At 45.9% G+C, this 226934-nt stretch carries 252 protein-coding genes, 1 tRNA gene, 9 pseudogenes, 1 riboswitch and 1 other annotated feature (2 of these 264 running past the window's edge); of the genes and pseudogenes, 209 read left to right on the plus strand and 53 right to left on the minus strand.

Annotated features, from left to right (window positions below):
- The 8 genes from cymR to SB24_RS19750 all read left to right on the plus strand — a co-directional run.
- A protein-coding gene (cymR, locus tag SB24_RS16380) for a cysteine metabolism transcriptional regulator CymR (protein ID WP_003152730.1) crosses the window boundary here: on the plus strand, positions 1 to 267 show its 3' portion. It extends 150 nt beyond the left edge of the window; the window shows 267 of its 417 coding nt (coding positions 151–417); its start codon lies beyond the left edge, outside the window; its stop codon occupies positions 265 to 267.
- A gap of 18 nt (positions 268 to 285) precedes the next feature.
- Positions 286 to 1425 carry a cysteine desulfurase family protein gene (locus SB24_RS16385; RefSeq protein ID WP_039254379.1) on the plus strand — a complete coding sequence of 380 codons (1140 nt, stop codon included), beginning with the start codon at positions 286 to 288 and terminating at the stop codon, positions 1423 to 1425.
- Positions 1426 to 1461: 36 nt separating this feature from the next.
- A complete protein-coding gene (gene mnmA, locus SB24_RS16390; protein ID WP_012118077.1) occupies positions 1462 to 2577 on the plus strand; it encodes a tRNA 2-thiouridine(34) synthase MnmA in 1116 nt (371 codons plus the stop codon).
- Between the two features lie 87 nt (positions 2578 to 2664).
- A complete protein-coding gene (locus tag SB24_RS16395) occupies positions 2665 to 3285 on the plus strand; it encodes a tetratricopeptide repeat protein (RefSeq protein WP_088461189.1) in 621 nt (206 codons plus the stop codon).
- Between the two features lie 18 nt (positions 3286 to 3303).
- The gene (gene recD2, locus SB24_RS16400) at positions 3304 to 5682 is read left to right on the plus strand and encodes an SF1B family DNA helicase RecD2 (RefSeq protein ID WP_015417905.1); all 2379 of its coding nucleotides are present in this window, start codon (positions 3304 to 3306) and stop codon (positions 5680 to 5682) included.
- A gap of 117 nt (positions 5683 to 5799) precedes the next feature.
- Positions 5800 to 6258, plus strand: a complete 459-nt coding sequence (locus SB24_RS16405) for a PRC-barrel domain-containing protein (protein WP_015417904.1) — start codon at positions 5800 to 5802, stop codon at positions 6256 to 6258.
- A 12-nt stretch (positions 6259 to 6270) separates the two neighbouring features.
- Complete coding sequence (locus SB24_RS16410) at positions 6271 to 6462, plus strand: hypothetical protein (RefSeq protein ID WP_003152738.1); 192 nt, start codon at positions 6271 to 6273, stop codon at positions 6460 to 6462.
- 21 nt (positions 6463 to 6483) lie between these two features.
- Positions 6484 to 6615: a YrzQ family protein gene (locus tag SB24_RS19750; RefSeq protein WP_003152741.1), complete on the plus strand. Its 132-nt coding sequence runs from the start codon at positions 6484 to 6486 to the stop codon at positions 6613 to 6615.
- A gap of 35 nt (positions 6616 to 6650) precedes the next feature.
- Here SB24_RS19750 and SB24_RS16415 read toward each other — a convergent pair whose 3' ends face one another.
- Genes SB24_RS16415 through SB24_RS16430 form a run of 4 tightly spaced genes read right to left on the minus strand, consistent with a single transcriptional unit; the run spans position 6651 to position 9609 of the window.
- Positions 6651 to 7307, minus strand: a complete 657-nt coding sequence (locus SB24_RS16415; protein WP_015417903.1) for an amino acid ABC transporter permease — start codon at positions 7305 to 7307, stop codon at positions 6651 to 6653.
- Positions 7308 to 7325: 18 nt separating this feature from the next.
- On the minus strand, positions 7326 to 7976 hold the full coding sequence (locus SB24_RS16420) for an amino acid ABC transporter permease (RefSeq protein ID WP_015240286.1): 651 nt from the start codon (positions 7974 to 7976) through the stop codon (positions 7326 to 7328).
- A 56-nt stretch (positions 7977 to 8032) separates the two neighbouring features.
- Positions 8033 to 8860, minus strand: coding sequence for a transporter substrate-binding domain-containing protein (locus SB24_RS16425; protein ID WP_007408208.1), 828 nt, complete (start codon positions 8858 to 8860; stop codon positions 8033 to 8035).
- Positions 8861 to 8880: 20 nt separating this feature from the next.
- The gene (locus SB24_RS16430) at positions 8881 to 9609 is read right to left on the minus strand and encodes an amino acid ABC transporter ATP-binding protein (protein ID WP_007408209.1); all 729 of its coding nucleotides are present in this window, start codon (positions 9607 to 9609) and stop codon (positions 8881 to 8883) included.
- 218 nt (positions 9610 to 9827) lie between these two features.
- Between SB24_RS16430 and SB24_RS16435 the strand changes: the two genes are divergently transcribed.
- From SB24_RS16435 to SB24_RS16495, 13 genes are all read left to right on the plus strand, one after another.
- The gene (locus tag SB24_RS16435) at positions 9828 to 10889 is read left to right on the plus strand and encodes an AI-2E family transporter (protein WP_033574169.1); all 1062 of its coding nucleotides are present in this window, start codon (positions 9828 to 9830) and stop codon (positions 10887 to 10889) included.
- 43 nt (positions 10890 to 10932) lie between these two features.
- Positions 10933 to 11140: a binding site (T-box leader), on the plus strand.
- 80 nt (positions 11141 to 11220) lie between these two features.
- Positions 11221 to 13857, plus strand: a complete 2637-nt coding sequence (gene alaS / locus SB24_RS16440) for an alanine--tRNA ligase (protein WP_039254385.1) — start codon at positions 11221 to 11223, stop codon at positions 13855 to 13857.
- Positions 13858 to 13941: 84 nt separating this feature from the next.
- The gene (locus SB24_RS16445; protein WP_012118070.1) at positions 13942 to 14208 is read left to right on the plus strand and encodes an IreB family regulatory phosphoprotein; all 267 of its coding nucleotides are present in this window, start codon (positions 13942 to 13944) and stop codon (positions 14206 to 14208) included.
- 8 nt (positions 14209 to 14216) lie between these two features.
- Complete coding sequence (ruvX, locus tag SB24_RS16450) at positions 14217 to 14633, plus strand: Holliday junction resolvase RuvX (RefSeq protein ID WP_003152750.1); 417 nt, start codon at positions 14217 to 14219, stop codon at positions 14631 to 14633.
- Positions 14634 to 14645: 12 nt separating this feature from the next.
- Complete coding sequence (locus SB24_RS16455; protein ID WP_003152751.1) at positions 14646 to 14927, plus strand: DUF1292 domain-containing protein; 282 nt, start codon at positions 14646 to 14648, stop codon at positions 14925 to 14927.
- Positions 14928 to 15037: 110 nt separating this feature from the next.
- Positions 15038 to 16129 (plus strand): endolytic transglycosylase MltG, encoded by a 1092-nt coding sequence (mltG, locus tag SB24_RS16460; RefSeq protein WP_012118069.1) that lies wholly within the window; start codon positions 15038 to 15040, stop codon positions 16127 to 16129.
- Between the two features lie 151 nt (positions 16130 to 16280).
- The gene (locus tag SB24_RS16465) at positions 16281 to 16934 is read left to right on the plus strand and encodes an O-methyltransferase (protein ID WP_007408213.1); all 654 of its coding nucleotides are present in this window, start codon (positions 16281 to 16283) and stop codon (positions 16932 to 16934) included.
- A 6-nt stretch (positions 16935 to 16940) separates the two neighbouring features.
- Positions 16941 to 17870, plus strand: coding sequence for a peptidase U32 family protein (locus tag SB24_RS16470; protein ID WP_007408214.1), 930 nt, complete (start codon positions 16941 to 16943; stop codon positions 17868 to 17870).
- A gap of 17 nt (positions 17871 to 17887) precedes the next feature.
- Positions 17888 to 19156, plus strand: coding sequence for a peptidase U32 family protein (locus tag SB24_RS16475; RefSeq protein ID WP_003152759.1), 1269 nt, complete (start codon positions 17888 to 17890; stop codon positions 19154 to 19156).
- 6 nt (positions 19157 to 19162) lie between these two features.
- A complete protein-coding gene (udk, locus tag SB24_RS16480; protein ID WP_003152763.1) occupies positions 19163 to 19798 on the plus strand; it encodes a uridine kinase in 636 nt (211 codons plus the stop codon).
- Between the two features lie 253 nt (positions 19799 to 20051).
- Entirely contained in the window at positions 20052 to 20525 is a 474-nt protein-coding gene (greA, locus tag SB24_RS16485; RefSeq protein ID WP_003152766.1) for a transcription elongation factor GreA, read from the plus strand.
- Between the two features lie 53 nt (positions 20526 to 20578).
- The gene (locus SB24_RS16490) at positions 20579 to 22333 is read left to right on the plus strand and encodes a peptidoglycan D,D-transpeptidase FtsI family protein (protein ID WP_015240280.1); all 1755 of its coding nucleotides are present in this window, start codon (positions 20579 to 20581) and stop codon (positions 22331 to 22333) included.
- A gap of 63 nt (positions 22334 to 22396) precedes the next feature.
- Positions 22397 to 23113 (plus strand): YrrS family protein, encoded by a 717-nt coding sequence (locus tag SB24_RS16495; RefSeq protein WP_015240279.1) that lies wholly within the window; start codon positions 22397 to 22399, stop codon positions 23111 to 23113.
- A gap of 39 nt (positions 23114 to 23152) precedes the next feature.
- Here the strand turns inward: SB24_RS16495 and SB24_RS16500 are convergent, their stop codons facing one another.
- On the minus strand, positions 23153 to 23356 hold the full coding sequence (locus SB24_RS16500) for a YrzA family protein (RefSeq protein ID WP_003152771.1): 204 nt from the start codon (positions 23354 to 23356) through the stop codon (positions 23153 to 23155).
- 183 nt (positions 23357 to 23539) lie between these two features.
- Between SB24_RS16500 and SB24_RS16505 the strand changes: the two genes are divergently transcribed.
- The 5 genes from SB24_RS16505 (at position 23540) to SB24_RS16525 (ending at position 27326) form a co-directional block, all read left to right on the plus strand.
- Complete coding sequence (locus tag SB24_RS16505) at positions 23540 to 24181, plus strand: class I SAM-dependent methyltransferase (RefSeq protein WP_012118064.1); 642 nt, start codon at positions 23540 to 23542, stop codon at positions 24179 to 24181.
- A gap of 20 nt (positions 24182 to 24201) precedes the next feature.
- A complete protein-coding gene (mtnN, locus tag SB24_RS16510) occupies positions 24202 to 24897 on the plus strand; it encodes a 5'-methylthioadenosine/S-adenosylhomocysteine nucleosidase (RefSeq protein WP_003152774.1) in 696 nt (231 codons plus the stop codon).
- 47 nt (positions 24898 to 24944) lie between these two features.
- The gene (locus tag SB24_RS16515; protein WP_007408220.1) at positions 24945 to 25868 is read left to right on the plus strand and encodes an O-acetylserine dependent cystathionine beta-synthase; all 924 of its coding nucleotides are present in this window, start codon (positions 24945 to 24947) and stop codon (positions 25866 to 25868) included.
- Position 25869: 1 nt separating this feature from the next.
- Positions 25870 to 27012 carry a bifunctional cystathionine gamma-lyase/homocysteine desulfhydrase gene (locus SB24_RS16520; RefSeq protein WP_033574165.1) on the plus strand — a complete coding sequence of 381 codons (1143 nt, stop codon included), beginning with the start codon at positions 25870 to 25872 and terminating at the stop codon, positions 27010 to 27012.
- Positions 27013 to 27095: 83 nt separating this feature from the next.
- Positions 27096 to 27326: a YrhC family protein gene (locus SB24_RS16525; RefSeq protein ID WP_012118061.1), complete on the plus strand. Its 231-nt coding sequence runs from the start codon at positions 27096 to 27098 to the stop codon at positions 27324 to 27326.
- Between the two features lie 39 nt (positions 27327 to 27365).
- Here the strand turns inward: SB24_RS16525 and SB24_RS16530 are convergent, their stop codons facing one another.
- Positions 27366 to 27857 (minus strand): helical membrane plugin domain-containing protein, encoded by a 492-nt coding sequence (locus tag SB24_RS16530; protein ID WP_003152780.1) that lies wholly within the window; start codon positions 27855 to 27857, stop codon positions 27366 to 27368.
- A gap of 17 nt (positions 27858 to 27874) precedes the next feature.
- A complete protein-coding gene (gene fdhF, locus SB24_RS16535) occupies positions 27875 to 30817 on the minus strand; it encodes a formate dehydrogenase subunit alpha (protein WP_087920802.1) in 2943 nt (980 codons plus the stop codon).
- 305 nt (positions 30818 to 31122) lie between these two features.
- Here fdhF and SB24_RS16540 point away from each other — a divergent pair, with 305 nt between their 5' ends.
- The 7 genes from SB24_RS16540 (at position 31123) to SB24_RS16560 (ending at position 38093) form a co-directional block, all read left to right on the plus strand.
- On the plus strand, positions 31123 to 31491 hold the full coding sequence (locus SB24_RS16540) for a Na-translocating system protein MpsC family protein (protein ID WP_007408224.1): 369 nt from the start codon (positions 31123 to 31125) through the stop codon (positions 31489 to 31491).
- 266 nt (positions 31492 to 31757) lie between these two features.
- Complete coding sequence (locus SB24_RS16545; protein WP_007408225.1) at positions 31758 to 32558, plus strand: formate/nitrite transporter family protein; 801 nt, start codon at positions 31758 to 31760, stop codon at positions 32556 to 32558.
- Between the two features lie 389 nt (positions 32559 to 32947).
- Positions 32948 to 33088: a YrzI family small protein gene (locus SB24_RS19760; RefSeq protein WP_003152787.1), complete on the plus strand. Its 141-nt coding sequence runs from the start codon at positions 32948 to 32950 to the stop codon at positions 33086 to 33088.
- Positions 33089 to 33260: 172 nt separating this feature from the next.
- Positions 33261 to 33416 carry a hypothetical protein gene (locus tag SB24_RS20255; RefSeq protein ID WP_007408227.1) on the plus strand — a complete coding sequence of 52 codons (156 nt, stop codon included), beginning with the start codon at positions 33261 to 33263 and terminating at the stop codon, positions 33414 to 33416.
- A gap of 172 nt (positions 33417 to 33588) precedes the next feature.
- A complete protein-coding gene (locus SB24_RS16550) occupies positions 33589 to 34128 on the plus strand; it encodes a class I SAM-dependent methyltransferase (protein ID WP_039254391.1) in 540 nt (179 codons plus the stop codon).
- Positions 34129 to 34337: 209 nt separating this feature from the next.
- Positions 34338 to 34904 carry a TetR/AcrR family transcriptional regulator gene (locus SB24_RS16555; protein WP_039254393.1) on the plus strand — a complete coding sequence of 189 codons (567 nt, stop codon included), beginning with the start codon at positions 34338 to 34340 and terminating at the stop codon, positions 34902 to 34904.
- A 27-nt stretch (positions 34905 to 34931) separates the two neighbouring features.
- Positions 34932 to 38093, plus strand: a complete 3162-nt coding sequence (locus SB24_RS16560; protein ID WP_015417892.1) for a bifunctional cytochrome P450/NADPH--P450 reductase — start codon at positions 34932 to 34934, stop codon at positions 38091 to 38093.
- A gap of 149 nt (positions 38094 to 38242) precedes the next feature.
- On the opposite strand, the gene SB24_RS16565 is transcribed toward SB24_RS16560, so the two are convergent.
- The gene (locus SB24_RS16565) at positions 38243 to 39451 is read right to left on the minus strand and encodes an MFS transporter (protein ID WP_015417891.1); all 1209 of its coding nucleotides are present in this window, start codon (positions 39449 to 39451) and stop codon (positions 38243 to 38245) included.
- Positions 39452 to 39575: 124 nt separating this feature from the next.
- Between SB24_RS16565 and SB24_RS16570 the strand changes: the two genes are divergently transcribed.
- From SB24_RS16570 to manA, 6 genes are all read left to right on the plus strand, one after another.
- Complete coding sequence (locus SB24_RS16570; RefSeq protein WP_033574164.1) at positions 39576 to 40460, plus strand: LysR family transcriptional regulator; 885 nt, start codon at positions 39576 to 39578, stop codon at positions 40458 to 40460.
- Between the two features lie 66 nt (positions 40461 to 40526).
- Positions 40527 to 41009: a Cys-tRNA(Pro) deacylase gene (ybaK, locus tag SB24_RS16575; RefSeq protein ID WP_033574163.1), complete on the plus strand. Its 483-nt coding sequence runs from the start codon at positions 40527 to 40529 to the stop codon at positions 41007 to 41009.
- Positions 41010 to 41053: 44 nt separating this feature from the next.
- The gene (locus SB24_RS16580; RefSeq protein ID WP_033574162.1) at positions 41054 to 41971 is read left to right on the plus strand and encodes an MBL fold metallo-hydrolase; all 918 of its coding nucleotides are present in this window, start codon (positions 41054 to 41056) and stop codon (positions 41969 to 41971) included.
- Between the two features lie 229 nt (positions 41972 to 42200).
- Complete coding sequence (locus tag SB24_RS16585) at positions 42201 to 44153, plus strand: mannose transport/utilization transcriptional regulator ManR (protein ID WP_015417888.1); 1953 nt, start codon at positions 42201 to 42203, stop codon at positions 44151 to 44153.
- Between the two features lie 152 nt (positions 44154 to 44305).
- Complete coding sequence (locus tag SB24_RS16590) at positions 44306 to 46264, plus strand: fructose-specific PTS transporter subunit EIIC (protein ID WP_033574161.1); 1959 nt, start codon at positions 44306 to 44308, stop codon at positions 46262 to 46264.
- 14 nt (positions 46265 to 46278) lie between these two features.
- Entirely contained in the window at positions 46279 to 47226 is a 948-nt protein-coding gene (gene manA / locus SB24_RS16595) for a mannose-6-phosphate isomerase, class I (RefSeq protein WP_033574160.1), read from the plus strand.
- A 94-nt stretch (positions 47227 to 47320) separates the two neighbouring features.
- Here manA and SB24_RS16600 read toward each other — a convergent pair whose 3' ends face one another.
- The gene (locus SB24_RS16600; protein ID WP_015417885.1) at positions 47321 to 48046 is read right to left on the minus strand and encodes a MurR/RpiR family transcriptional regulator; all 726 of its coding nucleotides are present in this window, start codon (positions 48044 to 48046) and stop codon (positions 47321 to 47323) included.
- 258 nt (positions 48047 to 48304) lie between these two features.
- On the opposite strand from SB24_RS16600, the gene SB24_RS16605 reads away from it, so the two are divergent.
- From SB24_RS16605 to SB24_RS16640, 9 genes are all read left to right on the plus strand, one after another.
- A complete protein-coding gene (locus SB24_RS16605) occupies positions 48305 to 49090 on the plus strand; it encodes a Cof-type HAD-IIB family hydrolase (protein WP_015417884.1) in 786 nt (261 codons plus the stop codon).
- Between the two features lie 32 nt (positions 49091 to 49122).
- Complete coding sequence (locus SB24_RS16610) at positions 49123 to 49926, plus strand: HAD-IIB family hydrolase (protein ID WP_015417883.1); 804 nt, start codon at positions 49123 to 49125, stop codon at positions 49924 to 49926.
- 171 nt (positions 49927 to 50097) lie between these two features.
- Positions 50098 to 50430, plus strand: coding sequence for a DUF2651 family protein (locus tag SB24_RS16615; RefSeq protein ID WP_077392153.1), 333 nt, complete (start codon positions 50098 to 50100; stop codon positions 50428 to 50430).
- 186 nt (positions 50431 to 50616) lie between these two features.
- Positions 50617 to 51117 carry a DinB family protein gene (locus tag SB24_RS16620; protein WP_015417882.1) on the plus strand — a complete coding sequence of 167 codons (501 nt, stop codon included), beginning with the start codon at positions 50617 to 50619 and terminating at the stop codon, positions 51115 to 51117.
- Positions 51118 to 51278: 161 nt separating this feature from the next.
- Positions 51279 to 51800, plus strand: coding sequence for a streptothricin N-acetyltransferase SatA (gene satA, locus SB24_RS16625; protein WP_033574159.1), 522 nt, complete (start codon positions 51279 to 51281; stop codon positions 51798 to 51800).
- Positions 51801 to 51913: 113 nt separating this feature from the next.
- A complete protein-coding gene (locus SB24_RS20685; RefSeq protein WP_134816631.1) occupies positions 51914 to 51976 on the plus strand; it encodes a tetracycline resistance efflux system leader peptide in 63 nt (20 codons plus the stop codon).
- A gap of 33 nt (positions 51977 to 52009) precedes the next feature.
- Entirely contained in the window at positions 52010 to 53386 is a 1377-nt protein-coding gene (gene tet, locus SB24_RS16630) for a Tet(L)/Tet(K)/Tet(45) family tetracycline efflux MFS transporter (RefSeq protein ID WP_015417880.1), read from the plus strand.
- A 98-nt stretch (positions 53387 to 53484) separates the two neighbouring features.
- Positions 53485 to 53703, plus strand: coding sequence for a hypothetical protein (locus tag SB24_RS16635; RefSeq protein ID WP_033574158.1), 219 nt, complete (start codon positions 53485 to 53487; stop codon positions 53701 to 53703).
- 164 nt (positions 53704 to 53867) lie between these two features.
- The gene (locus tag SB24_RS16640; protein ID WP_033574157.1) at positions 53868 to 54401 is read left to right on the plus strand and encodes an ATP-binding protein; all 534 of its coding nucleotides are present in this window, start codon (positions 53868 to 53870) and stop codon (positions 54399 to 54401) included.
- A 380-nt stretch (positions 54402 to 54781) separates the two neighbouring features.
- On the opposite strand, the gene SB24_RS16645 is transcribed toward SB24_RS16640, so the two are convergent.
- The 3 genes and pseudogenes from SB24_RS16645 to SB24_RS16650 form a co-directional block, all read right to left on the minus strand.
- Positions 54782 to 55336, minus strand: a complete 555-nt coding sequence (locus SB24_RS16645; RefSeq protein WP_033574156.1) for a GNAT family N-acetyltransferase — start codon at positions 55334 to 55336, stop codon at positions 54782 to 54784.
- A gap of 212 nt (positions 55337 to 55548) precedes the next feature.
- Positions 55549 to 55777, minus strand: a pseudogene (locus SB24_RS20040) (hypothetical protein).
- The gene (locus SB24_RS16650; protein WP_031378925.1) at positions 55696 to 56913 is read right to left on the minus strand and encodes a DUF418 domain-containing protein; all 1218 of its coding nucleotides are present in this window, start codon (positions 56911 to 56913) and stop codon (positions 55696 to 55698) included. Before SB24_RS16650 ends, SB24_RS20040 begins: the two are co-directional and overlap by 82 nt.
- 261 nt (positions 56914 to 57174) lie before the next feature.
- On the opposite strand from SB24_RS16650, the gene yrkP reads away from it, so the two are divergent.
- The 3 genes from yrkP to psiE are packed head-to-tail and all read left to right on the plus strand — an operon-like array spanning position 57175 to position 59617.
- Positions 57175 to 57870 (plus strand): two-component response regulator YrkP, encoded by a 696-nt coding sequence (gene yrkP, locus SB24_RS16655; protein WP_015417875.1) that lies wholly within the window; start codon positions 57175 to 57177, stop codon positions 57868 to 57870.
- Positions 57857 to 59155 carry a two-component system sensor histidine kinase YrkQ gene (yrkQ, locus tag SB24_RS16660; protein WP_012118040.1) on the plus strand — a complete coding sequence of 433 codons (1299 nt, stop codon included), beginning with the start codon at positions 57857 to 57859 and terminating at the stop codon, positions 59153 to 59155. The genes yrkP and yrkQ overlap by 14 nt, the downstream gene beginning before the upstream one ends.
- A gap of 45 nt (positions 59156 to 59200) precedes the next feature.
- Positions 59201 to 59617 carry a phosphate-starvation-inducible protein PsiE gene (gene psiE, locus SB24_RS16665; RefSeq protein ID WP_033574155.1) on the plus strand — a complete coding sequence of 139 codons (417 nt, stop codon included), beginning with the start codon at positions 59201 to 59203 and terminating at the stop codon, positions 59615 to 59617.
- A gap of 287 nt (positions 59618 to 59904) precedes the next feature.
- On the opposite strand, the gene SB24_RS16670 is transcribed toward psiE, so the two are convergent.
- On the minus strand, positions 59905 to 60429 hold the full coding sequence (locus SB24_RS16670; protein ID WP_033574154.1) for a PadR family transcriptional regulator: 525 nt from the start codon (positions 60427 to 60429) through the stop codon (positions 59905 to 59907).
- Positions 60426 to 61268: a sialate O-acetylesterase gene (locus SB24_RS16675; protein WP_033574153.1), complete on the minus strand. Its 843-nt coding sequence runs from the start codon at positions 61266 to 61268 to the stop codon at positions 60426 to 60428. The genes SB24_RS16670 and SB24_RS16675 overlap by 4 nt, the downstream gene beginning before the upstream one ends.
- 112 nt (positions 61269 to 61380) lie before the next feature.
- On the opposite strand from SB24_RS16675, the pseudogene SB24_RS16680 reads away from it, so the two are divergent.
- A pseudogene (locus tag SB24_RS16680) lies at positions 61381 to 61745 on the plus strand (recombinase RecT); the annotation flags it as partial.
- Positions 61746 to 61815: 70 nt separating this feature from the next.
- A pseudogene (locus SB24_RS20260) lies at positions 61816 to 61995 on the plus strand (phage major capsid protein); the annotation flags it as partial.
- A 191-nt stretch (positions 61996 to 62186) separates the two neighbouring features.
- Here SB24_RS20260 and SB24_RS16685 read toward each other — a convergent pair.
- The gene (locus SB24_RS16685) at positions 62187 to 62630 is read right to left on the minus strand and encodes a MerR family transcriptional regulator (protein WP_015417867.1); all 444 of its coding nucleotides are present in this window, start codon (positions 62628 to 62630) and stop codon (positions 62187 to 62189) included.
- Positions 62631 to 62800: 170 nt separating this feature from the next.
- Here SB24_RS16685 and SB24_RS16690 point away from each other — a divergent pair, with 170 nt between their 5' ends.
- The 6 genes and pseudogenes from SB24_RS16690 to SB24_RS16705 all read left to right on the plus strand — a co-directional run.
- Positions 62801 to 63652 (plus strand): aldo/keto reductase, encoded by an 852-nt coding sequence (locus SB24_RS16690; protein ID WP_015417866.1) that lies wholly within the window; start codon positions 62801 to 62803, stop codon positions 63650 to 63652.
- 99 nt (positions 63653 to 63751) lie between these two features.
- Positions 63752 to 63895 (plus strand): annotated as a pseudogene (locus SB24_RS20600) (class II fumarate hydratase); the annotation flags it as partial.
- Positions 63896 to 63944: 49 nt separating this feature from the next.
- Positions 63945 to 64057: pseudogene (locus tag SB24_RS20265) on the plus strand (recombinase family protein); the annotation flags it as partial.
- A gap of 55 nt (positions 64058 to 64112) precedes the next feature.
- Positions 64113 to 64382: a DUF2577 family protein gene (locus tag SB24_RS16695; RefSeq protein WP_094032320.1), complete on the plus strand. Its 270-nt coding sequence runs from the start codon at positions 64113 to 64115 to the stop codon at positions 64380 to 64382.
- 91 nt (positions 64383 to 64473) lie between these two features.
- The gene (locus SB24_RS16700; protein WP_015417864.1) at positions 64474 to 65172 is read left to right on the plus strand and encodes an aspartate/glutamate racemase family protein; all 699 of its coding nucleotides are present in this window, start codon (positions 64474 to 64476) and stop codon (positions 65170 to 65172) included.
- A 100-nt stretch (positions 65173 to 65272) separates the two neighbouring features.
- A pseudogene (locus SB24_RS16705) lies at positions 65273 to 65470 on the plus strand (DUF2634 domain-containing protein); the annotation flags it as partial.
- A gap of 48 nt (positions 65471 to 65518) precedes the next feature.
- On the opposite strand, the gene sigK reads toward SB24_RS16705, so the two are convergent.
- Entirely contained in the window at positions 65519 to 66241 is a 723-nt protein-coding gene (gene sigK, locus SB24_RS16710) for an RNA polymerase sporulation sigma factor SigK (RefSeq protein WP_007408248.1), read from the minus strand.
- A 459-nt stretch (positions 66242 to 66700) separates the two neighbouring features.
- Between sigK and SB24_RS16715 the strand changes: the two genes are divergently transcribed.
- Both SB24_RS16715 and SB24_RS16720 read left to right on the plus strand, forming a co-directional pair.
- Complete coding sequence (locus tag SB24_RS16715; RefSeq protein WP_033574152.1) at positions 66701 to 67957, plus strand: MFS transporter; 1257 nt, start codon at positions 66701 to 66703, stop codon at positions 67955 to 67957.
- Positions 67923 to 68393, plus strand: a complete 471-nt coding sequence (locus SB24_RS16720; RefSeq protein WP_015417861.1) for a GNAT family N-acetyltransferase — start codon at positions 67923 to 67925, stop codon at positions 68391 to 68393. Before SB24_RS16715 ends, SB24_RS16720 begins: the two co-directional genes overlap by 35 nt.
- A gap of 15 nt (positions 68394 to 68408) precedes the next feature.
- Here the strand turns inward: SB24_RS16720 and SB24_RS16725 are convergent, their stop codons facing one another.
- A complete protein-coding gene (locus SB24_RS16725) occupies positions 68409 to 69035 on the minus strand; it encodes a TVP38/TMEM64 family protein (protein WP_012118035.1) in 627 nt (208 codons plus the stop codon).
- A 235-nt stretch (positions 69036 to 69270) separates the two neighbouring features.
- Here SB24_RS16725 and SB24_RS16730 point away from each other — a divergent pair, with 235 nt between their 5' ends.
- The 3 genes from SB24_RS16730 (at position 69271) to SB24_RS20545 (ending at position 71016) form a co-directional block, all read left to right on the plus strand.
- Positions 69271 to 70005: a polysaccharide deacetylase family protein gene (locus SB24_RS16730; protein WP_007612700.1), complete on the plus strand. Its 735-nt coding sequence runs from the start codon at positions 69271 to 69273 to the stop codon at positions 70003 to 70005.
- 69 nt (positions 70006 to 70074) lie between these two features.
- Positions 70075 to 70806 carry an SGNH/GDSL hydrolase family protein gene (locus SB24_RS16735; protein ID WP_007408253.1) on the plus strand — a complete coding sequence of 244 codons (732 nt, stop codon included), beginning with the start codon at positions 70075 to 70077 and terminating at the stop codon, positions 70804 to 70806.
- Between the two features lie 75 nt (positions 70807 to 70881).
- The gene (locus SB24_RS20545) at positions 70882 to 71016 is read left to right on the plus strand and encodes a hypothetical protein (protein ID WP_003152848.1); all 135 of its coding nucleotides are present in this window, start codon (positions 70882 to 70884) and stop codon (positions 71014 to 71016) included.
- A gap of 132 nt (positions 71017 to 71148) precedes the next feature.
- Here the strand turns inward: SB24_RS20545 and SB24_RS16740 are convergent, their stop codons facing one another.
- Positions 71149 to 71289, minus strand: a complete 141-nt coding sequence (locus SB24_RS16740; RefSeq protein WP_003152850.1) for a sporulation histidine kinase inhibitor Sda — start codon at positions 71287 to 71289, stop codon at positions 71149 to 71151.
- A 357-nt stretch (positions 71290 to 71646) separates the two neighbouring features.
- Here SB24_RS16740 and SB24_RS16745 point away from each other — a divergent pair, with 357 nt between their 5' ends.
- From SB24_RS16745 to SB24_RS16780, 8 genes are read left to right on the plus strand one after another with little or no spacing between them, the layout of a single operon-like run.
- Positions 71647 to 72165, plus strand: coding sequence for a YqeG family HAD IIIA-type phosphatase (locus tag SB24_RS16745; RefSeq protein WP_007408254.1), 519 nt, complete (start codon positions 71647 to 71649; stop codon positions 72163 to 72165).
- Between the two features lie 2 nt (positions 72166 to 72167).
- The gene (gene yqeH, locus SB24_RS16750; protein WP_033574151.1) at positions 72168 to 73268 is read left to right on the plus strand and encodes a ribosome biogenesis GTPase YqeH; all 1101 of its coding nucleotides are present in this window, start codon (positions 72168 to 72170) and stop codon (positions 73266 to 73268) included.
- Positions 73269 to 73287: 19 nt separating this feature from the next.
- On the plus strand, positions 73288 to 74130 hold the full coding sequence (aroE, locus tag SB24_RS16755; RefSeq protein WP_039254404.1) for a shikimate dehydrogenase: 843 nt from the start codon (positions 73288 to 73290) through the stop codon (positions 74128 to 74130).
- On the plus strand, positions 74124 to 74414 hold the full coding sequence (gene yhbY, locus SB24_RS16760) for a ribosome assembly RNA-binding protein YhbY (RefSeq protein ID WP_007408257.1): 291 nt from the start codon (positions 74124 to 74126) through the stop codon (positions 74412 to 74414). Before aroE ends, yhbY begins: the two co-directional genes overlap by 7 nt.
- A 10-nt stretch (positions 74415 to 74424) precedes the next feature.
- Positions 74425 to 74994 carry a nicotinate-nucleotide adenylyltransferase gene (locus SB24_RS16765; protein WP_007408258.1) on the plus strand — a complete coding sequence of 190 codons (570 nt, stop codon included), beginning with the start codon at positions 74425 to 74427 and terminating at the stop codon, positions 74992 to 74994.
- Positions 74984 to 75544: a bis(5'-nucleosyl)-tetraphosphatase (symmetrical) YqeK gene (gene yqeK, locus SB24_RS16770; protein WP_014418422.1), complete on the plus strand. Its 561-nt coding sequence runs from the start codon at positions 74984 to 74986 to the stop codon at positions 75542 to 75544. The genes SB24_RS16765 and yqeK overlap by 11 nt, the downstream gene beginning before the upstream one ends.
- A gap of 17 nt (positions 75545 to 75561) precedes the next feature.
- Positions 75562 to 75918: a ribosome silencing factor gene (rsfS, locus tag SB24_RS16775; protein WP_007408260.1), complete on the plus strand. Its 357-nt coding sequence runs from the start codon at positions 75562 to 75564 to the stop codon at positions 75916 to 75918.
- A complete protein-coding gene (locus SB24_RS16780; protein ID WP_015417856.1) occupies positions 75915 to 76652 on the plus strand; it encodes a class I SAM-dependent DNA methyltransferase in 738 nt (245 codons plus the stop codon). The genes rsfS and SB24_RS16780 overlap by 4 nt, the downstream gene beginning before the upstream one ends.
- 68 nt (positions 76653 to 76720) lie before the next feature.
- Here the strand turns inward: SB24_RS16780 and comER are convergent, their stop codons facing one another.
- Complete coding sequence (comER, locus tag SB24_RS16785) at positions 76721 to 77542, minus strand: late competence protein ComER (RefSeq protein WP_039254409.1); 822 nt, start codon at positions 77540 to 77542, stop codon at positions 76721 to 76723.
- 58 nt (positions 77543 to 77600) lie between these two features.
- On the opposite strand from comER, the gene SB24_RS16790 reads away from it, so the two are divergent.
- The 3 genes from SB24_RS16790 (at position 77601) to SB24_RS16800 (ending at position 81203) form a co-directional block, all read left to right on the plus strand.
- Positions 77601 to 78215, plus strand: coding sequence for a helix-hairpin-helix domain-containing protein (locus tag SB24_RS16790; RefSeq protein ID WP_015240245.1), 615 nt, complete (start codon positions 77601 to 77603; stop codon positions 78213 to 78215).
- Between the two features lie 66 nt (positions 78216 to 78281).
- Positions 78282 to 78851 (plus strand): ComE operon protein 2, encoded by a 570-nt coding sequence (locus SB24_RS16795; protein WP_003152868.1) that lies wholly within the window; start codon positions 78282 to 78284, stop codon positions 78849 to 78851.
- A complete protein-coding gene (locus tag SB24_RS16800) occupies positions 78852 to 81203 on the plus strand; it encodes a DNA internalization-related competence protein ComEC/Rec2 (RefSeq protein ID WP_039254415.1) in 2352 nt (783 codons plus the stop codon).
- A gap of 18 nt (positions 81204 to 81221) precedes the next feature.
- Here the strand turns inward: SB24_RS16800 and SB24_RS19775 are convergent, their stop codons facing one another.
- On the minus strand, positions 81222 to 81356 hold the full coding sequence (locus tag SB24_RS19775; protein ID WP_003152870.1) for a YqzM family protein: 135 nt from the start codon (positions 81354 to 81356) through the stop codon (positions 81222 to 81224).
- Between the two features lie 40 nt (positions 81357 to 81396).
- Between SB24_RS19775 and SB24_RS20045 the strand changes: the two are divergent.
- Both SB24_RS20045 and holA read left to right on the plus strand, forming a co-directional pair.
- Positions 81397 to 81548 (plus strand): annotated as a pseudogene (locus tag SB24_RS20045) (hypothetical protein).
- 39 nt (positions 81549 to 81587) lie between these two features.
- Positions 81588 to 82629: pseudogene (gene holA / locus SB24_RS16810) on the plus strand (DNA polymerase III subunit delta).
- Between the two features lie 16 nt (positions 82630 to 82645).
- On the opposite strand, the gene rpsT reads toward holA, so the two are convergent.
- Positions 82646 to 82912 carry a 30S ribosomal protein S20 gene (gene rpsT / locus SB24_RS16815; protein WP_003152876.1) on the minus strand — a complete coding sequence of 89 codons (267 nt, stop codon included), beginning with the start codon at positions 82910 to 82912 and terminating at the stop codon, positions 82646 to 82648.
- 202 nt (positions 82913 to 83114) lie between these two features.
- On the opposite strand from rpsT, the gene gpr reads away from it, so the two are divergent.
- From gpr to mtaB, 12 genes are all read left to right on the plus strand, one after another.
- On the plus strand, positions 83115 to 84221 hold the full coding sequence (gene gpr, locus SB24_RS16820; RefSeq protein WP_007408268.1) for a GPR endopeptidase: 1107 nt from the start codon (positions 83115 to 83117) through the stop codon (positions 84219 to 84221).
- A 67-nt stretch (positions 84222 to 84288) separates the two neighbouring features.
- On the plus strand, positions 84289 to 85482 hold the full coding sequence (spoIIP, locus tag SB24_RS16825) for a stage II sporulation protein P (protein ID WP_007612673.1): 1194 nt from the start codon (positions 84289 to 84291) through the stop codon (positions 85480 to 85482).
- Positions 85483 to 85498: 16 nt separating this feature from the next.
- Entirely contained in the window at positions 85499 to 85837 is a 339-nt protein-coding gene (locus SB24_RS16830; protein ID WP_007408270.1) for a YqxA family protein, read from the plus strand.
- Positions 85838 to 85969: 132 nt separating this feature from the next.
- Complete coding sequence (gene lepA / locus SB24_RS16835; RefSeq protein ID WP_039254423.1) at positions 85970 to 87805, plus strand: translation elongation factor 4; 1836 nt, start codon at positions 85970 to 85972, stop codon at positions 87803 to 87805.
- 59 nt (positions 87806 to 87864) lie between these two features.
- The gene (gene hemW, locus SB24_RS16840) at positions 87865 to 89004 is read left to right on the plus strand and encodes a radical SAM family heme chaperone HemW (RefSeq protein WP_039254425.1); all 1140 of its coding nucleotides are present in this window, start codon (positions 87865 to 87867) and stop codon (positions 89002 to 89004) included.
- Between the two features lie 80 nt (positions 89005 to 89084).
- Positions 89085 to 90116: a heat-inducible transcriptional repressor HrcA gene (gene hrcA, locus SB24_RS16845; protein ID WP_003152889.1), complete on the plus strand. Its 1032-nt coding sequence runs from the start codon at positions 89085 to 89087 to the stop codon at positions 90114 to 90116.
- Between the two features lie 59 nt (positions 90117 to 90175).
- On the plus strand, positions 90176 to 90751 hold the full coding sequence (gene grpE, locus SB24_RS16850; protein ID WP_003152892.1) for a nucleotide exchange factor GrpE: 576 nt from the start codon (positions 90176 to 90178) through the stop codon (positions 90749 to 90751).
- Between the two features lie 24 nt (positions 90752 to 90775).
- The gene (gene dnaK, locus SB24_RS16855; protein WP_007408273.1) at positions 90776 to 92614 is read left to right on the plus strand and encodes a molecular chaperone DnaK; all 1839 of its coding nucleotides are present in this window, start codon (positions 90776 to 90778) and stop codon (positions 92612 to 92614) included.
- A gap of 185 nt (positions 92615 to 92799) precedes the next feature.
- Positions 92800 to 93927 (plus strand): molecular chaperone DnaJ, encoded by a 1128-nt coding sequence (gene dnaJ / locus SB24_RS16860; RefSeq protein WP_003152895.1) that lies wholly within the window; start codon positions 92800 to 92802, stop codon positions 93925 to 93927.
- Between the two features lie 23 nt (positions 93928 to 93950).
- On the plus strand, positions 93951 to 94886 hold the full coding sequence (prmA, locus tag SB24_RS16865; protein ID WP_012118021.1) for a 50S ribosomal protein L11 methyltransferase: 936 nt from the start codon (positions 93951 to 93953) through the stop codon (positions 94884 to 94886).
- A gap of 22 nt (positions 94887 to 94908) precedes the next feature.
- Positions 94909 to 95679, plus strand: a complete 771-nt coding sequence (locus tag SB24_RS16870) for a 16S rRNA (uracil(1498)-N(3))-methyltransferase (RefSeq protein WP_039254428.1) — start codon at positions 94909 to 94911, stop codon at positions 95677 to 95679.
- Positions 95679 to 97034: a tRNA (N(6)-L-threonylcarbamoyladenosine(37)-C(2))-methylthiotransferase MtaB gene (mtaB, locus tag SB24_RS16875; RefSeq protein ID WP_007612666.1), complete on the plus strand. Its 1356-nt coding sequence runs from the start codon at positions 95679 to 95681 to the stop codon at positions 97032 to 97034. The genes SB24_RS16870 and mtaB overlap by 1 nt, the downstream gene beginning before the upstream one ends.
- Positions 97035 to 97071: 37 nt before the next feature.
- Here the strand turns inward: mtaB and SB24_RS16880 are convergent, their stop codons facing one another.
- Positions 97072 to 97998: a Na/Pi symporter gene (locus tag SB24_RS16880; RefSeq protein WP_039254431.1), complete on the minus strand. Its 927-nt coding sequence runs from the start codon at positions 97996 to 97998 to the stop codon at positions 97072 to 97074.
- Between the two features lie 171 nt (positions 97999 to 98169).
- Between SB24_RS16880 and rpsU the strand changes: the two genes are divergently transcribed.
- From rpsU to SB24_RS17000, 25 genes and pseudogenes are all read left to right on the plus strand, one after another.
- The gene (gene rpsU, locus SB24_RS16885) at positions 98170 to 98343 is read left to right on the plus strand and encodes a 30S ribosomal protein S21 (protein ID WP_003152957.1); all 174 of its coding nucleotides are present in this window, start codon (positions 98170 to 98172) and stop codon (positions 98341 to 98343) included.
- Between the two features lie 14 nt (positions 98344 to 98357).
- The gene (locus SB24_RS16890; RefSeq protein ID WP_007408278.1) at positions 98358 to 98804 is read left to right on the plus strand and encodes a GatB/YqeY domain-containing protein; all 447 of its coding nucleotides are present in this window, start codon (positions 98358 to 98360) and stop codon (positions 98802 to 98804) included.
- 122 nt (positions 98805 to 98926) lie between these two features.
- Positions 98927 to 100243 (plus strand): NfeD family protein, encoded by a 1317-nt coding sequence (locus SB24_RS16895; protein WP_039254433.1) that lies wholly within the window; start codon positions 98927 to 98929, stop codon positions 100241 to 100243.
- A 24-nt stretch (positions 100244 to 100267) separates the two neighbouring features.
- A complete protein-coding gene (gene floA / locus SB24_RS16900; protein ID WP_007408280.1) occupies positions 100268 to 101260 on the plus strand; it encodes a flotillin-like protein FloA in 993 nt (330 codons plus the stop codon).
- A 27-nt stretch (positions 101261 to 101287) separates the two neighbouring features.
- Positions 101288 to 101722 (plus strand): hypothetical protein, encoded by a 435-nt coding sequence (locus tag SB24_RS16905; RefSeq protein ID WP_039254434.1) that lies wholly within the window; start codon positions 101288 to 101290, stop codon positions 101720 to 101722.
- Between the two features lie 56 nt (positions 101723 to 101778).
- Positions 101779 to 102060 carry a sporulation protein YqfC gene (yqfC, locus tag SB24_RS16910; RefSeq protein WP_003152966.1) on the plus strand — a complete coding sequence of 94 codons (282 nt, stop codon included), beginning with the start codon at positions 101779 to 101781 and terminating at the stop codon, positions 102058 to 102060.
- Between the two features lie 17 nt (positions 102061 to 102077).
- A pseudogene (gene yqfD, locus SB24_RS16915) lies at positions 102078 to 103302 on the plus strand (sporulation protein YqfD).
- Positions 103266 to 104225 (plus strand): PhoH family protein, encoded by a 960-nt coding sequence (locus SB24_RS16920; RefSeq protein WP_007408283.1) that lies wholly within the window; start codon positions 103266 to 103268, stop codon positions 104223 to 104225. The pseudogene yqfD and the gene SB24_RS16920 overlap by 37 nt, the downstream one beginning before the upstream one ends.
- Positions 104226 to 104305: 80 nt before the next feature.
- The gene (locus SB24_RS16925; protein ID WP_007408284.1) at positions 104306 to 106438 is read left to right on the plus strand and encodes an HD family phosphohydrolase; all 2133 of its coding nucleotides are present in this window, start codon (positions 104306 to 104308) and stop codon (positions 106436 to 106438) included.
- Positions 106439 to 106912, plus strand: a complete 474-nt coding sequence (gene ybeY, locus SB24_RS16930; protein WP_012118016.1) for an rRNA maturation RNase YbeY — start codon at positions 106439 to 106441, stop codon at positions 106910 to 106912. It begins immediately after the preceding gene.
- Positions 106893 to 107267 (plus strand): diacylglycerol kinase family protein, encoded by a 375-nt coding sequence (locus tag SB24_RS16935; protein ID WP_003152974.1) that lies wholly within the window; start codon positions 106893 to 106895, stop codon positions 107265 to 107267. The genes ybeY and SB24_RS16935 overlap by 20 nt, the downstream gene beginning before the upstream one ends.
- A 123-nt stretch (positions 107268 to 107390) precedes the next feature.
- Entirely contained in the window at positions 107391 to 107801 is a 411-nt protein-coding gene (locus SB24_RS16940) for a cytidine deaminase (RefSeq protein WP_003152976.1), read from the plus strand.
- Positions 107782 to 108687, plus strand: a complete 906-nt coding sequence (gene era / locus SB24_RS16945) for a GTPase Era (RefSeq protein ID WP_007408285.1) — start codon at positions 107782 to 107784, stop codon at positions 108685 to 108687. Before SB24_RS16940 ends, era begins: the two co-directional genes overlap by 20 nt.
- Before the next feature lie 155 nt (positions 108688 to 108842).
- The gene (locus SB24_RS19780; protein WP_007408286.1) at positions 108843 to 108986 is read left to right on the plus strand and encodes a YqzL family protein; all 144 of its coding nucleotides are present in this window, start codon (positions 108843 to 108845) and stop codon (positions 108984 to 108986) included.
- A gap of 36 nt (positions 108987 to 109022) precedes the next feature.
- Positions 109023 to 109790, plus strand: coding sequence for a DNA repair protein RecO (recO, locus tag SB24_RS16950; RefSeq protein WP_007408287.1), 768 nt, complete (start codon positions 109023 to 109025; stop codon positions 109788 to 109790).
- A 301-nt stretch (positions 109791 to 110091) separates the two neighbouring features.
- Entirely contained in the window at positions 110092 to 110979 is an 888-nt protein-coding gene (gene glyQ, locus SB24_RS16955) for a glycine--tRNA ligase subunit alpha (RefSeq protein ID WP_003152984.1), read from the plus strand.
- Positions 110972 to 113011 (plus strand): glycine--tRNA ligase subunit beta, encoded by a 2040-nt coding sequence (glyS, locus tag SB24_RS16960; RefSeq protein WP_015417840.1) that lies wholly within the window; start codon positions 110972 to 110974, stop codon positions 113009 to 113011. Before glyQ ends, glyS begins: the two co-directional genes overlap by 8 nt.
- A 100-nt stretch (positions 113012 to 113111) precedes the next feature.
- Complete coding sequence (gene ccpN, locus SB24_RS16965) at positions 113112 to 113750, plus strand: transcriptional regulator CcpN (protein ID WP_003152989.1); 639 nt, start codon at positions 113112 to 113114, stop codon at positions 113748 to 113750.
- A gap of 25 nt (positions 113751 to 113775) precedes the next feature.
- On the plus strand, positions 113776 to 114588 hold the full coding sequence (locus SB24_RS16970; protein WP_015417839.1) for a pyruvate, water dikinase regulatory protein: 813 nt from the start codon (positions 113776 to 113778) through the stop codon (positions 114586 to 114588).
- Positions 114589 to 114843: 255 nt separating this feature from the next.
- Positions 114844 to 115350, plus strand: a complete 507-nt coding sequence (locus SB24_RS16975; protein ID WP_007408289.1) for a YaiI/YqxD family protein — start codon at positions 114844 to 114846, stop codon at positions 115348 to 115350.
- A 21-nt stretch (positions 115351 to 115371) separates the two neighbouring features.
- Positions 115372 to 117183: a DNA primase gene (gene dnaG / locus SB24_RS16980; RefSeq protein WP_015417838.1), complete on the plus strand. Its 1812-nt coding sequence runs from the start codon at positions 115372 to 115374 to the stop codon at positions 117181 to 117183.
- 192 nt (positions 117184 to 117375) lie between these two features.
- Complete coding sequence (gene rpoD / locus SB24_RS16985) at positions 117376 to 118497, plus strand: RNA polymerase sigma factor RpoD (protein ID WP_003152998.1); 1122 nt, start codon at positions 117376 to 117378, stop codon at positions 118495 to 118497.
- Positions 118498 to 118846: 349 nt separating this feature from the next.
- Entirely contained in the window at positions 118847 to 119209 is a 363-nt protein-coding gene (gene cccA, locus SB24_RS16990; protein WP_003152999.1) for a cytochrome c550, read from the plus strand.
- A 125-nt stretch (positions 119210 to 119334) separates the two neighbouring features.
- Positions 119335 to 120039 (plus strand): tRNA (adenine(22)-N(1))-methyltransferase, encoded by a 705-nt coding sequence (locus SB24_RS16995; RefSeq protein WP_039255077.1) that lies wholly within the window; start codon positions 119335 to 119337, stop codon positions 120037 to 120039.
- Entirely contained in the window at positions 120032 to 121153 is a 1122-nt protein-coding gene (locus SB24_RS17000; RefSeq protein ID WP_033574147.1) for a Nif3-like dinuclear metal center hexameric protein, read from the plus strand. Before SB24_RS16995 ends, SB24_RS17000 begins: the two co-directional genes overlap by 8 nt.
- Positions 121154 to 121173: 20 nt before the next feature.
- Here the strand turns inward: SB24_RS17000 and SB24_RS17005 are convergent, their stop codons facing one another.
- Positions 121174 to 122118: a 4-hydroxy-3-methylbut-2-enyl diphosphate reductase gene (locus tag SB24_RS17005; protein ID WP_012118007.1), complete on the minus strand. Its 945-nt coding sequence runs from the start codon at positions 122116 to 122118 to the stop codon at positions 121174 to 121176.
- Positions 122119 to 122240: 122 nt separating this feature from the next.
- Positions 122241 to 122936 carry a VrrA/YqfQ family protein gene (vrrA, locus tag SB24_RS17010; protein ID WP_012118006.1) on the minus strand — a complete coding sequence of 232 codons (696 nt, stop codon included), beginning with the start codon at positions 122934 to 122936 and terminating at the stop codon, positions 122241 to 122243.
- Between the two features lie 165 nt (positions 122937 to 123101).
- Here vrrA and SB24_RS17015 point away from each other — a divergent pair, with 165 nt between their 5' ends.
- The gene (locus SB24_RS17015; RefSeq protein ID WP_003153010.1) at positions 123102 to 124418 is read left to right on the plus strand and encodes a DEAD/DEAH box helicase; all 1317 of its coding nucleotides are present in this window, start codon (positions 123102 to 123104) and stop codon (positions 124416 to 124418) included.
- A 10-nt stretch (positions 124419 to 124428) separates the two neighbouring features.
- The gene (locus SB24_RS17020; protein WP_039063323.1) at positions 124429 to 125322 is read left to right on the plus strand and encodes a deoxyribonuclease IV; all 894 of its coding nucleotides are present in this window, start codon (positions 124429 to 124431) and stop codon (positions 125320 to 125322) included.
- A 32-nt stretch (positions 125323 to 125354) separates the two neighbouring features.
- Here the strand turns inward: SB24_RS17020 and SB24_RS17025 are convergent, their stop codons facing one another.
- Positions 125355 to 125609, minus strand: a complete 255-nt coding sequence (locus SB24_RS17025) for a DUF2624 domain-containing protein (RefSeq protein ID WP_003153013.1) — start codon at positions 125607 to 125609, stop codon at positions 125355 to 125357.
- Positions 125610 to 125727: 118 nt separating this feature from the next.
- On the opposite strand from SB24_RS17025, the gene SB24_RS17030 reads away from it, so the two are divergent.
- Positions 125728 to 126609 (plus strand): YitT family protein, encoded by an 882-nt coding sequence (locus SB24_RS17030; protein WP_007408296.1) that lies wholly within the window; start codon positions 125728 to 125730, stop codon positions 126607 to 126609.
- 123 nt (positions 126610 to 126732) lie between these two features.
- Positions 126733 to 127143 carry a zinc uptake transcriptional repressor Zur gene (locus SB24_RS17035; protein ID WP_003153018.1) on the plus strand — a complete coding sequence of 137 codons (411 nt, stop codon included), beginning with the start codon at positions 126733 to 126735 and terminating at the stop codon, positions 127141 to 127143.
- 30 nt (positions 127144 to 127173) lie between these two features.
- Here the strand turns inward: SB24_RS17035 and SB24_RS17040 are convergent, their stop codons facing one another.
- Complete coding sequence (locus SB24_RS17040) at positions 127174 to 127755, minus strand: nucleotidase (RefSeq protein ID WP_007408297.1); 582 nt, start codon at positions 127753 to 127755, stop codon at positions 127174 to 127176.
- 133 nt (positions 127756 to 127888) lie between these two features.
- Here SB24_RS17040 and SB24_RS17045 point away from each other — a divergent pair, with 133 nt between their 5' ends.
- Positions 127889 to 128266, plus strand: coding sequence for a DUF308 domain-containing protein (locus SB24_RS17045; RefSeq protein ID WP_087920773.1), 378 nt, complete (start codon positions 127889 to 127891; stop codon positions 128264 to 128266).
- A 32-nt stretch (positions 128267 to 128298) separates the two neighbouring features.
- Here the strand turns inward: SB24_RS17045 and ispG are convergent, their stop codons facing one another.
- The 3 genes from ispG to SB24_RS17060 all read right to left on the minus strand — a co-directional run bounded on the left by ispG (position 128299) and on the right by SB24_RS17060 (position 130708).
- Complete coding sequence (gene ispG / locus SB24_RS17050) at positions 128299 to 129417, minus strand: flavodoxin-dependent (E)-4-hydroxy-3-methylbut-2-enyl-diphosphate synthase (protein WP_170936331.1); 1119 nt, start codon at positions 129415 to 129417, stop codon at positions 128299 to 128301.
- A 132-nt stretch (positions 129418 to 129549) separates the two neighbouring features.
- On the minus strand, positions 129550 to 129852 hold the full coding sequence (locus SB24_RS17055) for a LysM peptidoglycan-binding domain-containing protein (protein WP_007408299.1): 303 nt from the start codon (positions 129850 to 129852) through the stop codon (positions 129550 to 129552).
- Between the two features lie 91 nt (positions 129853 to 129943).
- Positions 129944 to 130708, minus strand: coding sequence for a DUF1189 domain-containing protein (locus SB24_RS17060; protein ID WP_014418394.1), 765 nt, complete (start codon positions 130706 to 130708; stop codon positions 129944 to 129946).
- A gap of 158 nt (positions 130709 to 130866) precedes the next feature.
- On the opposite strand from SB24_RS17060, the gene SB24_RS17065 reads away from it, so the two are divergent.
- The 9 genes from SB24_RS17065 (at position 130867) to pstB (SB24_RS17105) (ending at position 140317) form a co-directional block, all read left to right on the plus strand.
- Complete coding sequence (locus SB24_RS17065) at positions 130867 to 131349, plus strand: DUF456 domain-containing protein (protein ID WP_007408301.1); 483 nt, start codon at positions 130867 to 130869, stop codon at positions 131347 to 131349.
- Positions 131350 to 131514: 165 nt separating this feature from the next.
- Positions 131515 to 132120 carry a superoxide dismutase SodA gene (gene sodA, locus SB24_RS17070; protein WP_003153025.1) on the plus strand — a complete coding sequence of 202 codons (606 nt, stop codon included), beginning with the start codon at positions 131515 to 131517 and terminating at the stop codon, positions 132118 to 132120.
- A 119-nt stretch (positions 132121 to 132239) separates the two neighbouring features.
- Positions 132240 to 133529 carry an MFS transporter gene (locus tag SB24_RS17075; protein ID WP_012118002.1) on the plus strand — a complete coding sequence of 430 codons (1290 nt, stop codon included), beginning with the start codon at positions 132240 to 132242 and terminating at the stop codon, positions 133527 to 133529.
- 101 nt (positions 133530 to 133630) lie between these two features.
- Entirely contained in the window at positions 133631 to 135778 is a 2148-nt protein-coding gene (locus SB24_RS17080) for a peptidoglycan D,D-transpeptidase FtsI family protein (RefSeq protein ID WP_039254457.1), read from the plus strand.
- A 155-nt stretch (positions 135779 to 135933) separates the two neighbouring features.
- Complete coding sequence (locus tag SB24_RS17085) at positions 135934 to 136836, plus strand: phosphate ABC transporter substrate-binding protein (RefSeq protein WP_039254459.1); 903 nt, start codon at positions 135934 to 135936, stop codon at positions 136834 to 136836.
- Positions 136837 to 136884: 48 nt separating this feature from the next.
- Entirely contained in the window at positions 136885 to 137814 is a 930-nt protein-coding gene (gene pstC / locus SB24_RS17090) for a phosphate ABC transporter permease subunit PstC (protein ID WP_039254462.1), read from the plus strand.
- Complete coding sequence (gene pstA, locus SB24_RS17095) at positions 137814 to 138698, plus strand: phosphate ABC transporter permease PstA (RefSeq protein ID WP_007408306.1); 885 nt, start codon at positions 137814 to 137816, stop codon at positions 138696 to 138698. The genes pstC and pstA overlap by 1 nt, the downstream gene beginning before the upstream one ends.
- Positions 138699 to 138716: 18 nt before the next feature.
- A complete protein-coding gene (gene pstB, locus SB24_RS17100) occupies positions 138717 to 139523 on the plus strand; it encodes a phosphate ABC transporter ATP-binding protein PstB (RefSeq protein WP_007408307.1) in 807 nt (268 codons plus the stop codon).
- An 11-nt stretch (positions 139524 to 139534) separates the two neighbouring features.
- Positions 139535 to 140317, plus strand: a complete 783-nt coding sequence (gene pstB, locus SB24_RS17105; RefSeq protein WP_003153040.1) for a phosphate ABC transporter ATP-binding protein PstB — start codon at positions 139535 to 139537, stop codon at positions 140315 to 140317.
- 99 nt (positions 140318 to 140416) lie between these two features.
- On the opposite strand, the gene SB24_RS17110 is transcribed toward pstB (SB24_RS17105), so the two are convergent.
- On the minus strand, positions 140417 to 140881 hold the full coding sequence (locus SB24_RS17110) for an endolytic transglycosylase MltG (protein ID WP_007408308.1): 465 nt from the start codon (positions 140879 to 140881) through the stop codon (positions 140417 to 140419).
- Complete coding sequence (locus tag SB24_RS17115) at positions 140878 to 141231, minus strand: hypothetical protein (RefSeq protein WP_003153047.1); 354 nt, start codon at positions 141229 to 141231, stop codon at positions 140878 to 140880. The genes SB24_RS17110 and SB24_RS17115 overlap by 4 nt, the downstream gene beginning before the upstream one ends.
- Positions 141232 to 141577: 346 nt before the next feature.
- On the opposite strand from SB24_RS17115, the gene rpmG reads away from it, so the two are divergent.
- From rpmG to SB24_RS20050, 3 genes are all read left to right on the plus strand, one after another.
- Complete coding sequence (gene rpmG / locus SB24_RS19785; RefSeq protein WP_003153056.1) at positions 141578 to 141727, plus strand: 50S ribosomal protein L33; 150 nt, start codon at positions 141578 to 141580, stop codon at positions 141725 to 141727.
- Positions 141728 to 141805: 78 nt separating this feature from the next.
- Positions 141806 to 142360, plus strand: coding sequence for a 5-formyltetrahydrofolate cyclo-ligase (locus SB24_RS17120; protein ID WP_033574145.1), 555 nt, complete (start codon positions 141806 to 141808; stop codon positions 142358 to 142360).
- 70 nt (positions 142361 to 142430) lie between these two features.
- A complete protein-coding gene (locus SB24_RS20050) occupies positions 142431 to 142604 on the plus strand; it encodes a hypothetical protein (RefSeq protein WP_007408311.1) in 174 nt (57 codons plus the stop codon).
- A gap of 75 nt (positions 142605 to 142679) precedes the next feature.
- Here SB24_RS20050 and nhaC read toward each other — a convergent pair whose 3' ends face one another.
- The gene (gene nhaC, locus SB24_RS17125; protein WP_052250244.1) at positions 142680 to 143990 is read right to left on the minus strand and encodes a Na+/H+ antiporter NhaC; all 1311 of its coding nucleotides are present in this window, start codon (positions 143988 to 143990) and stop codon (positions 142680 to 142682) included.
- 251 nt (positions 143991 to 144241) lie between these two features.
- Between nhaC and SB24_RS17130 the strand changes: the two genes are divergently transcribed.
- The 5 genes from SB24_RS17130 to SB24_RS17150 all read left to right on the plus strand — a co-directional run bounded on the left by SB24_RS17130 (position 144242) and on the right by SB24_RS17150 (position 148088).
- A complete protein-coding gene (locus tag SB24_RS17130; protein WP_039254473.1) occupies positions 144242 to 144451 on the plus strand; it encodes a YqgQ family protein in 210 nt (69 codons plus the stop codon).
- A gap of 34 nt (positions 144452 to 144485) precedes the next feature.
- Positions 144486 to 145448, plus strand: a complete 963-nt coding sequence (gene glcK, locus SB24_RS17135; protein ID WP_015417825.1) for a glucose kinase GlcK — start codon at positions 144486 to 144488, stop codon at positions 145446 to 145448.
- Between the two features lie 82 nt (positions 145449 to 145530).
- Positions 145531 to 146658, plus strand: a complete 1128-nt coding sequence (locus tag SB24_RS17140; protein ID WP_015417824.1) for a M14 family metallopeptidase — start codon at positions 145531 to 145533, stop codon at positions 146656 to 146658.
- A gap of 72 nt (positions 146659 to 146730) precedes the next feature.
- Positions 146731 to 147768: a YqgU-like beta propeller domain-containing protein gene (locus SB24_RS17145; RefSeq protein ID WP_039254477.1), complete on the plus strand. Its 1038-nt coding sequence runs from the start codon at positions 146731 to 146733 to the stop codon at positions 147766 to 147768.
- A gap of 5 nt (positions 147769 to 147773) precedes the next feature.
- Positions 147774 to 148088: an MTH1187 family thiamine-binding protein gene (locus SB24_RS17150; RefSeq protein WP_003153073.1), complete on the plus strand. Its 315-nt coding sequence runs from the start codon at positions 147774 to 147776 to the stop codon at positions 148086 to 148088.
- Between the two features lie 32 nt (positions 148089 to 148120).
- Here SB24_RS17150 and SB24_RS19790 read toward each other — a convergent pair whose 3' ends face one another.
- Complete coding sequence (locus SB24_RS19790) at positions 148121 to 148294, minus strand: DUF2759 domain-containing protein (RefSeq protein ID WP_003153076.1); 174 nt, start codon at positions 148292 to 148294, stop codon at positions 148121 to 148123.
- Positions 148295 to 148448: 154 nt separating this feature from the next.
- Here SB24_RS19790 and SB24_RS17160 point away from each other — a divergent pair, with 154 nt between their 5' ends.
- The gene (locus SB24_RS17160) at positions 148449 to 149087 is read left to right on the plus strand and encodes an MBL fold metallo-hydrolase (protein WP_003153077.1); all 639 of its coding nucleotides are present in this window, start codon (positions 148449 to 148451) and stop codon (positions 149085 to 149087) included.
- A gap of 39 nt (positions 149088 to 149126) precedes the next feature.
- Here SB24_RS17160 and SB24_RS17165 read toward each other — a convergent pair whose 3' ends face one another.
- Positions 149127 to 149372, minus strand: coding sequence for a DUF2626 domain-containing protein (locus tag SB24_RS17165; protein WP_003153078.1), 246 nt, complete (start codon positions 149370 to 149372; stop codon positions 149127 to 149129).
- Positions 149373 to 149608: 236 nt separating this feature from the next.
- On the opposite strand from SB24_RS17165, the gene SB24_RS17170 reads away from it, so the two are divergent.
- Positions 149609 to 149989 carry a Spx/MgsR family RNA polymerase-binding regulatory protein gene (locus SB24_RS17170; protein ID WP_003153079.1) on the plus strand — a complete coding sequence of 127 codons (381 nt, stop codon included), beginning with the start codon at positions 149609 to 149611 and terminating at the stop codon, positions 149987 to 149989.
- 64 nt (positions 149990 to 150053) lie between these two features.
- Here SB24_RS17170 and SB24_RS17175 read toward each other — a convergent pair.
- Positions 150054 to 150124, minus strand: a tRNA-Gln gene (locus SB24_RS17175).
- Between the two features lie 71 nt (positions 150125 to 150195).
- On the opposite strand from SB24_RS17175, the gene SB24_RS17180 reads away from it, so the two are divergent.
- Positions 150196 to 151026 carry an STAS domain-containing protein gene (locus tag SB24_RS17180; protein WP_039254482.1) on the plus strand — a complete coding sequence of 277 codons (831 nt, stop codon included), beginning with the start codon at positions 150196 to 150198 and terminating at the stop codon, positions 151024 to 151026.
- A gap of 37 nt (positions 151027 to 151063) precedes the next feature.
- Here SB24_RS17180 and SB24_RS17185 read toward each other — a convergent pair whose 3' ends face one another.
- Positions 151064 to 152365, minus strand: coding sequence for a hemolysin family protein (locus tag SB24_RS17185; RefSeq protein ID WP_012117986.1), 1302 nt, complete (start codon positions 152363 to 152365; stop codon positions 151064 to 151066).
- 145 nt (positions 152366 to 152510) lie between these two features.
- On the opposite strand from SB24_RS17185, the gene SB24_RS17190 reads away from it, so the two are divergent.
- From SB24_RS17190 to SB24_RS17230, 9 genes are all read left to right on the plus strand, one after another.
- Entirely contained in the window at positions 152511 to 153461 is a 951-nt protein-coding gene (locus tag SB24_RS17190) for a magnesium transporter CorA family protein (protein WP_015417820.1), read from the plus strand.
- A gap of 192 nt (positions 153462 to 153653) precedes the next feature.
- On the plus strand, positions 153654 to 154724 hold the full coding sequence (gene comGA / locus SB24_RS17195; protein ID WP_003153083.1) for a competence type IV pilus ATPase ComGA: 1071 nt from the start codon (positions 153654 to 153656) through the stop codon (positions 154722 to 154724).
- Positions 154711 to 155748: a competence type IV pilus assembly protein ComGB gene (gene comGB, locus SB24_RS17200; RefSeq protein WP_015417819.1), complete on the plus strand. Its 1038-nt coding sequence runs from the start codon at positions 154711 to 154713 to the stop codon at positions 155746 to 155748. Before comGA ends, comGB begins: the two co-directional genes overlap by 14 nt.
- 46 nt (positions 155749 to 155794) lie before the next feature.
- The gene (gene comGC, locus SB24_RS17205; protein WP_050515801.1) at positions 155795 to 156061 is read left to right on the plus strand and encodes a competence type IV pilus major pilin ComGC; all 267 of its coding nucleotides are present in this window, start codon (positions 155795 to 155797) and stop codon (positions 156059 to 156061) included.
- Complete coding sequence (gene comGD, locus SB24_RS17210; RefSeq protein WP_015417817.1) at positions 156051 to 156488, plus strand: competence type IV pilus minor pilin ComGD; 438 nt, start codon at positions 156051 to 156053, stop codon at positions 156486 to 156488. Before comGC ends, comGD begins: the two co-directional genes overlap by 11 nt.
- Positions 156472 to 156786 carry a competence type IV pilus minor pilin ComGE gene (comGE, locus tag SB24_RS17215; protein ID WP_012117982.1) on the plus strand — a complete coding sequence of 105 codons (315 nt, stop codon included), beginning with the start codon at positions 156472 to 156474 and terminating at the stop codon, positions 156784 to 156786. The genes comGD and comGE overlap by 17 nt, the downstream gene beginning before the upstream one ends.
- The gene (gene comGF, locus SB24_RS17220) at positions 156695 to 157195 is read left to right on the plus strand and encodes a competence type IV pilus minor pilin ComGF (protein WP_257738552.1); all 501 of its coding nucleotides are present in this window, start codon (positions 156695 to 156697) and stop codon (positions 157193 to 157195) included. Before comGE ends, comGF begins: the two co-directional genes overlap by 92 nt.
- On the plus strand, positions 157196 to 157573 hold the full coding sequence (gene comGG, locus SB24_RS17225) for a competence type IV pilus minor pilin ComGG (RefSeq protein ID WP_015417814.1): 378 nt from the start codon (positions 157196 to 157198) through the stop codon (positions 157571 to 157573). It abuts the gene before it with no gap.
- 56 nt (positions 157574 to 157629) lie between these two features.
- On the plus strand, positions 157630 to 157809 hold the full coding sequence (locus tag SB24_RS17230; protein WP_003153093.1) for a YqzE family protein: 180 nt from the start codon (positions 157630 to 157632) through the stop codon (positions 157807 to 157809).
- Between the two features lie 39 nt (positions 157810 to 157848).
- Here SB24_RS17230 and SB24_RS17235 read toward each other — a convergent pair whose 3' ends face one another.
- Positions 157849 to 158178 carry a DUF3889 domain-containing protein gene (locus SB24_RS17235; protein ID WP_039254490.1) on the minus strand — a complete coding sequence of 110 codons (330 nt, stop codon included), beginning with the start codon at positions 158176 to 158178 and terminating at the stop codon, positions 157849 to 157851.
- 258 nt (positions 158179 to 158436) lie between these two features.
- Here SB24_RS17235 and tapA point away from each other — a divergent pair, with 258 nt between their 5' ends.
- The 3 genes from tapA to tasA all read left to right on the plus strand — a co-directional run bounded on the left by tapA (position 158437) and on the right by tasA (position 160514).
- Entirely contained in the window at positions 158437 to 159108 is a 672-nt protein-coding gene (gene tapA / locus SB24_RS17240; protein ID WP_031378945.1) for an amyloid fiber anchoring/assembly protein TapA, read from the plus strand.
- Positions 159080 to 159664, plus strand: coding sequence for a signal peptidase I SipW (sipW, locus tag SB24_RS17245; RefSeq protein WP_015240205.1), 585 nt, complete (start codon positions 159080 to 159082; stop codon positions 159662 to 159664). Before tapA ends, sipW begins: the two co-directional genes overlap by 29 nt.
- 64 nt (positions 159665 to 159728) lie before the next feature.
- On the plus strand, positions 159729 to 160514 hold the full coding sequence (tasA, locus tag SB24_RS17250) for a biofilm matrix protein TasA (protein WP_007408329.1): 786 nt from the start codon (positions 159729 to 159731) through the stop codon (positions 160512 to 160514).
- 47 nt (positions 160515 to 160561) lie between these two features.
- On the opposite strand, the gene sinR is transcribed toward tasA, so the two are convergent.
- From sinR to SB24_RS17270, 4 genes are all read right to left on the minus strand, one after another.
- The gene (gene sinR / locus SB24_RS17255; protein ID WP_003153104.1) at positions 160562 to 160897 is read right to left on the minus strand and encodes a transcriptional regulator SinR; all 336 of its coding nucleotides are present in this window, start codon (positions 160895 to 160897) and stop codon (positions 160562 to 160564) included.
- A gap of 33 nt (positions 160898 to 160930) precedes the next feature.
- Complete coding sequence (gene sinI, locus SB24_RS17260) at positions 160931 to 161104, minus strand: anti-repressor SinI (protein ID WP_003153105.1); 174 nt, start codon at positions 161102 to 161104, stop codon at positions 160931 to 160933.
- Positions 161105 to 161280: 176 nt separating this feature from the next.
- Positions 161281 to 162075 carry a YqhG family protein gene (locus SB24_RS17265; RefSeq protein ID WP_007408330.1) on the minus strand — a complete coding sequence of 265 codons (795 nt, stop codon included), beginning with the start codon at positions 162073 to 162075 and terminating at the stop codon, positions 161281 to 161283.
- A 21-nt stretch (positions 162076 to 162096) separates the two neighbouring features.
- On the minus strand, positions 162097 to 163767 hold the full coding sequence (locus SB24_RS17270) for a DEAD/DEAH box helicase (RefSeq protein WP_031378948.1): 1671 nt from the start codon (positions 163765 to 163767) through the stop codon (positions 162097 to 162099).
- Positions 163768 to 163911: 144 nt separating this feature from the next.
- Positions 163912 to 164012, plus strand: a riboswitch (glycine riboswitch).
- A 178-nt stretch (positions 164013 to 164190) separates the two neighbouring features.
- Between SB24_RS17270 and gcvT the strand changes: the two genes are divergently transcribed.
- The 3 genes from gcvT to gcvPB are packed head-to-tail and all read left to right on the plus strand — an operon-like array spanning position 164191 to position 168120.
- A complete protein-coding gene (gene gcvT / locus SB24_RS17275; protein WP_031378949.1) occupies positions 164191 to 165291 on the plus strand; it encodes a glycine cleavage system aminomethyltransferase GcvT in 1101 nt (366 codons plus the stop codon).
- 14 nt (positions 165292 to 165305) lie between these two features.
- Positions 165306 to 166652, plus strand: a complete 1347-nt coding sequence (gene gcvPA / locus SB24_RS17280) for an aminomethyl-transferring glycine dehydrogenase subunit GcvPA (protein ID WP_015417808.1) — start codon at positions 165306 to 165308, stop codon at positions 166650 to 166652.
- A complete protein-coding gene (gene gcvPB / locus SB24_RS17285) occupies positions 166645 to 168120 on the plus strand; it encodes an aminomethyl-transferring glycine dehydrogenase subunit GcvPB (RefSeq protein ID WP_031378950.1) in 1476 nt (491 codons plus the stop codon). Before gcvPA ends, gcvPB begins: the two co-directional genes overlap by 8 nt.
- Positions 168121 to 168172: 52 nt before the next feature.
- On the opposite strand, the gene SB24_RS17290 is transcribed toward gcvPB, so the two are convergent.
- Positions 168173 to 168553, minus strand: coding sequence for a rhodanese-like domain-containing protein (locus tag SB24_RS17290; protein ID WP_007408335.1), 381 nt, complete (start codon positions 168551 to 168553; stop codon positions 168173 to 168175).
- A gap of 193 nt (positions 168554 to 168746) precedes the next feature.
- Here SB24_RS17290 and SB24_RS17295 point away from each other — a divergent pair, with 193 nt between their 5' ends.
- From SB24_RS17295 to SB24_RS17305, 3 genes are all read left to right on the plus strand, one after another.
- Positions 168747 to 169583, plus strand: coding sequence for a lipoate--protein ligase family protein (locus SB24_RS17295; protein ID WP_015240200.1), 837 nt, complete (start codon positions 168747 to 168749; stop codon positions 169581 to 169583).
- A 99-nt stretch (positions 169584 to 169682) separates the two neighbouring features.
- The gene (gene mntR / locus SB24_RS17300; protein WP_039254499.1) at positions 169683 to 170111 is read left to right on the plus strand and encodes a transcriptional regulator MntR; all 429 of its coding nucleotides are present in this window, start codon (positions 169683 to 169685) and stop codon (positions 170109 to 170111) included.
- Positions 170112 to 170225: 114 nt separating this feature from the next.
- Positions 170226 to 171101 (plus strand): patatin-like phospholipase family protein, encoded by an 876-nt coding sequence (locus tag SB24_RS17305; RefSeq protein ID WP_039254501.1) that lies wholly within the window; start codon positions 170226 to 170228, stop codon positions 171099 to 171101.
- On the opposite strand, the gene SB24_RS17310 is transcribed toward SB24_RS17305, so the two are convergent.
- Together SB24_RS17310 and SB24_RS17315 are read right to left on the minus strand one after the other, a co-directional pair.
- On the minus strand, positions 171098 to 171493 hold the full coding sequence (locus SB24_RS17310) for an SA1362 family protein (protein WP_015417806.1): 396 nt from the start codon (positions 171491 to 171493) through the stop codon (positions 171098 to 171100). The two genes, SB24_RS17305 and SB24_RS17310, sit on opposite strands and share 4 nt — an antisense overlap.
- A 34-nt stretch (positions 171494 to 171527) precedes the next feature.
- Complete coding sequence (locus SB24_RS17315) at positions 171528 to 172484, minus strand: DUF1385 domain-containing protein (RefSeq protein ID WP_015417805.1); 957 nt, start codon at positions 172482 to 172484, stop codon at positions 171528 to 171530.
- A gap of 221 nt (positions 172485 to 172705) precedes the next feature.
- On the opposite strand from SB24_RS17315, the gene SB24_RS17320 reads away from it, so the two are divergent.
- The 26 genes from SB24_RS17320 to spo0A all read left to right on the plus strand — a co-directional run bounded on the left by SB24_RS17320 (position 172706) and on the right by spo0A (position 195068).
- Positions 172706 to 173236, plus strand: a complete 531-nt coding sequence (locus SB24_RS17320; protein WP_039254503.1) for a YqhR family membrane protein — start codon at positions 172706 to 172708, stop codon at positions 173234 to 173236.
- Between the two features lie 131 nt (positions 173237 to 173367).
- On the plus strand, positions 173368 to 174429 hold the full coding sequence (locus tag SB24_RS17325) for a M24 family metallopeptidase (protein WP_003153122.1): 1062 nt from the start codon (positions 173368 to 173370) through the stop codon (positions 174427 to 174429).
- Between the two features lie 24 nt (positions 174430 to 174453).
- On the plus strand, positions 174454 to 175011 hold the full coding sequence (efp, locus tag SB24_RS17330) for an elongation factor P (protein WP_003153123.1): 558 nt from the start codon (positions 174454 to 174456) through the stop codon (positions 175009 to 175011).
- 147 nt (positions 175012 to 175158) lie between these two features.
- Positions 175159 to 175440 carry a YqhV family protein gene (locus SB24_RS17335; protein ID WP_003153124.1) on the plus strand — a complete coding sequence of 94 codons (282 nt, stop codon included), beginning with the start codon at positions 175159 to 175161 and terminating at the stop codon, positions 175438 to 175440.
- 77 nt (positions 175441 to 175517) lie between these two features.
- Positions 175518 to 176441: a stage III sporulation protein AA gene (gene spoIIIAA / locus SB24_RS17340; RefSeq protein ID WP_039254506.1), complete on the plus strand. Its 924-nt coding sequence runs from the start codon at positions 175518 to 175520 to the stop codon at positions 176439 to 176441.
- Positions 176435 to 176950: a stage III sporulation protein SpoIIIAB gene (spoIIIAB, locus tag SB24_RS17345; protein WP_015417803.1), complete on the plus strand. Its 516-nt coding sequence runs from the start codon at positions 176435 to 176437 to the stop codon at positions 176948 to 176950. The genes spoIIIAA and spoIIIAB overlap by 7 nt, the downstream gene beginning before the upstream one ends.
- Before the next feature lie 22 nt (positions 176951 to 176972).
- Positions 176973 to 177179 (plus strand): stage III sporulation protein AC, encoded by a 207-nt coding sequence (gene spoIIIAC, locus SB24_RS17350; RefSeq protein ID WP_003153142.1) that lies wholly within the window; start codon positions 176973 to 176975, stop codon positions 177177 to 177179.
- Positions 177180 to 177191: 12 nt separating this feature from the next.
- The gene (spoIIIAD, locus tag SB24_RS17355; protein WP_071392571.1) at positions 177192 to 177581 is read left to right on the plus strand and encodes a stage III sporulation protein AD; all 390 of its coding nucleotides are present in this window, start codon (positions 177192 to 177194) and stop codon (positions 177579 to 177581) included.
- 32 nt (positions 177582 to 177613) lie between these two features.
- Positions 177614 to 178822: a stage III sporulation protein AE gene (spoIIIAE, locus tag SB24_RS17360; RefSeq protein WP_039254509.1), complete on the plus strand. Its 1209-nt coding sequence runs from the start codon at positions 177614 to 177616 to the stop codon at positions 178820 to 178822.
- Positions 178823 to 178838: 16 nt separating this feature from the next.
- Complete coding sequence (gene spoIIIAF / locus SB24_RS17365) at positions 178839 to 179459, plus strand: stage III sporulation protein AF (RefSeq protein WP_039254510.1); 621 nt, start codon at positions 178839 to 178841, stop codon at positions 179457 to 179459.
- A complete protein-coding gene (gene spoIIIAG / locus SB24_RS17370) occupies positions 179452 to 180144 on the plus strand; it encodes a stage III sporulation protein AG (protein WP_015417802.1) in 693 nt (230 codons plus the stop codon). Before spoIIIAF ends, spoIIIAG begins: the two co-directional genes overlap by 8 nt.
- Positions 180145 to 180147: 3 nt before the next feature.
- On the plus strand, positions 180148 to 180798 hold the full coding sequence (locus SB24_RS17375; protein WP_007408346.1) for a SpoIIIAH-like family protein: 651 nt from the start codon (positions 180148 to 180150) through the stop codon (positions 180796 to 180798).
- A 153-nt stretch (positions 180799 to 180951) separates the two neighbouring features.
- A complete protein-coding gene (gene accB / locus SB24_RS17380; RefSeq protein WP_007408347.1) occupies positions 180952 to 181431 on the plus strand; it encodes an acetyl-CoA carboxylase biotin carboxyl carrier protein in 480 nt (159 codons plus the stop codon).
- Between the two features lie 14 nt (positions 181432 to 181445).
- Positions 181446 to 182798, plus strand: coding sequence for an acetyl-CoA carboxylase biotin carboxylase subunit (gene accC / locus SB24_RS17385; RefSeq protein ID WP_007408348.1), 1353 nt, complete (start codon positions 181446 to 181448; stop codon positions 182796 to 182798).
- Positions 182799 to 182819: 21 nt separating this feature from the next.
- Positions 182820 to 183227: an Asp23/Gls24 family envelope stress response protein gene (locus tag SB24_RS17390; RefSeq protein WP_003153156.1), complete on the plus strand. Its 408-nt coding sequence runs from the start codon at positions 182820 to 182822 to the stop codon at positions 183225 to 183227.
- A 264-nt stretch (positions 183228 to 183491) separates the two neighbouring features.
- A complete protein-coding gene (gene nusB, locus SB24_RS17395; RefSeq protein ID WP_007408349.1) occupies positions 183492 to 183884 on the plus strand; it encodes a transcription antitermination factor NusB in 393 nt (130 codons plus the stop codon).
- An 11-nt stretch (positions 183885 to 183895) separates the two neighbouring features.
- Positions 183896 to 184747 (plus strand): bifunctional methylenetetrahydrofolate dehydrogenase/methenyltetrahydrofolate cyclohydrolase FolD, encoded by an 852-nt coding sequence (gene folD, locus SB24_RS17400; RefSeq protein WP_007408350.1) that lies wholly within the window; start codon positions 183896 to 183898, stop codon positions 184745 to 184747.
- A 123-nt stretch (positions 184748 to 184870) separates the two neighbouring features.
- Entirely contained in the window at positions 184871 to 186214 is a 1344-nt protein-coding gene (xseA, locus tag SB24_RS17405; protein ID WP_039254514.1) for an exodeoxyribonuclease VII large subunit, read from the plus strand.
- Complete coding sequence (locus tag SB24_RS17410; protein ID WP_039254516.1) at positions 186214 to 186468, plus strand: exodeoxyribonuclease VII small subunit; 255 nt, start codon at positions 186214 to 186216, stop codon at positions 186466 to 186468. Before xseA ends, SB24_RS17410 begins: the two co-directional genes overlap by 1 nt.
- The gene (locus tag SB24_RS17415) at positions 186458 to 187348 is read left to right on the plus strand and encodes a polyprenyl synthetase family protein (protein WP_007408353.1); all 891 of its coding nucleotides are present in this window, start codon (positions 186458 to 186460) and stop codon (positions 187346 to 187348) included. The genes SB24_RS17410 and SB24_RS17415 overlap by 11 nt, the downstream gene beginning before the upstream one ends.
- 143 nt (positions 187349 to 187491) lie before the next feature.
- Positions 187492 to 189393 carry a 1-deoxy-D-xylulose-5-phosphate synthase gene (gene dxs / locus SB24_RS17420; RefSeq protein ID WP_032870616.1) on the plus strand — a complete coding sequence of 634 codons (1902 nt, stop codon included), beginning with the start codon at positions 187492 to 187494 and terminating at the stop codon, positions 189391 to 189393.
- The gene (locus SB24_RS17425) at positions 189390 to 190235 is read left to right on the plus strand and encodes a TlyA family RNA methyltransferase (RefSeq protein WP_007612503.1); all 846 of its coding nucleotides are present in this window, start codon (positions 189390 to 189392) and stop codon (positions 190233 to 190235) included. Before dxs ends, SB24_RS17425 begins: the two co-directional genes overlap by 4 nt.
- Positions 190236 to 190331: 96 nt before the next feature.
- Positions 190332 to 190781 (plus strand): transcriptional regulator AhrC/ArgR, encoded by a 450-nt coding sequence (gene ahrC, locus SB24_RS17430; RefSeq protein ID WP_003153173.1) that lies wholly within the window; start codon positions 190332 to 190334, stop codon positions 190779 to 190781.
- Positions 190782 to 190812: 31 nt separating this feature from the next.
- A complete protein-coding gene (recN, locus tag SB24_RS17435) occupies positions 190813 to 192543 on the plus strand; it encodes a DNA repair protein RecN (RefSeq protein ID WP_039254521.1) in 1731 nt (576 codons plus the stop codon).
- A 163-nt stretch (positions 192544 to 192706) separates the two neighbouring features.
- A complete protein-coding gene (gene spoIVB, locus SB24_RS17440) occupies positions 192707 to 193987 on the plus strand; it encodes a SpoIVB peptidase (protein WP_007408360.1) in 1281 nt (426 codons plus the stop codon).
- A 280-nt stretch (positions 193988 to 194267) separates the two neighbouring features.
- Positions 194268 to 195068, plus strand: a complete 801-nt coding sequence (gene spo0A / locus SB24_RS17445) for a sporulation transcription factor Spo0A (RefSeq protein WP_003153177.1) — start codon at positions 194268 to 194270, stop codon at positions 195066 to 195068.
- Positions 195069 to 195216: 148 nt separating this feature from the next.
- On the opposite strand, the gene alr is transcribed toward spo0A, so the two are convergent.
- The 6 genes from alr to SB24_RS17475 form a co-directional block, all read right to left on the minus strand.
- On the minus strand, positions 195217 to 196398 hold the full coding sequence (gene alr, locus SB24_RS17450; protein ID WP_012117960.1) for an alanine racemase: 1182 nt from the start codon (positions 196396 to 196398) through the stop codon (positions 195217 to 195219).
- Between the two features lie 175 nt (positions 196399 to 196573).
- Positions 196574 to 196786: a spore germination protein gene (locus SB24_RS17455; RefSeq protein WP_003153181.1), complete on the minus strand. Its 213-nt coding sequence runs from the start codon at positions 196784 to 196786 to the stop codon at positions 196574 to 196576.
- A gap of 125 nt (positions 196787 to 196911) precedes the next feature.
- Positions 196912 to 197124, minus strand: a complete 213-nt coding sequence (locus tag SB24_RS17460; RefSeq protein ID WP_007408362.1) for a spore germination protein — start codon at positions 197122 to 197124, stop codon at positions 196912 to 196914.
- 125 nt (positions 197125 to 197249) lie between these two features.
- On the minus strand, positions 197250 to 198368 hold the full coding sequence (locus SB24_RS17465) for an NADH-dependent flavin oxidoreductase (RefSeq protein WP_031378952.1): 1119 nt from the start codon (positions 198366 to 198368) through the stop codon (positions 197250 to 197252).
- A gap of 93 nt (positions 198369 to 198461) precedes the next feature.
- The gene (locus SB24_RS20270; protein ID WP_014470646.1) at positions 198462 to 198599 is read right to left on the minus strand and encodes a hypothetical protein; all 138 of its coding nucleotides are present in this window, start codon (positions 198597 to 198599) and stop codon (positions 198462 to 198464) included.
- 290 nt (positions 198600 to 198889) lie between these two features.
- Entirely contained in the window at positions 198890 to 199522 is a 633-nt protein-coding gene (locus SB24_RS17475) for a helix-turn-helix domain-containing protein (protein ID WP_007408365.1), read from the minus strand.
- 146 nt (positions 199523 to 199668) lie between these two features.
- On the opposite strand from SB24_RS17475, the gene ytaF reads away from it, so the two are divergent.
- From ytaF to prpB, 10 genes are all read left to right on the plus strand, one after another.
- Positions 199669 to 200292, plus strand: coding sequence for a sporulation membrane protein YtaF (gene ytaF, locus SB24_RS17480; RefSeq protein ID WP_007408366.1), 624 nt, complete (start codon positions 199669 to 199671; stop codon positions 200290 to 200292).
- Positions 200293 to 200600: 308 nt separating this feature from the next.
- Positions 200601 to 200918, plus strand: a complete 318-nt coding sequence (locus SB24_RS17485; protein ID WP_014721488.1) for a hypothetical protein — start codon at positions 200601 to 200603, stop codon at positions 200916 to 200918.
- A gap of 19 nt (positions 200919 to 200937) precedes the next feature.
- Positions 200938 to 201564: an N-acetylmuramoyl-L-alanine amidase family protein gene (locus SB24_RS17490; protein ID WP_039254526.1), complete on the plus strand. Its 627-nt coding sequence runs from the start codon at positions 200938 to 200940 to the stop codon at positions 201562 to 201564.
- 87 nt (positions 201565 to 201651) lie between these two features.
- Positions 201652 to 202389, plus strand: a complete 738-nt coding sequence (locus tag SB24_RS17495) for a glycerophosphodiester phosphodiesterase (RefSeq protein WP_015240188.1) — start codon at positions 201652 to 201654, stop codon at positions 202387 to 202389.
- Positions 202390 to 202529: 140 nt separating this feature from the next.
- On the plus strand, positions 202530 to 203711 hold the full coding sequence (locus SB24_RS17500; protein WP_039254527.1) for an acetyl-CoA C-acetyltransferase: 1182 nt from the start codon (positions 202530 to 202532) through the stop codon (positions 203709 to 203711).
- Positions 203712 to 203730: 19 nt separating this feature from the next.
- Positions 203731 to 204582 carry a 3-hydroxybutyryl-CoA dehydrogenase gene (locus SB24_RS17505; RefSeq protein WP_039254529.1) on the plus strand — a complete coding sequence of 284 codons (852 nt, stop codon included), beginning with the start codon at positions 203731 to 203733 and terminating at the stop codon, positions 204580 to 204582.
- 29 nt (positions 204583 to 204611) lie between these two features.
- A complete protein-coding gene (locus SB24_RS17510) occupies positions 204612 to 205745 on the plus strand; it encodes an acyl-CoA dehydrogenase (protein WP_039254531.1) in 1134 nt (377 codons plus the stop codon).
- Positions 205746 to 205768: 23 nt separating this feature from the next.
- Complete coding sequence (mmgD, locus tag SB24_RS17515) at positions 205769 to 206866, plus strand: citrate synthase (protein WP_039254534.1); 1098 nt, start codon at positions 205769 to 205771, stop codon at positions 206864 to 206866.
- A 25-nt stretch (positions 206867 to 206891) separates the two neighbouring features.
- Complete coding sequence (locus SB24_RS17520) at positions 206892 to 208319, plus strand: bifunctional 2-methylcitrate dehydratase/aconitate hydratase (protein WP_039254537.1); 1428 nt, start codon at positions 206892 to 206894, stop codon at positions 208317 to 208319.
- 18 nt (positions 208320 to 208337) lie between these two features.
- On the plus strand, positions 208338 to 209243 hold the full coding sequence (gene prpB, locus SB24_RS17525) for a methylisocitrate lyase (RefSeq protein ID WP_015417790.1): 906 nt from the start codon (positions 208338 to 208340) through the stop codon (positions 209241 to 209243).
- A 28-nt stretch (positions 209244 to 209271) separates the two neighbouring features.
- On the opposite strand, the gene SB24_RS17530 is transcribed toward prpB, so the two are convergent.
- Entirely contained in the window at positions 209272 to 209514 is a 243-nt protein-coding gene (locus tag SB24_RS17530) for a DUF2627 domain-containing protein (RefSeq protein ID WP_015417789.1), read from the minus strand.
- A 153-nt stretch (positions 209515 to 209667) separates the two neighbouring features.
- Here SB24_RS17530 and SB24_RS17535 point away from each other — a divergent pair, with 153 nt between their 5' ends.
- The 8 genes from SB24_RS17535 to SB24_RS17570 all read left to right on the plus strand — a co-directional run bounded on the left by SB24_RS17535 (position 209668) and on the right by SB24_RS17570 (position 219700).
- Entirely contained in the window at positions 209668 to 211737 is a 2070-nt protein-coding gene (locus tag SB24_RS17535; RefSeq protein ID WP_015417788.1) for a sigma-54 interaction domain-containing protein, read from the plus strand.
- A gap of 122 nt (positions 211738 to 211859) precedes the next feature.
- Positions 211860 to 212753 (plus strand): phosphate butyryltransferase, encoded by an 894-nt coding sequence (gene yqiS / locus SB24_RS17540; RefSeq protein WP_015417787.1) that lies wholly within the window; start codon positions 211860 to 211862, stop codon positions 212751 to 212753.
- A gap of 13 nt (positions 212754 to 212766) precedes the next feature.
- Positions 212767 to 213861: a branched-chain amino acid dehydrogenase gene (bcd, locus tag SB24_RS17545; RefSeq protein ID WP_003153209.1), complete on the plus strand. Its 1095-nt coding sequence runs from the start codon at positions 212767 to 212769 to the stop codon at positions 213859 to 213861.
- 17 nt (positions 213862 to 213878) lie between these two features.
- On the plus strand, positions 213879 to 214994 hold the full coding sequence (gene buk, locus SB24_RS17550; protein ID WP_094032254.1) for a butyrate kinase: 1116 nt from the start codon (positions 213879 to 213881) through the stop codon (positions 214992 to 214994).
- On the plus strand, positions 214984 to 216405 hold the full coding sequence (lpdA, locus tag SB24_RS17555) for a dihydrolipoyl dehydrogenase (protein ID WP_039254541.1): 1422 nt from the start codon (positions 214984 to 214986) through the stop codon (positions 216403 to 216405). The genes buk and lpdA overlap by 11 nt, the downstream gene beginning before the upstream one ends.
- A gap of 22 nt (positions 216406 to 216427) precedes the next feature.
- A complete protein-coding gene (locus tag SB24_RS17560; protein ID WP_007408383.1) occupies positions 216428 to 217420 on the plus strand; it encodes a thiamine pyrophosphate-dependent dehydrogenase E1 component subunit alpha in 993 nt (330 codons plus the stop codon).
- 12 nt (positions 217421 to 217432) lie between these two features.
- Positions 217433 to 218416, plus strand: a complete 984-nt coding sequence (gene bfmBAB / locus SB24_RS17565; protein ID WP_003153216.1) for a 3-methyl-2-oxobutanoate dehydrogenase subunit beta — start codon at positions 217433 to 217435, stop codon at positions 218414 to 218416.
- 21 nt (positions 218417 to 218437) lie between these two features.
- Entirely contained in the window at positions 218438 to 219700 is a 1263-nt protein-coding gene (locus SB24_RS17570; RefSeq protein ID WP_039254544.1) for a dihydrolipoamide acetyltransferase family protein, read from the plus strand.
- Positions 219701 to 219743: 43 nt separating this feature from the next.
- Here SB24_RS17570 and SB24_RS17575 read toward each other — a convergent pair whose 3' ends face one another.
- Positions 219744 to 220640 carry a YegS/Rv2252/BmrU family lipid kinase gene (locus SB24_RS17575; protein ID WP_039254547.1) on the minus strand — a complete coding sequence of 299 codons (897 nt, stop codon included), beginning with the start codon at positions 220638 to 220640 and terminating at the stop codon, positions 219744 to 219746.
- A 178-nt stretch (positions 220641 to 220818) separates the two neighbouring features.
- On the opposite strand from SB24_RS17575, the gene brxB reads away from it, so the two are divergent.
- The 6 genes from brxB to SB24_RS17605 all read left to right on the plus strand — a co-directional run bounded on the left by brxB (position 220819) and on the right by SB24_RS17605 (position 225336).
- Positions 220819 to 221256, plus strand: coding sequence for a bacilliredoxin BrxB (gene brxB, locus SB24_RS17580; RefSeq protein WP_003153223.1), 438 nt, complete (start codon positions 220819 to 220821; stop codon positions 221254 to 221256).
- Between the two features lie 245 nt (positions 221257 to 221501).
- Positions 221502 to 222269, plus strand: a complete 768-nt coding sequence (locus SB24_RS17585; protein ID WP_015240174.1) for an arginine ABC transporter substrate-binding protein ArtP — start codon at positions 221502 to 221504, stop codon at positions 222267 to 222269.
- Positions 222270 to 222330: 61 nt separating this feature from the next.
- Positions 222331 to 222990: an arginine ABC transporter permease ArtQ gene (locus tag SB24_RS17590; RefSeq protein ID WP_003153227.1), complete on the plus strand. Its 660-nt coding sequence runs from the start codon at positions 222331 to 222333 to the stop codon at positions 222988 to 222990.
- A complete protein-coding gene (locus SB24_RS17595; RefSeq protein WP_012117941.1) occupies positions 222983 to 223705 on the plus strand; it encodes an arginine ABC transporter ATP-binding protein ArtM in 723 nt (240 codons plus the stop codon). The genes SB24_RS17590 and SB24_RS17595 overlap by 8 nt, the downstream gene beginning before the upstream one ends.
- A gap of 76 nt (positions 223706 to 223781) precedes the next feature.
- Positions 223782 to 224735, plus strand: a complete 954-nt coding sequence (locus SB24_RS17600; protein ID WP_007408388.1) for an aromatic acid exporter family protein — start codon at positions 223782 to 223784, stop codon at positions 224733 to 224735.
- 70 nt (positions 224736 to 224805) lie between these two features.
- Positions 224806 to 225336: a L,D-transpeptidase gene (locus SB24_RS17605; protein ID WP_014418329.1), complete on the plus strand. Its 531-nt coding sequence runs from the start codon at positions 224806 to 224808 to the stop codon at positions 225334 to 225336.
- Positions 225337 to 225349: 13 nt separating this feature from the next.
- Here SB24_RS17605 and prli42 read toward each other — a convergent pair whose 3' ends face one another.
- The gene (gene prli42 / locus SB24_RS20055) at positions 225350 to 225445 is read right to left on the minus strand and encodes a stressosome-associated protein Prli42 (protein WP_007408390.1); all 96 of its coding nucleotides are present in this window, start codon (positions 225443 to 225445) and stop codon (positions 225350 to 225352) included.
- A gap of 93 nt (positions 225446 to 225538) precedes the next feature.
- On the opposite strand from prli42, the gene mce reads away from it, so the two are divergent.
- Positions 225539 to 225967 (plus strand): methylmalonyl-CoA epimerase, encoded by a 429-nt coding sequence (mce, locus tag SB24_RS17610; RefSeq protein ID WP_039254550.1) that lies wholly within the window; start codon positions 225539 to 225541, stop codon positions 225965 to 225967.
- Positions 225954 to 226934: the 5' portion of an acyl-CoA carboxylase subunit beta gene (locus tag SB24_RS17615; RefSeq protein WP_039254553.1), read on the plus strand. It continues 543 nt past the right edge of the window; 981 of the gene's 1524 nt are visible here — the first part of the coding sequence; the start codon lies at positions 225954 to 225956; its stop codon lies off the right edge, out of view. The genes mce and SB24_RS17615 overlap by 14 nt, the downstream gene beginning before the upstream one ends.

Consider the following 226934-nt stretch of genomic DNA (forward strand, 5'->3'; position numbering starts at 1 on the left):
AACGCCGGACTCGTAAAAAGCATCAGAGGCGCTTACGGGGGTTACGTGCTCGGGGGCCAGCCTGAAGAGATAACGGCCGGAGATATTATCAGAGTGCTGGAAGGGCCGATCAGCCCGGTAGAAGTGCTTGAGGATGAAGAGCCTGCCAAGCGGGAGTTATGGATCCGCATCCGCGACGCTGTAAAAGACGTGCTGGACAGCACGACGTTAGAAGACCTTGCGAGCTACACGGACGGCGAGCAGGAAGCTTATATGTTCTATATTTAAACCAGAGGTGTACAGACAATGGAACGGATTTATTTAGATCACGCCGCGACTTCCCCGATGGATGAGCGTGTGCTCGAAGAGATGAAGCCCCATTTCTTCGGCAGTTTCGGCAACCCGTCAAGCATTCATTCATTCGGGAGAGAATCCCGGAAATGGGTCGATGAAGCGAGAGCGGACATCGCGCGCGAAATCAGTGCGAAAGAACAGGAAATTATTTTCACAAGCGGCGGCACGGAGGCTGATAATTTAGCGATTTTCGGAACGGCTGCCGCCCGGAAGAATGAAGGAAAGCATATCATTACGACCGCTGTTGAGCATCATGCTGTATTGCACGCCTGCGAAAAGCTGGAAGAAGACGGCTTTGAGGTGACATACCTCATCCCCGGCCCTTCAGGACAGATCAGTGCAAATCAGGTGAAAGAAGCGCTCCGTGATGATACAATCCTTGTTACCGTCATGTATGGCAATAACGAAGTCGGAACCATTCAGCCGATTGACGAAATCGGAGAGCTGTTAAGCGGGCATCAGGCCTATTTTCACACAGATGCCGTCCAGGCATTCGGTTATATGCCGATTGACGTGAAAAAAAGCAGAATTGACATGCTGTCTGTTTCCGGTCACAAGCTTAACGGACCTAAAGGGACAGGCTTTTTATATGTAAATCAAGAGGTGAAGCTGTCACCGATTCTTCTCGGGGGAGAGCAGGAACGAAAGCGCCGCGCGGGGACGGAAAATGTACCGGGCATCGCCGGCTTAAAAGAAGCGGTCGTCCTTTCAAACCGTGAGAGGGAAGAGAAAACAGCGAAGTATAAGGAGTTTAAGAATATTATCATGAGCACGCTGGAAAAATCCGGCGTCACAGCGGAGGTGAACGGAGATGCCGAGAAATGCCTGCCTCATATTTTAAACCTTTACTTTCCCGGTGTGCCGGTGGAAGCGCTGCTGGTCAATCTTGACATGGAAGGCGTTGCCGTCTCCAGCGGATCTGCTTGTACGGCAGGATCCGTTCTTCCGTCCCATGTGCTTACAGCCATGTTCGGAAGTGAGAGCGGCAGGCTGACTTCGTCAATCCGCCTCAGCTTCGGCCTCGGCAATACGGCGGAACAAATCGAAACAGCCGCCGAAAAGCTTGCCGCCGTCGTTAAACGGCTTGCTTAAAACGGCGGACTTACGTTTTTAATGGAGTGAATGCAAATGGAAAAACGGCCGGAGGATACAAGAGTCGTAGTCGGCATGTCCGGCGGCGTGGACTCTTCCGTGGCGGCCCTTCTGCTGAAGGAGCAGGGCTACGATGTAATCGGAATCTTTATGAAAAACTGGGATGATACGGACGAAAACGGTTTTTGCACGGCGACGGAAGATTATGAAGACGTCATCCGGGTCTGCAACCAAATCGGAATTCCGTATTATGCCGTCAATTTTGAGAAGCAATATTGGGAAAAGGTATTTCAATATTTCCTTGATGAATATAAAGCCGGAAGAACCCCCAATCCGGATGTCATGTGCAATAAAGAAATTAAGTTTAAGGCTTTCTTGGATCATGCTCTGTCACTCGGCGCGGATTATCTTGCGACGGGCCATTACGCCCGCGTGGACAGAAGCGCAGGTACAGTGCGCATGCTCCGCGGTCTGGATGAAAACAAGGACCAGACTTATTTTCTGAATCAGCTCAATCAGGAACAGCTCAGCAAAGTCATGTTCCCGATCGGTGATCTGCAAAAAAGCCGCGTGCGGGAAATCGCCAAAGAAGCGGAACTTGCGACAGCTGCGAAAAAAGACAGCACGGGAATCTGCTTTATCGGCGAACGCAACTTCAAAACGTTTCTCAGCCAATATCTCCCCGCTCAGCCGGGCGATATGATGACAATGGACGGAGAAGTAAAAGGGCGTCATGACGGTCTGATGTATTATACTATCGGACAGCGCCACGGTCTTGGAATCGGCGGAAGCGGCGAGCCGTGGTTCGCCGTCGGTAAAGATCTTGAAAAAAACATTCTGTATGTTGATCAAGGATTCCATAATCCGCTTCTGTATTCTGACAAGATCACGGCGACAAATGTCAGCTGGACGCGTCCCGGTCTGATGGACGGCGGCGAAATGACATGCACGGCGAAATTCCGCTACCGTCAGGAAGATCACAAAGTAACGGTGAAAATGACGGGTGATGATGAAGCGGAAGTCATTTTTGACGGGCAGGTACGCGCCGTTACGCCGGGACAAGCCGTCGTTTTTTATGACGGAGAAGAGTGCCTCGGCGGCGGAACGATAGATGACGTTTATAAAGACGGAACAAAACTGTGGTACGTATAACACATGTAAAAAACCTCAACTCGCATGTTGGGGTTTTTTAGCGAAAGGAAGTTAAAAATGGATTATAATAAAATCGGGATTGACGCCATGCAGGAGGGCGATTTTGAAAAAGCGGCAGAGGCTTTTACGAAAGCGATTGAGGAAAACGGCCAAGATCCGGTGCCGTATATCAACTTCGCAAATCTGCTTTCTTCTGTGAACGAACTCGAACGGGCGCTTGCATTCTATAACAGAGCGCTTGAATTGGACAATTCGGCGGCAGCCGCTTATTACGGTGCGGGAAACGTATATGTGATGAAAGAATCGTTTTCCGAAGCGAAGGATATGTTTGAAAAAGCGCTTCGCTCCGGAATGGAAAACGGAGATTTGTTTTATATGCTGGGGACCGTTCTCGTTAAATTAGAGCGGCCGAAGCTTGCACTGCCATATTTGCAGCGTGCCGTTGAATTAAATGAAAATGACACGGAAGCACGCTTCCAGTTCGGAATGTGCCTCGCAAACGAAGAAATGCTGGATGAAGCTCTGGCGCAGTTTGAGACGGTGATCGAGCAGGACCCAAGCCACGCGGACGCATTTTATAATGCCGGGGTCGCTTACGCGTACAAAGAAAATCGTGAAAAGGCGCTTGAGATGCTGGAAGGCGCAATCGGCATACAGCCTGATCATATGCTTGCGCTTCATGCGAAACAGCTTATCACCCAGTCATAACAAAAGGAGGGAAGGCTCGTGGATCAGCTGAACATCGAAGAACAGCCGTATGTAAAAGGCGTCATTCATACGGTCATTTATCATAATGACACCAACCTGTATACAGTGCTGAAAGTCAAGGTTGCAGAAACGTCTGAGGCGATCGAAGACAAGGTCGTATCCGTAACGGGCTACTTCCCTCTGCTGCAAGAAGATGAGACCTACACATTTTACGGAAAAACCGCCACGCATCCTAAGTTCGGCCTGCAATTTCAGGCTGAACACTTTAAAAAAGAAATTCCGACCACAAAAGAAGGGATCATTCACTATTTATCAAGTGATCTGTTTGAAGGAATCGGAAAAAAAACGGCGGAAGAAATCGTCAAAAAGCTCGGAGACGGCGCGCTCAATAAAATTCTGACGGATGCATCGGTGCTTTACGATGTGCCGAAAATGTCGAAAAAGAAAGCGGATAAGCTTGCCGGAGAGCTGCAGCGGCATCAGGGGCTTGAGCAGATTATGATCTCTCTGAACCAATACGGTTTCGGGCCCCAGCTATCCATGAAAATATATCAGGCCTACGAAACGGAAACACTGGAGAAAATTCAGGAAAATCCTTATCAGCTTGTAAAAGACGTTGAAGGCATCGGCTTTGTGAAAGCTGACGAGCTGGGCGGAAAAATGGGTCTGTCAGGAAACCACCCGGAGCGGATCAAAGCGGCTATCTTATATACAATTGAATCGACCTGTCTTTCAGAGGGCCATACGTACATAGAAACAAAGCAGCTGATAATCAATACGCAAACGCTCCTGAATCAGTCAGCTGAAGGCGGCCGCGTCACGGAAATGGATGCGGCTGACGGCATCATCGCCCTCGGGGAGAGTAAGGATATCGTCATAGAAGGAGAACGCTGCTATTTTCCGTCCTTGTATTACGCCGAACAAAATGTCGCAAAACGCGTGCTCGACATTGCGGCTCAAACGGAGTATGCCGATCAATTTCCTGAATCGGAATTTCTGCTTGCACTCGGTGAACTGGAAGAACGGATGAATGTTCAATACGCGCCAAGCCAAAAGGATGCCATTCAAAAAGCGCTGTCTTCACCGATGCTTTTACTGACCGGAGGACCCGGGACGGGGAAAACGACCGTTATTAAAGGAATCGTGGAATTATACAGTGAACTGCACGGAGTATCGCTTGACCCCGGTGATTATAAAAAAGACGAGACGTTCCCGGTGCTGCTTGCCGCGCCGACGGGAAGAGCCGCAAAACGGATGAGCGAATCTACGGGTCTGCCGGCTGTTACGATACACAGGCTGCTCGGCTGGAATGGCGCTGAAGGCTTTACCTACAATGAAGATCAGCCGATAGAAGGGAAACTGATCATTATAGACGAAGCGAGTATGCTCGATATCTGGCTCGCCAGCCATTTGTTTAAGGCGCTTCCTAAGCACATTCAGCTCATTGTCGTCGGTGATGAAGACCAGCTTCCTTCAGTAGGACCGGGGCAGGTGCTCAGAGACCTTTTGGCTTCTGAGGTGCTGCCGACCGTGCGCCTGACAGATATTTACCGTCAGGCTGAAGGATCATCCATTGTGGAACTTGCGCATGATATGAAAAAAGGACTGCTTCCAAAGGGGCTGACCGCGCCGACAAAGGACCGCTCATTTATCCGCTGTAATTCTTCACAGATTAAAGAAGTCGTAGATCAGGTCGTCTCGAACGCGTTAAAAAAGGGGTATACCTCCAGGGATATTCAAGTGCTGGCCCCGATGTACAGGGGAAAAGCGGGAATTAACGAGCTGAATATGCTTCTTCAAGACATCATGAATCCGCCGAAAGAAAAAAGGCGGGAGCTGAAGTTCGGTGATGTCGTCTACAGGACGGGCGATAAAATATTACAGCTTGTCAACCAGCCGGAAAACAATGTGTTTAACGGCGATATCGGCGAAATCGTATCCATTTTTTATGCCAAAGAAAATACGGAAAAAGAAGACATGGTCGTCGTCTCGTTTGACGGCAATGAAATCACCTTTACGAAAAAGGATTTCAGCCAGTTTACCCACGCGTACTGCTGTTCCATTCATAAGTCGCAGGGGAGCGAATTCCCGATTGTCGTCCTGCCTGTCGTCAAAGGCTACTATCGAATGCTCAGGAGAAATCTGCTTTATACCGCCATTACAAGGGCGAAAAAATTTCTGATTCTTTGCGGAGAAGAAGAAGCGCTTGAATGGGGCGTCAAAAACAATGATGCCACCGTCAGACAGACGTCGCTTAAAAACAGGCTCACAGAGCAGACTGAAGAGATGGATGCAGAACTGGCCGCCCTGCAAAAAGAGCTGCCGTTCAGTGTATATGATGCAAACATCGGAATGGAAGGCATCACGCCGTTTGACTTTATGGAAGAAAAAGCGTAATAAAACCCGGAGCATAAACATGCGCCGGGTTTTCGCCTGTGGAAGTCATTTCAAAGTATGCTGCCCGGCTTCTTGGCAAAACCTATACGTGTTCAACAAAAGGTGGTTGATCACACTTTGAGAACATGCCATGCAGCTGAAGGACGAACAGTATATGACGAAAACACCGGGTGCAGTCTCGGGATGATATCGGATGTATGTTTCTCTCTGGACGGCCGGTTTCTCGGTTTCGTGCTGGAGCAGAAACGCCTGTTTCACAACCGTCATCTTTTTTTAGAGGCAAGTGATATAAAAGAGATGGATCAAGAAGCCGTAGCTGCCGGTCATGCTCATTTGCAGCCTTTGCCGAAGAGCTGTTTCACCTTTGAACAGATTAAGATGCAGCCGGTGAAATCGCCTGATGGTGAAATGTTCGGTTTGCTGGAAGATGTATACTTTTGTTTGGACAGGGGCATAATCGTAGCATATGAACTCTCGGACGGCTTCTTTTCAGATCTGGCCGGCAGACGCCAAGTGCGCCGCGCCGCCGATACGCTTATTGAAGCGGGGAAAGAAGGCATCGTCCTGAACGGATAAGAGGTGTAGTCTGTGCTTGTATGTCCGAACTGCAAAAGTAAAGATATCGGCAAAATCGGCGTAAACCAATACTATTGCTGGGGCTGCTTCATTGAGCTGACGGTGGCCAAAGGCAAAATTGCGACACATCAAGTAGAGGAAGACGGCACATTAAGCAGTCTTGATGATTTGTTTTCTGAAGACGAACGCAGTATCAATTTTTAAAGTTGAAAGGAGATACGCGCGATGGGCAGAACAATGACCTCTCTGTTGGCTTTAGGAGCTGGAGCCGTTATGTATCGTATGGCTTCTCAATCCGATATGCTGAATAAAAAAGGTATGAAACGGATGAGAAGACGAGTCATGAAAATGTTTTAAGCAGAAAAAAGGATACTTCTCCGGAAGTATCCTTTTTACGTTTGTCTCGCTTCCAGCCGTCTGGCTGCGAGAGACAGGCTGTAATTGACCGCGAAATACATCAGGGCCGCCAGCAGAAAGATCGGGAAAAAATACCCTCCGTCAGCGCTTTGTCCGTTTAAGATCTGCGCGTTATGAATCAGTTCGGGCAGAGCGATGACGACCGCAAGTGACGTATCCTTTAATAAAGAAATAAACTGGCTCACAATCGGAGGAACCATACGCCTGAGCGCCTGCGGCATGACGACGAGAAAAAGAGTCTGCGTGTACGTCAGTCCTGAAGAACGCGCCGCTTCAATCTGTCCTTTGTCAACGGATTGCAAACCGCTTCTGATGATTTCTGACAGCATGGCCGATTCAAAAATCGTCAGCGCCGTAATGGCGGCCGCGGTAATTTCCAGTTTGATCCCGATTTCCGGAAGGGCAAAAAACGTAAAGAAAATGATTAATAACAGCGGCAGGTTGCGGATGGTTTCCACAATGGCCGCTATAATGCCCGAGACGATAGGAATTTTCGCATAGCGCAAAGTGCCGGCGGCAAGCCCGAAAATAAAACTCAGGACAATGGAGATCAGCGCAACATAAAGTGTGACCAAAAAGCCATCCCATAAAAACAGCAGATGGTCAGGTGTATAGGCGCCGCTAAAATCCATGTTTTCCACTCTCCTTCTCTAATAACTCTTTCCGAGATGTCTTTCCAAATAGTGAACCCCGATGCTGAGCGGGATCGTTACTATCAAATAAAAAAGCGCGACGAAAATATAGACATCAAACACGACAAGAGTGCTTGAGGAAACGAGATCCGCCTGATACATCAAATCGAGTCCCGCCACCACTCCGAGTATTGATGAGTTTTTGACAAGGTTGAGAAATTGGTTTCCGAGCGGGGGAATCACGATCTTTACGGCCTGAGGAAGAATGACGTATCTCATCGCCTGACTGTAGGTGAAGCCTGACGATCTGGCCGCTTCCATCTGCCCTTTGGAGACAGTCTGAATTCCGGCTCTGATGGCTTCTGCGATAAAGGCGGACGTGTAAATCGTCAGCGCAATCGTTCCCGCCTGAAAGCCGTCCAATCTCAGCCCGGCGTTCGGAAGTCCGAAATAAAAAACGAATGTGATGAGGAGAAGCGGGATGTTGCGGATAAATTCCACATACGCAGTGCCGATCCATTGAAGGGGTTTGAAAGCCGTGATTCTCATGACTGCGATCAGAACGCCCAGCGCAAAGCTGCCTGCCAGCGCGATGAAGCTCGCAAGCAATGTGTGCAGGAAACCGTCCATATACATATCGAAGTTTTCCGTTAAAATTGAAAAGTTCATCTATGTCACTCCTTATAAAACGGGGATGAGCATGCCTGCTCATCCCGCGGTCCTTTCTATTTTGCCGGTTCTTCTTTAATCCATTTTTTATAGATTTTTTCGTACCTGCCGTCGGCTTTCATTTTTTTCAAAGAGGCGTTGATTTCCTTGATGAGTCCGGATTGGCCTTTTTTGACGGCGATTCCGTAAGGTTCATCGGTGAAGGTTTCGCCTGTCAGCTGATATTGTTTATTTTCATCTGCCATGCCGTATAAAATCGCATTATCGGTTGTGAGCGCATCTCCCTGTCCCGCTTTAAGCGCAGTGAACGCTTCGGCGTAATTTTCAAATTCCAGCACTGAGGCGTCAGGCGCTTTTTCTCTGATGTTTTGTGAGGAAGTAGAGCCTTTTACCGCCAATACTTTTGAGCCTTTTCCCAGGTCTTCGGTGCTTTTGATGCTGCTTCCTTTTTTGACGAGCAGGGATTGCCCGGCTTCAAAATAAACATCTGAGAAATCAACTTCTTTTTTCCGCTCATCCGTTATCGTCATCGTGGCGGTGATGGCATCGATATCGCCGTTTTGCAGCATCGGAATTCTCGTTTTTGACGTCACTTCTTTAAATTCCGCTTTCTTCTCATCCCCCAGAATATCTTTTGCGAGCTGTTTTGAGATATCAATATCGAAGCCTTCAATATCACCGGAGCTTGGGTTTTTCAGCCCGAATAACCTCGTGTCGGTTTTGACGCCGAAGATGATTTTGTCTCTGTCTTTAATAGAGGCTAACGTGTCTTTTCCCGTTCCTTTTGAATCTCCGGACGTTTCTTTCCCTCCGCAGGCGGCCAGCATAAAGACGGCCAGCAGTGATATCAATCCGAATGACAGCCATTTTGTTACGCGTGACATAAGCACTCCTCCGTTTCTTTTCAGTGATTTAAAATACGGCTTAAGAATAAACGCGCCCTCTCTTCACGTGGGCTTTCGTAAAATTCAGCCGGTGCAGCTTCTTCTAAGATGGCTCCGCCGTCGATAAACACGATGCGGTCCGCCACTTCTTTTGCGAATCCCATTTCATGTGTGACGACTGCCATGGTCATGCCTTCCTTTGCGAGTGTTTTCATGACATCCAGCACTTCCCCGATCATTTCCGGATCAAGCGCAGATGTGGGTTCATCAAACAGCATAATTTCGGGCTTCATCGCAAGCCCCCTGGCGATGGCGACACGCTGCTGCTGGCCGCCGGAAAGCTGTGAAGGATAAGCGTCCGCTTTTTCCGGTATACCGACTTTTTTCAAATAGTATAAGGCCGTTTCTTTTGCTTCTTCTTTTGATTGCTTAAGTACTTTGATCGGTGCGAGCATGATGTTTTGCAGAACGGTTTTGTGCGGGTACAGATGAAAATGCTGGAACACCATGCCGATATTGCGGCGGACCTTATTTATATCCGTTTTCTTGTCATGGATGGAGACGCCGTTTACCGTTAAGGCGCCTCCATCAACTGTTTCCAGCTGATTAATGCAGCGGAGAAGCGTGCTTTTTCCCGATCCTGAAGGTCCGATGATAACGACGACTTCCCCTTTTTTAATGTGCAGATTAATGTTTTTCAGCACGTGGAAATGTCCGTAGTGCTTATTTACATCCTGAAATGAAATCATGGCCAACCTCCTTAAAAAACATGAGTCATATTGACTGGACAGTTTTAAAACCCCTTAACACATTACGATAGTTATACAGATTTTTATGAATATTATTTAGATTATTTCGTAATTTCTGATAATTGTTTCCGTCAAGAGGTCTGTGTCATAAGGCGGAGTTTATGAAACGGGAATAATTCCGGCTTTCTGTCAAAAGATAAAGCAAGAGGTGAAACGTCATGCTTCAAAAACCGCTGCAGCTCTTAATGTGGACGGCTGTATGTCTGCTCGTTTTGTTAACAGTGTATGTCTTTTGCATGCTCGATATGTTATGGTCTCCCATTTGGCTTGTTATAAAATCTCTCTTTATTCCTATATTCATTGCAGTATTTATTGCTTATCTTTTACTTCCGATTACTGAATGGCTTCATAGAAAAGGGATGCCTAGAACTTTAAGCCTGCTTCTGATTTATTGCCTGTTTTTCGGCGGAATCGGCTGGGGGGGTTATAAAGGGGTTCCTGTTTTAATTGAACAGCTGCAGGATCTGTCTGAGAGCATTCCCGGTCTTGCCAAAAACTACAACAGCATGCTGAAGCATCTGCATAATCACACGGATCATTGGCCTGACGGCATGCACCATCGAATGGACAAAATGATTCAGCAGACAGAAACGTTTCTTGCCGGCACGATTGAAAGCACGATCAGAAGCATCCGTTTCGTGCTTGATTATATCCTGATCGCGGCGACGATTCCTTTTCTCGTGTTCTATATGGTGAAGGATATAGACGTCATGAAAAAGACGGTCTGGTATTTGACGCCGAAGTCCTGGAGAAAAAGGGGGAGTGAATTTCTGCGGGATGTGGACGACTCTCTCGGTGATTACATCCGCGGTCAGCTTCTCGTTTGTTTTTTGCTCGGGCTAATAGCCGGCGTTTCATTTTGGCTGTTCGGGCTTCCTTACCCGCTGATTTTGGGCCTTGCCATCGGGATTACGAATGTCATCCCGTATTTCGGTCCTTTTATCGGCGCTGTACCGGCGCTGCTCCTTTCGCTGGCGATTTCTGCTAAAGCTGTGATCATCGTAATCGTCACGATTTTTATTCTGCAATTTATAGAAGGAAACATTTTGAGCCCGCTTATTGTCGGGCGCAGTCTCAGAATGCACCCCGTCGTGATCATGCTGGCGCTCCTTGCCGGAGGAGAGCTCGCGGGCATACCCGGCATGATTCTCGCTGTTCCGGCGGCAGCCGTTTTAAAAGTGACGGCCATACACTTTTTGCGGATCAGGACGGAACATTGACATTCGGGTTCTGCTTGTCTATAATTTCGAGTAGAATACATACGAATCTCGAGTGACGGATATGAGTACGCCGAAGCCCTGTTTAAGAGAGAAGCTCCGATACGCTGAAAGGAGCTTCAGCAGAAGATCGGCCGAAGCTAATCCTGAGTGCAGTTAAAGGCTGCCGCAGTCCTGCGTTACGGGATGAAAGGTGACAGGCCTTTTTCGGCCTGTAATCAGGGTGGTACCGCGAGACAGCTCTCGTCCCTGTGTGAACGCATGGTTTGCATAGGGAGAGAGCTTTTTTGCTGTCGCAAAAGAGAATTTCGGGTAGTGATAAGGAGGAATATAGATGAAACACTTAACTTCTGCTGAAGTGCGTCAAATGTTTTTAGATTTCTTTAAAGAAAAAGGCCATGCCATTGAACCGAGCGCCTCATTGGTTCCGCATGAAGATCCGTCTTTATTATGGATCAACAGCGGCGTTGCGACGCTGAAAAAATACTTTGACGGCCGCGTTGTGCCGGAGAATCCGAGAATTGTAAACGCGCAAAAATCAATCCGAACAAATGATATTGAAAATGTGGGGAAAACGGCGCGCCACCACACGTTCTTTGAGATGCTCGGAAACTTTTCCATCGGTGATTATTTTAAAGAAGAAGCGATCACGTGGGCATGGGAGTTTTTAACGAGCGAAAAGTGGATCGGCTTTGATCCGGAGCTGCTGTCTGTAACGGTTCACCCTGAGGATGAAGAAGCTTATACGCTATGGGCGGAAAAAATCGGCGTTCCGGAAGAAAGAATCATCCGTCTGGAAGGGAACTTCTGGGATATCGGCGAAGGCCCGAGCGGACCGAATACGGAAATTTTCTATGACCGCGGCGAGAAATACGGCAATGACCCGTCAGATTCTGAATTGTATCCGGGCGGCGAAAATGATCGCTATCTTGAAGTATGGAACCTGGTATTCTCAGAGTTCAACCACAACCCGGACGGCACGTACACACCGCTTCCGAAGAAAAACATTGATACGGGCATGGGGCTTGAACGGATGGTCTCCGTGATTCAGGATGTCCCGACAAACTTTGACACTGATTTGTTTATGCCGATTATTGAAGCAACAGAGCGCATTTCCGGAGATGCTTACGGAAAGGATGCAGTGAAGGATACGGCCTTTAAAGTGATCGCCGATCATATCAGAACGGTCGCATTTGCGGTAAGCGACGGAGCTCTGCCGTCAAATGAAGGGCGCGGGTATGTACTGAGACGCCTCTTGCGCCGGGCAGTGCGATACGCGAAAACCATCGGTATCAGCCGTCCGTTTATGTACGAACTAGTACCGACTGTTGCAGGAATTATGGACGCTTTCTATCCGGAGGTGAAAGAAAAGCAAGAGTTTATCGCCAAAGTCATCAAAACGGAGGAAGAGCGCTTCCACGAAACATTAAACGAAGGTCTGGCCATTTTATCCGACGTGATAAAGAAAGAGAAGGAAAAAGGCAGCGGCATCATCTCCGGAAAAGACGTATTCAAACTGTACGATACGTACGGATTCCCGGTTGAATTGACGGAGGAATACGCGGAAGATGAGCAAATGACGGTTGACCATAAAGGCTTTGAAGCCGAAATGGAAAAACAGCGTGAACGGGCGAGAAATGCGCGCCAAGATGTAGGAAGCATGCAGGTTCAGGGCGGCGCATTGCGCGACATTACCGCAGAAAGCACATTTGTCGGCTACAGTGCCGTAAAAGCTGAAGCGAAGGTGATCGAGCTTCTTCATGACGGGCAATTAATCAGCGAGGCGCATGAAGGGGATACCGTCCAAATCCTTCTTGACAAAACGCCTTTCTATGCTGAAAGCGGCGGACAGATCGGTGACAGAGGAGTGCTGAGAAGCGAGCAGGCTGTCGTAACCATTAAAGACGTGAAAAAAGCTCCGAACGGTCAGCATGTACACGAAGGCACGGTGGCTAGCGGCACGATTCAAAAAGGCGCAAGCGTGACGGCTGAAGTTGAAGATCAAATGAGAAGCGGCGTGGTGAAAAACCATACGGCAACCCACCTCCTGCACCAGGCGCTGAAAGACGTTCTCGGCACACATGTCAACCAAGCGGGTTCACTCGTTACCGAAAACCGTCTACGTTTTGACTTCTCTCATTTCGGTCAAGTGACGAAAGAAGAACTTGAACGCATTGAAGGAATCGTCAACGAAAAAATCTGGGAGAGCATTCCGGTAGCGATTGATTTGAAACCGATCAATGAAGCAAAAGAAATGGGGGCGATGGCCCTGTTCGGCGAGAAATACGGCGATATCGTCCGCGTCGTACAAGTCGGAGATTACAGCCTTGAGCTTTGCGGCGGATGCCATGTCACGAATACGGCTGAAATCGGCCTGTTTAAAATCGTATCCGAATCAGGGATCGGCGCAGGTACGCGAAGAATTGAAGCCGTAACAGGAAAAGGCGCTTATCAGGAAATGAACAGCCAGCTCAGCCTTCTGCAGCACGCTGCGGACGAGCTGAAATCAAACGTAAAAGACGTACCGAAGCGAATTCAGTCTCTTCAAGCGGAGCTGAAGGAAGCGCAAAGAGAAAATGAATCATTGCTCAGCAAACTCGGCAATGTGGAAGCCGGAGCCATTCTGTCTAAAGTAAAAGACATCGGCGGCGTAAAAGTGCTGGCTGAAAAAGTAAATGCGAAAGACATGAACCACCTTCGCACTATGGTGGATGATCTGAAAGCGAAGCTCGGTTCTGCGGTCATCATTCTCGGCGCCGTGCAAAATGAGAAAGTCAACCTTTCAGCAGGCGTGACGAAAGACCTGATCGAAAAAGGCCTTCATGCCGGCAAAATGGTCAAACAAGCGGCTGAAGTCTGCGGAGGCGGAGGCGGAGGCCGTCCGGACATGGCGCAGGCCGGCGGAAAGCAGCCTGAAAAATTGGAAGAGGCGCTGGCATCTGCGGAAGATTGGATAAAATCCGTTTTATAATCCTTTCAAGTAGTGTAGAATGATGATAAGATGAGGACCTCAGGCTGAACTTTGCCTGCGAATTTGGGAAAGAGGTGCAAAACGGTGAGCTCGTTTGATAAAACGATGAAATTTAATTTCTCCGATGATTCTGCTGAAACAAACGTCGAAGAAGTGCTGAATACGGTATATGATGCGCTTCAGGAAAAGGGGTACAATCCTATCAACCAGATTGTCGGATACTTGCTGTCTGGAGATCCTGCATACATTCCTAGGCATCGCGACGCCCGGAACTTAATTCGCAAACTGGAACGTGACGAATTAATCGAGGAATTGGTAAAATCCTATCTAGAACAGCATAAAGAGGCGTAAATACATTCATGAGAATATTGGGACTTGATCTTGGAACGAAAACACTCGGCGTAGCTTTAAGCGATGAAATGGGCTGGACCGCTCAAGGCATTGAGACGATAAAAATAAACGAGGCTGAAGGAGATTACGGTCTGGACCGTTTATCCGAGCTGATGAAAGACTATAATGTAGAGAAGATCGTGCTCGGTTTTCCGAAAAACATGAACGGGACGATCGGTCCGAGAGGCGAAGCCAGCCAAACATTTGCGAAACTGCTTGAAACAGCGTACAATGTCCCTGTTGTGCTGTGGGACGAGCGTCTGACGACGATGGCGGCTGAAAAAATGCTGATCGCGGCTGACGTCAGCAGGCAAAAACGAAAAAAAGTCATTGATAAAATGGCGGCTGTCATGATCCTTCAAGGATATCTGGACAGTTTAAACTAAGAGGTGAAAAAAATGGAACACGGCGAAAAACACATTACAATTGTCGATGATCAAGGCAACGAACAGCTTTGCGAAGTGCTGTTCACATTTGAAAACGACACATTCAACAAATCTTACGTACTTTATTATCCGATTGATGCTCAAGACGATGATGAAATCGAAATTCACGCTTCAAGCTTCGAACCGAACGAAAACGGTGAAGACGGCGAACTGATGCCGATTGAAACTGATGAAGAGTGGGAAATGATCGAAGAAACGCTGAACACGTTTTTAGCGGAAGAAGACGAAGAATAAAATGAACGGGAAAAGCCGGAGCGCATATGCGCTTCGGCTTTTTTTTGTAATAAATTGCCGAATGCACATGAATCATGTAGTATAAGAGCTGTTGGGAGGAAAATACTTGTATGAATATCAATCAGACTAAACATTCATTTCCGCGTAAAAACAAAAAAACGACGATAATACTGTCCTCCGTGATCGCTCTGCTTATCATCATTTGCGGTGCTTTTTTCTATGGAAAATCTCTGCTGTCCCCGGTTGACAAAGGCAGCAAAACGGCAGTCAATATTAATATTCCGAGCGGTTCTTCCGTTTCGGCAATCGCTGAAATTCTTGAGGATCAGCATGTCATCAAAAGCAAAAAAGCATTTCAGCTGTATGTGAAGTATAAAGGCGCTTCCGGGTTTCAGGCGGGATTTTACCACCTGAATAAAGGAATGGATGCGGATGCGATTATCAAAAAACTGACCGCGGGATCAACGGGATATGCCTTTCAGATCTCCGTTCCTGAAGGAAAACAGCTTACGCAGATTGCGGAGGCGATCGCAAAAGAAACATCATATTCAAAAGAAGAGATCATGGCGAAACTGGATGACAAAACTTTCATCGGCAAATTGAAAAAACAGTTTCCTGATACGATAACGGACGCACTTTCAAACAAGAAGCTCAAGCATCCGCTCGAAGGCTATCTGTATCCGGCCACATATCCGTTTAATGATCCGGATGCATCGCTTGACACGATTTTGACGGCAATGGTTCAGGAAACAAACACCCGTATCGAAACGTATAAATCTGAACTGGAAAAAAAGAAACTTTCCGTCCATAACGCGCTGACAATGGCATCGCTAATTGAAGAAGAAGCCACCGCCAAAGCCGACCGTCACAAAATCGCCAGCGTTTTTTACAACAGGCTCGAAGAAAAAATGCCGCTGCAGACTGACCCGACGGTATTATATGCGGCCGGTAAGCATAAAAGCCGGGTCTACTACAAAGACCTGAAAATTGATTCTCCGTTTAATACGTATAAACATAAGGGGCTGCCGCCGGGACCGATTGCAAATGCCGGTGATTCATCATGGGAAGCGGCTCTCCGCCCTGACAAAACGGATTATCTCTATTTCCTTGCAAAATCAAACGGCGAGGTCGTTTTCACCAAAACATTAAAAGACCATAATAAAGCGAAGGAAAAGTATATTTCCAAAAAAGACAGCGAATAAAAGGAGGGCAAAAGCTCTCCTTTTATTCCATTCTGAAAGGTTTTATGATAAAATATATCGGGTTGTTTACTTATGGATAAAGAAGTGTCTTAAGAGAGTGTCCCCGCGGATTCGTCAGGGGCACTCCTTTTTAGAACGGAGGCTGTTTGCCGTGAATGATCGGTATGAACAAATAAACGAGTATATAAACGCGATGCTGAAGCCTCGGCCTGATAAAGTGAAAAAGCTTGAAGCCTATGCAAAAGAGCACCATGTTCCGATTATGGAAGAAGCGGGCATTGAAGTGCTGCTTCAAATGCTGTCGATTCAACAGGCGAAAAACATTTTGGAAATCGGCGCGGCAATCGGATATTCCGCCATACGGATGGCGCTTGAGCTTCCGGATGCGAATATTTACACGATTGAACGGGACGACAAACGCTATGAAGAAGCTGTGAACAATATAAAAGACTTTGAAATGGAAAACCGGATTCACGTAATGCACGGGGATGCGCTGGATCTTTCTGAGTCTGTCCGTGTCACGGCTCCTTATGATGCCATTTTTATCGACGCGGCCAAAGGCCAGTACACGAACTTTTTTGAGCTCTATGAACCGATGCTTGCGCCGGATGGAGTCATTTTTACGGACAATGTTCTGTTTAAAGGGCTGGTGGCACAAAATCACTCGGACATTGAGCCGAAAAGAAGACGGAAGCTTGTTGAAAAAATTGATCAATATAACCAATGGCTGATGGACCGGCCTGACTATCAAACGGTCATACTGCCGGTCGGAGACGGCATCGCCATCAGTAAAAAGAAGAGGTGAAGGATCATGAAAAAACCTGAACTTTTGGTGACTCCGACTTCTGTACAGGATATTCTTCCGCTCATTCAAGCGGGCGCAACGGCCCTGTTGGTCGGAGAACAGAGATACGGCCTGAGACTGGCCGGTGAATTTTCAAGAGAAGATATAAAAGAAGCCGTAAAGACAGCTCATCAGGAAGGCGCGAAAGTGTACGCCGCCGTCAATGCTATTTTTCACAACGAAAAAGTGGACGAGCTGAACGGCTATCTTGCCTTTTTGCAGGAGGCCGGCGTTGATGCGGCTGTTTTCGGTGACCCGGCCGTTTTAATGGCGGCGCGTGAAGCGGCTCCCGAGCTTAAACTGCATTGGAGCACGGAAACAACGGGAACCAACTACTATTCCTGCAATTACTGGGGACGCAAAGGCGCACGGCGGGCAGTGCTGGCTAAGGAATTAAATATGGACAGCATCATTGACATAAAAGAAAACGCCGAAGTGGAAATTGAAATTCAAATCCACGGCATGACGTGCATGTTCCAATCGAAGCGTTCTTTAGTGGGCCATTACTTCGAATACCAAGGTAAAGTCATGGACATCGAACAGAAGAAAAAAGAAGCGGGGATGTTTCTGCATGACAAGGAACGGGGCAATAAATACCCGATTTTTGAAGATGAAAACGGCACGCACATCATGAGCCCGAACGATGTGTGCATGATTGATGAATTAGAGGACCTGATGGACGCCGGCATCGATTCTTTCAAAATCGACGGAGTTTTGAAGTCTCCTGAATACTTAACTGAAGTGACCCGCATGTACAGAGAAGCAATCGATTTGTGCTTCGAAAGCCGAGAGACATACGAAGAGAAAAAAGAGAGCTGGATAGAGCGGATTGAAAGCATTCAGCCTGTGAACAGAAGCATCGACACAGGATTCTTCTTTAAAGAAACGGTCTATTAAAAAGGAGGGTGCAACGGATGACAGCCGTAAATCAAACCATTTCCAAAGTCGTAAACGGAAAACGCGTCATTACGAAAAAACCTGAACTCCTTGCTCCGGCAGGAAACCTTGAAAAATTAAAAATTGCCGTTCATTACGGAGCGGACGCGGTTTTTATCGGAGGACAGGAATACGGACTCCGCTCAAATGCGGATAACTTCTCAATAGAAGAAATTGCAGAGGGCGTAGAATTTGCCAAAAAATACGGGGCAAAAATATATGTGACAACAAACATTTTCGCCCATAATGAAAATATGGACGGTCTGGAAGAATACTTAAAAGCGTTGGGAGACGCAAAAGTTGCCGGAATTATCGTCGCTGATCCGCTGATTATTGAAACATGCCGGAGAGTGGCCCCGGACGTAGAAATTCACCTCAGCACACAGCAGTCCCTTTCCAACTGGAAAGCGGTGCAGTTCTGGAAAGAAGAAGGGCTTGACCGCGTGGTGCTTGCCCGTGAAACGAGCGGACTGGAAATTAAAGAAATGAAGGAAAAGGTGGATATTGAAATTGAAACCTTTATCCACGGCGCCATGTGTATCGCTTATTCAGGCCGATGCGTGCTGAGCAATCACATGACGGCCCGGGATTCCAACCGCGGCGGCTGCTGTCAGTCCTGCCGCTGGGATTATGACCTGTATCAGACAGACGGTGCAAACGCGGTCGCGCTCTATGACGAAGAAGACGCTCCGTTTGCGATGAGCCCGAAAGATTTAAAATTAATTGAATCCATTCCGCAAATGATCGAGATGGGCATCGACAGCCTGAAAATTGAAGGCCGGATGAAATCGATTCATTACGTTGCGACGGTTGTCAGCGTGTATCGCAAAGTCATCGACGCATACTGCGCTGATCCTGAAAACTTTGTCATTCAAAAAGAATGGCTGGATGAGCTGGACAAATGTGCAAACCGGGATACCGCGCCTGCTTTCTTTGAAGGCACGCCCGGGTATGAAGAGCAGATGTTCGGCGAACACGGAAAGAAAACAACATTTGATTTTGCCGGTCTCGTGCTCGCGTATAACGAGGAAACTCAAATGGTGACGCTCCAGCAGCGCAATTTCTTTAAACAAGGTGACGAAGTGGAATTTTTCGGTCCTGAAATCGACAATTTCACATTCACAATCGGCACTATTTGGGACGAAGACGGAAACGAGCTTGATGCTGCCCGCCATCCCCTGCAAATCGTTACATTTAAAGTAGACAAAAAGATTTATCCGAGCAACATGATGAGAAAGGGGAAGTAATCACCAATGGGTAAGAGTCCTGTAGTTATAGGCATCGCAGGAGGTTCCGGATCAGGAAAAACAAGCGTCACCCGTTCCATCTATGAACAGTTTAAAGGACACTCGATTTTAATGATCCAGCAAGACCTTTATTATAAAGACCAAAGCCATCTTCCGTTTGAAGAAAGGCTGAACACAAACTATGATCACCCGCTCGCATTTGATAATGACTATTTAATCGAGCATATTCAAGAGCTTTTGAATTACCGGCCGATAGAAAAGCCGATTTATGATTATAAACTGCATACGCGTTCTGAGGAAACCATTCCGGTTGAGCCGAAGGATGTCATTATTCTGGAAGGCATTCTCGTTCTCGAAGATAAAAGACTTCGCGACCTCATGGATATGAAACTTTATGTCGACACGGACGCGGATCTCCGTATCATCAGACGGATTATGAGAGATATTAACGAAAGAGGCCGTTCAATCGATTCTGTCATTGAGCAGTATGTGTCCGTCGTCAGACCGATGCACAATCAGTTTGTTGAACCGACGAAACGCTACGCGGACATCATTATTCCGGAAGGCGGGCAAAACCACGTCGCGATTGATCTGATGGTCACGAAGATTCAAACGATCCTTGAACAAAATGCAATTTTGTAATACCATAGCATAGACATAAATAACTCAGACCATATTATGTATAGGCTGGAAGGGAATGAGACAGTTCCCTTCTTTCCCTGTTTATAAACCGAAACATTTGCAGAAAACACACATTCAGTTTAAGATAAACAGTACCTATATGGGAGAGAAGAACGAGGACTGCCCTGTGTTCTCATTCTTGATTTTTTCGTTTATGCTCTCATACATAATCACACGTTATTGTTGAGGGACAACCACCAAGGAGTGAAGGAACATGGCACAAGAAAAAGTTTTTCCGATGACTCACGAAGGAAAACAAAAACTAGAACAAGAATTAGAGCAATTGAAAACGGTTAAACGTAAAGAAGTAGTAGAACGCATTAAAATCGCAAGAAGCTTCGGAGATCTGTCAGAGAACTCTGAGTATGATTCTGCAAAAGAAGAACAGGCATTTGTGGAAGGGCGCATCACGACGCTTGAAAACATGATCCGCAATGCGAAAATCATCGAGGACGACGGCGGTTCAAATGTAGTCGGTTTGGGAAAAACCGTATCATTCATCGAATTGCCGGACGGTGAAGAAGAATCTTACACGATTGTCGGAAGCGCTGAAGCTGATCCGTTTGAAGGGAAAATTTCAAACGACTCGCCAATCGCCAAAAGCCTGCTTGGCAGAAAAGTGGACGAAGAAGTGACAGTTCAGACGCCGGGCGGAGAAATGCTCGTGAAAATTGTGAAAATTTCATAAGATCCGTTTAACAATGAAACACCTCGTCCAAAATGTGGATGAGGTGTTTTTTTATGATCGTATCAAAAAGGCTGAAAGCGGCCGTGATTTGTTTTCTGCTCGTGTTTTTCTTTCTGCTTGCGAGGCTGGCTGAAATTCAGCTGTTTTTCACAGAATCTTTTTCAAAATCCAATATTAATCTGATTCAGGAAAGCGTCAAGCAGCGGACGGAAGAAGTCCTTATTTCAGACGGACGCGGCTCTTTTCTTGATCGGAACGGCAAAGAACTGACCGGAAAAAAGCAGCCTGCCGTCATACTGTTTCCCTTTCTCGTGACGCAGGATTGGCCGGTTGACCGGGTATCAGACATTCTCGGAATGAAACAGGGGGAGCTCAGGCAGCTGCTCACGGAAGCGAAAAAACCGGTGGTCCTGAACAGCAGAAAAATAAAACATTTGACGAAACAATCCGTGTCAAATATCAATTCTTTGAAATATCCCGGCATTTACGGCGTATATATGAAAGACAGCAAGGAAACAAACATAGCCGCTCATCTGTTGGGCGCGACAAACCAGGACCCTGAGCTTTTGAAAAAGAAATACCCCGGCAGGAAGGAACTGCCGATCACGGCAAAGATCGGGACAAGCGGGATGGAGCGGACGTTTGATGAGTTTTTACTGGCGGATCAGGACACAAAACTTTTGTATCATGTCGACGGAAGGGGAAACCCTTTATTCGGAATGGACGTCAAATATACGGCTGAAGCAAACGCGTTTTATCCGCTGCAAGTCAAAACCTCCATCGACCGCAATATTCAAAAAGCAATGGAAGATGTATTGAAAGACCGCGGGTTAAAAAAGGGGGGAGCCGTCCTTTTAGACATTGAAAAAAGCAGTGTGCTCGGAATGGTATCAAAGCCTGACGCCGACATGTCAAAGCAGCAGACACTGCAAAATTACATGCTGACGCCGATTTATCCGGGATCAGTGTTTAAAACGGTGATCGCCGCAGCCGCAATAGAACAAAACGAAGTGAAGCCGGGCACATCCTTTAACTGCAATCTCAACCTGTACGGAGAGCCGGGGGATGACAAAGGCACGCTCAGTTTTGGAGAAAGCTTTGCCCAAAGCTGCAATTATACGTTTACAAGCCTTGCGGAAAAATTGATCAAAAAAGATGATTCCGTTATTGAAAACATGGCGGAAAAACTCGGTCTCACCCAGCGGGCGGGGTGGGAAGGCAAGCTGTACCGGGAAGACGGATTCAGGCAGCTGTATAATGAAAAAAGCGGGGTCATTTGGGGAGATGACAAAGACAAAACCGTAAAAAAAGCCGTCGCACAGACGGCGATCGGGCAAAAAAACGTGAAAGTCACGCCTCTTGAAGTCGCCAATATGATGGCGGCGATCGCGCGCGGCGGTGAAAAAAAACAAGTCAAAATCGCGGACAAAATTGAATACAAAAACAAAACGACAATGGCGTCATTCAAAGATCAGCCGTTAAAAGGGGAAAACATCGACAAATATACGGCGCAGCAGCTTCAAAAAATTCTCAGAGAAGTCGTCACCTCACCGAAAGGAACCGGCCGAAGGTTTCAGGACCTGCCGTATGAGATAGCAGGCAAATCGGGAACGGCCCAGACGGGAATGTTCACAAAAGAAAAACAGACGCTTTACCACAAATGGTTTGCGGGATACTTTCCCGCGGACAAGCCGAAATACGCTCTCGTGGTGCTGCACATGGACACGCCGGGGGATAAGGCTCTGACAAATACAGTGTTTTATGATATTGTTAAAAAGGTACATGAAAATGAAATAAATCAGACATAGAACAACCGCTCAGCCCATGTTAAAATATATGCTGAGCAAGAGGGATAAAGGAGTGCAGAATGATTGAGCAATAAACAATCTCGTTTTGAAAACCGTGATAAGCGCAGAAAAGCAAATATGGTGCTTAACATTTTAATTGCTATCGTATCTATTCTTATTGTCGTCGTTGCCGTCAGCCTCTTCATTAACAGTCCGTCGAGCGACGTGAGCGAAAAAGCGGACACGAGCCAGAAGCAGGAAACACCTGCATCAGGCAAGACGAAGCAGACATCCGATGAAGACATAAAAGACAGCAAAAAAGATACGGCATCAGACGATGACAAAAAAGATAAACAGGATAAGGACACATCTGATTCATCTTCAGACTCTGACAGCAAAAAAGAAGATGATTCATCGAAAAGTGATGACAGCAGCAAAAAAGACTCTGATTCAAGCGATCCTTTTAAAGGCGCAAAAATAACAGAGGGCGGCTCATCAAGCGATGTCGAGAAAACAATTGTTAACCCAAAATGGAAAGCGGTCGGCACAAAGCAGACGGGAGAACATACGGCGACGTATGACTCAAGCTCTGAAGACTGGTCCGAAATGCTTGACGCCATCTCTTACGCAACAGGCGTGTCAAAAGATCATATGACAGTGCTGTGGCTCGGAAACAATGGAAGCCCGCAAGATGCGAAGGGGAAAGTTTTAGACAAAACGAACGGCAAAAAGTATCAGGTCACCATCACTTGGAAAGACAAAAAAGGCTGGAAGCCGACAAAAGTAGAAACCTTAAAATAACCGCAAAAAAGCAGCTGATTATTCAGCTGCTTTTTTCTGTCATACGTCAGCTGAAAAATGCACCGACGCGCTGTAAAGGATTCTGCCGTCAACGGCCGTCACCTGATGGGATACGGAACGGACGCGAAGCATAATCGCCTGGTTGTTTTCAATCTGAACGTTTATTTTCTTTTCAAGCTCCTGCAAAGATGCCGCTTCGAAAAATTCTACTTTATCTTTGATTAAATCCAATTGAAAATTCATCAGTACAGATCCTCCTGATTTTTCTTCTGAGTCAATGAAAGTATAAGCCTTTCTGCCGTAATTGCGCAATAATCCCAAAGTATTTTAGTACCCTTCCATTCTTTTTTGTGATAGGATAGGAACTGTTCCACGATTAATCCATACTATACTCATAGGAATTATAAATTATGGAGAGTGAAAAATATGGGCCGTGAATTTATTCCTTTATTTGAAGATTGGGCAGCGACTTATGATGCCACAGTGCACGGGGCTGACAAACAATATGCCGCTGTTTTTAAAGGATATGACAACATTCTTGACAGCATTGTCGCACTTTCAGGTTCAAACGTTTTAGAGTTCGGACCGGGAACGGGGAATTTAACGGCGAAATTAGCCGCTGCGAACAAAAAGGTGTTTGGTGTAGAACCGTCTCCGTCAATGAGAAAACTGGCGGCTGACAAGCTTTCTGACAAAGCCGTATTCAGTGACGGAGATTTTCTGGAGTTTCCCGCTCCGCCTTTTCAAATAGATACCATCGTCAGCTCGTACGCCTTTCATCATTTAACCGATGAAGAAAAGCGAACGGCTGTAAAGCAGTATGGCGCAATCCTTCAGAAGCATGATAAAATAGTGTTTGCCGATACCGTCTTTAAAGATCATGAAGCTTATGATGAAGCCATTAAAAAAGCAATCCGAAACGGCTATCATCAATTAGCGGATGATTTAAAGACGGAACATTATCCGACACTCGGGACAATGAAAAACATCTTTTCAGAAGAGGGATTTGCCGCGCGGTTTACGCAGCAAAATGACTTTGTCTGGATAATGGAGGCGATTAAACGGTAAATCGAAGGGATTGTGTATAAATGAAACTGGCAGTCATCGGAGCAATGGAAGAGGAAGTTACGATTTTAAGAAGCAAACTGAAAGACGCAAAACAAGAGATGATCGCTCACTGTGAGTTTACAACTGGCAGCTATGAAGGCGTTGAAGTCATCTTGCTGAAATCGGGTATCGGGAAAGTCAACGCGGCGATCAGCACGACGCTTCTGCTTGACCGTTTCAAACCTGATTATGTGATTAACACAGGCTCAGCGGGCGGTTTTCATCATACATTGAATGTAGGCGACGTCGTCATCTCAACAGATGTCCGCCATCATGACGTGGATGTGACGGCGTTTGACTATGAATACGGACAGGTGCCGGGTCTTCCGGCAGCATACAAAGCTGATGAAAAGCTTATCAGCATTACTGAGGAAGCGGTTTCTGAACTGAACGGCATTCAAGTCGCCAAAGGCACAATCGCAACGGGAGATTCTTTTATGAATGATCCGAAGCGGGTTGAAGACGTACGCGCCAAATTTGCGGATTTGTACGCGGTTGAAATGGAAGCTGCGGCTGTCGCACAGGTGTGCCACCAGTTCAAAACGCCTTTTGTTGTCATCAGAGCTTTATCTGATATTGCCGGAAAAGAATCTGACGTTTCATTTGATAAATTTTTAGAACAGGCTGCCGTTCATTCAACTGAGCTTGTCCTGAATGTCATCAAACGAATTCACTAAGCGGGGGATTCTCGTTCTCCTCCGCTTTTCCAGGAGGAGGACATATATTGAACGTGATAACAGATATTACAGAACTGATCGGAAATACACCGCTGCTCCGTCTCAAGCATTTTGATCTACCGGAGGGAACAGCGGTTTATGCTAAGCTTGAGATGATGAATCCGGGCGGAAGTATTAAAGACAGGCTGGGCGGGATGCTCATTGAAGATGCGCTTCGCACGGGAAAGGTGAAACCGGGCGGCGTTATCATTGAGGCGACTGCCGGAAACACCGGGATCGGACTCGCTCTGTGCGCCAGAAAGCATCAGCTTCGCGCCGTTTTTTGCGTCCCGGAGCATTTCAGCAGAGAAAAGCAGCAAATTATGAAAGCTCTCGGAGCGGACATCGTGCATACGCCGAGAGAAGAAGGCATGCAGGGAGCCATCCGAAAAGCGCTTGAACTGGAGAGAGAGATTAATAATTCTTATGCCGTTCTGCAATTTAAAAACCGAGTAAATCCATTGACTTACTACAAAACGATCGGACCTGAAATATGGAACGCGCTCGGCGGGGATATCCACGCTTTTGTCGCAGGAGCGGGTTCCGGCGGCACCTTTGCCGGTACGGCAGCTTATTTAAAGGAGAAAAATCCTGCTGTCAAAACGGTGATCGTTGAACCGGAAGGCTCGATCCTGAATGGCGGAGAGCCGCATGCCCATAAAACGGAAGGCATCGGCATGGAGTTTATCCCGGATTATATGGACGAGAACCATTTTGACGCCATTTACACGGTGGAAGACGATACGGCGTTTTCGCTAGTCAGAGAAGCGGCCGAGAAAGAAGGCCTCTTAATCGGAAGCTCTTCAGGGGCGGCTCTTTATGCAGCGCTTGAAGAAGCGAAAAAAGCGCCCGCCGGATCAAATATCGTCACCATTTTCCCTGACGGCAGCGATCGATATATAAGCAAAAACATTTTTCAAGGAGGTCAGTAAGATGAAGAAAAAAACGCTGATGGTGCACGGAGGAATTACGGGAGATGAAAAAACAGGAGCGGTTTCCGTACCGATTTATCAAGTAAGCACGTACCGGCAGCCGAAAGCGGGCGAGCACACGGGTTATGAATACTCAAGAACGGCCAATCCGACGCGGACGGCGCTTGAAAGCTTAATTGCGGAGCTTGAAGGCGGCGCGGCGGGATATGCGTTAGGCTCAGGCATGGCTGCGATTACTGCCGTCATGATGCTGTTTGAAAGCGGCGATCATGTTATTTTGACGGATGACGTATACGGCGGAACTTACCGGGTGATGACAGGCGTGCTGAACCGCTTCGGCATTGAAGCGGACTTTGTCGATACGAGCAGTGAAGAAAAAGTCAAAAAGGCCATTCGCCCGAATACGAAAGCCATTTATATCGAAACACCGACAAACCCGCTATTGAAAGTGACTGACCTCAAACTGATGTCTGACATCGCAAAAGAAGCGGGTGTATTGCTTATCGTCGATAATACGTTTTACACGCCGTATTTCCAGCAGCCGCTCAGCTTCGGCGCGGACATCGTGCTTCACAGCGCGACAAAATATCTCGGCGGCCACAGCGATGTCGTCGGCGGCTTAGTCGTCACGGCTGATAAAGAACTGGGCGAAAAGCTTCATTATGTGCAAAACTCAACGGGCGGCGTTTTAGGACCGCAGGATTCATGGCTTTTGATGAGAGGCATTAAAACGCTGGGACTCAGAATGGATGCCATCAATCACAGCGCCGGAAAAATCGCCGAGCTGCTTGAAGCGCATGATGCCGTTCAGACGCTCTACTATCCCGGATCAGCGAAACACCCGGGCCATGAGCTGACAAAAGCACAAAGCTCCGGTTTCGGCGGAATGATTTCCTTTGATGTCGGCAGCAGCGAACGCGTCGACGCGTTTTTAGAAAAATTGAACCTGTTTACGATCGCGGAAAGTTTAGGAGCGGTTGAAAGCTTAATCTCCGTGCCGTCCAGAATGACGCACGCATCGATCCCGCGCGACCGCCGGCTTGCGCTTGGCATTACCGACGGGCTCGTGCGGATCTCGGTCGGTATTGAGGATACTGAGGATTTAACGGCGGATGTGAAACAGGCGCTTGATTCACTTTTATAAAGAATGGATAGATTTACATTCTCTGTCGGCTGTCAGCTTGTATTATAATGTTGGTAGACTATAAAACTGGCAGGTGACCTTATATGGAGAAGAAAAGACTGAAATCATTAATAGAAGATTTTAAGCATTACGCATTTATTCTGCTTGCAGTCAGCACCTTCATTTATATCGGCGCGGTTCTTCCCGGACAAGGGCTGACCGCTGGCCAGAAAATGCTGATGTTTGTAACGGATTGTGTATTTTTAGCGGGCGCTTATTTCTGCGTTGACCGTTCACTTATTTATAAAAAGAGGCTGGAAGAGGCCGATGAATAAAAAAAAGCCATTGTCTTTTGACAATGGCTTTTTCGTTTCTTATTCAGACGGGGTTTCGCGTAATTCTTTTCCCATTCCTTTTAAAAACTGCAGCCCGAAGCCGAGCGCCCGGTTAATATCAGGATCACCGACGGCTTTCATCAGTTCAAACATACTGACTTTCCTGTCCTCTTTTAAAAATCTTTGCGCCTGATCCGTCCCGGCCATGGCGCTTTCTAAAAGTCTGCCCATAAATTCGGGATCAGCTTTTGACAGCGCGCCTCCCGCGGCCATCATCGTATTCAGGAGATTGGTGACAGGTTCCCGGGAAATCTGTCCGAGTGCGATTTTGGCAATCTCCTCTTTTGCCTGGAGCATATAGCCGGCGGCATCAAAAATGCCCAAGCCATTCAGCTCTGCCATGATGGACATCGTTTTCGCGACGGCTTCTTCATTTTCTGCGAGAAGCGTCTTCAGTTCTTCCAGTTTTTCAGCTTTCAGCTGTTCCTCTGTTTTCGTTTCTTTTTGAATTTCAGTAATTGGGCTTGCCATAATGTTTCCTCCTTTCCTTAATCAGTTAAGTGCACATAGCCCGGACGGTTCCATTTTCGCTGAGCTTCCACACCGTTTTGCGGATGACGTTTTTTGTTCCGCGGATTCGTTTTCGGAAGCGGCGGAGTATCACAGGAACCAAGCACTTCCATGCGGACTTTTGTCTGCTTATAGGCAGGTGTATGTGTCCGTGAATCATACGCAGGCCCGGTCAGGAAATTAATCGCAGAATCTTTATCTGTAGAGTTCATCGGCAGATAAAGCTCATTTGCGCGGACTCGGTCTGTCACAAGCGCGTTCAATTTAACCGCCCCAAAAGGAGAGACGAGCCGGATCATTGTCCCGTCGCAAATTCCGCGTTCAGCCGCGAGCTCCGGCGATACTTCAACAAATACATCCGGAACTTTAGACTGAATGCCTTTTGACTTGTTTGTCATGTTTCCTTCGTGGAAATGTTCAAGCATCCGTCCATTGTTAATATGCAGGTCATATTCTTCAGGGAATACAGCAGGCTCCACCCAATCGCTCAGCGCAAAACGGGCTTTTTTGTCCGGGAAGTTAAAGCCGTCTTCATAAAGAAGCGGAGTGCTTTCTCCCGTAAAGCTTCCCCATAGGAAGCTGTTCCAGCCGCTAAGAACGTCGTAGCTTGCTTTTCCGAACAGCGGAGAAAGGCTCGCCATTTCTGAGAAAATGTCGCTAGGATGCGTGTAATTCCAATCAGCGCCTAAACGATTGGCGACTTCCTGAATAATCCACCAGTCGGGTTTTGCATCGCCGAGTGTCGGAAGCGCCTGATACAACCTTTGCACACGCCGCTCTGTGTTTGTAAATGTTCCGTCTTTTTCAAGAGATGGAACCGCAGGCAGGATGACATCCGCGTATTGCGCCGTTCTTGAAAGGAAAATATCCTGCACAACAAAGAAATCAAGGCTGGATAAAATGTCATGAACATGGTTGGCGTTTGAATCAACGAGCGCCATATCTTCACCGACGAGATACATGGCTTTCATGTTTCCTTCTTCAATCGCATGGAGCATTTCGATATTATCAAGACCCGGCTTGCCGTCAATTTCAACACCGTAAGCTTTTTCGAATTTAGCGCGTGCCGCATCATCGGTAATATGCTGATACCCCGGAAGCCAGCCTGGAAGAGTTCCCATATCGCAAGCGCCTTGAACGTTGTTATGTCCCCGCAGCGGATAGGCTCCGGCGCCCGGACGGCGGTAGTTTCCTGTGGCAAGCAGCAGGTTGGAAATCGCCGCTGATGTATCAGAGCCGCCTGTATTTTGAGTAACGCCCATGCCCCAAAGAACACAAGTGCCGTCTGCATCACGAATCATTTCGGCAATGCGGATGATCGTATCCTGAGAAAGTCCGGTGATGCGCTCCGCATATTCCAATGTGTATTTTTCCAGCGTTTCTTTATAATCATCAAAGTAGTTGACATTTTCATCAATAAACGCTTGATCGTGCCAGCCTTGGTCAATCATATATTTCGTTACTGCCATGAGCCAGACCTGGTCAGTCCCTTGTTTCGGGCTGATAAAGAGGTCGGACCGTTCAGCCATTTCATTTCTGCGCAGATCGGCAACAATCAGTTTTTGGCCGTGCAGTTTATGGGCGCGTTTCACGCGTGTGGCCAGAACCGGATGTCCTTCCGCCGGATTGGCGCCGACGATGAGCACGAGGCCCGCTTTTGCGATATCTTTAATTGTGCCGGCGTCTCCGCCCATACCGACGGTGCGGAATAAGCCGTCCGTTGCCGGTGACTGGCAGTAGCGTGAGCAGTTATCCACGTTGTTGGTTTCAAATACTTGACGTGCCAATTTTTGAATGACGTAGTTGTCTTCATTCGTAATTTTAGAAGAAGAAATAAAACCGACAGAACCATTTCCGTGTTCGGCCTTGATCGAACCGAGTCTTGAAGCGACAAGATCAAGAGCTTCTTCCCATGACGATTCAACAAATGCGCCGTTTTTCCGGATGAGCGGTTTTGTAATCCGTTCTTCCGAATTCACGAAGTCCCAGCCGAATTTCCCTTTCACACATGTGGAAATCGCGTTAACCGGAGCATCGGAAACAGGCTGAATTTTAAGGATGTCACGTCCTTTTGTCCATACTTCAAAAGAGCATCCGACGCCGCAGAACGTGCAGACTGTTTTTGTTTTTTTCGTCCGTTTATCGCGCATAGCCGCTTCCACTTCAGACACGGCGAAGATGCTTGTATAGTCGGGTTCAACATTTTTCACTAAATCAATCATCGGTTCCATGACATCTTCTTTTATTCCTGTCATAAATCCGGCTTGGCCGAGCATTGATTTTTCCATCAGGGCGTTACAAGGACAGACAGTGACACACTGGCCGCAGCTGACGCAGGAAGATTCATTAATGGCGACGCCTTCATCCCAAATGACCCGCGGGCGGTCGCGCTCCCAATCAATTGAAAGGGTCTCATTCACCTGAAGGTTTTGACACACTTCCACACATTGGCCGCAGGCGATGCATTGGTTCGGATCATAGCGGTAAAACGGGTGAGACATATCAACCGCGCACTTTGAATCATCTTTCGGCGTATACGGATATTTCTGATGTTCAATTCCCATCATTTCCGCTGTATTATGGAGTGTGCAGTTGCCGTTGTTGTTATCGCATACCGTACAGTAAAGCAGGTGATTCTCGAGCAGGCGGTCCATGGCCTCTGTCTGAGCCTCTTTTACCCTTCCCGACGTAAGCGAGATGGACATCCCGTTTTCTGCAGCCGTGGAACAAGAGCGCTGCAATTTCCCGTTTACTTCAACAATACAGGTGTCACATGTTTGAATCGGATCCACTTCCGGTACATGGCATATTTGCGGAATCTCAATTCCGTTTTGGTTTAAAATATCTAAAATCTTAGACCCCTCTGGTGCTTCATACTCCGTGCCGTCAATTTTGACACGGATAGACTGAACGTCTGTCACTTCCAATTCCCCTCCATCTTTTAAACTCGAAAAAAGCCATGCACATAGATACCGGCCTCCTGTCCGGAGAACGGTATAAATACGCATGGCGGAATAGTTCACTAGCAAGTCTTACTAACAGACCAATCCTATTTGTATAAAACGATAGACTCATAACACGTTTCCTATTACAAATCCATCTTCACTGCTTTTATTATAAGGTGATATTTATTATAATACAATACGAAAGGAAAACTTTAACCAAGTGAAATGTCACAAAGGGGAACCGGGAATGTCTTTCATAGGCTAAAATCGGAGGGGACAATATGTCTAAAAAAATTCATGAATTTAACGATATTATCCGGAAATTGCGCAAAGAATTATTTGGAAAGGGGCCTGAACGAATTCACACCGTTTTTGTGGATAACATGGCGGTATCTACACTTTACGGCAATCTAAGCGCAAGTGAGCAGTTTATCGCACGCACGCCTGAAGGAAGAGAAATGGTTCATGCGGCGCGAACCAGCTTAATTCAGGAGCTGTATTCAAAACAAACGCCTGACGGAATGGAAGAGCTCATCGGAGCAAAGCTTGTGCATCTGTTTTCAGATATTAAAATAGAGGAAAATATTGCTGTATCGGTGTTTGTCTTTGACCGCTCAATTGAAGAGCATAAAGAAGAAATCAAAAGCTGACAATATTCAATTGACACGAAATTGTCACATTTGATATGATATGAACTGCCAGCAGTGGCCTAAGGACGATTTTTTATGGAATGTGTGCATGATCTGTACATATTCTATACCGCATATTTTCATTCTGCTTGATATTGTTGTATGGGTATGCATACAAGTTAGGCAGCATTCAAACCCCGTTTTTTCAGACGGGTTAGTTGAATGCTGCCTTTTTTGTTAGGCGTCTTTGGAAACTGCGGGCTGAAATGATAAATGGAGGGGTTATTATGGCTTTTCGTAAACCGGACGAAATAGCGGAGCTTGCGGTCGAATCAGGGGTAAAAAAGGTGCATTCACCGCTTTCAGCACTGATTGTATTAGGATTTTTGGGAGGAGCGTTTATCGCACTCGGTTATTTGCTTGATATCCGTGTCATCGGCGACCTTCCGAAAGAATGGGGAAGCCTGTCGAGTTTAATCGGGGCGTCCGTGTTTCCCATCGGATTGGTGCTCGTCGTTCTTGCCGGCGCGGAGCTGATTACGGGAAATATGATGTCGGTATCCATGGCGCTGTTTTCCAGAAGAATATCCGCCGGTGCATTAGTGAAAAATTGGGTGATCGTGACGTTGATGAATCTTGTCGGCGCACTGTTTGTCGCTTACTTTTTCGGACATGTTGTCGGATTAACCGAAACAGGACCTTACTTGGAAAAAACAATTGCGGTCGCACAAGGCAAATTGGATATGCCGTTTGGAAAAGTCATTGTTTCGGCGATCGGCTGTAACTGGCTTGTCTGTTTGGCCGTCTGGCTTTCTTTCGGCGCAGAAGACGGAGCCGGAAAAATCGCGGGTATATGGTTTCCGATTATGGCGTTTGTCGCAATTGGTTTTCAGCACGTTGTAGCCAATATGTTTATCATCCCGGCTGCGATATTTGCAGGTTCTTTTTCGTGGGGTGATCTGATTGGCAATCTCATTCCGGCCTTTATCGGGAATGTCATCGGCGGGGCAGTGTTTGTCGGCCTTATTTATTTTATTGCATATTCAAAAAAAGATCAGAAAAAGCAAGGGATGAAAAGAGTTTCCTGAGGTAAGAAAGATGCCGGAAAACACGGACAATTGAAGCGGAATGCCAGCACATTTTCCGTCCAAATCTTGAAAAAAATGTTTACAAAATGGAAGTTGATGGATATACTTACAAAGTAAGAAAAAAGCAAAGGGAGGTTGAATCACATGACGACGTTAAACGGCAATCAAAATCTACAATTGAACCGATTCAGCCTGTGGAAGAGTTCGTGTCCTTCCTTAACCTCTGCCCGTCAAGCACGTTAATTTCGGAGTATCAGGACATTCGCAGCTCCCCGCAGGGAAAGAAGCACAGTCTTCTTTTGTCTGCGGATTTAGTCTGCCCGCAGCGCATATGAACTTTGCTGCGGGTTATTTTCGCTTGTGCGGATATTGAAAGGGGGTGAGCGATAATGACCATTAATCTTTTCTTTTTAACACTGACCATTTCAAAGCGTTTTAAAAGTGCGGAAGAGTATGAACGAGAACAGCAGGTCGAAGAGTTTTATAATGAAGCGAAAGAACGCCAGCTGAAACATTTTTATATGAACTAACGGACACGAAGGGCCAAAACGGAGGAGAAGGAGGAGATCATCATGTTCAGAATTGAACTGCTGAATCATTACACAATGGAGAAGGACCAGGTTTAGCGAGGATGTTGCTGTCACGTCGCAGACGGCCTGCATACCATGGTAAAGAAAGAAAAATTGGTAAGCGGGTGATAGCATGCAAGGCGGTCAGAACAGAATTCCATCCATCGGGCACGGGTATGCGTCAATGCCCCATTCATTTAAACACGGCTACGGCAACCCGTATCGCCGGCAGAGAATGGCGGCGCTTTCCCGGCAGACAAGATATATAGCACCGTATTATTGGTACTAGAGCAGGCGGAAAACCTACGTTTTCCGTCTTTTTTTTATGAAAACAAATATAAATTTCAAATAAATCGAAACGTTCATGAAGAGAAGTGCGTCTAGTTAGTACCTCGTACTAATACGAGGTAATATTATTTCTGAATAATAAATCACAGGAATGGAAAAGCGGGTGTTATACAATGTTGCAACATACATCTTCAGCATTAAAACGAATGCGCGCGAAATACTTTGCTGCATCAGAACCGGCAGAGTCAGTCATTCAGCAAATCTTGATGGACATACAGGAATACGACCGCATTTTGGAGATCGGGACCGGAAACGGCTCAATGTTTAAACAAATCATCGGACAGCTTGAAAAGGGCAGTCTTAAAAGCATAGAAACATCGAAACGTAAAATACGGAAAACACAGCGCGCAAACCGTTCGGTTATAAAAGCCGGGCTCGGAAACATTCAGCAGGGGAGGCCGGAAAGCATACCGTTCCGCGACCGCAGTTTTCATAAAGTCTTCTCGTTACATACTGCTGAAACAGTCAGCGATTACCACACGGCATGTAAAGAAGTGTACCGCGTTCTTCAAATTGACGGGTGTTTCTATATGGTTTTGAAACCTTCGCGGATGAGTGAAAAGGATGTGATTGAGGTGCTCTATGATCAGCATTTCAGAGACATTTCAGTTGTCAGCAGAGATTCATTCCATTTTATTACTGCCATTAAATAGAATATTTCTTGGGAAATAAAAAGAGCTGCTTAAGTCACTGCAGCTCTTTCTGTGAAATTGGGCATATTTCCTTATTTTTGGTTATTTCACATATATTTTATATTAAAAAAAGTTTTTTTCTTATACAATGGTAATCAGATGACCGTACATTTTAAATATTTTGAACAAACGGAATGAATATTCATTCCGCATTTAGAAAGGGGGATGAAATGACAGCTTCAAATAAGGTTGAACTCATTATGAAAGCGTCGCTTACTTTGTTTACAGATAGAGGATTTGACGCCACGACGATTCCGATGATTGCCGCTCAGGCCGATGTCGGAACCGGCACAATTTACCGTTACTTTGACAGTAAAGAGACACTTGTGAACGTACTGTATCAGGAAAGTGCGCAGCGTTTTATGAAAAAAGTCAAAACGGACTTTCAGGGGATATCTGTAAGAGAAGGGTTTCATCACCTGTTTTATTGTCTGATTGATTTTACGAAGGAATGTGAGTATGCATTGTTTTTTCTTGAAACGAATAAGGACGCCTACTTTCTGAATGAAACGAGCCGTAAGCTTCTTGATGAAATAACACAGATGCTTGACGTCTTTTTTCAGCGCGGCAAGTCTGAAGGCGTGCTCCGCAATCTGCCGTCCAATGTGCTGATGGCGCTGCTGCTCGGGGCATATCTCAAACTCTATCAGCTTGTCCGGACGGGAAGCGTCGAAATAACAAAACCGTTTCTGAAAGAATTGGAACAATGTTCTTGGGATGCCATCAGAACTCATTAATTATTCGCCGAAGGAAGGAAGATCGATATGAAACAGCTAAGCGCTATACCGCAGCCGAAAACATACGGGCCTCTGAAAAATCTCCCTCACTTGGAAAAAGAAAAACTGTCACAATCGCTCTGGAAAATTGCCGAAGAATACGGCCCGATCTTTCGTTTTGAATTTCCGAGCTCTGTCGGGGTCTTCGTATCAGGCCGCGAGCTCGCGGCAGAAGTCTGTGATGAAAAGCGATTTGACAAAAATCTCAGCAAAGCCCTGCTGAAGGTCCGTGAGTTTGGCGGTGACGGACTATTTACGAGCTGGACTCACGAAAAGAATTGGCAGAAAGCGCATCGGATTTTATTGCCGAGCTTCAGCCAGAAGGCGATGAAAGGCTATCATTCAATGATGCTGGATATTGCCATGCAGCTCGTGCAGAAGTGGAGCAGATTAAATCCGAATGAAGAAATTGACGTTGCCGAAGATATGACGCGCCTGACGCTGGATACAATCGGCCTGTGCGGATTTCATTACCGCTTTAACAGCTTTTACCGCGACACACAGCATCCTTTTATCACAAGTATGCTTCGTGCGCTGCAGGAGGCAATGCGCCAATCACAAAGACACAGCCTGCAGGACAAGCTGATGATCAAAACGAGACATCAGTTCCAGCAGGATATTGAAGAGATGAATTCGCTTGTAGACCGGATCATCGCTGAGCGGAGGGAAAATCCGGATGAGAATCTGTCTGACCTTTTAGCATTGATGCTTGAAGCGAAAGACCCTGTAACAGGGGAAAGGCTGGATGATGAAAATATCCGTTATCAAATCATTACCTTTTTGATCGCTGGGCATGAAACCACAAGCGGGCTGCTTTCTTTTGCGATATACTGCCTGCTGAAAAATAAAGATAAATTGAAAAAAGCCGTTCAGGAAGCCGAGCGGGTGCTGACGGGAGAGACCCCTGAATATAAGCAGATTCAGCAGCTGACATATATCCGCATGGTGCTAAACGAGACTTTGCGGCTGTATCCGACTGCCCCGGCATTTTCTCTGTACGCGAAAGAAGATACGGTTCTCGGCGGGAAATATCCGATTGCGAAGGGACAGCCGGTGACGATTCTGACTCCGCAGCTGCACCGGGATAAAAGCGCGTGGGGAGAAGATGCCGAGTTATTCCGTCCGGAAAGGTTCAGCGATCCCGCGGCAATTCCGGCTGATGCGTATAAGCCGTTCGGAAACGGACAGCGCGCATGCATCGGGATGCAGTTTGCCCTGCAGGAAGCGACAATGGTGCTCGGCCTTGTCCTGAAACACTTTGAACTGATTGATCATACTGATTATGAGCTTACGATTAAAGAAGCTCTAACCATTAAGCCCGGTGATTTTAAAATCCGTGTGAAAAACAAGGACGTGTCCAATCATCAGCCCGTACAAAACCATAAAGCTGAAGGCAGCGGTCACAAAGAAGAAACGAAAGAAATCCCGTCCCACGGAACGCCGCTTCTCATTCTTTACGGATCAAATTTAGGAACTGCGGAAGGAATCGCGGAAGAGCTGGCTGATATCGGAAGAAGCAAAGGATTTTCAACTGAAACCGGCCCGCTCGATGATTATGCCGGGAAACTGCCTGTAAAAGGCGCGGTCGTTATTGTTACGGCTTCTTATAACGGGGCGCCGCCTGATAATGCGGCGGGTTTTGTGAAATGGATGGAAACCCTTGAAGATCAGGAATTAAAGGGTGTTTCTTACGCCGTCTTCGGCTGCGGAGACCGCAACTGGGCCGCCACTTACCAAAGGATCCCCCGCCTGATAGACAAAGTGCTTGAAGAAAAAGGGGCAAAACGGCTGACCTCTATCGGGGAGGGCGACAATGCCGATGATTTTGAGTACAGTCAGGAAGTCTGGGAAGACTCATTCTGGAAGGACATCATGAAGGCTTTTCATATAGAGGCCGCTCCAAAACAGACAAACAAATCACAGCTATCAATCGAATACGTAAGTGAAGCAGCCGAGACGCCGATTGCCAAAACGTACAAAGCATTTGAGGCAGAGGTCATCACGAACAAAGAGCTTCATACCGAAAGCAGCAAGCGCTCAGTCCGGCATATTGAGCTGCGTCTCCCTGAAACAGAAACGTATCAGGAAGGAGATCATCTCGGGGTGCTTCCGCAAAACAGCGGGGAACTGATCAGCCGTGTCATTCGCCGATTCGGTCTTGATCCGAACCAGCACTTTAAGATCAAGGGCCGGCAGCTGCCTCATCTGCCGATGGACCGGCCGGTTAATGCGCCGGAGCTTTTGGCGTCCTATGTAGAGCTGCAGGAGCCGGCAACGAGAGCCCAGCTTCGCGAACTTGCCGCACATACCGTGTGCCCGCCGCACCAAAAAGAATTGGAGCATCTTTATTCTGATGATGCGGCATATAAAGAAAACGTGCTGAAAAAACGAATGACCATGCTGGACCTGCTTGAAGATTATCCTGCATGTGAACTGCCGTTTGAGCGCTTTTTAGAACTTCTGCCGTCCTTAAAGGCGCGCTATTATTCAATCTCAAGCTCACCGAAGGCAGCCAGCGGGGAGCTCAGTATCACAGTCGGCGTTGTGACGGCTCCGGCATGGAGCGGCCGTGGGGAATACCGGGGCGTGGCTTCGAACTATTTAGCCGGATTACAAAAAGGCGATTCTGCCGTCTGTTTCATCCGCTCGCCGCAGTCGGGTTTCGCATTGCCTGAAAATCCGAAAACGCCTCTCATTATGGTCGGAGCAGGCACAGGAATTGCGCCGTTCAGGGGATTTATCCAGGCGCGGGCTGCCGAAAAAATGTCCGGTAACAGCCTGGGCGAAGCTCATTTATACTTCGGCTGCAGGCATCCTGAAGAAGACGATCTGTACAAAGATGAATTCGACCATGCGGAGAAAAACGGCCTTGTCACCGTGCATCGGGCGTATTCCAGGTTAAATCAGGACTGTAAAGTATATGTACAGGATGTTCTGCTTCGCGAGGCTGCACAAATTATTGCCCTTCTTGACCAAGGCGGCCATCTCTATATATGCGGTGACGGAAGCAAAATGGCTCCGGCTGTCGAAAATGTACTGCTTCAGGCGTATGAAAAGGTGCATAACACTGATTCAAAAGTTTCCTTGGAGTGGCTTGAACAGCTGCAGGCGGAAGGAAGATATGCGAAAGATGTTTGGGCAGGTATGTAACAGAAGAGTGAGACAACTGAAGAATGTTTTTTAATTGAAGAAAGCCGGCACGATATTTGAAATCTACTGAATCAAAAGGAATAGTTATAGGGAGTATCGTGCCGGCCTTATCTTTAGTATCGGACAAAAGGCACAAATCTTTAATGTTTTTATTGATTTACATGCAGGCGGCTATGTCCCTTTTTTCTGAATTCCGCCAGAAATAAAACCGGATAAGACAGCAATAGCAAAACCGAAATAAATGAAATGATACCGATCCAATGAAAATGCGTCCAAAAGAAACCGCCGCAAGACCCTGCCACGCTTGAACCGATATAGTATGCAAGCAGATATAATGAAGAGGCTTGCGCACGATGATCACCGGCTGCGCGGCCGACCCAGGCGCTTGCGATCGAATGCGCGCCGAAAAAGCCGAAGGTAAAGACGGCAATCCCCGCGATTTTAAGCGCAAGCTGGGGCAAAAGTGTCACCGCTGCGCCGGCAAGCATAACAAAAATCGCAATCTTAATCATTTTCGCGCTTCCGAAAAGATCTGCTTTTTTCCCCATATAGACCGAGCTGAACGTTCCCGCGAGATAGACAATAAAAATAAAACCGATCACAGTCTGCGACAAATGATAAGGAGCCGCCATTAAATGAAAGCCGATATAATTATATAATGTCACAAAACTCCCCATTAATATAAATCCCAGAGATATTAACAAAAGCAGCCGTTTGCGGTGCAGGACCGCTCCGTATTCCTTACATGCCGATTTTACGCCCGCATGCCGCTGAGATGAATGGCGCGGAGCCGGAAGAAAACGCCAAAACAAATAGCTTAATACAATAGAAAGAATGCCGATGATGGCAAGCGCCGGCCGCCAGCCGAATACATCGGTCAGAAGCCCCGTTAACAGCCTGCCGCTCATTCCCCCGATGCTTGTGCCGCTGATATACAAGCCCATCATTTTTCCGAGGCCCTTCGGATCAAACTCCTCGCCTACATATGTCATAGCGACAGCCGGAACGCCTGCCAGGAAAATACCGAGCAGCGCTCTCATCGCCAAAAGCGCGGGAAAAGCCGGACTGAACGCTGTTAATAGACCTAAAACAGAAGTAGCTGTTAACGACAGCACCATTAATTTTTTTCTGCCGAATCCGTCAGACAACGAAGCGGCGGCCAATAATGAAAATGCCAAAACGGCTGTTGAGATGGATAAAGTTAAGCTGGCAGCCGCAGCGGAAATATGAAACTCTTCCGAAAACAAAGGCATAAGCGGCTGTGTCGTGTAAAGCGTGGCGAAGGTCACAAAGCCGCTGATAAACAGAGCCAAGCTGGCCTTTCTGTAAGCCTTTGTATGAGGCTGAATAAACGTCATGAATGTCCCTCTTTTCTCACTGTTGGTTATATATGTATCGTACGCTTTTCATTTCAATGTGTCTAATTTATAATAACTATAGAATTAATGCGTGTAGGTTATGAAGGAAGGGGAGAAGGAGAAAATGGAGCTTCATCAAATTGACAACTTCATTGCGGCGGCAACTCATCAGCATTTCACAAATGCGGCAAAAGAAAGAATGATTTCTCAGCCGGCATTAAGCCGATCGATTATCAGGCTCGAAGAAGAATTAGGCGCGCCGTTATTTTACAGAGAGACAAAAGCCGTCCGGCTGACAAGGCACGGAGAGCAGTTCTTAATAAAAGCAAAACAAGCGAGACGAGCTTTAAATGAAGGCGTTGAACAAGTGAAAAAGAATATGAGCCTGGAGCACGGCGAAATATCTGTATCTTTTCTTCATACGCTCGGGCTGCGCTTAATGCCTCAGCTGATTGCCGAATTTAAAAAGCTATACCCAAACGTGACCTTCCGGCTTTATCAAGGCGCAAATGAAACGCTTCGCAAAATGGTGGAAAGGGGAGATGCGGATATCTGTCTCAGCTCCCCGCCGCTTCCCAGCGAGCTTTTACAATGGACAGTGCTGGAGAAAGAGCCTCTATATGCGGTGCTACCTGAGAACCACCCGCTTGCAGGAAATAAAAGCATTCAAATGAAAGAGATGCAGGACGAGGATTTTGTGGGTTTTAAACCGGGATACGGGCTGAGGTATATGTTTGATCTGATGTGCCGGGATTTGAATATACACCCGCATCTCGCATTTGAAGGAGAGGAAGTGTCAACCATATTAGGACTGACCGCCGCGGGTCTGGGGGCTGCAGTGCTGCCGAAAACCGCGGAGCATTCATACTTTCCGGTCGTTTTTCTACCGGTTGCAGATTACCAATGCGAACGCACCATAGCGTTAGCCCAGCTGAAAAACCATGCTCTCTCTCCCGCTGCTGAGCGTTTTAAACAGTTTGCACTTGAGTATTACAAAGCACGCAACTGAGCGGTCATTTTATTAAAATCGAAGTTGAAAATAAAGCAGAAAGAAATACAAAAACGGAGGAAAACCATGGCGAAAAAAACAGTGAAAACAAATGCTGTCCGTATCATTGAGCAGCAAAACATTCCCTATGAGCTATTAGGTTACAAAACAGAAGGGGGACAGCCCGCAGACGGTCTTTCCGTTTCACAAAAAATCGGATACGCTGCCGAATATGTTTATAAAACCTTAGTGGCATCTGCAGGAACTGATCGTTATTACGTCTTTGTCGTTCCCGTTGCAAAAGAACTGAATCTGAAAAAAGCTGCGAAGGCGGCAGGTGAGAAGAAAATAGAAATGATTGCCATGAAGGACCTTTTGGGAGTAACCGGCTATATGCGCGGCGGCTGCTCTCCGATCGGCATGAAAAAAAGGTTTCCGACTTTTATTGATAGATCCGCTGAAACACTGGAGTTTATGATTGTCAGTGCGGGGAAAATCGGAATGCAGCTGAAAGCAGCGCCTCAAGATTTGGCCAAAGCAAGCGGGGCGGTATTTACAGACATTGTATAAATGTCCGATGAATCTAATGGAACACGTGTCAAGGGAGAATGATAATGAAAAAAAGATATGAAAACTTGAATGGCGTGAAGAATGAACATGGATTCAGGGACATGTGGAAATGGATGAAAGAACGAAGAGAAAAAAGTAAAGACTTAAGCGAGAACATTCCGAAAGCGGTCACAAGGGATGTCCGTGATGTTGCCGTCAATCGGACGGAAACCGCCATAACATGGATCGGCCATTCTTCATTTCTGATCCAAATACAGGGGCTTAACATAATGACCGACCCTGTATGGGCGCGGAGGATGGGTTTTCAAAAACGGCTGACAGAGCCGGGATATGAATTGAGCGAACTGCCTGACATTGATGCCGTGCTCATTTCACACGGGCATTATGACCATCTTGATTTTCCGAGTATAAAAAAACTGAGAGGAAACCCGGATTTTTACGTGCCTGCGGGATTGAAAAAGCTGTTCAACAAAAAAGGCCGCAAAAAGGTTCATGAAATGAATTGGTGGGATCGTTTTGAGCTGCGGGGGGTGAACATATCATTTGTTCCGGCCCAGCACTGGACACGGAGAACGCTTTGGGATACCGCTACCTCTCATTGGGGAGGCTGGGTCATAGAAAGCAAAAACGGCGAGTCCATCTATTTTGCAGGAGATACAGGCTATTTTGAAGGCTTTAAAGAAATCGGAGAGAGGTTTCGTATTAAGGCGGCTCTGATGCCGATCGGAGCATACGAACCGGAATGGTTTATGCAAGTGTCACATATCAATCCGGAAGACGCCGTAAAAGCGTTTTTGGAGCTGAAGGCTGACAGCTTCATTCCCATGCATTACGGGGCATTCCGGCTTGCTGATGATACAGGCCCGGAAGCATTAAGCAGACTGCACGGCGAGTGGGATCGGCTTGCATTACCTCCTGAAAACCTGAAAGCATTAGCGCTTGGCGAAACATTTTGGCTGTAACAGCAGGTTTTCGCTGCCGACACCAATCGTTTAAAAACGGTTGGTGTTTTGACGTCAATCAAAGGTGAATTGTCTCTGTATAAAACATGATTTTTCCGGAACCTGCGGTAAAAAACAAAACTTTTTACTCTTTTGTTTCACTATAAAATGAAAACGGTTTCGTATGCGCAGTATATTTAACCTATCACAATTGCTCCAGCAGAAACGGACAGGAAGGATAGAAAAACAGATGAAATACATGAATTCAAGGCAGAAAAAGATTTTGTATCTGTTGTTATCTGAACCTGATGACTACTTAGTTGTGCAAGATTTCGCAGACAGGGTCCGCTGTTCTGAAAAAACGATCAGGAATGATTTGAAAACGATTGAAGATTTCCTGAATGAACATGCTCAAGCTCAGCTGATCCGCAAACCGGGATTAGGCGTCTATTTACATATATCGGAACAGGAAAGGTCACGGTTAAGCCGGCAAATTTATAATGAGCACTTTACGTGCAGGCACAAGACCGATGAAGAAAGAATACTTCACATCGCTTATGATTTATTAATGAATTCAAAGCCCATTTCCGCAAAAGAAATTGCCGCACAGCATTTTGTAAACAGAGCTTCCATTAAAAAGGATGTAAGTGCGGTTGAAGAGTGGCTGAAGCGATTTGATCTCACGCTGGTTTCTAAACAGCGGCTCGGCTTAAAGATTGAAGGGGACGAAAAAAACAAAAGAAAAGCATTGGCACGAATTTCAGATTTGATTGATAATGCGGAATTTACAAGCCAATTTATAAAAAGTAAGTTTTTAAGTTATGAAGCGGACTTTGTGAGAAAAGAAATCAAGTTATTACAAAAAAACCATTCTATCTATTTTACGGATGAAACATTTGAAAGTTTGCTGCTGCATACATTGCTGACTATCCGCCGTATCAAAATGAAACAGCCGGTCGCCATTTCTGCAAGACAGCTGGACGCGGTAAAAAAGAAGAAAGAATATGAATGGACACTGGCTTGTTTAAAACGGCTTGAGCCGGTATTTGCCATACGGTTTCCTGAGGAAGAAGCCGTCTATTTAACTTTACATATAATAGGCGGGAAAGTCCGCTATCCATCGCAGCAAGAAAAGAAGCTTGATCTTGAAGATTCTGAGCTTTCCAAAGTCGTCAGGCATTTGATCAATCGTGTTTCAGAACTGCAAATGCTGGATTTTCATAAAGACCAGGAACTAATCAACGGATTGAACATTCATCTCGATCCGGTGTTGAAGCGGCTGAGCTATGATCTCTCTGTTTCAAACCCCATGCTTCACGACATCAAAAAAATGTACCCTTATTTGTTTCATCTTATCATTGACGTTTTAGAAGACATCAATCAAACATTTGATCTTTATATTCCTGAAGAAGAGGCGGCCTATTTGACGCTGCATTTTCAGGCAGCGATCGAACGGCTGCGCCGAAGCAGTCATAACCCTAAAAGGACGATCATCGTCTGCCATATGGGCATTGGCATGTCACAATTGCTGCGGACTAAAATTGAACGCAAATTTCATCACATTACGGTAAAAGACTGTATCGCAAAAGCGGAGCTGACAGAGTATATCAAAAAGCATAAAGATATAGATTTCGTCATTTCTACGATAGGGCTTGGAAATGTAACGATCCCTCATATTGTCGTATCACCGCTTTTGGAGTCTGCTGATGAAAAGAAGCTCAGCGCATTTATGCAACAGCTTGATACATCACACCGCCGGGAGCAAAAAACGTTTAAAATGCTGAACGACACGACTCCTTTTCTCGTTTTTTTACAGCAAGAGACAGAGCACCGTTATCAGGTCATTGAAAAGCTGGCGCAAGCTTTGTATGAAAAAGGCTATGTAGAAAAAGAGTATGGCATTCATGCAGTAATGAGAGAAAAAATGTCGGCGACAAATATCGGGGCGGGTATTGCCATCCCTCACGCAAACTCTAAATATATCAAACAATCAGCCATTGCAATCGCCACCTTAAAAGAGCCGATTGAATGGGGGACAGAAAAGGTGTCGCTCGTTTTTATGCTTGCCGTCAAACACGAAGATCAAAACAAGGTAAAGCAATTATTCAGTGAGCTTTCCTATCTTAGCGAGCAGCCGGCATTTATTCAAAAACTGACGGAAGAAAAAAATGTGATGACGTTTTTATCGTATTTAAACTATTAAAAGCAGGGAATGGCTCCCTGCTTTTTTTCTGTTTATAGGGAAAAATGCCGTTATTTCCGGAACTTATGGTAAAAAAACGCGCTTATCACAGGCTGATTTCAGTATAAAGTTGAGACAAGATCTTGAAATTCAGACTGCAAAGGAGGATTTATATGAAACTGTTAGCGATTACATCATGTCCGAACGGCATTGCCCATACGTATATGGCTGCTGAAAATTTACAAAAAGCAGCCGGCAGATTAGGCGTTGAGATCAAAGTGGAAACCCAGGGCGGAATCGGGGTGGAAAATAGGCTGACCGAAGAGGAAATCCGGGAAGCAGACGCAATCATTATCGCGGCGGACCGCTCGGTGAACAAAGACCGATTCGCGGGAAAAAAGCTGCTGGCTGTCGGGGTTCAGGAAGGCATCCGCAAACCGGAAGAATTAATTCAAAAAGCGCTTAGCGGTGGAGTGCCGGTCTATCAATCTGCTTCAAAAGCTGAATCCGCAAGTCAGCAGGGCAAAAAACAAAACCCCATTTACCGTCATTTAATGAACGGCGTTTCTTTTATGGTTCCTTTCATTGTCGTCGGCGGATTATTGATAGCGGTTGCATTGACGCTTGGAGGAGAAAAAACACCAAAGGGGTTAGTCATTCCGGACGAGTCTTTTTGGAAAACGATTGAACAGATCGGCAGTGCTTCTTTTTCATTCATGATCCCGATTTTAGCCGGGTATATCGCGTTCAGCATCGCTGATAAGCCGGGGCTTGTCCCCGGAATGATCGGCGGATATATTGCGGCATCCGGCAGCTTTTACGACAGTGCAAGCGGCGCAGGATTTCTTGGGGGAATCATTGCGGGATTTTTGGCGGGATATGCGGCGCTTGGAATCAAAAAATGTAAAGTTCCTAAAGCAATTCAGCCGATTATGCCGATTATTATTATTCCGGTGTTTGCCTCACTGATCGTCGGTTTGGCGTTTGTCTTTCTGATCGGCGCCCCCGTCGCTCATATTTTCGCATCATTAACGGTTTGGCTTGCGGGAATGAAAGGTTCGAGCTCAATTCTCCTGGCATTGATTTTAGGAGCGATGATCTCCTTTGATATGGGAGGACCCGTAAACAAGGTGGCCTTTCTTTTCGGATCGGCAATGATCGGAGAAGGAAATTATGAAATTATGGGCCCGATTGCCGTTTCCATTTGTATACCGCCGATAGGGCTTGGGATTGCAACGTTTTTAGGAAAAAGAAAATTCGCCGCCGCAGAAAGAGAAATGGGAAAAGCATCATTTACGATGGGCCTTTTCGGTATCACGGAAGGAGCCATTCCATTTGCGGCCCAAGACCCCCTTCGTGTGATCCCGAGTATTATGGCGGGTTCTATGACCGGCTCGGTGATAGCGATGATCGGCCATGTGGGGGACAGAGTGGCACACGGCGGCCCCATCGTTGCTGTACTTGGAGCAGTAGATCATGTACTGATGTTTTTTATCGCTGTAACAGCAGGCTCTCTTGTCACCGCTCTGTTGGTTAATGTACTGAAGAAAGATATGGCGAAATCCCCCGCGCCCGGCGAGGTGCTGCCGTCTGCCGAACCAAATGAAGCTGCAGCGGCAAAAGAAAGAAAGGAACCATCTCAGGCTGACAGCCGAAAAGCCGGGATGACCGAAATCAAAAAACTGACTGACATTATCAGTACGGACTTGATTGAACCGCATTTATCCGGCGAAACGAGGGATGACATTATCGATGAAATGATCGAGAAAATGTCCCGTAAAGGTATGCTGCTGTCTGACAGCGGATTTAAGCAGGCCATTTTGAGCCGGGAACAGCAGGGAACCACGGCGATAGGTATGAATATCGCCATTCCGCACGGAAAGTCTGAAACCGTCAAAACGCCGGGTGTCGCATTCGGAATAAGGCGTTCGGGTGTTGACTGGAACAGCCTTGATGGTTCTGATGCAAAACTGATTTTTATGATTGCCGTACCGAAGGAAAGCGGCGGAAATCAGCATCTGAAAATATTGCAGATGTTATCCCGAAAACTGATGGATGACAGCTATCGGGAAAGGCTGCTCTCCGTTCAGACAAAAGAAGAGGCGTATGAGCTTCTGGAAGAAATCGAATAAAGCGGGGGATGATCATGTCTACTGAACCGATATTTTTCAATCCGGTTTTCAAAGAAAGGATTTGGGGAGGCGCCGCCCTGCGTGATTTTCACTATAATATTCCGTCCGAGCGGACAGGGGAGTGCTGGGCCTTCGCCGCTCATCAAAATGGACAGAGCACAGTTCGAAACGGCATGTATAAAGGATGTACGCTCGGTAAATTGTGGGAGCATCACAGAGATTTATTCGGAAACCTTGAAGGAGATCGTTTTCCTCTTCTTACAAAAATTTTGGATGCGGACCAAGACCTGTCCGTTCAGGTGCATCCGAATGATGACTTTGCCAAAATGCATGAAAACGGGGAACTTGGAAAAACCGAATGCTGGTATATCATTGATTGTGAAAAAGATGCGGAGATCATTTTCGGCCACAACGCAACAACAAAAGAAGAACTGATATCCATGATTGAGCGCGGAGAATGGGACGGGCTCCTGAACAGAGTTAAGGTAAAGCCGGGAGATTTCTTCTTTGTCCCAAGCGGCACCGTACACGCGATTGGAAAGAGCACACTTATTTTAGAGACGCAGCAAAATTCAGATACGACTTACAGATTGTATGACTACGGAAGAAAAGATGCGGACGGCAGGATGCGCGAGCTCCATTTGGAAAAAAGTATAGAAGTGATAGACATTCCATCTGTCCGTGAACGGCCGACCGTTCAATATAAACAAACAGATGATCTGCTGGCAGCTGTTTTAATAGAATGTCCTTATTTTTCAGTCGAAAAGTGGGTTGTAAAAGGTGAAGCAAATCTATTCCAGCATCATCCCTTCCTTCTTGTCAGCGTGATCGAAGGAGACGGAATAATGATTGCAGGCGGTCATGAATATCCCTTTAGAAAAGGAGATCATATTCTCCTGCCTTCCGGTTTGGGAGAATATAAACTGGCGGGCCATGCAAATTGTATTGTGTCTCATCTGTGATCCTCAAAACCCTTCTCTGGCATCAGAGAAGGGTTTCTCATCACTTTTGCAAAAATACCGAAATTTCCAGCGTGTCAGTGGTTCGTTCCTGAATTTATTCTCTCAATTTGTATATCTCCCGAGCCATTGATTCAAGTATGTACATAGCGGGGATTTGGGTGGTGATATTCGCATTTTCAACCCATTCTTCCGTCACGTAATATGAAATATTCACATCGGCCATTTTGGCAATGGTTGAATGTTTATGATTTGTAATACTGATGACCCGGCTGCCTTCTTGTTTCAGCTGATTCAGATGAGTCACCGTAGAATCTCCTTCACCTGAAACCGATAATGCGATCGTGATGCTGTTATGACGGAAATGGGAATGGGCCGGAAAGTAAGGATCTTTAATATACATTGAAAGTTTCCCTAAGCACGAAAAATATCTGGCTCCGTATTCGGCGAGAATTCCTGAACTTCCCACTCCGATAAAAATAACGCTTTCTGCATCGGCCGCAAGGGCTGCTGCTTCCTTCAGCTTTTCTTCCATCCCTCCGCTTACTGTTCTTTCAAAAAATTCGGCAACGGAATGATGGGGACTCTTTAAAATCGTTTTTTTATTTGCCTCCGTATACATTTTCAGCTTCACCTTAAACTCCGAAAACCCTTCACAGTTTATTTTTTTGCAGAAACGTAAAATAGAAGCCGTAGATACATGGGTTTCATTTGCCAATTCACGGATTCGCATATAGACGACTTTCTCGCTGTTTTGGGAGATGTAGTTGTATAAAGAAGTTTCAAGCTCGTTAAATGAAGCAATCATTTCGTGTGTGAACATGCAGGGGGATTCTCCTTTTTATGAGAATGGTGAATGTACATCTAATCGTAACATATCATTTTTAAAAGAAACATAGTGTTATATTTATGTGACAAATCACTTTTTGTGTCATTCAAAACAAGACGTCAGCCAATGATTTACGGCGCAAAACAACTGCGGATATAATTCGTTCATACGCTTTATGCATGATCTCTTCAAGGGTCTCTGACAAAAGCGGCCGAAAAAAGGAGGACAATATGAAAACTGATAGCGGTTGATATGGACGGAACGTTTTTGAATGATGAAATGGCATATAACAAAGAGCGTTTTATGAATCAGTATCGTGAATTAAAATCGCGGGGAATTAAATTTGCCGTAGCAAGCGGAAACCAGTATGCGCAGCTTACATCCTTCTTTCCGGAAATCAAAAGTGAAATCGCTTTCGTTGCCGAGAATGGCGCTTTCGTCGTGAATGCCGGAGAAGAATTATTCGCGGGCAGGATGTCTGAAGACACTATAAAAGCAGTGATCCGTGCTTTAAAGCAGTATGAGGTGAATAACGTCATTGTCTGCGGAAAAAAAAGCGCGTATATTCATGAAAATGCCGGTGAAGATGAATATCTGCATGCCAGTAAGTATTATTATGTGTTAAAAAGGGTGCCGCATTTTGAAAACATCGATGATGACATTTTAAAATTTTCCATCAGCTTTCCCGCCGAACATTGTTCCGCACTTCTGAGCCGTTTAAAAAACGCCATCGGGTCTTTCGTCACGCCTGTATCAAGCGGGCACGGTGACATAGATCTGATCATACCGGGGCTTCATAAAGCAAGCGGGATTAAGCTCCTCCAGAAACAATGGGGGATGGGCGATGAAGAGTGTGCGGCCTTCGGAGACAGCGGCAATGATTTGGAGATGGTGTCTGCCGTGAAATATGGAGTCGCCATGGATAATGCACATAAAAGCATTAAACAGGCTGCGGCGCATATCACGCAATCAAACAATGAAGAAGGGGTCTTAAATGCGATTGATTCCATCCTCAAATGTGAAAAACCCTTTGTCTGAAAAAGACGTTTTAACTGCGGAGGTGCTAAACGATGATTAAATTAGTGATTACGGATTTAGACGGTACATTTTTAAATAATCAAGGCGATTTTGACAGAACGTTATTTGAAAAAACAAAACGAGTAATGGAGGAACAGCATGTCGCTTTCGCCATCTGCACCGGGAAGCAGTGTGAAAGGGTGGAAGCTTTATTCGGAGAAGATGCGAACGATTTTTGGATTTTAGGAGACAGTGCCACACGTATAAAAAAGAACGGCAAGTTCGTATATGAATCTTTGATCAGCAATGAAGCGGGACTGTCAATTATAGGCGCTTTAGAAAAAATCAGCTGCGGGCATAGCATTATCGCATGCACAAAAAATGGCGCGATCGTAAAAGAAAATCTGTCTGAAAGTGAGATGAAATATGTAAATGCCTCTTATGCACATGTAACGAAAATAACTGATTTTACTGAGATAAAAGACGATTTTATCAAGATTACGGTTCATGACCCCGACGCCAACTGTCCGGAAACGAGAGAAAAGCTGCATGAATTTTTTCACCAATTATATATCGTAGCATCAGAGGATACCTGGATGGACATATCAAATATCGGAATACATAAAGGAACAACAGTACAAGAACTGCAGCGATTATTAGGGGTTTCGGCTGATGAAACAATGGCGTTCGGAGACGGCCGCAATGACAAAGAATTGATGGAAGCGGCATCCTACAGCTTTGCGGTTAAGAACGCCATTGACGAAATAAAAGATGCGGCGCACTTTGTCATCAAATCAAATGAGGAAAGCAGCGTCATGTACACGATTTTGAGAATATTAGCGCTGCAAAAACAATGATGGGCTAAAATCAATGCGGCAGGGCTTACTAGGGATAGAAAAAGCGGGCTATCCTCAGACTTTAATTCACTTCTGGTTTTTCTAAAATATGTTAAAAATGAATAAATATCTATATTTGACTCGATTATTGGTATAATATGTATAAAATGAATGAAGCGGTGTAATATCAAGATGAAAAAAATCACTTCATATCAGACAAAAAGTCGGAACTGCCTCGTTTTGAAATTGGGAGGTGTTTGTATTAGCCCGCTGTTGAGCCCCGCGTATATCATTCTTATTTTTCTTCCGGCAGCTTCTTTTCTGTTAGGGATTTTAGGATATTTCATCTTTAAAAAAGTATGGATGATGGTTGTTATTGTCTTCATTTTGTCCTTGATATTCATGTTTATTGTAATAGGCGCCGAACCGACATTTTTCATTTGGGTGGCTATGATGACGGGGAGCTGTTTTGTCTCCGGTTCAATCACTAAGACGATATGGACTTTCGCAAAGAAAAAATATTAGACAGAAGAACCCTGTTTGAACAGCTATCCTTTTTTTGTCGATTGAAGAAAAAGAAGTATAGAGTTATCCGTTATGTTCTTATATTTTGTCTGTTATTGTCAGGTCTGTCTATCGTTTTGTCTAAACGGAGCACTATAATTGAACTGTAGATACATAGAAAAACAAAAAAGGATAAGGAGGATTTTTATGTTTCAAACCTTAGACCATTTTTTGAAATCTTGGGAATTCGAAGCCGATGCGACACAAAAACTGCTGAATCATCTGACTGATGAATCACTTAAACAAGAAATCACTTCAGAACATTGGACTTTAGGCCGTATTGCTTGGCATACTGTCGCTGCCATTCACATCATTACCTCAAACACAGATTTAACGTTTCACGCTCCGGCCGAAGATTATCCTGTTCCTGCATCGGCTCGGTTTATTGCTGAGAGTTATCATCAAGCCAGTAATGCATTTGTACAGGCGTTAAAAACGCAATGGACTGACGATACACTTCAAGAATGTGTCAACTTTATTGGTCAGCAATTGCCAAATGGTTCACTTTTGATGTTTTTAATTCAACATCAAAACCATCATCGAGGACAAATGACTGTCCTTATGAGACAAGCAGGTTTATCTGTTCCGGGTATTTACGGTCCGGCAAAAGAGGAATGGATTAAATTCGGTTTGGAAGCTCCGAAATAGGATATTGTTGTAAGGGCTCGAATGAATAGATGATACCAATCGATGTTGGTATCTTTTTTGTTTTAGTCTTAGAGTGATTAAACCGGTATCCATGACATGCAGACGAATCAACAGTTCAATAGATGTAAATTAAGGTCAATAAATGCAGAAAGGTGATTATGATGATAACTAAAATGACGCGATTCAATATGAAAGACTTCAATAAACCAAACGAACCTTTCGTAGTTTCAGGGAGAATCATCCCTTCATTTGAGGACAATGTTTGGACATATACAGAGGAGAAATTTGCTGAGCCTTATGTCAAAAAATATGACGATGAAGACATTGATGTCAGTTATATTGAAGAAGAGGATAAAGTTGTCTTTTTTTATTACGCAGAGAACGACTGTGTCGGCCGGAGTAAGCTTCGTTCTAATTGGAATGGATACGCACTGATTGAAGACATTGCCGTTGCAGAAGATTATAGAAAAAATGGTGTCGGGACGGCTTTATTACATAAAGCGATTGAGTGGGCAAAGGAGAATCATTTATGCGGTCTTATGCTTGAAACACAAGATATTAATGTTTCAGCTTGTCATTTTTATGCCAAAAATAACTTTGTCATAGGAGCGGTCGATACAATGCTTTATTCCAATTTTTCAACAGCAAATGAAATTGCGGTTTTTTGGTACTGTAAATTTTAAATATAATAGTATTTGATGTTTTGTCATTTAGCGGGTGTGTGTCGCGAAGTATTCAAAACATCTGCTTGAGGATTTATAATAAGGTATATCAATCAATGCAGGGGGAGTTATGTATGAAGTGCAAAAAAATGAACAGGGTACAATTAAAAGAGGGAAGCGTATCAATGGCCCTATAAACTGCGTCTGCCCTCATTAATGGAGGGAAAGTTGTGAATACGCCTTATTCACAGTCAGCTTTACGGCACAACCAAGTGTTCATTTGGCTTTGTGTTCTGTCATTTTTCAGCGTATTAAATGAAATGGTTTTGAACGTCTCGTTACCTGATATCGCCAACGATTTTCATAAACTGCCGGCGAGTGCAAACTGGGTGAACACGGCCTTTATGTTAACTTTTTCCATCGGAACTGCTCTGTATGGGAAGTTATCAGATCAGCTGGGCATCAAAAAGCTGCTTCTATTTGGAATTATGGTAAATGGCCTCGGATCGATCATTGGATTTGTCGGACACTCTTTCTTTCCTGTACTCATTCTGGCCCGATTTATTCAAGGGGCTGGTGCAGCCGCATTCCCGGCTCTTGTGATGGTTGCAGCAGTACGCTATATTCCGAAAGAAAACAGGGGTAAAGCATTTGGTCTGATCGGGTCGCTGGTGGCAATGGGGGAAGGCGCCGGACCAGCTATTGGCGGAATGATCGCTCATTATATTCACTGGTCATATTTGCTGCTTATTCCGACAGCAACAGTTATCACCGTTCCATTCTTGATGAAACTGCTGGAAAAGGAAGAAAGAATCAGCGGGCGCTTTGATATGGCGGGAATTATATTAATATCTGCAGGCATCGTATTTTTTCTGCTGTTTACAACGTCATATAGACTATCTTTTCTGATCATCAGTATTCTAGCTTTCCTGATATTTGTGAAACATATTAGGAAAACTCAAGATCCCTTTGTTGACCCTGCACTGGGGAAAAATGTCTTGTTTATGATAGGCGTCCTTTGCGGAGGCCTGATATTCGGCACTGCTGCAGGATTTGTGTCTATGGTTCCTTATATGATGAAAGATGTTCACCATTTAAGTACTGCGGCAATTGGAAGCGGGATTATGTTTCCCGGAACGATGAGCGTCATCATCTTCGGTTACATTGGAGGATGGCTTGTTGATCGGAAAGGTTCTTTATATGTGCTGACCATTGGGATTGCATTGATGTCTTTCAGCTTTTTAATCGCTGCCTTTTTTATAGATGCGACACCATGGCTCATGACCGTTATCATCGTTTTTGTTTTTGGGGGGCTCTCCTTCACAAAAACGGTTATATCTACAATTGTGTCTGGCAGTTTGAAACAAAAGGAAGCCGGCGCCGGAATGAGTCTGCTTAATTTTACGAGCTTTTTATCAGAGGGAACGGGTATTTCGATTGCAGGCGGTTTATTATCGACCCGCTTGCTGGATCAAAGGCTGCTGCCTGTTAACGCTGATCATTCCGCTTATTTGTACAGTAATATGCTCATTCTTTTTGCAGGAATCATCGTTATGAGCTGGCTGTTAACCATGAATGTCTATAAACGTTCGCAAAGAAATGACTAAAAAGGGAAAAGGATCAAACTTGATAAAAGTTTTGATCCTTTTTTTGAGGAGCTTCCTTATTCCGAAACCTTTTGTCGATCAATGAAAGGGGAGTTAAAGTGAATTACATTTATAAGAAAAAGGAAAAGAAAAATGGAAATTGTATCATTTCAATCAGAGATAAATGGGAGAATGCACTTATTGAGTTTGAACAAAAAAATAATCAAATTGAGATCATGATCAATTATCGTAACGAGAAAACAACCAAGTTTTCACTGCCAATCGAGACTTTTGAGAAAGTGTATGAGGATATTAAAATAGGCCGGGGAGAAAGTTAATCATTCTGTTTGAAAATGACCATGATGTTCGTAAGCAGTATGGTTTTAACACGCATTTGGATTTCCCTGGCAAAATAAAGGTTTTTGGGGATTTATGTTAAAATAATAGTAAGAACCTTGGGCAGCGGACAGGGAGTTTCGTTGCTTCATAAGGAGAGGGAACTATGAATAATATTCACATACTGGGAGCCTCCGGAGTCGGAACTTCAACATTGGGTGTTGCATTATCAAAGCATTTGCCTCATACGCATCTTGATACCGATGATTACTATTGGACAGATAAATTCACTAAGAAAAGAGAAATTCCTGAAAGAAGAAAGTTGCTTGAAAAAGACTTGACAATAAATGAGAAATGGATTCTTTCTGGCGCAGTGTGCGGCTGGGGCGATGATCTAAAAAGTTATTTTGACCTTGTCATCTTCTTATGGATTCCGCAAGATATACGGCTTGAGAGATTAAGGCATAGGGAATTTCAGCGTTATGGAAACGAAGTGTTAGCCGGCGGCAGTAAATATGAACAATCAAAAACATTTTTAGAGTGGGCTTCTTTATATGATAATGCCGGAATGGAAGTTAGAAGCAAAGCTTTACACGAACATTGGATGGCGGATTTATCTTGTCCATTGCTGAAAATTGAAGGAGATTACTCAGTCAATGAAAGAGTTGATCGTGTCTTGGATTATCTGAATTTTAATTAAACTAACGGATGGTGATAACTGAAAAACCAAGATTCAAAGACAGTTCCGGCTATTTTAACGGAGCTGTTTTTTTATACCGCTTTCAGTTTCTCTGTTGTGAAGTGATTTATTTTCGGCAGTATCCCACAATAGAGAAGTGATTTGTTCTTCGTTAAGTTCTCCGTTGGAGTATCTCTGTGAAATTCGTATAAATCATTCATCACCTAATTAATTATTTCTTTGTTTATTTTTATTCTCCATTTCATTTTCAGACCGAATTAAAGCCCTCTCATAACGAGAAGGGCTTTCCGCAATATATTTTAGAATTTTTTCGATCCAAAACAAATATCTTTAAAAAAGATACCGGCAACTTTCTGCGGCATCTCGCAGTGTTCAATTGTTTAGTGCTTTTTTTTCATAATCTTTACAAATCTGAAAAAGTCATCATCCGGCAGGGGCTTGTCATCTTCGCGTCCATTGCGATGCATATGCGGATCAGAGTGATGTTCATTGTAGAACTCTACGATATGGAATCCGCACTTATTCACATAGAAGTTGATATTTCGCTTTTCAAAATAAGGTGTCACGGTTTCCCATAGCACAGTATCCGGATACTGTGCTTCTATGGCTTTCCAAGCAGAAAGACCAATCCCTTGGCTGTGATATTCTGGAGATACATAGAATAAATCTAGCGAATTATGATGTGTTTCGCTGTTGATACGTACTACTGCACCGCCTACCTTCTTACCATCCCGAAGAATATGATATACGACTGCTCCGGGAGCATCGAAAGACTCCTGAACATCATTGTCCGATGGAATCGGTCCATCTTCGCAATCACCGAACGTTTCAATCACGGCGATCGCAAAGGCTTCTTGTAATTTTTTTTGGAATTCTGGCAGATCAGATTCCTTTGCTGGTTCCAGAATAACTTTTGGTTCCTTTTTTGTCTTCATGATTGCTCACTCCTTCAGTTGCTGAAATAACGAGTTCAGTCGTTCAGTAAAACATTCCAGCTGCTCTGCCGCTTTTTCTTCCGCGGTAAATTTGGCGTTAAAATACTTGCTGCAAAGGTTTAGTTATTATTCTCGAATTTTTCCTATCACAAAATCGCATAAAATAGTCGAATGTGTTGCCCTTGACTATAGGCATGCGCAAAAGATTCATTTTAGATTCGATCACGAGCTATGCACATTGAGTAAACTCTGGTGAATTTTCTGTCAGAGTTAGCCCAAAGAAGCACTAAATAATATAAAAGTTTAATACCCACTTCCGTCAACAACTAATTTGAAGTCATGCAATCTGTGCAAAGGGGTTATTTCGGAATTGATTTTTCCGAATGCAGCGGAGTCGCTTTGGGACTTCCGTTTACTTTGCCGTACGTCAGCTTGCGCCATATCAATTCCATCGGACCGTACTTAAACCGTTTCAACCACATTGTACTAAAGCTCATAAGCACGAAGTACACGGCCAGACTGAACATGAACGTGCCGGCGGATTGAATATGATCCGCAAGCCCGAATCCGTACCGGAGGAACATAACTGTTCCAATGATAGAGTGAAGCAGATAGCAGGTCAATGACATCCGTCCGACTTTGGTGAATATCATCATAGGGCCTCGCAGCTGAGGAACGTACAGAAACAGCATTGCAAAAGTGCTCATATAAAACATACTTCCGGTTAAGCCGCCATTTTGACCCACGACAGAGGAAATGTCCTTCCACAGCATATTCTCAGAAAGATTAGACATGTCTAGTAATATACTGCTTTGTGTTATTAGAAAAGCGATTGTGCTAATGATCCAGATACGCTTCCATATGAACTTTTTCGCTTCCATGTCTTTGAAAAATTCCATCTTAACAAAGTACACGCCCAGCAGAAACATGAGAAACATGGAATAGATCATAGAGAAAGAGCCAGCAGCCATCGTGACCATATCTGTCCACCGGGTGCTGATGGATTCCATGTAGGTAAGGCTTGTGTGGCTAAACAAAGTAAACTCTGAAAAATTCGGGTTTTTTGACCCTGCAGTATTGATGACATTGTACAACATTGTGAAAACAGGAATCAGGAATTGAAACACGATAAGTGCGATAATCCATCTAAGAACCGTTTTGGCCGTGCGTTTATAGAAGGCGAGTAACAGGAAGCCGCTTACGGCGTAAAAGGTCAATATGTCACCGACCCAAACAAATGTGATGTGCAAAATGCCAAACCCCAACAGGATAGATAACCTGCGGGCAAACAGCTTGTTGGGACTATCTACCTTCTGCGCGGCTCGATCCATAAAGATCATAAACCCAACTCCGAACAAGAAGGAGAATAATGTAACGAATTTCCCTTCGGCAAACCAGGAAACCAGATTGTGCAGGAGGTCACCGGAGGCCATTTCGAATCCCTTTACTGAATCTACGATCAGAAAATAGTTGACAATAATAATGCCAAGCAAGGCAAATCCACGTACGATATCCAGAAAATGAACCCGTTCCCGCAGACTCACTGGTTGCCCGCGTTCTTCTTTTTGTACAATCATATCAATACTCCTTTCCCATTTACCATTGCAATGTGCAGTGCGGATCTGAAAAACTCGAGCCTTACAATGGATAAATATAAAGACAGAATCTTAACAATTTATGAAGGTTCATCATTTTTTTTAAAATGTGACAAAATTGTGGCGGACATCAGCTTTCATAAACTGTTAAGATTTACGTAGTATCTTATAACGTACGTTACTTATGAATGATATATAGTAAGGTGACAGAAATAACATCAAGAATCATGAGGTGAAAGAGGCATGACCCATCGAATATTAGTCGTAGAGGATGATCATGATATTGGTGATCTTTTGGAGGAATCCCTTATGCGAGCAGGCTACGAGGTGCTAAGAGCCAAGGATGGAAAGCGAGCATTGCAACTTGTGAATGATTCGCTCGATTTGGTTATTTTGGATATTATGATGCCAGGCATTTCGGGAATCGAAACCTGTCAGCACATCAGGGAAACCTCTAACGTCCCAATTCTGTTTCTGACGGCCAGATCGAGTACACTCGATAAAACTGAGGGATTACTCGCCGGCGGCGATGATTATATGACTAAACCCTTCTCGGAAGAGGAACTTCACGCTAGAGTGATTGCCCAATTACGCAGATATACAATCTATCAAGAAAAGAAGGAACAGGAAGAAACATTTCTTATCGGGGGCAAACTGAGAGTGAGCGAAGAATTTAATGAGGTTTGGAAAGAGGAGCAGCAAATCAAGCTGTCAGATCTGGAATATCGTATCCTGAAACTGCTGATGAGCAAACGCAACAAAATATTTTCTGCTCAAAATATATATGAGAGTGTGTGGGGACAGCCTTACTTTTACTGTTCTAACAATACGGTGATGGTGCATATTCGGAAACTGCGCTCCAAAATTGAGGATGATCCGGCACGTCCGGTTTATATAAAAACTGAATGGGGAAGAGGATATCGATTTGGCACATCGTAAATTCACGCTAACCAAAAAACTGGCTTTGCTGATCATGGTTGCTGCGATTGTGAGCGGTGTGATCTTTCTGACGTTGCAAAAGATTACAGATGATCTGATCGAGGGATATCTGAGTTCGGATGAGTATTATCACAAGGAGTCAGCGAGATACATTCAAAAATTCAGTCAGTACGTTTCAGAAAATGGGTTGTCTACATCGGATAGAAAAGCGTTTGGCGAGTGGGTCAAAAAAGAAAATTACATTAACCTCACCATATTTAAGGATCAGGAGCTGCAATATGATTCCGTTTATTCCGAATCGGATTATGGAAAGGAAAAGCTGACTCAGTATGCTCAAAATCATTCACATCCTGTCAAGTTCAGCGATGGTGAAGGACGAGTCATTATCGACGGTTTCTACTCTTCCCGATATTATGATCTGGCCTTTACATTGGATTTGCTCGGTGCAACCCTCATCTTTTTAATCATTGTTCTCTTGGGCATCCGTCAAAGTCTTCGCTACCTTAAAACGCTTCACCAAGAGATTCATATTCTTGAAGGGGGCCAGCTGGACTACGAGATGACGATAAAAGGGCATGATGAATTAGCGATGATTGCAAAGAGCATTGAGGATCTGCGGAAAGCATTCTTGGACAAACTTAAAGCGATCGAGGAATTGCAAGCAGAGAGCCGCAGCCTGGTTACCGAAATGTCGCACGATATGCGCACACCGCTGACATCGCTGATCATGAATCTGGAGTTTGCCAAAAAAGAAGGAGGCGAAGCGGGTACCAGCAAAGATCGTTATGTAGCCAATGCTTATGGTAAAGCACTGCAATTAAAAAACTTGTCTGACAATCTGTTTGCGTATTTCCTGCTGAACAAGGAACATGGGGCCGACCTGGAGACCGTTGCAGTGAAAGAAGTGATCTACGATCTAATATCAGATCAGATTGCTATCCTTCATCAGGAGCATTTCCGGGTCCATATTTCAGGCGAGCTGCCGGAAACCTATATTAACGTGAATTTGGAGGAGCTTGGTCGTGTATTTGATAATGTGATGTCAAACTTATTTAAATACGCAGATCCGGAAGAAGAAATCAGCATCACGTTTGTATCGGATCAAGAAATATTTGAGATTCATGTTAGCAATACGATTAAACTTGCGGATGTAACACCGGAGAGCAACGGACTCGGTGAAAGAAGCATTGCGCGAATGATGTCCCGCATGCAGGGGCAGTTTCACAGTATACAAAAGAATTCCAAGTACTGCATCGTGCTGCGATTTTGGAACAGAAAGATGTAGGCTGCGAATCAAAACGACGAAAATATTGAAATAGGAGACAACAAGATGAGATTTTTCAACAATTTCAAAAAGGCACCTTACCTGTTACAAGCGCTTCTCAATGTCTGCCTGTTCTTCCTGGCCATAGCCTTAAGCGGACTTCTGATCAGCGAGACATGGTACATTGTGCAATTCGTATACAAGTCACTGTTCAACAAAGTGGACAGCTATTATGAGATGCTTGGGGAACTGCTTATATTCTTCATGTACTTTGAGTTCATTGCTTTGATTATCAAATACTTCAAATCAGACTTTCATTTCCCGCTTCGCTACTTTATTTATATTGGCATCACGGCTGTCATTCGTTTGATTATCATCGATCATGATCAGGCGATCTCAACGTTCTGGTGGGCGATGGCCATTCTTGCAATGATTTGTGCATTCTTTATTGTCAATAGACGAAATTCTGTTGTTGAACATTAATAAATTAGTTCACTTTATACCGATACGCCACTGAAATGTCCTATGACTTACTTGAATACTAAATAGGTGTAAAAAGTGGTTATTCATACGGATTGAAAAAGAAGAACACGCAGCAGACTCACTTGCTCTTGTTTGGGGCAAGTGTTGACAACCCCATTACTGGTTTAATTAAAAGAAGGGGTATAAAACCTGTATCAATGGTGTTACTCGATATCTGCGACAGGTTTTATATGCAGGTAACTAATATTCCTATATATGTAACATTGCATTTTTTATGATGCAATAGTTCACTCTATTTCTGCTTTCAATTTTTCGAACCACTCTAAATTAACCAAGTGATGTGAACGGGAATTTTCATTCATACGGCGAAAGTAATTGATTGTGCCGGGAATTTCTTGAGTGATGGACAGGTATTCGTCAAGGAGCTCGATTCGAGTTTTAGTCTGATCGATTTGTGATTGGATCAGATCCAGTAATTTATTGTCGAATTCATCGGCAAAGAGTAACGCCCCATAAAATTGCAGGTTCACATATTCCGATTTGGTGCCGTATTTGATCATTAATTTTTCGAATTCTGCCCTTCCCGAATCTGTGACTTTAAAGTTACGGATTTCACGCCCGCCGGTTGAGGGTTTCTGCTGAATCTGTTCAATCAAACACTTTTCTTCAAGTTGCTGCAGATTGTAATAAAATGAACCTTTCGTGAAGTTAACGATGTACTTGTAATGACGTTTTTCCATTAAGGCCAGAAGTTCATAGCCGTGAGCTCCGGGGTTTTGGATGAGCAAGCCAAGGATAAGTAAGGGAATCATGGTTTCATCACCTTCGCCATCCGCGCCTCAAATTCCGCGTACGTGATTTTACCCGAAGCCAAATCCATACTATGAAGGTAAATCTGTTCTGTTTTAGAATAGTCACCATTCACTTTCAGTGATTGCTCCTCTCCCGAAATGGGTTTCAGGATATGATGCTTTTTCGAAAAAGCCTCGAAGTAGCGGTAACCGAATTTGCGTTGTGAAGCTGCGTCTAAATGAATGCCATCAGGATTCGCAGTCAAACCTGTTGCAGTAACAAAATAACAATTCTGTTGTTCATTAGCAAAACGCAGCAATTGTTCATTAACCTGTCGAAATTCAGTCGCGTGCTGTCCAAAACCAGTCTTCCCAAGAAAGTCACCAAGCCCTCCAATAATCAACGGTACCTCATCAAGTTCCAACTCGTTTCTTAGCGTCCCGATGATAAGAGTTAATTTCTCGTAATAAGTTTCATGCAGCGAACGATAACTGTCACTCTCACCTTGGTGCCAAAGGATTCCGCAAATTTGACTGGATCGGAGGGCGAAGCGGGTTTCGGACAAAGCATGCTGAAAAAGGATGCCTTCCGGATGCCAGTCATTCAATGAACTGCCACCTTCCGCACACGGGATCAAGCCAATTTCTTCATCGGGATGAGCTTTCGACCATGCATCTGCAAAAGATGCCGCCAGGCCAACGCCGGAAACCGGACGGTCGTAATTAATCGGCTCTGTCATCATCTGCCACTGTCCATTGCGCAGCATTTTTATTTTTTCATTATAGATAGGGTCTACTTCATTCAAAAATCCACGGCCCGCCATATTCGACTGCCCCAACATTAAAAAAGACTTTATCATCTAATTTTTCACTTCTTTACATCAATATTTTAGTCTAATTAGACTATAGTCAATTCAGCTTGTCTTGTAAAGTTTCAACTAGGTTTTATTAGTATGTATGAAAAGCGTTCCTGTGGCAGCTACACTCGACCTGCCTATACATAAAAACTTAGGGTTATGCCTGGATAGGCTCAATTCCAGCTTGGGTACAAAGGGTACATACAGCCTGCTTTGCGAACAGGCCAATATAAGTCTATCAATTGCATACCGATTCATGAAGGCGAATTGCAGAAGTGGAATCCGCTGATTGAGGAGACGAGATCGATTTTGAAAAGCGTGAATTCAGACGTAGTGATTGGTTATGCAGCTTATTTTGAGTTGATAAATGGCTTCCGAAAAACAGTGTACTGGACAAAGGTACAAGTAGAAAAGCACAAAAAGAAATTCAGTAAGTCTGATGTTGGATGGAAAAATGACTGGGATGCGATGGCAACTAAGTTTTCGAGCCTTCAAACAAAGAAAATACAGAAAACCAAGCGTGCGAGAAGCCGATCCTTTTGACGGCAAGCCTGTTCAAGCTTCAACTTTTATTCGAATGGTTCAAGACATGCCAACGATTTTAAGAGTTGCGCTGACTAAGGATCAAAAGTCTGTTCCATCAATTAGTACAGTTAACTTAAGCACAAAAGAAGTAATTGCTGAAGTTAACATTACCTATGACACACTTGAAAACAACATCGAACAAGAAGTCGCATCTGTATGCGACTTCTATCATTTTCTAATTAATAGAAAGTAACCATAAGAAAAAATTTAAGGACTTGCAGCCCTATGGCCGTATAAACAAATTTAATCCCTCATAATATGTCATCAAACTTAGCAATATGGATTCTAATTTAGGAGTTTAAGAGCGATTGATGTGTTCATAAATGTCTTTCACATCTACCGGACAGTGGGTGAGTAAAATACGTCACTATGCATATGCTGTATTTTTTCCCAGTTGGCGGGATTGGTTGTATCAAAAGAGCGGTGCTCCATAATGGCCTGATATAGGGCGGTTTTTTGTTCCAAATGGGCAATGTGCTGTTTGGCTTCTTCGAGCTGGGCGAGCGCATCTTCTTTATGCTCCATCATGAGTGTGTACCGTTGTGGAATGGTCGAATCTCCTTCAAGACAGAGATTCACGTACGTTTTAATGACTTCAATCGGCATACCGGATTGCCTGAGGCATTTGACGCCAAACAGCCAGTTGATTGATTCTTCATCGAACAAACGGATATTGTTTTTATTGCGCTGTACGCTCGGCACCAGGCCTTTATCCGTGTAAAAGCGCACCGCATGCTCAGTGAGTCCGGTTATCATCGCTGCTTCTTTGACTGTATGCATGGGTAATCCTCCTTTAAAAATTTTTTAAAAAAGTGCTTGCCTTCGTGTTACACGAAGATAATAAGCTTATTATAACGCAAACCAGCCGCAGCGGAATTCATTCTGCAGTGCCCGATTTTCGGGATGCGTGCCGTTTGTCGTTCTACATTTGAACAATAGGAGGAATTACAATGCAAACCGTAACATTAAACAATGGAGTGAAAATGCCAATTATCGGCTTCGGTGTATACCAAGTCCCCGATGCTCAAGAATGTGAAAACGCAGTATATGAAGCACTGATGGCCGGTTATCGCCTGATTGACACTGCTTCCGGTTACCTAAATGAGGAGGCAGTCGGACGTGCAATCAAGCGGAGCGGCGTATCGCGTGAGGAGCTGTTCATTACGACTAAGCTCTGGATTCAGGATGCCGGCTATGAAAGAGCCAAGGCGGCATTTTCCAAATCTTTAAATAAGCTGCAGCTGGATTATCTTGATTTATACCTTATTCATCAGCCATACGGCGATTACTACGGCGCTTGGCGCGCGATGGAGGATCTGTACCGCGAAGGAAAAATCAGGGCAATCGGAGTCAGTAACTTCCATCCCGACCGTCTAATGGATCTGATCATGCATAATGAAATCGTGCCAGCCGTCAATCAAGTCGAAACGCATCCATTCTGCCAGCAAAAAGAAAGTGCTGCTTTTATGAAAGAGCAGGGAGTTCAACACGAGTCATGGGCACCGTTCGCTGAAGGACGCAATAACATGTTCAGCAACGACGTGTTGTCTTCCATTGCGGAAAAACACAATAAATCCGTCGCCCAGGTCGTGCTGCGTTGGCTTGTTCAGCGTGAAGTCGTTACGATTCCAAAATCGGTGCGCAAAGAACGGATTGTCGAAAACTTTGACATTTTTGATTTTGAGTTAAGTTTAGAGGATATTGAAAAAATTTCCACGCTTGATAAAGGAGAAAGTCTTTTCGGGTCGCACCAAGATCCGGAAATTGTAAAATCGATAGGCGCCATGAAATTCGATCTGTAAGCTTTGTCTAATAAAACAGTTAAGTTTAATGAACTTAAAAGGTTAATCCCATGGATTACACAGAGGATATCGATACTACAACTTAGGGATTAGAACCTTATCGGGTATGAATATTATTCGAAAATTTCCAAGTTTGTTCATAAGGAAGGGTTAATGCTAAAAAGACTGCGTGCAACTTACATTTTAACGGAAGAACAATTTGATGAGATGGTTAAACCAGAAAATCTGAAACCTAATATTTGAATCTTTTAAGATAAAAACTAGTTACTAATCAGTAACTAGTTTTTCTTTCAGCCAGATCGAGATCTGCATAAAGAAAGCAGGGACTGAAGTATGCCTGTGAAGGATTTTCTGAGGAGCTTTTTAGAGCGTCCGGCGTTGAATCGTTTGAGAGAGGACGCAAGTTAAGGACTTATAAGTCAAGTCATTTGATACCAAAATGCAGTAACGAATGAGAAAAATGATTTTCATAACTGTCACATCTCTTTTTCTATATTCTGACTTTATTGAATCTGAGTCACCGGTGGATATTATGCCGGCTGAAGTGATTTCCGTTTCATCTATTGAAATAAGGCTTAATGAAAATGACAAATTAATAATACCTGCTGATTTGATTATTATTCCTAAACGGTTGCGCTCTGGAGAAGGTGAAGAACTGAAAATGGGTGAGAATTTGATGGTTGTCTCCTTAAAAGGCGGGCAATCATTTTTTATTCTCGATAAAATTTAATGATAATAATCCTGAAAAAATAAATAATTGTAAAGATAATCTATCCTATAGAATAACTATAATATTTTGAAAATTTCATCCGAGGTGGGTTATGAAAACTATTGGTCTTATTGGCGGAATGAGTTGGGAATCTTCAGCTGAGTATTATCGAATTATCAATGAAGAAATAAAAAAGAAGTTAGGAGGGCTTCACTCGGCAAAATGCCTTTTATACAGTGTTGATTTTAAGGAAATTGAACATTATCAATCCATAGGAGCTTGGGATAAAGCAGGTGAAGCTTTAGGTCAAGTTGCAAGATCATTAGAAAAAGCAGGTGCAGATTTTATTGTAATATGTACAAATACTATGCATAAAGTTCTTGGATATATCCAAGAAATGATCACTATACCTATTTTGCATATTGCCGATGCAACTGCAGAACAAATTATTAGACAAGACATTCGCTCAGTAGGATTGCTTGGTACTAAATATACAATGGAACAAGATTTTTATAAATCACGTATTGCGTCTCATGCGATTAATGTCATTGTTCCTGATGATGATGAAAGGGAATTAATAAATAATATTATTTATCAAGAACTGTGTCTGGGTGAAATTAAACAGTCTTCCAAAAACATTTATAAGAAGATCATAAATAATTTGGTGGATAGAGGAGCAGAAGGAATCATTCTTGGATGCACTGAAATTGGACTTTTAGTAAAGGCAGAGGATTCAAAAGTGCCATTATTTGATACGACTTTAATCCATGCTCAAAAAGCAGTAAATAAATCCCTTTCAATTTTTTCTTAGAATGATTACTTCCTATATGTTAAAACCGTTCTTTAGGAGCGGTTTTTATTATGGTTCATTCAATCAATAAATGGAGGAACGTTATAGGAGTGATCTTATCATGACCCTTTCCTCAGAAATTGAATTTGATGATATTGAAGATGACAGCGAAGTCATAGGGACCTCTCAAACCTACAAAATAGATTTTGAAAATGGCCGTATCACAAATGAATTCATCACAGGCCTTGACGCGATTAAACAGTTTGTATATTTGTCCCTTCATACTGAGCGCTACGCATATTCTGTTTATAGTCATGATTGAAAAAATAAAATAGAAAAAGCCGGGATGTCAGATCCGGCTTTTCGCTCACTTTCCCTTCTTCTTCCGCTTCTCCTTCTCCGCCCGATAAAACTCATGAAACATCTTCATCAATGCGCGTTTTTCAATCCGCGACACATAACTCCTTGAAATGCCGAGCTCCTTTGCGATCTCGCGCTGCGTTTTTTCTTTTTTTAAATCAAGCCCGAAGCGGCCGACGATGACTTCTTTTTCGCGGTCGTCTAAAATATCGATATATTTTTTGACCTTTTCAAGTTCCATGTTGAGCTGAATGGTGTCGATCACATCTTCGCTTTCCGACTTGAGGACATCGATCAGGCTTATTTCATTCCCTTCTTTATCCTGGCCGATCGGATCATGAAGGGAGACGTCTTTTTTCGTTTTTTTCAATGCGCGCAGATGCATTAAAATCTCATTTTCAATACATCGTGCGGCATATGTGGCAAGCTTCGTTCCTTTTCCGGCTGAGTAGCTTTCAATTCCTTTAATTAGCCCGATTGTACCGATGGAGATCAGATCTTCTGCGTCCTCTCCCGTGTTTTCGAATTTTTTCACAATATGGGCGACTAAACGGAGATTATGTTCGATCAGCATGTTGCGGGCGTGTTCATCTCCTTCAGCCATAAGGTCTAAGTATTTTTTCTCCTCATTATTTGAGAGCGGTTGTGGAAAGGCATTATTTTTCACGTATGATACTAAAAACACAAGTTCTTTCACAATAAACCCGAGCGCTGCAAAAACACCTGTCACCGTCCTCACCTCCACAAAGTTATGTAGGCAATCGCCTATATGTAACTGTATGTGTTGGTAGGGCTGTTTGTGTCTGTACAGGGAAATTAATCAAAGGCAGGTTTTATTTCTTACAGCCTCTTGATTTTTGCTGATTGAGCCTGTATATTGTTAAAAAAAGTAAGGGTGAAAACAATATAACCGAAAAGCGCTGAAGAGACGAGTAGACAGATATCATTCATGGCAGAGAGCTCCGGGAGCTGTGAAGGAGTATGAATGGATGTGTTGAAACAAACCTCTTAGCTTCGCATCGGAATCATGAAACACGAGGATGATGCGGCGGATACTCCTGTTACCGAGTAAGCTTTGTACCCGGCTTAGGCCGGCACCAAACCGAATTGAGGTGGCATAGCGGGCTGTTTCCCGTCCTCAAGACTTTATTGTCTTGAGGGCGTTTTTTATTTTTAAGGGAGGGATAAGATGAAAAACCTGAAGTCTTGGCGGTACCCGATGCTTCTGTTAACCGGAATCGGGATAGCAAATATTGGTGAATGGATCTATTTTTTGTCTCTTAATCTTATTGTCTTAAAAGAAACGGGGTCTGCTTTTGCGGTTTCCATCCTTTATTTAATCAGGCCTGCGGCTGTTTTGATGACAAATGGGTGGGCGGGCAGCATCATCGACCGGTGTAACAAACGAAATATGATGATGTCGCTTGATTTCATCAGGGCTGCATTCATTGCCGTTCTGCCGCTGATGTTTACTGTACGGTCTTTATTTTCCATTTATTGTATCGTTTTTTTGATTCAAATGGCCAATGCGATGTTTCGTCCGTGTTCCATGGCGTATGTGACGATGCTTATTCCGGCTGAAAGGAGAAAACGATTCAATTCACTAAGGGCTTTGTCGGAATCAGGGGCTTTTCTCCTCGGGCCGGCTGCGGCCGGGCTGCTTTTTATCGCCGGCACGCCGATTTTTGCGATTTGGGTGAATGCGGCGGCTTTAGTGCTGTCCGGTTTCATTACGATGATGCTGCCGAACCTTGAAAATGAGCCCCACGTACATTCTCCCGCACAGAAGCTTTCTTTGGCAGTGTACAAAGAAGATTGGAAGCTCGTCTATCGCTTCAGCCGCACGGCGCGAAACGTCATGATCATTTATTTTTTATTCAGTCTGGTCATGACCGTTATGCCATCCGCGCTTGATTCGCTTGAAGCCGCTTTTGCAAAAGAGGTTCTTCAGCTGACTGATGCCGATTACGGTTTTCTCGTCAGTGTCTCAGGGGCAGGCATTATTGCGGGGGCGCTTGTCAATGTGTTCTTTAATAAAAAAATGCCGGCTTCTTTATTGATGGGAATGGGCTCTTTATTCACAGCGGCCGGATATATGATTTATGCGTTTTCTGACGTTTTTTGGACGGCTGCTTTCGGATTTTTCCTTCTCGCTTTTTTTCTGGCGTTTGCCAATACAGGCTTTCTGACGTTTTATCAAAAGAATGTTCCGGTGGACATCATGGGGAGAGTGGGGAGCTTTTATTCATTAGTCGAAGCCGTCTTCATTATAGTGGTAACGGCGGTTTTCGGAGCGGCGGCTGTCAGTTCTTCCGTCCGCGGCATCGTCATCGCAGGGGCTGCTGTTATGCTGGCGTTGGCAGCCGTTTTATGCTCGTTCTTATTTGCGGCCTCAAAAAGGAGGACTCCCGATGTATTTCAAGCGGATCAATGTAAACAAACATAAAGAGACGGCCGTTTCATTTCGTGAGGATTCGTTTTTCGTCAGCTTTGGCACGGCGGATCATTTTAATAAGGATGAATATCTCAGGTGGCTGTCATCCCAAATCAAATACTCACCCGACAATTTTAAGCTGCTTCTTCATAACGGGCAGCCGATCGGACAGCTTGAAGCTTCCATCAAATTTTACCGCAGCCAAAAAACCGGTTATATGCACCTTTACTATATGACTGAGCAGCAGAGGGGAAGGGGGTGCGGAACAAAACTGTATCAATACGCGAATCAGTTTTTCAGAGCGAACGGTGTTTCGGAATATCACCTGAGAGTTTCGCCGGGCAATGAAGCGGCTCTGTCATTTTACAGAAAGAAAAACATGGAAGTGATCGGTTCAGAATGTAACGGAAAAGTTCTCAGAATGAGAGGAGCCGTACCGCCGGAATAGGGGGCGGTACGCGCTTCATTTTTTCGTTGTTTTTAAAAGGCCGGGAAACTTCTTATAAATGACCGCCATTAAGACGAGCATATACATTCCGTAAATCCCGAAAGACAGCAGTTTGTTGCTTGTAAATGAAGCGCCTGCGACGGTCACGATCACAATGTTCGGAATTTTGCCGAGCACCGACGCAGAAAAAAAGATCGGCCATCGGATATTACTCAGCCCGCAGACGGTATTCATGGCAAGCGACGGTATAATCGGAATCAGCCGCCCGAAAAGCACCGCCGTAAACGCGTGCTGATGAAATGAATCTTCATATTGGGCCGCTGCCGGGTAAGCCAGCAGCTTTTTTCTGGCCCAGTCTCTGAATCCGTACCGGACGAGAAAAAACAATGCCATTGTTCCGAGCATCGCGCCTGACAATGTAATCCACACCCCGTTTACAATCCCGAAAACCGCTCCGTTTAAGGCCGCGATAATGGCGAATGGAACAATCGGAAAAAATACGTCAGCTGCGACCAGAAGGATACTCATAAGCACGGCGTACATGCCGCCCGCGCGAATCATGCTGAGCCAGACGTCTTTTTGCATAAAGCCGATCATCACGACAGCAATGATGACGGCAAGACTGAATCCCTTTTTTATCATCTGCACGTTCACCTCTTGTCAATTAGTATACAGCACAAATCTATCTCCTTCTATTAAAATAAGCTGTCCGATAAGCGTATTTGATTTATCAGCATTTGCCGTTTGATGAGAAACGGCTGGCACCCGGGTTTGGACAAAAACAAGCGGGAAGCGGGTGATGTGCATCATTTGATGCAGAGAATGATTTTTATAAAAGGGGACACGTTAACAGTAGTGTTTACTGGAGGTGTAAACGTTGAGATGCTTTCATCTGATCATCATGATATGCGTCCTCACGAGTCTCACTGCCGTGTCCGCCGATGCGAAATCTTTAAAAAGAAGTGACATGGAGAAGACGGGAAACGTGTACTGGGATATAAGGTCTGAAAAAAAGAAACTATCTTTAACCTTCGATGACGGCCCCCATCCTGTCTATACGGAGGCTGTGTTAGACGTGCTGAAACAGCACAATGTTAAAGCAACCTTTTTTTGTGTCGGGAGCCGTATAGACAAATACCCCATAACGGCAAAACGCATCGTTGAAGAAGGACATGAAATCGGCAACCATACGATGAACCATGTTTATTTTCACCGACTGAAACGCAAAGACATTTTACAAGAGCTTCACAGCTCCGCGCATCATATCACATCGCTGCAGCCGGAAGGGGACAAGTTATTCCGCCCGCCGGGAGGGTCGCTGAATCATACGGCTTTCAAAAGCATCTTAAAAGAGGGCTATCATATCATCATGTGGTCATGGAACCAAGATCCGAGGGACTGGAAAAGGCCCGGGAAAGGAAAAATCGTCAGGCACGTTGTTTCACATGCCAGAGATGGAGATATCGTTCTTCTGCATGACGGCGGAGGAAACCGGCGCCAGACGGTTGAGGCTTTGAAAGAAATCATTCCCAAGCTGAAAAAGCAGGGCTACACGTTTGTTAAGGTTTCGGATTTGATCGGACAGGATTCCGGTCCTTTTCATATTCAGTAAAGAGAGCGCCGCGTTGAAAGCCGCCAAAGAGATGTGTACCATAGGAGGTAAGGTTTGGGGGGAGAGAAAATGAAGTTTGCTGTTCTTTTTATTACGATAATCTGTCTGTTATCAGGATGCGCCGCGGGCAAAGAAAAAAGTGTTGTCGCGTTCGGCGACAGCAATACGCGCGGTTCCAACTGGGATTATCGTGATTATCCGAAGGCGCAGCAGTGGGTAAACATTTTAAAAACAGCGGAACGCGGCCGTCTTACGGTTATAAATGCGGGAATAGGCGGTCAGACGACTGAGGATGCGCGCCTGCGCTTTCAAAGCGACGTGCTGGACCGTAAGCCCCAATATTTATTTATCATGTTCGGAACAAATGATGCGGGCATTTTGACGGGCGATCAGCCGCGGGTATCAAAGAAACGGTTTAAAGAAAACCTGACTTATTTCATAAACGAAAGCAGAAATCACGGCATAAAGCCGATTTTAATGACGTGCATCCCGGTTATAGAAGGAAACGGAACGCATCATCTCTATTACTATTCGAGATATAAAGCCTCAGCCTTTAAAGAAAAAGGCGGCGCGAGAAAATGGCATAATTCCTATAACGGCGTTACGAGGCAGGTTGCAGCTGAGTTGAAAGTGCCGCTGGTGGATAACTGGAAACACTTTATACGCGCGGACGGCGGCAAAGATACAGACCGGGCGCTGATCCAATCCGGACTGATAGATCCCTCCGGAAATCATATGACGCCAAAAGGCGCCAGAATCTTAATTGAAGGCATAAAAAATGGGCGGGTTTTGGAACGCTGACGCCGTCAGCTGCCTAAACCGTTTTGCTTCTGCTTCATAGGCTGTAGAAAAAATATCTTTTTGGAGGCGATTGCTATGAACCGCGGTTTCCCTCCGCAATATCCTGTATGCCCGCCTCCTCGGGTGAATGCGGGGTACTGGTACGCATTTTTTGTTGTGCTGCTCGTCGTCATTCTCGTCCTGGGCGGTCTGTATTGGTTCAATATATAGCAGCCGTCCTCTTAAACACCTCTATTTTAGGGGTGTTTTTTGTTGAAAGTGGTAGTAATGCGCATAACCGAAGTGATATAATATCAGTCATCTGAGTAAAAAAAGGAAATTCGCCCGGGAATTTTTTTCTGTTTAAGAAGAAACGGAAATAATGTGTCCGAGCGATCTTCTTTTGATTTCGTTTTCAATTAACTCGATAAATTCACGGCTCAAATTCATTTCATTGGCTTTGAAATAAGATTCTATTAGTAATTCATCAGAAAGCTTTCTCATGCCGGGGACCCAATTAATGGGAGTGGCACCTCCTTACAATTGTAATCAATCATCAGACGCAAGCATATGATGGAAGGTTGCGTTTCAATCATGGTGAGGTTATCTTTAATCTACCATGAAATACAAATAAGAACAATCGTTCTGTTATCCACACTCGTAAGTGGATAACTTGTTAGTATCTTGTTTATAATCTGGATAAATCCGGATGTAATAAGAGTGGATAATGTGTGTAATTTTATCCACAACTGGTGAAGAAACCCAATTTTTGTCGAAATTTTTTTACTGAGTCCGACTTTGTTTTTAAATCTGACAGGTTTCGACATATAGATGATAGAAAGAAAAGGAAGGGTGCGGGTTTTGTTAAAAAAGTTTTTTTTACCTGACGAATTTGTGAAAAATATATTTCATATCACACCGGAAAAGCTCAAAGAACGCAATGTGAAAGGGATTATTACAGACCTTGACAACACGCTTGTGGAGTGGGACAGACCGAGTGCGACACCTCGATTAATCGAGTGGTTTGAAGAAATGAAGGAGCACGGCATTAAAGTCACGATCGTCTCCAATAATAATGAACGAAGAGTGAAATTATTCTCGGAGCCGCTTGGCATACCGTTTATTTATAAGGCAAGAAAACCGATGGGGCGCGCCTTTAAAAGAGCCGTCAGCAGCATGGATCTGAAAAAAGAAGACTGTGTGGTCATCGGCGATCAGCTGCTTACTGATGTTCTCGGCGGAAACAGAAACGGGTATCATACGATCCTCGTCGTGCCTGTCGCTTCCTCTGACGGAGTCATGACGCGCTTTAACCGCCGGATTGAACGGAGAATATTGAGTTCTTTGAAACGTAAAGGCCATATTCAGTGGGAGGATTAGAAATGGAAAAGGTTGTTTGCATCGGCTGCGGAGTAACGATCCAGACCGAGGATAAACAAGGTCTCGGATACGCGCCAAAGGCATCGCTCACGAAAGAGAATGTCATCTGCCAGCGCTGCTTCAGACTGAAAAATTACAATGAAATTCAAGATGTTTCATTAACGGATGATGACTTTTTAAATATCTTGCACACAATCGGCGATACTGACTCTCTAATTGTCAAAGTCGTTGATATTTTTGATTTTAACGGAAGCTGGATAAACGGGCTGAACCGCTTTGTCGGCGGTAATCCGATCATTCTTGTCGGTAATAAGGCCGATATCCTGCCGAAATCCGTAAAACGGGAACGGCTCGTTCAATGGATGAAACGCGAAGCGAAAGAATACGGCTTAAAACCCCTTGATGTCTTTTTAATCAGCGCTTCCCGCGGACAAGGGATGAAAGAAGTCATTGACGCCATTGAACATTACCGCGAAGGGCGCGATGTGTATGTGGTGGGCTGTACCAATGTCGGCAAATCCACATTTATCAACCGGATTATTAAAGAGGTCTCAGGGGAAGAGAATATTATTACCACCTCTCAATTTCCGGGCACGACACTTGACGCGATTGAAATCCCGCTCGATGACGGATCTGCGCTTTATGATACGCCGGGAATCATTAACCATCACCAGATGGCGCATTACGTGGACAAGCGTGACTTAAAGGTGCTGACACCGAAAAAAGAACTGAAGCCGCGCACTTTTCAGCTGAATGAAAAACAAACGCTTTATTTCGGCGGGCTTGCCCGGTTTGACTATGTATCAGGCGATAAAACGGCGTTTGTCTGCTATATGCCGAATGAATTGATGATTCACAGAACAAAGCTTGAAAATGCTGATGCCTTATACGAAAAGCATGCGGGAGAACTGCTTACCCCGCCCGGAAAAGATCATTTGGATGAATTTCCGGAGCTTACACCCCATACGTTTTCGATTAAAGAAGGAAAGACGGATATCGTTTTTTCCGGTCTCGGCTGGGTCACGGTGCAGCAAGCAGATAAAAAAATAACGGCATACGCTCCGAAAGGCGTACACGTATTTGTCCGCCGTTCATTAATATAGAGAGAAGGGGAGAGGGAGCATGAAACAATTGTACGGAGTAATCGGAAATCCGATCGGACATTCAATGTCACCCGATATTCATAACGCGGCTTTGCAAGATAAGAACATCAACGGGCAGTATTTTGCGTTTCAGGTGGAACCTCATCATCTCAAGGACGCCGTTAACGGAATCAAGGCGCTTGGCATCTGCGGAGTGAACGTCACAGTCCCGCATAAAGTCGCGATCATGGAGCATCTGGATGAAATACATGAAAGCGCGAAAGTACTCGGGGCCGTAAATACCGTCAAAAGAGAGGGAGACAGGCTCATCGGGTATAATACTGACGGAGATGGGTTTTATAAATCCTTAGTCAAAGTATTGGACAAACCGATATCAGAGCTCTCCATCCTCATGATTGGGGCGGGAGGAGCGGCAAGAGCGATTTTTACGACGATCGTCCGCGGAGAGCCGAAACAATTTGACGTTTGCAACCGCACGCCGGAAAAAGCAGAAAATCTGATTGCGGCTGCTCCCTCTTTTCAGCAGAAACGCGCCCTTACTTTAAAAGAAGCTGAAAATCAGCTTGAACAATATGACGTCATTATTCATACAACATCTGTCGGCATGTATCCGAAAACGGATGCCGTGCCGCTCTCATTGGAACGGGCCAAAACGGGCGCCATCGTTTGTGATATCGTATACAACCCGATTCAAACGGCGTTCTTAAAAGAAGCTGAAAAAAGAGGTTTAACTACCCTTGACGGTGTCGGCATGTTTGTGGAACAGGCCGCACTGTCTTTCAAGCTGTGGACGGGACAAGAGCCTGACAGCGGCTTAATGAGAGCAATTGTTGAAGGAAAACTAGGAGGAACACAATGTTAACAGGAAAACAAAAACGGTTTTTGCGTTCAAAAGCGCATCATTTAACGCCTATTTTTCAAGTGGGAAAAGGCGGAGTCAACGAAAACATGGTGAAACAGATTGCCGAGGCTTTAGAAGCAAGAGAGCTGATTAAAGTCAGCGTGCTTCAAAACTGCGAAGACGATAAAAATGATGTCGCAGAAGCCCTTGTGAAAGGCACCCGCTCACAATTGGTGCAGACGATCGGAAATACGATCGTACTGTATAAGGAATCAAAGGAAAATAAACAAATCGAGCTTCCGTAAGGTGGTTGACATGAAGAAAATCGGAATATTCGGGGGCACATTTGACCCTCCGCACAACGGACATCTTCTGATGGCTAATGAAGTCCTTCATCAGGCGGAGCTCGATGAGATTTGGTTTATGCCCAATAAAATCCCTCCGCATAAGCAGAATGAAGACTTTACAGACAGCCGGCACCGGGTGGAGATGCTGAAGCTTGCCATCAGCTCTAATTCCGGCTTTAAGCTTGAACTTGCGGAAATGGACCGGAAAGGCCCTTCTTATACCTATGATACCGTCCGTTTACTGAAGGAGCGGCACCCGAACGACAAGCTTTTCTTTATTATCGGGGCGGATATGATTGAATATCTGCCGAAATGGTACAAACTGGACGAACTGCTCACGCTCATTCAATTTATCGGAGTGCGGCGCCCGGGGTATCATATTGAGACCCCGTACCCGCTGCTTTTTGCCGACGTTCCGGAATTTGACGTTTCGTCAACGATGCTGAGAGAACGTCTCAAAGCAAAAAAGCCGACGCAATACTTAATGCCGGATAAAGTGAGGCAGTATATAGAGGAGAATGATTTATATGAATCGTGAGGAAGCACTTGCCTGCGTCAAAGAGCAGCTGACCGAGCATCGCTACATCCACACAATCGGCGTAACAGATACGGCGGTTATTCTCGCAGGCCGGTTCGGAGCAGACCCGAAAAAAGCGGAAATGGCGGCTATTTTTCATGATTATGCGAAATTCCGGCCGAAAGAAGAAATGAAGCAGATCATCGTGCGGGAAAAAATGCCGGCTGAGCTCTTGGATTACAATGCCGAGCTGTGGCATGCCCCTGTGGGAGCGTATTTGGCTGAGAAAGAAGCGGGGATCACTGATCCTGAGATCTTGGATGCAATCCGCTATCACACGTCAGGGCGTCCCGGAATGACCCTTTTAGACAAAGTCATTTACGTTGCGGATTACATTGAACCCGGACGCCATTTCCCCGGAGTGGAAGAGGTGCGCCGTCTGGCGGAAACAGATCTGAACGAAGCGCTCATACAAGCAATGAAAAATACAATGATATTTCTGATGAAAAAAAACCAGCCGGTCTTTCCGGAGACGTTTGCAACCTATAATTGGCTGGTGTCTCAAAATTGACAGGAGGAATTTAAAGAATGAATCAAGCTTCCGTATTAAAAATCGCGGCAAAAGCATGCGACGATAAACGTGCAGAAGATATTTTAGCGCTGGACATGGAAGGAATCTCACTTATAGCGGATTACTTTTTAATCTGCCACGGGAATTCTGATAAGCAGGTTCAGGCAATTGCGCGTGAAATTAAAGATCAGGCAGAAGAAAACGGCATTGATGTCAAAAAGATGGAAGGGTTTGATGAGGCCCGCTGGATTTTAGTTGATCTCGGCGACGTCATTGTCCACGTTTTCCATAAAGATGAAAGAAGCTACTACAATCTTGAAAAGCTATGGGGCGACGCACCGCTCGCAGAGCTTGAACTCGGCTTGAACTCATGATTTACCAAGGCTTCGCCGGCGTATATGACGAGTTAATGTCACATGCGCCGTATGATGAATGGGCGGGCTGGATCGAAGCGTCTCTTCCGGAAAAGGGAAGGGTGCTTGATCTTGCCTGCGGAACCGGAGAAATATCCATCAGGCTTGCTGAAAAAGGCTGCGAAGTCACGGGGATTGATTTGAGTGAAGATATGCTGAGCTGTGCCCAGCAGAAAAAAACGGGAAAGCCGATTCTTTTTCTCCAACAGGATATGAGAGAGCTTTCCGGTTTTGAAGAACAGTTTGATGCCGTTGTCATCTGCTGTGATTCCCTAAATTACTTAAAAACGAAAAATGATGTCTTAAGCACCTTCAAAAGTGTTTTTCAAGTTTTGAAGGAGGGCGGCCTGCTTCTGTTTGACGTCCATTCCCCATTTAAAATGACGGAGCTTTTTCCGGACAGCACCCATGCGGATCAGGATGAGCAGATCAGCTATATCTGGCAAAGCTTTGCCGGCGATGAAGAGCTTTCTGTCATCCATGATATGTCCTTTTTTGTATGGAACGGACAATCTTATGACCGTTATGACGAGACGCATGAGCAAAAAACATTTTACATTGAAGAATATGAACAAATGCTTGCAGAGACCGGATTTGAACTGAAGAAAGTGACGGCCGATTTTACAGACCGGCCTCCTTCAACAGAGTCTGAACGTCTTTTCTTTACGGCAGGCAAACCAAAAACCATCGTTTAAACGGAACGATGGTTTTTAAAATGCATTTTTTGCGATTGGCGCGATAAAGCACTTTATGGCATACTCAGTTACACGTGAAATTGCTTCTTCACTAACGATATATCTTCATCGTATTTGTTATGTGTACGCTGAAAGACACGGTTGAACATATCCTGAACACCGCTTTCGAGAGCCTTCAGTCCTTCTCCGGTGACGCCGCCTTTTACGCATACTTTTTCCTGCAAGGCGGGAAGTGTGTAATGCCCTGTTTCCAGAAGCTTTCCGAGACCGACAAGCATTTCCGTCGACATTATCACGGCTTCTTCTTTGGTGATGTCCGTTTCTTCCACTGCCGCGTCAATAAAGCGCTGAACGAGATAACTCATAAAAGCGGGCCCGCAGCTGACAATGTCTGACGCCGCTCTTGTAATGCCGCTGCTGATTTCCACAGGTTTTGAAATATGAGTGAACAGCGTTTGAATATCCGCTTTTGCAGCCTCGCTACAGCTTTTGCCGAACGTAACAAGCGAGACGCCGGCCAAGGCGCGGTTCGTAATGCTCGGAATGACGCGGGCCGTCTGACACGGAACCGTATGTTCAATCTGATCCGTCTGAACGGGGCTGGTAATGGAGATTAAAATGTGATCTTTCCGTAAATGCGGTGTGAGTTTTTTCAGCAAAGGATATATATCCAGCGGTTTTACACAAATGAATATTATTTCATTATCCTGTACGAGCTTTTCCTGATCCTCGGTGACATGGATGCCGCTGAAACGTTCTTTTAGTTTTAATGCTTTTTCGATTGTTCTGTTTGTGATGGTGATATGTGAGGGATCGGCAGCGTTTGATTCGATAAACGATTCAATCAGGATCGTTCCCATGTTTCCGGTGCCGATAAAGCCTATTTTCAATGAATTCCCCTCCTTTTTCCCTTAATCCTCTAAACCTTATGCGGGGAGGCAATGCAATATGACGAAAGCGATGATGACGGAGCGGCTGCGGCGGAACCTGAAAATTCTGGGCGCTTGTCTTGCGGCAGGGGCGGTTTTTATCTGTATTTGGCTGTTTCGTTCTGAAAAGGAAGAGCCGGTCAAACAGCAGTCCGTGCTCGGCCAAACAGCCTCAGCATCCGTCGCGGACAAAAAAGACACCGCAGACGATAAGATTATGATTGATGTGAAAGGTGCGGTCCGAAATCCCGGCGTGTATGAAATGAAAGCGGGAGACAGGGTGACGCAAGCCATTGAAAAAGCCGGCGGCCTGAAGAAAAAGGCGGATGAATTGAATGTTAATTTAGCAGAGCAGCTGCAGGACGGGACGATTGTTTATATTCCGAGTGAAGGCGAAGAGGAGAATCGCCCGAAAACAGCAGCGGGTGAAAAGGAGAATGCAGCTGTCAATATCAATACGGCATCTCTGGACGAACTTCAGGCGATTTCCGGGGTGGGGCAGAAAAAAGCGGAAGCGATTATCGCCTACCGAGAAGAAAACGGACGGTTTCAGACTGCTGAAGATTTGATGAATGTATCAGGCTTTGGAGAAAAGTCATTTGAGCGGATAAAAACTTCCATTACGGTAAAGTGAATTGACGGTTCTGCTTAAATCTATGTAAACTTAGAAAAGCAACAAGACTTTTTGGAGGGAACACTTGTGGAACGAATCTCATGGAATCAATATTTTATGGCGCAAAGCCATTTGCTGGCGCTGAGAAGCACATGTCCGAGACTGTCAGTCGGGGCAACCGTAGTCAGAGATAAGCGGATGATTGCCGGCGGATACAACGGCTCAATCGCCGGCGGCGTCCATTGCGCTGATGAAGGATGCCTTTTAATAGATAATCATTGCCAGAGGACCATACATGCAGAGATGAATGCGATTCTGCAATGTTCTAAGTTCGGTGTTCCGACGGAGGGCGCCGAAATTTATGTGACGCATTATCCTTGTATTCAATGCTGCAAATCAATTATCCAGGCAGGCATCAAAACGGTCTATTATGCCGAAGATTACAAAACACAGCCTTATGCAAAAGAGCTGTTCAGCCAAGCCGGAGTCAAGGTGGAGCAGGTCGAACTTGATGAAATGATCATCGATCTGAAAAACCGCGAAAAATTGTCTTTTGTCGCAGGTCTGATTCAGCAATTATCTGATGCGGGAGTTAAGGCAGATGAACTGAAAAAAATTCATGAACAGGCCAATGAGCTGTTTACCAGTTACGTATAAATGAAATATAAATACCTTCTTCTGCCTCTGGCGGCGGTTTCTGCAACTGCGGGAATTGCCGCCGCTCATGTCTTCTGGGTTCTGCTCCTTTTTCTTCTGTATCTTCTCTTTATTATTGTAAAAACAAAGCAGTATGCTCCGGTTATCGTCTGCCTCGTTTCTTTTTGTGTTTATTTCTTTCTTTATACGGTTTGTGACGCTGCGAATGTAACGCGCTATCAGGCCGGCAGTTATACTGAACAGGCCGTCATTACTAATATTCCGAAGGTTGACGGAGCGAAAATGTCAGCCGTTATCCGTACACATGACAAGGAAAAGTGGGCGGCTTCGTACAAAATCCGGTCTCTTGAGGAAAAGAGACTCATTGAACAGCTTGAACCGGGGATGCGCTGCACGTTTACAGGCTCTCTGGAACAGCCTGCACATGCGACGGTTCCCGGAGGTTTTGATTATAAGGAATATCTTTACTCTCAGCAGATTCACTGGTTATTTTCCGTGACTTCCATTGAGCAGTGTGAAAAATCCAAACAGCCGCTGTTTAAACTGCTGAACATCAGAAAAAATTTGATTTCGATCATTCGGAATCACGTGCCTGAATCTTCCGCCGGAATTGTTGAAGCGCTGACCTTAGGTGAAAGATTTTCTATAGAGGACGATATACTGAGTGCATATCAAAATTTGGGAGTCGTTCATTTAATGGCGATTTCCGGAATGCATGTCGGTCTTATTACGGCGGGATTATTTTATGCTCTGATCAGAATCGGGCTGACAAGAGAAAAGGCGGGAATTTTGCTGCTGCTGTTTTTGCCGGTGTATACGCTGCTGAGCGGTGCCGCCCCATCCGTATTGCGCGCATCCCTCATGCTGGGATTTTATATCGCCGGAACTCTTGTTAAACGCGGCATTCATTCCTCTGCTGCATTGTCCCTGTCTTATCTGCTGCTCCTGCTGTTTAATCCTTACTTCCTTTGGCAGGCGGGCTTCCAGCTTTCCTTTGCGGTAAGCGCCTCTTTAATTCTGTCATCCTCCATTTTAAAGAAAGCAGGGGAAAGCAGACTTGCCGGCCTTGCGATGGCTTCATTCATTGCGGAGCTCAGCTCACTTCCGTTTCTTCTCTATCATTTTCAGCAGATTTCACTTGTCAGTTTTCCGATGAATATGGTGATGGTGCCTTTTTATACGTTATTTGTCATTCCGGTTTCTGTCATCGGTTTCCTTCTTCTTTTACTCTCAAGGCAGATGGGAGAATGTTTGTTTGGTATGTTTGACCTTGTGATGAAGCCTGTGCATGATTTCATTACATATGCGGCATCCGTTGATTTATTTACTATGATTGTGTCAAAGCCTGACTTTGTTTCCCTTCTTCTGCTTGCGGTTTCCGTTTTTACGCTTTTTGCGGCTTTGGAAAAGGGAGGTTTTTTAAAACTCAGGAAATCGGCTCTTTTTTTCTGCGCGGTTTTGGCTTATTTAATATGCCGTCCGTATTTCAGTCCATGGGGAGAAGCGGATATGCTTGATATCGGGCAGGGAGACTCACTGTTTATAAGCGCGCCGCACCGCAAAGGGACCGTAATGGTTGATACAGGGGGAGTGATTGCTTATCCCGGAGAATCATGGAAAGAAAAACGCCACCCATATTCTATCGGCGAGAAGGTTTTGATTCCATTTTTAAACGGAAAAGGGGTGAAAAAGCTGGATGCGCTGATTTTAACCCATGCGGATCAAGATCACATCGGGGAAGCCGGAGTGTTAATCAAAAATCATAGAGTCAAACGGTTAATTGTCCCCGTAGGATTCGTAAAAGAACCGAAAGATCAGAACATATTAAATATGGCGAAAGAAAACAACATTCCCGTTGCCGAAGCAAAGCGGGGCGACACCATTACAGCCGGGGATCTTCAGTTTCAGGTGCTGTCTCCGGAGTCGTCTGACGGAAGGAGTAAAAATGATTCGTCACTGGTGCTTTGGACGGTTTTTGGCGGAGTGAGCTGGCTTTTGACGGGAGATTTAGAATCGGACGGCGAAACGGAAGTGCTGAAAACGTATCCGAATCTGAAGGCTGATATATTGAAGGCGGGTCATCACGGCAGCAAAAGCTCAACGAGTGAAGCCTTTTTGAAGCAGCTTCAGCCGGAAGCAGCGCTGATTTCAGCAGGAAAAGAGAATCGATACCATCATCCGCATGAAGAAGTGCTGGATCGTTTGAAGGCGTACTCTGTCAATGTGCTTCGCACCGATATCAGCGGAACGATTCAATACAGATTTAAAAAAGGCGCCGGAACGTTTTCCGTCTTCCCTCCATATGATATAGAAGAAACCAGGGCGCAAGAAGTAAAAAAGACTGCCGATTGACAGCAGCCCGGAATGCGGCTAAGAGCCGATAAGATGGATGGCTGTTGCCATCACGAACAAAAAGGCGAAAAATCCGAAGGACACGACAAAACCGACAGCTGAGTCAACAGCATCATTTCGTTTGCTTTGAACGTTTTTTTCAAAATCATTCAATTTCATCCCTCCTGACTTCCCTAAGTATACTGGAATTGTTTTGAAAAATCTAGAAGTGATGGTAACGTTTTCTGTTCTTGTGATTATCGCCTTTTTACAAGCAGACCCGGGAGCTTGTGAATCAGGCGTTTATTATAAATGAGGAAGCTGTCCTTAAAGCTTCCTCTTTACTATTTGCCAAACTCAATTTAGGATAGAAGGGGATCAAGAAAGAGAGGAAGTCATACGATCATGGTATTTGATGTTTGGAAAGCCCTGAAAAAAGGGGATGTCCGCTCCGTTTATTGTTTATACGGAAAAGAAACGTATCTGCTCCAAGAAACTGTCAGCCGGATCAGACAAGCTGTCGTTGATGAGGAGACAAAGGATTTTAACCTGTCTGTTTTTGATCTTGAAGAAGATCCGCTGGACCAGGCCGTAACCGATGCGGAAACGTTTCCGTTTATGGGAGAGAAGCGGCTGGTCATCGTAAAAAATCCGTCTTTTTTAACAGGGGAAAAAAAGAAAGAAAAAATAGAGCATAATACAGCCGCTCTGGAGACTTATCTGAAGGAGCCTGCGCCTTACACGGTATTTGTGATTGTGGCTCCGTATGAGAAACTGGACGAACGGAAAAAGCTGACGAAGGCGCTGAAGCAAAAAGCCCTTATGATTGAAGCTAAGGAGCTGAATGCAAAGGAGACGACTGATTTTACGATTAATCTGGCGAAATCCGAAAATAAAATGATCGATACAGAAGCTGCCGAGCATTTGGTTCTGCTTGCAAACGGCCATCTGTCTTCCATATATCAGGAAATACAAAAACTCTCCGCCTACACCGGTGACAGATATGAGATCACACGCGAAGATGTCCGGGAGCTCGTCGCAAGAAGTTTGGAGCAGAATATTTTTGAGCTGATCAACAAAATCGTGAACCGAAAACGGACGGAAAGTCTTCAAATATTTTATGATCTTTTAAAACAAAACGAAGAACCGATCAAAATTATGGCGCTGATCGCCAACCAATTCCGTCTGATTATGCAGACAAAGTATTTTGCGGGACAAGGATACGGCCAAAAGCAAATCGCTTCCAACTTAAAGGTGCACCCCTTCCGGGTAAAACTGGCGATGGATCAGGCGAGGCTTTTTTCCGAAGAAGAGCTGCGGCGTATTATAGAAAGACTCGCAGTGATGGATTATGAAATGAAAACGGGGAAAAAGGACAAGCAGCTCTTGCTGGAGCTCTTTCTCCTTGAGCTTCTCCGGACTGAATGAAAAAAACGATCCCCGTTAAAGGGATCGTTTTTGTATTATGCAGAAAGTCCGTTCACTTGTTTCGCAAGTCTAGATTTGTATCGAGCTGCGGCATTTTTGTGTACAAGACCTGTTTTCACTGCTTTATCAATGCGTTTCGCTGCTTCAGAAAGAGCAGTTTTCGCTTTATCCGCTTCGTTGTTAGCAACAGAAGCTTCAACTTGTTTGATTGCAGTACGCATAGCAGATTTGATTGTCGCGTTATGAGCGCGGCGTTCGTTGTTTGTTTTTGTACGTTTAATCGCTGATTTAATGTTTGGCATGTGTTTCACCTCCTAAGATACAACCTGTAGCACAGTGTCTTAAGGTTAAATCTTCTTCACAATAGAACAAATTGTATTCTATCAAACAGAACTTTAGATTGCAATATAAATGTAAAGTATTTTTCGTTGATGGGTAAATTCGCATGATTCGTTTTGTAAATGGTCACACTATGTACCACGATGATTGAAGGAGGTCTTCCCTGTGAAAAACAACGAACTGGATGTCAATCAATTTCTGATACGGACGGATTTAGCGGTAGAAACGAAACAGGCGGTAAAAGACGGACAAGCCGGTCAGAAAAAAGAAATAAACGGGTTTATTGAAAAAGAACGCGACAAGGGCGGCATTAAAGTCAGAACCGTCGATATTACCAAAGAAGGCGCCGAGCTATCGGGGAAAAAGCAGGGACGCTATGTCACGATCGAGGCTCAAGGGGTTCGGGAACACGACTCTGACATGCAGGAAAAAGTAACGGAAGTGTTTGCCGAGGAATTTTCCGCCTATCTGTCGGCATTAAAGATTCCAAAGGATGCAAGCTGTTTGATCGTCGGTCTGGGCAACTGGAATGTGACGCCGGATGCGCTCGGCCCTCTCGTGACCGAAAACCTTCTTGTGACAAGGCATCTGTTCAGGCTTCAGCCGGAAAACGTGCAGGAAGGGTACAGGCCGGTCAGCGCGCTTGCTCCCGGTGTGATGGGATTAACGGGAATTGAAACGAGCGATATTATTCAAGGTGTGATCAAAGAATCAAAGCCGGATTTTGTGATCGCGGTAGACGCTCTTGCGGCCAGAGCCGTTGAAAGGGTGAACACGACCATCCAATTTTCTGATACGGGCATTCACCCGGGATCAGGCGTCGGCAATAAGAGAAAAGAATTAAGCAAGGAAACGCTCGGCATTCCCGTCATCGCAATCGGGGTACCGACTGTCGTTGATGCGGTTACGATCGCAAGCGATACGGTGGATTATATATTAAAACATTTCGGAAGAGAGATGAAAGATGACAGCCCGTCAAGATCTCTGGTGCCCGCCGGAATGAACTTCGGCAAAAAGAAGGTGCTGACAGACGAAGACCTTCCGGGAGAAAAAGAACGCCAATCCTTTCTCGGTATTGTCGGCACGCTGGACGAAAACGAAAAACGCCAGCTGATTCACGAAGTGCTTTCTCCGCTCGGCCATAATCTGATGGTCACGCCGAAGGAGATTGACACCTTTATTGATGATATGGCGAACGTACTTGCAAACGGGTTAAACACCGCCCTTCATGAAAAAGTGTCACAAGATAACAAAGGTTCTTATAATCATTAAAATGGTTCTACCTCCTCTAGCTTGTTCATAGAGTAATTACTAGACAAGCGCTGGAGGGATTCAAATCATGAGAAAAAAACGCAGAAACCGTCAAATTGTCGTTGCAGTAAACGGTGGAAATGCGCTCAAGGGCATGTTTTTGTTTATGACAAGCCTTATCGTTATTTTTGTATTATCGGGTGTGCTCACATCGCTTCGCCCTGAACTGAGGCTTTCTTCGGATTCTCTTCACGGAATTGCCGGAGAACTTCCGGGTGACGCGTTTGCACACCTCCTCGGCATGGAAAATCATTATTTCGCCTCAGAGCTTCCTGAAAAAGACTCTTTTCAGCTGTCCCGGCTGTCCTTAAAACTGGCGACAAGCATTAATATGGAAGACCCGCGGAGTTTCTTGGGACGTGAGCTGCCGGGATTTGCCCAATATGATACGGAGATCCTTCTGGCGGGGCAGGGGACGGATTATACGAATATGCCGGCTGAATCTCCGCCGCCGTCAAAGGTGATGGAAAAAGAAAAAGAAGTGAACCTGGCAGAAATCGAAAACAAAACGAAAAAAGAAGAAACGGCGCCGCCGAAACATTCAACAGGCAGCAAAAAAGTCGTTTTTATTTACCACACTCATAATACCGAATCCTATCTTCCTCTGTTAAAGGGGGAAACAAATCCGGATAACGCCCGCCATTCGAAGGCCAATGTCACGCTTGTCGGAGATATGTTCGGAAAAGCGCTTGAAGCGCAAGGTGTAGGAGCGACCGTAGATAAAACCGACATTCAGGCCCGCCTGAACAAAGACGGTTTAAATTATGCGCGAAGCTACGACGAATCAAGGCCGGTCGTAAAAAGCGCGCTCGCCAAAAATAAAAACCTGCAATATACCATAGACATTCACCGGGATTCCCGCCGCAAGAAAAATACGACAGCCGACATCAAAGGAAAAAGCTATGCCAGAGTCGCCATCGTCGTCGGCAAAAAAAGCGCTAATTTTGAAGAAAACTATAAACTCGCAAGTGAACTTCATAAGCTCATGGAGAAGAAATACCCCGGCTTAAGCGTCGGTGTTTTATCAAAAGGCTCTCCGGGAGATAATGGAGTATACAACCAAGATTTAAACGACCGGTCGCTTCTGCTGGAATTCGGGGGCGTGGATAACAATCTTGAAGAACTGAGGCGCGCATCAGATGCCGTGGCCGATGTGTTCAGCGAACTGTACTGGGATGCAGAAAAGGTCAGCTCGCAATCAGGAGAGAAGAAAAAACAATAGAAATCAGGTGATTCGAATGATCCGTTTTACCGGCAAATGCCTGCTGATCGCCATTGTCATGTTTTTCGGCGTATTGTTCGGTATGCAGCAGGCAAACAGCGGAATGCTTGATATGAAAGGATACAAAGACCCTTCCTTAAAAGGAGCATTCACGCTCGGCGGCGGAGAAGGACAGGAAAAAGAAGCTTCCATTTTGGGGCAAACCGTTACGGCGAAAGATCTGGAAGAAAAACAAAAACAGCTGGAACAGGCGGAAACCTTCAACCTGTTTTCAAAAGCCGGAGAAACCCTTTCAAATACCGTGACGGACTCGGCGCAGGCGATGTATGAGTGGGTTTCGAAACTGAACCGTTAGCATTGATGAAGAGAAAAGCGGATGATTCCTTAAAGGAAGCTTTTCTCTTTCTTGTTTTAATTGAATGTTTACAATCCTATTGATATAATCTAAGCTAGTGTATTTTGCGTTTAATAGTAGGAGTGATAGATTGTGACAGATAAAGAAAAGCGTTTAGAGAGGCAGTCAAGAATCCGGAATTTCTCCATCATCGCCCACATAGACCACGGCAAATCGACCTTGGCGGATCGGATTTTAGAAAAAACATCGGCGATCACCCAGCGGGAAATGAAAGAACAATTGCTTGATTCAATGGACCTTGAACGCGAACGGGGAATTACCATCAAATTAAATTCCGTTCAGCTGAAATACAAAGCAAAAGACGGAGAAGAATATATATTTCATCTCATCGACACGCCCGGACACGTCGACTTTACATATGAAGTATCGCGAAGCCTGGCTGCCTGTGAAGGCGCGATTCTCGTTGTTGATGCGGCTCAGGGAATAGAAGCGCAGACATTGGCGAACGTCTATCTGGCGCTTGATAATGATCTTGAGATTCTTCCTGTCATTAATAAAATCGATCTCCCGAGCGCAGAGCCAGAACGTGTGCGTCAAGAGGTTGAGGACGTTATCGGCCTTGACGCTTCAGACGCCGTCCTCGCTTCAGCGAAAGCGGGCATCGGCATCGAAGACATTTTAGAACAGATCGTAGAAAAAGTGCCGGCTCCCGCGGGAGATCCGGAAGCTCCGCTGAAAGCGCTCATCTTTGACTCGCTTTATGACGCGTACCGCGGAGTCGTCGCGTATATCAGAGTCGTAGAAGGAACGGTCAAACCGGGCCAGAAAATTAAAATGATGGCAACCGGAAAAGAGTTTGAAGTGACAGAAGTCGGTGTGTTCACGCCGAAAGCAACTCCGACAGATGAACTGACTGTCGGCGATGTAGGCTTTTTAACTGCTGCGATCAAAAATGTCGGTGACACACGCGTCGGTGACACGATAACAAGCGCGGCCAATCAGGCTGCCGAAGCATTGCCTGGGTATCGCAAGCTGAACCCGATGGTGTATTGCGGTTTGTATCCGATCGATACGGCCAAATACAATGATTTAAGGGAAGCTCTTGAGAAGCTTGAACTGAATGACTCATCGCTTCAATATGAAGCAGAGACATCCCAAGCGCTCGGATTCGGTTTCCGCTGCGGATTTTTAGGTATGCTTCACATGGAAATCATTCAGGAGCGGATTGAGCGTGAGTTTAAAATCGACCTGATCACAACGGCACCGAGTGTTATCTATGATGTGTATATGACAGACGGCGAAAAGGTTGTTGTTGACAATCCGTCCAACATGCCTGACCCACAAAAGATCGAAAGAATCGAGGAGCCGTATGTAAAAGCGACAATGATGGTGCCGAACGATTATGTCGGTGCGGTGATGGAGCTTTGCCAAGGAAAACGCGGCAATTTTATCGACATGCAATATTTAGACGCAAATCGTGTCAGCATTGTCTATGACATGCCATTAGCGGAAATCGTATATGAATTTTTTGATCAGCTGAAATCAAGCACAAAAGGCTACGCGTCCTTTGATTACGAGCTGATCGGCTACAAACCGTCTAAACTTGTCAAGATGGACATTATGCTGAACGGAGAAAAAATCGACGCCCTTTCATTTATCGTGCATCGCGATTACGCGTACGAACGCGGAAAGGTAATTGTAGAAAAACTAAAAGAGCTCATTTCGCGCCAGCACTTTGAAGTACCGATTCAAGCGGCGATCGGCCAGAAAATCGTGGCCCGCTCTACCATTAAAGCGATGCGTAAAAACGTATTGGCTAAATGTTACGGAGGAGACATCTCACGGAAACGGAAGCTTCTTGAAAAACAAAAAGAAGGAAAACGCCGGATGAAGCAGGTCGGCTCAGTAGAAGTGCCGCAGGAAGCGTTTATGGCCGTTCTTAAAATGGATGACAGCCCGAAAAAATAACGGAAGCCGCCGCAGCCCCGCGCTGCGGCTTCTTTCTGTAAAGAAGAAGGTGTTTCAAAATGAAATCAGCTTATATTCATATTCCGTTTTGTGAGCATATCTGCCACTATTGCGATTTCAATAAATATTTTATTCAGAGCCAGCCTGTCGATGAGTACTTAAACTCACTCGAAAAGGAAATGATAAATACAATAGAACGGACGGGACGCCCTGATCTCCGCACGATTTTTATCGGGGGAGGCACGCCGACATCGCTCTCACCCGTCCAACTGGAAAAATTGATGGATTCCATTCACCGCGTGCTGAAGCCTTCTGACGGACTCATAGAATTTGCCGCGGAAGCGAATCCGGATGATTTATCCCCGGAAAAATTAAAAATCATGAAAAATGCCGGTATCAACCGGCTGAGCTTCGGTGTTCAAACCTTTGAAGATGAGCTTTTACAAAAAATCGGCAGAGTGCATAAACAAAAGGACGTATTCACTTCCTTTGAACGTGCGAGAGCTCTCGGCTTCGACAACATCAGTCTCGATTTAATGTTCGGCCTGCCGGGTCAGACGCTGGCCGATCTTGACAATTCCGTCAAAACGGCTTTGTCTCTTGATGCGGAGCACTATTCCGTTTACTCGCTGATCGTAGAGCCGAAAACGGTGTTTTATAATTTAATGCAAAAAGGCCGCCTGCATCTCCCCGCGCAAGAACAAGAGGCCGAGATGTATGAAACGGTCATGAGGCAGATGAGTGAAGCGGGCATCCGTCAATACGAGATCAGTAACTTTGCAAAGCCCGGATACGAGTCCCAGCATAATCTGACGTATTGGAGCAATGAAGAGTATTTCGGTTTTGGCGCAGGCGCTCACGGATATATCAGCGGCACGCGCACCGTCAACGCCGGGCCTGTGAAACATTACATGCAGCTCATCGAAGAAAAGGGGCTGCCTTACCGTGACACGCACGAGGTGACACGTGAGGAGCAGATTGAAGAAGAAATGTTCCTCGGTCTCAGAAAAATGTCCGGCGTACAAAAGCAAGCTTTTCTCGATAAATTCGGACGCTCGGTCGACGAACTGTTTCCCGATGTTCTCAAAGATTTAACCGAAAAAGGCCTGATCTGTGACACGCAAGAATCGGTTGCATTAACGCATGAAGGCAAATTATTAGGAAATGAGGTTTTTGGCGCTTTTTTGGGTGAGTTATAATTGACATTTTTCTTTTGGTTTGTTACTTTTGATATAGAATTAGCACTCGCTGACCTTGAGTGCTAACAGGGGTGATGATGATGTTAACAAATCGTCAGCTGTTGATCCTGCAAGTGATTATTAATGATTTTATACAATCGGCGCAGCCTGTAGGATCAAGAACTCTTTCAAAAAAAGACGAGATTACATTCAGCTCTGCAACGATCAGAAACGAGATGGCTGACTTGGAGGAATTGGGCTTTATTGAAAAAACCCATTCATCCTCAGGACGGATTCCGTCGGAAAAAGGGTACAGGTATTATGTCGATCATTTGCTGTCACCCGTCAAGCTGACAAAAACCGATCTGGATTTAATTCACTCGATATTTAAAGAAAAAATCTTCGAGCTGGAAAAAACAGTCCAAAAATCAGCGCAAATCCTGTCCGATCTGACAAACTACACATCGATTGTCCTCGGGCCGACGCTGAGCGAGAACTATCTTAAACAGATTCAAATCGTTCCGATCCAGCCGGATAAGGCGGTCGCCATCCTCGTCACGAACACGGGGCATGTCGAAAACCGCACCATCAATTTCCCGGCTAAAGTGGATTTGGCCGATATTGAAAAACTGGTCAATATACTAAACGATCGATTAGCGGGCGTGCCGATGGACGAACTGAATGAGCGCATTTTCAAAGAGGTTGTCACATATTTAAGGCAGCATATCGCCAACTATGACAGCATACTTGAATCGCTCCGCTCCACATTCCATCCGGCGGCCCACGTTGAGAAATTGTTTTTCGGCGGAAAGATCAACATGCTGAATCAGCCGGAGTTCCATGATATTGAAAGGGTCCGCTCGCTCTTATCTTTAATTGAAAAAGAGCAGGATGTTCTGAAGCTGTTTCAGTCATCAAAAGCCGGGATTTCAATCAAAATCGGGAAAGAAAACGACTACGAAGAAATGGAAAACTGCAGTTTAATCACGGCCACCTATACAGTTGATACGAAACAGATCGGATCAATCGCCATTATCGGGCCGACGCGCATGAATTATTCAAGAGTCGTCAGCCTGCTGCAGCACGTGACTTCGGACTTGTCAAAAGCATTCACAAGTTTGTATGATGAATAAGGGAATTTTGGCAATCATTTTCAGTCATCTTTTTACAGCATTTGAGGGAGGTGAACACAATGTCAGAAGAAAAACAAACCGCAGAACAGGTTGAAGCAGCAGAACAAGAAGAAGTGACAGAACAGGCAGAACAAGCCGCTTCACAAGAGCAGCATGAAGAAACGGCAGGTCAGGAAGAAGCCCTTCAGCACCAAATTGATGAATTGCAGGGTTTGCTTGATGAAAAAGAAAACAAGCTTTTGCGTGTTCAAGCAGACTTTGAAAACTATAAACGACGCAGCCGCCTTGAAATGGAAGCTGCTCAGAAATACCGTTCTCAAAACGTCGTAACGGAAATCCTTCCGGCTCTCGACAACTTTGAACGGGCGTTACAGGTAGAAGCTGAAAGCGAGCAGACAAAAAGCTTGCTGCAAGGTATGGAAATGGTCCGCCGCCAGCTGATGGACGCACTTGAAAAAGAAGGCGTTGAAGCTATTGAAGCTGTCGGTCAGGAATTTGATCCGAACCTTCACCAAGCCGTCATGCAGGTGGAAGATGAAAACTTCGGCAGCAATATTGTTATCGAAGAATTGCAAAAAGGCTACAAACTGAAGGATCGCGTCATCCGTCCTTCAATGGTAAAAGTGAATCAATAACTACATAGCAGGAGGTAATTCAAAGTGAGTAAAGTAATCGGAATTGACTTGGGTACGACAAACTCATGTGTGGCAGTGCTTGAAGGCGGAGAGCCTACAGTCATCGCCAACGCTGAAGGAAACCGTACGACTCCGTCAGTCGTTGCATTTAAAAACGGCGAGCGCCAAGTAGGGGAAGTGGCAAAACGCCAATCCATCACAAACCCCAACACAATCATGTCTGTTAAACGCCATATGGGTACTGACTATAAAGTGGAAATCGAAGGAAAAGACTACACGCCTCAAGAAGTGTCAGCTATTATCCTTCAGCATCTGAAAGCATATGCTGAAAGCTACCTTGGCGAAACAGTTTCAAAAGCCGTTATCACGGTTCCTGCATACTTCAACGATGCGGAGCGCCAAGCGACAAAAGATGCCGGTAAAATCGCCGGTCTTGAAGTAGAACGTATTATCAACGAGCCGACTGCAGCAGCGCTTGCATACGGACTTGATAAAACGGACGAAGACCAAACGATTCTTGTTTACGACCTTGGCGGCGGTACGTTTGACGTATCTGTTCTTGAACTTGGCGACGGCGTGTTTGAAGTCCGTTCAACTGCCGGTGACAACCGTCTTGGCGGGGACGACTTTGACCAAGTCATCATCGATCATCTCGTAGCAGAATTCAAAAAAGAAAACGGCATTGATCTTTCAAAAGACAAAATGGCGCTTCAGCGTTTGAAAGATGCGGCTGAGAAAGCGAAAAAAGATCTTTCCGGCGTTTCATCTACACAAATTTCTTTACCATTTATCACAGCGGGAGAAGCAGGCCCTCTTCACCTTGAGCTGACACTGACCCGCGCTAAATTCGAAGAGCTTTCCGCTCACCTTGTTGAGCGCACAATGGCTCCTGTCCGTCAGGCTCTTCAAGATGCGGATCTTTCTGCAAGCGAAATCGACAAAGTTATCCTTGTCGGCGGATCAACACGTATTCCTGCCGTACAGGAAGCAATCAAAAAAGAAACGGGTAAAGAAGCGCATAAAGGCGTAAACCCTGATGAAGTTGTAGCACTGGGTGCAGCGATTCAAGGCGGCGTCATCACGGGAGACGTAAAAGACGTTGTTCTTCTTGACGTTACACCGCTTTCTCTCGGTATTGAAACAATGGGCGGCGTGTTCACAAAACTGATCGACCGCAACACGACAATTCCGACGAGCAAGTCTCAAGTATTCTCAACTGCAGCTGACAACCAAACGGCTGTTGACATTCACGTGCTTCAAGGTGAGCGCCCGATGTCTGCCGACAACAAAACGCTCGGCCGCTTCCAGCTTACTGATATCCCGCCTGCACCGCGCGGCGTACCGCAAATCGAAGTTTCTTTCGATATTGACAAAAACGGTATCGTAAACGTAAGAGCGAAAGATTTAGGCACAGGAAAAGAACAAAACATTACTATCAAATCTTCTTCAGGTCTTTCTGATGATGAGATCGAACGCATGGTAAAAGAAGCGGAAGAAAACGCTGACGCTGATGCGAAGAGAAAAGAAGAAATCGAAGTCCGCAACGAAGCTGACCAGCTTGTGTTCCAAACGGAAAAAACATTAAAAGATCTGGAAGGCAAAGTGGACGAAGAGCAAGTGAAAAAAGCAAACGACGCGAAAGACGCGCTGAAAGCCGCTATCGAGAAAAACGAAATTGAAGACATCAAAGCGAAAAAAGATGAGCTTCAAACAATCGTTCAAGAGCTTTCTATGAAGCTTTACGAAGAAGCGGCGAAAGCGCAGCAGGCTGAAGGCGGAGCAAACGCTGAAGGCAAAAAAGCGGATGACAACGTTGTCGATGCGGAATACGAAGAAGTAAAAGACGACGAAACGAAAAAATAAGTTCTTTCCCGCATGGCTATAGGCGGAAGAACACATAGCATATTCTGATTCAACAGACAGAAAGTCAAAGTCAGGCATCTCTTGGCTTTGACTTTTTTTCTTGCCCGGGATAAAAGGAATTGAAAAAACATAATTCAAAATGATACAATCTAATTTATGTGAGAAATTCGGGAGAGTGAAGCGAGATGAGTAAGCGTGATTACTATGAAGTGCTTGGGGTAAGTAAGAGCGCTTCAAAGGATGAAATCAAAAAAGCCTATCGGAAGCTTTCAAAAAAATATCATCCTGATATCAATAAAGAATCCGGAGCAGATGAAAAATTCAAAGAGGTAAAAGAAGCGTACGAAGCGCTCTCAGACGACCAAAAACGCGCTCAATATGACCAATTCGGCCATACAGACCCTAACCAGGGATTCGGCGGCGGTTTCGGAGGCGGCGGAGACTTCGGCGGCTTCGGTTTCGATGACATCTTCTCAAGCATCTTCGGAGGCGGCACGAGACGCCGTGACCCGAATGCGCCGCGGCAAGGCGCGGATCTGCAGTATACAATGACCCTGTCATTTGAAGACGCGGCTTTCGGGAAAGAAACGATCATTGAAATTCCGCGCGAAGAGAATTGCGAAACATGTAAAGGGTCTGGCGCGAAGCCGGGAACAAAGCCGGATACGTGCTCGCACTGCGGAGGTTCAGGCCAGCTGAACGTCGAACAGAACACGCCGTTTGGCAAAGTGGTTAACCGAAGAGTCTGCCACCACTGTGAAGGAACAGGAAAAATCATCAAAAACAAGTGTTCTGACTGCGGCGGCACGGGCAAAGTGAAAAAACGGAAAAAAATCAATGTCACGATTCCTGCCGGTGTGGATGACGGACAGCAGCTGCGCGTTCCGGGCCAAGGTGAACCGGGCGTAAACGGAGGGCCTGCGGGAGATCTGTTTGTCGTATTCCATGTGCGCGCCCACGAGTTCTTTGAGCGCGACGGAGACGATATTTATTGCGAAATGCCGTTAACGTTTGCCCAAGCGGCACTCGGAGACGAAGTGGAAGTGCCGACGCTTCACGGAAAAGTGAAATTGAAAATACCTGCCGGCACACAAACAGGCACGAAATTCAGATTAAGAGGCAAAGGCGTTCAGAACGTCCGGGGCTACGGACAAGGCGACCAGCACATTGTCGTCCGCGTCGTCACACCGACGAATCTGACAGACAAACAAAAAGACATCATCCGCGAGTTCGCTGAAGTCAGCGGAAACCTGCCGGATGAACAAGAAATGAGTTTCTTTGACAAAGTAAAACGCGCATTTAAAGGCGAGTAATGATTGGATAGGAGTTGGTAGTTTTGAAATGGTCCGAAATCAGCATTCACACAACACATGAAGCGGTCGAACCCATCTCAAATATTTTGCATGAAGCTGGTGCGAGCGGGGTTGTCATCGAAGATCCGCTTGATTTAATGAAAGAGCGTGAGAATGTTTACGGGGAAATCTACCAGCTCGACCCCAATGATTACCCCGATGAGGGTGTCATTGTCAAAGCGTATCTGCCGATCAACAGTTTCCTCGGCGAAACGGTGGACGGCATTAAAGAGACGATTAATAATCTGCTTTTGTACGACATTGATTTGGGCAGAAACACAATCACCATTTCTGAAGTTAATGAAGAAGAATGGGCGACAGCTTGGAAAAAGTATTATCATCCTGTGAAAATTTCTGAAAAGTTCACGATCGTTCCCACTTGGGAAACGTACACACCTGTTCATACAGATGAACTGATTATTGAAATGGATCCGGGTATGGCATTCGGTACGGGAACGCATCCGACAACCGTTCTGTGCATTCAGGCGCTTGAGCGTATCGTTCAAAAAGGCGACCGTGTCATTGATGTCGGCACCGGTTCAGGAATTTTAAGCATCGCGGCCGCCATGCTTGAGGCCGAATCGGTTCATGCGTATGACCTTGATCCGGTCGCTGTTGAAAGCGCGCGTCTGAATGTGAAATTGAACAAAGTGAGTGATACGGCCGAAGTGAAGCAGAACAATTTGTTAGACGGCATCACGGGCGAACATGATGTCATTGTCGCAAATATTTTGGCGGAAGTGATTCTCCGCTTTACATCACAGGCGTACGACCTGCTCAAAGACGGAGGCCATTTTATTACTTCAGGCATTATCGGCCAGAAAAAACAGGAAGTAAAAGAAGCGTTGGAAAAAGCCGGCTTTACCATCATAGAAATTCTGTCTATGGAAGATTGGGTCAGCATCATCGCGAAAAAATAACAGTTAGTAGGTGTCACAGCGTATGCAACGATATTTTATCGAGCTCACGAAGCAGGAGATGGACGAAACTCCCGATTTTCAAATTAAGGGGGAAGACGTCCACCATATAGCGAACGTCATGAGAATGAGTGCGGGAGACCGGATAATCTGCTGTTCGAAAGACGGCCATGAAGCGTTATGCCTGCTCAAAGCGGTTTCTAAAGATCATATATCATGCAGCATTGCTGAATGGACGGGTGAAAACCGTGAACTGCCGTTAAAAATCAGGATCGCCAGCGGCCTTCCGAAAGGCGATAAGCTTGAATGGATTATCCAAAAAGGGACCGAGCTGGGGGCAAGTATGTTCATCCCCTTTCAGGGCGCCAGATCCGTCGTTAAGCTAGACGACAAAAAGGCAAAGAAAAAGCGGGAGAGATGGGCGAAAATCGCGAAGGAAGCGGCGGAGCAATCGTACCGCAATGAAATTCCCGAAGTGAAAACCGTTCATACGTTCCGGCAGCTGCTTGAAATGGCGGAGAATGTCGATAAATGTGTCGTTGCATACGAGGAGTCATCAAAGCAGGGAGAAACGGGCGCTTTCGCTGCGGAGCTCAAAAGCCTTCCGCAAGGTTCGTCTCTTTTAATCGTATTCGGCCCTGAAGGCGGTCTGACTGAGTCTGAAGTTCATCAGCTTTCAGAAAAAGGCGCCGTCTTATGCGGCCTCGGACCGAGAATTTTACGGACTGAAACTGCGCCTCTTTACGCGTTAAGCGCAGTTTCCTATCATACAGAGTTATTAAGAGGTGATCAGTAATGGCAACTGTTGCTTTTCATACCCTTGGCTGCAAGGTCAACCATTATGAAACAGAAGCAATCTGGCAGCTGTTTAAAGATGCGGGTTATGAACGAAAAGAATTCGAACAGACAGCAGATGTATATGTCATTAATACATGTACGGTAACAAACACGGGAGATAAAAAAAGCCGTCAAGTCATCAGACGGGCGATCCGCCAAAATCCTGACGGCGTCATCTGCGTAACAGGGTGCTATGCGCAAACCTCTCCGGCGGAAATTATGGCCATCCCGGGTGTTGACATCGTCGTCGGCACGCAGGATCGTGAAAAAATGCTCGGTTACATTGAGCAGTACAGGGAAGAGCGCCAGCCGATCAACGGCGTCGGCAATATTATGAAAGCACGCGTGTTTGAAGAGCTGGATGTTCCCGCTTTTACTGACCGCACAAGAGCGTCGTTAAAAATCCAAGAGGGCTGCAACAACTTCTGTACGTTCTGCATTATCCCTTGGGCGCGCGGCCTGCTTCGTTCCCGCGATCCGGAAGAAGTCATTAAACAGGCGCAGCAGCTGGTGGATGCCGGCTATAAAGAAATCGTCCTGACGGGGATTCATACGGGCGGCTACGGCGAAGATATGAAAGATTATAATTTCGCCAAGCTTCTCCGCGAGCTTGATACACGTGTAGAAGGACTGAAGCGGATCAGAATTTCATCTATTGAAGCAAGCCAAATCACTGATGAAGTGATTGAAGTGCTGGATGCGTCTGATAAAATCGTCCGTCACCTTCATATCCCGATTCAGTCAGGATCAAACACCGTTCTGAAACGGATGAGACGCAAATATACGATGGAATTTTTCGCGGACCGTTTAAATAAGCTGAAAGAAGCGCTGCCGGGTCTTGCCGTCACATCTGATGTCATCGTCGGTTTCCCGGGAGAAACGGAAGAAGAATTTATGGAAACATACCGGTTCATTAAAGAACATAAGTTTTCAGAGCTTCACGTATTCCCTTACAGCAAACGCACCGGAACACCTGCGGCCAGAATGGAAGACCAGGTTGACGAGAACGTGAAAAACGAACGGGTGCATAAGCTGATTGCGCTGTCTGACCAGCTTGCAAAAGAATACGCCTCCGATTATGAAGGAGAGGTTCTGGAAATCATTCCTGAAGAGACGTTTAAAGAGTCTGATGAAGACGGCATGTTCGTCGGCTATACGGACAATTACATGAAAGTCGTCTTCAAAGGCACGGAAGATGTAATCGGCAAACTTGTCAAAGTCAAAATTCAAAAAGCGGGCTATCCGTATAACGAAGGACAATTCGTCCGCGTCGTTGAGGATGAAATGACCCGAAACATGCGCATGTCTTCATAACAGATAAAAAAACCGGTGCCTTCCCGCATCGGTTTTTTTACGGTTTCGGAGGAATCAGCCTGTCAATCAGCCGGTAAAACAAATGTGTGAACGGCAGAAACAATAAGGCGGTGACTACGTTAAATAACAGGCTGAAATGCGCAATCATCTGCGCGGGATCATCAGACAGGCGCTCCGTAAAACCTGCTGATGCGGACAGGAAGGGAAATACGAGCAGCACGCCGAGAATATTAAACACAACGTGAGCACCGGCGGTCTGTCTGGCGGCATAACCGCCTGAAACAGCAGCCATGACGGCCGTGACGCATGTCCCGATATTAGATCCCAGAACGACGCTGACCGCTTGTTCAATGCCGATCACCCCTTCGTTCATAAAACTCATCAAAATGCCGATGCAGACGGAGCTTGAATGAATGATTGCCGTCAATATCATGCCGATAAAAAGAGCGGACCAGCTCGAATCATTCACATGTCGCAAAACCTCCGCCCCCGCCTTCATTTCTGTCAGCGGAACGGCGAGCCGGCTGAAGCATGTGATGCAAAAAAAGATGATGCCGAGACCGAGGAAGCTTATGCCGATCTGCCTGAACGGATATTTACGGAGGAGGATAAACACAAGGCCTCCGATAAAAAGCACCCAAATGAGCACATCCATCTTTATGGCTAAAAACTCCGTCGTAAACGTGGAGCCGACATTCGTGCCGAGAATCATCGGAATGGTCCGTTTAAAAGATAAAGCGCCTGCGCTGACAAAGCCGATGACAATGACCATGAAGGCTGAGCTGCTCTGAAGAAAACCGGTGAACACGATGCTTATGAGAAAAGCTTTCAAAGGGTGGTCGGTAAATAAGAGCAGGCTTTTCTCAATTTTTGAATACGTTAATGCGATCAGCCCCTTCCTGAGCAGGCTCATTCCGAGTAAAAAAACCAGGATAAGTGCGGTAAAGAGAATCAGTATCATCAAACGAAACACCCCTTTCCATCATTATATAGACAAGCAGCCTTATTCATGACGGAAAAGTGAGCTCGCTTAGTTGACCTGACTGATGGCTTATATTATAATGTCAAAGTACATGTTTATATATGTATCTTTTTAAAGGTAGTCGATTGGTGTATTCGGAGGGAGGGAAAGAGAATGTCAAAAACGGTCGTTAGAAAAAACGAATCGCTTGAAGATGCTCTTCGTCGCTTCAAACGCAGTGTATCAAAGACAGGTACTTTGCAAGAAGCAAGAAAGCGCGAATTTTATGAAAAACCTAGCGTAAAGCGCAAGAAAAAGTCAGAAGCTGCTAGAAAACGCAAATTCTAAAAGAGGGTGGATTTATGAGTCTTCTTGAGCGACTTAACCAAGATATGAAGCTGTATATGAAAAGCCGTGAGAAAGACAAACTGACTGTCGTTCGAATGGTGAAAGCTTCACTTCAAAACGAAGCAATTAAGCTTAAGAAAGACAGTTTGACCGAGGATGAGGAACTTACTGTCCTATCTCGTGAACTTAAGCAACGTAAAGACTCCCTCCATGAATTTTCAAACGCTAATCGTTTAGATTTAGTAGATAAAGTTCAAAAAGAGCTGGACATTTTAGAAGTTTATTTACCGAAGCAGCTTTCTGAAGAAGAGCTGCAGACAATCGTAAATGAAACCATCGCTGAAGTCGGTGCGAGCTCCAAAGCGGACATGGGCAAAGTGATGAGTGCTATTATGCCTAAAGTAAAAGGTAAAGCTGACGGCAGCGTAATTAACAGACTTGTCAGCAGTCAATTATCTTAATTGACAAGAAAAAAGACATCTTTCCTTGAGAGATGTCTTTTTTTATACATAAAAAAATGAAACTAAAGTACATTTGTTACGTATATAAAGAAGAACGAAACGGGAAGGAGGGTATATTTGCCTTGTTCCGAAAAAAAACCGGAATTGCTGTTGCTCTATTGGGCTTATTTGTATTATCTTTATTAGGGGTTCAATTGAACGCGAAAGCTGATCACCCATCGGTTTATGTCATCCCGGTTGAGAAAAATGTCGAACAGGGGCTCGCCTCGTTTTTATCGCGTTCTTTCAAAGAAGCGAAGGAGTCCGGCGCGTCACACATTATTCTTGACATCAATACACCGGGAGGCGCCGTTCAATCAGCCTTGGATATTGCGGATATCATCGGCCGCGCGGATGTGCCTGTTACCGCTTACGTTAATAAACGGGCGCTTTCTGCCGGAGCGTATATAGCGCTCCAGGCAGATGAAATCTATATGGCGCCGGGCGGAAAAATGGGTGCCGCAGCCATCATCGACGGAAAGGGAAACGCGGCAGACAAAAAGGCCCAATCACTGTGGCATGCAGAAATGGAGGACGCAGCGGTTAAAAACAACCGAAATCCGAAATACGCCCTGGCCATGGCAGATCCCGCCATTAATGCAAAGGAAGCGGGCGCCCCAAAGGGAAAACTGCTGACACTGACAGCTGAAAAAGCCAAGGAAGTCGGATATTCGGAGGGCACGGTTTCAGACCTTGATGCTTTATATACAAAGCTCGGTTTTGACAAAGCGGATGTTCACCATGCAGAAGAAGGTTTCGTCGGCAAACTGGGCAGATGGCTGACAAATCCGTTTGTTGTCCCCGTCTTATTAACGCTTGCTTTGCTTGGTTTGACCATTGAATTGTTCTCGCCGGGCCTCGGGATACCGGGTGCCGTCGGACTGACGGCCATCCTGCTGTTTTTCACCGGGCATATCGCTGCCGGATTCGCCGGCTATGACAGCGTATTCTTATTTTGCGCGGGCTTGGTTTTTATCCTTTTAGAGATATTTCTGCCCGGAGGCATAATCGGTCTTATCGGTATTGCAGGCGTCATCGCGAGCCTCTTTCTCGCTGCGGGCAGCTTTACCGTAATGGCGGTTTCTCTCTTGATCGCCATTGCTGTGTCTATTACAGCCTTTATCATATTAACAAGGGTGTTGGGGAAACGAATGAAATTCTTTAAAAAATTAATATTAACTGATTCAACAAGCACGGAGAGCGGTTATGTTTCAAATCAGAACCGGACGGAGCTGTTGGGAAAAGTCGGCGTTACCGCTACAGCCCTCAGACCGTCAGGCACCGTCATTATTGATGATGAACGTCTGGATGTCGTCTCGGAAGGATCATTCACTGAAAAAGACAGACAGGTGAAAGTAGTGAAAGCGGAAGGCTCACGCATTGTCGTGAGAGAAATATAGATGATAACCTTGAGGAGGAATTAGATGGAACTGTCAAGTTTGGCGATTTTAGCATTAGTTGCTGCTGCCATTATTGTGTTAGCCATATTCTTCACCTTTGTACCGGTGATGCTATGGATTTCGGCGCTTGCGGCAGGAGTCAGAATCAGCATTTTCACTTTGGTCGGGATGAGGCTGCGGCGCGTCATACCAAGCCGCGTTGTCAATCCGTTAATTAAAGCGCACAAAGCCGGCCTGTCCGCAACAACAAATCAGCTCGAAAGCCATTATCTGGCCGGAGGTAATGTCGACAGGGTGGTCAATGCCCTGATTGCGGCACAGCGCGCCAATATTGAGCTGTCATTTGAACGCTGCGCAGCCATTGACCTGGCCGGGCGTGACGTATTGGAAGCCGTACAGATGAGCGTCAATCCGAAGGTCATTGAAACACCGTTTATCGCGGGTGTCGCCATGGACGGAATTGAAGTAAAAGCAAAAGCCAGAATCACGGTAAGAGCCAATATTGAGCGCCTTGTCGGAGGAGCGGGAGAAGAGACGGTTGTCGCCCGTGTCGGAGAAGGGATTGTCTCGACAATCGGTTCTTCACACAATCATAAAAAAGTGCTTGAAAACCCTGATATGATTTCGCAGACTGTACTTGGCAAAGGGCTGGATTCAGGCACCGCATTTGAAATTCTTTCGATTGACATCGCCGACGTGGATATCGGCAAAAACATCGGAGCGATTCTTCAGACGGATCAGGCAGAAGCAGACAAAAACATTGCGCAGGCCAAAGCCGAAGAGCGCCGTGCCATGGCGGTCGCCCAAGAGCAGGAAATGCGCGCTCGCGTAGAAGAAATGCGTGCGAAAGTCGTGGAAGCAGAAGCCGAAGTGCCGCTTGCGATGGCAGAAGCGTTGCGTGAAGGAAACATCGGCGTCATGGACTATATGAACATAAAAAATATCGACGCGGATACGGACATGAGGGATTCTATCGGCAAGCTGACGAATGACCAGCAAGATGAAGACCAACAATAACCTCTCTATTAAGGAGGGAGCCGCTATATGCACGAGATTCTGACAAATCCGCTCGTCATTGCCGCCGTCATTGGCATTATATCGGCAATATTCGGCAAGAAAAACAAAGATGAAAAACGTCCGCCGGGTACACGTCCCGGAAATCAGGCAAAAAAGCAGGATCAAAAACAGCCGCAGAAAGAGCATAAGCCAAAAGCGGAAGAATGGCCTGCCGTTTCAGAAGAGAACCCTTTTGAGCAAAAAAGAAGGGAAGCTGAAAAGCGCCTAGCGGAGACGGAGCAGATGTTTAACGGGCTCGAACATAAGCTGACATCCGCACGCGCACGAAACGCGTCTCTGAAGAAATCAGCCCTCAAAATAAATAAAGAAACTGCGGTCCAAGGCATTATATTCAGTGAGGTTTTGGGTCCGCCCCGTGCAAAAAAACCGCACCGGACCATGCGGAACATCGGTAAAAAATAAAGTGTTAGAACCCCTTTTCAAATCATACATATGAGATGAAAGGGGGTTCTTTTTTTATGGGGCAAAGAAAGAATCGTGTAAAGGCATGGCTGACAAGAGCATTGGAAATTCCCCCGGACGTTATGATGGATCTGCCTCGTATTACGATGGTCGGCAGACTTCATATCTACATAGAGAATCACAGAGGCCTCCTGCTGTTCAGTGAAGAAGAAGTCAGGCTGATGCTCAAGCAGGGGCAGTGTATCATATCAGGAAAAAACTTGGTCATTAAGGCAATCCTTCCTGAGGAAATCCTTTTGGAAGGCACGATAGATCACGTACGATATGTCGATTCATAAAGCCGGGGGGAAATAATGTGAAAAACAAATGGCTGTCATTTTTTTCGGGTAAAGTCCAAGTGGAAGTCAAAGGAAAAGGGATTGAACGGCTGCTGAATGAATGCACGAGAAACGGAATCGCCATCTTTGCGGTGAAAAAAAAGCAAGACTGTGTTCTGCTGATGATTCAGCTTCAAGATGTACATGCTTTCAGAAGAGTCATCAGAAAACATGAATGCAAAGCAAGCTTTACAAAAAGAAAGGGTCTTCCCTTTCTGCTTCTCAAATCAAAATTAAACCTGGGCTTCACTGCGGGATTTGTGATATTTTTTGTTATATTGTTTCTTTTGTCAAACATGATTTGGGACATTGATATTAAAGGGGCCAAGCCAGAGACCGAGCATCAGATGGTAAAGCATCTTGAAGAAATCGGTGTGAAAAAAGGCCGTTTGCAATTTTTAATGATGACGCCGGAGAAAATTCAAAAATCATTAACAAACGGCATCGATAATATTACGTGGGTCGGTGTGGAATTGAACGGGACAGCCCTTCATATGAAAGTGGTCGAAAAGAACGAACCGACAAAAGAAAAGTACGTAAGCCCCCGCCATATCGTTGCCAAAAAGAAGGCGGTCATCAAAAGGATGTTCGTGCAAAAGGGGCAGCCGATGGCTTTTGTGAACGATCATGTTGACAAAGGACAGCTCCTCGTCTCAGGACTAATCGGAAATGAAGACCGGAAAGTCGCCTCAAAAGCGGAAATTTACGGAGAAACATGGTACAAGTCAGAAGTAACCGTGCCCCTTGAAACATCATTTACGCTATATACGGGTAAAGTAAGGACGAAGCACAAGCTGTCTTTCGGATCATGGGGCGTGCCTTTTTGGGGTTTTGAATTTAATGAGAAGCCGCTGAAACATCCAAAAACAGAGGAAGAAAAGCATCCGTTTCAATTTCTGGGGATGAAGCTTCCGGTTTCTTACGTTCAAGAACAGACAAGGGAAAGTGAAACATCCGTGCGGACTTATACGAAAGGCGAAGCGGTTCAGGCCGGTATCAAAATGGGAAGACAAGATGTAGAAAAGCGATTGAACGGCAGTGGAGAGGTGGAAAGTGAAAAAGTTTTGCACCAATCCGTTGAGAATGGTAAAGTAAAGTTGATTATTCTCTACCAAGTTATAGAAGATATCGTTCAAACCACACCTATTGTTCAGGGAGACTAAAGAATGGCAGAACATTTACTTGCGATTAATCACAAACTGAAAAGCCCGGACGAAGCACTTTCTTTGTTCGGCAGCCAAGATGCCTTTTTACATTTAATGGAGAAGGATCTGGGCATTAGCCTCATCACACGCGGTGAAACCATTTACGTTTCCGGGAATGATGAAACATTTGAGATCGCTGACAGATTATTGGGCTCGCTCCTTACTTTAATTCGCAAGGGGATCGAGATTTCGGAACGTGATGTGCTGTATGCCGTGAAAATGGCAAAAAAAGATGAACTGGACTATTTTGAAAGCATGTATGAAGAGGAAATAACGAAAACGGCAAAAGGCAAACCGATCCGTGTCAAAACCATCGGCCAAAGAGAATATGTGGCGGCGATGAAGAAAAACGACATGGTGTTCGGCATCGGGCCGGCGGGAACCGGCAAAACTTATTTGGCGGTCGTAAAAGCGGTGCACGCTTTAAAAAACGGCCACATTAAAAAAATTATTTTAACAAGACCCGCTGTGGAAGCCGGCGAGAGCCTCGGTTTTCTGCCCGGAGATTTAAAGGAAAAAGTAGATCCTTATCTGCGCCCGCTGTATGACGCGCTCCATGATGTGCTCGGAAGCGACCATACGGAGCGTCTTATGGAAAGAGGGGTTATCGAAATCGCCCCGCTTGCCTATATGAGAGGGCGGACGCTTGACGACGCGTATGTGATTCTTGATGAAGCCCAGAATACCACTCCCGCTCAAATGAAAATGTTTTTGACGAGATTGGGTTTTGGCTCTAAAATGATCATTACGGGCGACGTAAGCCAAATTGACCTGCCGAAAGGCGTCACATCGGGACTTGCAGTGGCGAAGGACATGCTGAAGGACGTAAACGGCATCTCCGTGATTGAACTTGACCAGACAGATGTGGTCAGGCATCCGCTTGTTGCAAAAATTATTGAAGCTTATGATAAGCAAAAGTAATGCAAAAATGACCCGATCTCCCGTTATCGGGTCATTTTTATATGATGTGTTCCTGATGTTTCAGGGAGGAGGTTCTTGTTTTGAAAAAGAAGGGAAAGGGCAAAAGCGCCCGGGAACGGTTCCGCAGTTTCAGACATGCCCGCTCAGCCCATGTGCTGCTGTACCTGCTGCTTTCAGCGATCATGTTTGGTTTGCTCTTTATTCATGTAAAACCTGAATCACTTAATTTGGATTTGTTTGCAGTCAGTGATAAGACGATTTACGCGCCCGCCACAGTGGAAGATCAGCAGGCGACGGAATCGAAAAAACAGGCGGCCGAAGATGCGGTGGAAGATCAATACACTCTGAAAAAAGGCTATACCGACAATCGGCTTGACCTGATCACTTCCATTTTTGACAGCATCGGCGAAGTGAAAAAAGATGCGGAAAAAGACAAAAAGTCACCTTCGGAAAAATCACTGGTAAAATCGGTGAAAAACAAGCTGACACAGGATGTCAATGAATCCGTCTCGGAAGATGCCATTAAATCGCTTCTCCATGCAAACAATGAAGATTTCTCATTTGTGAGGGATTCCGTCATTACCGCGGTGAATACGGTGATGAGCAGTGAAATTCCTTCTGAAAAGCTTGCTGAAGCGAAGGATAAGGTCGCAAAAGAGCTGAAAAGCGCTTCTGTGCCGTCAAAATATTTAGCGGCTGCGACTGAAATCGGAAAATACGCGGTCATCCCGAATTACGTTTTTGATCCGAAAGCGACCGATGAAAAACGCCAGGAAGCGTCAGACAGCGTCCAGCCGGTACAGATCAAACAGGGACAGGTTCTCGTGGAAGAGAATGACCTGATTGACCGGGAAGTATACAGGAAGCTTGAACTGACGGGTCTTTTGAATAATTCCAACCTGTTAAAACCGATCAGCGGTCTCCTTCTGATGATCGGCCTGTTTATTGCCACGCTTGTCTACTATTTTGAGAAACAGCAGCAGGAGCTTAAGCTGAAAAATAAATCTCTTTTGCTGTTTTCTATCATTACAACGCTTATTCTCGTCATTATGGAAGTCGTCAGTCTCTTTCAGAAGATTGAATACACCAATATCGGCTATCTTGTGCCGATCGCCGCCGGCGCGATTTTAATCAGGCTGCTGCTCAATGAAAGGCTCGCCATTTTAGGAAGCATCATTCTGGCGATCTGCGGCAGTATGATGTTTAATCAGGGTGTGACGGGAACATTTAATTACGTCATCGGCATTTACTATTTAATCAGCAGCATTTCAGGCATTTTGTTTTTGGGAAAACATAATGCGAGATCAAAAATATTGCAGACGGGACTGTTCGTCTCATTTATTAATATGATTATCGTGCTGTCGCTTTTATTAATACAAAATACGGCGCTGTCACCGGTTGAAATCGGAACGCTTATGCTGATGGGGGTCGTCTCGGGACTTGCTTCATCCGTTTTGATTATCGGTCTGATGCCGTTTTTTGAGACGGGATTCGGCATTCTTTCAACGATGAGGCTGATTGAACTGTCTAATCCGAATCATCCCCTGCTTCGAAAGATTTTAACGGAAACACCCGGTACATATCATCACAGCGTCATGGTGGCAAATCTGTCGGAAGCGGCTTGTGAAGCCGTAGGGGCAAACGGTCTTTTAGCACGGGTCGGAGCGTATTATCACGATCTCGGCAAAACGAAACGTCCGCAATATTTTATTGAAAATCAGATGAATATGGATAATCCGCATGACAAGCTGTCTCCGCAGCTCAGCAAAAATATCATTATCGCACATACGACAGACGGTGCGAATATGCTCAGAAGCTATAAGTTTCCGAAAGAGCTTGTGGATATCGCGGAGCAGCATCACGGAACGTCCCTTTTAAAATTCTTTTATTATAAAGCGAAAGAAAAGGGCGACCAGATTACAGAGAAAGAGTTCCGCTACCCGGGGCCGAAGCCGCAATCGAAAGAAGCGGCTATTATCTCAGTGGCCGACAGCGTTGAAGCCGCCGTCCGTTCCATGCATAATCCCAATCCCGAGCGGATCGAAAAACTGGTGCGGGGAATTATATCCGATAAGCTTCAGGACGGACAATTCTCAGAATGTGATCTCACGTTCCGAGAACTGGATACGATCGCAAAAACACTATGTGCGACTTTAAAAGGAATTTTCCACTCCCGGATTGAATATCCGGAGGCTACGAAGAAGGTGAAATAAATGAGTTTACTCATAGATATTGTTGATGAAACGAACAGCGTCTCAGCTGATGCGCTCCAAGAAGTGGAGAAGCTGCTCCAATTCGCGGCGGAAAAAGAAGGCGTTCAGGACCAGGCTGAAGTATCGGTCACGATTGTGACAAATGAGGAAATCAGAGAAATCAACAGAGACTACCGGGGAAAAGACACTCCGACTGACGTCATTTCGTTTGCGCTTGAAGAAGAAGGCGAAGACGAGGTTGAAATCGTAGGCGCCGACATGCCGCCTGTTTTAGGAGATATTATCATCAGCGCTGACAGAACGAAAGAGCAGGCGGAAGAGTACGGCCATTCGTTTATGAGAGAGCTCGGTTTTCTGGCCGTGCACGGCTTTTTGCATTTGCTTGGCTATGATCACATGACAAAAGAAGAAGAGGAAGAAATGTTTTCAAAGCAAAAGGATTTGCTGGATGAGTATGGACTCACGAGATCATAAAAACGAGTGGAGCAGGTTCCTGAAGAGCTTTGTCCATGCATGGAGGGGAATCTGGAAAACGGCGCGGTCAGAGCGGAATTTTCAATTTCATATTACCGCGGCCTGCGCCGTTATCGTTTGCGGTTTTCTCACCGGGCTGAGCACAGCCGAATGGGCCGTTGTTTTGGTGCTGATCGGAGGGATGCTTGCTTTGGAGCTTTTAAATACGGCGATAGAGCATGTTGTGGATTTAGTTACCGATCAGTATCACCCGCTCGCAAAAGCGGCAAAGGACGCGGCCGCCGGAGCCGTTTGCGTCTTTGCCGTGATATCGTGTATCATTGGTTTACTCATCTTCTTGCCGAAGATATGTTAGCAGAAGATTCTTACAATTATTTTACATTGCCAAAAATGGGCGTGAAAAACCAATCATAATTATGTAAAATAAAAGTGACAGCGGTATCATACAGGATAAAGGTAAGAGAGGAATTAAGTACACATGAACAGACAAGAATTGATTGCAGAAGCATTAAAAGCGCGGGACACAGCGTATGTGCCGTATTCAAATTTCAGAGTGGGAGCCGCTCTTCTTACCAAAGACGGAAAAGTGTACAGAGGCTGCAACATCGAAAATGCAGCATACAGCATGTGCAACTGTGCTGAACGCACGGCGATATTCAAAGCTGTTTCCGAGGGGGATACGGAATTTGCGATGCTCGCCGTGGCTGCGGATACTCCGGGACCGGTTTCGCCGTGCGGAGCCTGCAGACAAGTAATTTCCGAGCTGTGCTCAAAGGATATGCTTGTTATTCTGACCAACTTACAAGGACAAATAAAAGAAATGACTGCGGAAGAATTATTGCCGGGCGCATTTTCATCGGAGGATTTACATGACGAACGAAAGCTTTAAATCAGGATTTGTATCTATCATCGGAAGGCCGAATGTAGGAAAGTCTACCTTTTTAAACAGGGTCATCGGTCAAAAGATCGCCATCATGAGCGACAAACCCCAGACGACAAGAAATAAAGTCCAAGGGGTGCTGACAACCGGCACGTCGCAGACCATTTTTATTGATACACCGGGCATTCACAAACCAAAGCACAAGCTTGGCGACTTTATGATGAAAGTGGCGCAGAATACGCTGAAAGAAGTTGACTTGGTGTTATTTATGATTAACGCCGAAGAAGGGTACGGAAAAGGCGACGAGTTTATCATTGAAAAGCTCGGACAGACGTCTACACCGGTTTTTCTGATCGTAAACAAAATTGATAAGATCCACCCTGACCAGCTGCTTCTTTTAATTGATGAGTACCGTACGCGCTATCCGTTTAAGGAAATCGTGCCGATCTCAGCTTTGGAAGGGAACAACGTCGAAACCCTTCTCGCGCAGATTGAAGCGTATTTACCGGAAGGGCCTCAGTTCTATCCGAGCGATCAGGTGACTGACCATCCTGAGCGGTTCATTATTTCTGAACTGATCAGAGAAAAGGTGCTCCATCTGACAAGGGAAGAAGTGCCGCACAGCATCGCTGTCGCTATCGAGTCCATTAAAGGGCAGGAAAACGGCTCCGTCCATGTCGCTGCCACCATTGTGGTCGAGCGGGATTCTCAAAAAGGCATCGTCATCGGCAAAAAAGGAGCGCTTCTGAAAGAAGTCGGCAAAAGAGCGCGGGCTGATATTGAAGCTCTTTTGGGCTCACGCGTTTACCTGGAATTATGGGTGAAGGTGCAGAAGGACTGGCGGAATAAAATGTCTCAGCTGCGTGATTTCGGCTTCAAAGAGGATGAATATTAATTCATCTAAGGCGCATGCCTGAGGTGTGAGATTACCTCACAGAAGCAGGGATTCGTTAGCAAAATTTGTTTAACATGAAAAGGAGGACATCAGGTCAAGATAAGGGTAAGAATTTGGATTTGCAAGCTAGTTTAATGATGAAAGGTGGGTTTTTTGTGTTGAATTTTACCTGGAACGTATTTTCTCAAACAGGAAGTGTTGATACGTACCTTCTTTTTAAAGAACTGGAAAAAGAGAACCTGGAAAGACCCGAAGAACCGGAAGATGAGCTAGCCCGAATTGATTTTCCAATTTTGTAAACCTCTTGGCCCCTCCCATTGTTGGAAGGTGCGGAAATGCTGACTAAATGTGAAGGAATCGTGCTCCGTACGAATGACTACGGGGAGACGAATAAAATCGTGACATTGCTGACGAGGGAACACGGCAAAATCGGCGTCATGGCAAGGGGCGCCAGGAAGTCAGCCAGCCGGCTGTCAGCAGTCAGCCAGCCGTTTTTGTACGGGTCATTTTTAATGCAAAGAACATCAGGACTCGGCACGCTCCAGCAGGGTGAAATGATTCTCAGCATGAGAACGATCAGAGAAGATTTATTTTTGACGGCGTATGCCGCTTTTATCGCTGAACTCACTGACAAAGGAACGGAAGAGAAGAAACCGAACCCCTATTTATTCGAATTGATTCTCGAATCCTTTAAGAGGCTGAATGACGGGACTGACCCGGACGTGATCACCTTCATCGTGCAGATGAAAATGCTCGGCGTCATGGGGCTGTATCCGGAGCTGAATCATTGTGTCCACTGCAAAAGCGGGGAAGGGACGTTTCATTTTTCGATAAGAGATAACGGGTTTATATGCCACCGCTGCTTTGAAAAGGATCCGTACAGAGTTCCGATTTCGCCGCAAACGGCAAGGCTGCTAAGGCTTTTTTATTACTTTGATATCGGAAGGCTCGGCAGCGTCTCGTTAAAACAGGAAACCAAAAATGAAATTAAACGGGTCATTGATCTGTATTACGAAGAATATTCAGGACTTTATTTAAAGTCAAAACGGTTTTTAGATCAGATGGAAAGCATGAAGAACCTTTTGGATGAAAACAAAAGTTGACATTCTGCCCATCTTTTTATATGATCATTTATTATAAAATATGTTGCAGTGACAGAAAGAAGTACTTGCGTCCAACTCATACAAGCGACCTTAGGGCAGTGTAAGCTAAGGATGAGCGCGCAACGAAAGGCATTCTCGAGCAACCCTTTAAAAAGAGGCTGAGTGATTCACATCCTCAGCAACTAGGGTGGAACCGCGGGAGAACTCTCGTCCCTATGTTTGCGGCCGGCAAGCATAGAGACGGGAGTTTTTTGGTTGCCGCCGCACTTGTAAAAGAATGGAGAAAGTGGAGGTGCTTGAAATGAACATTCAAGATATGATTTTAACCTTGCAGAAGCACTGGTCGAATGAAGGCTGTGTGCTCATGCAGTCGTATGATGTGGAGAAAGGCGCAGGCACAATGAGCCCGTATACATTTTTACGAAGCATCGGGCCGGAACCGTGGAGAGTGGCTTACGTTGAGCCGTCCAGACGGCCTGCGGACGGACGGTACGGTGAAAACCCGAACAGGCTCTATCAGCATCATCAATTCCAAGTCATTATCAAGCCGTCGCCTGATAACATTCAAGAGCTTTACCTTGATTCATTGCGTGCGCTCGGCATTGACCCGCTTGAACATGATATCCGTTTCGTAGAAGACAACTGGGAAAACCCGTCTTTAGGCTGTGCAGGTCTCGGCTGGGAAGTATGGCTTGACGGGATGGAAATTACTCAGTTTACATACTTCCAGCAGGTGGGCGGAATTGAATGTAAACCGGTATCCGTTGAGATCACATATGGTATTGAACGTCTCGCGTCATATATTCAGGATAAAGAAAACGTCTTTGATCTTGAATGGACGTCAGGATTTACTGTGAAAGATTTATTTATGATGGCTGAATATGAGCATTCCGTTTATACTTTTGAAACATCTGACGTGGATATGCTTTTCCATTTGTTCAGCACCTATGAAAAAGAAGCGATCAGACAAATGGATAACGGGCTCGTGCATCCGGCCTATGATTATGTGCTGAAATGCTCCCACACATTTAATCTGCTCGATGCAAAAGGCGCGATCTCGGTGACGGAGCGGACGGGTTATATCGGCCGTGTCCGCAACTTAGCGAGAAAAGTGGCAAAAACGTATTATGAAGAACGGGAAAAATTAGGGTTCCCAATGCTTAAAGAGGAGGGCTCTTCCCATGAGTAAACAAGACTTGCTTTTAGAGATCGGACTCGAGGAAATGCCGGCGCGGTTTTTACATGACAGCATGGTGCAGCTCGGTGAAAAGCTGACCGGCTGGCTGGCTGAAAAAAATATCGCCCACGGCGAAGTGAAACTTTTTAATACGCCGAGACGTCTGGCAGTATATATAAAAGACGTAGCAGAAAAACAGGCTGATATTCAGGAAGAAGCAAAAGGCCCTGCGAAAAAAATCGCTCTGGATGCTGACGGAAACTGGACAAAAGCCGCTATCGGATTTTCAAAAGGCCAAGGCGCCGGAGTGGATGACCTGTATATAAAAGATGTAAACGGCACGGAATATGTCTTCGTTCAAAAATTCCAGGCGGGACAAGAGACGAAGACACTTTTACCGCAGCTGGAAAATTTGATTGCCGGAATGCATTTTCCGAAAAACATGCGCTGGGGCACGCAGGATCTGCGCTATATCCGTCCGATCAAATGGATTATCGCTCTCTTTGGAAAAGACGTCATTCCGTTTAAAATCACAAATGTAGAAACGGGCCGGAACACACAGGGACACCGCTTTCTCGGCCAAGAAGTATCTGTTGATGCACCGTCATCATACGAAAAGCTGCTGAAAGAACAAAGCGTCATTGCTGACCCGAAAGAACGCAAACAAATGATCCAAAGCCAGCTGGACGCGCTTGCAGCCGAGAAGAAATGGAACATTCCGATCGATGAGGACCTGCTGAACGAAGTCAACCATCTGGTGGAATACCCGACGGCGCTTTACGGATCTTTTGAATCCGAGTTTCTTTCTATCCCTGAAGAAGTGCTTGTGACAACAATGAAAGAGCATCAGCGCTACTTCCCGGTAAAAGATGAAAACGGGAATCTGCTTCCTCATTTTATTACGGTAAGAAACGGGAACAGCCATGCAATTGAAAATGTTGCCCGCGGAAACGAGAAAGTGCTGAGAGCAAGGCTTTCAGATGCTGCGTTCTTCTACAAAGAAGACCAAAAGCTGAACATTGATGAAAATGTGAAGAAACTGGAAAATATCGTTTTCCATGAAGAGCTCGGCTCCCTTGGAGATAAAGTAAGAAGAGTGGCCGCCATTGCGGGCAAACTTGCCGTCCGCCTGAAAGCGGATGAACAGACGCAAAACCTTGTGAAGCGCGCCGCAGAAATTTCTAAATTTGACCTGGTTACACATATGATCTATGAGTTCCCTGAGCTTCAGGGCGTGATGGGAGAAAAATATGCGCGCATGCTCGGTGAAGATGAAGCCGTCGCTGCCGCAGTCAATGAGCACTATATGCCGAGAGCGGCCGGGGGAGAAGTGCCTTCAACCTTTACCGGCGCGGTCGTGGCGTTAGCTGATAAACTGGACACGATTGCTTCCTTCTTCAGCATTGACGTAATTCCGACAGGTTCTCAGGATCCGTACGGATTGCGCCGTCAGGCAAGCGGCATCGTTTCCATTCTGATCGACCGCAACTGGGGCATTTCTTTTAAAGAGCTGCTGTCATTGACAGAAACGGAAAAAGAAAATGAGCTCCTCGATTTCTTTACACAGCGTCTGAAATACGTCTTAAACGCTGAAGACATCCGTCATGACGTTATTGAAGCCGTTCTGGACAGCACAGAGCTTGAGCCGTATGCAGCCGTTCATAAGGCTAGAGTGCTTGAGAAGCACCTCGGCACACCCGGCTTTAAAGAAACGGCTGAATCACTCGGCCGGGTCATCTCCATCAGCAAAAAAGGCGAGAGCCGCGATATCAATCCGGATCTGTTTGAAAATGAACAGGAGAAAAAGCTGTTTGACGCTTATCAACAAACAAAAGACAGTGTCGCGGAAAGCTTTGCCTCCAAAAACTATGAACAGGCGCTTGCCGTGCTCAGCGGATTAAAGGAGCCGATTGAAGACTACTTTAATCACACGATGGTAAATGCGGACGATGAAGCATTAAAAACCAACCGTTTAGCGCAAATGACCGCTCTTGCAGATGTGATCAAGTCTTTTGCTAATATGAATCATCTTATTGTAAAATAAAGAAAAAGACGGTTGCTGTGTGATCGGCAATCGTCTTTTCCCCTTTTACATAAACATCACAGAATGAAAACATAGATAAAGAAACCCTTCCATAAAGGTGGTGAGTACGATCGAATTAAATAAACGGCAAGAACAAATTTTACAGATTGTAAAGGAAAACGGCCCGATTACCGGAGAGCATATCGCAGAACAGCTCAATTTAACGAGGGCCACGCTGCGGCCGGACTTGGCCATACTCACCATGTCAGGCTTCTTAGAGGCCCGTCCGCGGGTCGGTTATTTTTATACGGGGAAAACGGGAAATCAGCTGCTTGCGGATAAACTGAAAAAGCTGCAAGTGAAAGATTTTCAATCGATCCCTGTTGTCATCAATGAGAATGTCTCGGTATACGATGCCATCTGCACAATGTTTTTAGAAGATGTCGGCACGTTATTTGTCGTAGATCGTGATGCTGTCTTAGTCGGTGTGCTGTCACGCAAAGATTTGCTGCGGGCGAGCATCGGCCAGCAGGAACTTGCCTCAATACCGGTTCATATTATCATGACAAGAATGCCGAATATCGCCGTCTGCCGGCGTGACGATTATGTGATGGACATCGCCAAGTATTTAATTGAAAAACAGATCGATGCCCTGCCCGTTATTAAAGATACGGATAAAGGCTTTGAGGTCATCGGCCGGTTTACCAAAACGAATATGACTAAGATACTTGTCAGTTTATCAGAAAATGAAATCATATAAGCTTGAAAACTAACGGGGGGATAACATGGACAATCGCATCATTTATGTAGTATCAGACTCAGTCGGAGAAACCGCCGAACTCGTTGTAAAAGCCTCGCTCAGCCAGTTTAACGGCTCAGCAGATGATACGCATATCAGAAGAATACCTTATGTGGAAGATATCGGCACCATTAATGAAGTCGTGTCTCTCGCCAAAGCGGACGGCGGCATTATTTGTTTTACGCTCGTTGTTCCTGAAATGCGCAAATACCTGGTTGAACAAGCGGAAAATGCGAATGTGCTGTATTACGATATTATCGGTCCGCTCATCGATAAAATGGAATCGGCTTACGGTCTGACCGCTAAATATGAACCGGGCCGCGTCCGCCAGCTTGATGAAGATTATTTCAAAAAGGTCGAGGCGATCGAGTTTGCCGTCAAATATGACGATGGCAGAGATCCAAGAGGCATTTTAAAAGCCGATATCATCCTGCTCGGAGTATCCAGAACGTCTAAAACCCCATTATCACAATATCTTGCCCATAAGCGTCTGAAAGTGGCCAATGTGCCGATCGTTCCTGAGGTCGATCCGCCGGAAGAACTGTTCAGCGTTGATCCGAAAAAATGCATCGGCTTAAAAATCAGCCCTGATAAACTGAACCATATACGAAAAGAACGGTTAAAATCTCTCGGCTTAAATGACAAAGCCATTTACGCCAATATCAACAGAATTAAAGAAGAGCTGGAGTATTTTGAGAAAATCGTGGACCGGATCGGCTGCCAAGTCGTTGACGTTTCGAATAAAGCGGTCGAGGAAACAGCGAACATCATTCATCACCTCAAAACAAAGGGCCGATAACTCAGGACGCTTTATCCTGGGTTTTTGGGTATGCAAATAGGGAATAAACAAAAAGGATGGCATCTTCGCGAAGTTTGTATTATAATAAAAAATTGTGATAAAATGTTTATTTTTAGGTTTAAGCTTCGTGTGATACGAATAAACTATTATGGGTAAGATGTCAAGAATAACTCCCGGAAATTTTTCGACAAAGCTCAAAATAGATCCGCAGTCATGGAGCATATGCGATTTCGCTTGTTTTTATGCAGGAGATTGATGGAGGGATGGAGAATTAGTCTTCTAAATGAAAAAGAAAAGACGATTTTTGTCGATGCAGACGCATGCCCCGTAAAAGAGGAAATAATGCTCATTGCATCGCAATACAGCGTTCGGGTTATTTTCGTCGCATCATTTGAACACTACCAGCTTTCCAGAAGCAAAGACGAGAACTGGGTATACGTTGATCCTCATAAAGAAGCGGCAGACTTATATATCGCAAACCATGTGAGATCGGGAGACGTCGTAGTCACGCAGGATATCGGTTTAGCCTCTCTTTTGCTGAACAGAAATATTGCCGTCTTATCGGAAAGGGGCCGTTCTTATACTGAAGACACGATTGACTTCGCTCTGATGAGCCGTCATATGTCAGGCAAAATGAGAAGAAGCGGCATTCATTCCAAAGGACCTAAAAAATTAAATAAAGAAGATCGGAATCGATTTGTTACCCTGCTTAAAAAAATCCTGTCGAATGATGAAGGGATTTCAAATCAAAACATCGAATAATGTACGACGGAGTGTTATAAGATGGGAAACCGCATACCAGATGAAGTAGTTAATCAGGTGCAGCAGTCAGCAGACATTGTTGAAGTCATAGGTGATTATGTCCAATTGAAAAAGCAAGGCCGCAACTACTTTGGGCTCTGTCCGTTTCACGGGGAAAACACGCCCTCGTTTTCCGTCTCCAGCGATAAGCAGATCTTTCATTGCTTCGGATGCGGTGCGGGCGGGAACGTTTTCTCTTTCTTACGGCAGATGGAAGGCTATTCATTTACGGAAGCTGTTTCTCACCTTGCGGATAAATATCAGATTGATTTCCCTGATGATATAACGATTCACTCTGCATCCAGGCCTGAATCTTCCGGAGAGCAGAAGATGGCGGAAGCCCACGAGCTTCTGAAGAAATTTTACCATCATTTGCTAATAAATACAAAGGAAGGCCAGGAAGCGTTAGATTACCTTTTATCAAGGGGTTTTACGAAAGAGCTCATAGATGAGTTTGAAATCGGCTACGCGCTGGATTCCTGGGATTTCATGACGAAATTCTTGAAAAAGCGCGGTTTTGAGGAAGAACTGATGGAAAAAGCGGGTCTGCTGATCAGAAGGGAAGACGGCAGCGGGTATTTTGACCGTTTCAGAAACAGAATTATGTTTCCCATTCATGATCACCACGGAGCCGTGGCGGCTTTTTCAGGAAGGGCGCTCGGAAGCCAGCAGCCGAAATATATGAACAGCCCGGAAACGCCGCTGTTTCATAAATCTAAGCTGCTGTATAACTTTCATAAGGCGCGCCTGCCGATCAGGAAAGAGGAGAGAGCCGTTCTGTTTGAAGGCTTCGCTGACGTCATATCCGCCGTCAGCTCAGGCGTAAAAGAAAGTATCGCCACAATGGGGACGTCGCTCACCGAAGAACATGTGAAAATCCTCAGGAGAAATGTTCAGGAGGTCATTCTCTGCTACGATTCGGATAAAGCCGGGTACGAAGCTACGCTGAAAGCGGCCGGCCTGCTTCAGAAAGCCGATTGTAAGGTAAGAGTAAGCATGCTGCCTGACGGGCTTGATCCTGATGATTATATCAGAACCCGGGGCGGAGAAAAATTCCGGACCGATATCATTGATGCAAGCGTTACGGTCATGGCTTTTAAAATGCAGTATTTCCGCAAAGGGAAAAACTTATCTGACGAAGGAGACCGGCTCGCTTACATGAAAGAAGTGCTGAAAGAAATCAGCGCTCTTTCCGGGTCGCTTGAGCAGGAAATGTATGTGAAGCAGCTCGCCTCAGAATTTTCTCTTTCGGTAGAATCTTTGACGGAACAGCTTTCCATCTACGCCAGACAAAACGCCCCCGGCGACAAAAACGCCGAACCGCAGACAAGACGGGCCCGGGTGACGACAAAAGCAAAACGGCGCCGTCTCCGTCCCGCCTATGAGAACGCGGAAAGACTTCTGCTCGCTCATATGCTGAGAGACCGAAACGTCATAAAGAAAGTGATTGAGCGTGTCGGCTTTGAATTTAACATTGACGGACATCGTGCGCTGGCAGCATACCTGTACGCTGTATATGAAGAGGGGGCTGACATGACGCCGCAGCATCTTATGGCGAGAGTGCAGGATGAGGAAATCAGCCAGCTGCTTTCAGATATAGGGATGCTCCAAGTAAACGAGGAGCTCTCAGAGGCCGAGTTATCCGATTACGTAAAAAAAGTGTTGGATCACCGAAAATGGTCAATGATAAAGGAAAAAGAAGCAGAAAGAGCGGATGCGGAGAGGCAGAAAGACTTCGTGAAAGCTGCGTCTCTGGCTCAAGAAATTGTTGCATTGAACCGATCATTAAAGTAACACCACAAAGAGGCTTGCGTTCTGATTGGCAATGATTCCTTGCGGAGGAGCAAATAGATCGCTTAACCTCATCATGAATTGTCATTTATTATCCGCAGCCCTGCATGCTGAAAAAGAGAGAAGGCTTCCGGGTCGGATAAGAAACATACCGCTTTTAGAATTCGTTGCAAGCTTTGGAAGGAGGGATCCATAATGGCTGATAAACAAACCCACGAAACAGAAACAGAACTTACATTAGACCAGGTAAAAGAGCAGCTTACTGAAACTGGAAAAAAACGTGGCGTTTTAACATATGAAGAAATTGCTGAACGCATGTCCAGCTTTGAAATTGAATCAGACCAAATGGATGAGTATTATGAATTTTTAGGAGAACAAGGTGTTGAATTAATTAGTGAAAATGAAGAAACGGAAGATCCTAATATTCAACAGCTTGCCAAAGCCGAAGAAGAATTTGACCTTAATGACCTCAGCGTACCGCCTGGCGTAAAGATCAATGATCCAGTCCGCATGTACCTTAAGGAAATCGGACGGGTAAATCTTCTTTCTGCTAAAGAAGAAATCACCTACGCTCAAAAAATTGAAGAGGGTGACGAGGAATCTAAACGCAGACTGGCTGAAGCAAACCTTCGTTTAGTTGTCAGCATTGCTAAACGGTATGTCGGCCGCGGCATGCTTTTCTTAGACTTGATCCAAGAAGGAAACATGGGTCTCATGAAAGCCGTCGAGAAGTTTGACTACCGTAAAGGATATAAATTCAGTACGTATGCGACTTGGTGGATCAGACAGGCGATTACACGCGCCATCGCTGACCAGGCGAGAACAATCCGTATCCCGGTTCACATGGTGGAAACCATCAACAAATTAATCCGTGTGCAGCGTCAGCTTCTTCAGGATCTTGGCAGAGAGCCGACACCGGAAGAAATTGCTGAAGACATGGATCTTACGCCTGAAAAAGTCCGTGAAATATTAAAAATCGCTCAAGAGCCTGTTTCTTTAGAAACGCCGATCGGTGAAGAAGACGACTCACATCTCGGTGACTTCATCGAAGACCAGGAAGCGACTTCTCCGTCGGATCATGCGGCATATGAGCTTTTAAAAGAACAGCTGGAAGATGTGCTGGATACGTTGACAGATCGTGAAGAAAACGTGCTGCGTCTCCGTTTCGGTCTGGATGACGGACGCACAAGAACTTTGGAAGAAGTAGGCAAAGTGTTTGGAGTAACGAGAGAGCGTATTCGCCAAATTGAAGCAAAAGCGCTTCGCAAATTGAGACATCCGAGCAGAAGCAAACGTCTGAAGGATTTTCTCGAATAGAATGGAACGGGTCTTTTTGATCCGTTCTTTTTTATGTATAAGATATATGGATAATATACCTTTATTTTACTGGATAAGCATATGTTTTGCAAATGAGTTTGGAAAAAATGCGGCATGTCTGAAAGGGGGAAAATGAGATAAGTTTATTTATATTCTTTATTGTAAGCGTATACAATTCATTATACAATAGAATAAAGATAATTTTGTGATAAACAAAACAGTTATTTTTGCTTTTTGTATAAATTGTGAAATCAATGAAATTGCTGAGTAAGACCATTTACTTTTTGTAAAAATAAGTTAGAATTAGAAGTGTTTACATAGGGGGAGAATGAAAAAGGGGGATGGAGATATGAAGTGGAATCCGCTGATTCCTTTTTTGCTCATTGCAGTGCTGGGAATAGGGCTGACTTTCTTTTTAGCTGTAAAAGGCAATGGAGATGCGCATCAGATCGCAAGCGGCGGTGAAAGCAAAAATGCCGAGAAGGAAACTGCAAACGCTTCACCTGAAGAGATTTATAAAGCGAACTGCATCACCTGTCACGGGGAAAACTATGAAGGTGTGTCAGGGCCGAACTTAAAAGGCGTCGGCAAAAGAAAAGATGTCGCTGAGATTAAAACAAAAATTGAAAAAGGCGGCAACGGGATGCCCGCGGGCCTTGTGCCGGCCGAAAAGCTGGATGACATGGCAAAATGGGTTTCTGACATTAAATAAAGCTTTACCGGTCCCTATATAAAAGACATATGAAAAACTCTATCCGCCGCTTGGATTCCGGGCGGTTTTTTTATATGATAGTAAAGGAAAAAGAACCTGAGAAAAGTTGTGATATTGTGAATGAAATGAAGTTATCTAAAAGATTGCAGTCTGTGGCGGAATATATCCCTCCGGGTGCCCTGGTTGCTGATATCGGGTCGGACCACGCGTATCTTCCTTGCTATGCCGTTTTGAATCATTTGGCAAGCCGGGCAATCGCCGGTGAAATTACAGACGGACCGTTTCTATCCGCCAAACAGCAGGTGGAAAAACTGGACTTAAGCACTCTTATCTCCGTAAGGAAAGGTGACGGGCTGAGCGTCCTTGAAAAAGGAGAAGCCGGCGCCATTACAATCGCTGGCATGGGCGGAGCGCTGATCGCTCATATTTTGGAGTCCGGAAAAACGAAATTGACGGGGCGTGAACGGCTGATTCTGCAGCCGAATATTCATGCCGTTCATATAAGAGAGTGGCTGTATCAGGAAGGCTATGAACTGATTGATGAAGTGATTCTCGAAGAAGACGGAAAGTGTTATGAAATCCTCGTTGCGGAAACTGGCGACCGTGATGCGCCGTATCGGGACGTGCCGATGGCTGCCGGAATGCTTGCGGGTCCGTTTTTATTAAAAGAGAGGAATGAAGTGTTTCTTCGGAAATGGAGCCAGGAACTTAAGCATACTGAACAAATTTATGAACAGATCAGCCGCAGCGCAAAGCATGAAAGTCATGAAAAATTAGCTGAATTGAAAGAGCGGATTTCTCTGCTGAAGGAGGTAATCGGACATGTCTAAACATGTAAACGGACAGGAAATCATCCAGCTGTTTGAACAATTTTCACCGAAGGCTTTTGCGGTGGAAGGAGATAAAATCGGCCTGCAGATCGGTACATTGAATAAGCCGGTGAAAAATGTCATGGTGACACTGGATGTTCTGGAACAAACGGTAGATGAAGCCATTGAGAAAAAAGTTGACTTAATTATCGCCCACCATCCGCCGATTTTTCGGCCGCTTAAACAGATCACCACTGATCAGCCTGGCGGAAGACTGATTGAGAAATGTATAAAGCATGATATTGCCGTATATGCGGCTCATACGAATCTTGATGTGGCGGACGGCGGTGTGAACGATCTGCTTGCCGAAGCTCTCGGCCTGACAGACACAGAAGTGCTCGTCCCGACATATTCGGACCCGATGAAAAAGCTTGCCGTCTATGTTCCGAAAGACTATGAAGAAGCTGTAAGAACCGCACTTGGCAACGCCGGAGCGGGACATATCGGCAATTACAGCCATTGCGCGTTCTCCTCTGAGGGAATCGGCAGCTTTAAGCCGCTGGACGGGGCAGAACCGTTTATCGGACAGACGGGAGAGCTGGAACTCGTCCATGAAGTGAGACTTGAGACCGTTTTTCCGGCAAGTATGGAGAAAACCGTCGTAAAAGCGCTGAAAAAAAGCCATCCGTATGAAGAGGTGGCATATGATATTTATCCGGTGGAGCAGTCTCCGCTTGAAAAAGGGCTCGGCCGCATCGGAAAACTTCAGCAAGACATGACGCTTGAAGAGTTTGCGCTGTTTGTGAAAGAAAAGTTTGACGTTAACGGAGTCCGGATGGTCGGAGAGCGAAACAGCAAGGTGAAAAAAGTCGCGGTTCTTGGCGGTGACGGAAATAAATATATTTATCAGGCAAAGCGGAAGGGTGCAGATGTTTACGTGACGGGCGATCTTTATTTCCATGTAGCGCATGATGCGATGATGATCGGATTAAACGTCGTGGACCCGGGGCATTATGCTGAAAAGATCATGAGAAAAGGCACGGCTGAGAAGCTTACGGCAATGGCCGGGGAGAAAAACTATGATGTGCGCATTTTCGCTTCCGAAACAGATACAAACCCATTTACCTTCTTATAAAAAAACTGAGGCCCCGGGCCTCAGTTTTTTATTTTTACTTTCGGAAGGATTTTTTTAAGCGGCACACTGTGTTCAAGCTGCCATGTCGATTCATCGTTGTGGTCAAACTGCTCTAAAAAGCGGATGACTTCCTTTGTAATCGGTGTCGGTGTTGATGCGCCTGCGGTAACGGCGACGGTATTGACGTCTTTCAGCCATTCGAGCTTCAGTTCACTGATGTCTCCGATTCGGTAGGCTTTTGTTCCGGCGATTTCTTCTGACACTTGCGCCAGTCTGTTGGAGTTATTGCTTTTCGGATCACCGACAACAATGGTTAAGTCCGCTTTTTTTGCCTGCTCTGATACAGCTTCTTGACGAACCTGTGTGGCCAGGCAGATTTCCTGATGGTATTCCACGTACGGGTACTTTTCTTTGACTGATTCCATAATATCGTGGACGTCCCACTGGGACATTGTCGTTTGGTTTGTAACGATTAATTTCTCAGCCTGAATATCGAGATTTCTCACGTCTTCCTCTGTTTCAACGAGATGAACGATTTCAGGAGCGACGCCGACGGCTCCTTCAGGCTCGGGGTGGCCTTTTTTACCGATGTATATGACGTGATAACCTTCAGCTTTTACTTTTCGGATTAAGTCATGTGTTTTCGTGACGTCCGGGCATGTGGCGTCAATCGTAACAAGCCCTTTTTCCTCAGCGGCTTTTCTTACTTCCGGAGATACCCCGTGAGCCGTGAAAATAACGGTTCCTTTTTCCACCTGCTTTAAAATCTCCAGACGGTTTGTGCCGTCAAGCGTGTAAATGCCGTCTTCCTCAAACGCATCTGTGACATGCTTATTATGAACAATCATTCCGAGTATATATATAGGTCTTGGCAGTGTTTTATCGAGTGACGCGTTTTTGGCTATGACCATGGCATCAACAACGCCGTAACAGTAGCCGCGCGGCGATATTTTGATAACGTCCAATGTAGATGTCCTCCTATCAAAAGTGAGTGTAGAGGCAATATAAAAAGCCGTAGTTAAACGGCTCAAATCTTGCATTCTTCTGATCTCATTATAGCTAATCTTTCGTGAGATATCAAAGAATGTTAAATATATAATTTCGGCTTTGATCTGCCCGATGTTCTTTTTGGACGCGGCTGTTCCGCTGAGTCTGCCTGTGCGGCGTCTTTTTCTTTTGAAGCGGATGCTTTTTCAGACGTCTTCTTTGATGTTTTGGATGAGGCGTCTGATTTGTTTTCATCTTCTGTTTCATCTGTTTTTTCAGCTTCATCCTTTTTGTCCTGTTCGTCTGTTTCTTTCGTCTCGTCAGATTCATTCTCGTCATCACTGCTGCTTAATTGGCTGTAAAGCTTCATCATGGCGGGCAGACTCCGTACTAAAGGACCGTACTGCTGGATCATCGGCGTAACCTGCTGCGCCACGCCGAGCACCTTCTGAACGTTGCCGAGCATGCTCGACAGGGATGCCGGACTTGCCAGGTTCTGTATTCCCTGCAGTCCTGCACCTGCTCCTCCGCTGGCCGCCGCCGGTGCCGACGCGGCAGCGCTTCCTCCTCCTGAACCGGGTAAAAAACGGGAAAGCATACCTTTTAAGCCCCCTCCGCCGCCCGTGCCTGCGTTTCTCAGGCCCGCTCCGGCAATCTGCTGCTGAGGGAAAAGCTGCCGTCCCTGCTGCATCAGCTGCCGTCCCGGCAATGACGGTCTTCCTCCCATCATCATACGCGGATTCATAAACGGCCGGCCCTGCTGCGCCATATTTCTCATCGGCTGCTGTGGAAACATACTTGTACCTCCTTTCTGTCTCTCTGCTATTACAATATGCATCGGAGGGGGCATTTGCTTTTCTGTCTCGAAAACAGGATTCCCCCAAGACATGGTGTTTTTAAGTAAAATCGGTTATAATGTGATGATGGACACAGAATGTGCCGCTTTAAGGAGCTGGGAAAAATGAAAGAAACTAAATTTGATGGATACAACTTAAAACCGTTTATTATAGATGCAGTTCACCGCCTTGGTTTTTATGAACCGACAGATATTCAAAAGCGTCTGATACCTGCTGTACTGAAAAACGAAAGCGTGATCGGGCAGTCCCAGACGGGGACGGGGAAAACCCACGCCTATTTATTGCCAATTTTGAATCGGATTGATCCGGGTTCTGATACGGTACAGGCTGTTATTACGGCGCCGACGAGAGAGCTTGCCAATCAGATTCATCAGGAAGCGCTCAAAATCACACAGGGTGCGGAAGATGAGCCGATCCGGACAAAATGCTTCATCGGCGGGACGGACAAGCAAAAATCAATTGATAAGCTGAAAACACAGCCTCATCTCGTCGTCGGAACGCCGGGCCGGATCGCGGATCTGATTAAGGCGCAGGCATTGAACGTCTATAAAGCGCAGTCTCTCGTCATTGACGAAGCTGATCTGATGCTTGACATGGGCTTTTTAGAAGACGTTGATTACATCGGATCCCGTATGCCGGAAGAACTTCAGATGCTTGTGTTCTCAGCTACGATTCCGGAAAAGCTGAAGCCGTTTTTGAAAAAGTATATGGAAAATCCGAAGTACGCGCATGTTGAGCCGAAAAGAATCACAGCCGAAAAGATTGAACATGTTTTGGTTCCTTCTAAACAGCGTGATAAAGACAAACTGCTTTTTGATATGATGTCTCATCTGAACCCTTATCTGGGCATTGTGTTTGCAAATACGAAAAACACGGCTGACCATATTGCGAAATACCTGACTGAAAAGGGCATGAGGATTGGTCTTCTGCACGGGGGATTAACGCCGCGTGAGCGTAAGAAGGTAATGAAGCAGATTAATGATCTGGAATTCACTTATGTCATTGCGACAGACCTTGCGGCAAGAGGAATTGACATTAAAGGCGTAAGCCACGTCATCAACTATGAGCTTCCGGACGATCTGGATTTTTATGTTCACCGCGTCGGGAGAACCGCACGCGCGGGTTCATCAGGCCAAGCACTGACCATTTATGAGCTTTCTGACGAAGATGCGCTCGTAAGACTCGAAAAGATGGGTATTGTGTTTGACTATGCGGAGCTTGTAAACGGCGAATGGAAGAAAGGCGATGACCGCCACCGCCGCAAAAAACGCAAAAAATCGGAGAATGAGGCTGACCAAATGGCGAAGCGCCTCGTAAAAAAACCGAAAAAAGTGAAGCCGGGCTATAAAAAGAAAATGAGCTACGAAATGGAAAAGATAAAAAGAAAGCAGAGAAGAAACAAATCTAACAAAGGAAAGTAGGGGAATCGGGTTGCTGAAAATAGGTTCACACGTCTCAATGAGCGGAAAACATATGCTCCTTGCCGCAAGCAAGGAAGCTGTTTCGTACGGGGCGAACACATTTATGATCTATACGGGCGCTCCCCAAAACACGCGCCGCAAAAAAATTGAGGACTTGAATATTGAAGCGGGCCGCGCCCATATGAAGGAAAACGGCATCGATGAGATTGTCGTGCATGCGCCGTACATCATTAACATCGGAAATACGACAAATCCGGCAACATTTGAGCTGGGCGTTGATTTTCTGCGTTCTGAAATTGAAAGAACGGCAGCGATCGGCGCGAGACAGATCGTGCTTCATCCAGGGGCGCATGTCGGAGCCGGGGCTGAGACGGGCATCAAAAAAATCATTGAAGGTTTAAACGAAGTGATTGTTCCCGGGCAAAACGTGCAGATTGCGCTGGAGACAATGGCGGGCAAAGGATCAGAATGCGGGAGAAGCTTTGAAGAGCTGGCCGAGATCATTGCGGGAGTCACGCATAATGAACATCTATCCGTCTGCTTTGACACTTGCCACACCCATGACGCCGGGTATGATGTCGCTAATGATTTTGACGGTGTTCTTAACGAGTTTGATAAAATCGTCGGCATCGATCGGATAAAAGTCCTTCATGTTAACGACAGTAAAAATGTCAAAGGCGCCCGGAAAGACCGCCATGAAAATATCGGGTTCGGAGAGATCGGTTTTGACGCTCTGCAGTACATCGTTCATCACGAGCAGCTTGCCGATATCCCGAAAATCCTCGAAACACCGTATGTAGGCGAAGACAAGAAAAATAAGAAGCCGCCGTACCGTTTTGAAATCGAAATGCTGAAAGAAAAGCAGTTTGATAAGGAGCTTCTTGAAAAAATATCAGCTCAATAAGAAAGAAAGGAGGGGCGGGTGTCCCTCCTTTTTTACCCTGAGAATTGATTGAAAAGTTCGTCAACTTTCCGCGCCGTTTCTTTTGAAGTTATCGTTTCCACTTTTTTCAGCAGGCGCAGCCGCTCCTGTTCATCAAAAATATTGATGTTTTTTCCGTGCATCAGAGCCGCTACCTCAGCCGCTTGACTTCTTGTAATGCTGATCCCGTATTGCTTGGAATATTTCAGCAGATCGTCCGCAGTGACTTGATTGAGCCGCTGCAAAATAATTCTTTGTATTAAAATCATCGATACTTTCACCTCTTTAGACATAATGTATTGAGCAGATCATTAAAATGTTACAGCTTTTAATGGTAAAATAAAGTTGCTTACTGTTTAAAATAGTTATTATAGGAAAGGAGATTTTATGACCCCAAATAAACAGCATAAAAGAGAATCATTTTTACACTTTATCTTCAGGGTCATTATGATTCTGATCGGGGCGGGTTCAGCCGCCGTAAGTATTGAATTGTTTCTGGTCCCTAATAATTTTATCGACGGAGGCATTATCGGTGTTTCATTAATTTTAGACCACCTCTTTATGTCCAATCCCCTCCTCAATTTTGCCTTATTCGTTGTGTTACTCAACATTCCATTTATGATTTTCGGATATAAATATATCGGAAAAACATTTCTCATCTCTACTGTTATCGGAATCGTCGGTTTAGCGCTGATTGAATCCTCATTGCACCATGTGGAGGCCATTACGACCCAGCCTATTTTGGCGACGGTATTCGGGGGGCTTTTGCTCGGTTTCGGGGTAGGCCTTGTCATCCGAAACGGAGGCTCGATGGACGGTACTGAAATCCTCGGTATCCTTCTCACGAAAAAGCTGCCCTTTTCAGTCGGGGAATTCGTTATGCTCATCAATGTGTTTATTTTCATTTGGGCCGGTTTTGTGTTCGGTCCGGAGCAGGCAATGTATTCTTTCATGACTTATTATATTGCCATGAAAACGATTGACGCCGTCATCCAGGGGCTTGATGAAACAAAAGCGGTCATTATTGTTGCAGAGCAATATGCTGAGATCTCAGATGCAATATTGCACCGGCTTGGACGGGGAACCACTAAGCTTCAGGGAAAAGGCGGATATACGGATGAAACCAAAGAAGTCATTTACGCGGTCGTGACAAGGCTTGAAGTGACTAAATTGAAATCCATTGTGTTTGAAATTGATAAAAACGCCTTTATTACAATCATGAATACCCATGAAACGAGGGGCGGTAAGTTCAAAACCGCGATTCACTAGGCTTTCATTTACTTTTCATCATTTTATAGGTATAATTTGATACATCATAAGAAAATGGCCTGCTGTTCAGACAGCTGCCATTTTCTTTTTGGAGCGATACCGTGTTGTAAAGGGGAGGTCCTCATGAACGTACAAGAAGCGTTGAACCTGCTGAAAGAAAAAGGGTATAAATATACGAGTAAGCGAGAAGACATGCTGCAGCTTTTTGCTGATTCTGATAAATATCTGACCGCCAAAAACGTGCTTGCCGCATTAAATGACGACTATCCGGGTCTGAGCTTTGATACCATATACAGAAATCTTTCGTTATATGAAGAACTCGGCATTTTGGAAACGACGGAGCTTTCCGGAGAAAAACTGTTCCGTTTTACATGCTCTTATACCCATCATCATCACCATTTTATCTGTTTAACCTGCGGGAAAACGAAGGAAATTGAGTCCTGTCCGATGGATAAGCTGCACGATGATTTGGAAGGGTATGAAATCAGCGGCCATAAGTTTGAAATTTACGGCACCTGTCCGGCGTGCCGATAAAAAACCTCCTGCTTATACAGGAGGTTTTTTTCAGCTTTTAACATGCTGAAAGCTGTGTTTGTTTTTATTAATCCAGGCGACGGCTTCAAGCCAATTCTGCACCCTGATAATATTGGAATCGATGGGGAGCTGATTATATGGGGAGTTAAAAAGGATAACCGGAATGCCTGCTTCTTTTGCGATCATTGTCGCATTGCCGTGGTGATCTTCGAAAAATAAATCAATGCCGTGTTTTTTGACGGCTTCCACTTTGTGATGGCCTCCGACAAGCTCAATGTGATCGTAATGAATGTCCCGGTTTGCAAACCAGTCCAGTGTAACATCTTCTAAGTGGCCGCGTCTTGCCGTAATGTAGATCAGACGGTGCTCTTCTTTCAGTCCGTCCAGTGCCTGCTTGGCAAATTCCGCGAGCTTCGCTTCTTTATATATGGCTGCTTCATGAACGTTCATCCATTCCCAAAATTCCTCGTCTGTAATGTTCAAAAGCTTCGTCAGATCATAATCAGTCATATCATCCAAGGTAATGGAAAGATGAAATGAGCGGTTTAAATAAGGGACAAATGTATCCTGTGCCGTAACTGTGCCGTCAATATCTATACCTAACCGTAACATGTCCACACTCCTATAAATTCATCCCTTCAAGTGTAACATAAACAATTAACAATACCAGAAAAGTTTAGCAAACATGAATTCGTAAAAAACGCGGAAACTAAAAAAGCTCCTTTCATAAAAGAAAAAGGGGGAATTGAAGGTGGCATACGATTACGAAAATCGAAAAGGCAACGACTACTATGTGGATCATGGATCGGAAGGAACCGATATCACGCGTGATGTTTATTCAGAAGAAACAGCGGCTGAAATTTCAGAGCCATATCGTGCTTCTGACCGGGCAGCAGACCGTGATGATAACCGGGACGGAGTAAGTGAAGGCCGGGGGATAGGGTATGCAGCATTGGCTATTTCTATCATTTCCCTGTTTGTGCTCCCTGTTTTATTAGGGGCATGCGGCATTATCGTCGGCTATATCGCCAGAAGAAGAGGAGCAGGCGCTTTAGGCGGATGGGCGATGGGAATCGGTATTGTTTCCCTTGTGCTCGGCATCTTCATTACACCGTTTTTTTAACACAACGCAAAAAAAGCTTGGCGGAATATCCGTCAAGCTTTTTGTGCTTCTTGTTCTGCTTTTGCTTTTTCCGCTTCAAGCTTTGCGTAGTGTTCTTCCGCCAGCTTATCGATTTCTTTTTTCAGCTCTTCGACCATGGTTTCTTCAGGGACTTTGCGGACGATTTGGCCTTTGCGGAAAAGAAGTCCTTCGCCGCGCGCGCCGGCAATCCCGATATCAGCTTCTCTTGCTTCGCCCGGTCCGTTAACGGCACATCCGAGAACGGCTACTTTAATCGGCGCTTTGACTTTAGAAATGTATTCTTCCACTTCATTTGCGATGCTGATGAGATCAATTTCGATCCGTCCGCATGTCGGGCATGAAATAAGCGTAGCCGCGTTTGAAGCAAGACCGAATGATTTCAGGAGTTCTCTGGCTACTTTTACTTCTTCAACCGGGTCGGCGCTCAGAGAGATCCGGAGCGTGTTTCCGATTCCTTTGCTTAAAATCGCTCCGAGTCCGGCCGCGCTTTTTACCGTTCCGGCAAACAGCGTGCCCGATTCTGTAATTCCGAGGTGGAGCGGATAATCAAATGCTTTTGAAGCTTTTTCGTATGCTTCTATGGCTAGATTGACGTCAGACGCTTTCATGCTGACGATGATGTCGTGAAAGTCAAGGTCTTCCAGGATTTTGATATGATGAAGCGCACTCTCAACCATTCCGTCAGCAGTCGGATAGCCGTATTTTTCTAAAATGCGTTTTTCCAAAGAACCCGCGTTTACGCCGATCCGGATCGGAATTCCTTTTTCTTTCGCTGCTTTTACGACGGCTTCCACTTTTTCGCGGCGGCCGATGTTTCCCGGGTTGATTCTGATTTTGTCGGCCCCGCCCTCAATTGCTTTTAATGCAAGCTTGTAGTCAAAATGAATATCGACAACGAGAGGGATGGAAATTTGTTTTTTGATGTCGGCAATTGCGTTAGCGGCGCGTTCGTCCGGACATGCCACCCGGACAATTTGACAGCCGGCTTCGGCTAAACGGTTGATTTCCGCAACTGTTGCTTCTACGTCGTGTGTTTTGGTCGTCGTCATACTCTGAATGACGACTTCGTTATTTCCGCCTATTGTTAAAGGTCCCACTTTGACGGGACGCGTTTTTGTACGATGTGTGATTTCACTCACTTGTCAATCGCTCCTTAATTGTAGTTACCGCTTTTGCAGGCTGAGCCTTTTACATGTCAGGCAACTTCTATTTACATGTTATATTGTAACAGTGTATTTGCCGAACTGACAAGAAATTAACGTTTAATTGCGGTAGACGGGGAATTTATAAGCGGTGCCTGCCTGAATGGCGTTTGCTTTTACATTCGGATTCAGCGCTTCAAAATCTTGTGCAATATCATCTGGCGCTTTATGTGCGCCGACTATCGACATCACCGTATCGCCTTTTTTGACCGTAACCGTTCTGTATGAAGATTCCTGTCGGGCTGGCTGTGCCGCCGCTGCGTATGCTGGAAGGTCTTGAGAAGGGATCGTGCCGATTTTAAGATCGTAAAAGATAATGAATATCACAAATAAACTGCCGAATACAAAAGTAAGCCGCTTCATTCCAACCGCCTCCCGCATACATTTTTACTTCATTGTATGCTTGTCCCATTTTGTTCATGACAAAAAAGAAGACCGCCGGGGGCAGTCTTTGTTACACAGCTGTTTTTCTTGGCGGTATCTCTTTTAAGACGAGGAAAAGGATGATAAAGTTTACAAACCAATTCACTAAAAATTCACTCGGCACCGTAATAACAAGCGCGCGCATGATCGTAAAGAATATGGTCGAAAGTGTAATGGAATAAGCCGAAAGCTTCCAGAGCTGCTGGTAATTCAATGTCTTTCTTTGCGCATTTTTCAATATGAGGCCGATGACGGCGAGAAATGATACTTCAATGAATTTTCCGGCCGCTGTCATGATGAACAGCAGAACGGACAGGACGGTGACGATCATTGTTTTATTTTGGTTTAATGCTGATATGATTTCTTTTTTTGTGATATCAGCAGGCATCAGCGAATAATTCATTTCTGTCGCCTGTCCGTCTACAGCAAGCACCATTTTATTTTTCAAAATGCCGATCGCATTTTGTTTCGCCGCTATTTGTTTCGCGCCGTAAGCATCTGTCGGATCAAACACGATGACGAACCCGTTCGCTTCCGTTTCCTTAGAGGCGGACGCTTTCGTCTGCAATTCTCCGTTTGAAATGCTGAAATCAGGGAAATCTTTCTTTAACACGGTTTTGAAACCGTTCATTGAGTTTACGGTGCCGGAGCAAAGGTAATAAGCGCTTGGCAGCGTAAAAAGGACAGACAGCAAAAATACATAAAGGATCGCTTTTCCTATCCCCTGAAACCGTGTTTTTGCAATATCTGCCGGAGAGTATGTACTTTTCAATAAAGCCGTAAATATGTTCAACATCTTCACTTCCTAGCCTAAACTGGTATATGTTGCTTATTGTATCGTTCACAGGGGATGAACACAAGTGAGAGTATTTAAAGCGGTGATAAGGAATCATACATAATAAGATAAAGCGGGAAGCGGTGATCGCCCGCAAAACAAAGGAGGGTGTTTTTGTCATGAGTGTTTTGTATTGGCTGATGATCATTGCGGTCTTCGTCATTGCTTTTATCGGGCTTGTATATCCGGTGATTCCAAGCGTTATTTTTATTGTGGCCGGTTTTCTTCTCTACGGATTTTTGTTTTCCTTCAGTCCTTATTCTTACCTGTTTTGGCTCATTGAGGCGGTATTTGCGGCCGTTTTATTCGCAGCTGACTATGTGTCAAATTTACTTGGCGTTAAAAGGTACGGAGGAAGCAGGGCGGCAATCTGGGGAAGCACGATCGGATTATTGATCGGGCCCTTCGTTATTCCCGTGGCAGGCATTATATTAGGCCCGTTTATCGGTGCTCTCTGCGCTGAGGTGTTTGTTCATCAAAAGGATATCAAGTCCGCGGCAAAAGTGGGGCTCGGCTCGTTAATCGGCTTTTTAACAAGCGTGGCGGCAAAAGGCGTCATTCAGCTCTTTATGATCGGGTATTTCTTATGGACGGTGCTTTAGAAAGGTTTAATTTCGGCCGTGAACGGATAAAGTGTAATATGTCTGCTGGAATCGCCGGATTGTGAGCTTTTTCATTGATTACCACGCTTTCTTTTGTTACATTGAGATTAGAAAAGTTCGCGTTAAGCGGCATTTCAGTACATATATTTAAAGGAGGAAAAAATTATGGCTTACAAACTTCCAGAATTGCCTTACGCTTATGATGCTTTAGAACCTCATATCGATAAGGAAACGATGACGATTCACCATACGAAGCACCATAACACATACGTGACAAACCTCAACAAAGCGATCGAAGGATCTGCGCTTGCAGAGAAATCTGTAGATGAGCTTGTTGCTGATTTGAACGCAGTGCCGGAGGACATCCGCACGGCAGTCCGCAACAATGGCGGCGGACATGCAAACCACTCTTTATTCTGGACTCTTTTATCTCCGAACGGCGGAGGCGAACCGACTGGTGAGCTTGCTGAAGAGATCAAAAGCACGTTCGGAAGCTTCGATCAATTTAAAGAAAAATTCGCCGCAGCAGCTGCAGGCCGTTTCGGTTCAGGCTGGGCTTGGCTCGTTGTAAACAACGGCAAACTTGAAATTACAAGCACGCCAAACCAAGATTCACCGCTTTCAGAAGGTAAAACACCTGTTCTCGGTCTTGATGTTTGGGAGCATGCGTACTACCTGAACTACCAAAACCGCCGTCCTGATTACATTTCAGCTTTCTGGAATGTTGTGAACTGGGATGAAGTTGCCCGTCTTTACAGCGAAGCAAAATAATTGAGTTGAATGATCACAAGGTCTCCCGCGGGAGGCCTTGTTTTTTTATTGACTTTGATTCCTTTTACATATCTCAGTTTGAGTGAGACAAACTAATGTGTAGTAAAGGGGAGTCAATGATGAGCAAAATAAAAAAAATTATCGGCGACATCGAAATAAATAAAGGGCTGCTGCTGTTATTGACGATTGGCGGCCTTTACTCATTAGGCATCGCGCTGTCAAATACATTTGTCAACGTGTACTTGTGGAAGCAGTCGGGAAAATTTATTGATTTGGCCATATACAATTTGTCGGTCGTAACGATGCAGCCGGTTACCTTTCTGCTGGCGGGCCGGCTGGCTAAAAAAATTGACAGGGTGTTTATTCTAAGGTTCGGCGTTATCTTTTTGGCCGCTTTTTATTTAAGTGTGCTGCTTGCCGGAGAAACTGCGGCTTCCCGTCTCGTTTTGATAGGGGCCGTGCTCGGAGTTGGATACGGCTTTTACTGGCTGGCTTTTAATGTGCTGACTTTCGAAATCACGGAACCGGAAACGAGAGATTTTTTTAACGGGTTTTTAGGCATTTTGTCTTCATCGGCGGGCATGATCGGTCCGATTGTGGCCGGATATGTCATTTCAAGACTTGAAAACAATACGGGTTATACAATCATTTTCAGCCTGTCGCTCGGCTTATTTGCCCTTGCTGTGGTCATGAGCTTTTTTCTGAAGCGGAGGGAGTCGAAAGGCCGGTTTATGCTGAAAAAAGTTTTTGATGAGCGCCACACGAATCTGAATTGGCGCCGGATTACCAACGCGCACTTTTTTCAAGGCTTGAGAGAAGGGATTTTTGTTTTTTTAATCAGCGTATTTGTATTCATTGCGACAAACAGTGAGCTGGCGCTCGGAACATTCGGTCTCGTCAATTCCGCGGTTTCTTTTTTTGCCTATTATTTTGCATCAAGGCTCATCAAAAAAAGAGCGCGGAAAAAGGCGATTCTTATCGGCGGATTGATCTTGTACGGCGCCCTGTTTCTCATCATTTTTAAAATGAGCTTCACGACGCTCCTTTTGTACGGAGTGTTTATTGCGATCGGCTATCCAGTTCTGCTCGTGCCGTATGTCTCGCTTACATATGATGTGATAGGCCGGGCGCGGCTTGCCAGAAAAGCCAGAATTGAATACATTGTGCTCAGGGAGTTATTTTTAAATGCGGGCCGGATCGTTTCCATCCTTTGTTTCCTTGTAATCGTTACATTGTTCAAGGAAAAAGTGGGAATACCGGCGGCGCTCGTGCTGCTCGGAGCCGGGCATCCGCTGATTTATTACTTTATAAAAGACATCAAACTGGATACGGAAACTTCTGATGAAACAGTAGAAGAAGACCGACAAAAACAGGCGGCGGAACCGAATTTTATAAAAGGAGAAAGATAAAAGGGTTATCTGTAGAAAAATATCGAAAAAACCTTTAGAATGAAAAATGGCACCTGAACAGAAGGTGTCATTTCTTTCTGTAAATAAGAAAAGGTGATGTCATGAGGAGAAATAAAAAGAAAATAGCTGTAAACAAAGAAAAGAAAAAATCACTGCCGATCCGGCTTAATTTTTTGTTTTTGGCCGCGTTTCTTATTTTCACTTGGATTATCGTCGAGCTTGGCATCAAGCAGATCGTTCAGGGTGATGATTATAAAAACGCCGCTAATAAGCAGGAGGAGTCTGATGTCAGCACGGCGGTTCCGAGAGGGAAAATATACGACCGGAACCTAAATCCCATCGTAACGAATAAAGCATTAAATGCGATTACATATACACGTTCAGCCTCAACCACCCAGGCGCAGCGTTTAAAAATCGCAAAAAAACTGTCGGGTATGATTAAGGTAAGCACCAAAAAGGTGACTGAGCGGGATAAAAAAGACTATTGGATGTTAACCAGGCCTGATGAAGCGAAAAAACTGATTACGGCCGAAGAAAAGCAAAAAGCTGAAGACAAAAAACTGTCTGAAGATGATTTATATCAGCTTCAGCTGAAACGCATCACAGACAAACAGCTGAATGAGCTCACTTCAAAAGACATGCAGATCCTTGCGATCAAAAGGCAGATGGATTCAGGCTACTCACTGACGCCTCAATACATCAAAAATGAAGGGGTGTCGGCAAAAGAAATGGCCGTCGTCAGCGAACATTTGGATGAACTGCCGGGAGTTGACGTGACGTCTGACTGGGAACGGTCTTATCCAAATAAAGGGTTGTTAAAATCAGTTCTCGGCAGTGTCTCGAGCTCCAATGAGGGACTCCCTTCAAATCTTCTTGAGCATTATTTGTCACTCGGCTACAGCAGGAATGACAGAGTAGGAAAAAGTTATTTAGAGTATCAATATGAAAATCTGCTGCAGGGCCAAAAAGAGAAAGTGAGAAATGTGACAGATTCCTCTGGAAACGTAACAGATACAGAAACGGTTTCAAAAGGTAAAGCTGGGGATGATTTAGTGCTCACTATAGATACCGAATTGCAAAAAGACGTTGAAAAAATTATTGAGAAAAATTTAAGGGCTGCAAAGGCAAGACCGAGTACACAGTTGCTTGACAGAGCATTTGTCGTAATGATGGATCCCCGTAATGGAGAAGTGCTTACAATGGCGGGTAAACAGATTAAACAAGCAGGCGGCAAATATAAAATTGATGATTATGCACTAGGAACAATGACTTCCTCTTATAACATGGGCTCAGCTGTAAAAGGGGCAACATTGTTAACAGGTTATCAAACAGGTGCTATTAAAATCGGAAATATATTTACGGATGAAGTTTTAAATATTAAAGGCTCCCCTCCTAAAAAATCGGTAAGTGTAATGGGGCCGATAAATGATTTAACTGCACTTGAGCGTTCATCTAACGTTTATATGTTCAAAACTGCGATTGCAATTGGTAAGGGTAAATATATATCAGGACATTCACTTCCGCTTGATTACAGCGCATTTGATAAATTTCGTTATTACTTCAGTGAATTCGGTTTAGGGGTAAAAACAGGAATTGATCTGCCTAACGAAGCTACAGGATATGTGGGAACTAAAAGACAGTCAGGTTTCTTGCTTGATTTTGCGATCGGCCAATATGACACATACACTCCGCTTCAAATGGCTCAGTATGTATCGACCATTGCTAATGGCGGCTATCGTATGAAGCCCCAAGTCGTGAAAGAAGTAAGAAAACCTTCAAAAAAAGGTATCGGGGCCGTCGTTGAATCTGTTAATCCGGAAGTGATGAACCGTCTTGATATGACGGAAAGTGAAATTAAACGTGTTCAGCAAGGTTTTAAACTTGTTATGAATGGAGCTCAAGGGACTGCGAGAGCAAATTTTGCTAATAAAAGTTATCACCCAGCCGGTAAAACCGGAACAGCACAAGCTTTCTATGATGGACCTATAAAATCAAGAACTGGTGCTTCTACTTATAACACAACTTTGGTGGCTTATGCTCCTGCAGATCATCCTGAAGTTGCTATTTCGGTAGTGGTTCCATGGGCTTATGAAAATTACAATGACAGGTATTCAATAACTAATGACATCGGGGAAGCAGCTCTGGACAAATACTTTGAGCTGAAAAAGAAACAAGAAGATAATAATACGAAGCAGAAAAACGAAGATAAAATTCAGGAAGACGCTGAAAACGGCAATACAAATCACTAACAGAAAAACGCTCACAACCTGTGAGCGTTTTTTTTATACAAAAAAACATCCGGATTTACAAAACCTTAACACTTGATTTATACGCATTTTACAAGAACCCTTTACTCTAGACCTGTAGGACAAATTACACATTAAATGCAGGGGGAATTCAGGAAATGAAAAAAAACAAATGGATGCTTATGCTTCTGATGGCTGCTGTTATGATTGTTGCTGCAGCATGCGGAAATGCAAAGGAAAGCGGCAAGACAGACAGTCAATCTGCAAGTGAGGATAAAAAAGCATCAGGTTCTTTAACCATTTCTGGTTCATCAGCCATGCAGCCGTTAGTACTGGCAGCGGCGGAAAAGTTTATGGAAAAACATCCGGATGCTGATGTGCAGGTGCAAGCGGGGGGTTCAGGAACAGGTCTTTCGCAAGTGTCTGAAGGGGCAGTGCAAATCGGCAACTCAGATGTCTTTGCTGAAGAAAAAGAAGGCATTGATGCGAAAGCCCTAAAAGACCACCGAGTAGCGGTAGTGGCGATGGCGGCTGCGGTCAACCCCGGTGCGGGCGTAAAGGATATAACCAAAAAACAGCTGACAGACGTCTTTACAGGAAAAATTAAAAACTGGAAAGAGCTTGGCGGTAAAGATCAAAAAATTACACTCGTGAACCGTCCTGATTCATCAGGAACACGCGCTACGTTCGTCAAATACGCGCTTGACGGAGCAGATCCTGCTGAGGGCATCACAGAGGATTCCTCCAATACAGTCAAAAAAATCATTGCGGAAACGCCGGGAGCTATCGGTTATCTGGCATTCTCTTATATAAACGATGACAAAGTAACGCCTTTATCGATCGGAGGCATCAAACCGGAAGAGAAAAACGTCGTCACAGGCGAGTATCCGATTTGGGCTTACGAGCACTCTTATACGAAAGGTGAAGCGTCAGGCCTTACAAAAATGTTTCTTGACTATATGAACAGCGATGAAGTACAGAAAAGTATCGTAAAAGATCAAGGCTACATTCCGATCTCTGATATGAAAGTCACACGTGACGCAAACGGCAAGCAAAGCTGAGGGGAGGGCGGGCTCCCCGCCTCTTCTTCTTTATAGGAGTGTAAACAAATGATAAATCACAGAGAAAAAGAGTATGTAAGCGAACGCTTAATAAGCTCAAAACAAAACAGGCAAATGGATGAAGTCCGCGGAAGGGTGATTGTGTCTGTGTGTGCCGCGATTATCATTGCGGCATCAGCGGCGATCACAATTTTTCTCGGCATAAAGGGGCTGCAATCTTTTTTTGTAAATGGTGTAAGCCCGATTGAGTTCTTAACAAGTCTGAATTGGAATCCAACCCAGGCAAAACCTGAGTTCGGCGCGCTGCCTTTTATTTTCGGATCATTTGCGGTCACGGTTCTGTCCGCTCTGATCGCAGCGCCCCTCGGTATTGCGGGTGCCGTGTTTATGACGGAAATTGCGCCGACTTGGGGAAAAAAGGTGCTGCAGCCGGTAATTGAGCTGCTTGTCGGCATTCCGTCCGTCGTTTATGGATTCATAGGTCTTACAGTATTGGTTCCGTTTATCGGCTCTTTTAAATCAAGCGGAACGGGTCACAGCCTTCTGGCGGGGACGATTGTACTTTCGGTGATGATTCTGCCGACTGTTACATCGATTTCCGCTGATGCGCTAGCGTCACTTCCGAAACACCTTCGCGACGGTTCATACGCGCTTGGTGCGACGAGGTGGCAGACAATCAGAAAGGTGCTTATCCCGGCGGCGTTTCCGACATTGCTGACCGCTGTCGTGCTCGGGATGGCAAGAGCGTTCGGAGAAGCACTAGCCGTACAGATGGTTATCGGAAATACAAAGCTTCTGCCGGAAAGCCTGCTTGATACGGCGGGAACATTAACGACGATTATTACGTTAAACATGGGCCATACCACATACGGCAGTATTGAAAATAATACGTTATGGTCTATGGGGCTTGTTCTACTCATCATGTCGTTTCTGTTTATATTGCTCATACGCTACTTGTCGTCTAGGAGGAAAGTGTAATGAACCGGAAAATAACGGATAAATTGGCCACCGGTGTATTCGGGTTATGCGCCGCTGTAATTGCGGCGATTTTGGCAGGATTGTTTTTGTACATTCTTATTCACGGCGTCTCTGAAATCTCCTTGCATTTTCTTACGTCAAAATCGAGCGCCATTGCGTCAGGCGGCGGAATACGGGATCAGCTTTTTAACTCCTTTTACATTCTGTTTATCACCATGCTGATCACGATACCGCTTGGTGTGGGGGGCGGCGTCTTTATGGCTGAATATGCGCCCCAAAATAAAATCACTGATTTTATCAGAACGTGTATTGAGGTTCTGTCTTCGCTTCCGTCCATTGTCATCGGGATGTTCGGCATGCTGATGTTTGTAAACCTGACCGGATGGGGCTACACGATTATCGGGGGCGCGCTCGCATTAACGGTTTTTAACCTTCCCGTTATGGTCCGGGTGACGGAAGGTGCGCTCACTGCAGTTCCTAAGGAGCTGAAAGAAGCTTCTCTCGCTTTAGGCGTATCGAGATGGCATACCGTCAAAACGGTGCTGATTCCGAGTGCGATTCCTTCGATTTTAACCGGTGCCATTCTCGCATCCGGAAGAGTATTCGGAGAAGCGGCCGCATTGTTATTTACAGCGGGACTGACAACGCCGCGGCTGAACTTTACGGATTTGAACCCGTTTTCTGAATCATCTCCTTTCAACATTTTCAGGCCGGCTGAGACGCTGGCGGTTCATATATGGAGTGTCAATACGCAGGGAATCATCCCTGACGCCGAAGCGATTGCAAACGGCGGCTCGGCGGTGCTGGTGATTTCGGTGCTCTTGTTTAACCTTTGTGCAAGATGGCTCGGATCTGTCATTTATAAAAAGCTTACGGCAAATTAATCGGAAAGAGGCGAAAACATGATTGATCACATCATCAGGGAACAAGCGGAACAGACAAAGCGTTCGCCGGAGTCTTCAATTTTGGAAGTGAAGCATTTATCAATTTATTACGGTGACAAACAAGCGGTTAAAGATGTAAACATGGATATTGAAAAACATGCGGTGACGGCTCTGATCGGTCCCTCCGGCTGCGGGAAATCAACATTTTTGAGACAGATTAACAGAATGAACGATGCCATTCCTTTTGCAAGAAGCGAGGGAGAGATCCTTTATGAAGGGCTGAATATTTTGGGGGAAGCGATTAATGTCGTGTCTCTCAGACGGGAGATCGGTATGGTGTTTCAAAAACCGAATCCGTTCCCGAAATCCATTTACAATAACATCACACATGCGCTGAAGTATGCGGGGGAACGCAGGAAAGCCGTTTTGGATGATGCGGTCGAGGAAAGCTTAACGAAGGCGGCGCTTTGGGATGAAGTCAAAGACCGGCTTCATTCATCGGCTCTTTCGTTATCAGGCGGCCAGCAGCAGCGTCTTTGTATCGCCCGTACGCTTGCGATGAAACCTGCCGTGCTACTTTTAGATGAACCGGCCTCAGCTCTGGACCCTATTTCAAACGCCAGAATCGAGACGCTTTTGACAGAACTGAAAAAAGATTATTCGATTATTATCGTTACGCATAACATGCAGCAGGCACTTAGGGTGTCTGACCGAACGGCTTTCTTTTTAAACGGGGAAGTGGTGGAATACGGGCAGACAGAACAAATTTTCACGAGTCCTAAAGCGCAAAAGACAGATGACTACATTAACGGAAAGTTCGGATAGGGGGAAGGACTGTGAGCCTTGTGAAGGAAGCGGTGCACACACAGAATTTATTTGATATTCACGGCATGAACGTATGGTACGGAGCCCACCAGGCTTTAAAAGACATTACGATCGGTTTTGAGGAGCGGAAGGTAACTGCGATCATCGGTCCGTCCGGCTGCGGGAAATCCACTTTTATTAAAACATTAAACTTAATGCTGCAAATGGCCCCGAATGTCAAAGTGACAGGCGACATGATCTATAACGGGCGCAATCTGCTGAAAGAAAAGACGGATGCGGCAGAATTAAGAAAACAGATCGGTATGGTGTTTCAAAAAGGCAATCCGTTTCCGCAGTCGATATTTGAGAATGTCGTGTACGGTCCGAGAATTCACGGCGAAAAAAATAAAAAGAAACTGCTTGAAATCGCCGAGGAATCTTTAAAGGCAGCTGCGCTCTGGGATGAAGTGAAAGATCGCCTTCACCAGCAGGCGCTTTCACTGTCAGGCGGTCAGCAGCAGCGGCTGTGCATCGCAAGGGCGCTCGCCACAAAACCGGACGTCCTTCTGATGGATGAACCGACGTCCGCTCTCGACCCCGTATCCACGCGGAAAATAGAAGAGCTGATTTTGACATTGAAAGAAAAGTATACAATCGTCATTGTGACGCACAACATGCAGCAGGCTGCGAGGGTCTCTGATCAAACCGCGTTTTTCTATATGGGCGAACTGGTAGAATGGGGGGATACGGGCAAAATATTTTCTCAGCCGGATCATCAAAAAACACATGATTATATCACCGGAAAATTCGGATGAAAAAAACGGGCCCGGCCATTGACCGGGTCCGTTTTATACTCCTTATTAAAAAAGCCTGCCGGCCGTATCCATCTGAATGGACGATGCCTGCAAGCTTTTTTAGCGGGTTAATGTTTTGACGATTTTTTTAAAGCTCATATCTGAGTCGACTTTGAAATGGCCGGCGCGGATTTCTTTATGGTAGCCTGCGTCAATGACGTAATCATTAAAGTCCTTCGCTGAAGGAATAATCCCTTCTTTTTCAAGAATGGATGACACATCAGCAGTGCTCATTCCGTCTTTAATCGTCAGTTTGTATGTTACTTTTTTCTTTTTGGCGTCTGTGTTTTGGTCGTTGTTTAACGATTTTTCTTTAGAATCAAGCAGTTTTTGATAGTCATCCCGGTTGACGGAGACTTTTTGCTGATCGTCGAGGTAGCTGTTTACTTCTTTTTCTGTCAATGCTGTTTTTTCGGTTTTAACGGCGGCTGCCTGGTCATGGTCAGTCAAATAGAAGACAGCGGCGAGAACGGCCGTCGCTAAAATCATGCCTGCTGCAAAAGCCTGAATGCCCCGTTTTGTCATACGAGCACCTTCTCATTATCTTTAATAATGGTATTGACGTCCTCGACAGACACGTGCTCCGCTTTTGCGATGGCTTCCGCAGACATTCCGTTGTTATATTTTGAAATGATTTGTTTGGCGATTTTTTGGTTAATGCCGCTGCTTTTGGCTTTGCGGATCACGAGGTTGGTTTCCAGCAATTCTTCTTCAAGCACCGTCATTTTCTTTTTCAGCTTGTAAATTTCCTGCATGGCGGAAAGCTGAAGCGTTTCAAGCTCCTGTTCCACGTCTTTCATCGGATCTCTTTGAGAATATGAGAATGCAATAAGCGCTATACTGACGATAAACAACGCAATAATAGCAATTTCCACGTTTCATCACCTTCTATTATTAATTTGCCCTTCTTTTTTATACCATAAAACGCCGCCATTCTAAAGGAAATAGAGAAAAAAACGGAATTTTGTCGGGAAATCTTTTTTATTCGGGGAGCAAACGGTTATTTCTCTATAGATTTCGCATCAGAAAGTCCTTTTTTGTCCTGTTTCGTCATATTTTCCCTTCACCAGGCGCAAGCTCATTCAGAGGATCAGAAGCATAAACTGATGTTTTCTGCACTTAAACAACATTTCATGTAAATCACTCTAGCATTCCGTCCATTATAGTGGTATTATATATAAGTCTGAATAAGTAAATGATATTTAGTTTGGAGGGAAAATAATGCGCGTTAATATTACTTTGGCTTGCACTGAATGTGGTGAGCGTAACTATATTTCTAAAAAGAACAAACGCAACAATCCGGACCGCGTTGAATTTAAAAAATATTGCCCACGTGATAAAAAATCTACGTTACACCGTGAAACAAAATAAGCTGTTTAAAACAGCGGAAAAAGCTGGAGCTTTCAATAAAGTTCTGGCTTTTTTGTCTTTCAGGGAGGTTTGAGAAACGTGAAAGCACAAATCAGAACCGCTATCAAAGCAAAGCTTTCTGACATGACAGAAAGTGAATGGGAGAAAAAATGCCGCAGCATGCGTGAAACGCTGTTTTCTTTAAAAGAATGGAAACAGGCCCGCGTGATCGCCGTTACCATCTCGACACGCCTGGAAATTCCGACACGGCCGATTATTGAACAGGCCTGGAAAGAGAAAAAACAAGTCTGTATCCCAAAATGCTTTCCGCGGACGGGAGCGATGGAGTTCCGTACATTTTCTGCGTATGATCAGCTGGAAACCGTATATGCGGGCCTCAGTGAACCGATCGAGAGCCAGACGGAAAAAGCCGCCCAAAAAGACATTGACCTTGTGATTGTGCCCGGTGTGGCTTTTGACCGGGAAGGCTTCAGAATCGGATACGGCGGAGGATATTATGATCGGTACCTCTCCGGTTATAAAGGCCGTACCGTGTCGCTTCTCTTTGACTGCCAGCTGACAGACCGCATTCCCCGCATGCCCCACGATATTCCGGTCGATAAGATCGTGACTGAATCTGAAACCATCGCTTAATCGCATAAAAAACTTCTTGCACCGGAATAATTCTCGCTGTTTGACAAACGATAGGGGCAGGAGGGATAAGATGAAAAAATTGTTGATCTACTCATTATGCGCCGTATCTGTTTTAGCCGTTTACCAAAACCGCTACCGTCTGATGAACAGCGTGCTCAGCCAGCCGGGGATCAGACGGTCATTCATTCATTTCTTTTTAAAAATACCGTTTATCAGAAACAAATTCATTCAGCAGGCATTTTAAACAAATCCCGTTTTTCAGCGGGATTTTTTGCATAAGAAAACCTGCCGGTAAAAAACGGCAGGTTTTCTCGTATTGTCAGCTTTTTTTCAGGAAACCGAGCAGAATTGAGATCATAGGAGAAATGTACAGGAAAAAGGTAAACGGCAGGTAGTCGATGACGGAAACCCCTAATGCGCTTGCCATAAAAGCGCCGCTTACTCCCCAGGGAATCAGCGGGTTGATCAATGTTCCGCCGTCCTCAAGCGACCGCGCAAGGTGAATCCGCTTAATGCTGAGCTTGTCATATAAAGGTTTATAAGATTGACCCGGAATTAAGATCGACAAATACTGCTCACCTGTCGCAAGGTTTACGCCTATACTTGAGAAGACGGTCGCCATGACAAGACGTCCTTTCGTATGCACGCCTTTTATCAATCCTTGAAGCAGCGCCGCGATCAGGCCCGTTTTTTCCATCAGGCCGCCGAGCGCAAAGGCGATCATGATCAGAGAGACTGATCCCATCATCGATTGGAGCCCGCCTCTGTTGATAATGCTGGCCACAGCCTGGTCGCCGGTTTTAAACGCCGTCCCGCTTTGCAGGGCGGATATAAATCCTTGAATGCTGCTGTCAGGAATAAAAACAGCAGTCAGAAGCCCTGCGGAAATAATACCGGCGGTAAGCACCGGAATCACGGAAACCCGTCTCACAGCTAAAATGATCACCAACAGAGGTGAAAGAAGCGACCAAGGCGTAACGTGCACGGCCTCTTTTATTCCGGAAATGACCGCCTCAATATTTTGCGTTGAAGCGGCATTTATTGAAACCGATGAACCGAGAATATAAAAAAGAACAATCGTGATCAGCAGTGCCGGAACGGTAGTGCCCATCATATGGCGAATATGCTTAAAAATCGGAATTTCGCCGATTCCGGCGGCAAAATTCGTCGTGTCGGACATCGGTGACATTTTATCACCGAAACAAGCCCCGCAAATGACTGCTCCCGCCGTCCATTCGAGCGGAACTCCCGCCGCGCTTGCTACCCCTAACAGCGCGACGCCGATTGTACTGACAGTTGTCAGACTTGAGCCGACAAGCGTGCTGATAATCATGCAGGAAAATAATGCGGTCAAAAGCAGCTGACTCGGCTGTATAATTGACAAAGCGTAAACGGTGACGGTGGGAATGGCGCCGCTGTACATCCAGGCGCCGATCAGCATACCGATCAAAGCCAGTACGATAATCGGCTGCACACCGTTTTTCAATCCGCTGACAATTCCTTTTTCAAGACTCTCCCACGAGAAACCGAGCCACAAACCTGCCAGAGACAGAATAATGACGCAAAAGAACAGCGGCATATGCGGCTCTGTATGAAAGAAAAACAGGCAGGACATAATGACTGCTAACATCAAGACAAATAAACTGATGGCTGAGATGAACGTCAGCCTTTTTTCTTGTTTCAAAACAACACCCCATCAAACTTTAATCCTTTTGTGCTTTTGGGCACGAAAGTATTGTAACAGAAAAACGCTTAAATGAGTGTTTTTTTACAATTGTGAATATACAATTTATGAAAATAATACAAGGATATTTTCTCCAATCGTTTTTTGCTTGACGCCCGGATCAGTGATGAAATACGCTTATACTAAGAAGAATAGAAATGGTGAAGCAGATGAATTCATTTTATGACGTGCAGCAGCTGTTTAAGTCATTCGGACATATCGTTTATTTCGGTGACAGACAAGCCGAAATTGACTTTATGAAAGATGAATTAAAGGAAATGTACTTGTCAAACGTGATTGAAAGAGAAGTATGGCAAAAAGCCGCCGGAGTTCTTCAGAGAGAATCGAAGCGGATCAAAGGCAGATAACACAGCAGGATTTTAATAAGAAAAGGAGATTATTATGGAAGATACATGGTTTGCGGGGATTGATCTTGGCGGGACAACCATCAAGCTGGCCTTCATCAACATGTACGGTGAAATTCAGCATAAATGGGAAGTTCCGACCGATAAATCAGGAAACACAATTACGGTCACGATCGCCAAAGCGCTTGATCAGAAGCTGGAAGAACTGAACAAGCCGAAACGGATCGTAAAATGGATCGGAATGGGAGCGCCCGGACCCGTGGAAATGGCGACGGGGATGGTCTATGAGACGACAAATATGGGGTGGAAAAACTATCCGCTGAAAGACCATCTTGAGGCGGAAACGGGTATTTCGGCCGTCATTGAAAACGATGCCAATATCGCGGCGCTCGGAGAAATGTGGAAGGGTGCAGGTGACGGGGCCAAAGATGTCATTTTAGTGACGCTCGGAACCGGAGTCGGCGGAGGCATCATCGTCAACGGAGAAATCGTTCACGGTAAAAACGGGGCCGGCGGAGAAATCGGTCATATTTGCAGTATTCCGGAAGGAGGAGCTCCGTGCAACTGCGGAAAATCCGGCTGCATCGAAACGATTGCGTCCGCAACCGGCATCGTCCGCATCGCGAAAGAAAAGCTTGCGGCGGTTTCCGACTCTTCGCTCTTACAAGTGGATGATCTGACGGCACGTGACGTGTTCGAAGCGGCTAAACAGCAGGATAAGACAGCGCTTGAAGTCGTCGATTATGTCGCAAAACATTTAGGCCTCGTGCTCGGAAATCTGGCAAGCGCCATGAATCCGACGAAAATCGTGCTCGGCGGAGGCGTGTCTAAAGCGGGTGAAATCCTGCGGTCAAAAGTGGAAGAGACTTTCAAAATCACCGCATTCCCGCGTTCTGCGGAAGCGGCGGATATTTCGATTGCGGCACTTGGAAATGACGCCGGAGTCATCGGCGGGGCGTGGATTGCCAAAAATGAATGGCTCAAACATCAAAACTGCTGAAGAAAGTCTGCCTGCCCATATCGCGGGCGGCTTTCTTTTTTTATCTCCCCTGTCATATAGTTTTTAAAAAAGGGGGATGAACATGGCGGGAATTCGTGTCAAACCTGAATTGAAACAGCATATGAAAGATATTGCAAAGGTGCTTTCAATTGATGAAAAACTGTTGAAAGCCGCTGATAAAACGGCGGAAAATGATGATTTATTGTGTCCCGGCTTTGCCGTGAGCGGGCAGTCAGAGGGTCCGCCGCTTGAGACGCTGAGCGGGCTTTCGCGATACATCCGGCACTGTGAAAGGATTCTTTCCGCTGATCAATGGGTGAAGGAAGAAAAGGTGTACGGGTCCCAATCGGTTTATGAAGAAATTGAGAAAATAACGGATGTCTTTCCGTTTGTCACGTGCCGTAAAATCGGCAGTTCCGTATTGGGAAAGCCGCTTTATGAGCTGAAAATAGGTGCGGATACGGCTGAAAGAAAAGTCCATGTAAATGCCTCATTTCATGCCAATGAATGGATCACCACCTCGGTCGCGCTTAAATGGTGTAAAGAATATTGCGCGGCATTATGCGAAAATAAAACCGTTTTCGGGCACTCTGCGCTTGATATATTCAGCCTGACATCATTGTCATTCGTTCCGCTCGTAAATCCCGACGGTGTTGATCTCGTACTTTACGGATGTGAAGATTTATCAGAAAAAAATGAATTTCTTAATCAATTAAATGAGCACCGCCCGGATTTCCGCGAATGGAAGGCGAATATAAACGGTGTGGATTTAAATAAACATTTCCCATCCAATTGGGATATTGAACAGAGGCGCAAACCGAAGGCCCCTTCATACCGTGATTTTCCAGGGACGGCGCCGCTCACTGAACCGGAGGCGCAGGCGATGCACCGGCTGATAACGGAGCAGCCGCCTGACAGGCTGATCGCGCTTCATACGCAGGGAGAAGAGATTTATTGGGGATACGAAGGATGTGAACCGGAGCAATCATCCCGGATGATTCGGGAGTTTGAAGCGATAAGCGGAAACCGCTATCAAGGCGTTAAAACCATTGACAGCCATGCGGGTTTTAGGGATTGGTTTATACAGCAGTATGGAAAAGAGGGCTATACCATTGAGCTCGGAAAGGGAAAAAACCCTTTGCCTTTTCATCAGTTTGCTGATATTTATCAAGCGACGGAAGGTATTTTGTGGAGGTCGCTTGTTTTTTGAGACATCTGTGAAATTTCTCATTTGTTTACATAAACAAATATGGGACAATAGAAAAGAATGGAGGGAAGGCTGGTGAGATACTTGGTTTGTGTTCTGCTGTCCGCATTCGTTCTGTGTTTAGCGGCCTGTGAACCATCTCATCAGCAGCAAGACACAGGCGTTTCGGCAAAATCGGCAGAACAGAAAATCGTTCCGCTCAGTAAAAAGGAAGCGGAGAAAACGGAAGGATGGCTGGATAACAGAACGATTCTGTATACAGCACATCATCAGCTGATGAAATATGATCTTTTCAGCGGAAAATCCGAACGGCTCTATGAAACAAAGGGCAATATTGTCAATGTAAAGATCAGCCGGAAAAAACAGCTGATTCTCGTACAGGTGACAAGCAGCGGTCAGACTGAGCTTGTGCTTATGAACAAGCAGGGGAAAAGACTTTATCACAAAGCCTTTAACTCTTATGAGCTGGAGACGGCTTGGAATCCGTATGACCCGTATCAAATGATGATTACCGTTTTTACTGAAACATGGGACTTCACTGCCTATACGGCCGATATGAACAATGGCATTTTAAAAAAGAGTCCCGTTCAGGCCCCTTTTGTCCATTGGACCTCCACTGATGAATTCCAATATATCAAGCAAGGAAAAACGGAGGAAGAGGGTCCTTTATATTCTTATGACTTGCAGACGAAAAAAGAAAAAAGAGTGCTTCATCACGTCATCTGGGCCGATTCCCGCCCGGGCATGACGATTGCCGTCAGACAAACGGATCAATCGGACGGAGACGGCGAGTTCCTTTTCCAAAAGCCGGCATCCGTGACGCACCGCTTTCCTCTCCAAAAAAAGTATGAGAGCTTCGCGCCGATGGAATATGATTACGATCAGACACACAAGCGTTTTTACATATTTAAGCCTGAAGGCCGCTCTTACAATCTGATCAGCTTTGACTTAGGAGACGAACGGGAGCGGACGGTGCTCAAAAACACGGAAATGGAGCCGATTCAGATCTCTCCGAACGGGGAATACGCTTTATACGGCTTTACGTATGACCGTCTGATTTCACTGAAAACAGGCATGACAGAACCAATCATAACAAATGAAAAAGGAGTTTGAACCAAATGGCAATTGCAGATGTGACAATCATTCCGATCGGAACAAAAACACCGAGCGTCAGTGAGTACGTAGCGGATGTGCAAAACATTTTGGAGGGTTACAAAGCTGCCGGCAAAATCAAATTTCAGCTCACGCCGATGAACACTTTGATTGAAGGTGAGCTGAGCGACTTATTCGCAGTCATTCAGGACATTCACGAAGCCCCGTTCCAAAAAGGGCTGCACAGAGTGGCGACAAATATCCGCATTGATGACAGACGTGATAAAGAAACGACACTGGAGAGCAAAATCAAAAGTGTCAGCAAACATTTGCAGCAATAAAAAATAAGCCTGTATCCATTGGATACAGGCTTTTAATGTGCAGTCGGATAGCCGCTGGTTACAACGGTCATTACGGTAAACCAGCCAAACACGCCCAGCGTGGCGGCGGCTAACAAAAATCCCAGGATATTTCTCTGTCTGACAGCCCGCAGGACTCCTAATACAGCTAATAATGCGACAAGGCCGAAGATTACAACAAGTAACATCATGCTCCTCCTTTGTCATTGGAACCTGAAAATCTTTCCATTTCATTTTAACCGTTTTCATTTTGTTTGTCGATAGCGTTTTCCCGGCCGCATTCATTGAATCTTCCGCAGAAAACCTTCATAATAAGGGCATATACATAAAGAGGTGATGAAAGTGAAATGGAGACGAATGCCGGCCGGTCCGATTCAGGCAAACGCGTATTTTCTTGTCAGTGAGGATCAGTCCTGTCTTATTTTTGATCCGGGCGGAGAAGCGGACAAAATCAACAATTACATAAAAGAAAACAATCTGAAGCCGCTGGCCATCTTACTGACGCACGCCCATTTTGACCATATCGGCGCGCTTGACGAAGTAAGAGACAGATGGGATGTTCCCGTATATCTTCACAAAAATGAAGAAAAGTGGCTGGAGGACTCTTCCTTAAACGGATCAGGCATATTGCGGGGCATCGCCGTAACGGCACGGCCCGCCGAACGGCTGATTGAAGGCGACGGCATATTGGACATCGGGCCTTTCCATTTGGAGACATTGTTTACGCCGGGACATTCACCGGGAAGCGTTTCTTATTATGTGAAGGACGCGGATCTGGTGATTTCAGGTGATGTGCTCTTTCAGGGAGGCATCGGCCGAACTGATTTACACGGCGGAAGTCAGGACGTATTGCTTGATTCCATTCATCAAAAACTGCTCACGCTTCCCGGACATACACTTGTGTTAAGCGGGCACGGGCCGGAAACGGATATTCAGACAGAGCAGGAGCGAAACCCGTTTATCAATGGTTTTTCACTGTAAATGAAAAAAGACAGACCATAATCGGTCTGTCTTTTTCTGTCAGTGGGTTCCGCCGCCCGGTGTCATAATAAAAATAGAGTAATATGTAAATCCGGCGAAAAATACGGTTAAGTAAGCTCCGAAAATATAAATATACATCCGCTCAGTCAGATTCAAATAAGAAAGAAATACGAAAAAGATCGTCTGTCCAAAAAACAAAAGTGAAGCGTCTTTCATGCCCCCTAAAAAAAACATGACTGCAAATATCCCCGTCCAAAATCCTAACACCCGGAACATGCGATTCATTCCTTATCCCCTCCCGAGAGTCTATCTGAAGTTTATTATAATAGATCGGCACTCAAAATGTAAACATTTTCATGATTATATTTATTGTGGAATTTATGTCTTTCCCTGTGTTTTATATCTTATGCCGCTCTCTGAAAAAGATCCGAAAAATCTTTTTGAAATATGTTTAATGAAAAAAAGTTCAGGGTACTTATGTTAACAAAGAGACGGATTATCCGAGGGAGGAATTTTTAAAAATGAAAGAACTTATTTTTTATTCATACCCGAGCTGCACATCATGCCGAAAAACGAAACATTGGTTAAAAGCCCACAATGTTGACTTTCAAGAGCGCCATCTATTCAGGGAGACACCGACAATTGATGAATTGAAGCAGATCTTATCATTAACGACTGAAGGAATTGATGAAATATTGGCGACGAGAAGTCAAACATTTAAAAATCTCAACCTGAACATTGAAGAAATGACTGTAAATGAAGTGCTGAAGCTTTTGACTGAGAAGCCGAAACTGCTGCGGCGTCCGATTCTGATCGATCGCAATAAGCTCGTTATCGGATACAATCCGGGAGAACTGATGAAGCTGACGAAGAAAAAAACGGTACATCAATCTGTATCATAAGAGAAAAACGAAGATCCGCTGATCAAAATTTATCAGCTAATCTTCGTTTTTTGCGGTTGCGGGACTGGGCTAGCTGGATTCGAACCAACGATCACGGAGTCAAAGTCCATTGCCTTACCGCTTGGCTATAGCCCATCGGATGTAATTACAGTATGTGCGTCCGGCGCCGATTTATACATACAAAGGAATTTGAATGGAGGAGACCCGTGAAACATTTGAGTGAAGCATTATCTCGAACCTTAATTGAAGAATCAGGTGAAATCACACGCCAGTGGCTGCTCATACCAAAATCGGGGCGGCCTACAGATGATCAGAAAGCGGAAATGCAGCACCGTCTGTTAATTGAAATCGTTGCCGGCATTTTATCGGAAAAAGACGGCGGGGAAGAGGAGCTGACGAAATGGGCGCTTCAGTTCGCAAGGGACCGGGCCGTCCATGAAATACCGGTCTATGAAAGCGTCACGAGCTTTAAAGAATTCCGGAGATTGGTCTGGAACCGCATACAGACGTGCTGTGAAACAATGTCTGAGAAGCCTGGGGCGAATGCGGTATTCCATTGGGGAGAGAAGCTGAACAAAGCAATTGACCATATGATTGAAGTATTTACAGAGGAATATTATAAAGTGACGGTTACACAATTAAACGCCCAAAAAGAAATGATTAACGAACTAAGCGCGCCGATTATGCCGATTGCCGACGGTATTGGAATTTTGCCGCTCGTCGGCGAAATTGACACCTACCGGGCAAAAATGATTTTGGAATCGGTGCTTGACCAATGTTCTTCACTCCGTCTTTCTTATTTATTTTTAGATATATCAGGTGTGCCGATTGTGGATACGATGGTCGCTTATCAGATTTTTAAAGTGATTGACAGCACAAAACTTCTTGGCATAGAAACGACAATCTCAGGCATCAGGCCGGAAATCGCGCAGACCGTCGTGAAGCTCGGCATCGATTTTTCTCAGGTGAAAACGGAGCAGAGTCTGGCGAAAGCGCTGGCAAAAAACGGATTTATCGTAAAAGAATCATTAAGATGATAAAAAGCTGAATGGCCGGGAGGGATGTCTCCCTCAGCTATTCAGCTTTTTCAGCTTCAATCGTAATGATATGATGGCTGTCGATTTCTTTTACCGTAAATGTGTAGCCTTCAAAATCAATGGTGCTCCCGGGCTTCGCGTCAATATGCTGAGTAAGAAACCAGCCCCCGAGTGTATCGACTTGATCAGCCGTAATCTCTGTTCCGAGTACATCATTGACGTCGCTGATCAGCAATTTGGCGTTCAGGAGATAGCGGTTCTTCCCAAGCTTTTGAACGGAAGGTGTTTCATCCGTATCAAATTCGTCGCGGATTTCGCCGACGATCTCTTCAATGATGTCTTCCGCCGTTACTAATCCCGCGGTTCCGCCGTACTCATCAATGAGAATGGCCATATGGGCGTGTTCCCGCTGCATTTTAACGAATAATTGATAAATCGGAATCGTCTCAATCACATGGATCGCCGGCTGGATGTAAGGGCTGAGTTCGTGTTTTGTAAACGCCGCTCCTTCTGACAGGAATCTGAATAAAACTTCTTTTATATTGATGATGCCGACTACATGATCTTTATCTCCTTTTACTACGGGATACCGGGTATATTTATTTGTTTTGATAATGTCCCGGAGCATATGTCCCGATCCGCTGTCTAACGGCAGACTCACCATTTCATTCCGGGGCACCATAATTTCTTTGGCAGTGCGCTTATCAAATGTAAAAATGTTATTTACGTAATGCAGCTCGCTTTTTTTAATCATGCCGCTTCGATAGCTTTCGGCAAGGAGCACCCGCAATTCCTCTTCCGTATAAGCCATTTCATGTTCGGAAGCAGGCTTCAAGCCGAACATGGCTGTAATCAGGCGGGCGGAATGATTGAGCAGCCAGATGAACGGAAACATTAACTTATAAAACAAAATCATCGGTCTGGCAGACAAAAGTGTAATCCGCTCGGCTTTTTGGATAGCAAAACTTTTCGGGGCGAGTTCGCCGATAACGACATTCACATATGTAACCAGCAGAAAAGCGATGATCAATGACAGGACTTGGGCAACCGCTTCGTGAACTCCGGTCTTTAAAAATAACGGCTGAAGCATCGCTTTGACTGTCGGTTCACCCAGCCAGCCGATTCCCAAAGCGGTGACGGTGATGCCCAATTGGCATGCCGATAAATATTCATCGAGGTGTGTAATGACATGCTTGGCTGCTTTTGCTCCTTTTACATCTTCCTCAATGAGCTGATTAATGCGGGAGCGCCTTGCTTTAACGATTGAAAACTCTATGGCGACAAAACACGCCGTTAATAAAATAAATAGTACGATGGCAGATAGTTTGATGATATACAATGTAACGCCTTCCGCGAAGGAAGGCTTGCACCTCCCTTTTTTCGGAATAATACCACTGTAGAAAGCTGCTCAAACATCGAACCTGGTTTAGCCTGCTTCATTTACGGTAATAAAACAAGAAAGCGATACTGGAGGATGACAAGAGATGAAGGTACATTCGGGAGCGGACTGGCTGTGGTACCAGCTCGGTCCGCATGAAAAAACAGAAGCGAAAAAAATGATCCATCACAATCACTGGCCGCAATGCGAAAAGTGGTTTGAACATGAAAATCATATAAACTTTCTGCGCTCAGATACAAATGATCAGAATAATGAAGCGGTTTTCGGTTCTTTAATCTATCATCAAGGATTAGATGATGAAAAAAACCATACCGTATTTCACTTTTATATTACGAGAGACTTCTTTTTTACAATTAATTTTGATTTTTCGCTGCTGCGCGGTGTAAAAGAAAAGCATGCCACACAGCAGATTCAAACCTGTGAAAATCCGATTGAAGGCTTTTTTGTTCTGCTGGGAGAGCTGATGAATTCCTATCTGATCGGACTGGATGAATTTGAAGTCAAGCAGCGGACGCTGAAATGGCAGATTCATGATGACAACAGCAAAGGAATCTTGGAAAATGTGCATAAACTGCGCCATGAGCTGTTCATTTGGAAAGGCCTTACACTGGGGGCTCAAAAAGTGGAAATGGCTTTAAAAGAAGCTTTTCTCCCGAAAAATGACAGGCAGAAAGATTACCTGAGAGCTCATCAAAAGATGGAAAGAGGAATTACATATATCAATGAGTTTGATCAGGAACTGAGCAATCTGCTGCACGCCGAGGAAGTCATTACCTCCCAAAGAGGAAATGAAATTGTGAAAGCCTTGACGATCTTTACAACTCTCTTTACACCGATGACGGCGCTTGGAGCTCTCTGGGGGATGAACTTTGATAACATGCCGGAGCTTCATTGGAAATATGCGTATATTTGTTCCATCGTGCTCATTATTGTATCAACCCTGCTGATTTATATTTATCTGCGGCAGAAAGGCTGGACAGGGGACATTTTGAGGGAGCATCAAAAAAAATATTTGCGGAAAGAAAAGAAACGCTAAGAAGAGCAGGCATACGCCTGCTTTTTTTGATGGCTGAAAATGGCCGAATGGTTCCGGATTTCATTCGGTAAATCAATGTCAGGTGGCTTATTTTTTATTTTTTTACGTTTTACACACTGTAAAACGCATAATCTCTCCTTTGCCGGCTTTTGTGTATCTGATTTACAATACGTGCGGAAGGAGGGAAGTCTTGTGAAAAATATTGAAACATATAGCAGGAACATCATAAACGAGGCCTATACGGCAAGGGCTTCAGATATACACATTGTGCCGAGAGAAAAGGATGCTTTCATTCATTTTCGCATCGGCCATGCTCTTGTGAAAAAAAGAGTCTTAAAAAAAGAGGAATGCGTAAGGCTTATTTCTCATTTTAAGTTTTTATCGGCCATGGATATAGGAGAAAGACGTAAGCCGCAAAACGGGTCATTGTCTCTGCCGCTTCCGACGGAAACCGTTCATTTGAGAATGTCAACCTTGCCGACAATGAATGATGAAAGTCTTGTCATCAGGCTTTTGCCTAAGCGGCAGATTCCCCCTCTGGATAAACTGTCCTTATTTCGGGGGGCGGGCGCCGCACTATTGTCCTTTCTGAAGCATTCGCACGGCCTGCTTCTGTTTACCGGCCCCACCGGATCTGGAAAAACGACCACTCTTTACTCGCTTGTCAACTATGCAAAAAGGCATTTCAACCGGCGGATTGTCACGCTTGAAGACCCCGTAGAAACAAGAGATGAGGATGTGCTGCAAGTTCAGGTGAATGAAAAAGCCGGAGTCACATATTCCGCCGGTTTAAAAGCGATTTTAAGACATGATCCCGATATGATCATTTTAGGGGAAATCAGAGATGCCGAGACGGCTGAAATCGCAGTCCGCGCGGCCATGACGGGACACCTCGTTCTTTCAAGCCTGCATACAAGAGATGCTAAGGGCGCCATATACAGGCTGCTGGAGTTCGGCGTGAACATGACAGAAATTGAACAAACCGTCATTGCTATTGCCGCTCAGCGTCTGGTTGATTTAACATGTCCGTTCTGCAAAGAGGAAAACTGTTCCGTGTACTGCCGGATGTACAGGCAGACACGCCGTGCGGGCATTTATGAACTGCTCTACGGGAAAAACCTCACCCAATGCTTTCAGGAAGCAAAGGGAGAGCACGCCAATTTTCAATATCAGACGCTCCGCAGGCTGATCAGAAAAGGAATCGCGCTCGGCTATGTCACGACCGACAATTACGATCGGTGGGTGTATCATGAAGCGGATTAAACGAACATGGCCGTTGAAGGATCAAGCGGCTTTTTTGAAAAGGCTCGGTGAAATGACGGAAAAAGGATACAGCCTGATTGAAGGGCTCAGACTGCTGCAACTCCAGCTGCATAAACGTCAGCTTGCAGAGCTGAAGGAAGGAATCCGCCGGCTGAGAGAAGGTGATGCGTTTTACCAAGTGCTTGAGGCACTGTCTTTTCATAAAGAAGCCGTCTCTATCTGCTATTTCGCGGAGAAACACGGGGAATTGCCGGGGGCGATGAAACAAAGCGGCGAATTATTACAGAGAAAGCTCATGCAGACGAATCAAATCAAAAAAATGCTCCGGTATCCGATGTTTTTAATTTTTTCCGTCTGTGTCATGTTTTATATCCTGCAAAGTTTAATTATTCCGCAGTTTTCTGGGATTTATCAATCAATGAATATGAATACGTCCGGTACGACTGCTTTCATCTTTGCGTTTTTTCGGCATTTTCATGAAGCCTGCGCACTGGCGCTTTCCGCCGCTTTCTGCTTGTTTTTGTACGTTTGGTTCTTATGTAAGAAAAAGTCCCCGCAAGATAAAATGCTGATTGTTGTGAAAATACCCCTCTTAGGAAAAGCGGCCGTTCTTTTTAACAGCTACTTTTTCTCTTTACAGCTCAGCAGTCTTCTGAAATCCGGCCTTTCTATCTATGACAGCTTAACAGCTTTTAAAGAACAATCTTTTCTGCCTTTTTATCGAGAAGAAGCAGAGATGCTCATTACACGTCTGAAAGCCGGAGAAACCATAGAATCCGCTCTTTCTGGGCATCCGTGTTATGAAAAAGACCTTGCGGCTGCAGTCAGCCACGGACAGGCAAACGGCCTGCTTCACCGCGAACTTTATACGTACAGCCAGTTTATGATGGAGCGTCTTGAACAAAACGCGGCGAAGTATACCGGCATTCTCCAGCCTGTCATTTACGGTGTTGTGGCCGGTATGATTTTAATTGTCTACATGTCAATGCTGATGCCGATGTACCAGATGATGAACCAAATGTAAGGGAGTGCTTCGTCTGAAAAATCAAGATGGATTTACTTTAATTGAAATGCTGATTGTTTTATTTATCGTTTCCATTCTGCTTTTAATCACCATTCCTAACGTTACAAAACATAATCAAAGCATTCAGCATAAAGGCTGTGAAGGACTGCAGAATATGGTGAAAGCCCAAGTGACGGCGTACGAAATCGACCATGAAGGTAAAATGCCGGATATGAACGATTTACAATCAGAGGGGTATATCAAAAAGAATACAGTCTGCCCGAATGGTAAACAGATCTTAATTAGTGGCGGAGAAGTTACAGTTGAACAATAACAGGCGGACAGAAAATGGGTTTACCCTTCTTGAAAGCCTGATTGTGTTAAGTCTGGCGTCCGTCCTGCTGACGGTTTTGTTCACGACGGTTCCGCCGGCCTGCACCCACCTTGCCGTGCGGCAAAAAACAGAACAGCTCCAAAAAGATATTCAGCTTGCTCAGGAAACGGCTATCGCAGAACATAAAAGAACAAAAATCACTTTTCTTCCAAAAGAGCATAAATACAAACTGCAGTCAGGCGGAAGGATTGTCGAGCGTTCCTTTGATTCGCTTCACATTACACTTGTGACTTTACCGGAGAGCCTTGAATTTAACGAAAAAGGCCATCCGAATTCGGGAGGAAAGATCCAATTGAAGAGCGCCGGGTTCACCTATGAGATCACAGTTTACTTAGGGAGCGGAAATGTCCATGCTAAACGGAAATAAGGGGTTCTCTACTATTGAAACACTATCAGCAATGGCCATTTGGCTGTTCCTTATGACGTCTATCATTCCGGTCTGGACGGGCATGCTGACAGATGGTCTGAAAATAGAAGATCGCCAGGAAGCGTACCAGCTTCTTCAGAAACATATCAGCACTTATATGATGACCGGAAAAAAGCCGCCGTCTCCCGGTGTGAAGTGGAAGGAGGATGGTGAGTATTACAAAGTGTGTACGGCTGACCGCAGCGAAAAAGAAATGTGCCTCAGCATTCTCAAAACAGACTGGCTTTACGCTTCTTAATGTTTTGTTCTCCTTGGCAGTCTGTCTTTTCCTATCAGGCACCTTGGGCCCGATTTTACATCTGTTTTTATCAAACCGGACCGATAACGGCGGATTAGACAGCCGGGAGCATCAAATTGCCGTTCAGCAGATCATGAACGAATGTAAACAGGCTGAGGCTGTGGAGCCGGCGGACGGCGGACGGGCGTTAGCATGCCGGAAAACCGGAGGCGAAGAAGTGCGTTTTGAAATTTATCATAAGATGATAAGGAAAAGAGTAAACGGAAAAGGCCACGTGCCGATCCTGCAAAACGCGGCATCATTAACGGCTGATGTGAAAAACGGCCTGCTCTTATTAGAGATCTCAAGCGTTGCAGGTAAAAAGAATCAGGCGGTCATTCCGGTTTACAGCTTTTTTAAAGGTGATTAAATGTACAAATCTGACGGTTTTATATATCCCGCGGTTCTGTTTGTTTCTGCCGCAGTTTTACTTGTCATCAGCTATACTTCATCTGATTTCATCACCCGAAAAACATTTGCAAAAGAGGCCGGGGAATACTGGATCGGAGAGAACTTGCTCCAAAACGGCGCGCTGCTGTCAAGCCGCCATATGACACAGGGACAAAAGGTCCAAACTGGTACACAGCGTTTTCCGTATGGCACCGTTTCTTTTCACATCACGGGGAGTGATCGCCGGGAAACGGTTCAGGTTACAATTCAGGCGGAAACCACGACAGGAACGAGACGGGAGGCTCACCTTTTGTTCGATCAGAAGAAGAAACAGCTGATTCAATGGACGGAAGTATAAAAAAGAGGCGGCGGGACAACACTTCATAGTAAAGACAGCACTATGAGGTGAGAGCCGTGAAAACAAATGATTATGTAAAATATATGACTGAGCAATTCGTTAAATATTTCGATACGCCGAAACAGGAACGGAGAGAGCGAAAAGAAGTGCGGAAAGAAAAGAAAGTGCCGGCTTCTCAGCACTGGTTCGGAATATTGCCGTATAGTTTTAAGCTGTGGATGCAGCGGAAAAAATAAAGTGAATCACACGAAAGGTCCTCCTGATACAGGAGGGCCTTATTGGTATTCCTCAATGACGGCAATTTTATTTACCTTTTGGCTGTAGGGATTAAAAGAAATCGTAACAAACACGCCAAATTCTTTTGCGCCATCCCGCAATGTCAAGTGGTATTGCTTGACTGCTTCGTCCGTTCTTTTCCGATCCCACACCTTTTGAATAAATAACGTTTGGGAGAGCGGATATCTTTTTTTAGCTTCCTTTTCTGCTAACTTTTCCCATCTTGATTTATGGTGAACAGCATAATAAGGCACCGTTTCCCCCTGAGCTGTTCCTGAAACCCCGAAAACAAGAAGAGAAAGGCAAATCAGACTTTGTTTGATCATCATTCTTCGTCCTTTCGCTGTATATACTTTCCATTTTGTTCTAGGCACCTCGTTATTTTCTCACGTTTTATTAGAAAAAATTCCAAAAAGGTGTGTAATTTGAAGCAAAACGCTGTTTTTAAAAGATACCATTCTCAAAAACGAACAATTTGACCGATTTTGACATTTTTCAAGACGATAATCCTTGATTATACTTTGTTCATACAGTTCTTTAAAGAGAACGGTTGTCATATTTATTAACAGTTTTACAGGGGGTAAGGCATGTTCCGATTGTTGCGAATGGAAAAAAAGGGCAAGGTGAGATGGCGGATGATGCTATTGTTACGGCTTTCGTTCATTTTTTGCCTGTCCGTGACGATATGTGCTCAGTTCACAGGTGATACAAGTTCCTCCTTCAATGATGTGAAAAGCTTCAGTCTCCAGGTTCAAACGTGCGGAGATTTTCAATATACGGATGACGATTGCCGTTATGACGAACGCTGGGATCAAAGTGATTTACATATAACAAATCAAACTGATACGTCAGGCACCGTGTGTGCGCCGCTTCAGCTCTATGCCGAGCTGGAGAATAAGGGAAAAGAGCGGACTGTTTCTGACTGGAAATGGGAGCTCCATAAAATCGCTTCTCAGCAGCAGCCTTTACGAAACGGCAATGTTGTGGATAAAGGGCTTATTACTGATAAAAAAAGCAAAACGATTTATAAAATTGAGTCAAAGCGGTCTTTGCAGCCGGGCATATACGCATTCAAGGTTTACAAGCCTGAAGGGTATCCGGCGGACGAAGAAAAATTTGAGTGGTCAAAACCGATGAAACTCGTCAAATGCCGGGAACAGGCGACAGTTTCCGATCTAAAGAAAACAGAGAAAGAGCCGGCTGAGCCGGTAAAAGAAAGCGGGGAAGAACATGAAAAAAACGCTGAAACTGATCAGTAATATTTTGTATGCCGTCATCTTCAGCTTGATTATTGTGCTGACGTTAACGGTGATTTCGACCCGGGCTTCCGGGGGTGAGCCGGCCATCTTCGGCTATACGCTGAAATCCGTGCTGTCGGGTTCAATGGACCCGGAATTTAAGACGGGTTCGCTCATAGCGGTAAAGAAAATTTCTGACGTGAATGACTTAGAAAAAGGGGATGTGATCACCTTTACCCAAGATGACGGAACAGCCGTCACACACAGAATAATCGGGATCACAAAAAAGGACGGGAACCTGCTGTTTGAGACAAAAGGGGACCATAATGCCGCCCCGGATGCCGCACCCGTTCAAGCTGAAAAAGTGGCGGCCCAGTATACAGGATATCAGCTTCCGTATGCCGGATATGTCATACATTTGGCCAGCCAGCCGATCGGAACGGCGATTCTGTTAATCGTTCCCGGCGTCATGCTTTTGATTTACTCAATAACAGTCATTGTCAGCGCCCTCCGCGATATTGAGCGGAAAACGAAAGCGCTGGAAGAACATGCGAAAAAGGGAACCATCTCCACATGAATACGGTTGCAACCTGGCGACAGGATTTGATAACAAAAATAAAAAGTAAGGGGAGAGTACAAACATGGGTATGAAAAAGAAATTAAGCTTGGGCGTTGCCTCAGCCGCACTCGGTTTAGCATTAGTAGGAGGAGGCACATGGGCCGCATTTAATGATGTGAAGTCGACAGACGCTACATTTGCGTCAGGAACACTTGATTTATCGGCTAAAGAACAATCAGCCAATGTCAATTTGTCAAACTTAAAACCAGGCGATAAATTGACGAAAGATTTTGAATTCAGAAACAATGGTTCACTTGCTATTAAAGAAGTGCTGATGGCTTTGAATTTTACTGACTTTAAAGGAGCAAAGAAAGGAAATGAATCTGCGGAGGATTTCCTCAGTCAGTTTGAAATTACGGTTCTGACAGTCGGTAAAGAAGGGGGCAACGGCTATCCTAAAAATATCATTTTGAAGGCGGCCAGCCTGAAAGACTTATACTTAATGTCAACAAAACAGGATAAAGCAGCTGCCGAAGCGATCAGCAAGCACATTGATCCGAAATTCCTGAGTGAGAGCGGAAAAGTCAATGTAGCAACCATTAACGGCAAAACAGCTCCTGAGTACGACGGAGTTCCGAAAACGCCTGCTGATTATGACCAGGTGAGAATGGAAATCCAATTTAAAAATGACACCGCAAAAACTGCGGACGGATTAAGTGTGCAAAACAAGTTCCAAGGCAATGCGATTTCTCTTCAATTCTCTTTTGAAGCAACGCAATGGAACGGCTTGACCATTACGAAAGATCATACGGATAAAGACGGTTACGTCAAGGAAAATGAAAAGGCTCACAGTGAGGATAAAAACTAATCCGAAAGTCGGACAGTTAAAAGAGGAGTTGTGCACATATGGCGGCACTACTCCTCTTTTTGCGCTTTTCTCCATTTTTGATAATCTAAAAATTCACGAAATTGTTTTTTTGATACCCCGGATGTCATCGCATCGCGAACTAATTTCTCCCATTCACTATCTAATTGACCATCGTATTCGGTTTCATGTTTTTCATCAAGTAAAGTATGAACCGAGACGTCCAGAACAGCGGAGACTTTTTCGAGAAATTGAATGGAGGGGTTCGTCTGTAAATTTCGTTCTATTGAGCTTAAATAAGACTTCGCTACCCCAGCTTTTTCAGCTAGTTCTGATAGTGAGTAGCCTTTTTCTTTTCGGTATTGTTTAATACGCTGGCCAATCAATGTCATCACCTTCCTTGTGATATTATAGCACATTCAGAAAGGATTTACGGTATGACTTCTGGCTGCCTGGATATGTTGAGAAGACTTTTTATGCGAAAGCAGGTATTTGCGTATTTCTTCTAGGCTGATATTTGCTTTTTGGGCTTCTAATATCAGCTCAACCCATTCCTTATCTAATTGCGAAAATTCCATTTTTGCATTTTTCATGCATTTTCTCCTCCTAAAATACTTGTTTATGTATTTCAGCCAATCCGCCCATGACCTTATCTTTACATGTCTGGAAGTGATTCATCGCATGCGAAACGCCAGAAATTTTTTCTATATACTTTTATTATAATATAGAATTTCCAGAAAAAACGGGAAAGGTGTCGAATGGATAACGCTTATCCAGAAAAATTACTTTGCAGGAAAAATAAACCGCCATTTTCAATCTGAATGTGAATGTTCGGCTGATATAAGGCTTTCAGCGCTTGTTTTTCCAAATGGTATTCCTCAGGTTTTTCCTCTGTTTGCTCATAAAACTGATCGAGCAGCCTGAGGTCCTTTTTCCATCTGGCGATCGCGCTGTCAGCCCAGTCTGACGGCTCTTTGGCGGCAGCGTCTTTTAAGTAATGCTCCATTCTTTTAATTCCGCTTTCCGGCTTAATCATCGGCGATATGGTAAAGCAATAGTCTGATATTTGCGAGGTCAGCGGAAGCGGTGCAAGCTTCTGCTGAAACCCCTCTATAATTGTTCCAGAAACAAGATGCAGGCCTAAAGACAAAAGTCTGTCTTTTTTCATGTCGGATTGGTATGAAATCACTACATTTAATCCAAGCCAGGGCTGAAGCGGCACTCTGGCTCCGGCTGATACAATTTTCTCATATATTCTTGTAAATCTCCCATTTTGTTTAACTGCTTGAAAGATTTGAAAGAGGCGCGGGGCTCCAAAGTAAATAAATTCGCCGTCCATATCCTCCGGAGCCGTTTCTTTATCAGTGATGAACGTAATCTTCATCGGGTTCGGTTCGCCGCCCGTTTTTTCACGCCAATGCCAATAAAACGGGCGGTTCATAATTTGTTTGTCCATCTCGACCGTCAACTGAACCGTCATAAAACCCGGCCCGTGTTCTGTAATCGGACAGTGGTTCGCTTCAAAAAAGCGCAGTAAAAATTCGTGAACCTCCTGCTGTCTCATGTCGCGCTTCCTCCTTTTAGATTAAGATCCTTTTTTTCTGGCGGGCTTTTCCGTACCGTACGACAGAAAAGAGGTGAGATTGTCCATTTTGATTCTCATTTCTTCCTCTGTCAGCGAATGGCATAAAATATCATGCAAATGGTCTTCAAAATTGCTCACTTTGATTTTTGTTAAGATGTCATCTAATTCTCCGACGACATTTTCAAATAAATGAATTTTGTCATACAGAAGTTTTAAGATATGCTCTTCCACCGTATGTTTTGTCGCCATATTGTAGATATGGACATCTCTTTCCTGACCGAGTCTGTGAATCCTTCCGATTCTTTGTTCAAGCCGCATCGGGTTCCACGGGAGGTCATAATTGATAATATGGTTGCAGAATTGCAGGTTGATCCCTTCGCCTCCGGCTTCTGTAGCGATCAGCACCTGCACTTTGCCGCGGAAGAGATCCTTCATCCAGTCTTTTTTTCCGCGTTTAAATCCGCCTCTGAACGGAACGGAGCTTATGCCGTTCTGCTGAAGGAACCATTGCAGGTAAATCTGTGTCGCCCTGTATTCAGTAAAAATAATGACTTTGTCATTAATCTTTTGGATCAAGTCAACAACTTGAATCGCTTTTGAGTTTTGCGTGACTTGATTGATGCGGTCCATTAAATTAGCGATCGTCTGATCATCGAATGCGGGCGCTTGTTTGTCTTTTTGGTCAAGCATTTTTTTGAGCGTCATATACACGGCTTCCCTGCTTGAACAGCATTCTCTTTGCAGCGTCATAATGGAAAATGCGCTGGCGGGCTTTTCCGTGCCGTTTTTCAGTGCGGCGATGTCATCGTAAAGCGCCTGTTCCGTCGGTGAAAAGGTGATCGGCACTGTTTCCACGTGGCGCTTCGTCCATGTAAGGCCGGTGTCGCTCCGCGTGTTGCGGATCATCACTTTATTGACGAGCTCTTTCAAATGCTCATGAGCGTCAATCCCGTCCTTCTGATTGAAGGTTTCTTGAAATCCGCTTTCGTTTCCTAAATGGCCGGGCTTTAACAGTGACACTAAATTGAAGATTTCTTCGATCCGGTTTTGAATCGGCGTCGCCGTCAGAAGCAGGCAGTATTTCTTCACAAGACTTCTCGCAAATTCATAATTTTTCGTTTTGCTGTTTTTGAGCTTGTGCGCCTCGTCAATAATGACGAGATCATACGGAATAGAAAGCACAATGTCTTTGTGTGGCGAGCGTTTGGCCGTATCAATAGAAGAAACGACGATATCGCACTGTTCCCACACATAGCTTTTCTTCTGTTCAACAGCGGGTATTAAAAACTTCTCCTGAAGCTCTTTCACCCACTGGGAAACGAGTGATGCCGGCACAAGAATCAGGATTTTTTTGGCCAGCCCGCGAATCATATATTCTTTTAAAATCAGGCCCGCTTCCACCGTTTTTCCGAGCCCCACTTCATCAGCCAAAATCGCCTTGCCGTTCATTTTTTCAACGACTTTCTGCGCGACCTCAAGCTGATGTGGAAGCGGAGTGAAATCGGGCAGGTATAAAGGAGCCCTCAACCCTTCAAATTCAGGAATGGCAAGGGTCTGCTGGACTTCAGCCGACAGTTTGTACATCTCCCAATTTGACCAGGGACCGTCCGTTTTCAGCCGCTCAGAAAACTCTCCCGGCCAGTTTGCATCAAATATGATCTCTGCTGTCATATGTAACAAAACCGCCTTTCTTTTAAAAAACTGATTTATCATAATTTTTGTTGCCGGACGTAAATGAGGGTGGTAGGATATAAGTAATGATTTCACTAAAAGATATTGCTTTAGTATGTCCATAAAATTGGTAAATATGAGCGAATGACAGCAAGGGGAGAGACTCGGACGAAAGATGGGCGTCCGGGCGCCGAAGGAGCAAACTGCGGAGTGAATCTCTCAGGCAAAAGAACTCTTGCTCGACGCAACTCTGGAGAGTGTCTGCACTTAGAAGAAGCAGGCCACCAAAGGGGACGTCTTTATGATATGTTCATAAAGTAAACTTTCAGGTGCCGGGACAGAGAAACCTTCATTTTCATGAGGTGTTTCTCTGTCCTTTTTTATATGTTTTTACAATGCGCCAATGACTGAAGGGGGAAGATGATGCTGAAACGAACACCGCTTTATGACGTGTATAAAGAATACGGCGGAAAAACGATTGATTTTGGAGGATGGGAGCTGCCGGTTCAATTTTCTTCTATTAAAGAGGAGCATGAAGCCGTCCGCACAAAAGCGGGCCTGTTTGATGTGTCTCATATGGGGGAAGTCGAAGTATCCGGTAAAGACGCCCTGTCTTTTCTGCAAAAAATGATGACAAATGACGTTGCCGATTTAAAGCCGGGAAACGCGCTTTATACCGCCATGTGTTATCCTGACGGCGGTACGGTCGATGACTTGCTGATCTATCAGAAAAGCGAGAGCTGCTATCTGCTCGTGATTAACGCGTCTAATATTGAAAAAGACATCGCTTGGCTGACGGAACATGCGGAAGGCGATGTCACGCTGACGAATCAGTCTGACGGGATTTCACTGCTTGCCGTTCAGGGGCCGAATGCTCAGTCGGTTCTTACGAAGCTGACTGAATGTGATTTGTCCTCCTTAAAGCCGTTTACATTTATTGACGAGACGGACGTTGCCGGACGACAAGTCCTGCTTTCAAGAACAGGCTATACCGGTGAAGACGGATTTGAGTTATATTGCCGCAATGAAGATGCGGTTCATCTATTTAAGGAGATACTTGCAGCGGGAGAGCATGAAGGCCTCGTTCCGTGCGGCCTCGGCGCCCGTGATACGCTGAGATTTGAAGCGAAGCTTGCTTTATACGGTCAGGAATTGACGAAAGATATTACACCGATTGAAGCCGGAATCGGATTTGCCGTGAAACACAAGAAAGATTCCGATTTTTTCGGGAAGTCTGTATTGCGCGAACAGAAAGAAAAAGGAGCCCCGCGAAAGCTGGTCGGACTTGAGATGATTGAAAAAGGGATTCCGAGACACGGGTACGCCGTGAAAAAAGACGGTGTTCCGATCGGTGAAGTCACGACAGGCACGCAATCTCCGACTTTAAAGAAAAATATCGGCCTTGCCTTAATCAAAACGGAATTCAGTGAAGTCGGAACGGAAGTAGAAGTGGAAATCCGTAAAAAAACGGTAAAAGCGAAGATTGTCCGCACACCGTTTTATAAACGTCCAAAACAGAGCTGAAAAAGGAGAGTCATATGAAGCATCGATATTTGCCCGCGACAGAACAGGATAAAAAAGAAATGCTGAAAGCCATCGGCGCAGAAACAATTGATGAACTGTTTGCCGATATTCCGGAAGATGTGAGGTTTCAAAAAGACTACCAAATTAAAAAAGCAAAATCAGAAACAGAGCTGACGAGAGAGCTGACGAAGCTTGCGGCGAAAAATAAAGACGCTGTTACATATGCATCTTTTCTGGGCGCAGGAGTGTACGATCACTACCAGCCGGTTATCGTCGATCATGTGATATCCCGATCAGAGTTTTACACGGCATATACGCCTTACCAGCCTGAAATCTCACAAGGAGAGCTGCAGGCGATTTTTGAATTTCAAACGATGATCTGTGAATTAACGGGAATGGATATCGCAAACTCCTCTATGTACGACGGGGGAACGGCGCTGGCGGAAGCGGCGATGCTTGCGTCGGGACATACGAAAAAGAAAAAAATCGTCATTTCCGCAGCCGTTCATCCGGAATCGCGGGATGTTTTGAAAACATACGCAAAGGGCCAATATATTGAGGTTGTAGAGGTGCCCGCGAAAAACGGCGTCACAGATCTTGAAGCATTGGAACATGCCGTTTGTGATGAAACGGCCGCCGTGATCGTCCAGTATCCGAACTTCTTCGGACAAATCGAGCCGTTAAAGGACATTGAGCCGCTCGCACATAAAGGAAACAGCCAGCTGATTGTTTCTTCAAACCCGCTCGCGCTCGGTATTTTGACACCGCCCGGGGCATACGGAGCTGATATCGTTGTCGGGGACGCGCAGCCTTTCGGCATACCTGCGGCGTTCGGCGGCCCGCACTGCGGCTATTTTGCAGTAACGAAAAAACTGATGAGAAAGGTGCCGGGCCGGCTTGTCGGCCAAACGGAAGATGAAAACGGGCGAAGAGGTTTTGTTCTCACCCTTCAGGCGCGTGAGCAGCATATCAGAAGAGACAAAGCCACGTCTAACATTTGTTCAAATCAGGCGCTGAATGCTTTAGCAGCTTCAGTCGCGATGACGGCGCTCGGAAAAAACGGCGTCAAAGACATGGCCCGCCAAAATATATTGAAAGCTGATTACGCGAGACGCCAAGCGGAAAAAGCCGGCTTGCACGTAGCATTTGACGGCCCGATATTTAATGAATTTGCCGTCAGGCTGAATCTTCCCGTCAAGGAAGCAAACCGGCGGCTCCTGCAAGACGGCATAATCGGCGGATATGACTTAGGCCTTGCGTATCCGGAACTGAATCAGCATATGCTCATTGCCGTCACAGAGCTGAGAACAAAAGAAGAGATCGATTCGCTTATTGCGGGATTGGGGGATCAACATGAATAATCAAGATCAGGCGCTTATTTTTGAAATGTCCCGCGAAGGGCGTATCGGTTACAGCCTTCCGGAGCTTGATGTGCCGGAAACAGAGCTTGAAAGCCTTCTTCCCGGTGACTATATCCGCGATGAAGACGCAAAGCTGCCAGAAGTATCAGAGCTCGATATTATGCGGCATTATACCGCTCTTTCTAAGAGGAACCACGGAGTTGATTCAGGCTTTTATCCGCTCGGCTCCTGTACGATGAAATACAATCCGAAATTAAATGAAAAAATTGCCCGGATCGCAGGTTTTTCCGCTATTCATCCGCTTCAGGACGAGGACACGGTTCAGGGGGCGCTTGAGCTTTTATACGATTTAAGCGGACACTTGGAGGAGATTACGGGCATGGACGAGGTGACGCTGCAGCCTGCGGCGGGCGCTCACGGCGAATGGACCGGCCTGATGATGATCCGCGCCTATCACGAAGCACGGGGAGACTTCGGACGGACGAAGGTGATTGTCCCTGATTCAGCCCACGGTACGAATCCGGCATCCGCCACGGTCGCCGGTTTTGAAACGATTACCGTCAAGTCAAATGAGCATGGGTTGGTTGACATTGAAGATTTGAAAAGAGCGGTAAACGAAGAAACAGCGGCGCTGATGCTGACGAATCCGAACACCCTTGGATTATTTGAGGAAAACATTACGGAAATGGCTGAAATCGTCCATCAGGCCGGCGGAAAGCTTTATTATGACGGAGCGAATTTAAATGCCGTTTTAAGTAAAGCAAGACCGGGAGATATGGGATTTGACGTCGTTCACCTTAATCTGCATAAAACATTTACCGGGCCGCACGGCGGGGGAGGGCCGGGCTCAGGTCCGGTCGGAGTGAAAAAAGAATTCATTCCGTATCTGCCGAAACCCGTTCTCACGAAAAAAGAGGGCCGTTTGACTTTTGACTATGACCGGCCGCAGTCGATCGGGCGCGTAAAACCTTATTACGGCAACTTCGGCATTAATGTCAGAGCCTACACGTATATCCGGTCCATGGGGCCTGACGGCTTAAAAGCTGTGACCGAAAACGCGGTTTTAAATGCAAATTATATGATGAGAAGACTCGCGCCTTATTATGATCTCCCGTATGACCGTCATTGCAAGCATGAATTTGTGTTATCGGGAAGAAGGCAGAAAAAGCTCGGCGTACGAACGCTTGATATTGCCAAACGGCTTTTGGATTTCGGCTATCATCCGCCGACTGTGTATTTTCCTCTCAATGTTGAAGAAAGCATCATGATCGAACCGACGGAAACGGAATCGAAGGAAACGCTTGATGCGTTTATAGATGCCATGATTCAAATTGCGCGGGAAGCGGACGAATCGCCTGAAATCGTTCAGGAGGCGCCGCATACAACAGTTGTCAAAAGAATGGATGAAACCAAGGCGGCAAGAAAGCCCGTTTTAAAATACGAACGTACACTTGACGGCATCCGCTGACACGGTGTAAAAAAAAGAGCTGTCCGTTTTATACGGAAGCTCTTTTTTATGATTAGTTTTTTGCTTTAATTTTTCCGCCCCATTTTTTAAATCCGCCTTTCAGGTTGTAAATATCTTTGCAGCCGTGTTTGCGGAGCGTCTGTGCCGCGCGTCCGCTGCGGACATTGTTTTGGCAGTACAGATAAACGGGTTTATCAGGACGGATTTCACTTTTGCGCTGTTTCAGCTGTGACAGCGGAATGTTGCGCGCGCCGAGAATATGGCCGCCTTCAAATTCATTCGGTTCACGGACGTCAATCAGCTGCGCTTTTCTGTAGCCCGCGCGGAATTCCTCTTCCGTAAGTGTTTTCATTAAACGCTGCTGGTAAAAATACGACACGATCATATAAACGATAAACGCCGCAACAATAATTAAAGCAATCATATTAGACAATGCGATTCTACTCCTTTAACTTATAAAATCAAAACCCTGCTTCCTGAAAACAAGGCTTACCGGACGTTTTGGGACAAATACTATTATAGTAAAGCATGAAGCGATTGTCATCCTTAATGAAACGAAATATTTTTCATTTTCAAGGCAGTTTGTTAAACTGATTTTATTAAAACGATAAAGAAGGGTTCAGTGTATGGAAAAAGAAACATGGCGGTTTATTGACTCAGGGAACGAAAGCCCGGCATTTAACATGGCGCTGGATGAAGCGCTTTTATATTGGCACAGCCAAAAAAAAATTCCACCGGTGATCCGTTTTTACGGCTGGAATCCGGCAACTTTGTCTGTCGGGTATTTTCAAAATATTAAGAAGGAAATTAACTTTGACGCAGTACATAAACACGGCCTCGGGTTTGTCAGAAGACCGACAGGCGGACGGGGTGTTCTGCATGATAAAGAATTGACATACAGCGTAATCGTTTCAGAGGATCACCCGGAAATGCCGGCCACGGTGACAGAGGCGTACCGGGTGATTTCAGAAGGTATTCTGCAGGGATTCAGAAACCTTGGACTTGATGCCTACTTTGCGATTCCGCGAACGGAGAAAGAAAAAGAAAGCTTGAAAAATCCGCGCTCGTCCGTCTGCTTTGATGCGCCTTCGTGGTATGAACTGGTCGTCGAAGGGCGGAAAGTTGCCGGAAGCGCACAGACACGCCAAAAAGGCGTCATTCTTCAGCACGGTTCCATCCTGCTTGACATTGATGAGGATAAACTGTTTGATCTGTTTTTATATCCGAGCGACAGAGTCCGTGAGCGCATGCAGCGGAATTTCAAAAACAAAGCGGTAGCCATCAACGCCTTAGCGCCGAAACGGGTAACGATGGATGAGGCCAGAATCGCTTTTAAAGCCGGTTTTGAGGAAGGGCTGAACATACATCTTGAGCCCTACACACTCACGTCTGAAGAGCTTGCATTTGTCAATGAGCTGGCTGAGACGAAATACGCGTCCGATGAATGGAATTATAAGCGCTGATAAGGCTTGACAGACCGGAAGCATCCTTGTTTTTTCATGACCGTTAGTGTAAACTTGTAATGGTTTATAAAGTTAAGGTGCTTTTTGGGAGGGTTACTTATGACAACACCAAGTATGGAAGATTATATTGAACAGATTTATATGCTGATAGAAGAAAAAGGATATGCACGGGTTTCTGATATCGCGGAAGCTTTGGCAGTCCACCCCTCCTCTGTAACGAAAATGGTTCAAAAACTAGATAAAGACGAGTATTTGATTTATGAAAAATATCGCGGGCTCGTATTGACGTCAAAAGGCAAAAAGATCGGCAAACGGCTCGTATACAGACACGAATTGCTTGAGCAGTTTTTAAGAATCATTGGTGTTGATGAAGAGAAGATTTACAATGATGTTGAAGGAATCGAACATCATCTGAGCTGGAACAGCATTGACCGCATCGGCGACCTCGTTCAGTATTTTGAAGATGACGAAAGCCGGAAAAAAGAATTGAAATCCATACAGAAAAAAACCGAAAATCCCGGTGAATAAAGGGCAGCCCGAAATGGGGCGCCCTTTTTTTAATGTCTTCATTCTTTGGTCTATTTCGCCCAGCCGTTTCTTAAAATAATAATACACCTTGAGATGGAAGGGAGAGGGCGCGCTATGCAGATTGACGGCGTATTTTCGGGAGGGGGGATAAAAGGGGTGGCGCTTGCCGGCGCTTATGAAGCGCTGGAAGAAAAGGGCTTTCGCTTTGAAAGGCTCGCCGGAACAAGCGCCGGCGCAATTATTGCCGCATTTATCGCTGCGGGCTATACGAGCAGAGAGGTTCATTCCATCATAGATGAGGTGGACGGAAGGCAATTGCTTGATCAGAGATACTCATTCCTCCCGCTGAAAATCCTGCGGTGGGTGTCGATATATTGGCGCCTCGGACTATACAGAGGCGATATGCTGGAAAAATGGATTGCGGATAAATTAAAAGCGAAGGGCATCATCGCGTTCGGCGATTTGAAAAAAGGCTCGCTCCGTCTCATCGCTTCAGATCTGACGAACGGAACGATGATCGTGCTTCCTGACGATCTTCCCCGCTACGGATTAAATCCGGAGATGTTCCCGGTTGCCAGAGCCGTCAGAATGAGCTGCAGCATTCCTTATTTTTTTGAACCGATAAAACTGAAGACAGAAAAAGGCACCTCAACGGTCGTTGACGGCGGCGTGTTAAGCAATTTCCCGATTTGGCTGTATTCAAAAGAACGCAAACGGCCGGTCATCGGAATTTCGCTTTCGCCCAACGAAAAAGAGCGCCCGAAAAAATCAATCCGCAACGCTTTTGAGCTGTTCGGGGCTTTGTTTGAAACGATGAAAGACGCTCATGATGCCAGGCATATCGCGACAAAGTACGAACAAAATATTATTTTTATTCCGGTGGAACATGTGATGGCGACGGAGTTTCATCTCACACGGCAAAAAAAACTAGCTCTCATTGAGCTAGGAAAAAGCAGAACAGAGCAATTTTTGAAGCAATGGAGCTATTAAAAAAGCGCTCTGTTTTTCTTTTTATTCTTTTTGCCTTCTATGACGGTAAGCTGGGTCTGGCTTTTTTTCTTAAGAATCATCGGCTTCGGTCTGCTGCTGCTCGGCACGCTCCGCAAATGGCTGACCCGGCCTCTGTGTCCGGCGCGGTGCTTCGCTTTTTGCTCCTTCATTCGGAGCCGCGATTGTCTGACCGCTTTTCTGAAAGCGGTTCCGTCACGGCCGGTGCGGCGGTTCAGGACCGTCCTCACGATAAAATAAATAATGATGCCTGCGATAATAACGGTGATCGCTCTTGAAATCATCTGCCCGGGGTTGGTTACCGCCGCATAAATGAAACCGAATGCGCCAAGCGCTATCAATACAGCAAAAAAAGGTTGTACACGATGATTCATAACTGCCCACCTCCAAAATAATAACGGTAACGGTTCAGATTACGTTGTGAGACGGTTTTTCGCTCTGTTCTGAAATGTCTTCCAGTCTGAGAAGCTCGTTAAAGCTTTCTATGGCAACCTCGACCTGGTCATCCGCCGGTTCCTTTGTCGTTAAAAGCTGCAGCCACAGGCCGGGATAACCGAGCACTTTCAAAACGGGGATATTCCGCACTCTGTTCGTCAGCTGGAGCACTTCAAAGGAGATGCCGAGAACGACCGGTATAAGCGCAATCCTGTCTAAAATCCGCATCCAAAGCGGATCTGTCGGAACGAGTAAATAGATGAACATGCCGACAATGATCGTAAATAAAATAAAGCTTGAACCGCAACGGTAATGAAGCCGTGACTGCTTCTGAACATTTTCTATTGTAATTGGCAAATTCTGTTCATAACAGTTTATGACCTTATGTTCGGCTCCATGATATTGAAACACTCTTTTAATTAACGGCGTCATTGATAAAAAATAAATGTAGCCGAGAAGCAGAATAAGCTTAAACAGACTTTCGATTCCGATCTGCGCGGCGTCTGAGGAAAATACGGGCCTTACAAGCTCCGCTAAGAAGACCGGGACGAGCGTAAAAACGAATTTGCTGAACAAAAACGACAGAACGCCGATCACCGCCAGGCTGAAAAACATCGATAAGCCCGAGCCCTTCTTATCTTCCTGCTCCAGCTTGGCGTCATCTTGAGGATCAAGCCCGTAACGTTCGCTGGAAAAGTTTAAATGCTTTGTGCCGTTGGCGCTCGCCTCAATGATGGCGACGATTCCCCGCAAAAAAGGAATCTTTTTTAAAGCCGAAAGCTTGGCGTTCGGCACTCTCGGAAGCTTGAAAAAATCAATGCTTCCGTCATTCCTGCGGATGGCGGTAACATAATTTTTTCTGCCGCCGAACATGACCCCTTCAACGACGGCCTGCCCGCCGTAAGCAGGGGGCGTTTTTTGTTTGGACATTGTTTATCAACCTGCCTGTTTTTTTAGGATTTACTAACCATTTCCTTTCACTCTATTGTACAGGAAACCGCGGTAAACCTCTAGTTAGACAGCCGGAAAATCAATGCTTTTTCTACATGCAGTATACCCCGTTTCTTTAGATTTTACTCATTGAATGAAAATATGGCGCAGTTTTTTATGACTTTTCAATTTTGGGGCAGTCTATGACTGGAGGTGCCATGATGACAAGCGAAAAACATTCAGAACAGGAAGAAAAAAAGAAGCAGGATGATGATCAGCAGCCTGTTTCATTTACCGGCAGAATTTGCGGTATCGGATTTGCCGGCGGTGTATTTTGGAGTTTGATCGGCTATCTCGGGTATGTCTTTCATTTTTCAGAGATCAGCCCCAACATGATTCTTCAGCCGTTTATGATCGGAGAATGGAAAAAACAATGGCTCGGCACGATGGTCAGCATCGTTGTATTCGGATTCATTTCAATTGCCGGGGCGTTTATTTATTTCGTCTGCCTGAAGCGTTTTAAAACCATGTGGCCGGGGATGGTGTACGGCGTCATTTTATGGTGTGCGGTTTTTTTCTTATTCAATCCGATTTTCGAAGATGTGAAATCCGTCACTGAATTGAAATCAGATACAATCGTGACGACGCTTTGCCTTTACATTCTGTACGGTTTGTTTGTCGGCTACTCAATTTCCTTCAACTACAATGAACTTACGTCAGACAAGCTTGCAAGGGCGCTCGGCAACAAGTGAATAAGTGTATAATCCCTGTCCGGTATGGTAAAATGTTCACGAGAAGTGAACATTTTTTATGCTGAAAACCGGGCGGGGATGCTCCCGCGTTGTCAGGCGGCAGTCAAGAATCGGCGAGGAGGAGAAAGGGAATGAAACTTGAGAAATTGCGAAATCTTTTCGGTCAGCTGGATATAGACGGAATGTTGGTGACAAGCTCCGCCAATCTGCAGTATATGACGGGATTTACGGGTTCGTCAGGCCTTGCGGTCATATCGAAAGAACGTGCGGCATTTATCACGGATTTCCGTTACACCGAGCAGGCGAAGACGCAAGTGAAGGGTTTTGACATTATCGAGCACGGCGGAAGCTTAATCCAAACGGCTGCGGATACAATTCTTGAGTACGGCATTAAAAAACTCGGCTTCGAGCAAAACAGCATGACGTACGGAACATATGCATCCTACCAAGCGGTGCTGCAGGAAGCGGAGATGGTTCCCGTCGCGGATTCCGTTGAAAAGTTGCGCTTGATTAAGTCAAGTGAAGAGATTAAGATATTAGAGGAAGCTGCGAAGATTGCGGATGATGCGTTTGAACATATTCTGACGTTTATCAAACCGGGCATCTCAGAGATTTCAGTTGCAAACGAGCTTGAATTTTATATGAGACGTCAAGGAGCAGACGGCTCTTCCTTTGATATGATCGTCGCCTCGGGAGTCAGATCCAGCCTTCCCCACGGAGTGGCTAGCGGCAAATTGATTGAAAAGGGAGACTTGGTCACGCTCGATTTCGGCGCTTATTATAAAGGCTATTGTTCTGATATCACACGCACCGTCGCGGTCGGAGAGCCAAGTGATAAACTGAAAGAGATTTATCAGGTAGTATACGATGCCCAAGCGCTTGGTGTCCTGCATATTAAACCCGGCATGACGGGAAAAGAAGCGGACGCCCTGACGAGGGATCACATCACCGCAAAAGGCTACGGACAGTATTTCGGCCATTCGACAGGACACGGGTTCGGAATGGAAGTCCATGAATCACCGGGGCTGTCTTTCAGGTCATCGGCCGTTCTTGAGCCGGGCATGGCGGTAACGGTTGAGCCGGGCATATACATACCGGAAGTTGGGGGCGCAAGAATCGAAGATGATATCATCATCACTGAGGACGGCAACCGGACAATTACGCATTCCCCTAAAGAATTAATTATTTTGTGATCGGAATATAGGAGGACATCAAACATGATTTCAGTTAACGATTTTCGTACAGGACTAACGATTGAAGTAGACGGCGGCATTTGGCGCGTCGTTGACTTCCAGCACGTAAAGCCGGGAAAAGGAGCGGCATTTGTCCGTTCTAAATTGCGTAACCTGCGCACGGGCGCTATTCAGGAGAAAACATTCCGTGCAGGTGAAAAAGTCGCGAAAGCTCAAATTGAAACAAAAACGATGCAGTATCTTTATGCCAACGGCGATCAGCACGTGTTCATGGATACAAGCTCATATGAACAGCTTGAATTGAACGAAAACCAAATCGAAGAAGAATTAAAATATCTTCTGGAAAATATGTCTGTGCACATCATGATGTATCAGTCTGAAACGCTCGGTATTGAACTGCCGAACACAGTTGAACTGAAAGTTGTTGAAACAGAGCCGGGAATTAAAGGCGACACGGCGTCAGGCGGCACGAAACCTGCCAAAACGGAAACAGGCCTTGTCGTAAACGTACCGTTTTTCGTGAACGAAGGCGATACGCTGGTTGTAAATACATCAGACGGTTCTTACGTGTCAAGAGCGTAGTTAAAGAAATTCGGAGTCTGCTCCTTTTACGGGGCAGGCTTTTTTTGCGTTCTGCCTCAGAATCTTTCTTCTATATGAAAATAGTGAGACTACTTCCGTCAGCTAGAGCATATAGTGTAACAAAATGCTTGAAGTTGGGGGATTGCAATGAAATTTTTGTTTGGTTCAATCAATTCTACTGTTTTAACGATGGCCGGTTTACGAGTTTTGTCCTCGCTCATTGAATTATCGGCCGCTATTATCATGCTTTTGACAAACGACATCAGAAAAGCGGTTGTGGTGAATAGTATTTTGGCAATCGTCGGCCCGCTGATCTTTATCATCACAATGACGATCGGCATTTATCAGATTGCCGGACAGCTCTCATATGCAAAATTAATATTGATTTTTGCGGGAGTGGTGCTGATTTTGGCCGGTGTGCATAAATAGAGGGCCGGGGTGTCATAAAGTCTGTCCCGGATCATACATTTTAAAGAAGCCAATCGGTAAAAAAGGAGGAGACTCTATTGAATGAAATTACAGAGGTTCTCCCTGAATTATTGAGACATGCCATCTCCGCCGTGCCCGAAGAAGCGAGGCGGGATACAGAAGAAATCAGAATCCGTGTCGACAGGCCGGTTGAACTGATCCAAAAAGGACAACCTTTGTATTTGTCATATGTCTGTACGGCCGGCGACGCACAGCTGATCCTCAGCCGGCTCAGCAATTACAGTATGTACACGCTGGAAGAAGAGCTGAAAAAAGGCTATATCACAATCAGAGGAGGCCACCGAGTGGGGCTGGCCGGAAGAGTCATCGTCGAAAACGGAGCTGTCAAAGGACTCCGGGATATTACTTCTTTTAATATCCGAATCGCCCGGGAGAAGCTGGGAATCGCAGAACCGCTCATTCCTTTCTTATGGAAAGAAAACTGGCTGAATACGCTGATCATCGGTCCTCCGCAAACGGGGAAAACGACCTTGCTTCGTGATTTGGCCCGGCTTTCCAGCACCGGATCAAAACGCATTCCTGCAAAAAAGACAGGTATCGTAGATGAACGTTCGGAAATTGCCGGCTGCCTGCGGGGCATTCCCCAGCACAGTTTCGGCCGCAGAATCGATGTCCTTGATGCCTGTCCGAAGGCGGAAGGGCTGATGATGATGATTCGCTCGATGAGTCCTGATGTGATAATTGTGGATGAAATCGGGAGAATGGAAGACTCACAAGCGCTGCTGGAGGCGCTCCATGCGGGCGTATCCGTTATCGTATCTGCGCACGGGTGGAATATGAAAGACTTGGTAAAGAGGCCGTCGCTGAAAATGCTTTGGGAGGAAAACGTGTTTGACCGGTATGTTGAACTGTCAAGGCGCCGCGGTCCCGGAACGATCAGCAGGATGTACGGAAAGGACGGGAAACCTGTTCCGCATGCTGAAAGCGTGATGACATGCTGAAGCTTTTGGGTGCCGTGTTTATTCTGACAGCGACGACTTGGACCGGATTTGAGATCGCCAAAATGTATATAGAAAGGCCGAGGCAGATCCGCCAGCTGCGCGCGGCGCTCCAATCGCTTGAAGCGGAAATCATGTTCGGGCATACACCGCTGCATACCGCCTCGGGACAAATTGCCGCACAGCTTTCCAAACCTGTATCATTATTGTTTCAAGCTTTCAGCACAAGGCTTGAGCAGGGAAGCGATTCCGCCAAAACGGCTTGGGAACAGAGCTTGAAACATAATTGGTCTTCCATGGCGATGAAAAAAAGCGAATATGATGTGCTGAAGCAATTCGGAGAGACGCTCGGGCTCCATGACCGTGTTTCTCAGCAGAAACATATCAAGCTTGCGCTTACACATTTGGAAGCGGCGGAAGCGGATGCCGGACGGGCGCAGGCGAAAAATGAAAAAATGGTGAAAAGCTTAGGATTTTTAGCCGGACTGTTACTCATTCTTCTATTGATGTAAACATGAGGGGAGCAAACATAAAATGGGAGTCGACGTAAATGTCATTTTTCAAATCGCCGGAGTCGGTATCGTGGTTGCGTTTCTGCACACCATACTTGACCAAATGGGAAAAAAAGAATACGCCCAGTGGGTGACGCTGCTTGGCTTTATCTATATTTTATTTATGGTGGCGACGATTGTCGATGACCTGTTCAAAAAGATCAAAGCTGTGTTTCTATTCCAAGGATAGGGGGGCTTACAGATTGAGATTGTTCAAATTGTAGGTTTAGGCCTGATCGCCACATTTCTCTCCCTGATCGTAAAAGAACAGAAACCGACTTTCGCGTTTATGATTGTCGTCTTCAGCGGCTGCGTGATCTTTCTTTATCTCATCGACCAGATTTACGACATTATCAGAATGATAGAAAAAATAGCCGTCAATGCAAATGTCAATATGGTCTATGTGGAAACCATTTTAAAAATTATCGGCATCGCCTACATCGCTGAATTCGGAGCGCAGCTTACAAAGGATGCGGGCCAGGGAGCGATTGCTTCGAAAATAGAGCTGGCCGGAAAAATTTTGATACTGGTAATGGCCGTGCCGATACTCACCGTCATTATTGAAACGATTCTCGGACTTATTCCTTCTTGATCAAAAATAAAATGGAAAGGGGGGCACAAAAAATGAAGCGCTTTCGGTGGGCGGGAGCTTTTTTGTTCATCCTCTTATTTTTTCAGACTGAATGTGTACAAGCTGCCGGAACAGACGGTGCGTCGCAGGAAACCGCAGTTCACCAAGAATCCGCTGATGAAGTGGCGAAAAAGCAGGCCGAAGCGCTGAAAACAGAAGGCATCGGAAAGTTTTGGGACGACATCATGACAGAATACGGCGGTCTTCTGCCTGAAAGCCAAAAGGGAAGCATCATCGACTTTATTAACGGAGAAAAAAAGTTCTCGCCGGAGGCATGGCTGAAGGCTTTATTTTCATACTTGTTTCATGAAGTGCTCGCAAACGGAAAGCTTCTGGGAACTTTGATTCTTCTCACCATTTTTTGTGTCATTCTGCAGCTCCTGCAAAATGCGTTCCAGCAGAGCACCGTCAGCAAAGTGGCTTATGCAATCGTCTACATGGTGCTGATTATTCTCGCTTTAAACAGCTTTCATGTTGCCGTCAATTATGCCAGTGAAGCGATCCAGACGATGACAAGCTTCATTCTCGCGCTCATCCCGCTTTTACTCGCGCTTTTGGCGTCTTCCGGGGGAGCCGTCTCCGCAGCTTTTTTTCACCCCGTTATTTTATTTCTGATGAATACGAGCGGCCTTCTCATTCAAAACATCGTCATGCCGCTTATCTTCCTGTCAGCGATTTTAAGCATCGTCAGCACGATGACGGATCAATATAAAGTCACGCAGCTTGCCAATCTGCTCAGAAATATCGCAATCGGCGCGCTTGCCGTATTTCTCACCGTGTTTCTCGGCGTCATCTCCGTACAGGGGGCTTCGGCTGCCGTGACGGACGGGATTACGCTCAGGACTGCAAAATTTATAACAGGCAATTTTATTCCCGTGCTCGGCCGGATGTTTACGGATGCGACGGATACGGTCATCAGCGCTTCGCTCCTATTAAAAAACACCGTGGGAATCCTCGGAGTCGGAATTTTGATCTGCATCTCCGCGTTTCCGGCGATCAAAGTGCTCTCGCTCGCTTTTATTTATAAGCTCGCGGCCGCTATTCTGCAGCCGCTCGGAGGCGGGCCCGTCATTACGTGCCTCGGCGTCATCAGCAGAAGCGTACTGTATATTTTCGCGGCGCTCGCCATCGTCTCTCTCATGTTTTTCCTCAGCATCACAGTCATTATTACAGCAGGCAACCTCACCATGATGATGAAATAAAGGAGGCCCATTGGATATGAGCTTTTTAACAGAATGGCTGACAAGCATTATTTTATTTATCTTATTCGCCATCGTCATCGACATGCTGCTGCCCAGCTCCAGTATGCAAAAATACGCCAAGATGGTTGTCAGCCTGCTGTTAATCATTGTCATGCTCAACCCGATATTCAAACTTTTCAAAACAGACCCGGAAATCATCTTCGATTATTTGACAAAACAAGAGCAATCTCAATCCGCTGATATAAAAAATCAAATTAAATCAGAAAAAAAAGAAATACAAGCATCAAACCGCGCATATGTTTTAGAAGAAATGGCTGTCCAACTAAAAAAGAAAGCGGAGGAGATGTTCAGTCATGACGAATACAAAATAGACGACATCCGCCTTACAGCGGAAGAACAGGTTCGTTCAGAAGAAGATGTAAAAACGATCAGCGTGTATATGGCCCCATCTTCTGAAAAAACCGTGCAAACCGTCGCACCGATCGACATCCGCACAGACCGCAAATACGAACCGGAAGGCGTAGCCGACAAAAAAGAGGCCGCAGACATCAAAGAAAAACTTGCGGATATATGGGAAATCGGCAGTGAGAAAATTACGGTTTATATGGAAGGCGGGGAGAAAAACGGCCATGAATAAAAACGGACTATGGACCATACTCAAAAAACAGCTGATGATCGGACAGGCGAAAGACGGAGAAAAACCAAAACTGACAAAATATCATTACTTTCTGTTCGTGTTTGTGCTCGGGGTATCTTTTATGCTGGTCAGCCAGCTGTTCTCTTCACCGGAGAAAACCGAGAAGGACCAAACGGCGCAGACCGTCATGTCCGGCCGAACGGAAGACAAAAGCGGGCAAAAAAGCGCACCCGTTTTTAAGGCATCGAAAGACGGCAGCGCAAAAACCACAATCGATGATTACGAAAGAGACTATGAAAACCAGCTGAAAGAAATCCTTGAAACGATTATCGGCGTGGAGGATGTCTCAATTGTCGTAAACGTAGACGCAACATCTCTGAAAGTGTTTGAGAAAAATAAAACGAAAAAAGACACCACCACTGAAGAAACCGATAAAGAAGGCGGCAAAAGAAGCGTAACCGATCAAACCTCTGAAGAACAAATTGTCATGATTCGAAACGGGGACCAGGAAACCCCGGTCGTCGTCCAGACGAAAAAGCCCGATATCCGCGGTGTACTCGTTGTCGCTCAGGGAGTGGACAACGTTCAAATAAAAAAAACCATCATTGATGCCGTCACAAGGGTGCTCGATGTTCCGAGCTATCGTGTAGCGGTTGCCCCTAAAAAAATCAAGGAGGATTCATAAATCATGCTGAAAAAACAAACGGTTTGGCTTTTAACAATGCTCAGTCTCGTCGTGGTATTAAGTGTTTATTATATTATGTCGCCGGAAAGCAAAAATGCCGTGCAGATGAAAAGCGAAAAAAGCAGCGGAGAAGTCGCCACTGAAAAAACGCCGGCTCCTGAAACGAAAGATAAGAGCGGAAGCGGCACGGAAAAAGAAGACGGCACAAAAGGAACGAAAGATTCTAAAGGCACAAAAGAGGATAAAGAAACATCAGCCGAAGCATCGGACAAAGACGGATCGGTCGCCACAGAAACAGCTGATGAAAACTTATTTACCGCATACCGCATGGAGCTTGAAGACGCGAGAAGCAAAGAAAGGGAACAGTTAAACAGCATTGTTTCAAGCGATGATGCGACCGCAAAGGAAAAAAGCGAAGCCTACGATAAAATGACGGCGCTGAGCAATGCTGAAGGGACGGAAAAACAGCTGGAAACGCTGATTAAAACACAAGGCTACAAAGATGCGCTCGTGGATGCTGAAGGAGACAAAATCAACATTACCGTCATGTCTGACAAACATTCAAACGCAAAAGCTTCCGCTATCATTGACCTGGTGGAAAAAGAAATCAAGACGATGAAAGACGTCGCCGTCACGTTTGAACCGACAAAGTAAGAGACCTGAACCGCCCGCACCCGCTGCGGGCTTTTCTGATGTCATTTTAGATCAGTGTTGAATTTACACAAGCGCTCCTGTAAGATAAACATAGTATGTACTTTTAGTAGCAACCCATAAATTTCTATTTTTTATACATAGGAGTGGAAACTGATGTTAAAAATCAACGAAATTCATGAACTGATAAAAAGAATCGATGAATCTTCCATCGACGAATTTGTTTACGAAATTGAAGGCGTAAGCCTCAAACTGAAAAAAAATGAAGCGCCGGCAGTGAATGTAACGGGACAAGCCCAAGCCGTTCCCGCCGCTTACGCACCTGCTCCGCAGGCTGCAAAACCGGAAGCGAGTGAAGCCGCTCCTGCTCAGGAAGCGCCGAAACAAGACGAAAACCTGCACAAAATTACGTCTCCGATGGTCGGAACGTTTTATGCTTCTTCATCGCCGGAAGCCGGCCCTTACGTAAACCAAGGTTCAAAAGTGAGCGAAAATACAGTTGTTTGTATCGTAGAAGCAATGAAACTCTTTAACGAGATTGAAGCCGAAGTAAAAGGAGAAATCGTTGAAGTGTTAGTTGAAAACGGCCAGCTGGTCGAATACGGACAACCTCTATTTCTTGTAAAAGCTGAGTAAGGAGACCTGCTATTATGATTAAAAAGCTATTGATCGCCAACCGAGGAGAAATCGCCGTCAGAATTATCCGTGCCTGCAAAGAGCTGGGCATTGAAACTGTAGCCGTTTATTCTGAGGCAGATAAAGACGCCCTGCATGTCCAAATGGCCGATGAGGCTTTTTGTATCGGGCCGAAAACATCAAAAGAAAGCTATTTAAATGTAACGAACATCGTCAGCGTCGCAAAGCTGACCGGCACGGATGCGATTCATCCGGGATACGGGTTTTTAGCTGAAAACGCCGACTTTGCCGAGCTGTGCGAGGAATTAAACGTAACGTTTGTCGGCCCTACGGCTGACGCCATTTCAAAAATGGGAACAAAAGATATCGCCCGCGACACGATGCAGCTGGCGGGCGTGCCGATTGTGCCCGGTTCAAAAGGAATCATAAAAAATACGGAAGAAGCGGTTTCGCTTGCAGGTGAAATTGGGTATCCTGTCATTATAAAAGCCACTGCGGGCGGAGGCGGAAAAGGCATCCGGGTCGCACGCACAGAAGAAGAACTGATCAAAGGCATTGAGATTACCCAGCAGGAAGCCGCTACGGCATTCGGAAATCCGGGTGTGTACATCGAGAAGTACATAGAAGATTTCCGCCATGTTGAAATTCAGGTGCTTGCGGATAATTACGGAAACACGATCCATCTCGGAGAGCGTGACTGTTCTATCCAAAGACGTCTGCAAAAACTTCTTGAAGAGTCACCGTCACCTGCGCTTGATTCTGAAATCAGGGAGCAGATGGGTGAAGCAGCGGTAAAAGCAGCGAAGGCCGTCGGTTACACGGGAGCCGGCACAGTAGAATTCATCTATGACTACAGAGAACAGCGCTACTACTTCATGGAGATGAACACGCGTATTCAAGTAGAGCACCCTGTCACAGAAATGGTGACGGGAACGGATCTGATCAAAGAACAGATCAAAGTGGCATCCGGACAGGAGCTTTCGCTCAGACAGGAAGATGTTGAATTTAACGGCTGGGCGATTGAATGCCGCATCAACGCTGAAAACCCTGCGAAAAACTTCATGCCTTCACCCGGTAAAATTAACATGTACCTGCCGCCGGGCGGACTCGGCGTACGCGTGGATTCAGCCGCATATCCCGGCTATTCGATCCCGCCGTACTATGACAGTATGATTGCTAAAGTCATCACATACGGAACAACGCGTGATGAGGCAGTCGCACGGATGAAACGCGCGCTGAGCGAATTCGTGATTGAAGGTATTGAAACGACGATTCCGTTCCATTTGAAACTGCTTGAACACGAAACATTTGTCAGCGGAGAGTTTAATACAAAGTTTTTAGAAACATATGATGTAATGGGCTCATAATTTTTGCGGGAGGTGAATTGAATGGAAGACAACAGTGTGCTTAAAATGGATCATGATGAGGCTCATTTAGGCAAGGTTGAAATTGCTCCTGAGGTCATTGAAGTCATTGCCGGCATCGCCGCTTCCGAAGTTGAAGGAGTTGCTGAAATGCGCGGCAATTTTGCCACGGGCGTCGTAGAACGCTTCGGCAAAATCAATCACGGCAAAGGCGTAAAGGTCGATTTAGCCGATGACGGGATTACCATCGACGTCTATTGCGTCGTTCAATTCGGGATCTCGATCCCGAAAGTGGCGGCAAGCGTTCAGGAGAATATCCGCCAAACCTTATTAAACATGACGTCTCTGACCATTAATGAAATCAATATTCATATCGTCGGCATTCAATTTGACACGAAAGCCCAAGAAGTCGAAATCGACGAAGAAATGTAATGAGCGTATAAAAACCAAGGGGATGGGCAGCCCTTTGGTTTTTTATACGTTTCCCGTCATTTCAGGCATGAAGAAAGCCGGCTTACAAACGGCAGCCGAGTTTCTTCATGCTGTGAAATCCGAATGAAATTAATACGGTTTGTGAAAATATTCGGCATTAGGGTGAAAAAACCTAAATTTCGACATGCGATTGAGAAAAAAATATGTTATGATCTCTTTAAGCTTAACGACAAGCGGATAAAGCGGATCTGAAGGAGAAAGAAAATGAAAAGAAGAACAGCTAGAGAAAAAGCTTTGCAGGCACTTTTTCAGATTGATGTCAGCGATATTGCACCGAACGATGCCATTGAGCACGCGCTTGATGGTGAAAAAACAGATGCCTTCTTTGAACAGCTGGTGTACGGAGTGATCGAACATCAGGTTCAGCTTGATGAAATGATTTCCGGCCATCTCGTCAATTGGAAGCTTGACCGGATTGCAAACGTAGACCGCGCGATCCTGCGTCTGGCGGTGTATGAAATGGTTTATTCTGACGACATTCCTGCTAACGTGTCATTAAACGAAGCAATCGAGCTGGCAAAACGGTTCGGCGACGATAAAGCTGCAAAATTCGTAAACGGGGTTCTTTCTAACATTAAAACTGATATCGAATCATAGGAGGAAAGAAAATGACTGCAACAATCATCGACGGAAAAGAAACGGCTAAAGAAAAACGCGAACAATTGGCAAAAGAAGTAGAAGAGCTGAAAGCACAAGGCGTAGTGCCTGGATTGGCGGTCATTTTAATCGGAGACGATCCCGCTTCTGTTTCATATGTGACAGGCAAGAAAAAAGCCGCTGAAACAATGGGAATGAAATTTAAGCTTGACCGCTTTGACTCAAGCTTAACCGAGGCGGAGCTTTTAACAGTGATTGATCAGTATAATCAAAATCCGGAATTCCACGGCATTCTCGTCCAGCTGCCGCTCCCGGATCATATTTCTGAAAAAGCCGTAATCGAGCGGATCTCCCCTGATAAGGATGTTGACGGTTTCCACCCTCTCAACGTCGGGAAAATGCTGCTTGGCGAAGATACATTTCTTCCATGCACGCCGCACGGAATTGTCGAGTTATTGAAAAAGACGAACGTAGATCTTTCCGGCAAAGAAGTTGTTGTAGTCGGACGAAGCAATATTGTCGGTAAACCGGTCGGCCAGCTGCTGCTGAACGAAAACGCGACCGTCACATATTGCCATTCCCGCACGAAAAATATGTCTGAGCATACGAAAAAAGCAGATATTCTTGTGGTAGCGGTCGGTAAAGCGAACTTCATCAAAGCTGATCAAATCAAAGAGGGCGCCATTGTCATTGATGTCGGCGTCAACCGTCTCGAAAGCGGAAAACTCTGCGGAGACGTTCAGTTTGATGAAGCGAAAGAAAAAGCATCTTTCATTACGCCGGTGCCGGGCGGAGTAGGTCCGATGACCATCACAATGCTTGCGCATAATACTGTTAAATCTGCCAGACGTACGTTATCATAGATAACCGGAGACAGTCACAAAAAGTGTGACAATGAGCACGATACCCGCTTCTTAAGGCTCCTTTCAGCCAGAGCGGGTTTTCTTAGTTTAGGGCAAAAAGCCTTTATGAAAGGAGTGCAGGATGTGAGTGAAGCGGCATATGTCACGGTTTCCGCGCTGACCAAATACATTAAAAGAAAATTCGATGTGGACCCTCATCTTGAAGACATTTGGATTAAGGGTGAGCTCTCCAATGTTAAAATTCATACGAGAGGCCACATCTATTTTACATTAAAAGATGAGCATGCCCGCATGCAGGCCGTCATGTTTCAGAGGCAAAGTTCGAGGCTTGCGTTTAAGCCAGAAGACGGAATGAAGGTCATCGTAAGAGGCGGCATCTCCGTCTATGAACCGAGCGGAAGCTATCAGCTGTACGCGAAAGAAATGCAGCCGGACGGTGTGGGGGCGCTCTACTTAGCCTATGAAGAATTAAAGAAAAAACTTGCCGGCGAAGGGTTGTTTGATGACCGGCATAAGCAGGCCATCCCCGCTTTTCCGGCCACGATCGGGGTCGTCACGTCACCGACGGGAGCAGCCGTCAGAGACGTCATTACCACACTCAAAAGAAGATACCCCCTTGTGAAAGTCATTGTGCTTCCCGCGCTCGTTCAAGGTGAAAATGCCAGCAGATCGATTGTGAAGCGCATTGAAGAAGCCAATGCACAAAAAATGTGTGACGTCCTGATCGTCGGAAGGGGAGGGGGCTCGATCGAAGAATTGTGGGCATTTAACGAAGAAATCGTGGCCCGGGCGATTTTTGCTTCCGCCATTCCGATTATATCAGCCGTCGGACATGAAACAGATTTTACAATCAGTGATTTCGTCGCGGATATCCGGGCGGCAACCCCGACAGGAGCGGCAGAAATTGCCGTTCCCCACACGACGGACTTAATGGAACGGACAAAAACGGCGGAAGTCCGCCTGACAAGAGCGATGCAGCAGCATATCAACAAGAAAAAAGAACGGGTTCAATCGCTCCAGTCATCCTACGCGTTCCGTTTTCCGAAACGATTGTATACCCAAAAAGAACAGCAGTTTGACCTTTTGTATCAGCAGTTCCAATCACAGCTCACAGGGCTTACGGACAGGAAACAAAGGCAGCTGGAGCGGAATACGTACAGATTAACGGCGCTCCACCCTGAAACCCAGCTGAAACAGGCGAAAAAACGGTACGAGGAGCGCTCAAATCAGCTCGCCCGAAGCATGAATGTCCAGCTGAAGCAGCTTCATTCGCAGTTTCAGACGGTTCTTGGTAAACTGAATGCATTAAGTCCCCTTCAGGTGATGGAGAGAGGATACAGTCTGGCCTATAAAGACAAAGAGCTGATCAAAAGCGTTGATCAAGTGGAACAAAATGATACGCTTGAAGTAAAGATGACAGACGGCGTTCTGACGTGTGAAGTATTGCAAAAGAGAGGCGAACGATAATGACAGAAACCAAAAAAAGTGAAGAGCTGACTTTTGAAGAGGCGATGAAAGGCCTTGAAGGCATTGTGGCAAAGCTTGAAGAAGGAGATGTGCCGCTGGAGCAGGCGATTAATTATTTTCAGGAAGGGATGACCCTTTCAAAAATGTGCCATGAAAAGCTTCAGCATGTCGAAAAGCAAATGGACTTTATTTTAAAAGATAACGGCGAACTTGCACCTTTCAGCGTTCAGGAGGAAGACGAAGGTGACAAATAAACTGGACGCATTTTTAGCATCGCGCAAACAACTGATTGAACAGCAGCTTTCTTTGTATACAGAACGGCTTGCGATGCCGGAAACCCTTAAAAAATCTATGCTGTATTCTTTGGAAGCGGGCGGAAAGAGGCTGCGCCCCCTCGTCGTCTTAGCCGTTCTGAATGCTTACGGAAAAGATGAAAAAGACGGGATTCCGGTCGGATGCGCTGTCGAAATGATTCATACGTATTCTTTAATCCATGATGATCTGCCTTGCATGGACGATGATGATCTGCGCCGGGGAAAGCCCACAAACCATAAAGTCTTCGGTGAAGCGGCAGCCGTATTAGCCGGAGACGGGCTTCTGACAGAAAGCTTTAAATTGATCACATCTCATGTGTCTGAGGCGGTTTCAGCAGAAAAACGGCTCCGTCTCGTCGATGAGCTGATCAGCGCGGCGGGAACGGAAGGAATGGTCGGCGGACAGGCTGCCGACATGGAAGCGGAGCAAAAGCGGATAACGCTTGAGGAGCTGGAATCCATCCACGAGCGGAAAACGGCCAAGCTCCTCGGTTTTTCCGTGACGGCGGGCGCCATTTTGGCAGATGCGCCGGAGGATGAAGTCGAAAAGCTCCGTTTGTTCAGCAGCCATATCGGCATCGGATTTCAAATCAGAGACGACATCCTTGATATTGAAGGGCATGAGGAGAGGATCGGCAAACCGGTCGGCTCAGATACGTCGAATGAAAAATCAACGTATCCGTCGCTTTTAACGCTTGAAGGTGCGAAAGAAAAGCTTGCGTATCATATCAGCGAGGCGAAACAGATCATCAGCGGCCTTTCTCTTCAGAAAGAATTGCTGCATGACCTCTGTGATTTAATCGCGGCGAGAGATCATTAAAAACGGTCCTGATTTGAAGGGGCTGCCGCTCCTATGGTAAAATGTAAGCAGTTTCGATGAAAATACAAAGGGAGTCTTTTTCTTTTTTCAAAAAGACACTGTTTAATTTGCAGAAATTCATGCTGAAAGTGAGTTGATCCGCTTTGGATCTTTTATCAATACAGGACCCGTCATTTCTTAAGAAGATGTCAATTGAACAGCTGGAAGAGCTGAGTGAGGAGATCCGCAATTTCCTCATCACATCGCTGTCTGCCTCTGGCGGCCATATCGGGCCGAACCTCGGGGTTGTCGAGCTGACAATTGCGCTTCACAAAGAATTTGACAGTCCGAAAGATAAATTTTTATGGGATGTCGGACATCAGTCCTATGTTCATAAACTGTTAACCGGACGCGGCAAGGAGTTTGAAACCTTGCGCCAATATAAAGGGCTTTGCGGTTTCCCGAAACGCAGCGAAAGCGAACATGACGTATGGGAAACAGGCCACAGCTCAACCTCGCTCTCAGGCGCGATGGGAATGGCTGCCGCCCGTGATATTAAAGGATCGAAAGAATATATCATCCCGATTATCGGAGACGGCGCTTTAACCGGAGGAATGGCGCTTGAAGCGCTGAACCATATCGGTGATGAGAAGAAAGACATGATCGTCATCCTGAATGATAATGAGATGAGCATTGCGCCGAATGTCGGGGCGATTCATTCTATGCTTGGACGGCTTCGCACGGCCGGCAAATATCAATGGGTAAAAGACGAGCTTGAATATTTATTTAAGCGCATCCCGGCCGTCGGCGGAAAATTGGCCGCCACAGCTGAACGGATAAAAGACAGTTTGAAATATATGCTTGTGTCAGGCATGTTTTTTGAAGAGCTGGGCTTTACGTATTTAGGCCCGGTTGACGGTCATTCCTACCACGAACTGTTTGAAAACCTGCAATACGCCAAAAAAACGAAAGGCCCTGTTCTTTTACATGTCATTACGAAAAAGGGCAAAGGCTATAAACCGGCTGAGACCGACACAATCGGCACATGGCACGGAACGGGTCCTTATAAAATCAATACGGGTGATTTCGTCAAGCCGAAAGCCGCGGCGCCTTCATGGAGCGGACTTGTCAGCGGCACCGTGCAGGAGCTGGCGCGCGAGGATGACAGAATTGTCGCCATTACACCGGCCATGCCGGTCGGCTCCAAACTGGAAGGGTTTGCGAAAGAATTCCCTGAACGCATGTTTGATGTCGGAATCGCAGAACAGCATGCGGCGACGATGGCGGCTGGAATGGCGCTCCAAGGCATGAAGCCGTTTCTTGCGATTTATTCGACCTTTTTGCAGCGGGCGTACGATCAGGTCGTCCATGACATCTGCCGTCAAAACGCGAATGTATTTATCGGCATTGACCGCGCCGGTTTGGTCGGCGCTGACGGGGAGACGCATCAAGGCGTCTTTGACATCGCCTTTTTGCGGCATATACCAAACCTCGTTTTAATGATGCCGAAGGATGAAAATGAAGGCCGCCATATGGTCAATACAGCCCTTAATTATGAGGAGGGTCCGATCGCGATGCGCTTCCCGCGCGGGAACGGGCTCGGCGTAAAGATGGATAAAGAGCTGAAAACCATTCCGATCGGAACATGGGAAGTGCTCCGTCCCGGAAAAGACGCGGTCATTTTAACATTCGGTACGACCATTGAAATGGCGCTGGAAGCGGCTGAAGAACTGCAAAAAGAAGGCTTGTCCGTGCGTGTCGTGAATGCGCGGTTTATAAAACCGATTGATAAACAAATGATGAAGGCCATTCTTAATGAAGGTCTGCCGATTTTAACGATAGAAGAAGCCGTGCTTGAAGGCGGATTCGGCAGCACGATTCTTGAATACGCTCATGACCTCGGCATGTATCATACACCGATTGACAGAATGGGCATCCCAGACCGGTTTATTGAACACGGCAGCGTAACCGCCCTGCTTGAAGAAATCGGTCTCACGAAGGTTGAGGTTATGAACCGGATCAAACTGCTGATGCCGCCGAAGACACATAAAGGAATTGGATCATGACAGCAAAAAAAGAACGATTAGATGTACTTCTTGTAGAAAAAGGCCTTGCGGAAACGCGGGAAAAAGCGAAACGCGCCATTATGGCGGGCATCGTATACTCAAATGAAAACCGATTGGACAAACCGGGTGAAAAAATCGCCCGGGATCTTCCGTTAACGGTAAAAGGAAACCCTCTTAAATACGTCAGCAGAGGCGGATTAAAGCTTGAAAAAGCCCTGGAAGTGTTTCCCGTCTCGGTAAAAGGCAAAACGATGATTGACATCGGCTCGTCTACAGGGGGATTCACGGATTGTGCCCTCCAAAACGGAGCCGAGCGATCCTACGCAGTGGATGTCGGCTATAATCAGCTTGCCTGGAAGCTGAGACAGGACGAGAGGGTCGTCGTCATGGAACGGACGAATTTCCGCTATTCCGAGCCTTCCGATTTCACAGAGGGTTTGCCGGAATTTGCGACAATCGATGTTTCTTTCATCTCACTCCGCCTCATTCTCCCGGTTTTAAAAACGCTGCTTGTACCGGGGAGCGATTGTATCGCACTGGTAAAGCCGCAATTTGAAGCCGGACGGGAATCCGTCGGAAAAAAAGGCATTGTCAGAGATCCCGGCGTTCATACTGACGTTCTCCGCCGCATGAATCAATTTGCCGCTTCTGAAGGATATACAGTGAAAGGACTGTCCTTCTCACCGATTACAGGGGGAGACGGTAATATTGAGTTTCTGCTTCATTTGGAATGGGGCGGAGAAGACGGAAACGGCGCTGAACTGCCGGAAGAAGACATTCTCCGTACCGTCCGCGAAGCACATGAGACATTAAAAGCCAAAAAGACAGATGTACCGGAATAATAGGGGGCTATTATTCCTTTTTTCTGCCATCATGTACTTTTTATCAAGAAGCGGTTAACATAATGACAAGAACAGCTTGAAAACAGAGGTGCTTACATGACAAAAGGCCAAAGGCATATAAAAATCAGAGAGCTTATTACAAGCCATGAGATTGAAACGCAGGATGACTTAGTTGACATGCTGAGAGAAGAAGGATATAAGGTAACTCAGGCGACTGTCTCCAGAGACATTAAAGAGCTGCATCTCGTAAAGGTGCCGACAAACAATGGCTCCTACAAATACAGCCTGCCGGCGGATCAGCGGTTCAATCCGCTGTCAAAACTGAAGCGTTCATTAATGGATGCGTTCGTAAAAATTGACTCAGCAAGCCATATGATCGTATTAAAAACGATGCCGGGGAATGCTCAGGCAATCGGCGCTCTGATGGATAATCTCGAATGGGAAGAAATCATGGGCACGATTTGCGGAGATGACACGATCTTAATCATCTGCAGGACGCCTGAAGATACGGAGGGTGTTCAAAGCCGTCTTTTGGAGCTGCTGTAGCGTAATTATCAGATAAAAGGTGGAATGCTGTTTGTTAGCTGAACTATCAATAAAAAACTTTGCCATTATAGAGGAACTGACGATTTCGTTTGAGCGGGGGCTCACCGTCCTGACGGGAGAAACAGGGGCCGGCAAGTCAATTATTATAGACGCCGTTTCCCTATTAGTCGGCGGCCGCGGCTCGTCTGAATTTGTCCGTTACGGTGAAACAAAGGCCGAGCTTGAAGGACTGTTTCTTTTGGACAGCGGTCATCCCGTTTTTGAAGTATGCCGTGAGCAGGGAATAGACGCATCTGACGACATGATTGTCATGAGAAGGGACATTAATGCCGGAGGAAAAAGCGTCTGCCGTGTCAACGGAAAATTAGTGACGATTGCGGCTTTGAGGGAAATCGGCAGACTTTTATTAGATATTCACGGACAGCATGATAACCAGCTGTTAATGGAGGACGATAAACACTTAGAGCTGTTGGACAGGTTTGCGGGCGCTGAGGCCGAATCCGCGCTTCAGGCTTACCATGAAGGCTATGAGCGTTATATGAAGCTGCTCAAAAAAGTGAGGAAGCTGTCAGAAAGCGAGCAGGAAATGGCGCATCGGCTAGACCTGATTCAATTTCAGCTTGAAGAAATCGAGTCGGCGAAGCTTGAATTGAATGAAGACGAGCTTCTTCAGGAAGAGCGGAAGCAGATATCCAACTTTGAAAAAATTTATGAATCATTGCAAAACGCCTATAATGCGCTCCGCAGCGAACAGGGGGGGCTTGACTGGGTCGGAATGGCCTCTGCCCAGCTTGAAGATATTTCGGATATCAATGAACCGCTGCAAAAGCTGTCAGAAAGTGTGTCAAGTTCCTATTATCTGTTGGAGGATGCAACCTTTCAGATGCGCAATCTGTTAGATGATCTGGAATATGACCCGGAACGGCTGAATTTTATTGAAACCCGTTTAAATGAGATCAAACAGCTGAAGCGCAAATACGGAGCGACGGTAGAAGACATTTTGGAATACGGCTCCAAAATAGAAGAGGAAATCGATCAAATCGAGAACCGCGACAGCCACCTTGAAGCGCTGAAGAAGGAACTGGAGTCGGTCGGCAAAGATGTGGCCGTAGAAGCCGCCAATTTATCAAAAATCAGAAAAGCATGGGCTAAGAAACTGGCGGAAGCGATTCATCAGGAATTAAAAAGTCTGTATATGGGCAAATCAACGTTTGATACGGAATTTCTCGTGAAAACCGATCCGTCAGCCAGTGAAGCACCGGTTGTTGACGGGCAGCCCGTGCAGCTTACCCAAAAGGGGATTGACCTTGTGAAGTTTTTAATTTCAACAAACACCGGTGAGCCTTTAAAACCGCTGTCAAAGGTCGCTTCCGGAGGCGAGCTTTCAAGGGTGATGCTGGCGATGAAAAGTATTTTTTCTTCCCAGCAGGATGTCACCTCCATCATCTTTGACGAAGTGGACACCGGTGTAAGCGGGCGGGTTGCCCAAGCCATCGCGGAAAAAATCCATAAAGTATCGACCGGTTCACAGGTGCTCTGCATTACACACCTGCCGCAGGTTGCCGCTATGGCGGATACGCACCTTCTGATCGCAAAAGAATTCAAAGACGGCCGGACGACAACGCATGTCACGCCGCTTTCTAAACAGGACAAGGTAGCGGAAATCGGCCGCATGATTGCGGGCGTCGAAGTGACCGATCTGACAAAACGGCATGCACAAGAGCTTTTAAAACAGGCCGGACAGGTAAAAACAACAGGATAAGCTGCTGATACAGGCAGCTTATTTTTTTGTTCCATTTCTCTAACAGTGTATCCAATGTTTTTCTTCGTATGCCGGTTATAAATCAAGCGCAGGAAGGCAAAAGTATAGATGTAGCAGAAAAAGAAAGTGGTGTGGGATAGGAGCGAGGAGAGTGAAGGAATGAATGCACGATAACATGAGGAAAGCAATAGGTGTAATTCTCCTTGTTTCTTTACTAAGTGTAGGCTTTTTTAAGCCATTTAAAGAATATTTACTGATACCATCAGAAATGAGCGTCTTTGAAAACCAGACACAGGCCGTTCCGGTTAATGCATCAATAAGCGCTGAAAAGGGCGAATTATCAGAAGCCTTTACGCTGAAAGAAGAGCACGGCCATGCAAACATAACAGGGCAAACACAAGGCCGGTCAGAAGTAGTATATGATCTTGCCGGATTTCCCATTAAAAAAACAAAAGTGCGTGTCCTTCCAGAATTGAAGGTCATTCCGGGCGGACAGTCCATCGGTGTAAAACTGCATTCAGTCGGTGTTTTGGTGGTCGGTTTTCACCAAGTGATGACAAAGGATGGGAAAAAGTCTCCGGGAGAACAAGCGGGAATTGAATCTGGCGACATCATTATTAAAATGAACGGACATAAAATTGAAAAAATGAGCGACATCGCCCCGTTTATTCAAAAAGCGGGCAAAACCGGTGAATCTTTGGATTTATTGGTGAAACGCGATAAGCAAAAAATCAAAACAAAGCTGATTCCGACAAAGGACGAAGCCGAGGGGAAATATCGAATCGGCCTTTATATCCGCGATTCGGCAGCCGGCATCGGCACCATGACATTTTTTGAACCGAAAACAAAAAAATACGGCGCATTGGGCCACGTCATCTCTGATATGGATACAAAAAAACCGATTGTCGTAGAAGACGGAGAAATCGTCCGTTCAACTGTAACATCAATTGAAAAAGGAAAAGGCGGCAATCCCGGCGAAAAACTGGCAAGGTTTTCGTCAGAACGGAAAACGATCGGCGATATTAACCGCAACAGCCCGTTCGGCATCTTCGGGACACTGCATCAGCCGATTAAAAACAACATTTCCGACAAAGCGCTTCCGATTGCTTTGTCAAATGAAGTAAAAAAAGGACCTGCGCAAATGCTGACGGTTATCGAAAACGATAAAGTAGAGAAATTTGATATTGAAATCGTCAGCACCACGCCGCAAAAATTCCCGGCGACAAAGGGAATGGTGTTGAAAGTGACAGATCCGAAACTGCTGAAAAGAACCGGCGGAATCGTTCAGGGGATGAGCGGAAGCCCGATCATCCAGAACGGAAAGGTCGTCGGAGCCGTAACCCACGTATTTGTCAATGATCCGACAAGCGGCTACGGCGTTCATATCGAATGGATGCTGTCTGAAGCGGGTGTTGATGTTTACGGAAAAGACAAAGCAAGCTGACTGCCGGATGATCCGGCAGTTTTTTTATGTGATGCGTTCTTCACTTCTTTCCTGGATTCATGTAAAATAAGACATGAAGATTTTTCGACAAATTCACGTTTCCTGATTTGTCAAACTTAATTTTTAGTCGAAAAACCTAGAAAATGCTAGAAAAACAAAGATATACCACTATTATTGGTAAATATGGATTTTTTAAAAGGGGAAGTAGTGGTTTTGTCGAATGTAACATGTAGCAGTCAAATGGGTTGCGTCCTGTTAATACATTGGGGGAGGAAGAAACGTGGAGAAAATTAAAGTTTGTGTTGCTGATGATAATCGAGAGCTTGTAAGCCTGTTGAGTGAATATATAGAGGGACAGGATGATATGGAAGTGATCGGCGTTGCTTATAACGGACAGGAATGTCTTTCTTTGTTTAAAGATAAGAATCCAGATGTGCTCGTTTTAGACATTATCATGCCGCATCTGGACGGACTTGCGGTTTTGGAGCGTCTGCGGGAATCAGAGCTCGAGAAGCAGCCGAACGTCATCATGCTGACGGCATTCGGTCAGGAAGACGTTACGAAAAAAGCCGTCGATTTAGGCGCGTCCTATTTCATCCTGAAGCCGTTTGATATGGAAAACCTTGTCGGCCATATTCGCCAGGTAAGCGGAAATGTCAGCAGTGTCACACACCGTGCGCCGTCTGCGCAAAGCAGCATTATCCGCAGCCAGCCTGAGCCGAAGCGGAAAAATCTCGATGCCAGCATTACAAGCATTATCCATGAGATCGGTGTGCCTGCCCATATCAAAGGCTATCTTTATTTGCGTGAAGCCATTTCCATGGTGTATAACGATATTGAACTCCTCGGCAGCATCACAAAAGTCCTTTATCCCGACATCGCCAAAAAATTCAACACGACTGCAAGCCGTGTAGAACGGGCCATCCGGCACGCCATTGAAGTCGCATGGAGCAGGGGAAATATCGATTCCATTTCTTCACTGTTCGGATATACGGTAAGCATGACAAAAGCAAAGCCAACCAACTCGGAATTCATCGCGATGGTTGCTGACAAGCTGAGATTGGAGCATAAAGCTTCGTAACGCAAGCTTTTGGCTAGATGTCTTTTTCGCGCCTTCTATTCCGTGCATGAACGCGGAAGAGAAGGCGTTTTGAAATTTTGCTGGCGAAAACAATGGAAATCATTCATGCCGGTACTTGTTCTATACATAAATGCGGGATCTATGCCGTCTACACGTATAATACCGGAGCTGATATTTTAATGATTTTGCCGTCTCTAAAATAAAAGCGGGGGACGCGGCGGCTTAACACAGATAAGACTTCGTAGCTGATCGTACCGAGCATTTCGGCAATTTCATCAACGGAAATCTCGGCTCCTTGTTGTTTACCGTAGATGACGACTTCTTCTCCTTGTTTGCCCTCATTCTCACCTAAACTGACCATGATCATATCCATTGTCACTCTCCCCGCCACCGGCACCCGTCTACCGCGGTGAAGAATAAACCCGCGGTTGGACAGGGCGCGGGAGTAACCGTCACCATAGCCGATCGGAATCGTCGCGATGATTTCACCCGGTTCGGCGATATATGTGGCGCCATAACTGACGGTCCGGGGATCTGTCACCATGGCTTTCACATAAGCGATACGCGCCTTTAAACTTAGTGCGGGTGTGAGATCCACGAGGTTCAGTTCCTTTATCGAGGCGGACGGATATAAACCATATAACCCAATGCCTAAACGGATCATGTCGGCGCTGAATTCCGGGAATGCGATAGCGGCGGCTGTATTGCACATATGCACGGTAGGCAGCGTAATGTCTTGATTTTTTAAAAAGCGGAGAAAGCTGATAAACTTTTCGTGCTGCAGCATCGTCAGCTCAGTGTCCGGTTCATCCGCTGTTGAAAAATGTGTAAAGATGCCATCCCATGACAGATATGTACTCGACTTGAGCGCTTTCACCACTGCTAAAAGATCTTCTTCCGTACGCACACCCAGCCGGCCCATTCCCGTATCCACATTGATATGAATGGACAGCCGTTTCGAATCTGCTTCTTTTTCCAATATCCGATTCGCTTTTTTGATCCAGCTGACCTGAAACGCTGATAATGTTATGTTCCAAACGGCAGATTTTTTCACACAGCTGAGAGCTGTGAAGCCGAGCACAAGAATAGGTGCCGTAATTCCCGCTCTCCGTAACACAATTCCCTCTTCGACGCTGGCGACAGCGAGCTCGCTCGCTCCGCTTTCCAGTGCCTGCCGCGCTACTTCCACAGAGCCGTGGCCATAAGCGTTCGCTTTTACGACGGCCATAATTTTAGACGTATTCGGAATATGGCGGCGGATCGCCCGTACGTTCTTTTTTATCGCATCAAGGTCAACTTCAATCCAAACTTCCCGGCAAAGTTTTTTCATCACGATTCCTTCTTTCCTTAATGAGATTCAGTACCCATGCTTTCAATCTGCATTCTATTCATCTTTAACTGAAATCATTCAAAACATGGAAAGGTGATCGCTGATGTTTAAAATCAAGTTTTCGGGAAATCAGTGTGCCTGCTTTATTTATGCTGAAAGGGCTGCTTGGCAGCCCTTAAATTGACTTTACAATATTCTGATCTGAAAATTGATGTTCAAACATTTTGGACTGGCTTACAGCATTGTTTTGAATGACAATGCCGATATTTCCCCCTCCGGCACCGAAAACGGTTTTTGATGCAGTCAGCGGACTGATGGATATGGCGCCGCCAACATTGACAACTCCGTTTCCTGATACGTTGTTTATCGTAATCGGGCAACCGCTCATTCTATTTTTTCTCCTTTCTCTCACAGTCTACTAACTATATGTACGCTGTGATATGGAATAAGATTAAACAAAACGGCAAAAAGAATCCGGCTGCTGCCAGCCGGAAAGGGAGGGAAATACGGATGTCATAATGTTTTCGTTACATTTTGATCAGAGTATTGTGAGCTTGAAGATTGAGATGTGCTGGATTGATTCATTTGCAGGACCATCCCCGTATTTCCCCCACCTGAGCCGTAGACGGTTTTTGATACGGTTAAAGGACTTATCGAAAACGCACCGCCGACATTGACAACCCCGTTTCCGGAAAGACTGTTAATCGTAATAGGAAAACCAGCCATCATATACGGTCTCCTTTCTATTAATCTATTTACTATATGTACGCTGTGTGTTAGAAATAGGAGTAAACAAAGCGGTAAAAACTTGTGAATCAAAAAAACTGCCGGACATCCGGCAGTTTTTTAGTCTACTTTTCAAACGGCACCCAGCCGCCTGTATTCTGAATCATTTCCCATAACGGTTCAGGAAGTCGGTATTTCTCAATTTCAGATGCTTGAATGGCTTTTTCGATTTCCTGTTCACGGCCTTCTTTGACCAGCACCGCCCATTCGGGGTTAATCAAAATGACACGTCCCAGAGCCACCAGCGGAATTCCGCTTTCTAATACAGCAAGCGCTTCGTCCGCGGTATAGATGGAACCGACGGCCATCAGCGGCACTTTATGGCCGACGCGTTCGTTTAATAAATCCATCCGCGTCCGTGAAGTATCCGCTCCGCGGCGGGCTTTGGAATTGACATCCATCAGTGAAATATGCAGATAATCCAAGTTCTCTTCCGCAAGCGCGTCGGCGAGCATGAATGTTTCTTTCATTGTAAGCCCCGGTGTTTCCGGCTCTTCCGGTGACAGGCGGTAGCCGAGAACGAATGGATTTTCAGCGTGTGTATCAATTGCCTGTTTGACAGCGTCAACGACTGCAAGCGGGAACGCAAGGCGCTTTTCATCGCTTCCGCCCCAGCGGTCTGTGCGCCGGTTTGTTTTCGGTGAATAAAATTGGTGAATCAGGTACCCGTTTGCCCCGTGAATTTCAACACCGTCAAAGCCGGCTTCAATCGCTCTGCGTGTCGCTTCGCCGAATGCTTTCACGATGTGCTCAATTTCTTGTTCGGTGAGAGCCCGGGACGTTTGTCTCCCGTCTTCTTCTGAGCCGCTCGGGCTGACGACGTCGTTGTTTGGCACGAGTTCAGGAGGGCATTCCAATCCTCCGTGGTGAATCTGCACAACGGCTTTCGCTCCTTGAGACTGGATCGCCTGAGCGAGTTTTTTCAAGCCGGGAATGTGAGAATCATCATAGATGCCGGGCTGGCCTGGAAACGCTTTGCCGTCCGGCGTTACGTTTGCACATGCCGTAATGACCATGCCCATTTCTTTTGAACGGGGAGTAATGTAGTTTAATTCACGGTCGGAAATCGTTCCGTCATCATTTGATGAATAGTGTGTCATCGGTGCGACTGAAATACGGTTTGGTATAGTGACGCCGCTTTCGAACGTAAAAGGTTCAAACAGCGGTTTATAAGTTTGCTTCATCATTTCGCCTTCTTCCTTAGGAGTTTAACTCGTCCGTATTCTAGCTTATGTTTTAATTGTGTGCAATTATTTTGCTTGTTCTTCTTCCTGAGGTTATGATCGGCTGAACCATTTAAACGAATGAAACGGTTTTCTCCGTTCCTTTTCAGGATCTTTATATCCTCCTGAAATTTGATGGCCGATCGAGCTGAATATGACAGCGGCGGCGAAGAGGAGAATGATTTTTTTCATATACATATCTTCTTTCTTATCTTTTACAAGGTTATTTATAAGCATACGCTTGTGCGAAAAAATCGTCAATTTGTTTATTCTTTTGTCCACTTTCCTGCGGCGAATATCGTTCCGATCTGAATCACAACACTTAACAGAGCGCATACTGCCACAACTGTGTTGCTGTCCATAGAAGACACCCTCCTTTTTGTTAGGTTGATGTATCATATGACAGCTGTCTCTGTTTTGACAAAACCGTAATGCGGTGTTTCATATTTTTCAACACAAAAAGGGCGCTTCTTTAAGCGCCTTTACTTTTTTTTCAGCCGGTTCAAAGCGATTTGAACGGCGATGGCGTCATCCAGGTAGCCGATCGGAAACATGTAATCCGGAATGACGTCGGTCGCTAAAATATAATACAGCAGCGCGCTCCCGAGAATCGCGCGGTCTTCAGCCGGTGTTGATTCATCCATATACTGATGATGCATGTTTTTCAAATGATCAATAAAAGGGCCGACGCTTTCTTCATTGTCCATTTTCTTTTGAAACTCATCGCAAATCAGGCGATGGCCCTGCTGGGTTTTGGCATATTGTTCATATCTGGTCAGTTCGCGCTCAATTTGCTCCCGGGAAAAAGGCTGATCAAACATCTCGGCCATATTCAGCATATCCTGAATCGCATGCATCGGGTCTTGCGGTGCAGCTTCTTTTTCATGGCCGATGTCTATGCCTGACGCCTCAAGCAATTCCTCCAGCGGGGTGCGGAGATGTTTTGAAAATTCCTGAAGATGCTTTAAATTGGCCTTCTGCTTGCCGTTTATAATCCGGGAGATGGTGGCCGTATCAATGTTTGTTAAGGCGCCGAGTTTTCTCATGGAGAGCGAGTGCTTATCAAGCAGTGATTTTAAAAGGGGCCCCAGTGTCGTATTTTTATTTTCTGTCAAGGGTGTCACCTCGTTTCCGCCGGAATGATGATCATTAATCAATAATTTTTGCAGAAAAGGTACCTTTTCTGTGCTGCTGAATAGGATAGTGTAGATTCAACGGCACAACATGTTGAAAAGACATCAAAGAATGGAGAGAAACGAACATGGCTTGGTTATTGATTTTAGGTTTGGCAGTGTCCTCGAGCATTGATAATTTAGGAGTGGGGATGTCATACGGCATCAGAAAAATCAAAATATCGCATGCGTCAAATATGATGATCGCTTTTATCTGTTTTGTATTCAGTTATATCGGAATTTATTTCGGCAAATGGATTTCAGCCGTTTTACCGGGCTTTCTTCCTGTATTGCTGGCGGCGTTTATTTTATCTGTCATCGGTATCCGCATCATTCTGCTGGCTGTGCCGAGAAAAACAGCGCGTGTTGGCGCGTCAGGAAAAAAAGGCCGTTTTGCCGGTCTGCTGCAAAATCCGGAGGCAGCGGATGCCGACGGTTCGGGAGAAATCGGTATATTGGAATCCATGGTTCTCGGGGTGGCCGTATCCGCAAATGCGCTGACCAACGGATTAAGCGCGGGGTTGATCGGGCTTTCTCCCGCTGCCATTTCCATCACTGCGGCGGTCGGAAGCTTTTTGACCATATGGATCGGCTGCTCGCTTGGAAAAAAAGCCGCGTCATTGCGCATCGGTTCTTTTCACGTCGGACAGTTCAGCACGGTGCTGAGCGGAGTGATTATTCTCATCATTGCCGCCAATACGCTGCTCTTTTAAGTTGTCCCGTTCATTTTATGAAAAGCTCAAAATAAATATGAATGTTTCTATTCGGGAGAGCGCATGACGCGGCTCTCTTTTTTTGCCGATCTGATATTTTTTCAAAATGAACAGAAAGTCGTCCGTTTCCGTTAAATTCTGCATATTCAGCCTTCAGACAGAACCTTTTTCATAGACTGATCAGCTTGTTTTCTTTCTAAGTTCAGGTAAACAGCAGGTCAGATAGCCTTCATTCCAAATATGGAAAAGCGCTGGAGGAATGGAGGCTCCCTTTACAAATCGGCCATTCTGTTAAAAGATAAAGCCGAATGAGAAAACGTGAGGTGATCTGTGTGAAGTCTGTCATACTTCTGATCTTCACCGCATGGCTGTTATCAGGCTGCGAGTATACCGCGGAGGCTGATGCGGCGCCGTCATTTACTCAGGAAGGAACATTTATAAAAGCGGCCGGAAACGATACGATCGCGGTCGAAATTGACGGAGAAAGGCAAGAGGTGAAGGTGCCTTTCGCTAAGCGGTTTGAATGTCAGTCTCTGCCTGAACATACGGCGGTGCAAATCACCTATAAAAAAGAGAGCAACGGACAATTACGGCTTGAGGAACTGAAAAAAGAAACAGATATGTGAAAACGGGGAGGAAAAAAACGTGGGTTTACTGACAAAAACCGCTGCTGCCTTCGGTGCCGCTCTTCTTCTGCTTGCGCCGTCTGCTTATGCAGCTGAACCTTTGCAAGGGAAAACCATTTATATCGATGCCGGACATGGCGGAGAAGACAGCGGGGCCGGCGGAAATGGACTGCTTGAGAAAAACATCAATTTAGCGGTGTCAAACAAGGTAATCGCCAAATTGGAGACAGAAGGCGCAAAACCTGTTGCTTCAAGGACTGACGATACTTTTTTACGTTTGGACGAGCGGGTGGCGAAAGCAAGCGCCAGCCAATCCGATTTATTCGTCAGCCTCCATACGAATTCAGCCGTATCAACGGCATCGGGCACGGAAACGTATTTTAATTCGACATATGAAGGAGCAGACAGCGAAAGGCTTGCTTCCGACATTCAGCAGCAGCTTGTCACGTCTTTAGGGATGAAGGACAGAGGCGTAAAAGAAGCTCCTTTTTATGTCATTACATATTCAAAGATGCCGAGTGTGCTGGCTGAATTAGGTTTTATCACAAATCCTCAAGATGCGGACAAGCTGAAAAGCGATAACGGACAAGAGCACGCCGCGGACGCCGTTGTAAACGGAATCGAAACCTATTACAGCGGACGGTAATTATAAAATATGTGTAAATAGCGCCCTCCTTATGTGCATAACGATTATAATAGAGAAAACCGATGACAAACACCTGAGGTGACACATATGACGAATATTTTTGCCCACCGGGGGGCGTCGGGCGACTGCCCTGAAAATACGATGCCCGCATTCAAAAAAGCGATTGAGGACGGGGCTGACGGAATCGAACTTGATGTACAGATGACAAAAGACGGCCGGATCGTGGTCATTCACGATGAAACCCTCGACCGCACGACGTCTTTGAAAGGATTTGTGAAAGATACGGCGTATGACAAAATCAGAACCGCCGATGCCGCCGGAAAATGGAAAGATGCTTTTAAAGGTGTCAGAATTCCGCTTTTGTCAGATGTGCTGCGTTTTGCGGAACGTGCTGATTTTCTGATAAACATTGAGCTGAAAAACAGTGTATTCCGTTACGAAGGAATGGAAGAAGAAGTGATTAAAAAAGTCAGATATTACGGACTGGAAAAGCGCGTTATTTTTTCTTCATTTAATCATGAGAGTCTCGCGGTTTGCCACGCCTTGGCGCCTGAAATTGAACGGGCGGTGCTGACAATGGATGTGCTGTACCGGCCTGAACGGTATCTTGCCGCCATTCCCGCTTCAGGTTATCATCCGAAGCTCGGTACGCCGGCGGTGAGCGCTGAAGTGATCAAACATCTTGCAAAACACCAAGCGGCGCTCCGTCCGTTCACCGTCAATCGTCCTGAGGATATGAAGCAGCTGATGAAAGCGGGAGCAGACGCAATTTTTACCGATTATCCAAAGCTGGCTGTTTCTATAAAAGAAGAATGCCGCAGCTGAGAAGACTGTTCAGACAGTCTTCTTTTTTTATGGGCGGGAAAAAGGCTGTGCACTCATAACTCGGTCAGCCGGTTCATATATTGTAACAGGGCGTTTTGTGTAAGCGTTATCTTTTATCTTATTGAAAGTGAGGCAAAATTGTGGGAAAAACGGTTATCGTCAGTGCGGCAAGAACGCCGTTCGGAAAATTTGGCGGCGCATTAAAAGAGGTAAAGGCAGCCGAGCTTGGCGGCATTGCCATAAAAGAAGCAATCAAGCGCGCCGCTATCAGTGAAAGCGAAGCGGAAGGAGCGGTGATGGGAATGGTCGTCCAGGCGGGTGCCGGGCAGATACCGGCACGGCAGGCTGCAAGATATGCCGGGCTTCCGTGGTCCGTTCCGGCTGAAACCATTAATAAGGTCTGTGCATCGGGGCTCAGGGCCGTTACCATCTGTGATCAAATGATCCGGGCGAAAGATGCGGACGTGCTGATTGCAGGCGGAATGGAAAGCATGAGCAATATTCCGTACGCCATTCCGGCCGGCCGCTGGGGTGTGAGGATGGGAGACGGGGTGTTTCAGGATTTAATGGTTCATGACGGGCTGACCTGTGCGTTCGACCAGGTGCATATGGCTGTCCACGGAAGCACTGCGGCCAAAAAGTACGGCATTTCCCGGGATGAACAGGATCATTACGCTCTTTTGAGTCAGAAACGCGCGGCTGAGGCGGCCGAGGCGGGCAAATTGCGTGAAGAAATTGTCCCCGTCACCTGGACCGGCAAAAAGGGCAAACAGCATACCGTTGAAGCGGATGAGGGGCTGCGCCCTGATACGAGCCTTGAGCAGCTTGCAGCGCTCAAGCCAATTTTTACAGCCGACGGAACGGTTACAGCCGGAAACGCTCCCGGTGTAAATGACGGGGCCGGAGCATTTGTGCTGATGTCAGAGGAAAAAGCCGCGAAGCAGCATGTCAGGCCGCTCGCAGCGATACTTGGCTTTGCGTCAGTCGGACTGGAAGCGTCCGAGCTGGCAAGCGCGCCGGGAGAGGCCATCAGCCGGCTCTTGACAAAAACCGGACTGACCGTTGACGATATTGATTTGTTTGAAGTAAATGAAGCATTTGCGTCCGTCGTGCTCGTGAGTGAAAAAATAGCCGGGTTCAGCCGGGAAAAAGTGAATGTAAACGGAGGGGCGATTGCGTTCGGCCACCCGATCGGCGCAAGCGGAGCGAGAATCATCATGAGTTTAATATACGAATTAAAGCGTCGCGGAGGAGGTTTAGGCATAGCTGCTATATGCAGCGGAGCGGCTCAAGGAGATGCCGTCCTGCTTGAGGTGTACTGATCAAAGGAGGGAGCGCCGGATGAAGATGAAAACAATCATGGTCGCAGGTGCCGGTCAGATGGGAGCAGGCATCGCGCAGACGGCTGCAGAAGCCGGGTTTGCCGTCAAGTTATACGATTGGGAGCCGGAAACGGTAACAAAAGGTCTTCACCGCATAAAGACAAACCTGGAGAAAGAGCAGGCAAAAGGACGGAAGACACAGCAGGAGACAGATGCCGTTTTCAGCCGTATTTCCCCGGCAGAGCTCACAGAAGCGGGAGATGCTGATTTTGTAATTGAAGCCATTGCAGAAAACAAAAAAGCAAAAGCAGAATTGTTTGACACACTAGATAAAATCTGTCCCCCTCATGCCGTATTGGCAAGCAATACGTCTTCTCTTCCCATTACGGAGCTTGCCGCGGCAACAAAAAGGCCTGAAAAAGTAATCGGCATGCATTTTATGAATCCGGTTCCTGTCATGGAGCTTGTCGAAGTCATCAGAGGACTCGCCACATCGGAAGAAACGGCGGAAACAGTAAAGAAGCTTGCTGTCCGGATGAATAAAACCCCTGTCGAAGTCAATGACTTCCCGGGCTTTATATCTAATCGCATATTAATGCCGATGATTAACGAAGCCGTTTATTGCCTTTACGAAGGAGCAGCTTCAAAGGAAGCGATTGATGAGGTGATGAAGCTCGGCATGCGGCATCCGATGGGTCCTTTAACATTAGCTGACTTCATCGGGCTGGATACGTGCCTTTCCATTATGGAGGTTCTCTATGCGGGGCTCGGAGATTCGAAATACCGCCCATGCCCTCTGCTCAGAAAATATGTCAGCGCCGGCTGGCTCGGCAAAAAAAGCGGGCGCGGTTTTTATGAGTACGGCAGATGACGTAAAGATCATGAGGGGAGACGGCAGCCATGCATTTTACAGAAGAGCACATCATGATGAGAAAAATGGTGCGTGATTTTGCCCGCAAGGAAATCGCGCCGGTGGTTGAGCTCATGGAATCAACAGATGAATTTCCGGAGCGGCTGATTAAAAAAATGGGCGAAGCGGGATTGATGGGCATTCCCGTCCCGGAAGCTTACGGCGGGGCGGGTGCTGATACAACATCTTACATTTTAGCGATTCATGAAATATCAAAAGTCAGCGCGGCCGTCGGCGTCATTTTGTCCGTCCACACATCGGTAGGGACAATCCCGATTTTGCATTTTGGGACAGAAGCCCAAAAACAAACGTATATTCCGAAGCTGGCAGCGGGCGAATATATTGGGGCTTTTGCGCTTACTGAGCCTCAATCCGGATCTGATGCGGGCAGCCTGAAAACAACGGCCGTGCGAAAAGGCGGTTCATATATTCTGAACGGTTCAAAAATCTTTATTACAAACGGCGGAGCGGCAGATCTGTATCTGACATTCGCCATAACCGATCCGGGTAAGGGGAGAAAGGGAATTTCCGCGTTTATCATTGAGAAAAACACACCCGGTTTTTCTGTCGGAAAAAAAGAAAAAAAGCTCGGACTGTTAGGTTCCAATACTGTCGAATTGCAGTTTGACCAAGCGGAAATTCCGGTTGAAAACCGGCTCGGCGAAGAGGGTGAAGGCTTTTCAATCGCCATGAAAAACCTTGACGTCGGACGGATCGGCATAGCGGCTCAGGCGCTCGGGATTATCGAAGCGGCGCTCGGCTGCTCGGTGGAGTACGCCAAAACCCGCAGCCAGTTCGGCAGACCCATCGCTTCGAATCAGGCCGTTTCATTTAAATTATCTGACATGGCGACGAATGCGGAAGCTGCCAAATTATTGGTCTATCATGCTGCTGATCTGTATCAGCGAGGGCTTCCGTGCGGAAAAGAAGCATCTATGGCGAAGCAATTCGCGTCCGATGCGGCGATGAAAGCGGCGGTGGAGGCTGTGCAGATTCACGGCGGCTACGGCTATATGAAAGAGTATCCCGCGGAGCGTTTATTTCGGGATGCGAAAGTCACGCAAATCTATGAAGGAACCAATGAGATTCAAAGGCTGATTATTTCTAAGTATCTTCTTCAATAAAAAGTGCGCAAAGGAGCGAAACCATGGAATCTTATTCTCCCGGTTTAGATGGCGTCATAGCGGTGGAAACGGGGATTTCTTTCCTGGATACACAGCAGGGCAGTATTTTAATCAAAGGCCACGATCTGATTGAGCTTTCTAAAACGGCCGGCTATATGGACATTGTTCATCTCTTATTGGAAGACAGACTTCCTGATGCGAAAGAGAAGGCGGCGCTTGAAGAAGACGTTCGGCGCGGCGGGCACCTTCCCGAGGAAATCTTGCACATATGCCGTCTGCTGCCTGAACATTCTCACCCGATGGACGGACTGAGGACGGGTTTGTCCGCGCTTGGAGGCTTTGACAAGGACATCGATGACCGTTCATCTTCCGTAAATCAGCACCGCGTACGCGGACTGATAGGCAAAATGCCGAATCTGACGGTCAACAGCTATCGAGTCATCAACGGGCTGGAGCCTTTGGCGCCGGTCGGAACCTTATCATACAGCGCAAACTTTTTATATATGATTACCGGAAAAACACCGTCATCTTTGGAAGAAGAAATCTTCGACCGGTCGCTTCTTTTATACAGTGAGCATGAATTGCCGAACTCAACGTTTACGGCCCGTGTCATCGCTTCGACGCAATCGGATATTTACGGCGCGCTGACCGGAGCCGTCGCCTCGCTTAAGGGAAATCTTCACGGCGGAGCGAACGAAGCGGTTATGTACATGCTTGAGGAAGCGAAGGATACAGACGGGTTTATACAATTATTAACTCAAAAACTCGCAAACAAAGAAAAAATCATGGGCTTCGGCCACCGTGTCTACATGAAAAAAATGGACCCGAGGGCGCTCATGATGAAAGAAGCGTTAAAAAAGCTGTCTGATCTTTCAGGTGATTTCCGTCTTTATCATATGTGTGAAGCCGGCGAAACCGTCATGCGGGAGAAAAAAGGCCTTTATCCGAATTTAGATTACTACGCAGCGCCGGTCTATTACATACTCGGCATCCCGATACCGCTGTACACGCCTATATTCTTCAGCGCGCGGACGGTCGGCCTGTGTGCCCACGTCATTGAACAGCACAGCCGAAACCGGCTTTTCCGCCCGCGTGTCCGCTATACCGGAGCGCGCCTGTAAACAGATGAGAAAGGAAGATGAAAACATGACAGAACCCCGCCGAATGGATGCTGTAATCGAAGAGATTTCTGATTACGTGCTCCATCAGGAGATTGACAGTTCAGAAGCTTTTACTACGGCAGGACATGTGCTTCTTGATACGATAGGCTGCGGGATTTTGGCGCTCAGCTATCCCGAATGTACAAAGCTGCTCGGCCCGATTGTCCCGGGAACCTCCGTGCCCAACGGCAGCAGAGTCCCGGGCACGCCTTTTGTTTTAGACCCGGTCACGGCTGCTTTTAATATCGGCTGTATCAACAGGTGGCTCGATTATAATGATACGTGGCTTGCTGCGGAATGGGGTCATCCGTCTGATAATCTCGGAGGCATATTGGCTTGTGCGGATTATATATCCAGAGTGCGGATTTCAGAAGGGAAAGAACCGCTTACCGTGCGTGATGTGCTTTGCGCAATGATCAAAGCGCACGAAATTCAAGGAATTCTCGCTTTGGAAAACAGCTTAAACAGAGTGGGGCTTGACCATGTGCTGTTTGTGAAAGTGGCGACTGCGGCTGTTTGCGCACAAATGCTGGGCGGCTCAAGAGAGGAAATCAATAACGCCGTATCTCACGCTTGGATTGATAATTCAAGCCTCAGAACGTATCGTCATGCGCCGAACACCGGATCACGCAAATCATGGGCGGCCGGCGACGCGACGAGCAGAGGCGTATACTTGGCCCTTATGGCGCAAAAAGGTGAAATGGGGTACCCGACGGCTCTGACCGCATCTGGATGGGGATTTCAAGACGTATTGTTTAACCGGCAGGAAATGAAGCTTGCCCGCCCGCTTGGGTCCTATGTGATGGAGAATGTTTTGTTTAAAGTATCCTACCCGGCTGAATTCCACGCCCAGACAGCGGCGGAATGCGCGGTCCGGCTTCATCCGGAGGTGAAAGACCGCATCGAAGACATTGACAGGATCACGATTATGACCCATGAGTCGGCAATCCGGATTATCGATAAAAAAGGGCCGCTTCACAATCCGGCTGACCGGGATCACTGCCTCCAGTATATTACGGCAATCGGGCTGCTTTTCGGAGATATCACGGCGGATCATTATGAAGAGGAAACGGCGTCTGACCCGCGAATTGATACATTGCGGAGCAAAATGGAGGTGACGGAACACAAAGCGTACTCAAAAGATTACTTAGACCCGAATAAGCGATCCATCTCAAATGCCGTACAGGTGCATTTTACAGACGGCACGGCTACGGGACGGATTGAATGTGAATATCCGCTCGGGCACCGATTCCGCAGAAAAGAAGCCGTTCCGAAGATTCTTGCCAAGTTTTCAACAAACATCAGCACTCATTTTTCATTGAAGCAGCAGCGGAAAATCGAAGAGGTCTGTAAAGATAGCGGCCGAATGCAGAAGCTTAGCGTTAATGAATTTATGGACTTATTTCTCGTATAAAATAGGAGGGTGACAAACATGACGTGGATCGTCAGCAAGCAGTCGTCTCAAGAGGAGCTTGCAGAGCGGTTCCGTACGCTGATGGCAGCGCCGGATCTATTGCAGATTCCCGGCGCTCACGATGCCATGGCCGCTCTTATCGCCAAGAAAACGGGTTTTTCGGCTCTTTATTTATCAGGCGCGGCTTACACGGCGAGCAGAGGGCTTCCCGATTTAGGGATCATCACGTCGGCGGAAATGGCTGAACGGGTTAAAGATCTGGTTCGCTCGTCTGATCTGCCCGTCCTTGTCGATATTGACACGGGTTTCGGAGGCGTGCTGAATGCCGCCCGGACGGCGAAAGAAATGTATGAAGCGCGCGCGGCCGCCGTCCAGATGGAGGATCAGCGCCTGCCGAAAAAATGCGGACATCTGAATGGGAAGCAGCTCGTGCCGATTGAAGAAATGGCGCAAAAAATCCAAGCGGTCAAGCGGGCCGCGCCGACTCTTCTTGTTGTTGCGAGAACAGACGCCAGACAGCAGGAAGGATTGGAGGGGGCATTAAAAAGGGCGTCCGCTTATATAAAAGCGGGTGCTGACGCTGTTTTTCCGGAAGCGCTCCAATCAGAAAGTGAATTCAGAGCGTTTTCCAAACAAATCAGTGTGCCGATTCTCGCAAACATGACTGAATTCGGAAAAACGCCGTATTACAGTGCTGATGAATTTTCCGATATGGGCTGTCAGATGGTCATTTACCCGGTCACGTCACTCAGAACGGCGGCCAAGGCTTTTGAGCGTATTTTCCGCCTTCTGAAAGAAGAAGGCTCGCAAAAAGAGGGGCTTTCGGATATGCAGACGAGAAAAGAACTATATGAAACGATCGCTTACGATGACTATGAAGAACTGGATCAATCCATTGCCAAAACGATACTGCCGGACGACTGAAAAAGCCCTTTTTTTGCAAGGGCTTTTTTTACAGCTTTTTTTTCCTGAACCGCGGGCTGACTTGATTGCGTTTCCGATCTCTGTACAGAATAAATCCGGCCAGAACATAAAGGCCGAACAAAAAAAACGCCAATCCGGCCGCCCCCTGAAGAAAAAGGGACGGAAACGGGAAAAACGCATGCCCGAATAATGCATCTCTCATCAGCTTAATGCCGAGCGCCGCGACAGCGCCGGGGAGGACCAGAATCAAAAGCGCTACAAGCCGGCTCATATTCAGAAAACCCCTTTACGATATGTTTTCCTTTATTGTCCAATCGAAAAAATATTTTGTCAAGAGATCAAAACGTGGTAACATAGGGGTTGTGCAAATTATTGCAACGGGAAATACAGGTGTGCAAATTTTTTCATATAAAGGGGTATCGGGATGCAGAAGGTGCTGATTATAGGTGCTGGTAAAGGAGGCACGGCGCTCCTACAGATTTTGATGAAAACAAAGCTGATCCGGATTATTGCGGTGGTTGATCAAGATCCGGAGGCGCAAGGGCTGCAAGAAGCCCGGAGATATGGAATTGCAACCTCATCAGATTGGAAACCCTACATAACTGAAGATATAGATATTATCATCCATACAACAGGCGACAAAGCGGTCATGGATGAGCTGCTCCATGAGAAAAAAGAACAAACCATCGTCATGCCGGGGAAATTGGCGTACATGGTGTTTCAGCTGATGGAGGAAAAACAGCAGCTTATCCAAATGCTGAAGTCGCAGACGTATAAGCATGACCGGATTTTTAATTCAACGCACGACGGCATGATTTTTATAGACGTCAACGAAACGATCATTTTATTTAATCAGATGGCAGAAAAAATGGTCGGCCAAAAACGGGAGGATGTCATCGGCCGCCAAATTAAAGATGTAGTGCCGAACACAAAGCTGCCGCGGATTCTGGAAACGAGAGAGCCGGAATATAACCAGAAGCAGCTTCTCGGAAAGCACCTGCAGATTGTCACGACAAGACTGCCGATCATTGATGAAGGCGGAAAACTTCTCGGCGCGTTATGCGTGTTTAAAGACATCACCGACGCAGTTGAACTGGCGGAAGAGGTCACGAACTTAAAACAAATCCGCACCATGCTTGAAGCGATTATACAATCGTCAGACGAGGCCATTTCTGTCGTTGATGAAAACGGCATCGGAATGTTAATCAACAAAGCGTATACAAAAATGACCGGGCTGTCAGAAAGCGAAGTCATCGGAAAACCCGCTTCCACCGATATCTCAGAAGGGGAGAGCATGCACCTGAAAGTATTGGGGACAAGGCGGCCCGTGCGGGGTGTGAGAATGAAGGTCGGCCCCAATAAAAAGGATGTTATCGTAAATGTTGCCCCCGTTATTGTGGACGGTATTTTAAAAGGCAGCGTCGGCGTCATTCACGACGTGTCAGAAATTAAAACGCTGACTGCTGAGCTGAATCGGGCGCGCCAGATTATCCGCACGCTTGAAGCGAAATACACGTTTGACGACATTATCGGCACGAGTGAACAAATGCTGGTCGCCCTTGAACAGGCGAAGCTCGGGGCGAAAACGCCGGCGACGATTCTGCTGCGGGGAGAATCCGGCACAGGAAAAGAACTTTTTGCCCACGCCATCCATAATGAAAGCGACCGAAAATACAATAAGTTCATCCGGGTCAATTGTGCGGCCCTGTCTGAATCCCTGCTAGAATCCGAGCTTTTCGGCTATGAGGAAGGGGCGTTTACTGGCGCGAGGCGCGGGGGCAAAAAAGGACTTTTTGAGGAAGCGAATAACGGCAGCATTTTCTTAGATGAAATCGGAGAGCTGACCCAAAGCACCCAGGCAAAGCTGCTCAGAGTTCTGCAGGAAAAAGAAATTATCAGAGTCGGCGGCACTAAAGCGATTTCTGTCAATGTCAGAATTATCGCAGCGACGAACGTCAACATCGAAAAGGCCATGGCGGAAGGCGCGTTCCGTGAAGACCTGTATTACCGGATTAACCGCTATCCGATCTCAATCCCGCCGCTTCGGCAGCGCAAAGAAGATATTGAAGCGCTGAGCATTCGGCTCATTGAAAAAATCAATCAGGATTACGGCCGCAATGTAAAGGGGCTCACGCCGAACGCGCTGCGAGCTTTATCAGCCTACAGCTGGCCGGGAAACGTCCGGGAGCTTGAAAATGTTCTCGGACGGGCAATGATATTTTTAGAGCCGCACATGGAACGGATCGAACAGCAGCACCTGCCTGTTTTTGAATCAGAGCTGAATGAAAAAAACGGCACCCAAAGTGATTTTCCGGATGTGGAAGGGGAAAAGCTGTCTCAGGCTGTTGAAAAATTTGAAGCGCACGTCATTCAAAAAACGCTTGAAAATCATAAATTCAACCGAACCAAAACGGCAAAAGCGCTTGGTGTCAGCATTCGGAATCTGTACTACAAAATGGACAAGTACGGCCTTGCAAATGACGGCATGCAATAAATTGCAGAGAAAGCGCAAACAGCTGCATGCTTTCTTGAAAAAAGCCGGAATAAACCCTCCCGCACATTTGGCACGGAACTTGCATTGTTAAAAGCGGATTCGCACAAGGAAGGTGGTACAAAATGAAGCTGAGAGACCTAGTTGAAAAAGCCGCGGCAAAAAATGCAAAAACCATTGCAGTGGCCCACGCAGCAGATAAAGAAGTGATCCAGGCCGTCAAAATGGCGGCAGAACACTTGTCGGCACGATTTTTACTGACGGGTGACAGCGGAAAGCTGAAAGAGCTTCTGGCAAATGAGCCGAAGTTCAATGCTGAAATCATCCACGCCGATTCACCCGAAGAATCTGCGGCAAAAGCAGTGCGCGCAGTGCGTGAACAAGAGGCGGACGTTTTAATGAAAGGGAATCTCCCGAGCTCAACTCTTCTGAAATCGGTTTTAAACCGCCATGAAGGGCTTCGTTCAAAAAGGGTGTTATCACATGTAGCCGTTTTTGAGGTGCCGGACTATGACCGGCTGATGTATGTGACTGATTCAGCGCTGAACATTGCCCCGTCTCTTGAAGAGCTCGGGCATATTCTGCAAAATGCGGTTCATGTCGCACATTCCGTAGGGAACCCTATGCCGAAAGCCGCAGTCCTTGCCGCTATTGAAACGGTTAATCCGAAAATGGAGGCGACGCTGAACGCGGCTGCGATCGTCCAGATGTGCAACAGAGGACAGATTACCGGCTGCATTGCGGACGGACCGCTTGCTTTGGATAATGCCGTATCTCAAGCGGCTGCGCTGCAAAAAGGGATTTCCGGAAGCGTAGCGGGCCAGGCGGATATTCTCTTGGTTCCTTCAATTGAGGCCGGAAATATGCTTTATAAGTCAATGATTTATTTTGCGAAAGCAAATGTTGCTGCCGTCATCGCCGGTGCAAAAGCGCCGATCGCATTAACGAGCAGAGCGGATACCGCAGAAAATAAACTGTATTCAATTGCGCTTGCGATTTGCGCATCACAAGAACAGTAGGAGGAACGAACCTATGGAAATTTTTAAATATATGGAGACTTATGATTACGAACAATTGGTATTCTGCCAAGATGAACAATCCGGATTAAAAGCGATCATCGCGATTCATGATACGACGCTCGGCCCCGCACTCGGCGGAACAAGAATGTGGACATATGACAGTGAAGAAGCGGCGATTGAAGATGCACTGAGACTCGCAAAAGGCATGACTTATAAAAATGCGGCTGCCGGTTTAAACTTAGGCGGCGGGAAAACCGTTATTATCGGAGACCCGCGCAAAGATAAAAATGAAGAAATGTTCCGCGCGTTCGGCCGGTACATCCAAGGCTTAAACGGAAGGTATATTACGGCGGAAGACGTCGGCACCACCGTTGAAGATATGGACATCATTCATGATGAAACAGACTATGTAACCGGAATTTCTCCGGCATTCGGTTCATCAGGAAATCCGTCCCCGGTTACGGCGTACGGCGTCTACAAAGGGATGAAAGCCGCAGCGAAAGCGGCGTTTGGCACTGATTCCCTGGAAGGTAAAACAATTGCCGTGCAAGGCGTGGGAAATGTGGCTTACAATCTATGCCGCCACCTTCACGAAGAAGGCGCTTCTTTAATCGTAACGGATATCAATAAAGAATCTGTTAAACGTGCCGTTGAGGACTTCGGCGCCCGCGCAGTTGATCCCGGCGACATTTACTCACAGGCGTGCGATATTTATGCCCCATGTGCTCTCGGCGCCGTCATTAATGATGACACGATTAAACAGCTGAAGGCGAAAGTCATTGCGGGAGCGGCCAATAACCAGCTGAAAGAAACACGTCACGGCGATACCATTCATGAAATGGGAATCGTGTACGCTCCGGATTATGTCATCAATGCAGGCGGCGTCATCAATGTGGCCGATGAGCTTTACGGCTACAATGCTGAGCGGGCTTTGAAAAAGGTTGAAGGCATTTATGCAAACATTGAGCGGGTGCTCGATATTTCCGCGCGTGACGGCATTCCGACATACTTAGCGGCTGACCGTCTGGCTGAGGAACGAATTGAGCGCATGCGCCGTTCAAGAAGCCAGTTTCTGCAAAACGGCCAAAGTATATTAAGCAGACGATAGGAATTTGATCTGGAGGTATGAAAATGTTCGAAAAGGAAAAACGCATTCTCATTCTGAATCCAGGCTCAACATCAACGAAAATCGGTGTCTTTCACAATGAACGCTGTATCTTTGAAAAGACGCTGCGGCATCCCGAAGAAGAGCTGAAAACATTTAACAGCATCATCGACCAATACGAATTTCGAAAAATAAGCATTCTTGAGTCTTTGCACGAACAGGGCATCAACATTTCAAAGTTCGATGCCGTTTGTGCCAGGGGCGGTCTGCTCAGACCGATTGAGGGCGGCACATATGAAGTGAATGACGCCATGATCACTGATTTGAAAAACGGCTACAACGGCCAGCATGCTTCTAATCTGGGCGGAATTATTGCCAGGGAAATAGCTGACGGATTAAATATCCCCGCGTATATCGTCGATCCGGTCGTGGTGGATGAGATGACTCCGCTCGCTAAAGTATCAGGAATGCCTGAAATCAAGCGGAAAAGCATTTTCCATGCTTTGAACCAAAAAGCTGTTGCCCGTCAGGCGGCGGCGTCCCTCGGCAAACGGTATGAACAGATGAAGATGATCGTCACTCATATGGGCGGCGGCACCACAGTCGGTGTCCATGATTGCGGACGGGTGACGGATGTTAACAACGGGCTTCACGGAGAAGGACCCTTCAGCCCGGAGCGCGCGGGAACCGTTCCGGCGGGTGATTTGGTGGAAATGTGTTTTTCCGGCAAGTATTCAAAAGCCGATATGATGAAAAAACTTGTCGGCACGGGCGGACTCTCCGGCTACCTGGGGACAACGGACGCGGTGAAGGTGGAAAAACGCATTCAGGCCGGAGATGAGCATGCGAGGCTCATTTATGACGCAATGGCTTATCAAGTAGCAAAAGAAATCGGGGCGGCAAGCGCCGTTTTAAAAGGAAAAGTAGACATTATCGTCCTGACGGGCGGATTGGCGTACGGGAAAAGTTTCGTATCCGCCATCAGATCGTACATAGATTGGATTTCGGATGTACTGGTGTACCCGGGAGAAAATGAACTGCAATCTCTCGCGCAAGGCGCGCTTCGGGTTTTAGCCGGTGAGGAGCAGTCAAAGCAATATCAGATCGGCGAAGGAGTGAAAACAAATGGCGACTGAGTATGATGTGGTCATTCTGGGCGGCGGCACGGGCGGTTATGTAGCCGCCATCAGAGCGGCCCAGCTCGGCTTAAAAACGGCCGTTGTAGAAAAAGAAAAGCTCGGCGGTACTTGCCTGCATAAAGGATGTATCCCGAGTAAAGCGCTGTTAAGAAGCGCGGAAGTGTACCGAACCGCAAAGGAAGCGGCAGCATTCGGCATTGAAACGGAAGGTGTCTCCCTCCGCTTTGACAGCGTGCAAAAACGAAAGCAGGGAATCGTTGACCGGCTGGCCGGCGGTGTCGCCCACTTGATGAAAAAGGGGAAGATTGATGTATTCAACGGGTACGGACGTATGCTCGGCCCTTCCATCTTCTCACCTCTTCCCGGTACGGTTTCCGTTGAATACGCAAATGGTGAAGAAAACGACATGCTGATACCGAAACAATTGATTATCGCAACCGGTTCAAGGCCGAAAATGCTGCCGGGTTTAGAAGCAGACGGTACATATATTCTGACATCAGATGAAGCGTTAGAGCTAGAACGTCTGCCCCAATCCATGATGATCGTCGGCGGCGGTGTCATCGGAATTGAATGGGCATCCATGCTGAACGATTTCGGCGTCAATATCACTGTGATTGAATTTGCGGACCGCATTTTGCCGACGGAAGACCGTGATATTTCAAGCGAGATGGAAAAACTGTTAACGAAAAAAGGAATTAAGATCGTGACGGGTGCGAAAGTGCTTCCGGATACATTGGAAAAAGCGGACGGCGTTTCAATTGCCGCTGAAAAGAATGGAAAAAAAGAAACGTATCACGCGGAACAAATGCTTGTTTCCATCGGCCGCCAGCCGAACATTGAAGGGATCGGACTTGAAAACACGGATATTGAAGCGGAAAACGGTTCTATCATCGTGAACGAAGCCGGGCAGACGAAGGAATCGCACATTTATGCGATCGGTGATGTTGTCGGCGGGCTGCAGCTTGCGCATGTGGCCTCCCGTGAGGGCATCATTGCCGTTGAGCATATGGCGGGCCTTAATCCGGCTCCGCTTGATGCCGCTCTTGTGCCGAAATGTATTTATTCAAATCCGGAAGCGGCGAGCGTCGGTCTGACAGAAGAGGAAGCTCTTCGAAAAGGGCATGAACTGAAGATCGGGAAGTTTCCGTTCATGGCGATCGGAAAGGCTCTTGTATACGGAGAAAGCGACGGCTTTGTCAAAATCGTCGCCGATCGGAATACAGATGACATTCTCGGTGTTCATATGATCGGCCCGCACGTCACCGATATGATCTCTGAAGCGGGGCTTGCCAAGGTGCTCGATGCGACGCCTTGGGAAATCGGTCAGTCCATACATCCGCATCCGTCCCTTTCAGAGGCGATTGGAGAAGCTGCGTTAGCCGCAGACGGAAACGCGATTCATTTTTAAAAGGAAAGAAGGAGGGGTTTGAATGACTACAAACCGCCATCAAGCATTAGGGCTCTCTGACGAAGAAGCCGTTGAAATGTATAGAACCATGCTGTTAGCCAGAAAAATCGACGAAAGAATGTGGCTCTTAAACCGCTCGGGCAAAATTCCGTTCGTTGTTTCATGTCAAGGACAGGAAGCGGCGCAAGTAGGCGCGGCCTATGCCTTAAACCGTGATACCGACTATGTGCTTCCGTACTACAGAGATATAGGGGTTGTGCTTGCATTCGGTATGACTGCAAAGGATTTGATGATGTCGGGTTTTGCGAAAGCAGCTGACCCGAACTCAGGCGGAAGGCAGATGCCGGGCCACTTCGGGCAAAAGGAAAACAGAATCGTAACGGGCTCATCCCCTGTTACGACGCAGGTTCCTCACGCAGTCGGAATCGCGCTTGCGGGACGCATGGATAAAAAGGATATCGTCTCTTTCGTTACCTTTGGAGAAGGATCTTCCAACCAGGGGGATTTTCACGAAGGGGCAAACTTTGCCGCCGTGTATAAACTGCCTGTCATTTTCATGTGTGAAAACAATAAGTATGCCATTTCTGTCCCGTATGACAGACAGGTGGCGTGCGAGAAAATATCCGACCGGGCGGCAGGCTACGGCATGCCGGGAGTCACTGTTGACGGAAACGACCTGCTGGAAGTTTACCGGGCCGTAAAAGAAGCGCGCGAACGGGCGTCTAAAGGCGAAGGCCCTACATTAATAGAAACGGTTTCCTACCGTTTGACGCCGCATTCCAGTGATGACGACGACAGCAGCTACAGAGAACGCGAAGAAGTAGAAGAAGCGAAGAAACAAGATCCGCTTCTTTTATACAAAGCATACTTGCAAGAAGCCGGGCTTCTAGGTGAAGAAGAAGAAAAGACCATGCTGGATGACATCATGGCTATCGTAAACGAAGCGACAGACGAAGCGGAGAAAGCGCCATACGCATCTCCTGAATCAACGCTTGATCACGTTTATGCGAAGTAGGGAGGAATACTTATGTCTGTAATGTCTTATATTGACAGTATTAATGCAGCAATGAAAGAAGAAATGGAAAGAGATCCGCGCGTTTTTGTTCTCGGGGAAGACGTCGGAAGAAAAGGCGGCGTGTTTAAAGCAACGGCGGGTCTCTATGAACAGTTCGGAGAAGAGCGGGTGATGGATACGCCGCTTGCTGAATCAGCGATTGCCGGTGTCGGCATCGGCGCCGCGATGTACGGCATGCGCCCGATTGCCGAGATGCAGTTTGCCGATTTCATTCTGCCTGCGGTCAACCAAATCATTTCAGAAGCGGCAAAAATACGCTACCGTTCAAACAATGATTGGAGCTGTCCGATGGTCATCAGAGCGCCTTACGGCGGCGGTGTGCACGGCGCGTTGTATCATTCCCAATCTGTGGAGGCCATTTTTGCCAACCAGCCGGGCCTTAAAATTGTCATGCCTTCAACTCCTTATGACGCAAAAGGGCTGTTGAAAGCTGCAGTCCGTGACGAAGATCCGGTGCTGTTTTTCGAACATAAGAGGGCGTACCGTCTGATTAAAGGCGAAGTCCCTGCGGATGATTACGTCCTTCCGATCGGAAAGGCGGATGTAAAACGCGAAGGCAGCGACATTACTGTTATTACGTACGGATTATGCGTCCATTTTGCTCTGCAGGCTGCCGAGCGCCTTGAAAAAGATGGAATTTCCGCACACGTATTAGATTTGCGTACGGTTTATCCGTTAGATAAAGAAGCCATCATTGAAGCAGCGTCTAAAACGGGAAAAGTATTGCTGATCACAGAAGATACGAAAGAAGGCGGTATTATGAGCGAGGTTGCCGCCATTATTTCTGAAAACTGCTTATTTGATTTAGACGCGCCGATCAAGCGGCTTGCAGGTCCTGACGTTCCGGCAATGCCTTATGCGCCGACAATGGAAAAATACTTCATGATGAATCCTGACAAAGCAGAAGCCGCGATGAGAGAATTAGCGGAGTTTTAAAGACGTAAGGAGGTTTTTGACATGGCGATTGAACAAATGGCTATGCCTCAGCTCGGAGAGAGCGTGACGGAAGGGACGATCAGCAAGTGGCTGGTATCCCCCGGTGATCAAGTGAATAAATATGACCCCGTCGCGGAGGTCATGACGGATAAAGTGAATGCGGAGGTGCCGTCTTCTTTTACCGGTACGATTACAGAACTTGTAGGAGAAGAAGGCCAGACTCTTGCAGTCGGCGAAATCATTTGCAAAATTGAAACAGAAGAAACGGAAACCGAAGAGGCGCCGAAGCGGGAAGAAGAGCAGAATACCCCTTCAGACACCGGTGCAAACCGTCAAGGTAAAGATCAGTCAAATAAAGCGCGTTATTCGCCGGCCGTGCTCAGATTAGCGGGAGAACACGGCATTCAGCTTGAAGAAGTTGAAGGAACGGGTGCAGGCGGAAGAATTACGCGAAAAGACATTCAAAAAATCATTGATTCGGGAATGCAGCAGAAGTCGGAAGCACCGGCGCCGGCAGCCGTTCAAACAACGCAACAAGCGCCGAAACAACAGCAAAAACAAGCACCGGCACCCGCTCTGTCAGCCGGTGATATTGAAATTCCGGTTACAGGTGTCAGAAAAGCCATCGCCGCCAATATGCATAAAAGCAAAACAGAAATTCCGCATGCCTGGACGATGATGGAAGTCGACGTCACGAACATGACGGCGTACAGAAACAGCATTAAAGACTCATTTAAACAGAAAGAAGGCTTCAATTTAACGTTTTTCGCTTTCTTTGTAAAAGCGGCGGCGCAGGCTCTCAAAGAGTTCCCGCAGATGAACAGCATGTGGGCGGGGGACAAAATCGTCCAAAAGAAAGACATCAACATCTCCATTGCCGTTGCCACGGAAGATTCGCTGTTTGTTCCGGTTATTAAGCATGCTGATGAAAAAACGATTAAAGGCATAGCCAGAGAAATAACGGACCTTGCGAAAAAAGTGAGAAACGGAAAACTTACCGCGGAAGATATGCAGGGCGGCACATTTACCGTCAATAACACGGGATCTTTCGGCTCAGTTCAATCTATGGGCATTATCAACCATCCGCAGGCGGCGATTCTTCAGGTAGAATCTATCGTCAAACGTCCGGTTGTCATGAATAACGGGATGATCGCCGTTCGTGATATGGTTAATCTTTGCCTGTCTTTAGATCACAGAGTGCTCGACGGGCTCGTGTGCGGCCGATTCCTCGGACGCGTCAAAGAAATCTTAGAAAACATTGATGAACATACTTCCGTCTATTAAAAAAACTCCTTTTGCCCGGGCGGCAAAAGGAGTTTTTTTATTTTCATTGTGAATCCTCGGGAACAAGCATAGTGAGATGATGTTTTTTCACTTCGATCGTACAAGGTGTTGTTCCGTATACCTCGCCATCTGTATCCGCGTCCATCTCACGTCCGGTTTCGATTTCAATCCTGGAGGCCTGAATATAGGACAGCTCCCCTTTGAAATCATCAAACGAACCCTGCTCCATCGTCATCAGCTCCCGCAGCGCGGCAAGGCTTGTGTTGCGGCAGATTAACACATCGGCTAAGCCGTCCTGGAGGCTGGCATCAGGCAGGGGAACTCTGTTTGTCCCGATATAATGCCCGTTCATGACAAGCACCATTACGGCTTCGTCTTCTTTCACCTCGCCGTCAATCGTCAATTTGACAGGAAACGGGTTCGCGCTTGTCATCGTCCGCAAGGCGCTCGTGAAGTAGCTGATTTTACCAAGCCATGCTTTTTCAGTTTCATTAATATGGCTTGATGCTTCGGTGATCAGTCCGATGCCCCAGAAGTTCAGAAAATAGCCGTCATCCGTTTTACAGACGTCAATCATCCGTTTATGTCCGGCCGCGAGCGCTTCAGCGGCCTTTTGAAGGTTTTGCGGGATGCCGAGCGCCCGTGAGAAATCGTTGCACGTTCCTCCCGGCAAAATGCCGACAGCGGGTCTGTGATCAAGCCTGCTGATGCTGTTGATGCATTGATGCACAGTGCCGTCTCCGCCTAAAATATATAAATGGTCAACTGAACTGTCGAGATTTTCACAATACTGACGGGCATCATCCTGATGTTTGGTCGGTTTAATCAAAAGTTCGTCAGCTGACTGGGCCAAAATGGGGACGACCGTGCCGAGCGTTTTATCAATCTGTTTTTGACCGGCGTTTCCGTTATAAATTAAAACTGCTTTCCGTTGGCTCATATGACTGCTCCTTTATTTCAGACAATCTCCTTAACAAGTTTCCCGTTTTTAAAGGGTCATAAACTTACATCGGGAGCATAAAAGGGACAAAAAACAATTGGATATGAGCGGTGTCATTTGCCGATAGGGAGGTTCCTTGCTATCATAAGAAGAGATGATCAAAAAGGAGAGGTCCCAGTTGAATATGGATTTTAATTTATTTATGAATGATGTCGTGCGTCAAGCCCGCCAGGAAATCACGGCCGCCGGGTATACAGAGCTGAAAACCGCTGAGGAAGTGGACGAAGCGCTTTCGAAAAAAGGAACGACACTCGTCATGGTCAACTCTGTGTGCGGATGCGCAGGCGGTATTGCACGGCCTGCCGCGTACCATTCCGTACATTACGATAAACGCCCGGATCAGCTTGTGACGGTATTTGCCGGACAGGATAAAGAAGCGACAGCCAAAGCGAGAGAATACTTTGAAGGCTACCCGCCGTCCTCTCCGTCATTTGCCATTTTAAAAGACGGGAAAATCATGAAAATGGTGGAACGCCATGAAATTGAAGGCCATGAGCCGATGGCCGTCGTCACAAAACTGCAGGAAGCATTTGAAGAATATTGTGAAGAAGTATAAGTGAAAGAAAAACCCCGGAGCCAAGCGCTTGCGGGGTTTTTTTATATGGAATCTGTATAAATATAAATATATATACATCGGCGTTCAGCTGTCACTAATCTGAAAAACAATGACTATAATAAACACAGAAAGGAAAATATATTTTTCGAAAATAGTATTGCATCACAAGTAAAAAGTGTTTAAAATACAAGTTAACGAATAAATATTCAAATTTAAGAGATCAGTAGATATGGGGGAAATGAATCATGAAGAAATGGCTGTTGGTATTAGCTGCCGCATGTATCACCTTTGCGCTGTCCGCCTGCGGATCAGGCAATTCAGGCTCAGAGGGCGGAAAGAACAAGCTGATTATGGGTACATCGGCTGACTATAAACCATTTGAATATAAAGACGGCGATCAGATCACCGGGTTTGACGTTGATCTGGCAAAAGCTCTAGGCAAAAAGACTGGCTATGACGTTGAGGTGCAGGACATGGACTTCAACAGCCTGATTACAGCCTTGAAGTCCAAGCAGGTAGATATGATTTTATCTGGAATGACACCTACGCCGGAACGGAAAAAGCAAGTTGATTTTTCTGATATTTATTATACTGCTAACAATATGATCGTTACGAAAAAGGGAAGCAGCATTAAATCCCTGAATGATCTGAAAGGCAAAACCGTCGGTGTTCAGCTCGGCTCTATTCAAGAGGAAAAAGGCAAGAAACTCGCTTCGAAATACGGTTTTCAGCTCGAAGACCGCAACCGGATCTCAGACTTAACCGAAGAGATCAAATCCGGGCGTTTTGATGCCGCGATTATCGAAGACATCGTAGCACAAGGCTATTTCAGTTCAAATCAAGATCTGCAGGGCTTTGCGTCAGCAGATGCGAAATCAGACGAATCGGGCTCCGCGATTGCGTTCCGCAAAGACAGTGATCTGACAGCGAAGTTCAACAAAGCGCTGAAAGAAATGGAGAAAAACGGAGAAATCGAAAAACTGAAGAAAAAATGGTTCACCAACGAGAAATAAAAGAAAGCTCAACTTTTCGTTGAGCTTTTTATCTTGAATAAAGACAAAGGAGATCACACGTATGAATTTGGATTTCTCAGCAACAATCCCCCAAATTCCTTTTATATTGGAAGGCCTTGCGGTCACATTGAAAATTGTGCTCGTTTCGGCGGTCATCGGTCTTGTATTAGGCATCGTGCTCAGCTTATTTAAAATCAGCACGATCAGTCCGCTGAAATGGATTGCGGATTTTTATACTTCGATATTCCGCGGCACGCCGCTCGTGCTGCAGCTGATGATCATTTATTTCGGTATGCCGCAGCTCCTCGGCTTTCAGATCGATCAATTTTGGGCGGCGGTCACCGCATTATCGCTCAATTCAGCCGCTTACGTCTCTGAAATTATCAGAGCGGGAATCAACGCAATTGACAAAGGACAAAAAGAGGCTGCCGTCGCTCTCGGCGTGCCGTACGGAAAAATGATGAAAGATCTGCTGCTGCCGCAGGCGTTTAAAAACATTTCTCCGGCTATTATTAACGAATTAATCACCTTAACGAAAGAATCGGCGATCGTCACAGTTATCGGTCTTGGCGACATTATGAGACGGGCCTACCAGTCCGGCGCCGCAACATACAACTATTTAGAACCTCTTATTGTGGCGGGCTTAATCTATTACGTGCTCGTTTTGATCTTAGCATTCATCGGAAAAGGCGTAGAAAGGAAGCTGAAAGCCAATGATTAAGGTCGACAACCTGTCAAAATCATTCGGGAAACATGAAGTACTGAAAAACATTTCAACACAGATCGAAGAAGGGGAAGTCGTCGCTGTCATCGGCCCTTCCGGTTCCGGCAAATCAACGTTTCTGCGCTGCTTAAATCTGCTGGAAACCCCGAGCGGCGGAACGATTGCCATTAAAGAAAATGAAATTACCGCAGCTAAAACGAATAAACTGAAAGTGCGGGAAAATATCGGCATGGTATTTCAGCATTTTCATTTGTTTCCTCATAAAACGGTGCTTGAAAATATCACATACGCGCCGGTCAGCGTGAAGAAAGAGTCTAAAAACGAGGCGGAGGAAAAGGCGTGCGCCCTCCTTGAAAAAGTCGGACTGCTTGACAAACGGAACGACTATCCGAACCGTTTGTCAGGCGGACAGAAGCAGCGGGTCGCCATCGCGCGGGCGCTTGCCATGAATCCTGACATCATGCTGTTTGATGAACCGACCTCGGCTCTTGACCCGGAAATGGTAAAAGAAGTTCTTGAGGTGATGAAAGAGCTCGCGCAGACGGGCATGACGATGGTGATCGTAACGCACGAAATGGGATTTGCCAAAGAAGTGGCAGACCGCGTATTATTCATGGATGAAGGGACGATCGTGGAAGACGGGCAGCCGGAAGAATTTTTTCTTTCTCCGAAGTCAAAAAGAGCACAGGACTTTTTAGAAAAAATATTATAAAATATAACTGGAAGAAAAGAAGAAGAATGCTCTTCTTCTTTTTTTTGAGAAAGAAACAAACAGAATGGAGCAAGCAATGTTTAAAATCGGTTACCGCACACTAAAGACCGCACTTGGAACGGCGCTGGCCATTTATTTAGCCCAGCTGTTGCATCTGCAAAACTTCGCATCCGCAGGAATCATCACCATATTGTGCATCCAGATTACGCAAAAGCGGTCGCTTCAGGCCTCGTGGGCCCGATTTGCCGCCTGTTTATTGGCGATCGTCTTCTCATATGTCTTTTTCGGGCTGATCGGCTATTATCCGTTTGCGATCGGAATATTGCTGGTGCTGTTCATTCCGACTACAGTCGTTTTAAAAATAAACGAAGGGATCGTCACCAGCTCAGTAATCATTCTTCATTTATATATGTCCGGCGGCATTACGATGGCGTTTATCTGGAATGAGTTCCAGCTGATCACCGTAGGTATCGGCGTCGCGCTGTTAATGAATCTGTATATGCCGAGCCTCGACAGAAAACTCGCGGCGTACCGGAAAAAAATTGAGGACAACTTTTCCGTCATCTTCGCCGAAATCGAACGGTATTTGTTAACTGGTGAGCAAGATTGGTCGGGGAAGGAAATACCGGAGACGCATCAGATGATTCAAGAGGCGAAAAACCTCGCCTATCGGGACGTGCAGAATCATATTTTGCGCCATGAAAATCTTTACTATCATTATTTTAAGATGAGACAGAAACAATTTGAAATCATTGAACGGCTGCTGCCGAAGATTACCTCTATTTCAATAACGGTGGAGCAGGGCAAAATAATCGCCCATTTCATCCATGAATTAAGGGAAGCCATTCACCCCGGCAATACCGCTCATAAATTTTTAAAAAGACTTGCAGAAATGAGAACGGAATTTGAAGAAATGCCGCTCCCGGCAACGCGCGAGGAGTTTGAAGCGCGGGCGGCTTTGTTCCACCTCCTCGGTGAGATGGAACAATATCTCGTGATTAAAAGTTATTTCAAAGGCATCAAGCTGTAAAAAACATATGGATCAATCGCATGAGTCCTCCTTTCATTGGTCATTCTAATGAAAAAAAGGAGAGGAGCCCATGCGATTTTTTTTATTGTCAGCCGCCCTGCTGCTGTCTCCGCTTTGGCCGCTTGGCGCGAACCCTTTGCCGGGTGACCCTTATATTATCGTCAATAAAGCCACAAATGCGCTTGCTGTTGTGAAGGATAACCGAATAGAAGGCATTTATCAGGTGGCGACGGGAAAAACGGATGATTTGACGCCTGAAGGAGAATTTACGGTAACGGTCAAAGCCGTCAATCCGTATTACCGGAAGAAAAATGTAAAGGGAGGCGCGCCGGAAAACCCGCTCGGCGTCCGCTGGATCGGTTTTGACGCGAAAGGAACCGACGGCAGGATATACGGCATTCACGGAACAAACAGAGAAGAGCTGATCGGGGGGTTTGTATCAAACGGCTGCATCCGTATGAAAAACCGGGATGTCATCCGTATTTTCCGGATTATCCCTCCCGGAACGAAAGTATTGATTACAAAAGAAAACCGCTCATTCGAGGACATTGCAATAGAGCGGAAAGCCCTCATAAAAAAGCAGGAAACCCCCTTGCAATGAGGCGCCTGCTTTTTTACCGCAAATACATCATAATGCCTGAGAGGAGGGTTGAAAGTATAAATACGCCCAAAATGACGATAACGGCGCTTTTCATAAATTTTTGAGACATTGTTTCACTCCTTAAGATTACTGTCTATCATTTTAACGTGTTTTGCTTGTATGAACAAGCCATATCCTATGGCGGAAAGCAGGTGGCCGCGCTATGAAAAAACTTGATCATGTCGGCATTGCCGTCAGCTCTATTGAAGCTGCGAGAGGATTTTACGAACGGATGCTCGGGCTTACGTATATGGGAGACGAGCTGGTAAGCGGCCAAAATGTGAGAGTTGCTTTTTTAGAGGCGGGAGGCACAAAGCTTGAGCTGATTGAGCCGCTGTCGGACGCGTCTCCCGTCAGCTCTTTTTTACAGAAAAGAGGCGAAGGACTGCATCATTTGGCATTCCGCTGCGCCGATATGAAGGAAACGATCAAGGAGCTTGAAGCATGCCGCATGACTTTGATCCATCATGAACCGCAATACGGAGCGGGCGGGAAGAAGATCGCATTTCTCTCTCCAAAAGAGGCGAATGGGGTCCTGATTGAGCTTTGTGAAACAATTGAAAAAGGAGAAACTGAAGATGAGCATGAGTGATCATATCAGACACTTAAATGAAAGACGTTCCTTTTTAACAAACGGCGGCGGAGCGGAAAAAAATGAAAAACAGCACAAAAAAGGCAAGCTGACGGCAAGAGAAAGAATTGACTATTTATTGGACGAAGACAGTTTTTCAGAGCTGCAGCCGTTTGCCAAAAGCCGCATGCCCGGGTCCCGAAATGCTCCGGGAGACGGCGTTGTTACCGGATACGGCACAATTGACGGACGGCCCGTGTATTTGTTTGCCCATGACTTTACCGTACTCGGCGGGACGCTCGGCGAGACACATGCGGAAAAAATCGCGGCGGTAATGGATCTGGCGGCGAAAAATAAAACTCCGATCATCGGGCTGAACGACTCAGGTGGTGCGAGAATTCAAGAGGGTGTGGTATCATTAAATGGATACGGTCATATCTTTAGGCGCAACGTCCTTTACTCGGGAGTGATTCCGCAAATCTCTGTCATCCTTGGGCCGTGTGCCGGCGGTGCTGTTTATTCACCCGCATTGACGGATTTTGTGATTATGGCGGAGCATACGTCGCACATGTTTATTACAGGCCCGAAAGTCATTGAACAGGTGACGGGTGAACAGATTGACGCGGAAAGTTTAGGCGGTGCGGGAATACATAATGTGATAAGCGGAAATGCCCACTATTCCGCACGAACGGAAAAAGAGGCTCTTTCCGCTGTGAAAACCCTGCTTTCTTATCTCCCGCACGGCGGACAGACGGCATCACCCGTTAAAAAGGAAGACGCCAGACCGTTATTAAACACCCTCGTTCCCGCGGACAGTTCGAAACCTTACGATGTGTTACAGGTAATAAAAGAGCTGGCGGATGACGGAACGTTTTTTGACATTCATCCGTATTTTTCCAAAAACATTGCTGTCGGTTTTCTGAAACTCGGACGGCGTACAGTCGGTGTTGTCGCAAACCAGCCGAAACACTTGGCGGGGAGCCTCACG

The sequence above is a fragment of the Bacillus sp. Pc3 genome, assembly GCF_000815145.1.
Lineage (GTDB): Bacteria > Bacillota > Bacilli > Bacillales > Bacillaceae > Bacillus > Bacillus velezensis.

What these genes read in the sequence shown, in the direction of transcription:
- SB24_RS16385 (WP_039254379.1), top strand. Translation starts at nt 286, where the DNA reads ATGGAACGGATTTATTTAGATCACGCCGCGACTTCCCCGATGGATGAG.
- mnmA (WP_012118077.1), top strand. Translation starts at nt 1,462, where the DNA reads ATGGAAAAACGGCCGGAGGATACAAGAGTCGTAGTCGGCATGTCCGGC.
- SB24_RS16395 (WP_088461189.1), top strand. Translation starts at nt 2,665, where the DNA reads ATGCAGGAGGGCGATTTTGAAAAAGCGGCAGAGGCTTTTACGAAAGCG.
- SB24_RS19750 (WP_003152741.1), top strand. Translation starts at nt 6,484, where the DNA reads ATGGGCAGAACAATGACCTCTCTGTTGGCTTTAGGAGCTGGAGCCGTT.
- SB24_RS16415 (WP_015417903.1), bottom strand. Translation starts at nt 7,307, where the DNA reads ATGGATTTTAGCGGCGCCTATACACCTGACCATCTGCTGTTTTTATGG.
- SB24_RS16420 (WP_015240286.1), bottom strand. Translation starts at nt 7,976, where the DNA reads ATGAACTTTTCAATTTTAACGGAAAACTTCGATATGTATATGGACGGT.
- SB24_RS16425 (WP_007408208.1), bottom strand. Translation starts at nt 8,860, where the DNA reads ATGTCACGCGTAACAAAATGGCTGTCATTCGGATTGATATCACTGCTG.
- SB24_RS16430 (WP_007408209.1), bottom strand. Translation starts at nt 9,609, where the DNA reads ATGATTTCATTTCAGGATGTAAATAAGCACTACGGACATTTCCACGTG.
- SB24_RS16435 (WP_033574169.1), top strand. Translation starts at nt 9,828, where the DNA reads ATGCTTCAAAAACCGCTGCAGCTCTTAATGTGGACGGCTGTATGTCTG.
- alaS (WP_039254385.1), top strand. Translation starts at nt 11,221, where the DNA reads ATGAAACACTTAACTTCTGCTGAAGTGCGTCAAATGTTTTTAGATTTC.
- ruvX (WP_003152750.1), top strand. Translation starts at nt 14,217, where the DNA reads ATGAGAATATTGGGACTTGATCTTGGAACGAAAACACTCGGCGTAGCT.
- SB24_RS16455 (WP_003152751.1), top strand. Translation starts at nt 14,646, where the DNA reads ATGGAACACGGCGAAAAACACATTACAATTGTCGATGATCAAGGCAAC.
- mltG (WP_012118069.1), top strand. Translation starts at nt 15,038, where the DNA reads ATGAATATCAATCAGACTAAACATTCATTTCCGCGTAAAAACAAAAAA.
- SB24_RS16470 (WP_007408214.1), top strand. Translation starts at nt 16,941, where the DNA reads ATGAAAAAACCTGAACTTTTGGTGACTCCGACTTCTGTACAGGATATT.
- SB24_RS16475 (WP_003152759.1), top strand. Translation starts at nt 17,888, where the DNA reads ATGACAGCCGTAAATCAAACCATTTCCAAAGTCGTAAACGGAAAACGC.
- udk (WP_003152763.1), top strand. Translation starts at nt 19,163, where the DNA reads ATGGGTAAGAGTCCTGTAGTTATAGGCATCGCAGGAGGTTCCGGATCA.
- greA (WP_003152766.1), top strand. Translation starts at nt 20,052, where the DNA reads ATGGCACAAGAAAAAGTTTTTCCGATGACTCACGAAGGAAAACAAAAA.
- SB24_RS16490 (WP_015240280.1), top strand. Translation starts at nt 20,579, where the DNA reads ATGATCGTATCAAAAAGGCTGAAAGCGGCCGTGATTTGTTTTCTGCTC.
- SB24_RS16500 (WP_003152771.1), bottom strand. Translation starts at nt 23,356, where the DNA reads ATGAATTTTCAATTGGATTTAATCAAAGATAAAGTAGAATTTTTCGAA.
- SB24_RS16505 (WP_012118064.1), top strand. Translation starts at nt 23,540, where the DNA reads ATGGGCCGTGAATTTATTCCTTTATTTGAAGATTGGGCAGCGACTTAT.
- mtnN (WP_003152774.1), top strand. Translation starts at nt 24,202, where the DNA reads ATGAAACTGGCAGTCATCGGAGCAATGGAAGAGGAAGTTACGATTTTA.
- SB24_RS16520 (WP_033574165.1), top strand. Translation starts at nt 25,870, where the DNA reads ATGAAGAAAAAAACGCTGATGGTGCACGGAGGAATTACGGGAGATGAA.
- SB24_RS16525 (WP_012118061.1), top strand. Translation starts at nt 27,096, where the DNA reads ATGGAGAAGAAAAGACTGAAATCATTAATAGAAGATTTTAAGCATTAC.
- SB24_RS16530 (WP_003152780.1), bottom strand. Translation starts at nt 27,857, where the DNA reads ATGGCAAGCCCAATTACTGAAATTCAAAAAGAAACGAAAACAGAGGAA.
- SB24_RS16540 (WP_007408224.1), top strand. Translation starts at nt 31,123, where the DNA reads ATGTCTAAAAAAATTCATGAATTTAACGATATTATCCGGAAATTGCGC.
- SB24_RS16545 (WP_007408225.1), top strand. Translation starts at nt 31,758, where the DNA reads ATGGCTTTTCGTAAACCGGACGAAATAGCGGAGCTTGCGGTCGAATCA.
- SB24_RS19760 (WP_003152787.1), top strand. Translation starts at nt 32,948, where the DNA reads ATGACCATTAATCTTTTCTTTTTAACACTGACCATTTCAAAGCGTTTT.
- SB24_RS20255 (WP_007408227.1), top strand. Translation starts at nt 33,261, where the DNA reads ATGCAAGGCGGTCAGAACAGAATTCCATCCATCGGGCACGGGTATGCG.
- SB24_RS16550 (WP_039254391.1), top strand. Translation starts at nt 33,589, where the DNA reads ATGTTGCAACATACATCTTCAGCATTAAAACGAATGCGCGCGAAATAC.
- SB24_RS16555 (WP_039254393.1), top strand. Translation starts at nt 34,338, where the DNA reads ATGACAGCTTCAAATAAGGTTGAACTCATTATGAAAGCGTCGCTTACT.
- SB24_RS16560 (WP_015417892.1), top strand. Translation starts at nt 34,932, where the DNA reads ATGAAACAGCTAAGCGCTATACCGCAGCCGAAAACATACGGGCCTCTG.
- SB24_RS16565 (WP_015417891.1), bottom strand. Translation starts at nt 39,451, where the DNA reads ATGACGTTTATTCAGCCTCATACAAAGGCTTACAGAAAGGCCAGCTTG.
- SB24_RS16570 (WP_033574164.1), top strand. Translation starts at nt 39,576, where the DNA reads ATGGAGCTTCATCAAATTGACAACTTCATTGCGGCGGCAACTCATCAG.
- ybaK (WP_033574163.1), top strand. Translation starts at nt 40,527, where the DNA reads ATGGCGAAAAAAACAGTGAAAACAAATGCTGTCCGTATCATTGAGCAG.
- SB24_RS16580 (WP_033574162.1), top strand. Translation starts at nt 41,054, where the DNA reads ATGAAAAAAAGATATGAAAACTTGAATGGCGTGAAGAATGAACATGGA.
- SB24_RS16585 (WP_015417888.1), top strand. Translation starts at nt 42,201, where the DNA reads ATGAAATACATGAATTCAAGGCAGAAAAAGATTTTGTATCTGTTGTTA.
- SB24_RS16590 (WP_033574161.1), top strand. Translation starts at nt 44,306, where the DNA reads ATGAAACTGTTAGCGATTACATCATGTCCGAACGGCATTGCCCATACG.
- manA (WP_033574160.1), top strand. Translation starts at nt 46,279, where the DNA reads ATGTCTACTGAACCGATATTTTTCAATCCGGTTTTCAAAGAAAGGATT.
- SB24_RS16600 (WP_015417885.1), bottom strand. Translation starts at nt 48,046, where the DNA reads ATGTTCACACACGAAATGATTGCTTCATTTAACGAGCTTGAAACTTCT.
- SB24_RS16605 (WP_015417884.1), top strand. Translation starts at nt 48,305, where the DNA reads ATGGACGGAACGTTTTTGAATGATGAAATGGCATATAACAAAGAGCGT.
- SB24_RS16610 (WP_015417883.1), top strand. Translation starts at nt 49,123, where the DNA reads ATGATTAAATTAGTGATTACGGATTTAGACGGTACATTTTTAAATAAT.
- SB24_RS16615 (WP_077392153.1), top strand. Translation starts at nt 50,098, where the DNA reads ATGAAAAAAATCACTTCATATCAGACAAAAAGTCGGAACTGCCTCGTT.
- SB24_RS16620 (WP_015417882.1), top strand. Translation starts at nt 50,617, where the DNA reads ATGTTTCAAACCTTAGACCATTTTTTGAAATCTTGGGAATTCGAAGCC.
- satA (WP_033574159.1), top strand. Translation starts at nt 51,279, where the DNA reads ATGATAACTAAAATGACGCGATTCAATATGAAAGACTTCAATAAACCA.
- SB24_RS16640 (WP_033574157.1), top strand. Translation starts at nt 53,868, where the DNA reads ATGAATAATATTCACATACTGGGAGCCTCCGGAGTCGGAACTTCAACA.
- SB24_RS16645 (WP_033574156.1), bottom strand. Translation starts at nt 55,336, where the DNA reads ATGAAGACAAAAAAGGAACCAAAAGTTATTCTGGAACCAGCAAAGGAA.
- SB24_RS16650 (WP_031378925.1), bottom strand. Translation starts at nt 56,913, where the DNA reads ATGATTGTACAAAAAGAAGAACGCGGGCAACCAGTGAGTCTGCGGGAA.
- yrkP (WP_015417875.1), top strand. Translation starts at nt 57,175, where the DNA reads ATGACCCATCGAATATTAGTCGTAGAGGATGATCATGATATTGGTGAT.
- psiE (WP_033574155.1), top strand. Translation starts at nt 59,201, where the DNA reads ATGAGATTTTTCAACAATTTCAAAAAGGCACCTTACCTGTTACAAGCG.
- SB24_RS16670 (WP_033574154.1), bottom strand. Translation starts at nt 60,429, where the DNA reads ATGATTCCCTTACTTATCCTTGGCTTGCTCATCCAAAACCCCGGAGCT.
- SB24_RS16675 (WP_033574153.1), bottom strand. Translation starts at nt 61,268, where the DNA reads ATGATAAAGTCTTTTTTAATGTTGGGGCAGTCGAATATGGCGGGCCGT.
- SB24_RS16685 (WP_015417867.1), bottom strand. Translation starts at nt 62,630, where the DNA reads ATGCATACAGTCAAAGAAGCAGCGATGATAACCGGACTCACTGAGCAT.
- SB24_RS16690 (WP_015417866.1), top strand. Translation starts at nt 62,801, where the DNA reads ATGCAAACCGTAACATTAAACAATGGAGTGAAAATGCCAATTATCGGC.
- SB24_RS16695 (WP_094032320.1), top strand. Translation starts at nt 64,113, where the DNA reads ATGATTTTCATAACTGTCACATCTCTTTTTCTATATTCTGACTTTATT.
- SB24_RS16700 (WP_015417864.1), top strand. Translation starts at nt 64,474, where the DNA reads ATGAAAACTATTGGTCTTATTGGCGGAATGAGTTGGGAATCTTCAGCT.
- SB24_RS16715 (WP_033574152.1), top strand. Translation starts at nt 66,701, where the DNA reads ATGAAAAACCTGAAGTCTTGGCGGTACCCGATGCTTCTGTTAACCGGA.
- SB24_RS16720 (WP_015417861.1), top strand. Translation starts at nt 67,923, where the DNA reads ATGTATTTCAAGCGGATCAATGTAAACAAACATAAAGAGACGGCCGTT.
- SB24_RS16725 (WP_012118035.1), bottom strand. Translation starts at nt 69,035, where the DNA reads ATGATAAAAAAGGGATTCAGTCTTGCCGTCATCATTGCTGTCGTGATG.
- SB24_RS16735 (WP_007408253.1), top strand. Translation starts at nt 70,075, where the DNA reads ATGAAGTTTGCTGTTCTTTTTATTACGATAATCTGTCTGTTATCAGGA.
- SB24_RS20545 (WP_003152848.1), top strand. Translation starts at nt 70,882, where the DNA reads ATGAACCGCGGTTTCCCTCCGCAATATCCTGTATGCCCGCCTCCTCGG.
- SB24_RS16740 (WP_003152850.1), bottom strand. Translation starts at nt 71,289, where the DNA reads ATGAGAAAGCTTTCTGATGAATTACTAATAGAATCTTATTTCAAAGCC.
- yqeH (WP_033574151.1), top strand. Translation starts at nt 72,168, where the DNA reads ATGGAAAAGGTTGTTTGCATCGGCTGCGGAGTAACGATCCAGACCGAG.
- aroE (WP_039254404.1), top strand. Translation starts at nt 73,288, where the DNA reads ATGAAACAATTGTACGGAGTAATCGGAAATCCGATCGGACATTCAATG.
- yhbY (WP_007408257.1), top strand. Translation starts at nt 74,124, where the DNA reads ATGTTAACAGGAAAACAAAAACGGTTTTTGCGTTCAAAAGCGCATCAT.
- SB24_RS16765 (WP_007408258.1), top strand. Translation starts at nt 74,425, where the DNA reads ATGAAGAAAATCGGAATATTCGGGGGCACATTTGACCCTCCGCACAAC.
- yqeK (WP_014418422.1), top strand. Translation starts at nt 74,984, where the DNA reads ATGAATCGTGAGGAAGCACTTGCCTGCGTCAAAGAGCAGCTGACCGAG.
- rsfS (WP_007408260.1), top strand. Translation starts at nt 75,562, where the DNA reads ATGAATCAAGCTTCCGTATTAAAAATCGCGGCAAAAGCATGCGACGAT.
- SB24_RS16780 (WP_015417856.1), top strand. Translation starts at nt 75,915, where the DNA reads ATGATTTACCAAGGCTTCGCCGGCGTATATGACGAGTTAATGTCACAT.
- SB24_RS16790 (WP_015240245.1), top strand. Translation starts at nt 77,601, where the DNA reads ATGACGAAAGCGATGATGACGGAGCGGCTGCGGCGGAACCTGAAAATT.
- SB24_RS16800 (WP_039254415.1), top strand. Translation starts at nt 78,852, where the DNA reads ATGAAATATAAATACCTTCTTCTGCCTCTGGCGGCGGTTTCTGCAACT.
- rpsT (WP_003152876.1), bottom strand. Translation starts at nt 82,912, where the DNA reads ATGCCAAACATTAAATCAGCGATTAAACGTACAAAAACAAACAACGAA.
- spoIIP (WP_007612673.1), top strand. Translation starts at nt 84,289, where the DNA reads ATGAGAAAAAAACGCAGAAACCGTCAAATTGTCGTTGCAGTAAACGGT.
- SB24_RS16830 (WP_007408270.1), top strand. Translation starts at nt 85,499, where the DNA reads ATGATCCGTTTTACCGGCAAATGCCTGCTGATCGCCATTGTCATGTTT.
- hemW (WP_039254425.1), top strand. Translation starts at nt 87,865, where the DNA reads ATGAAATCAGCTTATATTCATATTCCGTTTTGTGAGCATATCTGCCAC.
- hrcA (WP_003152889.1), top strand. Translation starts at nt 89,085, where the DNA reads ATGTTAACAAATCGTCAGCTGTTGATCCTGCAAGTGATTATTAATGAT.
- grpE (WP_003152892.1), top strand. Translation starts at nt 90,176, where the DNA reads ATGTCAGAAGAAAAACAAACCGCAGAACAGGTTGAAGCAGCAGAACAA.
- dnaJ (WP_003152895.1), top strand. Translation starts at nt 92,800, where the DNA reads ATGAGTAAGCGTGATTACTATGAAGTGCTTGGGGTAAGTAAGAGCGCT.
- SB24_RS16870 (WP_039254428.1), top strand. Translation starts at nt 94,909, where the DNA reads ATGCAACGATATTTTATCGAGCTCACGAAGCAGGAGATGGACGAAACT.
- mtaB (WP_007612666.1), top strand. Translation starts at nt 95,679, where the DNA reads ATGGCAACTGTTGCTTTTCATACCCTTGGCTGCAAGGTCAACCATTAT.
- rpsU (WP_003152957.1), top strand. Translation starts at nt 98,170, where the DNA reads ATGTCAAAAACGGTCGTTAGAAAAAACGAATCGCTTGAAGATGCTCTT.
- SB24_RS16890 (WP_007408278.1), top strand. Translation starts at nt 98,358, where the DNA reads ATGAGTCTTCTTGAGCGACTTAACCAAGATATGAAGCTGTATATGAAA.
- floA (WP_007408280.1), top strand. Translation starts at nt 100,268, where the DNA reads ATGGAACTGTCAAGTTTGGCGATTTTAGCATTAGTTGCTGCTGCCATT.
- SB24_RS16905 (WP_039254434.1), top strand. Translation starts at nt 101,288, where the DNA reads ATGCACGAGATTCTGACAAATCCGCTCGTCATTGCCGCCGTCATTGGC.
- yqfC (WP_003152966.1), top strand. Translation starts at nt 101,779, where the DNA reads ATGGGGCAAAGAAAGAATCGTGTAAAGGCATGGCTGACAAGAGCATTG.
- SB24_RS16920 (WP_007408283.1), top strand. Translation starts at nt 103,266, where the DNA reads ATGGCAGAACATTTACTTGCGATTAATCACAAACTGAAAAGCCCGGAC.
- ybeY (WP_012118016.1), top strand. Translation starts at nt 106,439, where the DNA reads ATGAGTTTACTCATAGATATTGTTGATGAAACGAACAGCGTCTCAGCT.
- SB24_RS16935 (WP_003152974.1), top strand. Translation starts at nt 106,893, where the DNA reads ATGGACTCACGAGATCATAAAAACGAGTGGAGCAGGTTCCTGAAGAGC.
- SB24_RS16940 (WP_003152976.1), top strand. Translation starts at nt 107,391, where the DNA reads ATGAACAGACAAGAATTGATTGCAGAAGCATTAAAAGCGCGGGACACA.
- era (WP_007408285.1), top strand. Translation starts at nt 107,782, where the DNA reads ATGACGAACGAAAGCTTTAAATCAGGATTTGTATCTATCATCGGAAGG.
- recO (WP_007408287.1), top strand. Translation starts at nt 109,023, where the DNA reads ATGCTGACTAAATGTGAAGGAATCGTGCTCCGTACGAATGACTACGGG.
- glyQ (WP_003152984.1), top strand. Translation starts at nt 110,092, where the DNA reads ATGAACATTCAAGATATGATTTTAACCTTGCAGAAGCACTGGTCGAAT.
- glyS (WP_015417840.1), top strand. Translation starts at nt 110,972, where the DNA reads ATGAGTAAACAAGACTTGCTTTTAGAGATCGGACTCGAGGAAATGCCG.
- SB24_RS16970 (WP_015417839.1), top strand. Translation starts at nt 113,776, where the DNA reads ATGGACAATCGCATCATTTATGTAGTATCAGACTCAGTCGGAGAAACC.
- SB24_RS16975 (WP_007408289.1), top strand. Translation starts at nt 114,844, where the DNA reads ATGGAGGGATGGAGAATTAGTCTTCTAAATGAAAAAGAAAAGACGATT.
- dnaG (WP_015417838.1), top strand. Translation starts at nt 115,372, where the DNA reads ATGGGAAACCGCATACCAGATGAAGTAGTTAATCAGGTGCAGCAGTCA.
- rpoD (WP_003152998.1), top strand. Translation starts at nt 117,376, where the DNA reads ATGGCTGATAAACAAACCCACGAAACAGAAACAGAACTTACATTAGAC.
- cccA (WP_003152999.1), top strand. Translation starts at nt 118,847, where the DNA reads ATGAAGTGGAATCCGCTGATTCCTTTTTTGCTCATTGCAGTGCTGGGA.
- SB24_RS16995 (WP_039255077.1), top strand. Translation starts at nt 119,335, where the DNA reads ATGAAGTTATCTAAAAGATTGCAGTCTGTGGCGGAATATATCCCTCCG.
- SB24_RS17000 (WP_033574147.1), top strand. Translation starts at nt 120,032, where the DNA reads ATGTCTAAACATGTAAACGGACAGGAAATCATCCAGCTGTTTGAACAA.
- vrrA (WP_012118006.1), bottom strand. Translation starts at nt 122,936, where the DNA reads ATGTTTCCACAGCAGCCGATGAGAAATATGGCGCAGCAGGGCCGGCCG.
- SB24_RS17015 (WP_003153010.1), top strand. Translation starts at nt 123,102, where the DNA reads ATGAAAGAAACTAAATTTGATGGATACAACTTAAAACCGTTTATTATA.
- SB24_RS17025 (WP_003153013.1), bottom strand. Translation starts at nt 125,609, where the DNA reads ATGATTTTAATACAAAGAATTATTTTGCAGCGGCTCAATCAAGTCACT.
- SB24_RS17030 (WP_007408296.1), top strand. Translation starts at nt 125,728, where the DNA reads ATGACCCCAAATAAACAGCATAAAAGAGAATCATTTTTACACTTTATC.
- SB24_RS17035 (WP_003153018.1), top strand. Translation starts at nt 126,733, where the DNA reads ATGAACGTACAAGAAGCGTTGAACCTGCTGAAAGAAAAAGGGTATAAA.
- SB24_RS17040 (WP_007408297.1), bottom strand. Translation starts at nt 127,755, where the DNA reads ATGTTACGGTTAGGTATAGATATTGACGGCACAGTTACGGCACAGGAT.
- SB24_RS17055 (WP_007408299.1), bottom strand. Translation starts at nt 129,852, where the DNA reads ATGAAGCGGCTTACTTTTGTATTCGGCAGTTTATTTGTGATATTCATT.
- SB24_RS17060 (WP_014418394.1), bottom strand. Translation starts at nt 130,708, where the DNA reads ATGTTGAACATATTTACGGCTTTATTGAAAAGTACATACTCTCCGGCA.
- SB24_RS17065 (WP_007408301.1), top strand. Translation starts at nt 130,867, where the DNA reads ATGAGTGTTTTGTATTGGCTGATGATCATTGCGGTCTTCGTCATTGCT.
- sodA (WP_003153025.1), top strand. Translation starts at nt 131,515, where the DNA reads ATGGCTTACAAACTTCCAGAATTGCCTTACGCTTATGATGCTTTAGAA.
- SB24_RS17075 (WP_012118002.1), top strand. Translation starts at nt 132,240, where the DNA reads ATGAGCAAAATAAAAAAAATTATCGGCGACATCGAAATAAATAAAGGG.
- SB24_RS17080 (WP_039254457.1), top strand. Translation starts at nt 133,631, where the DNA reads ATGAGGAGAAATAAAAAGAAAATAGCTGTAAACAAAGAAAAGAAAAAA.
- SB24_RS17085 (WP_039254459.1), top strand. Translation starts at nt 135,934, where the DNA reads ATGAAAAAAAACAAATGGATGCTTATGCTTCTGATGGCTGCTGTTATG.
- pstC (WP_039254462.1), top strand. Translation starts at nt 136,885, where the DNA reads ATGATAAATCACAGAGAAAAAGAGTATGTAAGCGAACGCTTAATAAGC.
- pstA (WP_007408306.1), top strand. Translation starts at nt 137,814, where the DNA reads ATGAACCGGAAAATAACGGATAAATTGGCCACCGGTGTATTCGGGTTA.
- pstB (WP_007408307.1), top strand. Translation starts at nt 138,717, where the DNA reads ATGATTGATCACATCATCAGGGAACAAGCGGAACAGACAAAGCGTTCG.
- SB24_RS17110 (WP_007408308.1), bottom strand. Translation starts at nt 140,881, where the DNA reads ATGACAAAACGGGGCATTCAGGCTTTTGCAGCAGGCATGATTTTAGCG.
- rpmG (WP_003153056.1), top strand. Translation starts at nt 141,578, where the DNA reads ATGCGCGTTAATATTACTTTGGCTTGCACTGAATGTGGTGAGCGTAAC.
- SB24_RS20050 (WP_007408311.1), top strand. Translation starts at nt 142,431, where the DNA reads ATGAAAAAATTGTTGATCTACTCATTATGCGCCGTATCTGTTTTAGCC.
- nhaC (WP_052250244.1), bottom strand. Translation starts at nt 143,990, where the DNA reads ATGTTAGCAGTCATTATGTCCTGCCTGTTTTTCTTTCATACAGAGCCG.
- SB24_RS17130 (WP_039254473.1), top strand. Translation starts at nt 144,242, where the DNA reads ATGGTGAAGCAGATGAATTCATTTTATGACGTGCAGCAGCTGTTTAAG.
- glcK (WP_015417825.1), top strand. Translation starts at nt 144,486, where the DNA reads ATGGAAGATACATGGTTTGCGGGGATTGATCTTGGCGGGACAACCATC.
- SB24_RS17140 (WP_015417824.1), top strand. Translation starts at nt 145,531, where the DNA reads ATGGCGGGAATTCGTGTCAAACCTGAATTGAAACAGCATATGAAAGAT.
- SB24_RS17150 (WP_003153073.1), top strand. Translation starts at nt 147,774, where the DNA reads ATGGCAATTGCAGATGTGACAATCATTCCGATCGGAACAAAAACACCG.
- SB24_RS19790 (WP_003153076.1), bottom strand. Translation starts at nt 148,294, where the DNA reads ATGTTACTTGTTGTAATCTTCGGCCTTGTCGCATTATTAGCTGTATTA.
- SB24_RS17165 (WP_003153078.1), bottom strand. Translation starts at nt 149,372, where the DNA reads ATGAATCGCATGTTCCGGGTGTTAGGATTTTGGACGGGGATATTTGCA.
- SB24_RS17170 (WP_003153079.1), top strand. Translation starts at nt 149,609, where the DNA reads ATGAAAGAACTTATTTTTTATTCATACCCGAGCTGCACATCATGCCGA.
- SB24_RS17190 (WP_015417820.1), top strand. Translation starts at nt 152,511, where the DNA reads ATGAAGGTACATTCGGGAGCGGACTGGCTGTGGTACCAGCTCGGTCCG.
- comGB (WP_015417819.1), top strand. Translation starts at nt 154,711, where the DNA reads ATGAAGCGGATTAAACGAACATGGCCGTTGAAGGATCAAGCGGCTTTT.
- comGC (WP_050515801.1), top strand. Translation starts at nt 155,795, where the DNA reads ATGCTGATTGTTTTATTTATCGTTTCCATTCTGCTTTTAATCACCATT.
- comGE (WP_012117982.1), top strand. Translation starts at nt 156,472, where the DNA reads ATGCTAAACGGAAATAAGGGGTTCTCTACTATTGAAACACTATCAGCA.
- comGF (WP_257738552.1), top strand. Translation starts at nt 156,695, where the DNA reads ATGGTGAGTATTACAAAGTGTGTACGGCTGACCGCAGCGAAAAAGAAA.
- comGG (WP_015417814.1), top strand. Translation starts at nt 157,196, where the DNA reads ATGTACAAATCTGACGGTTTTATATATCCCGCGGTTCTGTTTGTTTCT.
- SB24_RS17235 (WP_039254490.1), bottom strand. Translation starts at nt 158,178, where the DNA reads ATGATGATCAAACAAAGTCTGATTTGCCTTTCTCTTCTTGTTTTCGGG.
- tapA (WP_031378945.1), top strand. Translation starts at nt 158,437, where the DNA reads ATGTTCCGATTGTTGCGAATGGAAAAAAAGGGCAAGGTGAGATGGCGG.
- sipW (WP_015240205.1), top strand. Translation starts at nt 159,080, where the DNA reads ATGAAAAAAACGCTGAAACTGATCAGTAATATTTTGTATGCCGTCATC.
- tasA (WP_007408329.1), top strand. Translation starts at nt 159,729, where the DNA reads ATGGGTATGAAAAAGAAATTAAGCTTGGGCGTTGCCTCAGCCGCACTC.
- sinI (WP_003153105.1), bottom strand. Translation starts at nt 161,104, where the DNA reads ATGAAAAATGCAAAAATGGAATTTTCGCAATTAGATAAGGAATGGGTT.
- SB24_RS17265 (WP_007408330.1), bottom strand. Translation starts at nt 162,075, where the DNA reads ATGAGACAGCAGGAGGTTCACGAATTTTTACTGCGCTTTTTTGAAGCG.
- SB24_RS17270 (WP_031378948.1), bottom strand. Translation starts at nt 163,767, where the DNA reads ATGACAGCAGAGATCATATTTGATGCAAACTGGCCGGGAGAGTTTTCT.
- gcvT (WP_031378949.1), top strand. Translation starts at nt 164,191, where the DNA reads ATGCTGAAACGAACACCGCTTTATGACGTGTATAAAGAATACGGCGGA.
- gcvPA (WP_015417808.1), top strand. Translation starts at nt 165,306, where the DNA reads ATGAAGCATCGATATTTGCCCGCGACAGAACAGGATAAAAAAGAAATG.
- gcvPB (WP_031378950.1), top strand. Translation starts at nt 166,645, where the DNA reads ATGAATAATCAAGATCAGGCGCTTATTTTTGAAATGTCCCGCGAAGGG.
- SB24_RS17295 (WP_015240200.1), top strand. Translation starts at nt 168,747, where the DNA reads ATGGAAAAAGAAACATGGCGGTTTATTGACTCAGGGAACGAAAGCCCG.
- mntR (WP_039254499.1), top strand. Translation starts at nt 169,683, where the DNA reads ATGACAACACCAAGTATGGAAGATTATATTGAACAGATTTATATGCTG.
- SB24_RS17305 (WP_039254501.1), top strand. Translation starts at nt 170,226, where the DNA reads ATGCAGATTGACGGCGTATTTTCGGGAGGGGGGATAAAAGGGGTGGCG.
- SB24_RS17310 (WP_015417806.1), bottom strand. Translation starts at nt 171,493, where the DNA reads ATGAATCATCGTGTACAACCTTTTTTTGCTGTATTGATAGCGCTTGGC.
- SB24_RS17315 (WP_015417805.1), bottom strand. Translation starts at nt 172,484, where the DNA reads ATGTCCAAACAAAAAACGCCCCCTGCTTACGGCGGGCAGGCCGTCGTT.
- SB24_RS17320 (WP_039254503.1), top strand. Translation starts at nt 172,706, where the DNA reads ATGACAAGCGAAAAACATTCAGAACAGGAAGAAAAAAAGAAGCAGGAT.
- SB24_RS17325 (WP_003153122.1), top strand. Translation starts at nt 173,368, where the DNA reads ATGAAACTTGAGAAATTGCGAAATCTTTTCGGTCAGCTGGATATAGAC.
- efp (WP_003153123.1), top strand. Translation starts at nt 174,454, where the DNA reads ATGATTTCAGTTAACGATTTTCGTACAGGACTAACGATTGAAGTAGAC.
- SB24_RS17335 (WP_003153124.1), top strand. Translation starts at nt 175,159, where the DNA reads ATGAAATTTTTGTTTGGTTCAATCAATTCTACTGTTTTAACGATGGCC.
- spoIIIAB (WP_015417803.1), top strand. Translation starts at nt 176,435, where the DNA reads ATGCTGAAGCTTTTGGGTGCCGTGTTTATTCTGACAGCGACGACTTGG.
- spoIIIAC (WP_003153142.1), top strand. Translation starts at nt 176,973, where the DNA reads ATGGGAGTCGACGTAAATGTCATTTTTCAAATCGCCGGAGTCGGTATC.
- spoIIIAE (WP_039254509.1), top strand. Translation starts at nt 177,614, where the DNA reads ATGAAGCGCTTTCGGTGGGCGGGAGCTTTTTTGTTCATCCTCTTATTT.
- spoIIIAF (WP_039254510.1), top strand. Translation starts at nt 178,839, where the DNA reads ATGAGCTTTTTAACAGAATGGCTGACAAGCATTATTTTATTTATCTTA.
- spoIIIAG (WP_015417802.1), top strand. Translation starts at nt 179,452, where the DNA reads ATGAATAAAAACGGACTATGGACCATACTCAAAAAACAGCTGATGATC.
- SB24_RS17375 (WP_007408346.1), top strand. Translation starts at nt 180,148, where the DNA reads ATGCTGAAAAAACAAACGGTTTGGCTTTTAACAATGCTCAGTCTCGTC.
- accB (WP_007408347.1), top strand. Translation starts at nt 180,952, where the DNA reads ATGTTAAAAATCAACGAAATTCATGAACTGATAAAAAGAATCGATGAA.
- accC (WP_007408348.1), top strand. Translation starts at nt 181,446, where the DNA reads ATGATTAAAAAGCTATTGATCGCCAACCGAGGAGAAATCGCCGTCAGA.
- SB24_RS17390 (WP_003153156.1), top strand. Translation starts at nt 182,820, where the DNA reads ATGGAAGACAACAGTGTGCTTAAAATGGATCATGATGAGGCTCATTTA.
- nusB (WP_007408349.1), top strand. Translation starts at nt 183,492, where the DNA reads ATGAAAAGAAGAACAGCTAGAGAAAAAGCTTTGCAGGCACTTTTTCAG.
- folD (WP_007408350.1), top strand. Translation starts at nt 183,896, where the DNA reads ATGACTGCAACAATCATCGACGGAAAAGAAACGGCTAAAGAAAAACGC.
- SB24_RS17410 (WP_039254516.1), top strand. Translation starts at nt 186,214, where the DNA reads ATGACAGAAACCAAAAAAAGTGAAGAGCTGACTTTTGAAGAGGCGATG.
- SB24_RS17425 (WP_007612503.1), top strand. Translation starts at nt 189,390, where the DNA reads ATGACAGCAAAAAAAGAACGATTAGATGTACTTCTTGTAGAAAAAGGC.
- ahrC (WP_003153173.1), top strand. Translation starts at nt 190,332, where the DNA reads ATGACAAAAGGCCAAAGGCATATAAAAATCAGAGAGCTTATTACAAGC.
- spoIVB (WP_007408360.1), top strand. Translation starts at nt 192,707, where the DNA reads ATGCACGATAACATGAGGAAAGCAATAGGTGTAATTCTCCTTGTTTCT.
- alr (WP_012117960.1), bottom strand. Translation starts at nt 196,398, where the DNA reads ATGAAAAAACTTTGCCGGGAAGTTTGGATTGAAGTTGACCTTGATGCG.
- SB24_RS17455 (WP_003153181.1), bottom strand. Translation starts at nt 196,786, where the DNA reads ATGAGCGGTTGCCCGATTACGATAAACAACGTATCAGGAAACGGAGTT.
- SB24_RS17460 (WP_007408362.1), bottom strand. Translation starts at nt 197,124, where the DNA reads ATGGCTGGTTTTCCTATTACGATTAACAGTCTTTCCGGAAACGGGGTT.
- SB24_RS17465 (WP_031378952.1), bottom strand. Translation starts at nt 198,368, where the DNA reads ATGAAGCAAACTTATAAACCGCTGTTTGAACCTTTTACGTTCGAAAGC.
- SB24_RS20270 (WP_014470646.1), bottom strand. Translation starts at nt 198,599, where the DNA reads ATGAAAAAAATCATTCTCCTCTTCGCCGCCGCTGTCATATTCAGCTCG.
- ytaF (WP_007408366.1), top strand. Translation starts at nt 199,669, where the DNA reads ATGGCTTGGTTATTGATTTTAGGTTTGGCAGTGTCCTCGAGCATTGAT.
- SB24_RS17485 (WP_014721488.1), top strand. Translation starts at nt 200,601, where the DNA reads ATGAGAAAACGTGAGGTGATCTGTGTGAAGTCTGTCATACTTCTGATC.
- SB24_RS17495 (WP_015240188.1), top strand. Translation starts at nt 201,652, where the DNA reads ATGACGAATATTTTTGCCCACCGGGGGGCGTCGGGCGACTGCCCTGAA.
- SB24_RS17505 (WP_039254529.1), top strand. Translation starts at nt 203,731, where the DNA reads ATGAAGATGAAAACAATCATGGTCGCAGGTGCCGGTCAGATGGGAGCA.
- SB24_RS17510 (WP_039254531.1), top strand. Translation starts at nt 204,612, where the DNA reads ATGCATTTTACAGAAGAGCACATCATGATGAGAAAAATGGTGCGTGAT.
- mmgD (WP_039254534.1), top strand. Translation starts at nt 205,769, where the DNA reads ATGGAATCTTATTCTCCCGGTTTAGATGGCGTCATAGCGGTGGAAACG.
- SB24_RS17520 (WP_039254537.1), top strand. Translation starts at nt 206,892, where the DNA reads ATGACAGAACCCCGCCGAATGGATGCTGTAATCGAAGAGATTTCTGAT.
- prpB (WP_015417790.1), top strand. Translation starts at nt 208,338, where the DNA reads ATGACGTGGATCGTCAGCAAGCAGTCGTCTCAAGAGGAGCTTGCAGAG.
- SB24_RS17530 (WP_015417789.1), bottom strand. Translation starts at nt 209,514, where the DNA reads ATGAGCCGGCTTGTAGCGCTTTTGATTCTGGTCCTCCCCGGCGCTGTC.
- SB24_RS17535 (WP_015417788.1), top strand. Translation starts at nt 209,668, where the DNA reads ATGCAGAAGGTGCTGATTATAGGTGCTGGTAAAGGAGGCACGGCGCTC.
- yqiS (WP_015417787.1), top strand. Translation starts at nt 211,860, where the DNA reads ATGAAGCTGAGAGACCTAGTTGAAAAAGCCGCGGCAAAAAATGCAAAA.
- bcd (WP_003153209.1), top strand. Translation starts at nt 212,767, where the DNA reads ATGGAAATTTTTAAATATATGGAGACTTATGATTACGAACAATTGGTA.
- buk (WP_094032254.1), top strand. Translation starts at nt 213,879, where the DNA reads ATGAAAATGTTCGAAAAGGAAAAACGCATTCTCATTCTGAATCCAGGC.
- lpdA (WP_039254541.1), top strand. Translation starts at nt 214,984, where the DNA reads ATGGCGACTGAGTATGATGTGGTCATTCTGGGCGGCGGCACGGGCGGT.
- SB24_RS17560 (WP_007408383.1), top strand. Translation starts at nt 216,428, where the DNA reads ATGACTACAAACCGCCATCAAGCATTAGGGCTCTCTGACGAAGAAGCC.
- bfmBAB (WP_003153216.1), top strand. Translation starts at nt 217,433, where the DNA reads ATGTCTGTAATGTCTTATATTGACAGTATTAATGCAGCAATGAAAGAA.
- SB24_RS17570 (WP_039254544.1), top strand. Translation starts at nt 218,438, where the DNA reads ATGGCGATTGAACAAATGGCTATGCCTCAGCTCGGAGAGAGCGTGACG.
- SB24_RS17575 (WP_039254547.1), bottom strand. Translation starts at nt 220,640, where the DNA reads ATGAGCCAACGGAAAGCAGTTTTAATTTATAACGGAAACGCCGGTCAA.
- SB24_RS17585 (WP_015240174.1), top strand. Translation starts at nt 221,502, where the DNA reads ATGAAGAAATGGCTGTTGGTATTAGCTGCCGCATGTATCACCTTTGCG.
- SB24_RS17590 (WP_003153227.1), top strand. Translation starts at nt 222,331, where the DNA reads ATGAATTTGGATTTCTCAGCAACAATCCCCCAAATTCCTTTTATATTG.
- SB24_RS17595 (WP_012117941.1), top strand. Translation starts at nt 222,983, where the DNA reads ATGATTAAGGTCGACAACCTGTCAAAATCATTCGGGAAACATGAAGTA.
- SB24_RS17600 (WP_007408388.1), top strand. Translation starts at nt 223,782, where the DNA reads ATGTTTAAAATCGGTTACCGCACACTAAAGACCGCACTTGGAACGGCG.
- SB24_RS17605 (WP_014418329.1), top strand. Translation starts at nt 224,806, where the DNA reads ATGCGATTTTTTTTATTGTCAGCCGCCCTGCTGCTGTCTCCGCTTTGG.
- prli42 (WP_007408390.1), bottom strand. Translation starts at nt 225,445, where the DNA reads ATGTCTCAAAAATTTATGAAAAGCGCCGTTATCGTCATTTTGGGCGTA.
- mce (WP_039254550.1), top strand. Translation starts at nt 225,539, where the DNA reads ATGAAAAAACTTGATCATGTCGGCATTGCCGTCAGCTCTATTGAAGCT.